The following is a 222,253-nucleotide window of genomic DNA, read 5'->3' on the forward strand; positions in this document are numbered from 1 at the left end:
GTCGCGGGCGATCCGGGTTCGCTCGGCCACCGCGGCCCGCTCCGCCTCGACCGCGCGCAGCCGGACCAGCTCGGCGTTGCGCTGCTCGAGCAGTGCGACGGACTTGCGGCGCCGGCGCGCGTCCGCACCCAGCAGCACCATCCCGCAGATCAGTGCCTCGGCGAACACGAACAGTGACACGTCGATGTACGAGTACAGGCTCGACACGTCCCGCGGGAGGCTCCGGTACCGGTCGCCGTACAGGATCGCCCGGTTGACGCGGCTGAGGACGATCGCGACCACGGTCGGCAGCCCGATCATCAACCCGGCCAGGCTGCCCATCGTGAAGAACAGACACGTGAACCGCCGGACGCCCGCCGACGCCGCCAGGTACCCGACGACGAGCAGCGGCACCAGGTGGATCTCGGACTGCAGCGCCGCGTCGCTGATCTCGGGCTGGCCGAACATCGTCAGGCCGAGCTGTGCCGCCAGGCCGGTCCCGACCGCGGCGTACAGGAACGGGTAGAGGAACGAGACCGTGACGAGCATCGTGCGCGGGATCCGGCGGACGAACGCGACCGTGGCGACCAGGAACACGCCCGTCACCACCGACACCGCCGGGTTGTGCGGGCGCAGACCGGTGCCGTTGACGAAGTTCAGCGTGACGAACCAGACCAGCCCGATGAGCGCAGCGAGCAGCACATCCTGCTGCCCCTGCGACAATCGGCGCCAGATACTCTTCACGTCGCCCAGGGTAGTCAGCCTGTGTTCGCCAAAGCTTCATCTGCCCGGACGGGCGCTCGCTCCAACTTTTGGAGGAGGCTCGGCGTCCGAACTGATACTCAGGGGCTACAGATGGGGCATCAGAACGGTCCCTGGGACCGATGTGCCCGCCGCCCCGATCCGAAAGGCTGTACCCCATGAGTGACGACCTGCCGCCGCGCCGCGACAGTGCGGCGCGGACCCGGTTGCTGTCCGTGATCGGTGTGGTCGGGGTCGGTGCGGTCGCCGGATCGTTGCTGCTGTGGCACGGGCAGGTCACCGACGTGCTGGGCCTCGGCGCGGACAAGACGCCCGTGGTGTCCACGGTCGGCGCACCCGCGATCGGTGAACCGCCGACGACGCTCGTCACTCCGACGCCGTCGCGCCGTACGACGAGGACGCCGGCGACCCCGGCGACTCCGCCCAGTACCGCGACGACTCCGACCAAGAAGCCGACACAGAAGCCCACCAAGAAGCCGGCGAAGACCTCCCGTGAGGAGAGCATCGACGGCCTCTCGCCGACGCTGAAGAAGCGGCTGACGAAGGCGATCGCGGCCGCGAAGGCCGACGGCGTCACGATCCGGATCACCTCCGGCCGGCGCAGCGCGGCGAAGCAGCAGCGGCTGCTGAACGAGGCGATCAAGAAGTACGGCTCGTACAAGGCGGCGACGCGCTGGGTGCTGCCGCCGAAGTACTCCGCCCACGTGCAGGGCAAGGCCGTGGACATCGGTCCGACGGCCGCCATGACCTGGCTGAACAAGAACGGCTGGCGGTACGGCGTGTGCCGCCGGTACGACAACGAACCCTGGCACTTCGAGGCGCTCACAACGCCCGGCACGAAGTGCCCGCCGCGCGAACCGCACGCGGTGGCCAAGGCAGATTGATTACTAGGGGGATCTTCCGATGACCATGACCTACGCCCAGCCCTTGACCCGGCGCTACACGCGCGCCCGGCTCGCCGTACCCGCCCTGTGGCGCCAGGTGATCCGGACCGGTGACAAGACGGAGCACACGATGCCGGAGCCGGATCGTTCCGCGTACACCCAGCTGGAGATCTACGATGGCATCCTCGCCGCGTTCGAGCGTCGCGACGAGGTCGCCGCGGTGCTGCGGGCCGCCGCCGACCGCCCGACCGCCGTACGTCGCCTGCGTGACGAGTTCGGGCTCAGCCATCTGCAGGCGACCGCGCTGATCGACCTGCCGCTCACCACTGAGTGCCGCGACCGCATCGCCCACCGTGCCGAGGAGCTCCGCACCGCCCTCGAGCGCTGACCCGCGTCCTCCGCGCGAGCCGCGTCTCGGTGGTGGCGGCTCGCGTGGACCTGCGCGGTTTGCCCGCTGTGGGGAGGATGGAGGGGTGATCACGATCGAGCAGGCCGGACGACTGCGCAAAGCCGGGGTGCTGTGGACGCCCTCGGCCGGGGATCGTTTCGTCGTACCGGACCGCGACATGGACGAGGACGTGTTCGTGGTGAGCGACATGACCGTCGAGGTGCACGACTACCAGGGCAGCAAGGTGATCGGCTTCAACGGCACCACCGAGTGGGCCCTGGACAGCATCGAGCAGCGTGAAGTCATCTGGCTTCCGCGCGAGGAGCAGTTGCGCGCTCTCCTCGGCCCGCACTTCCGGTCCCTCGAAGCCACGCCCGACGGCTACCGGGTCAATCTGACCAGCGGTTCCTGCACCGCGGACGACGCTGAGCAGGCCTACGCCGAAGCGGTCCTCCAACTGCTGGACGCCTAGCCTGTGGCGCGCCAGTACTGCTTCTTGTCCTTGTCCTTGACGCTGTAGCCGAGGCCCGCGAGCTCTCCGCGGAGCTCTCGCAGGTCGGCCTTGCCCTTGTCGCCCTGGTCGAACGCCTTGGAACGGGCCCTGAGCAGCGCGTTGGCCGCCGGGGACAGGTCCGGATCGGCCTCGACCCAGCGGCGGAACTCGGACGCGTGCGGGTCGCCGGCCTCCGACCACGGGTAGCCGTGCGCGCGGAACGCGGCGGCGATCTTCGGACTCTCGGACGTGAACTGGTCGTGCTTCTCGCGGGCCAGTTCCTTCGACGACACGTCCTGCAGGACGATCTCCTTGCCGTCCAGGAACGCGACCGCGACCTTCACCCGCGGCACGGTGACGGTGGTCTGGTTCTTCAGGAACTCGACCGACTGGCCGGTGATCGTGACCTTCAACGTGTCGTCCAGCGCCATCCCGGCGAGCAGTACGCCGCCCACGAGCCCGACGGCCACGCAGATCACCGCGACCCACCAGCTGTCCCAGGCCGCGATCAACCGCAACGGGCCCTGGAACGGCACCCACTCGCGCCCCTCCGCCCAGTCGGCGATCCGCGGCAGGAAGAACCCGAGCACCAGTCCGGCCAGCGGCAGCCCGCCGAACAGCAACGCCTTGTCCGCGGCGGAGTGCCCGATCACCGTGCGATCCGCAGTCGTCGACCCCATGGCACGAACGTAACGTGACGGCGTGAAACTAAAGTATCGACCGACGGCAACCGAAGGAGCCACGTGACGGACGGGATCTGGCTGCGGTTCCTCAGCGGTCCGGACATCGACGGGCTGGGGCTGACCCGGCGGGAGATCGTCGACGCCGTGGAGGACGCGGTACGCGAGCACGGCGAGGGGCGGACCAGTTTCGAGCCGCGCGTGCACCTCACCCCGGACAACGGCGGGATCGGGCACTTCAACATCCTCCGCGGGCACCTCGACGGCCTCGGCGAGCACGGGATCTCCGGCGTGAAGGTGGTCGGCGACTTCGTGCCGAACTACCGCAGGGGCCTGCCGAGCGAGCTCGCGATGGCGACCCTGTTCGACCCGGCCACCGGCGTACCGCTGGCCGTTCTCGACGCGACCATGATCACCGCGGCTCGGACCGGGGCGATGACGACCGTCGGCGCCCGCCACCTGGCCCGGCGGGACAGCAAGATCCTCGCGCACGCCGGCGCCCGCGGCACGGCCTGGTGGAACGTGACCATGCTCGACGACCTCTTCGATCTCGACGAGATCCGGGTGACGTCGCGGCGGCCGGAGTCGCGGGAGACGTTCGCGGCGGACCTGTCCGCGGAGCTGACCACGCCGGTGCGGGTGTGTGCGACCGCGGCGGAGGCCTTCGACGGCGCCGACGTCCTGGTCGAGGCGACGCGGCTGACCGAGCCCGAGCCGCTGCTGCGTACGGCGGCGGTGCGGCCGGGCGCGTTCGTCGTACCGTACGGGACCGTGTCGGCGGTCGAGCTCGACCTGCTCGACGTCATGGACAAGGTCGTCGTGGACGACTGGCGCGAGGCGCGGTCCGGGCGGTTCGGATCGCTGCGCCGGCACGTGGACAGCGGGCGGCTGTCGCCGGAGACGCTGTACGCCGAGATCGGGGAGATCGTGGCGGGCCGCAGACCCGGTCGCGAGAACGATGCCGAGCGCAACCTCTTCTGGCATCGCGGCTTGTCCTTGCTGGACGTCGCGATCGCCCACCTGATCCTGCGCCGCGCCGAAGCCGCCGACGCCGGTACGATGCTGCGGTTCCACTGATGATCGTCGACGATCCCGCCGACCTGGACCCGGCGAGCCCGGAACCGATCCAGCTGGCGCCGGCCCTCCTCGACCGCCTGGCCGCGATCCGCGGCGCCGCGCTGGAAACGCTCCGGTCCGGCGAGCCTGTGTACGGCGTGAACACCGGCATGGGGAACCTCAGCAAGATCCGCCTGACCGATGCCGAACAGCGCGTCCACCAACACAACCTGCTGCTCGGCCGTGCTGTCGGCGGCCCGCCCTGGCTCCCGCCCGACGAGGCCCGCGCGGTCCTGATCGCCCGCCTCCGCACCTTCCTCACCGGCGACGCTGCGGTCTCTGTCGACCTGATCCACCAGTTGGCGGCCCTGATCAACAGCGGCTTCACTCCGGCGATCCCCGCCGAGGGCGCCGGGTCCGCCGGCGAGATCATCCCGCTGGCCCACGCCGCTGGCCCCTTGGTCGGCCTCGGATGGGTTCAAGACGGCTCGGGCGTGCGGTCCGCGGCCGGGGTGTTGCCGGGGTTCGAGCTCGGGGCGAAGGAAGGGATCGCCTTGCTGGCGGGTATTCCCGGGGCGACCGGGCGCGCGGCTCTTGCCGCGGATCGTGCGCGGAAGCTTGCTGATCCGCTCACGGCCGTGGGGGCGGGGGCGATCGCGGTGGTCGGGGCCAGCCGGGATCCGTACCACCGGGCCGCAGGACGTGGGGACGACGTACTGGCGGCGGAGCTGGCGCGGCTGCGGGAGCTCGCGGGTCCCGAAGCGGAGCCGCGGAGTCTCCAGGCGCCGGTCTCGTTCCGGGTGGCGGGACACGTGGTGGCGCATGTGCGGCGCACGGTGGGGCAGTTGGCCGGCGCGATCGAGAGTGCGTTCAGCGGCGTGACGGACTCCCCGGCGTACCTCGACGGCGAGTTCGTGAGCACCGCCGGTTTCCACGGGATCGAGCTCGCGGCGTCCTGCGATCACCTGACCGCCGCATTGGCGCACGCCGCGGAGGTCTCGGCCGCGCGGCTGCACCGCCTGCTCGACCCGGCGGTCACGGGCTTGCCCGCGCAGCTCGCCCACGATCCCGGTCCGCAGGCCGGCCTGGTCGCCGTCCACAAACGCGCCGTCGCCACCACCCACCAGCTTCGCCGCCTGACGTTGCCGACGGCAATCAGTACGGCGGAGACGTCCAACGGCCAGGAGGACGTCCAGACCTTCTCCTGGGAAGCGGCCGGCAACCTCCTCGAGGCAATCCGCCTGACCCGCACCACCCTCGCCTGCGAACTCCTCGCCGTACGCCAAGCCTTCGCCCTGTCGACCCGCCAAATCCCACCAGGCCTCCAGAACCTGATGCACTCGGTCGACGCCGTCATCCCGCCGATCACCACCGACCGCCCCTTCGGCGAAGACCTGACCCGCCTGCTGACCAACGTCATTCACTTCAACTGAGGAGGAGGTGTTTGGTGAGTCGAGAGTTCTACTCTCACGCGCGGTTGTACGACCTGATGTTTCCGGGTGGCGGGCCGGCGGTCGACTTCTACCGGGCCGCGGTTGCTCGGCACGGTGGGCGCGTCCTGGAGCTCGGGTGCGGCACCGGGGACAAGCTGATCCCGCTCCGCTCGGTGCGGGTTGATCGGAAGAGCCAGTCGACACGCACCTCGTGGTGAAGCTGCAAGTAGCTCGCGTGGGGTCTGTGTCGTTGGCATGGTGCGAGGGTCGTGTCGGGTGGAGTGGAGGAGTTCTCTTGAAGCGGTTCGTGGCACCGCCGAACTGGCCGATTCCGCCCCGGCGCAACTGGATCCCGCCGGAGAGTTGGCGCCCGGATCCGTCCTGGCCGCCGGCGCCGCCGGGATGGCACTTCTGGCGTGACGGCAACGGCAAGGCGGTGCTCGGCCCGATCGGCCGGTACGGCGCTCCGTCCCGTCGGGCCGCGTACGCCGGGGCCGCGTCGCTGCTCGTCTTCATCGCGGTGAACATCTGGGCAGTGTCCGTGATCGGCCTGTTCGGCGGCGGATCGGACGACCCCGCGGCCGTCACGTTCGCGGCGGAAACGCCGTCCGCCGGTCCGCCGGCCAGTTCGACGACTCCCGTCGTACAGCAAACGCCACCGCGGACGATCGTGGTGCCGGAGAAGGCCGCGACGTCCGGGCCGGCCAAGCGGCCGACTCCGCGCCCGACCCGGACGTCGACCACCATGACTCCCGAGCGGAGCGCGCCGACGCCGACCCGCGCGACTGTCAGTACGCCGGTGACGTCGTCGCGTCCGACCAGCCGCCCATCGACCCGGGAGCAGATCCTCCGGCAGTACTGCATCGACCGTGGCATCGACCCGTCCTGGTGCGATCCGGCCAAGTGGGAGCACCGGCGCCCTTGACGCCGGCCGAGGTCGCCGCGCATTCTTAACCACATGGTTCTGAAACCAACTGGTTATGAAGACGGGTTGACCGGTGTCTTCGCGGCGCTCGCCGACCCGACCCGCCGGGCGATCCTGACCCGGCTGAAGCGCGGCGACGCGACGGTGGCCGAGCTGGCGGCGCCGTTCAGCATGTCGCAGCCGGCCGTCTCGAAGCACCTGAAGGTGCTCGAACAGGTCGGTCTGATCAGCCGTTCGCAGCGCGCGACCGCCCGGCTCAGCCACCTCGAGGCGGAGCCGCTCCGGGCGGCCGTCGGCTGGTTGATGGACTACCGCGGCTACTGGACGGAGAGCTTCGACCGTCTGGACGACCTGCTCGACGACTTGCAGGGGGAGTCGTGAAGATCGTCGTCGAGCCGGGCGTGCCGCAGGTCGTCGTCGTCCGGGAGTTCCGCGCGCCGCGGGACCTGCTGTTCCGTGCGTACACCGAGCCCGAGCTGGTGAAGCGGTGGCTCGGGCCGGCCGGGCTCAAGCTGGTCGTGAACCAGCTCGACCCGCGGCACGGCGGGCGCTGGCGGTGGACGCACTACGACAGCGACGGCAAGGGCTACGCCTTCCACGGGCTGTACCACGGGTCGCCGACGCCGGAGCGGATCGTGCAGACGTACGAGTTCGACCAGGCGCCCGGCACCGTCTACCTGAATCTGATCACCTTCGACGAGGCCGACGGGGTCACCACCTTGACGCAGAACACCGTGTTCTTCGCCGTCGAGGACCGGGACCTGTACGTCGACGGCGGGATGGAGCGCGGTCTCCGCGCCTCGATGCGGAACCTCGACGCCCTCGTCACCGAACTGGCCGAGGAGGCCCACTCATGATGCTCGAGAACAAGTCCGCGGTCGTGTACGGCGCGGCCGGACCGATCGGCGGCGCGGTCGCGAAGGCGTTCGCTGCCGCGGGCGCGACCGTCCACCTCGCCGGACGGACGGCGGAACGCCTGGAACGGGTCGCCGACGAGATCCGCGTGAACGACGGCAAGGCCGAGATCGCGGTCGTCGACGCCCTCGACGAGGCCTCCGTCGACGAACATGTCGCCACCCTCGACCGGATCGACATCTCGTTCAACCTGATCGGCCACCGGCAGTACTTCGGGAAGCCGCTGATCGACCTGTCCCTCGTCGAGGTCGAGGAACCGGTCCGGAACATGCTGCGCACGTACTACCTCACGTCCCGCGCGGCCGCCCGGCGGATGGTCGAGCAGGGCTCCGGCGTGATCCTGACCTTCGGCGGGTACGGCGACCCGGCGCCGAACCTCGGTGCCTTCCAGGCCGGATTCGGCGCCGTCGAGGCGATGCGGCGGACGCTGGCCGCCGAGCTCGGCCCGCACGGCATCCGGGTGCTCACGCTGCAGACCAACGGCATCCCGGAGTCGAACCCGGACACCTACCCGGAGGACTTCCGGCGCGAGGTCGCGGAGCACACCGCCGCCCAGACGATGCTGAACCGCGCCGCCACCCTGTCCGACGTCGGCGCCGCCGCCGTCTTCGCCGCCTCCGACCTCGCCCGCTCCATCACCGGCACAGCCCTGAACATCACCGCCGGCGCGGTCGTCAACTAGTGCCCTCGCCAGAGAGGTTGAGGTTGTTACGCGGCGCCGAGCTCGTGGCGCGAGTCAACTGGGGAGCCGCTCCCACTGCCCCGCACCGCGACCAGAACGAGCCGGCGAGCCGACGGCGCGGCGACCCCGGCACTGCACGGCATCGGGGTTGCACAACTGAGGGGTTGACCCCTCAGCTGGCCGGTTGACCGCTCGCCTGCCGCAGGGACAACCGGCAAGCTCAGGGGTCAACCCCTCAGATGGCTGGCTCAGCTCGAGCGCTGGGCCGGGCGAGTTGGGACCCGAACCTGCGTTGGAGGCTCAGCTGAGGAAGTCGATGGTGCGGACGTGGCCGGATGCGGCTTGGTAGACCGTCCAGGCGATCGCGAGGTCCTGCCAGGGGAGACCGACCGGCGCGTAGACGGTGATCTCCTCGGCCGATCGCCGTCCCGCGACCGCGCCGGTCAGCACGTCCGTCAGTGTCACGGCAGCGTCGGCGCCGAGGCCGACGTTGCCCAGGGCACCCATCTGTACGGCGAGCGCGCGGTCGTCGACCACCACGCGTGCGGCCGACAGCAGCCCGGCGTCGAGCTCGACCTTGCCGGGCTCGTCGGCGCCCAACGTGGTGAGGTGAAGGCCGGGCCGAGCGTCGGCCGCCGTGAGCAGTGGCTCGCGCGACCAGGTGGCGAGGACAACGACATCCGCCGCCGCGGCGACCGCTCTCGGGTCATTCACCACAACACCTGGAATCCCTTGACCGGCGAGGAATTCTGCCGCCCGCGCTGGTGCGACGTCCTGCACGACGAGGCGATCGACCCGCCGGAGGGCGGTCAGACCGGCAAGCACCATGGCGGCCTGCGCCCCGGCCCCGACCACCCCGACGGCGACACCACGCGTACGGCGTTGATCGGGCTGCTCAGCCTGTACGGCCGTGCGATCGCCTCGACCCACACCGCCCGTGCCCTCGGGCGTTCCTGCTGAGGCCAGGACATCCGTGGCGAGAGCGGCTGCCAGGCCGGTGCGCCAGGCGGTGATGGTGGAGCTGTCGAGGAGGGCGAGGAGGGTGCCGTCGGTCAGGTCGTGGAGACAGACGACACCCCGAAGCGCCGGTGTGGCGCCCGGGAACTTGGCGTTGACCTTCACGGTGTACGCCGGGATCCCCGGCATCAGTCCGGGCAGGAGCGCGGTCGCCGTACCTGGACCGGGCAGGCCGGTTCGGACGCGCAACGGGTCGATGTCCGCGATGGCGCCGAAGCCGGACCGTAACGCGTCGAGAACGGCAGGGATCTCGAGTGATCGCAGGATGTCCGAGCGGGTGAACAGCAGCGTCATCAGACGACGTTCCGCTCGGCACGCGACCCGGACTGCTCGAACCGCCGCGCGTCCAGCGGGCCGACGTCGACGATCGGCTCCCGGCCGAGGTAGAGATCCCGGATCACCTCGCCGACCGCGGGGCCCTGCAGGAATCCATGGCCGGAAAAGCCTGTGGCATAAAGGAAACGGGACACCGTGCCGGCCTCGCCGATCAGCGCGTTGTGATCGGGTGTCACCTCGTACAGGCCGGCCCATCCGCCGCTCAACCCGACGTCCAGCAGCGAAGGCGCCCGCCGGGCCATCGCCTCGGTCAGGCGGGGGATCCAGGTGTCGGTCCGGTTCAGGTGGAATCCGGGCTCCTCGTCGGGATCGGACATCCCGACCAGCAGACCGGGGCCTTCGCGGTGGAAGTAGAACGTCGTGCCGAAGTCGATCGTCATCGGCAAGTTGGCCGGCAGGCCCGGGATCGCCTCCGTGACGACGATCTGCCGCCGCAGCGGGACCACCGGCAGTCCGACGCCGGCCATTTCGCCGATCCGCGCCGACCAGGCGCCCGCGGCGCAGATCACCGTCCCGGTCCGGACCTCGCCGCCGCTCGTCCGCACCACGGAGATGTGGTTGCCCACAGCGTCGATTCCCAGTACTTCGCAGCCGGTCACCAGCCGTGCGCCCAGCCGCCGGGCGGCCGAGGCGTACCCGAGCACGACGGACTCCGGCGTGCAGTGTCCGGCAGTGGGCGAGAAGCAGGCGCCGACGAGCCCGTCCGACGCGACGATCGGCGCCAAGGAAACCGCCTCGTCCACCGACACCATTCGGGTCGGTGATCCAGCGGTTTCCTGCAGCCTGTTCTGCAGGTCGGTGCTCTCGCGGAAATGCTCGACCTGCTCGGCGGTTTCCAGGAGGAAGAGGTAGCCGACCCGGTGCAGGTCGATCTCCTGACCGGGGCGGTCGCCGAACCGCGCGAACGCCTCCAGACTGCGGGCGCCGAGCGCGATGTTCACCTCGTCGGAGAAGTTCGCCCGGACGCCGCCGGCCGCCTTGCAGGTGGAGCCCGAACCGAGCTGGTCCTTCTCCAGCAACAGCACGTTCCGCACGCCGGCCTCGGCCAGGTGGAACGCGATACTCGTGCCCATCACGCCGCCGCCGACGATCACCACCTCGGCGGACTCCGGCAGGCCCGGGTCGGTCACGGGAGCTGGAAGGTGAGGTCGGCCTCGACCGTCTCGGTGTCCATCTGGGCCTTCTGGAGCTTGCCCGAGTAGTCCCAGTTCATCGACTGCCAGCGGGTGAACTGGTCGAGCACCCACACGCCGCTCTGCCGCGACCCGTTGCCCGACTTCCCGTTCCCGCCGAACGGCAGATGCGCCTCGGCGCCGGACGTCGAGTTGTTGACGCTCACCATGCCCGCCGAGATGCCCTGCGCGAACCGGAACGCCTTGTTCGGGTCGGTCGTGTAGATCGAGCTGGACAATCCGTACCCGGACTTGTTGCCCAACGCAATCGCCTCGTCGAGCGTGCCGTACGGCGTGACGCCGACCACCGGGCCGAACGTCTCGTTCAGGAACAGCTCGTCGTCCGCCCGCACCCCGGCCACGATCGTCGGGTGGTAGAACAACCCGGCGCCGGGATCGCCGACGAACCCGGCCCGCGGGTTCTCCGCGGTCACCCGGCCGACCCGGCCGATCACCCGATGGTGCGCCGCGATCCAGCCCAGCGACTTCTCGAACCCGGCGGCGAACTTCGCGTCCAGCAACGGCCCGAACAGCACGTCCTGCGTCGGATCGCCCATCGCCGCCTCGGCGGTCGCCCGGGCGAAGCGGTCCAGGAACTCGTCGTACACGGACCGGTGCACGATCGCCGTCCCCAAGGACGTGCACCGCTGTCCCGCCGTGCCGAAACCGGAGAACAGCGCGCCCTCGACGGCCAGGTCGAGGTCCGCGTCCTCGGTGATCACCATTGGGTTCTTTCCGCCGAGCTCCAGGCACGGTGTCTGCAGGTGGCGCCCGCACAGCTCGCCGATCTGCGTGCCGACCGCGCTCGACCCGGTGAACCCGACCTTGTTGATCAGCCCTGCCTGCAACGCCTGCTCGAGACCGGAAAACGTGTCCGGACCGTCCGCGTAGACGACGTTGAACACCCCGGCCGGTACCCCGGAGTGCGCGAAGATCTCGTAGAACGCGTCGGAAACGACCGCGGAATATTCCGCCGGTTTCCACAGCACGGTGTTTCCGCAGAGCAGTGCCGGGACGATGTACCAGGACGGAACGGCGACCGGAAAGTTTCCGGCTGTGATCACGGCAACCGTTCCGACCGGCCGCCGGAACGTGAACAGCTGCTTGTCCGGCATCTCCGACGGCACCGTCTGCCCGTAGAGCCGGCGGCCCTCCCCGAGGAAGAAGTCGCAGGTGTCGATGATCTCCTGCACCTCGCCGAGCGCCTCGGCCAGCGGTTTCCCGATCTCCCGGGTGACGAGCGCGGCCAGCCGCTCCTTGTTCAGAGTCATCAACCGGCCCACGTTCGAGATCACCTGGCCCCGCTGCGGCGCCGGCGTCCCGGCCCACCCCGGCTGCGCGGCCCGCGCCGCGGAAGCAGCCCGCACGAAGACCTCCGGCCCGGCACTGCCGACAGTCCCGACGACCTCACTCAGCCGCGCGGGGTTGGTCGACGGAGTACGCCGTACCGCTTCCGCCACGCGTTCGCCACCGACAACGGACAGCACCTCGGACATCCGCCACCCCTCTCCCGACGCTGGGCCACCACCTTATGACGCCGGCGGCACCTTCTGGTCGGGGTAGAGGTCCGGGATCGGGATCGGCATCCGCCACAGGTGGGAGTCGGGGTGGATCATGCCGTGCCGGATCGCGACGTACCGGAGCAGGCGTAGTGGGCCGGCGATCAGGACGACGGCCAGCGGGAGCTCGACCAGGAACGCGCTGAGCAGCGCTTGGTCGAGGTCGCCGCCGCGCTGGCTGGTCATCACGTCGAACCAGGCGTCGCAGATCAGCAGCACGCCGGACGCGAACGCGGTCGGGAACACGAACTGCTTGCGCTTCCAGCCGGCCAGCGCGGTCAGCACCAGCATCGTGAGCAGCAAGATGTCGAACCCGACCCAGGTCGCGACCCAGTTCCGCGCGACGTAGTGGCTGGGCAGGGTGATGGCCAGGTACACGGTCCACGGGATCAGGGCGGCCGCGCAGACCAGCATCAGGACCGTCCGCCATTTGCGGATCCGGTCGATCGTCCGCCGCGACGGCAGCCCGGCAGGCCGCGGTGCGAGCCGCAGGATCAGCGCCCGCCGCTCCTGCGGCGTCATCGCCGCGATCTCTTCGTCGGTCAGCTGCACGTATCGAGTATGCCTTGTGAATGCAATCACAAGCCGGTAGGGTGAGGTCTCGGAGCAACTGTCGACGACGACAGACGAGGTGTGGCCATGACGAAGCGCAGACCGCCGGGCATGAGCAACCAGGAATGGGTCGAGTCCCAGATCAAGCTGGCCCAGAACCAGGGCGAGTTCGACGACCTCCCCGGCGCCGGCAAACCGCTGAAGCTCGCCGAGCAGCACGACCCCGACTGGTGGGTCAAGGACTTCCTCCGCCGCGAGGACGTCGAGACCGAGGCGTTGCTGCCGTCCGCGATGCAACTCCGCAAGGAGAAGCAGCAGGTCCACGAGAAGGTCCGCGGAATGCGGCGCGAGTCCGAGGTCCGCGAGTACCTCGCCGACCTGAACAAGCGGATCCGGCTCGCCATCCGCGACACCACCGGACCGGTCGTGCCGACAGGCCCGGTGAACGAAGACGCGGTCGTCGCCCAGTGGCGGATGGATCGCCCGTCCCGCACGCCGGTTCCGCAACCCGTGGAGGCGTCGACGCCCCCGAAGAAGTCCTTCTGGCAGCGCCTGTTCAGCTGAGCAGTTCGCGGGCGGCGTCCTCGATCGTCTGTTCGCTGAGCAGGACTTCGTGCGCGGCCGCGCCGAGCGGGACGTAGGAGTCGTAGCTCGTCACCCGGGCCAGCCGCCCGGCGTACCCGTGGTCGATCAGCGTGGCCAGCACGCCCTCGGACACCCCGCCGGAGCGCCGGGTCTCGTCGGCGACCAGCACCCGCCCGGTGACGTTTGCCTCGCGCAACAGATCCTCCACCGGCAGCGGCGCCAGCCAGCGCAGGTCGAGCACCCGGATCCCCGGCACCCGCGCCGCCACCCGCAGGCTCATCGGGACGCCGTTGCCGAACGTGACGATGGTCAGCCAGGTGCCGTCGCCGTACGTCCGGCCGCGCCCGATCTCCACGGGTTCGCCGTCGTACGGCGCGAGCCACTGCTCGTCGCCGTCGGCGTACAGGTCGCGCCGGTGGTAGAGGGCGATCGGCTCGAGGTACACGCTGACGGTGCCCGACGACCGGGCCGCCGCCGCACACGCGTGCAGCATCGACGCCGCGTCGTCCGGCCGGGACGGGGACGCGATCACGACGCCCGGGATGTCTCGCAGGACGCCGATCGCGTCGTCGTTGTGGAAGTGGCCGCCGAAGCCCTTCTGGTAGCCGTAGCCGGCGATCCGCAGCACCATCGGGTTCGCGTACTGCTCCTGCGAGAAGAACTTCAGCGACGCCGCCTCGCCGCGCAACTGGTCCTCGGCGTTGTGCAGATAGGCGAGGTACTGGATCTCGGGGATCGGCAGCAGACCCGAGATGCCGGCGCCGAGCGCGAGGCCGAGGATCGACTGCTCGTCGAGCAGCGTGTCGAACACGCGGGCCGGTCCGAAGACCTTCTGCAGTCCGCGCGTCACGCCGTACACGCCGCCCTTGCGGCCGACGTCCTCGCCGAAGACCATCGCCTCCGGGTACGACGCCAGCACGTCGCTCAGCGCCCGGTTGATGGCCTGGCTGAGCGTCAGCGGCTCCTTGGTCGTGACCGGACGCGGCAACGCGTCGGCCACCGCGGCCGGCTCAGGGAAGCGCAACGGCGCGGCGACAGCCTCGGGCGAGGTGAGCTGCGGGAGGCCGGCGACCTCGGCCGCGATCCGGAGCGCCTCGGCCTGCTTCTCCTCGTACAGCTCGATGATCTCGTCGGCGGTGCAGCCGGCGCCGAGCAGGTAGCGCGCCGTACCGAGCAGCGGGTCGAGTTCCTCGTCGGCGGCCAGCTCCGCGGGGGACCGGTAGGCCGTCTCGACGTCGGAGCCCGCGTGACCGAGCAGGCGGACGGTACGCAGTCGCAGGAACGCGGGTCGGCGGTTCCGCCGTACGAAGGTCGCCGCTTCACGAGCCATCGACAGCGCCGCGTCGAGGTCGGTGCCGTCCGCGTCGAAGTACCGCAGACCGGGGCGGGAGCCGTACGCCTGCCGGATCCAGCCGTCCGGGGTGCGCACGCTGATCCCGATGCCGTTGTCCTCGCAGACCAGCAGCAACGGCATCGGCAACCCCTGGTACGACGCGTGCAGCGCCGCGTTGATCGCGCCGGTCGCGGTCGAGTGGTTCGCGGACGCATCGCCGAAACTGGTCACCACGATCGCGTCGGCCGGCCACGGGGACGGTACGCCGAGCTTGGCCGACCGGTTCATCGAGAACGCGACGCCCATCGCGCGCGGCAGGTGCGAGGCGATCGTCGAAGTCTGCGGGATGACCGACAGCTCGTGCCGCCCGAACACCTTGTGCCGGCCGCCCGCGATCGGCTCGCTGGTCGCCGCGGCGACGCCGAGCAGGATGTCGCGCAGGCCCTCCTTCGAGCCGCACTGGGCGGCACGGGTCAGGTAGAAGGCGCCGGAGCGGTAGTGCAGCAGGGCCGGGTCGGTCGGCTGCAGCGCGGCGGCGACGGCGGCGTTGCCCTCGTGCCCGGCGGATCCGATCGTGTAGAAGCCGGTGCCCTGGGACTGCATCCAGCGGGCCGCGAGGTCCGCGTGCCGGCTGCCGAGCTGAGCGTCGAACAGGCCGCGGAGCAGCTCCGCGTCGTGCTCCCACGGGGCCGGGGCGAGGCCGCGGACGCGGTCGGCGAAGGTCCTCATTTCATCCATGATCCGGGATCGCCCGGCCGAGCACAGCTCCGACCACGGGTTGAACAGGTCACCTGGTTGCCGCCGCGCCGGCCGGGGAACGGTACGAAGGGCTTGTTCGTTGGGGGAGCGAGGGGGACTCTGTGGGGTGTGGTGACGGTGAGTGAGCTGTGGTGATGCACCTTCCCGGCGTCGTCCGGCGGGCGGGATTCGCGGCCGGTCTCGGGGTCGGGACAGCCGGCGCGCTGGCCGGTGTCCTGTTGCTGGGTCCGCTCGCGGCGTCGCTCCTCCTGGTCGTGGTGTTCGTGCTCGTCTGGCCGCTGGCCGCGGTGGTCCGGCACGTGACCGACGACGCGCCGTACGGTTCGGCGGTCCTGGTCGCCGCGACGGCGGCGGCCGCGGTGTTGTGCCTGCCGGGCATGGTCCGGCTGCTGGCGTGGGGCGCCCTCGGGGTGACGGCGGCGCTGATCCTCGCCGCGGTGTTCGTGCTGATCGATCTCGCCGTCCCTGACCGCGGCCCGCGACCCTCCCGCCGACAGCGCAAGCTGAAGCGTCTGTCTGAGACGCAGCTCGCGGAGGACGAGCGGCTGATCGCGTCGCTGCAGTGCCCGCTCAGCATCGAGGAGCTGTGCGGGGTGTGGTCCGAGACCGCGACGCAGCTCGCGCACGGCGCCGGGCTGCGCGATCGCCAGGCCGTCGCCGAGGTGCGCCGGATCTGCCTCGACGAGTTCGAGCGCCGCAACCCCGACGGCTTCCACCGCTGGCTGGACGCCGGCGCCCCGGCGAACCCGAGCCGCTACCTGCTCCCTACGCCGGGAGAAGGCCCCACACCCCTTTGAGGAGTGTCGTCGCGCCGCCGATCAGCGCCAGCATGAGCACGAGCAGCCGGGCGCGCGGCTCGGACACGCGTCCGGCGAGCGTGCGCCCGACGACCGCTCCGGCCACCAGCCCCGCGCCGGCGGTGGCCCAACGACCCGCGTCGAGGGCGGGGAGTCCGCTCGTCGCGACCGAGAACACGTTGACCACGGCGCCGTAGAAGAGCGCGTTCGGGACGAATTCGCGGATCGTCCAGCCCGCGTTGACGGCGTACAGCGACATCGGCGGTCCGCCGAGTCCGGCCGACGCGTTCATGAAACCGCCGACCGCGCCGGCGCCGACCGCGCCGCCGAGACCGGTCAGTGCGCGCAGACGGAAACCGCGGAGCAGCAGGAGTACGGCGATCGTCACCAGGGCGCCCATGGTGACGAGAAGGACGGGCTCGGGCAGGCGCCGGGCAAACCAGGCACCGAGCGGTACTGTGCAGGCCGCCGCGACGATCAGCGGCACCATCGAACGCAGCCGGACCTGCCGCCAGCCCTCAGCCAGTCCCGCCAGGCAGATCAGCCCGGCACCGCAGTTGGCCAGCGACACCCCGTCGTGCGGGCCGAGAACCAGGACCAGCGCCGGGACCGCCACCAGCGCGAACCCCATCCCGGTCATCCACTGGACCGACGCTCCCAGTAGTACGACGCCACCCAGCAGAAGCCCAGCCACGCCCGCCGACTCTAGCGGGTGCTGTCAGGCGGCCTTCTTCTTGCCCTGGGCCGACTTCTTGGCCGTGCTCTTCTTGGCTGCAGTCTTTTTCGCGGTGGTCTTTTTCGCAGTGGTCTTCTTCGCCGGTCCGGTCTTCTTGCGGGCGCCGCGGGACTTGCGAGCCTCCTCGACACTGGCGCGGAGGGCGGCGACCAGGTCGGTCGGGTTCGTGGCCTGCGGCTCTTCCTCGGAGTACACGATCTCCTTGCCCTGGTGCTTGGACTTCACCAGCTCCTTGACCCGCTCGGTGTAGGTGTCCTCGTACGCGGCCGGCTTCCACTCGCCGCTCATCGCCTCGATCAGGTCGACGGCCATCGACAGCTGCTTGCCGGCGCCGGACTTCCGCGGCAGCGTGCCGAGCTCCTCGTCCGGGTCGCGGATCTCGTCGGCGAAGAACATCGTCTCCAGCACGAGCACCTTGTCGACGGCCCGGATCGTCGCCAGGTACTCCTTGCCGCGCATCACGAATTTCGCGATCCCCGCCCGGTTCGTCTTCGCCAGCGCGTCCCGCAGCAGCGCGTACGACGAGGCGTTCTCGGAGTCGGACGGGCCGAGGTAGTAGCTCTTCTGGAAGTGCATCGGGTCGATGTCGTCGAGGTCGACGAACGTGTCGATCTCCAGCGACCGGGATTTGCCCGGCGCGATGTCGTCCAGCTCGTCCGGCTCGACGATCACGTACTCGCCGCCGCCGACGTCGTGGCCCTTGACGATCTTGTCGTACGGGACTTCGCGGCCAGTGCGCTCGTTCACCCGCTTGTACCGGATCCGGTCCGACGTCCCCTTCTGGAACTGGTGGAAGTCGATCTCGTGTTCCTGGGTCGCGCTGTACAGGCCGACCGGTACCGAGACCAGCCCGAAGTTGATGTACCCGCTCCAGATCGCCCGCGCCATGGTCGGCTCCTCTCGCCGCCCCGGCCGGTACCCAGTTCAGAGCCGGTTGTAGCGCTTGCGGGCCTCGCGGCTCTCCTTCTGCGCCTCCCGGGCGGTACGACGTGCCTCGTCGAGCTCACCGCCCAAGCGGTGTACCAGGGCCTGGGCCTCGGCGAGCGCCTCGCGGGCGTTGTCGAGCTGGGTGTCCAGGTCCTCGACCTCGGCCTCCGCCTGCTGCGCCGCGGCGACGGCGTCCTCGAAAACCTGTTTCGCCTTCGCCTTCTCGGCGGCCTCCCGCTCGTCCTGCTCGCGCTGGGCGGCCTCGCGCTTCCGCTCGGCCGTTGCCTTTTCGTCGGTCTCGGCCTGTTGTGCTTTCCGCCGGTCCCGGGCCGCCTGGCGACGCTCGTCGGTGAGTGGGGTGACGTTGGACGGTTCGCCGGTCTCGTCGACCACGCCGAAACCGACGTGCCGCAGCGCGCTGCTCAGTCGTCCTTCGCGGACGGCGTCACCCGCGGCCGGATCGACCAGCGCGGCGTCGAGGGTCTCGCGGAGCTTCTGGCCGACGTCCGCGCTCACCTTCTGGCCCTCCTCGTCCGCGAGCCGCGCGGCCTCCTTGGACAGCTTGTCCAGGAGTTGGTGGCGCTTCGGCGTCAGCTCCCGCAGCCGCTCGCCGTCCAGGTCGGCGGTCGCCTCCCGGAACTCGTCGCCGAGCGCGAGCAGGTCGTCCAGCTCGTCGGGCAGCCTGCGGGCCACCAGATTCGCGATCCAGGCCGCGACCGTCGGCTTGCGCAGCGCCTTCAGCCGGGTCGACGCGAGCGCGTCGCCGTCGGCCTTCAGCTGCTTGGCCAGCTCGTTGCGAGTAGCAATGAAGTCGGCCGCCGGCGCCGCGTACACCGCATCCGCCGCCTCCTCGAAGTCCACCAGGCGACGGTACCCGAATCAGCCGGTCGTGGGAGGTGGCTGCACAGCCAGTTCGGTGCGCAGCGTCTCCAGGATGCCGCGCAGCAGCCGGGAGACCTGCATCTGGCTGACGCCGAGTTCGTTGCCGATCTCCTCCTGGGTGAAGCCGTTGCAGAACCGGAGCTGGAGGATCCGCTTGTCCCGGTCGCCGAGGTTGGCGACCGCCGGCGTGAGGGTGTGCACGTTCTCGACCAGGTCGTAGCCGTCCTCGGCGTCGGCAACCGTCTCCATCAGGCTCGTCCCGCCGTCCGTGGCCCCGGGCGCGTCCAGCGAGAGCGTGCTGAAACAGCCCCGGACCGAGGTGGCCTCGGCGACCTCGGACGGGTGCGTGCCGAGCGCCTCGGCAGTCTCCTGGTCGGTCGGCACATGACCGAGCCGCTGGGTCAGTTCGGGCTCCGCCGCGGCGATGCTGCCCTGCATCTCCTGCACCCGGCGCGGCGGCCGGATGGTCCAGGCGCAATCCCGGAAGTACCGCTTCAGCTCGCCGCGGATCGTCGGTACGGCGTACGACAGGAAGGCTGTCGACGCGTCCAGCCGGTACCCGTTCGCGGCTTTCACCAGCCCGAGGTACGCGACCTGTTCGAGGTCGTCGGCGTCGACGCCCTTGCTGCGGTAGCGCGAGGCGATGGATCTGGCCACCGGCGCGTTCAGCAGGATGACCTCGTCGAGGCACTCCTGGTGGCGGGGATCGGGAACAGTGTCGGCCTCGAGCAGCAGCTCGTGGGTGGCATCGGCAATTCTCTGCTTGGAGACTTCGGCAGCTGCGATCGTCACGGGAGATACCTCGTCGTGTCGTCGTGCAGGTCGGGTGGCTTGGGGGCTGAACCACCTGTCTCCACCAGATCAAACTCGGCCGGACCTTTCAAGTGCCCGCCTGTTACGGCTGTTTGAAACGCTTGTAGCCTGACAGTAACTGTCAGGTTTCAATGGTTTGCTCGCACTCATGAACGAGTGTTGCGCTGTGGTCGACCTGCGCCAGTACACCCTGCACCCCGGAAAGCGGGACGATCTGATCGACGTCTTCGACACCCACCTGGTCGACGCCCAGGAGCGGACCGGGATGCACATCGTCGGTCAGTTCCGTGATCTGGACGACCCCGACCGGTTCGTCTGGATCCGCGGTTTCCGGGACCTGCCGGCCCGCGCGGACGCGCTGAACGCGTTCTACTTCGGGCCGGACTGGCGCGCGCACGCGGCGGCGGCCAACGTGACGATGATCGACTCCGACAACGCCCTGCTGCTGCGGCCCGTGCGGCTCGGCGCCGGCTACCCGGCCCTGGACACGCCGAGGACGGGTGAGGCGGCGGGTTCGGTGATCGCCGGGGCCGTCTACCACCGCGCCGGCGAGGACGACGAGTTCGTCGAGTTCTTCACCGACCACGTCGCCCCGGTGCTCACCGCGACGGGCGCCGAGCCGGTCGCGGTGTTCGAGAGCCTGGTTGCCGAGAACAACTTCCCGCAGCTGCCGTTGCGGGACGAGGTGGTGCTCGCCTGGTTCGCACGGTTCGCCGACGACACGGCGTACGACGAGCACCGGCGGCAGCTGGCCGCGTCGCCCGTGTGGCAGCGGCAGGTGCAGCCCGAGCTGGTCTGCCGGTCGGCGAAACCGGCCCAGGAGCTGCGGCTGCGGCCGACCGCGGGATCGCAGTTCCGGTAAATGCGTTGCGGGCGGCGGGAGCGCCCGGCATCCTGGTTTGACCCGAGCGGCGACGCGCGCTGCCTGGACCTAAGGAGGGCTGACGGATGGCCATCACTGTGCTGCGGCATGTCCGCATCAGTCCCACTTCACGGTTCAGGAGCATTTCCGTTGTCTTTTCCCGAGTACGAACTCACCGATAACTACTCAGACACCGACCCGGCCGACGCCTTCGTCTTCAAGTTCCACACGGTCGACGAGGAGCTGGGCCCGGATCAGCGGTGGTCCACCTGGCTGGACGTCGAGCGCGGCTCTCGCGGGCCTGATCCCCGCCCGGACTGGGTGGTGACGGAACAGGCCGCGATCGATACCGAGCTCGGCGTCCTCAAAACCGGTAAGGAAGCCGACGTCTTCCTGCTCGAACGGGCCGTCGAAGCCATCGGCGACAACCCGGCGAAGTCCTCGTTGCTGGCCGCGAAGCGGTACCGCACCGAGGAGCACCGGTCCTTCCACCGCAGCACGGCGTACGTCGAAGGGCGCCGGACCCGCAACAGCCGCGACACCCGGGCGATGGCGAAGAAGACCTCGCACGGCCGGTCCGTCGCGGCCGGGCAGTGGGCGTACGCCGAATGGGACGCCCTCAACCGGCTGTGGAAGGCCGGCGTCCCGGTGCCGTACCCGGTCCAGGTCGACGGCACCGAGTTGCTGATGGAGTTCATCGACGACGGCGAGGGCGGCGCCGCGCCGCGGCTCGCCCAGGTCCGGCCGTCGAAGGAGCTGCTCGACCTGTACTTCGAGCAGCTCCGCGACGGGATGCGCGAGCTGGCCCGCGCGGGCCTGGCGCACGGCGACCTCTCGCCGTACAACGTGCTCGCGCAGCACGACCGGATCGTGATGATCGATCTCCCGCAGGTGATCGACATCGTGGGCAACCCGAAGGGCATGGACTTCCTGCTGCGCGACTGCCACAACATGGCCACCTGGTTCACGAACCGCGGCCTGGAGATCGACGAACAGGAACTGTTCGCCGATCTGCTCACGATGGTGTTCTGATCGCCCGCTGCAGGTACGGGACGAGCGGTACCAGCTGGTCGGGGTAGGTGTCGACGAGGCCGTCGACGTGGTTGCCTGCCTCGACCCGCTGGTACGTGTGCAGACCGGTGTGCTTCGCCAGCTCGGCGTACACGTCGGAATCCTGGGTGATCGGGAGCAGGCTGTCGTACGTGCCGTGGATCGTGGTCAGCGGCCGGTGGATGTTTCCGGTCAGAGCGATCCGCGCGATGGCCTTGCGAGCTTCGGGGCGCTGCGTGTAGTCGTAGTCCGCCTCGGTGCCGGTGTAGGTGGGGTCGAGCTCCGCCGCGTAGATGCGTTGGGTCAGCTTCCAGTAGACCGTGTAGTGGTAGTCCCACAGGAAGCTGGACTTCGGGTTGAATCCGGCTGCCACGATCTTGGCAGTGTCATGCTGCTCGTAGCCTGTGATTGCCTGGGGCAAGTACGTGAACAGGTTCGGTCCGTCGACCGTCCACAGCGTGCCTTCCAGGTCGACGCCGCGGGTGTAGAGCTCGGGGTGGTTCTCGAGTTGCCAGCGGACCAGGTAGCCGCCGTTCGAGATGCCCGCCGCGATCACCTCGCGCGCCGGGCGGCCGTAGTGCTGCGCGACGGTGGCGCGTGCGGCGCGAGCGAGTTGCGTCGTACGGACGTTCCATTCGACGATCGCGTCGCCAGGGCGGATGCCGTCGGTGGAGAACGCGGCGCCGGTGTTGCCCTTGTCGGTCGCGGCGTACGCGTAGCCCAGCGACAGCACGTAGTCCGACATCGACTTGTCGTTGGCGTACTGCGCTCGCACGCCGGGTGAGCCGGCGACGACCAGCCCGCCGTTCCAGCGTTGCGGCAGCCGGATCACGAACTGCGCGTCGTGGTTCCAGCCGTGGTTGGTGTTGGTGTGCGAGGTGTCCGGGAAATACCCGTCGATCTGCACGCCAGGTACGCCGGACTGCTGCGGCAACCCGGAGTGGGTGAGGCCCGCGTAGTCGGCGGGATTCGTATGACCGGACGCCACCGTACCGGCGGTGGTGAGATCGTCCAGGTGCGCGAGTTCCTGATACTCGGCACCCGGGACGTGGAGCTGTCGATGGGCGCTGGCGGGCACGGTCACACCGGCCAGCAACAGGACGGCGGAGGACAAGGCGAGAAGGCGGCGCATGGCGTCACGCTAGAAGCCGTCCTTCCGCCCGGACATCGGATCGCGGCACACAACCACGGTGTCCGCGGTGGTCCGTCAGGACACTGCCTTGGCCGCTGCGCGTCCCGCCGTACGGCCGGTGAAGAGGCAGCCGCCGACGAAGGTGCCCTCGAGTGAACGGTAGCCGTGGACACCGCCGCCGCCGAAGCCTGCGACCTCGCCGGCCGCGTAGACACCCGGGAGCGGGCTGCCGTCGGCCCGCAGGACGCGGGACTCCAGGTCCGTCTGCAGGCCGCCCAGCGACTTGCGGGTCAGGATGTTCAGCCGGACGGCGATCAGCGGACCGGCCTTCGGGTCCAGGATCCGGTGCGGTGACGCCACCCGGATCAGCTTGTCGCCGCGGTAGTTGCGGGCGCCGCGCAGCGCGGTCACCTGCAGGTCCTTGGTGAACGTGTTGGTCAGCTCCCGGTCCCGCGCGAGGATCTGCCGCTCGAGGTCGTCGAGGTCGATCAGCCCCTCGCCGGTCAGGTCGTTCATCCCCCGGACCAGATCCGGAAGGTTGCCTCGGACAATGAAGTCCGCGCCCTTGTCCATGAACGCCCGCACCGGCGCCGTCGGGCCGCCGCGCGCCCGGCCGAGCACGCCGCGGATGTCCTTGCCGGTGAGGTCCGGGTTCTGCTCCTGGCCGGAGAGCGCGAACTCCTTCTCGATGATCTTCTGGGTCAGCACGAACCACGTGTAGTCGTACCCGGTCCGCATGATGTGCTCGAGCGTGCCCAGCGTGTCGAACCCCGGGAACAGCGGCACCGGCAGCCGCTTCCCGGTCGCGTCGAACCACAGCGACGACGGCCCGGGCAGGATCCGGATGCCGTGCATCGGCCAGATCGGGTCCCAGTTCTGGATGCCTTCGGTGTAGTGCCACATCCGGTCCCGGTTCACGTACCGGCCGCCGGCCCGCTCGGTGATCGCGAGCATCCGGCCGTCCACATGCGCCGGTACGCCGCTGATCATCCGCTTCGGCGGCTGGCCCATCCGCTGCGGCCACTGCTCGCGGACCAGGTCGTGGTTGCCGCCGATCCCGCCGGACGTGACGATCACGGCCTGCGCGGTCAGCTGGAAGTCGCCGGCCTCGACGCGCGAGCTCGGCATCCCCCGCGCTACGTCGCTGGGCTCCAGCACCTTGCCCGCGACACCGTCGACGACGCCGCCGGTCACCGTCAGCTCGTCCACCCGGTGCCGGAACCGGAACTCGACCAGCCCCAACGCGTGTGCCTCCCGGACCCGGCGCTCGAACGGCGCGACCAGCCCCGGCCCGGTGCCCCAGGTGATGTGGAACCGCGGCACCGAGTTCCCGTGGCCGTCGGCGTTGTACCCGCCGCGCTCGGCCCAGCCGACGACCGGGAAGAACCGCACGCCCTGCGCGTGCAGCCACGGACGCTTCTCGCCGGCCGCCCAGTCGACGTACGCCTCGGCCCATTGCCGGGCCCACTTGTCCTCGTCCTCCAGCCGGTCGAACCCGGCCGAGCCGAGCCAGTCCTGCAGCGCGAGGTCACGGGAGTCCTTGATCCCCATCCGGCGCTGCTCCGGGGAGTTCACGAACAGCAACCCGCCGAACGACCAGAACGCCTGTCCGCCGAGCGACGCCTCGGGTTCCTGGTCGAGCAGCAGCACCTTCCGGCCCGCGTCGGCCAGCTCGGCGGTCGCGGCCAGGCCGGCCAGTCCCGCCCCGACGACGATCACATCAGCGTCCATGTCGACCATGTATAGCGCACTTGGGAAGATGTGGCAGTGACGATCTTTTCTGTTCAAAACGTCGTACTTCCCGCAGCTTCGCTCGGTTCGGAGAACCCGCTGGCGCCGCTCCGCACTCAGCGCGAGCCGCACCACGTCGAGAACATCGCCGAGCTTCCCGCGGACCTGCGGGCGAACGTCGAGTACGGGCGCCTGCACAGCCCGCTGCCGTGCCTGAACCAGGACGGGTACGACCGCACCCTGGTCGAGACGGCGCTCCCGGCGCTCGTGCTGGAGAACGACCACGTGCGCGCGACGATCCTGCCGAGCCTCGGCGGCCGGCTCTACTCGCTCGTCCACCAGGGGCAGGAGTTGCTCTACCGCAACCCGGTCTTCCAGCCCGCGAACCTCGCCCTGCGCAACGCCTGGTTCGCCGGCGGCGTCGAGTGGAACGTCGGCAGCACCGGCCACTGGACCGGCACCTGCGCGCCGATGCACGCCGCCCGCGTCGAAGGCCCGGACGGTACGCCGGTCCTGCGGCTGTGGGAGCTCGAACGCACCCGGAACCTGGTCACCCAGCTCGACTTCTGGCTGCCGGAGGACTCGGAGTTCCTGTATGTCGGGGTCCGGCTGCAGAACCCGTCCGACGTCGACGTCCCGGCGTACTGGTGGTCGAACATCGCGGTCCCGCAGTCCCCGGACCACCGCGTGCTGGTGCCGGCCGACCAGGCCTGGCAGTTCGGCTACGGCAGCCGCCTCGACCTCGTCGACGTGACGACGGACCTGACCTATCCGATGCGGCATCCGCGCGCCATCGACTACTTCTTCGAGCCGCTGGCCGGGGAGCGGTCGTGGATCGCGTCCGTCGACGGGGCCGGTGACGGGCTCGTGCAGGCGTCGACCGGGCGGCTGCGTGGCCGGAAGCTCTTCGTGTGGGGCCAAGGAGACGGCGGGCGACGGTGGCAGGAGTGGTTGTCGCCGGGGCTGGAAGGGGATGGGTACGCCGAGATCCAGGCAGGGCTCGCGCGGACCCAGATGGAGCATCTGAGGTTGCCTGGTGAGACTTCCTGGCACTGGTTGGAGGCTTACGGACGGCTGTCGATGGACGCCGCACGTGCGCACTCCCAGGACTGGAAGACAGCGCGGGACGGCGGGGCCGCGGCGCTGGAGCCGTTGCTCGACCAGCTGCCGGCTCGGGAGGAGGCGTGGCTCGGCGTGGTGGATGCTGCGCCGGTGGAGCGGCTTGCCGTCGGATCCGGGTGGGGTGCGCTGGAGCTGCGGCGGACCGGCTGGACGGTGTCGGACGGTACGCCGTTCAGCGAGGACACGTTGACGTCGCGCGAGCAGGCATGGCTGCCTCTGCTCGACGGGCAGTTGCCTGCCGTGGACGACGTACCGGACGGGACTCTGGTGGCGTGGCGGGACCTGCTGGAAGCGGCCGAGGACAACTGGCTCGTCTGGTATCACCGGGGTGTGGCGCGGCACTACGACGGTGACGTCGACGGTGCGGTCGAGGCGTGGCGGCAGTCAGGGGAGAACGTGTGGGCGCTGCGCAACCTCGGGCTCGTCACGGGCGAGCTGGGGTACTACGAGCGCGCTGTCGCATTCCGGCCCGACCTGGTGCCGCTTGTCGTGGAGGCCGTCGCGGCCGCGCTCGACACCGACGTACCGCGGGCGGAGCGGATGCTGGCGCAGGCGCCCGACGACCCGCGGATCCAGCTGCTGCGGGTCCGGCACGCGCTGGAGACCGGGGACCCGGCGACGGCACACGACCTGCTGGCTGCCGGGATCCAGTTGGCCACGGTCCGGGAGGGGGCGAACCCGCTGACCGACTACTGGCTGGCCGCCGAGGAGGCACTTGGCACGCACCGGCCAGTACCGCCGCAGTACCAGTTCGGAATGGGCGGAAACTGACAACTTCAGGTCAACTCTACCTCTAGAAACACCACTCCACCGGACTCTACTATGGTCCTGTAGAAAAGTTTTTGTACTTACCTGGAACCAAGTGGAGTCCGGTGGCGTCCCACCGGTGTGCGGCAAGGGCCGCGCAAGGCAGTTTCGACAACGACCGCGTCGCTCGCGGGCGGCGCGTCGGGGGTGAGTGCCATGTTGACGATCGTTGTACTCGGTGGGTTCGGCCTGGTGCTGGTGGTCGCGGCCTTCATCGTGACCGAAGTTCTGGCCGGTCTTCGGCCGTCCCAGATCCCCACCGGCACGGAAGAGAAGACCGCGGGACGAGTGATCCGGGTGCGTGGCCCGGTCCGCGGCCAACTGCAGAGCGGTGCCCCGGCGGTCTACACCGAGGTCATCGTCGAGTACTACACCCGCCGGGGTGAGGGGCCGTACGAGGTCGCTCGCAAGTTCCCGGTCGGGAGCAGGATTACTTACGCCAAGGGTGACCGGGTGATCGTCGCGTACGACGTCCGGAACCCGCGCCGGGCGCGCCTGGCGGGCCGGGTCAGCCACTGGCCGGCCCTGGGCCTGCCGTCCGCGGCCTGACGGAACACCTGCTTGAGCCTCCTCTCCGGCTCAAGCAGGAAGGTGGGGGGCGAGCAGGTTGTACAGCACCGGCCGGCCCTGATCCAGGACGTACTCCGCCTCGTCCGCGGACAACCGGTCCGCCAGGTGAGCGAGCGCCTCGCCCATCGTGATGCTCAGCGTCACCGCCAGCCGGAAGTCCCGTGAGTCGCGGGCGCCGAACCGCGCCGCCAGCAGTTCCGCGAACTCGCCGGCGTGCTGGTCGTCGAACTCGCCCGGCTTCGCCTCCAGCTCCGGGTCGCCGAGCCCGCTCAGCACGACCGCCTTGAAGCCCGGGTCGGTCCGGTGCATCTCCCGGAACGTCTCCAGCGTGACGTCGACCGCCGCGCGCCAGCTCGTCACGTCCGCCAGCCGCTCCCCGACCGCGTCGGTGTAGCGCGCCTGGTTCCGCCGCTCGATCGCCTGGATCAGGCTGCGCTTGTCCGGGAAGTACCGGTACACGCTGCCGACCGCGATCTCGGCCCGCTTCGCGATCCCGCTCGTCGACGCCGCGTCGTACCCGCGCTCGACCACCTCGGCACACGCCGCGTCCAGAATCCGCTCGACCTGCCGGCTGGCCCGGTCCTGGGTCGGCGTCCTGCGCAGCGGATAGGCCCCCGAAGTCACCATTCATTTATTGTCCACGCTCGAGGGGACAACGTTGCCACCTCTTTGTGACAGATTGCCGACAGTTGGTCATGAGGAGGGGTAACTCGTATGCGCATCAACAAGACAGCTGTTGCGGGCCTTGCATCCGTCGCCTTGGCCGCGTCCGGGGTCGCCGGTACGGCCCTCAGCCGGGATCACTCGAGCGGGAACGGCGGCGGTCTGCGTTTCAACCAGGTGCAGATGATCGGCTCGCACAACTCGTACCACCGTGAGCTCGGCCCGGCCGAGCAGAAGGTCCAGCAGGCGCAGAACCCGGGATCGGTCGACCTCTGGTACTCGCACGCGCCGATCACCCAGCAGCTCGAGGACCAGAACGTCCGCACGCTCGAGCTCGACCTGCTGCCGGACCCGGACGGCGGTCTGTACACGTATCCGCTGATCCGGAAACTGACCGGGCAGGGGCCGCTCACCGACCCGGCGATGGCGCAGCCGGGCATCAAGGTCATGCACATCCCGGACTTCGACTACAACACCACCTGCGACACCTTCGTGCTGTGCCTGCAGCAGGTGAAGTCGTGGTCGGACCAGCACCCGAACCACGTGCCGATCACGATCAACCTCGAGCTGAAGCAGTCCGACCCGAAGGTGGTCGCCGCCGGCGGCGTGCAGTCCCCGCCGTGGGACGCGGCCAACCTGGAAGGCGTCGACCGCGAGATCCGGTCGGTGTTCTCCGAGAAGGACCTGCTGACGCCGGACGACGTCCGCAAGCCCGGCCTGACCCTGGAGCAATCGGTGCTGACCAAGGGTTGGCCGAAACTCGACGACGTCCGCGGCCAGGTGCTGTTCTACTTCGACAACGGCGGCCCGGGCGCGATCCGCGACCTCTACCGGACCGGTCACCAGAGTCTCGAGGGCCGGGCGGTCTTCACCCGTGGTCCCGAAGGTGCGCCGGATGCGGCGATCACGCAGGTGAACGACCCGCGGGGCGCGAACCAGGCCGAGATCCAGCGGCTGGTCGCGAAGGGGTACCTGATCCGGACCCGGTCCGACGAGCCGATGGCGACGATCCGGGACAAGGACTACAGCCGGCTCGGGATCGCCCTGGCCAGCGGCGCGCAGGTGGTGACGACCGACTGGCCGGTCGCCGGGATGGCCGCGCGGTACGACAGCGACTTCGTCGCCAAGCTGCCCGGGCGTACCGCCGTACGATGCAATCCGGTGACGGCGCCGACCTGGTGCCACGGAGACGTCGCGGGAAGGTGACCTGAGCATGTCGGAGCACGTGGTCGATATCAGCTGGAGCCGTGGTGCGAACGAGTTCACCTACGACACCTACGACCGCGACCACGAGTGGCGCTTCGACGGCGGTGTCACGGTGCCGGGCTCGGCGAACCCGAAATACCTGGGGAACCCCGGCCCGGTCGACCCGGAGGAGGCGTTCGTGGCGGCGATCTCGTCCTGCCACATGCTCACCTTCCTGGCGATCGCGGCCCGGAAGCGACTGGTCGTCGACGCGTACGACGACCACGCGGTCGGGGTGATGGCGCCCGGACCCACCGGGCGGCCGGCGATCACGCAGGTGACGCTGCACCCGAAGATCGTCTGGAACGGCCCCGAGCCGGACGCCGCCACGATCAAGCGGATCCACGAAGTCGCGCACCGCGAGTGTTTCATCGCGAACTCGGTGACCACCGAGATCACAGTTGCCGCCTGACGGATCAAAGAAGAAAAGACAAAAGAAACAGGAAAAGAAGAAATAGAAGTATTGGTTGGGTGCCTGGCGGCTTCGTGGGCCGGCGTCACTCGGCGGTCGGGTCCCTCAGCTGAGCGGTACCATGCATGGTACCAGCGTGGTACCATCGTCCATGGCCATGAACCTGCGACTCCCACCTGAGGTGACGACCGCGCTTCAGGCGGAGTCGGCACGGACCGGCCTGTCGCAGCAAGAGATCGTCCGGGACGCGCTCGGTCGGCGGCTGCACCTGATCGATACGGCGGACCAGGCCGGCGAGCGTGAGCGTGCCCGGGCCGAGCATGCCGTCCAGCCGGCCAGAGTGCCGTACCGCAAAGTGACACCACGCCTGCGGCTGCCGAAGGGCACCACCAGCCTCGACCTGCTCGACCGCGATGACCGCTTCTGATGCGGATCTACTTCGACAGCAGCGCGCTGATCAAGCGAGTCGTCGCCGAGGACGAGTCCGACGACCTGGTGGAGTTCCTGGACGGCCGGTACGAGCAGGGCGACGTACTGGCGTCGTCCTCACTTGCCTGGGTCGAGGTCTCTCGCGTAGTCCTGGCCCGAGTCAGGAAGCCTGCCGATGCCGGCGACCTCATCGAGGGCGCGATGTCCGGCATCGACGAACGCCCGATGACGGGTGAGGTCGTCAGCGTCGCCCGGCGGATCGAGCCGTTGATCCTGCGCAATCTCGACGCACTGCATCTCGCGACCGCGGTGCTGATCGACGCCGACCTGGTGGTCACGTACGACGACCGCCTGGCCGACGCCTGCCGCCGGAACGCGCTCGCGGTCGCGTCGCCGGGGCGCGACTGACAGTTGTCGCTGCACGCCGCTGGGGTTGTCCGGTTCGCACCGGGTGACGAGCTTTATGCGCCGCCGACTCCCGCGCGGAGCGTTCACTCATCTACTTCTGTTTGGCAAATAGAACCACCCGCCGACCGGCCTGAGCCTCGCGCAAACGGCGTCAGGACGGTCGGCGGGTGGTGGGGTGCACCTCTGTGGCGGTGCACCGGTAACGGATCCGGGGGCGCTTCGCACTGGGGCGCCTCTGCGTTTGTGTGCGACTTCCGTGCGGTCTGGCTCGGTGGGCAAGACCGTCCGGGTGCGCCGCCCGGGTCCGTTCGTCCGGCTGGCGCCTTTAGTGCTCGGCGGCGGCGTCGGTCCGGTCGTCGGTGGTCCGGGCCAGGAGGTCCTCGAGCTCACGGACCTGCTCGGTGGCCATCGTGGTCATCAGTCGGTGGATCGTCATGCCGGTGAGACGCCGCGGTCCCGAAGGTATGACGGGAATCCGGTCTGTGACCTGAGTCACTACATCTCGTCGAGCCCGTCCGGGCGCAGCGGGACGAGCTTGCGAGCCTCGTCGTACGACGTACCGGTCAGCTCGAGCAGGTCGATGATCGTCGAGCGGAGCTGACCGAGGACGACGACCGCGGACAGTCCGGCCGGCTGCGGCAGGTCCGCCGTCCGCCGGCCCAGCTCGCCCAGAACGCGGTGCGCGGCCACGTCGGCGGCCGGTTCGAACAGGGACTCGCCGATCAGGCGGGTGCCGTCGGCGAGGCGGTCGAGCAGCATCGGGTATTCCGCGGGCATGGCCTCGTCGCGCCACACCGACACCGCGCACCGGCGGACCAGCACGCGCGTGTTCCGGATCGCACGGTCCAGCGGTACGACGAGATCGGCGATCTCCTGGACCCGCCCGCGGTGCCGGCGGCGAAACGGGGACAGCCGTACGACCGCGACCCCCTCGTCGGCGGCGCTGCGCAGGTCGTCGAGCCGTGACTCGCTGGCCCGCGCGCGGCGGAGCGCGTCGGTGACCGCCTCCTCGTCGCGGGTCCGCAGACCGTCGGCGGTCTCGACCAGAATCTCGGCCAGCTCGTTCAGCACCCCGGACGCCTGTTGCCGCGGGCGCCGGATCGCCGCCGCGGGTGCGATCGTGGCCGCGGCCAGCGCGACCAGTCCGCCGAGCGCAGCGTCCTGCCAGCGGCTGAAGCCGGCGCCGGGGTTGGGCAGCAGCGTGGTGACGATCGCGGCCTGGACGCCCGCCTGGGTGGTCATCAGGTTGCCGGCGCCGAGCAGGACGGCGACGCTCATCGCCAGCGCGATCACGAACACCAGTTGCAGGATGCCGGTCCCGAAGACCTTGACGAACAGGTCGCCGACGCCGACGCCGACCGCCACGCCGACCATCACCTCGGCGACCCGGCGCAGCCGCTGACCGAAGCTGAAACCGAGGCAGACCATCGCGGCGACCGGCGCGAAGAACGGTTGCTTGTGACCCATGACATAGCGCGCGAGGGTCCACGCGACGCCGGCCGCGAGCGCGCACTGGGCGATGAAGAACACCCGGCTGCGCCAGCGTTCGATCCGGCGGTCGATCGAGGCGCGGGACCGCCGCGCGGCCTGGGGCGCGATGTCGTCGCGCAGCTCCCGCAACTGGTCCAACGTCAGCCTGACCGGATCCACGCGCCCCATTCTGCGCGATGGGTGCGCCAGCTTGATTCCCGTGCCGGTCTCGGTTCAGTGTTGCTCCATGACCGAGAACAACCGTGAGGACTACGGCAGCTACTCCGTCGACGACGAGGATCAGCTGCAGGCGGAGGACACGCTCGACGACCGGGGCGTGGCGGATCTGCTCGACGAGGGCTACTCGCCGCCGGAGAAGTGGTCCGCGGGCGAAGGCTTCGGGACGACCGCGGACGAGGCGCTGCAGGGCGAGTCCCTGGACCAGCGGATCGCGCAGGAGGTCCCGGACGTCGACCCGTACGCCGAGGACGGCGAGGACGTCGGCGGCCCGCAGGTCGGCACGGAACGCTCGGGCCGCCTGGTCGCCTCCGACGAGGGCGCGCACAGTGACGACGACAGCGAGCTGTACGCCGAGGACGTCGGCATCGACGGCGCCGCGGCCGGCGCGGAGGAGGCGGCCGTGCACGTCGTCGACGACGAGGACGACTTCGAGCTCGAGGACGACGACGACCAGGACCTCGAAAGCTACCGCGACGTCGACCTGGGCGACGTCGGCGACCTGGAGGACTGACCGCACAACACCCCGCCGCCCCGCCGTGCCCGGCCGGCTGGGGACGGCGACGGGTCAGCGGGGGGTTACGGCGACCTCGGCGCCGTGGCGCGGGACGAGGGTGACGTTCTTGGCCTGAGGCGGCTCCGGCCTGGGGTGCGGCGCGTGGAAGTCGTAGACGGCCAGGGCGGCGCGGAGGATCTCGGTGCCTTCCATCAGCGAGAAGCCCGCGCCGATGCAGCGCCGGGCCCCGCCGCCGAACGGGATCCAGGTGCCGGGCGCGGGCGGATCGTCGGACAGGAAGCGTTGCGGGCGGAAGTCCTGCGGCATCGGGAAGTGCTCGCCGTCGCGGTGCACCAGGCCGATCGCGGCCATGATCGTCGTCCCGCGCGGCAGCCGGTAGCCGGCGATGTCCGCGGTCTCGGTCAGCCGCCGGCCGACCTGGTAGACGACCGGGTGCAGCCGCATCGCCTCCTTGACGATCGCCTCCAGTTCGTCGTCGGCCCCGGCGTCGGCGGCGCGCTGCCCGAACGCCAGCTCGGCCGGCCGCCGGGCCAGCTCGTGGAACGTCCAGGCCAGCGCGGTCGCCGTCGTCTCGTGCCCGGCCAGCAGCAACGTCACCAGCTGGTCGCGCAGCTCCACGTCCGACCAGTTGCCGGCAGCAAGCAACCGCGAGAGGACGTCGGTGCGGCCGGCGAACGTCTCCCGGCGCGCGGCGATCTCGTCGTACAGGATCTCGTCGACCTGCCGCTGGGTGTCCAGGTACGTCTTCCACGGCCGGACGCGGAGCAGTTGCGGGTAGAAGCCGCCGAGCATGATCACCGGTGACACCGACACGATCTTGTCCAGCAACGGGCGCAGCGTGTTCAGCCGGTCGAGGTCGGTGACGCCGAAGATCACCTGCAGGATGATCTCCAGCGTCAGGTTCCGCATCCGCTGGTGCATCCTGAACGGCTCACCGACCGGCCATTTCGCCACCTCGGTCCGGGCCAGGTCGAGCACCATCGCGGCGTACCCGCGCAGCGCGGCGCCGGAGAACGCCGGCATCAGCTGCTTGCGCATCCGCACGTGGTCCTCGTCGTCGAGCAGCAGCAGAGAGTGTGAACCCATGATCGGTTCGAGCACGGTGTTGCCCTCGCCGGCGTGCATCACCGACGGCGGGCTGCCGAACACCTCCCGGATGTGCTCCGGGCGGCTCAGCACGACGCAGACGCGGCTCGACGGCACCAGGCGGATCGTGAACACGTCGCCGTACTTGGCCCGCATCCGCGGGAAGAACGTGCGGCGGTGACTCGCGAACAGCACGGTCTGGGCGAGCGTCGGCAGCTTCGGGCCGGGCGGCAGTGTGCGGGCGGTCTGACGGTCGAGCGTGCGGGAACCGAGCAAGGGTGTCGGAGCCATGCTTTTCACGCTACGTCAGCCGGGTGAACGCCGGGCATCGAACGCCACAAGTGCTGCGACGATCCAAGGCACCCGCGCCCGGCACCGCTGTGCGGCGCCGGGCGCGGGAGGTAGGAGGTGGAACCTCCTGGGGTGGGGCCGGCCTCCGGGGTGGGGGGAGGGGTGGAGGCCGGGGGCCCGGGTCAGGAACGCTTGAAGCGGAGGGTGAGGATCTGGAAGGGGCGGAGTTCGAAGCTGACTCCGTTGTCCTGCAGGTCCCGGTCCGCCAGGTGGCGCTCGAGGAGGTCGACCTCGGTGACGGAGGCCGCCTGGAACGACGGGGTGACCGTCGCCCGCGAGCGGCCGCCGCTCGACTCGTACAGCCGGACGATCACGTCGCCGGACTGGTCGTCGGCCAGCTTGAGCGCCTCGACGATCACGCTGTCGTTGTCGACAGCAACGATCGGCGCGACGCCCTCGGCGCCGGTGACGACCCGCTCCGGCAGGTTGATCCGGTAGCCCTCCTCGATCGCTTCACCGATCCCGGCGCCGACCACCAGCGCGTGGTTCACGGTGTGCACGCCTTGGTCGGTCAACGGGTCGGGGAACCGCGGCGCCCGGATCAGCGAGGTCCGGATGGTGGTCGTGGTGCCGCCGTCCTCCCGCGCGGTCCGGTTGATGTCGTGGCCGTACGTCGAGTCGTTGACCACCGCTACGCCGTACCCGGGCTCGCCGACGTGCACCCAGCGGTGCGCCGCGATCTCGAACTTCGCCGCGTCCCACGAGGTGTTCTGGTGGGTCGGCCGGAAGATGTGCCCGAACTGCGTCTCGGACGCCGAGCGGTCGGCGTGCACGTCGACCGGGTACGCCGCCTTGAGGAACTTCTCCGCCTCGTGCCAGTCCATCTCGGTCTCGATGTCGACCCGCTTGGCGCCCGGGCGGACCCGCAGCGTCTGGGTCACCGTGGACCGGTTGAAGGACCGCTTCACGACCACGGTCGCGACGCCGTCGACGGTGCTGAAGTCGACGCTGTCGACCTCGGTCACGTCCCGGACGTTGTTCTTGTAGAACGAGTCGACGTCCCACGCGTCCCAGTGGTTCGGGGTGTCCACGTGCAGCTGCAGGAGGTTGCCCACGGCGCCCGGTGCGATCACCTCACGCGAAGCCTCCACGTCGTACAGCGAGGTGATCAGGCCGCGCTCGTCGATCGTGACCCGGATCAGGCCGTTGTCCAGGACGCCGTTCTCGACCGTGACGGCCTGGCCCTCGCCGGCCGGGACGCCCGCGCCCAGGCCGGGAACGCCGCTGCGCGAGTGCGGCGCCGCGTTGAAGACGATCTGCGCGTCACCGGAGCCGGCCAGCGCCTGCTGCGCCGTGGCGATGATCGCGTTCAGCTCGTCGGCGATCCGGGCGTACGTCGCCTCGGCCTCGCGGTGCACCCACGAGATGGAGGAGCCCGGCAGGATGTCGTGGAACTGGTGCAGCAGCGCGACCTTCCACAGCCGGTCGAGGTCCTCGTACGGGTACGCGTCGAGCTTGCCCGCGACGACGGCCGCCGCGCTCCACAGTTCGGCCTCGCGGAGCAGGTGCTCGGTCCGCCGGTTGCCCTGCTTGGTCTTGGCCTGCGACGTGTACGTCGCCCGGTGGATCTCCAGGTAGAGCTCACCGGACCAGACCGGCGCGTGCTCGCGGTACTCGTCCTCGGCGGCGCTGAAGAACTCCGTCGGCGACTCGATCGTCACCTGCGGCGAGGACTCCAGGTTCGCCACCCGGCGCGCGGTCGCGACGAACTCGCGGGTGGGGCCGCCACCGCCGTCGCCGTACCCGAACGGGACCAGCGAGCGGGTCGCGGCGCCGTTCTCCTGGAAGTTGCGCTGCGCGTGCGCGAGCTCGCGCCCGGACAGGTCGGAGTTGTAGGTGTCGATCGGCGGGAAGTGGGTGAACACCCGCGTCCCGTCCAGGCCCTCCCACCAGAACGTGTGGTGCGGGAACTTGTTCTCCTTGTTCCAGGAGATCTTCTGGGTCAGGAACCACTTCGAGCCGGACAGCTTCACCAGCTGCGGCAGCGCCGCGGTGTAGCCGAACGAGTCTGGCAGCCAGACCTCCTGGGTGTCGATCCCGTACTCGTCCAGGAAGAACTTCTTGCCATGCACGAACTGCCGGGCCAGCGCCTCGCTGCCGGGCAGGTTGGTGTCGGACTCGACCCACATGCCGCCCACCGGGACGATGTGCCCCTCGGCGACGGCCTTCTTCAGCCGCTCCCAGACCTCCGGGTAGTTCTCCTTCACCCAGGCGTGCTGCTGGGCCTGCGAGAACGCGAAGACCAGCTCCGGGTACTCCTCGGCCAGGGTGGCAACGTTGGACACCGTCCGGGCCACCTTGCGGCGGGTCTCCCGCAGCGGCCACAGCCACGCGGAGTCGATGTGCGCGTGGCCGACCGCCGACAGTTGGTGCGCGCTTGCGTGAGCCGGCCGGCTCAGGACCTCGGTCAGCTGAGCGCGGGCGTCCGCGGCCGTGCCGGCCACGTCCTCGTAGTCCAGCGCGTCCAGCGAGCGGCTGAGCGCCCGCAGGATCTCCCGGCGGCGCGGGTCCTGCAGGGACAGCTCGCGCTGCAGACCGTCGAGCGCCTCGAGGTCCAGGATCAGGTCCCACACCTCGGCGTTGAACACCGCCAGGTCGGCGCGGGTGAGCTGATAGATCGGCGTCTCACCGAGCTTGGCGCCGATGTCGACCTTCGCGTAGGCGTTGTCGAGCGGGATCTCCGGGTTCGCGGCGCCCTCGACGTAGAACTCGATCCGGTCGCCGGGCGAGGCCGCCGTACCGTCCGGGCCGAGGATCGACAGCGGGGCGTAGGTCTGCCGCGGGTGCAGGCCCTTCAGCGGCCGGCCCGAGGTGGTGTGCACCAGGCCCTCCGCGGAGAAGCCGGGGCCGCCGCTGAAGCCGAGGTCGATGACCGCCTCGATCTCGCGGCCGGCCCACTCGGCAGGCACCTGGCCGCTGAACTTGAACCAGGCGGTGCCCCAGGCCGGGCCCCACGGCAGGCCGATCGCGGCCGGCTCGTAGGTCTGGGCGAGCGCCTCGGCGGGTGACACCGGCTCACCGGGTGCGTGCCACACCTCGATGTCCAGCGGGACCGCCGCGCCGTAGATCGCGGGGCGGAGTCGCTCCCGCAGGGCGCGCTTGAGCCGCTCCTCGATGAGTTGACGGTCGTCGTGCACGAAATCAGCCTCCGGGAAAGGATCCTCACGCGGCCGACCAGGCCGCGGCTGACAACGCTGTCACACCGACCCCGGCCGCGTCCAGACGCAGTTTGTCTCTCGCTGTGTGGAATTTCGCTGCGTAGCGGTTGGGTTGCGGGCCGCCGCCGCGGCTACCCGCAAGGCCTCATTGTTGTCTAGGTTGTCCTGCATGGATCGCCCCCGCCTGCTGACCCCTGCCCGGCCGACCGGGCTGACCCGCCGCGGTTTCCTCGGTTTCGGCGCCGCCGCGGCCTCCGGACTGCTGCTGCCGGGCTGCTCGCGCGGTCGCGCCGACGAGCCGGCGCCCTCGGAGGCGGGGATCTTCGCGACCGGCAACCTGAACGGCGTCTACAACACGTTCGGGACGGCGCTCAGCGGGCTGGTGAGCGAGGTCACCGGCATGGAGCTGAAGCCGATCGTGACCGACGGGTCGGTGGACAACCTGTACCGGGTCTCCGGCCGCAAGGCCGACCTCGGACTGTGTACGTCGGACTCCGCGCTCGCGGCGTACGAGGGCACCGGCGAGTTCAGCACCGGCGCGCTGCGCTTCACCGCGCTGGCCCGGGTGTACGACAACTACGTGCACGTCGTCGTACCGATGGCGTCGAAGGCGAAGAGCCTGGACGACCTGTTCCCGAGCAAGGACAGCCCGTCGCGGCGCATGGTCGTCGGCGTCGGCCCCAAGGACTCCGGGACCGAGATCGTCGCGAACCTGATCCTGGACAAGGCCCGCGCCGACGTGATCCAGAAGAACCCCACGCTGGACCCGGCCACGGTCGCCGTCACCCGGAAGAACCTGACGCTGGGAGAGATGGTCACCGCGCTGCAGCCCAGGCCCGGTGCCGCCAAAGGGTCGATCGACGCGTTCGTCTGGAGCGGCGGTGTGCCGACCGATCCGATCGTCGCGCTGCAGAAGACCATCGGATTCCGGCTGCTGGACATCGGCGGCGTCGCGGAGGCGATCGCCCTCAAGGAGTTCGGCGGGTTCATGGTGTCGGCGATCCCGCCCTCGCAGTACGGGCTGGCCCAGTCGGTGCCGACCCTGGCGATCCCGAACTACCTGATCGCGAAGCCGAACCTGTCGGACTCCTGGGCCTGGTGGACGGTCAACACCCTGTTCCGCCGGCAGAACGACCTGATCAAGGGCACGCCGTCGCCCGGAGCCAGCCCGGGCACCGGCGGTCACCCCGAAGCCGGTGCGCTGGACCCGCGCTCCGCGATCGCCACGATGCCGGTGCCGCTGCACCCCGCCGCCGAGCGCTGGTACCGCCAGAACCACATCTGAGTCACCCGGGGCGACCCGGGTGACTTCTCAGGCGTCGTATCAGGCGTCGTAGTCGTCGATCAGCGGGACGCGGACCTCGATGACCAGGCCGCCGCCGATCGGCGGGCGGGCCACGACCCGGCCGCCGACGCGGGCCGCCTCGGAGCGGACGATCGCCAGACCGAGGCCGGTACCCGGCATCTCGCGGTGGTGCGCGCTGCGCCAGAACCGCTCGCCGACCTTCTTCAGGTCGCGGGAGCCGAGCCCCAGACCGTGGTCGCGGACCGACATCACCACCTCGGTGCCGTCCCGGGTGACCGAGACCTCCACCGGCGGCGCGCCGTACTTCGAGGCATTGTCGAGCAGGACGTCGAGGATGTCGTCGACCTCGAGCTCCGGGGCGACCCCGCCCGGCACCATCTCGCCGACGATCAGCTCCAGGTCGTCGGCGGCGTACACCGCCTTCCAGCCGACCAGGCGCTCCTTCACCGCCTGGGCCAGGTCCAGCGGCTCTTCGTTGCCCTCGGCATCGGCCGACGGGCGGTCCGAGCCGGCCAGCCGGGACAGCCGCTGGACGATCCGGCCGAGCCGGTCGATGTCGCTGAGCGCGAACCGCGCGGTCGGCGACAGCCGGGACAGGCCCTCGATGTGGATCCGGGCCGAGGTGAGCGGCGTCCGCAGTTGGTGCGACGCGTCCGCGACGAACTCACGCTCACGCTGCCGTGCCTGGTGCAGGCTCAGCGCCATCGAGTTGAAGCTGTCGCCCAGCCGGCGGAGCTCCGGTGCGCGTCCGTCGGTCGACACCCGGGTGTCGAGCGCGCCGCGGGTGATCTGGTGGGTGGCGTTGTCGAGGTCCTGCAGCGGCCGCAGTACCCAGCGGGTGATCGGCCGGACGATACCGATGATGATCGCGCCGATGCTGATCAGCAGGCCGCCGAGGAGCAGCAGCAGTCCGCTCTGCACCTGGTCGCGGGCCTTGTCGGTCGGCACCCGCAGGACGGCGGCGCCGAGCACGCTGCCGTTGTTGACGACCGGGCGGGACACGATCATCTCGCCGGAGCGCCACGGCCACAGCGGCGGCGGCTCGGCCGGCAGCCGGCCCGCCAGCGTGCTGTGCAGGGCGGCCGAGATGTCCTCCTCCTTCACGTCCACACCGGACACCGAGGTGGCCACGACGCGGGAGTCGACGTCGACGACGAAGACCGGGGTGTTGTAGAGCTCCTGGTACCGGACCGCGAGCTCACGCAGGTTCGCGATGTCGCCGGTCTGCAACGGCGACTCGGCCATCGCGGCGAACCAGTCGGCATCGTTGCTGCGGGACAGGAAGAGCGTGCGCGACGTACTCGTGGCGATGAAGTTCGCCAGCGGGATCACAGCGACGATCGCCAGGGCGACGACCATCGGGACGAGGGACTGCAGTAGTCGACGGCGCAAGGGTCAGTCCGAGCCCAGGCGGTAACCGACGCCGCGGATGGTCTGCACCAGTTCGGGCCGGCCGAGCTTGGCGCGCAGGCTGGCGACGTGCACGTCCATGGTGCGCGACGACGCCTCGAACACCGACTGCCAGGCGTACAGCGCGACCTGTTCACGGGGGACCACCCGGCCGTGGTGCGCGGCCAGCACTGCGAGCACGTCGAACTCCTTGCGGGTCAGACTGATGGGCTTGTCGGCCACCTGAACCGTCCGGGCCTCGATGTCCACGGTCAGGTCGCCGACGGTCACCCGAGGGCGGGGCTGCAAGAGGCCGGTACGACGAAGTACAGCATCGATACGGGCCAGCAGCTCGGAAATCGCGAACGGTTTCACCACATAGTCGTCGGCGCCGCTGCGCAGGCCGCGGACCCGGTCGGCGGCCTCGCCGCGCGCCGTCACCGCGATCACCGGCACGTCCGAGACCGTGCGGATCTGCCGGCACACGTTGATACCGTCCCCGTCCGGCAGTCCCAGGTCCAGCAGGACCAGGTCGCCGGGGTCGGCCGCCAGGGCGTCGGCGGCCGTGCGGACGTGCGTGACCATCAGGCCGTAACGCCGCAAGGCGGGTATCAGTGCATTGGCGATATCGAGATCGTCCTCGACCAGCAGAATCCGAACCGCGCCACTCATGCGGTGATCGTAGGCCAGGTCACGGCCTGATGTGTCAGATCTTGGTAAAGACGTAATCACGCGACTCCACGCAGTGTTCGGCAACATTAGCCTTCCGGACACAGGAGGGAACCGCTAGATGACTGTCGGTGTTCACAGCGGGGGTGGCGCGACCGTGCCCTCCGAGGAAGAACTGGCCGAGTACGAGCAGGAACGCCCCGCGCGGCGGCTCCGGCCTGCCCTGGACCTGGTGATTTCGGTCTGGTGCACAATCGTCAGCCTCGGCGTCCTGGTGCAGGTGTTCGCGCCTTTACCACAAGGAACGCAGTTCTACTTGGTGATCTTTCTCGCAGCGGTTCTGCCGATCACGCTGCTGTGTTACCGGGGCTGGACGGTGCCGGCGGTCATCAATCCGTTCCGGGCCCGCGCCCATGACGACCCCGGCGTGGCCGACTGGGTCCTCGCGCTGGTGGCGCTGGCGGTGTGCGTCTATCCGCTCCTCGACTTCGACGGCTACCTCGAGCGCCGGCAGGCCCCGTCGGCGATGGACGTGATCGCCGGTGCTGTCTTGCTGGTGCTGCTGCTCGAAGCGTGCCGTCGGACGACCGGCTGGGTGCTCCCGGTGTTCAGCCTGGTCTTCATCGCCTACGCGTACTACGGCGGCTACCTTCCTTATACCTGGTCGCTCGCGCACCAGGGCTTCAACTTCGACGCGATCATCGCCCAGTTCACGATGGGTACGGCGGGGTTCTACGGGACCCCGTTGAACGTGGCCGCGTCGTACATCGTGCTCTTCACCATCTACGGCGCGGTGCTCGACTACTCGGGCGCTGGCAAGTTCTTCATCGACCTGTCGTTCGCCGCCTTCCGGCGCAGCCGCACCGCACCCGGCCGCACGGTCACGCTGGCGGGCTTCCTGCTCGGCAGTGTCTCGGGGTCGGGGACGGCGACCGCGGTGTCGCTGGGCACCGTCTCGTGGCCGATCCTGCGCCGGGCCGGCTACCCGCCCGAACCGGCAGCCGGAATGCTCGCCGCGTCCGGGATCGGCGCGATCCTGTCCCCGCCGACCCTCGGCGCCGCCGCGTTCATCATCGCCGAGTTCCTCCAGGTCTCGTACCTGAAGGTCCTCGGGTTCGCCGTGATCCCGACGATCCTGTACTACCTGGGCATCCTGCTCGCGATCGAGATCGACGCCCGCAAGCACGGGACGACGTCGACCGAGGTGTCCGACGGGTCGGCGTGGCGGCTGTTCCTGCGGTTCGGGTACCACTTCCTGTCGTTGTTCGTGATCATCGGCTTCATGGCGGTCGACGTCCCGCCGTTCAAGGCCGTGGTCTACGCGGTGATCGTGCAGTTCGGGTTGTCGTTCCTGGATCGCGAGCACCGGCTGACCGGGCGGCCGCTGGTCAAGGCGCTTGCCCAGGGCACCCGTTCGGTGCTGCCGGTGGCGGCGACCTGTGCGACGGCCGGTGTGATCGTCGCGGTCACGACCCAGACCGGCCTGGGGCTGAACCTCGCGGAGATCATCGTCAACGCGGCCCGCGGGCTGGCCGACAACCACACCGCGGTGCTGATCCTGACCGTGGTGCTGTCCGCGTTCGCCGTGCTGATCCTCGGTCTGGCGGTGCCGGTGACCGCGTCGTTCATCATCGCCGCGGTGATCATCTCACCGGCCCTGGTGAACCTCGGCGTGACGCAGCCCGAGGCGTACATGTTCATCTTCTACTACGCGGTCCTGTCCGAGGTGTCGCCGCCGACCGCGCTGGCCGCGGTCGCGACCGCCGCGATCACCGGCGGCAAGGTGATGCCGACGATGTGGCAGGCCTGGAAGTACACGCTGCCGGCGTTCCTGGTGCCGTTCGCGTTCGTGCTCACCGACAGCGGCGCGCACCTGCTCGGTCAGGGCTCGTTCGCCGGCATGGTCTGGGCCACGCTGGTGTCGATGCTGGCGGTGGCCGCGCTGGCCGTGGTCACCGGCGGCTGGGTGTTCGTGCGGACGACCTGGCTCGAGCGGGCGTTCTGCGTCCCGGCCGCCGCGCTGCTGCTCTACCTCGCGCCCGTAACCATCACCGCCGGAATCTGTTTGCTACTTGTTGCCGTCGTCATCAATCTGGTCCGGCGGCAACGCCAGGCCGCTGCCGAGGAAGGAACCGTTGCCTGATGAGACTCCGATCTGTTGCAGTGGCACTTGTCACCGTGGTGTCGCTGGCCGCCTGCGGAGGTCAGCGCGAACCGTCCGGATCCGGTTCGGAGTCCGGCGGCCGGCTGACGATCGCCACCGGCAACACGACCGGCGTGTACTACCAGCTCGGCGGTGCGCTGGCCTCGGTGATCTCGCAGAAGATGTCCGGCTACCGGGCGACCGCGAGCGAAACCGGCGCCTCGGTGCAGAACATCCAGGGCCTGGTCGGCGGGAACTACGACATCGCGTTCTCGCTCGGCGACTCGGCGGCGGACGCGGTGAACGGCCAGAACAGCTTCAAGACCAAGCAGGACGTGGTCGCGCTGACCCGGCTGTACAACAACTACACGCAGGTCGCCGTCCGCGCCTCGGCGAACATCAACTCGATCGCGGATCTGAAGGGCAAGCGGGTCTCGACCGGTTCGCCGAACTCCGGCACCGAGGTGATCGCACGCCGGCTGCTCGAGGCGGCGGGGCTCGACCCGGCCAGTGACGTGACCGCGCAGCGGCTCGGCCTGCCGGAGTCGGTGGACGCGATGAAGTCCGGGTCGATCGACGCGCTGGTCTGGTCCGGCGGGTTGCCGACCGGCGGCATCACCGACCTGACCACCAGCATGGGCAAGGGCGTGAAGCTGCTGCCGATCGCGGACCTGCTGCCGAAGATGCAGGACAAGTACGGCGCGGTCTACTCGCAGGCCCCGATCCCGGCGGCGACGTACAAGCAGCCGGCCGACGTGGCCACGATCGTCGTACCGAATGTGCTGCTGGTCCGCAAGAACATGAAGGACGAGCTGGCCGAGCAGCTGACGAAGACGCTGTACGACAACATGGACGCCCTGGTCGCGGTGAACGCGGCGGCGAAGGGCATCACGCTGGAGAACGCGACGAAGACCGACCCGGTGCCGCTGCACCCGGGGGCGAAGAAGGCGCTCGACGGACTCAAATAACCAGTCCTGGGTACCGGTAGCTGTTGCGGTACCCGGGCTCGCGGACCGTCCTCCCCCGCACACCAGGCGCAGCGGGGGAGGACGCAGGGCCCCGGCTCCGCACCTCAGGCGCAGCGGGGGCGGGACCCAGCCGGCCCCACAACCAGGCGCAGTGACGGTCGGCAACCTGGCCCGGTCCTGGCGGAGGCATCCGCCGGGGCCGGGCTCTACTGCTGTTCCTCCTCGTGCGGCATCGGCGTGCCGTACAGGTAGTGCGAGAGCGCGGAGTCGCGCTTGGGGTGAGCGTGGTACTTCGTCGGTACGACCCGTCCCTCGGCGCTGTCCCACGCGGCGTCGGCCATCCGCCACATCCGGTGCGCCAGCCGGCCGGCCGACCCGGTGTGCGGGGAGTACGGGTGCGCCCTCGTCGGGGCGATCTCCTCGGCCTCCAGCAGGTTCTCGGTCAGCCGGTTCACGTCCGGGCCGTCGAGCTGCTCGGAGATCCGGCGGCCGTACGTCGTCTCCATCGTCTCGTGCTCGTCGAGCAGCCGGTCGATCTGCCGCCACAGGTCGTCGTGCTGCAGATCCACGAACCGGCTGTCGCCGTACTGCCGTCCTTTCAGGAAGCGCAGCGAGCGTTCGAGTTCCTTCGCGTTGCCGACGTACCGGGTGACCAGCTCGTCCCCGTCGGGGAGCCGCCGCACGTGCGGGAGGAGCACGTCCTCGGCCGCGGCCAGGTGCTGCGCCGCGATCGCGTAGAACCGGTCGGTCTGGTGCCGGTGCTCGGGGTGCGCGGCGTCCGGGTGGTGAGCCGGCTCGGCCAGCTCCCGGATCCGTGCGTGTTCGTAGGTCAGGGCCATTTCGAGCGTCGAAGCGGTCATGACAACCACCTCCAGAGGGTCTCCCTCCAGCGTGTGCCCATCCCACCCGAACCGCAACCGCCTCATCCCGCTCCGTAACCCGGCCGTACTCCGGAACGCGAACGCCCGCCGGCGCAGAGGGCGCGGCGGGCGTGGCGGAGCGGATGCGGGGTCAGGCGTCGGAGCTCTTCTTCCAGAGGTTGATACCGGCCTCGACGGCGTCGGCGTCGATGGCCTCGAGCTCGTCGGGGCTGAACTTCAGGTTGCGGACGGCGGCCAGGTTGTCCTCGAGCTGGGTGACGCTGGAGGCGCCGATCAGCGCGCTCGTCACCCGGTCGTCGCGCAGCGTCCAGGCGAGCGCGAGCTGGGCGACGGACTGGCCGCGCTGCTGCGCGATCTCGCTCAGCGCACGGACGTGCTTGAGGGTGTCCTCGGTGAGCGAGTCCGGGTTGAGCGACTTGCCCTGCGCCGCGCGGGAGTCGGACGGGATGCCGCCCAGGTACCGGTCGGTGAGCACGCCCTGCGCCAGCGGCGAGAACGCGATCACGCCGACGCCGAGGTCGCCGACCGCGTCCAGCAGGTCCTCCTCGATCCAGCGGTTCAGCATCGAGTACGACGGCTGGTGGATGAGCAGCGGCGTACCGAGCTCGGCCAGGATCCGCGCGGCCTCCCGGGTCCGGTCGGCGGAGTACGACGAGATGCCGGCGTACAGCGCCTTGCCCGAGCGGACCGCCGCGTCGAGCGCGCCCATCGTCTCCTCGAGCGGGGTGTCGGGGTCGAACCGGTGGGAGTAGAAGATGTCGACGTAGTCCAGGCCCATCCGGCTCAGCGACTGGTCGAGCGAGGCGAGCAGGTACTTCCGCGAGCCGCCGCCCTGACCGTACGGCCCCGGCCACATGTCGTAGCCGGCCTTGGTCGAGATGATCAGCTCGTCGCGGTACGGCCGGAAGTCGCGCGCGAAGTGGGTCCCGAAGTTCGTCTCGGCCGAGCCGTACGGCGGGCCGTAGTTGTTCGCCAGGTCGAAGTGCGTGACGCCGAGGTCGAACGCCCGGCGCAGGATGTCGCGCTGCGTCGCGAACGGCTTGTCGTCGCCGAAGTTGTGCCACAGGCCGAGCGAGATGGCCGGCAGCTGCAGCCCGCTCCGTCCGGTCCGCCGGTAGCTCATCTGGTCGTCGTACCGGCTCTCGGCCGCCACATAATCAGTCACGGAAGCCCAGTCTGCCCCATGTCACGACAAGTGTGAAACCCCTTGTTTTCAAGCAGAAACGGCAGCACTCAAACCCAGAACCCCGTCTTCTGGGCCACGAGCCCCGGTGTCCCCGGTCCGGGGCACCGGAGCTCGCGGCCGCGCCGGTCATCGGGCGGCGGTGGCCAGCTCGGGGGTACGGCGCAGCATCTGCAGGGCCCGCATCCGCATCGGTCCGATGCTTCCGATGGGCAGGTTCAGCGTCTCGGCGATCTCCAGGTACGACGGGCAGCTGTCCGACATCAGCAGCCGGATCAGTCGCTGGTAGCGCCCTGGGAGCCGGGCCAGGGCCCGCTCGGTGGAAGGCTCGTACTCACCGTCGGCCGGGTAGACGTCGACCACGGCCGCCCGCTGGCTGTCGCCGTGTTCGGTGGTCGGATCGGCGTACAGCAGGTACCGCTTGCGGCTGATCGCCACCCGCAGCCCCTCCCGCCGTGCCGTCGCGGCCAGCCACGCGGGAAGGCACTGCGGATCACGGATCTGGCCACCGTGCTGCCACAACCGCAGCCACGTCTGCTGAGCGACGTCGAAGGCGTCGCTGTGACTCAGGCCGATACCGCGCGCAGTGTGCAGCAGCAGCGAGCCGTAGCGGCGCTCCAACTCCTTCCAGGCCGACCAGTCCGAGGCGAGTGCGCGGTTCAGGACGTCCTCGATCGTGCTCGAGTGGATGGAATCGGTGTGGTGACGCGTTCCGTTGGCCGGCCGTGCAGTGCTGCGTAGCGAGATCGTCGACACGCTTCACTTCCTTTCGCTGATCCGCGCAGGTGGCGACGGAGCGCGCGTGGGCAGGGGAAGATCGGGCCGGTGCGCGAACGCACCGGCCCGAAAGCCGATGGCATCAGCGGCTTCGGTGAAGCCGTGCTGCGGCAAAACTCCGGACGGCCCTCTGCCTCACCATGCCCCCGTGGTCGTCGTCAGTGCTGCCTTCGGCGCCTATTCGATCACCGGGGCCGTCACGCAGGCGTAGTCAATTCGTCACGGAATCGTGCTTGTCGCGTCACCGTTTGCATATGTGTCGCTCGGCGACTGCGCGGTAACGCTCTGATCGCGCAAAGTCGGGCCCAACCAGCGCAGCAACGGCGCCGCCATCATCGTGGTGATCAGGGCCATCAGCACCATGACCGTGAAGGCGCTGTGGTTGATGATGCCGACGCCGAGCCCGGCAGACAGTACGACGATCTCCGTGATCCCGCGAGCGTTCATCAGGACTCCCAGGCCGGCCGCGGACCGCACCGGCAGCCCGCCGGCCCGGGCCACCGGCACGGCGCCGCCCAGCTTGCCGAGGACCGCGACGGCCAGCAGGACAGCGCCGGCGGCCAGCACCTGCGGTTGCGAGATCGCCGCGTTGACGTTGGTCTGCAGGCCGATCGAGGCGAAGAAGACCGGTACCAGCAGCGCTCGGTTGAGCCCGCCGATCTGCTCGGCCACGGCCGCCACCGGCGGGCTGTCCTTCGGCAGGACCAGACCGGCGAGGAAACCGCCGAAGATCGCGTGGACGCCGATCTGGTCGGTCGCCGCGGCCAGGCCGAGGATCAGCCCGAGGACGAGCAGCACCAGGATGGGCGTGGGCACGGACCCGGCGAACCGCTGCGCGAGTCGCTGCAGCAGCGGCCGGAGCACCAGCAGGACCGCCGCGCCCAGCAGCAGCGTCAGGCCGAGTGCGAGTAATGCTTCACCGGGCCCGGCCGACCGGATCATCGCCATGGTGACGGCGAGCGCGCACCAGGCGAGCACGTCGGCCGCTGCCGCGCACAGCATGGCCAGCGAGCCGAGGCGGGTGCCCTGCAGTCCGCATTCCTGCACGATCCGGGCCAGGACGGGGAACGCAGTGATGCTGAGCGCCGTACCGATGAAGACGACGAACGGCAGCCGATGGACGCTGGGACCGGCCAGCGTCGAGTAGAGCGGTAGCGCCGCGAGGAGTCCGAGGGCGAACGGGACCGCCATGATGGCGAGACTGGCGGCGGCGATCGCACCGCGGTCGCGGCCGATCCGGTCCCGGCCGAAATCGCTCCCGACGGTGAACATGAAGACGGCCAGCCCGGCCTGCGCCAGCAGACCCAGGTTCGGCCGGACCTCGGCCGGCAGGATGGCGTCGAAAAGCCAGGGCGCCAGCGAGCCGATCACCGAGGGGCCGAGCACCAGACCGGCGACGATCTCACCGACGACCGCGGGCTGACCGATCCGCCGGGCCAGCCGGCCGCAGAGGGTCGCCAGCGCGCAGATGACCGCGACCGCCAGCAGCAGCCGCCACATCTGTTGCGCGGCGCTCGGCCCGGCGGCGCCCGGTACGGACGCCGCCGCGGATGTGTGGTCCGGGCGCAGCCAGCCGGCGGCGTAGCCGATGCCGACCAGGGCGGCCGCGCCGGCCACCAGAAGGGCACCGACCGCCGTGGCGCGGCCGGGCATGGGAAACAACGAACTGCCCCGCCGCTGCATCGGGATTGCTCCCCGGTCAGGCCGGGACGGCGCCGTCGGCGGACACCGGGACCGCGGTGAGCCGCTCGGCCGCCGGCCGGTGCACGCCGTTGGTCCGCCGTCCGGCGCGGTGCGCGAGGATGTCCTGCGCGATGTCGCCGGCCCGGTTGCCGAGCACGCTGAGCAGCGAATCGGCGATGCCGTGCGTCGCCTCGTTCACGCCCTGCAGGTAGCAGGCGGCGTCCGACGGCTCGTCGAGCTGCAGGCGGTACTGCCGGTTCACCTCGATCCGGTCGAGCCCGATGGCGTCGCTGAGCCCACGGACCAGCCGCGGCATCTCCCGGACGAACCCGGTCCCGAGGAGCACCAGGTCGCGGCGCAGCTCGCTGACGGTACCGGTCTTGCGGTCGCTCAGCTCCAGCACGACCTCGTCCCCCTCGGTGCGGGCGCCGACGATGTCGGTCATCGGCACCAGCCGCCGCTGGTCGACACCGGCCAGCCGGTCCAGGTACATGCTCGTGTACAACTCTTGCAGAAGATCGCTCTCGACGCCGGAGTAGTTCGTCAGGTGCATCTCCCGCAGGATCTGGTCCCTGCCCTCCGGCCGGGCCTCGAAGAACTTGTCGATGTACGACGGGTAGTAGAGCTCGTTGGTGAACTTGTTCGTGTCGTAGGCGCGCAACCCGATCGAGCGCATCACCCAGCTGACGTCGCTGTTCGGCAGGTCGATCTGCGTCGCCCGGAACATCTCGGCGGCGCTCTGCGCGGCGCCGACCACCGCGACCCGGTGCTGCTTGGTCTTGTCGAGTGCCGCGACCCGCTGGCGGTACTGCGTACTGTGGATCACGCGGTCGGCCGGCAACTTGGCGAACTCGGCCGGAACGTACGGGTCGCGCCCCGCCCCGATCACCAGATAGCGGCTGGAGATCGTGCTGCCGTCGCCGAGCCGGGTGAGCCATCCGGTCAAGGCGCCGGCCGGGTTCCGCTGCGGTTCGATCGAGACGCAGTCGCAGCCGAGCTGGAGCCGGACCTTCCGCAGCGACTCCGACACCCACCTCAGGTACCCGGAGACCTCGACCCGGTACGGCGTGAAGCTGCCCATGTTGATGAAGTCGTCGAGCCGGCCGACGCTGCGCAGGTAGTTCAGGAAGGTGAACCTGCTGCGCGGGTTCCGAAGCGTCACCAGGTCCTTGGCGAAGGCCACCTGGCTCTTCGTCCAGGGCAGCAGCAGACCGCGCTGCCATTCGACCGTTTGACCGCGTTCGATGAACAGCGAGTTCTCGGCCAGGCCGTCGACACCGAGTTCTTCCAGTGCGACGGCGAGGGCGAGGTTGGCCGGCCCGGCGCCGACGGCGAGCAGTTCGACCTCGTGGTTGGTCATGAGGGCTCCAAATAGGGTCGTGGCTTACCAGGGCCGGCCCGAGTAGTCGGACTCGTTCAGTGCGTCGTACTTCAGTTCGACGAGCTCTGCCGCGGCGGTCAGCCGGTCGGCACAGGTCGCGGGATCGTTCGCGGTGCAGATGACGTACGCGTGCCGCCCGATGTGCGCCCGCGGCGGCAGCCGGACCGTCGCGCCCTCGGCCACCATCGGATGCGCCTCCACCAGGCCGGGCACGGCTCCCGGCTCCGGGACGGAGATCTTCACGACGCGGGCGTCCTCGGGCGGGTAGCAGAACCGGATGCCGACACACGTGCGGTGATCGGCTTCCAGGTACGGGCGGTTGCCGCGCGCCACGTCGACGAGGATCGCGCCGGGGTCGATACCGGTCGCGAGCTTGCCGAGGTACGGGATCAGGTCGCCGCCGAGGCGTCCGTTCACCTCGATCACGACCGGTCCCTTGGAGCTGAACCGGATCTCGGTGTGCGTGATGCCGTACGGCGTGCCGATCGCCTCGTGGGCGGACTGCAGCAGCTTGCGCAGCTCGGGATCGGTCAGCAGCGGGTCCGCGCCGTCGACGATGTGGCCGATCTCCTCGAAGTACGGCGGGGCGCCGAGTTGCTTGTGGGCAACGAAGAACGGCTGGTACTCGCCGGCCACGACCGCTCCGTCGACGCTGATCTCCGGACCGTCGACGAGCTCCTCGATCAACGCCCCGCCGTGGTACTCGGCCGGACCGCTGCGGCTGGAACTGTCCGCTCTTTCGAACGCTTCAACGATTCCGGACGCGTCGTCCACCACCGCGACGCCGATGCTCGCGGCCATCCCGCGCGGCTTGACCACGACCGGGTAGCCGATCGTCGCGGCGGCGGTCGCGGCCTCGTCGGCCGTTGTGGCGACCGCGAACTCCGGCTGCGGCAGACCGGCGTCGGTGAGCGCCTGCCGGGTCCGCGCCTTGTCACGACAACCCTGCGCGCCCTCCGCGGTCAGGCCCGGCAGTTTGAGCCGGTCCGCGACCAGCGCGGTCGCGACCACCGACGGCTCGTCGTACGTGAAGACCCCGCGAACCCCATGAATACGAGCGATCGAGTCGGCGACCGCAAGCAAACGATCGATGTCGAGCGCGAGTCCCGCGCCCTCGAGCGGAAGGACGACGGAGCTGCCGGCGATGTACGGCTGCTGCCAGCCGGCCGGTTCGTCGTCGATCAGCCACAGCGGCCCGCGGGCCGCCGCGCCGCGCATCAGGTACTCGCGGTACGGCTGGAAGCCACTGCTCAACTGCAGCACGACACCTTCGGTGTTGTCGGTCACGCCGTCCTCCCGGGAGCTGTTACTGACGAACGAGAGCGGCTGACCCGTGGTTGGTGATACACCAAGTGCCGTCGTCGGCAGGGGATATCCGTCGTCCTGACGGCTTGCACTCGAGTAGTTGACGGCTCAGACTTCACGGAAGGTAGCTCGGCAGCCACGCAAAGAGGAGGCGTCTATGCCTGCACCTGGGAGCCTGCCCGCCCAAGGTTCTCGCTGGGGGAGAGCATTGTCGATCGGTGGCGGTCGTGAGGAATACGCATCCAGTGGGGGAGATCGATAGATGCACGCGCAGCCCGTACCGGCGGATCGTCCGGATCCGGCGAACCCACCTGATGAAGCCCACCCATCCGTGCGGCTTCGCATGCTCGACGGCTTCTGGGTCGTCGACGGTCAACAGACCTTGTCCATTCCGCTCAGCGCGCGCCGGGTCGTCGCGTTCGTCGCACTCCGCGGACGGTCCAGCCGTGCCGAAGTGGCCGGAACGCTCTGGCCGGAAGTGTCGGACTCCAAGGCGCAGGCCTGTCTGCGGACCGCTTTGTGGCGGCTCCGTCAGCTGAGCGTGCAGCCGCTGGTCACCGGCGACGAGACGCTCCGCGTCGACGAATCCGTGGACGTCGACGTGAACACGCTGATCACCGCCATTCGCCGGGTGATCAACGACGGCGAATGCGGAGCCGACCAAGGTCTGCTGCCGACACTCGCGGCGATGGGAGAGCTGCTGCCCGGCTGGTACGACGACTGGGTCCTGCTCGGGCGGGAACGCCTGCGCCAGCTCCAGTTGCACGCGCTCGAGTTGACGGCTCAGCAGCTGACCTGCTCCGGGCGGTACGCGGAGGCGATCGAGGCAGCCATGGCCGCGGTCCGCCTGGAGCCGTTGCGGGAGAGCGCGACCCGGGTGCTGATCGAGGTCCATCTGGCCGAGGACAACGTGGTCGAGGCGATCCGCCGGCTGGAGTTCTTCGAGCGGAGCCTGGCGGCCGAGCTCGGCGTCGAACCCTCGGCGGACCTGGTGAACCTGGTGCGCAGCCGGCAGGTCCGGGCCCGTCCGCGGACCAACGTGGCCGACCTGCCGAGGCTGGACCAGAGCCGGTTCCTCGCGTCCCGAAGGACCTTGGCCTAGAGCAATCGCTTGAATCTGTGGAGCCCCGGCGGAACGTCAGCGATCGGCGGGGCTCCACAGATCCTCGGCGCCGAGTGCCTCCACGTGGTACTTGCCGAGCGCGCTGACGAGGAACTGCAGCTCGAGCGCCAGGCACTCGACGAGGTTGACCAGGCCCTGCTCCGGGTCGGTGTCCACCGCGATGAGCGCGGCCCGGCCCAGGCCGGCCGCGTTCGCACCGAGGGCCAGGCATTTGGCGACGCGGGCACCCTCCCACATGCGTCCGGAGACCAGCAGGCACGAGGGATCCGCGTCGTTCCGGTCCTGACCGATCCGCAGCAGGCACTCGCCGAGCGGAAGCCCGACATGGCGAAGAAACGCGCGCGGCGCCCAGCCGGTGCCGGCCTCCGCGCCGTCGACGGAGACCGCGTCCGCGCCCGCTGCCCATGCGACCCGAGCCGCCGCAGACACGTCGCGGGCAGGCGGTAGCTTCACCCAGACCCGGGCCCGCGGGTAGTTGTTGCGCATCAAGCGGATCTGCTGCCGCAGGATCTCCTCGGTGAAGGTTCCCGGGCTGCTGCTGCGCAGGACCTGCTCGCCACCGAACACGGGGTCGATGAGGTACGCGCTCGTCAGGCGCGCGGCGGCGTTCGCGTCGACCAGCGTCATCCCGCCCAGTCCCGGTTTGGCGCCCTGGCCGACCTTGAGCTCGAACGCGAGCCGCCCGGATTCCAGCAGCGGAAGGACATTCGGGTCGCTGTACACCAGGTTCCAGACCTCGGCGTCGGCGTCCTCGGTGCTCTGCTGGACGACCACACCGCCGTAGGAGTCGAGCGCCTCCTTCTGGTACGCGCGGATCCGGCCGAGCAGTGAACGCTCCGCGTCGGCCTCGAGCCGGCCGTAGCTGTTGACCGGCATCACGTTCTCGCCGATGACCATCGGGATGCCGAGCCGGCCGGCCTGCCGCGCGGCGGCCACCCCGAGGGCTACGCTCGCCGCTTCGGTCGACCCGAACGCCGACACGTACACCGGCACCGTCGACAGGAAGCCGCCGATCGTCGTCTCGAGCCGCACGTCGCGGTACACCGGCTCGCGGGCCAGCTCGACGAGCTGGGCGAGCCGCTGCGGGACGAAGACCGGCGGGACCAGCCGCAGCCGGTCGATGGGGTCGTCGGGCAACGGCGGTTCGGCGGCACCGCTGCCGGCGCCGAACAGCGCCTGCCCGTAGTCGTCGGCGGGTGGGAACGCGTCGGCGGCGCCGGCCTTGGCGCGTTCGCGGATCGCTGCTTCGGGGAACCCATCGGCGTACAGGATGCCCTCCTTCGATCGGTCTCTGACCGGAAGAGGCGGCGGCGGTCCGCCGAAAATACGCCGTATCACCGCACCGCGCGCGGAGCCTCTCACGGATATACGGCGTAGCAGCGCCAAGGGGGGAACATCATGAAGTACACGCGTGCCATCGTGGTGCTCGTGAGCGCGACGCTCGGCGTCGGCTCGGCACTGCCCCTGACCACAACAGCAGCCCTCGCAGCCGATCCGTGTGGCCTGCCGCGAGGCGTCCTGAAACTCGCCGACCTGGCCTCCCGGTCCGCGATCGAGTGCGGTGCCGTCGGCCGGCTCGTCGACGCCGGGAACGGGGTGCCGCTCCCGGTTCAGCAGCCGGGGCGCAGCGTCAGCCTCGACATGCTGTATCCGGACGGAGCCCGGACCTTCACCCTCGCCACCGACGCCCGCGGCGTGGTGACGACCGACTCACACCACCAGGCGAGCAAGTTCCCGGACCTGCCAGGGCCGGGGGCTTGCGAGCGGGACACGTACAGCCTGCGTTCTTACAAGTGGTACAAACCCTGGCTGTTCCGTACGACCAGAGGAACGGCGCTTGCGAACCAGAGTCAGGCCGCCTTCGACGCAGCCGCGCGCAGGGCAACCGCCAACATGACGCAAGGCCGCAACACCTGCGGTCTGCGCGGCGGGATCCACGCGGCCGGCGCATTCGTGGGCCACACCAACGAGCGCGGCAACTTCGTGTACGCCGACGGGCAGACCACCTGCGGCGACTCCGACGGCCGCAACGTGATCGACGCGGGGGACCTGCCCGGCGGCTTCCTCGAAGCGACACTGGCCTGGACGTGCACCTGGGCCGAGACGCGGCACGGCGTCACGATGGCCGTCTCGGCGGACATCAGGATGAACGACACCGATTACAAGTGGACCTACGATCCGGTCAACGACCCCGCCTGCCAGCCGGCGCTGCCGCCCGATCAGGATCGCTGGCGGTACGACGTGGAGTCGGTGCTGACCCACGAGATCGGCCACGTCTACGGACTGGTCAACCTCAGCGCGGCCGAGGACGTCAACCTGACGATGTACCCAGGCGTCCGACGATGCACCGGCCACATGCGCACCCTCGGCCGCGGCGACGTCCTAGGGCTGCGGGCGCTCTACGGGTCTCGCTGATCGCGTGAGTCGCAGATAAAGCAACGCGCCGATGGTGACGACCAACGGCCAGATCAAGTAGACCCCGGCCATCAGGAGCAGCACCACGACAGCTCCTTGCGCCACGAGCGCGGCGAACCGTGCTCCGCTGCGTCGCGGCAGCAACTTCACCGCTGCCGCGACGCCCACGGCGTACACGGTCACGAAGAGCCCGGTGGTGAGCAGGACAAGGGATTGCGGCTCCAGCCGTGCCACCACCACGATCGCGGCGGTCGTCATCGACAGCGCGCTCAGTACGGCGAGGCTCCGCCGGGGAACCTCGCCTGCGGAGCTGCCGCGGTCCAGCCAGGCGGGCAGTGCGCCGTCGCGGGCCAGGGCGGCGCCGAGCTTGGCGGCGCCCGCGTAGTACGCGTTCATCGCGCCGAAGGTGAGCAGCAGCGCGGCCACCGCGGCCAGCACCCGGGCGTTGCCGCCGAGGCCGATGGCCAGGAGATCGCCGAGCGGCGCCGCGGTGTCGCCGGCCCGCGGGCCCAAAACGGTGACCGTGGCGAAGGCGACGCTGAGGTAGATCACGCCGACGATGATCACCGCGAAGGCGGTGGCCCGCGGCACGTCGCGGGCCGGCCGCCGGAACTCCGCGGTCAGGTAGGTGACTGTTTCCCAGCCGACGAAACTCCAGACCAGCAAAGCGGCCGCCGGTCCGATCGCCTGCCAGCCATGCGGTGCGAACGGCTCCAGGTTGGCCAGATCGGCATGCGGCAGCGACAGCGCGACCGCTAGACCCAGGAAGACCGTCAGCAGTCCGGCCAGGGCGATCTGGACGCGTCCCGTCACCTGGATGCCGAAGGCGTTCGCTCCCGGCACGATCACCAGCAGCGCCACCATGGTGGCCACGACGGTGCTCCGTCCGCCGCCCAGCGCCCCTTCGACATAGCCGCCCGCCCACAACGCGGCGGCCGGCCCGCCGACCGGAACGGACAGGTAGAAGCACCAGCCGACGATCGCCGCGGCCCGTTCGCCGAAGGCCAGCCGCGCGTACGTCGCGATCCCGCCCGCATCCGGGTAGCGGGCGCCGAGCGCGGCGAAGGTGGCGGCCAGCGGAGCGGACACGACCGCGAGTCCCAGCCAGGCCAGCAACGAGGCCGGGCCCGCCACGTCGGCAGCGAGCGCCGGCAGCGCGATGACGCCGGTCGCCAGCACGGCGCCGACGTACAACGCCGTGCCTTGTCCGAGACTGAGCCGGCCCGCCGGCGCCGACGAGGTTTCTGTCATGGGCGATATCTTCGCGGCAACCGGGCGGTCACGGCGAGGCGATCCCCGGCACCTTCGGGAACGCGCTCGCCTGCCAGACCGAATCCAGCCCCGCGACGTACCGGGTGAACCGCTCGAGGCCGAGGCCGAAGCCCGCGCTCGGCGGGACGCCGTCCTTGAGCATCTGCAGGTACCACGCGTACTTCGCCGGGTTCTCCGCGGTCTCCCGCATCCGCGCGATGATCGTCGCGTAGTCCTGCTCGCGTTCGCTGCCGCTGCACAGCTCGCCGTACCCCTCCGCCGCGATCAGGTCGAAGTTCCGCAGCATCCCGGGCAGGTCCTTGTTCTCCCGGTCGTAGAAGCCGCGCGAGCCCTTCGGGTAGTCGGTGACGAAGAACGGCCGGCTGGCCTTCGCCGACAGCTTCGCCTCGCCCTCCCAGTCGAGCTCGGCGTCCGGGCTCTGGTCGTGCCCCATGGCTTGCAGGTCCGCGACCGCGTCCGCGTGCGTCCGGCGCCGGAACGGCTCGGTGAGCAGCTCGGTGAACTCGGAGGTGTCCCGGCCGAGCGCCTCGAACTCACTGGCCAGGTGCTCCACCGCCTGCTGCACGATGTGGCGAACGAGTTCTTCCGCGACTGTCATCGCGTCGTCCCGGGACGCGTTCGCCATCTCGATGTCGATCTGGTGGAACTCGGCCAGGTGCCTGCTCGTCGACGCGGTCTCGAGCGGCTCCAGCCGGATGTTGGGCGCGATGAAGAAAATCTTGTCGAACGAGGTCAGCACGGCCTGCTTGTAGAGGATCGCGCTCGTCATCAGCTTGTAGCGGTGCCCGTAGTAGTCCACGTCGACCTGCTTGGCGCCGCGGGCGCCGGGGTCGGTGACCGGGCCGATCACGGGCGGCAGCAACTCGATGAACCCCTGGGCGCCGAGGTACTGCCGGGCCGCGGTCAGCATCCGGTGCTGGATCTTCAGCACCGACCGGGTGACCGGCGAGGTGAGGTGCTCACGCGGACTGGCGGGCAGCCGGGCTTCGGTCTCCGGGATCCGGGTCTCGGTCATCTCCTGTGCTCCCTGCTGAGGCGCCCGGTAGGGGCGGTGCGGTCGGTGTCGGAAGGTGCGTGGCCGCGGGTGCGGCGCGGTACTCGTGCTCCAGGCTGGCGCTGTCGTAGGTGCGTTCGACGTACGACAACGAGGCCAGCAGCCCCGCCGCCGTCAGGTCCGCCGGGTCGGTCGGGCCGACCGCACCGCGGATCGGCATCGACCCGACGGAGGACCACTGCAACCGCCCCGCGCTGTCGAGGTAGCTGCGGGCCCGGCCGGCGTTGTCCGGGTGCAGGCAGTACGGCACGTCGAGGTAGCCGCGCCGGAACGCGGTGGCCAGCGCAGTCCCGATGTCCGGGCTGAGGTCCAGCACCGCCTCGATCAAGGTGGTCGCCTCGGCGTGGATGCCGGTGTCGGCGGTCTCGCCGGCGATCGTGAGGCAGTGCTCGGCGGCCAGCGCCGCGGTCTCCAGGGCGGCGATGTTCTCCGCGAACGTGGGAATTCGGTAGCCTTCGGCAACTGTTTTCACGATCAGCCGGCCCGCGCCCGTCCGGACTGCCAGCCGTGCGGCCTCCTCGAGCAGCCGCGAGGCGCCGTCCGGCGTCCTGGGATACACGCCCATGTAGGTGTAGACGACGATGTGCCACTCGATGTCCGGTAGCCACTGAGCGGCCAGCCGGCGCAGGGCCAGCAGCGCCTCGACGTCCTGGTCCGGGTTGGTCTGCTGGGCGTAGCTCAGTGAGACGCTGCGGATCCCGTGCTGACGGAAGAACAAGCACTCGAGCACGCTCAACGCCACCAGCAGGCTGGGCGGGCAGAGCTGGCCCATCATGCAGCCGCCGAAGCTCTCGACGTGCGGTTCGGCTCCGGTGGACCTGACCTCGGCCAGCAGGTCGCAGCTACGGGCCCAGTTCGGGATCGACTCCGACAACGGCATCCGGCTGTACGGCAGGCAGTACGAGACCGGCCCGCCCTCGGTCGCGTGCAGCCCGGCGCGGATCAGCGCGGCCACGATCGGCTCGGGGCACGGCGAACCGTGCCGGACCTGGACCGGGAAGTCGGGTTCGACGACACCGTCCAGGACCCTGCGGGTGGTGGCCGGGTCGTGCGCGACGATCGGATAGCCGTTGAGTTCGATGCCGCTCGCCAGCGCCGACTGCGCGTTCACGTTGTCACCCATCCGGGTGTAGCTGTCGAGGGTGATCGTCCCGACCGTGGTGGCCGCCGCGCTCTTGGTGGCCAGCAGTCCGGCCCGCATCGCGACCGGATCGCTGACCCCCATCCGCGGCTGCACCACCAGCCGGCCGGACCGATGGGCGCGGGCGACGAAGTCACCGAACGAGCCGGTGCCCGGGCCGCTCACGAAGCCCGGCCGGTGGTCAGTCGACCGACGTACGACCGGAAGGCGGTCAGTCCGGTGCCGTCCTCGAAGACCGCTCCATACCCCGCGGCCTTGAGCTGGGAGCGGCTGCGCTCGCTCCCGGGCCCGGAGATCCCCAGCTTCCCGCCGATCACCATCGGGGTGCCGGCCAGCTCCGGGTGGTTGCGGACCTGACCGATCAGCCGCAACCCGTCGTGGAAGCCGTGCCCGTTCACCGTGCTGACGACGATCAGGTCGGGCCGCAGCCGCAGGCATTCCGAGACCATCAGGTCGTCCGGGACGCAGGCGCCGAGGTTGCGGACCTGATGGCCGAGCTCCTCGAGCAGCAACTGCAGGACGACAAGATTCCAGGTGTGCGAGTCCGACGACACGCTGGTCAGTACGACGGACAAGCCGTCGACACTGAGCTCCTTCCCCGCGGCGTGATCCATGACGAACAGAGCGGCGATCCGCGCCGGTCTGATACATCCCGGCGATCAGCCCGGGTCGATCTCTTCCAGTTCGGACACACCGGTCGCGGCCTGCGGACCGTACCGCTCCCAGCGTTCGTGCAACCGGATCCGGCCGTCGGGCAGCACTTCGGGTGTGCTCTCGCACCGTCCGACGACGAGTTCGCCGTCGGACAGCACCATGGTGTAGCTGAACTCCAGCGTGTCGTCCGGGCGGCACAGGCCGGTGAGTGCGCCCCGGCGTACCCGGCCGCCGCTGAAGTCCGCCCAGAGCAGGTCGCCGTGCTGGCGGTACGACGCGACCGTCGCCTCGCCGTCCCCGGCCTCATGGCCGGCCGGGGAGAACTTCCTGCCGTTGTAGTCGATCATCAGCCACCCGCCGGATCGTGGAGCTCCAAGGTGCAGCACTTCACGCCGCCGCCGGCCCGCAGCAGTTCCGAGACGTCCATGCCGATCGGCTCGAAGCCGGCGTCGCGCAACTTCGCGATCAGGTTCGTCGCGCCGGCGGACATCAGCACGTGACGGCCGTCGGAGACGGCGTTCAGGCCGAAGACCGCGGCGTCCTCGGCGTCCGCGAGGATCGCGGACGGGAAGAGCTCCCGCAGGATCGCCTGACTGCCCGTCGTGAAGGCGCCCGGGTAGTACATGACCGTGTCCGCGTCCAGCACTGCCAGCGCGGTGTCCAGATGGTAGTACCGGTCGTCGACGAGGGTCAGGCCGATCACCGGTCGATCGAAGTACTGCTCGCTCTCCAGGTGCGCCCGGCGGTCCGTACGGAAACCACTGCCGGCCAGCAGCCAGCGGCCGGCCGTCAGGTAGTCGCCCTCGCCCTCGTTCGCCGTCGCGGCCTGCTGGACCTGCAGACCACGGCTGCGGAACCATTCCAGGTACGACGCCGACTCCGCGTCCCGCTCGGCGTGCCGGAAGCGGGCCACCAGCGCGCGATCACCCCAGACGGTGGCGCCGTTCGCGGCGAACACCATGTCCGGCAGCCCCGGCGCCGGGGGGATCAGGTCGACGGTGTGGCCGAGGCCGACGAGCTGGTCGTGGATCCGCTGCCACTGCGCCATCGCGATCGGCTGGTCGGTGGGCTTGGCCGGATTCATCCACGGGTTGATCGAGTAGGTGACGTCGAAGTAGGTCGGCGGGCACATCAGGTACCGGCGGTGGGTGCTTCGCCGGATCACGGCGTTGCGCGGCAGGTCGGCGGTGGCGGTCGCGGTGCCGGCGTCGGAAATGAGGTTCATGCCGACAAGAGCGCGCGGGTGCCGCGATCAGATACCTCCGCGCATCAGTGTATTTCCGGCCGCCGGTGGCTGCCTCTGACCGAGCAGGAGCGCTCTGATTCCGCGTCGACCCCCCGGAGGTCCCGATCATGCAGACCGGCTTGAGCCGAGCTGAACTCACAGCACAGTACCTGGACGAGATCAAGCGACGCGGGATCTCCGCCGCCGAACTCGTCAGCACCCAGCCCGAGTCCGTCGGGCTGCAGTCGTTCTACGGCGGGCGCTACCTGCCCCGGCCGGTCTTCCTCGGGGCCGAGGAGTGCGAACAGCTGGCGAACGACATCCTGACCATGCACGCCGCGCTGATCAGCCTGCCCGACAAGCTGTACGGCGGCGACCTGGCCGCGTTCGGCCGCGCCGTCGGACTGACCGAGGTGCAGGTCTCCGCGGTCCTGCGCAGCCGCGGTACGACGGTGACGAAGCAGAGCCGCGCCGACCTGTACATGGACGAGTCCGGCTTCAAGCTGCTCGAGTTCAACATGGGCAGCGCGCTCGGCGGTATCGACCAGTCCGACATGGCCCGAGCCCTGCTGGACCAGCCGGTGCTGGCGGAGTTCGCCCAGACGCACCGCCTCGGCTACATCGACACCATGCGCGAACAGGTGAACAACATGTTCGTCGAGTGCGGCTTCGAGTACGGGTCGCGGCCGGTGCTGGCGACCATCGACTGGCCGAGCAGCTACGAGACCCTCGAGCCGTACATGCACCACTTCGCGACGCGGCTGCACGAGATGGGCGTCGACGCCCACGTCGGGCACATCGGCCAGCTGGAGGTCCGTGACGGCGGCGTCTGGCTGGGCGACCTGAAGATCGACATCATCCAGCGGCTGTTCATGCTGCAGGATCTGCTGGAGGACCCGGACGCGCACGCGCTGATGGATCCGATCCTGGACGCCGCCGCCCGCGGCGAGGTCAAGATCTTCACGCCGATGGACTCGGAGATGTTCGCCAGCAAGGCGGCGCTCGCGATGCTGTCCGACGAGGAGAACCGCAAGTACTTCGACCAGGAGACCCTGGTCAGCCTGGACCGGATCCTGCCGTGGACGCGGATGGTGCGCTCCGGCCCGGTGACGCTGGAGGACGGCTCGCAGGTCGAACTGCTCGACTACGTGCTGAGCCACCAGGAGGACCTGGTGCTCAAGCCCACCTCACGCCACAGCGGCGAAGGAGTGCTCCTCGGCTGGCGCGACGACACGAGCGCCGAGCTGTGGGAGGAGCGGGTCCGCGAGGCCCTGGACGAACCGTGGATCGTGCAGCGCCGGATCCGCCCGGTCCCGGAGCTGTTCCCGATGCCCGACGGCGACCCGGTGCCGTGGATCGTCAACTGGGGCGTCTTCACCGTCGTCAACGGGTACGGCGGCGTCTTCACCCGGGCCGCGACCGTCGAGTCCGACCTCGAGGTCATCCGGCTGTTCGCCGGCGCGTCCGCAGGTTGCTGCCTGCACGTCCTCCCCGAGGACTCCGACGTCGAGCCCGGCACAGCACTCCCGGTCCACAGAGGCTGACGCACGAACAGACCGGCGCGGCGCCTACTGGGCGCCGCGCCGGTTCGTCGTGCTCCGAGCGCTATTCAGAAGCCTTTGGAAGTTGCCTGCGTGGCTGGGTTTGCCGGGCCAGCGACAGTCAGCGCATCAGAGTGCCGGCTTGGAACGCATCCTGGACCAGCACACCTGGTACGCCGACGCCGCCTACTTCGGCACCACCGCCACCGTCCCGTGCAAGCCCGGTCCGCGGTCGAACGCGAGGGCCACGCCTGACGGGTGGGTGACGCGGTTTCAGTTCCTATGGGGCTGGATCGCGAGGAGGTCGGCGAGTTGGTTCCGGCCTTGCCTGCCAGGCGACGCGGGCCGCGCGGATGCAGTCGCGTGGCGAGTGGTGTTTGCTGGTGTGGGCCCACGAACAGCCCACAAAACAAGGGGATTCCGGCTCAGAAACTGTCGGTGGCGCCGTCTAGAGTCAATGCCATGGAACTTCTGGGCGAACGGCCGGCGTGGTCGATGAGTGGCGGCGAACTGCTGTCCACCCTCGACACGCTCGAAGCCGAGCTCGCCCGCCTGGAGGCCTACCGGCTGAGCGTGGTCGCCGCGATCGAGTCCACCGGGTACGCGCAGGAGCTCGGCGCCCGCGACACCGCCGAACTCCTGCGCTTCCGCTACCGCCTGGACCCACCGGCCGCCCGCCGCACCCTCCGCCTCACCCAGACCGCCCCGCACTACCCAGCCGTCGCCGCCGCCCTCGACCGCACCGCCTCGCCCGCCCCCGCCACGACCGCCGACCTACCCGACAGCGGACCCGCAGACGCCGAACCCGGGGACGGCGTACCCGACGACAGCGGATCCGGGGACGGAGGATCCGGCGACGGTGCTGGTGATGGCTGGCTGCTGCGGCCGGCGCAAGCGGCCGCGATCGTGTTCGGACTCGACCGGGTCCGGTCCCGGGTTCCGGTGCAGCACCTGGACGCGGCCGCGGAGCAACTGGTCGGGCTGGCCGGCCACCTGTCGCCCGGCGAACTGCGCACCGCCGCCAAGGAGATCGCCGACCTGCTCGACTCCGACGGCCCCGAACCCGAAGAACACAAGGCCTACGCCCGCGAGTCCCTGACGCTGTCGGCTGCGGACAACGGGGTGAAGTTCAAGGGCTTCCTGGCCAACGAGAACGCCGAACTCCTACGCGCCGTCGTGCACGCCGGCGCCCGCCCACACAAGACCGTCGACGGCGAGCACGACCCACGGCCGCGTGACAAGCGCCAGGCCGACGCCTTGTCCGGCGCTCTGGGCATCGCCGCCGCTGCATGGGACACCGCCGGACGCACCAGGCCCACCGGGCCCACCGCATCTACGGCGGTGGCCATGGCCGCCGCGTGCAGCGCGGGCGGCGCTGGGAGCGCGGGCAGTGCGGGGAGCGAGGGGAGCGAGGGGAGCGCGGGGAGCGCCGGGAGCGTGGGGAAGGATCGTCGGGTGGCCGGGTACGGCGCGAAGGCGACCATCACGGTCACGATCGACCTCGAAGACCTCAAAGCCGCGACCGCGGACGCGATCGGCCACACCGTCTACAGCGACGGGCTGTCCGCGGCCACGATCCGGCGCCTGGCCTGCGACGCGAACATCATCCCGCTGGTGCTCGGCTCGAACTCCGAACCCCTCGACGTCGGGCGCCGCGTGCGGCTCGTCACCGGGGCGATGCGCCGCGCCCTGGACGCCCGCGACCGCGGCTGCGTGGTCTGTGGGGCGCCGCCGGTCATGTGCGACGCCCATCACCTGGTCTCGTGGATCGACGGCGGCGACACCAAGGTCGACAATCTGGCTCTGCTGTGCCGCCGTCACCACGTCGACCTGCACAGGGGCCGCTGGACCGTCACCATCCTCGACGGCGTCGTCCACGTCGCCCGCCCCGGCTGGGCCGAACCCGCACCCACCCCCGCCGTAGCCCGACGCGCCGCACCCCCGCGCGCCCGACCACCCAGCGGCAGCACGGACCCGCGCGAGTCCGAGCCCACACAGCCCACCGAGCCCACCGAGCCCGGAGACGTCGGCCTGCGGGCGGTCGAGGGCGACGTGGTGGACACCGTCGCCGACCGCTCCCGATGGCGGGCCGACGAGGCTACCCTCCAGCAAGCGGCCGACTTCGCAGCCACCGGCTGAGACCGGAGAACACAACAACCTCCTACCCGCAGGCCTGCGGGCAGGAGGCCGTTGTGCTGCGGCGAGTCAGGAGGCGGCGGAGGTCAGGCAACACAGCGGCCTCCTACTCGCGGACCTGTGGGCAGGAGGCTGTTGTGCTGCGGCGGGGTCAGGAGATGGCGGAGGTCAGGTAACTCGGCGGCCTCCTACCCGCGGACCTGTGGGCAGGAGGCGGTTGTGCTGCGGCGGGGTCAGGAGATGGCGGAGGTCAGGCAACACAGCGGCCTCCTACCCGCAGGCTTGCGGGCAGGGCGTTGTGCTGCGGCGGGGTCAGGAGGCGGCGGAGGTCAGGCGACACAGCGGCCTGCTCGCGGACCTGCGGGTAGAAGCCGTTGTGCTGCGGCAGGTCAGGAGACGGCGGAATCGTTCCAGCCGTCTCCGGCAGCTAGCGGCTCGTCTCGTCGTCCACACCGAACCGGTGGGGGACGTGCCCGCTCGCGGGCGGATCCGCGTCGTCCTTTGCCGGCGATCCGCGCCCCTCCTCGACGTGCTCACCGAGCGCGAGGAGGGAACCGGCCTGCCCGTGGGATGGGGCGGCGTACAGGTCGCGCTGGGAAACCTCCGGCCTACCGCCGAAGCCGGCCACCAAGTTCAACTTCATAGTCTCTTGCCTGAAGGCCTGTTCGAGACTTCTGAGCAGGCCCGAAGGCAGAAGGTGGTGTGGGAGGTGGAATGCCGGCCGTCAGCGGACCGCCGAAGCAAGCCGGGCACCCAGCTCCCACGCCATCTTCCGTCTTCTTTGTTCTTAGGTCGCCGCTTCCGGGGTGGTGGTGTCCGGGGCGGTCGTGTCGGTCTTGGGTTCGGCGGCGGCCGGCTCTTCGTCCGGGCGGCGCATGCCGATGCGCGCGCAGACCGCGGACAGCACGGCGACGCCGGCCGCCCACAGCCAGAACGTCTGTCCGACGTGGGCCCACAGCCAGACACCGACCGCCGGACCGACGGCGTTGCCCAGGCCGAAGACGCTGAGCATGGCGCCCGAGTAGCGGCCGCGCAGGTGCGGCGGCGCCACCATGCCCGGGTACGCGAACGTGGTCGGTGCGCCGATGATCTCCGACATCGTCCAGATCAGCGTGCCGAGGATCAGCAGCACCGGAACCAGCGCGATCGCGTAGACGCCGTACCCGACCGCGACCAGACCGAACCCGGCGATCGCGGTCAGCCGCAGCGGCCAGGTCTGCACGTACTTGGTCGCCGGCACCTCGCAGACGGCCACCACGATGGCGTTGGCCGAGACCACCAGGCTGTACCACCACAGGCTGCTGCCGTCGTCGACGATCGCCAGCGGAAGCACCGCGATGTACTGGCAGTAGACGATCGTCACGAGGAACACGGCGGCCAGGTAGAAGTCGTACCGCCAGTCGGCGAGCACGGCGCGATACCCCTGCTTCGGTTCCGTGGCCTTGGCGGCGGCAGTGGCGGCGGCCTCCTCCGGTGTGGCCTTCCCGGGCAGGTACCTCCAGGCGATCGCACTGTAGACGACGGCGGCGAACGCCTCGGCCCAGAACAGCAGGTTGTACGAGACCGACACCAGCGCGACGCCGACGATCGGGGTCACCGCGGTGCCCAGGTTGATCGCCAGCCGGTACATCGCCATCGTCATCACCAGCTGGCCCGGCTTGGTGAGCTCGGCCAGCATCGCCTGCGCGGCCGGCCGGTTCAGCATGCTGACGGTGCTCACCGTCAGGATCGCCAGCAGGATCACCCAGTAGACGTTGATGTACAGGATCGAGACGATCAGCGCGGCGGAGCCGAGCATGCTGATCAACGTCGCCGCCCGCGCACTCAACCGGTCGGTGAGCCAGCCGCCGACGAACGACCCCAGGACATGGCCGGCGCCGTAGACACCGAGGGCGAAACCGGCCTGGCCGGCGCTGAAGCCCTTGTGCGTCATGAACAGCACCAGGAAGATCTGCAGGAACGCGCCCAGCCGGTTGACGAAGACGCCGAACAGCAGTGCCTTCGACGTGATCGACGTCTGGCGCCAGGTCGCGATGGCGCCGAGTCCCTCTCCCGGCTGCCCGGTCGAACTCGGTTCGCGGTCGACTTCTTCGCTCATCAGTTACTCCACCCCTCTGTGCCGGTGACCACGCTGCCCCCGGCGGGCTTGTGCCAGAAGGCATTCGGTCCTGCACGCTACCGCTCGCAGCGCCGTACCGACAGTCCCCAAAAGCAACAAAACAAGGCGTATCAGGCTGGGCCGGCCGACGCCTCTGATGAATGACGGCGACGCGTAGCGGAGCGCACGTGCGCCCCTGTCGACATGCCTTGTTCCCAGGAGGATCTGACCTATGACAACCGAAATGACGGAGGCCCTCCCGCGGATCCCGGACGACTTCATGCAGAGGCCGTACGAGATCCTCGAGCCGTACCGCAAGGCCGGCCGTGTGCACCACGTGGTCTTCCCGCACGGCGCCGACGTCTGGCTCGTCACCCGGTACGCCGACGTACGGACGCTGCTCCAGGACCCCAGGGTGAGCAAGGACGGTACGCGGATGAACGAGATGTTCGCCCGCCACACCGGGACCTACGTCGAGGACGAGAAGCCCGACGTCGGCTTCGACGACGAGCTGTCCCAGCACATGCTGAACAGCGACCCGCCCCGGCACACCCGGCTGCGCTCGCTGGTCAGCAAGGCCTTCACGCTGCGCCGGATGGAGGCGTTCCGGGAGCGGATCGAGCAGCTCGTCGACGACTACCTGACCAAGCTCGAGGGCCGCGACGACGTCGACCTGGTCGGCGAGTTCGCCCAGCCGCTGCCGATCGTGATCATCTGCGACGTGCTCGGCATCCCGTTCGAGGACCGTGAGCGGTTCCAGCAGTGGGCGGTCGAGCTGGTCGGTGCCGGCCACCCGGCGGAGGTCGTCGAGAACGCCTCCAAGAACGTCATCGAGTACGGCCGGCACATCATCGAGATGAAGCGTAAGAACCCGGCCGAGGACATGGTCAGCGCGATGATCGAGGGTTCGCCGGAAGGCGACCGGCTGACCGACGACGAGCTCGTCGCGATGATCTTCCTCTACACGGTGGCCGGTCACATCACCTCGCAGCACACGCTGTCGAACGCGATCCTCAGCCTGCTCACGCACCCCGAGGCGATGGCCCGGCTGCGGTCCGACCCGTCGATCATGGGGCACGCGATCGACGAGCTGATGCGGTACGACGGCGGCGTCGGCGTGGCCACCTTCCGGTTCACCGCGGAGGACATCGAGATCGGCGACGTGGTGGTCCCGAAGAACAACATTCTCGCGCTGTCGATCCTGTCGGCGCACCGCGACGACGAGCAGTACGAGAACGCCAACACGCTCGACCTGGACCGCAAGCCGAAGGGCGTCCTCGGATTCGGTCACGGCCCGCACTTCTGCATCGGGCAGCCGCTGGCCAAGATGCAGACGAACATCGCGCTGACCCGGCTGCTGGAGCGCTTCCCGGACCTGCGGATGACGGCCGACCCGAGCTTCCTGGAGTGGGAGCCGAGCACACTCCTGCGCGGCATGCACCACCTGCCGGCGGCGACCATCCCGCCGAAGTCCTGAACCTCGCCGGACATGACACTGCCCCAGCCGATCGGCTGGGGCAGTGTTGTCTGTAGGTACGATTCACTCCTCGACGTAGTACCAGTCCTCGGGTGTGATCAGGCCGTACGGGTTCACCGGCTCGAGACCGCGCAGGTTCTTCGCGACCTCGAACATCCGGTTCGGGAAGCCCGGGGACCAGATCGTCGGCACCTGCTCGGCGATGTAGTCCTGGTAGTCGAACATCGCCTGCGGGTCGTCGCTGTGCACGGTCCGGTCGATCAGCTCGTCGGCCTTCGGGTCGCTGTAGTCGCCGAAGTTGCTGCCGCCGCCGGTACGGAACAGCATCTCGCCGGTCAGGTGGCCGTAGAACGACCAGCCGCCGTTCCAGCTGTTGATCTCCCACAGGCGCTTCGCGGGACCGGGGCTGTGGTCCTCGGCCACCATCACCGAGCCGTACACCGGCTCCAGCTTGAGCTCGATTCCGGCCTTCGCCGCATCCTCCTTGAACATCTCCAGCATCCGGGTCAGCGCGACCTTGCCCTCGACGTACCGGATCGTGAACGAGAGCCGGTCGCCGATCTCGACACCCTCGCCGGAGCAGCCGGCCACCTCACCCGGCTGGACGCAGCCGGCCGGCAGCGTGCTGGTGTCCCAGCCGTGCGCCTCGAGCAGCCGCCGGGCCGCGTCGACGTCGAACGGCATCGGGTCGTTGCGCTGCTTCGGCGAGACGTGCGGGTTGGCCGGGGAGATCGGCACCGGGCCGTCCATCCGGTACGCGTTGCCGTGGAAGATCTCCCGGATCGCGCGGTCCTGGTCCAGGCACATCTGCAGCGCCTGCCGGACGTAGGCGTGCTTGTAGATCGCCGCGGCGGTGGAGTCGTTGTCGAAGTTGAACGGCATGTAGCGCACCACGAACAGGTCCTGCGCCACCAGGCGGTACGAGTCCGCGAGCGGGTCCTCGCCGTCGTCGGTGAGCCCCATCCCGAACGGCAGGTACCCGATCTGGATCCCGTCCGGCGCGTCCGGTCCGGCCTGCAGGCGCTCGTACATCAGCTCGTCGGTGTCGTTCTGCACCTGGCGGAACTCGTCCAGGTGCGGCTTGTTCGGGCCGGAGTACTTGTCGTTCGGGACGAAGGTGACGACGCCGTCGAGGGTGTAGCTCTTCAGCCGCCACGGGCCGTTGACGACGCTCCACACCGGACTCTCCGCCCAGCCGCCGCGGAAGTGGTTCGCCTCGATCGTCCAGTCGCCGTTCTGGCTCACCAGGTAGTCGTAGACGGCCGGGATGTCGGCCTTGTCGAACGACGCCCGGGCCGGTCCGTCCTCGGTCCGGTCCCAGGCCTTCGGCATCGGCGTGATCAGCGACAGCTGGTTCATCTCCACCCAGGTCTTGGAGTAGACCTCGTCGAAGGTGAAGCGGACCTTGTCCTCGGCGATCTTCTCGTACGACGTGAGGTTGTCGGGGAAGTAGCCGGGGACGTAGTAGCCGAGCCGGTCGCCCTTGACCGCCATCATGTTCACCCAGAACATCACGTTGTCGGCGCAGATCGGCTCACCGTTGGACCACTGCCAGGGCTTCAGCGTGACGGTGACGCTCAGCCCGTCCTCGCTCCACTCCGGCGGGTAGGCGAGGCTCAGGTCGGGGTTCACCTCCGGCCTGCCCTCCCGGCCGAGCCAGTACAGCGGGCGGAACATCAGCACCTGGAACTCGTACAGGTTGCGGATGCCGATCCGCTCCCGCGGCGTGAACGGGAAGATGGCCGCGGGCGGGAAGCCCGGGTTGCAGGCCCAGGTGACGGTGCCACCCTTGATCGGCCGGCCGTCCTCGGACGGCTGGTCGGACTGGTGCTCGGTCAGCACAGTGGACATCCAGGTCACCTCTCGTGAGTTGGATCAGGCCGTCAGCTGGGTTGCCGGCGCGGCCAGGCGTACGTCGATCTGCTCGGCGAACTTGTACGCCGTGCCGATCGCTTCGTCGAACGTCGCTCCGCTGGTGCAGAGGAAGCCGAGGATGTTGTTGCCGTCGGGCGGCCGCCGGATGACGTCGCCCGGCTGCGCCGTGATCTTGAGGAAGAACACCCGGTCGGATTCGGCGACCTCGGCCGGCACGGTGATCTGCTCGATCACACCCGCCGCACCGATCAGGCAGGTGCCGGCCAGGTGTACGCCGGTCGGGCGGTAGTGCTGGACCTCGGGCTTCCGGCCGGCGGCGACGGCCATCGTCGCGCGGATCGGGCAGTAGCCGGTGCTGAGCCGGGCGAAGTAGTCCAGCCCGCCACCGCCGGGCCGCACCGCGATCTCCAGCAGGTGCGGCTTGCCGCGGTGGAAGCGGACCTCGGCGTGCATCACGCTGCGCCGCAGCCCCTGCGCGTGCGCGGCCGTTGCCACCACCTCGTGCACGGCGGCCAGCTGGTCCTCGTCGAGGGTGGTCGGCGCGCGGTGCGCGTCGTCGTCGAAGGTGTTGCCCTCGATCGTGATCCGGTCGACGATCGAGCCCAGGTACACCTCGTCGTCCCAGGCGAGCGCCTCGATCTGCATCTCGCGGCCGTCGAGGAACGACTCGACCAGCAGCCCGTACGGCCCGACGTCGAGGCCTTCGGCCTCCATCCGGAACCACGACATCCCGGCCATGCCCTCGAGCGCCTGCGGGAACCGGGTCCGCATCTCGTCCGGGGTGTCGATCTTGAACACGAAGTTGCTCGCGGCACCCAACGTCGGCTTCAAGATGACCGGGTAGCCGAACTCTTCCGCGGTGGCGAGCGCAGCGTCGAGGTCGGCCGCCAGGCGGAACTTGGGCACCGGCGCACCGCCGAGCTCCTGGGCCTCCCGCATCAGGAGTTTGTTGCGGCTGATCCTGGCCGCGTCGAGACCGACACCGGGCAGTCCGAGCGCCTCCGCCACCGCGGCCACCGTGAGGACGCCGGACTCGGAGAACGTCAGGACGCCGTGGAAGTGTTCGGTGGCGTGCCACTCGCGAGCCGCCGCGATGATGTCGTCGATGTGCCGCGAGCCGGCGATCCGGTAGCGGTCGGCCGGCCAGTAGTCCGGCTCACCGAGTCCGTTCAGCACGAACAAGGTGCCGCCGAACTCCTCGATCTGGCGGTAGCGGGACTGGTAGTAGCCGGCGTTCTGCACGGCCTCCAGGGCGAGCAGTTTCATGGCACCTACTCCTCACCGACCGCGGCGAGCTGCCGCGGCCTGTCGATCGGGTCCAGGCCGACCGGCCGGGGCGGCGCGCCCACCGCGCGATCAGCGATCGTCCGTGCGATCTGGGGCGCGAACTTGAAGGACATCCCGCCGCACGCCGCGTACGTCCAGACGCTGCCGCCGCCGTACGACGACAGCAGCGGTCCGCCGCGCGCACGCTCGGCGAGGTAGTAGCCGTCGGTGGCGTCGGTCACCGCTGCCGGATCGAAACCCGGGAGCACGTCGGCGAACACGGTCATCAGGTGTTCCCGCCAGCGGTCGGGAGTGGTCCGGTCGGTCATCTCGCGGGTCGGCCGGCAGGCGCTCGCGGCGCTCAACCGCAGCGGTGCGTCCGCGTGCGGCACCGTCGGCATCAACCAGGCGTCGCGATCCGGCCCGAGGCCGAGCACCGCGGGCAGTCCCACCCACTCCGGTTGCCGGTACGAGAGCACGGTCTGCCGATACAGCGTGAGCGTCGAGGCGATGACGCCCGGCACGAGCTCACGCGACCAGGGACCGGCCGCGATCACGACCCGGTCGGCGGTCGCGGAGTCGCCGTCGGCGAACCGGATCACGCCGCCGCGGCCGCTCCCGGACACCTCGACGACCCGTCGGTGCGGATGCAACCGGACATTCGGCCGGTCGCCCAGCCAACGTGCCAGCGCGATCAGGGCCCGGTCGGCGAGTACGGCGCCCGCGGTGGCCTCCAGTACGGCGCCGGAACCGGCCGGGAAGCGCACCTGCGGATACCGGCGGGCCAGCTCGTCCGGCGCGAGGCCCCACGCCCGCGCGCCGGCGGCGGTCAGCAGCGCGAGCGATGCCGCCGCCTCCGGCTCCGGCATCGCGGTCAGCGCCCCGGCCGGGTGGTAGAACCGCGCGCCGACCAGTCCCTCGACCTCCATCCAGGCCTCGTGGGCCTGGGCGGCCGCGAGCGTCAGCGCTGGTTCGCCGCGATGCAGCGCGCGCACCACCCGGAGCCGATCGTTCGAGGTCGCCAGGGGCGAAGGGATCGGGCCGGCGTCGAACAGGTCCACCTGCTCGACGCCGGCCGCGCGACTGCAGTCGATCGCGGTCAGCAGTCCGATCACGCCGCCGCCGACCACGGTGATCCGCATCGGGATCACCGACCTCCGGCGAGCTCGGCGTCCGCCGTACCGGCCGCCAGCAACGGCGGCACGAACGGCGTGACCTCGGCGAGCTCGAAGGATCCGGTGACCAGCACCCCGGCGTCCGGCAGTTCGTCGAACGCCCCGGCCTCACCGGCCGCGGCGGCGAGATCGATGAGCAGCGGCGACGCCACCGCGAGCAGGGCCTTCACCTCGCAGAACAGGTCTCCCCAGGCCTCCGGCTGCTCGTCCAGACCGGTGCCGTCGAGCGTCAGCGCATGCCGCCGTAACCGGTCGATATGGACCAGCACCGTGTCCGCCGAACGGTTCAGGTTGAACGTCGGCATCTCGTACCCGAGGTCGAACCGGTCGCGCATGAGCGCGACGCGCTGCCGTGCGGCGGCCGAGACCGGCAGCCGCACGCTGTCGCCGCCCGCGTTCGCAACCGCCTTGGCGAGAACGCCGGCCAGCTGGTTCCACGGGCCGACCAACCGGTCCTCGGCCATCTTGTCGAGGCCCGCCCGGCTGAACGTCGACCGCTGGTACTCCGGGGCGGTGAGCGCCAGGTAGAGCCGGGCGACGTCGCGCGGCACCTCCTCGAGCAGTTCCTCGGGCGTCAGCACATGTCCTTTGCTGGTCGAGAACTTCGAGCTCTCCAGCTCGTAGAACTCGTTGTTGATGATCGACTCCGGCCAGACGTACTTGTCGCCGTGCGCCATCAGCATCGCGATGTGCGGCAGGCAGAAGTAGTACGCGTTGTCGAAGCCGAGGAAGTGCACGATCCGCAGGTTCGTCGTGGGATCCGCAGCCTTGCGCCACAGCTCGCCCGGCACGGTGTCCCGGCCGAGCTTCGCGGCGGCGTACGACGTGGTGAACATGCCGGCCGGGATCAGCTCGAGCCAGGCGTTCAGCACCTGCCCGGGGACCTCCGGGAACTGCGGGTCGATACCCCAGTTCAGCGGGAAGGTGATCGGCACGTCCTGCAGCGGCCGGGACAGCAGCTCGGCGATCATCTGCCGAACGTGCGGGCGGCGGTGCTCTTTGAGGTTCTCGTGGTACGTCGTCAGCTGCTCCCGGAACTCCTCCAGAGGCAGCACCATGATGGTGGCCTCGCGGTAGGTGAGCTTGTCCTCGGGATTGATCGTCGAGTGCGGGTTGATCAGCTGGTCGAAGTTGTTCGGGTGGCAGCAGGTCTCGCAGAGCCCGCCGCGGCTGGTCGTCAGGCAGACCGGGCAGTCGCCCTCGATCAGGCCCTCGACCATGAACTCGCCGGTCCGCTCCAGATACGGCAGGCGGACGGTCTTCAGCCGGAACACCCCGGCCGCGTGCAGTGCACTGAAGTACTGCAGCACGGTGGCCTTGTAGGTCTGGTCGAACGGGCCGAACCCGTCGATCGAGATACCGATCGCGCTCAGCGCCTCCTGGATCTTCGCGGTCGAGCGCTTGCACAGCTCCTCCGGCGTGATGCCTTCCCGGCCCGCCGACGCCACCACGTAGGTCTGGCTGTCGTCGGTCTCGGACGTGAAGATCACCGTGCGGCCGCGGGCCCGCTGGTACCTGGCGTAGACGTCGCCGGCCAGGTACGGACCGGCGATGTGCCCGAGGTGCATCCCGCCGTTCGGCGTCGGGTTCGGGCCGAGGACGAGAACCGGGCGGTCGTCGTCGGACGGCAGGGGTCGGGTCATTGGCTGGCTCCTACTCGCTCGGCGGACTCGATGGCCTCGGCGGCCCGGCCGTTCTCGTCGACCTTCGCGGCCGCCTCGACGGCGAACCGCTCGGTGTCCGAGCCGGCGTACTCGGCGAGGAACTTGTGGGACATCTCCGGGTCCCACCAGATGCTGCAGAAGACGAAGTCCTCGTCGCCGGTGTTGTGCACCCGGTGCAGCTGGCCGGGCGTGAAGTACGAGACGTCGCCCGCGCGGAACGGCTGCCGTTCGCCGCCGCACTCGACGACGCACTCACCGGAGACGGCGACGAAGATCTCCTGCTCGTGGTGGGTGTGCAGCTTGGAGACCGTTCCCGCCCGGCAGACCGCGTAGCTGAGCTCGAAGGGCGCGTTCAGCACCGGCCACGGCTGCAGGCGCTGGGTGTCCACGCCGTACTCGTGCAGCAGGTTGTCGCGATCCAGCCGGGAGATGTGTACGACCATGGCTACCGTCCCGAAATCTGTTCGTAGGTGTCCGGACCGTCCTTGGAGTGCCGGGTCTCGATGACTGCCTTGTGCGGATCGCCGGCCAGGATCAGGTCGATCACCGGCGTCCCGCCGGCGGCGCTCTGCACCGAGCGGCTGTAGAGCACGCGCAACTGGCTCGGTGTGAGTCCGCTGATCCGCTCGAGCTCGGCGTCCAGCGCGAGGTCGTCGCCCGCGCCGGCCAGCAGGCTGTGGATCTCGTCGAGGCGGTCGGACAGGTGCGGGTGCTCGCGCTCCAGGAACCGCTCCAGTCCGGCGCCGTGCCCGGCGAAGGGTGAGTACGTCATGCAGACCAGGTGATCGCCGGTGAGCCCGAAGGTCTGCAGCGCGTACTCCTCGGCGGCCTTCCGCATCCGGGCCGGGGCGTCCGGGCTGTCGTACCGGGCGCGCATCATCTCCACGAGTTGGTCGGGGATGTCCTTCTTGCGCATCAGGCCGAGCGCGAACTCGACGTACTCGGCCAGGCCCTCGTCGTACGACCGCTCGAACACGCGCTCGGCCTTGATCCCGCGCAGGTGCGCCATCAGGGCCGGGTTCGCACAGTCGGACTCGGTGAAGCTGAACGCGAGGTCGTCGAACTGGAAGCCGAGGAAACCGGTCAGCATGTCGAAGTGGTCGCCGGCCCGGTACGCGGTCTCGCCGTAGACGGTGAAGAACTTCAGCCGGTCCGGGACGTCGGTGCTGACCCGGCGCTCGCTGATAGCGTCGTCGGCGTCCGCTCCGTGGATGTCCGCGAAGTACGCCTGCGAGATGTCGTCGAGCTGGCCGAGGATCCGGCCGAACCCGTTCCCGCGCGCCCGCGGCCGTACGGCCGGGCCGGTGCGCAACCGGCGCGCCAGCCGCCCGACCCAGAAGCTGTACTGATGCTGCTCCTGCGGCGAGTCGCCGGTGATCAGCACGTCGGCGCCGTCACCGTAGGCGGCGGCCAGCCCGAACGCGTTGAAGACGCTCAGGTTGCACGAGTTGCAGAACGTCGGCCGGCCGTCGGCGAACGTGCGGTGACCGGTCATCAGAATGTCCAGCCGGTTGCGCCGTACGACGTGTTCGCGCTGCGGGGAGTCGACGTAGAACTCGCTGATCTCGTCGCCGTCCACCAGCAGCAGCTCGCAGTCCGGGTCGTCGAAGAGTTCCAGCGCGCGGTACTCGCGGTCGATGTTCTCCATCACCGCACGCGGCATACCCGCGTGCCGGTTGGTCGCCACCCGCATCCGGAACGTACGGCCGTGGACCCGGTCCAGGATCAGCTGCATCGCCCGGACGAACGCCAGCGTGTACGAGCTGTCCTTGCCGCCGCCGAACGCCACCAGCACCAGGTTGCGCTCCAGCTCGGGTTGATGCGGCAGCTCCGCCAGGAGCTGGCCGCTGCACCGCAACGCTTCGTCCATGACGCCGGGCGGCATGGCTGCACGCAGACCTGTGAACGTCCGGTCCCGGGCCTGTGCCAGGCCGGGCGGACGGTCCAGTTCGAGTGTTGTCATCCGGTTCTCCTCGCGGGCTGGGGCTATTCCCATCCGTTAGAGCCCGGCCGGCCCGTTGGCTGATACAGCCGCCGCCGGGATCCGCTCCCGGTGCGCGACGATGTCCCGGCAGATCTCCTCGGACCGCTGCGCCAGCACACTGAGCAGCGAGTCGGAGATGCCGTGGGTCTCCTCGTTGACGCCCTGCAGGTAGCAGGCCGCGCTGCTGCCTTCGCCGCCGGCGCCGTTGAGGTCCAGGCGGTACTGCCGGGTGACGTCGACGCGGTCCAGGCCGAGATCGTCGGCCAGATCCCGCACCAGCCGGGGCATCCGGGTGTCGAAACCGGTGCCGAGGAAGATCACGTCGCGGCGCAGCTCGGTGACGGCTCCGGTCCGCCGGTCGGTGAGCTCCAGCACCAGCTCGTCCTCGGCTTCGTGGGCGGCGGTGATGTCGACCATCGTGATCAGGCGCCGATCGGTGCGCTGCTGGAAGTGGTCCAGGTACAGGTCGGCGTACAGGTGCTCGAGCATCGGAGGAGTGACGACGGAGTAGTTGGTCCGGTACAGCTCACGGAGGATCTGCTCCCGCGCGTGCGGCGGGGCGTCGAAGAACTCGTCGACGAACGACGGGTAGTACATCTCGTTGGTGAACTTGCTGGACTGGTCCGAACTGAGCCCGATGGACCGCATCAGCCACGCGATGTCGCTGTCGGGCAGATCGTCACGCAGCGCCCGGAACATCTCGGCGGCGCTCTGCGAACTGCCCAGCACCGCCACCCGGTACGGCAGGTCGCCGGACAGCTCCGCCACCCGGTGGCGGTACTGCGTGCTGTGGATGACGCGCTCCGGGGGCAGGCCGGCGAGCTCCGGCGGGATGTTCGGTTCACGGCTGCCGCCGTACACCAGGTATCTGCTGGTGATCGTCGTACCGTCGGCGAGGCTGGTGACCCACCCGGTCACCGCGCCGGTGTCGTCGCGCCGCGCGCGCACCCCGCGGCACTCGCACCCCAGCCGGATCTGGACCCCGGTGAGTGATTCCGCCACCCAGCGCAGGTACTCGGTGAACTCGACCCGGTACGGCGTGAAGGTGCTCATGTTCACGAACTCGTCGAGCCGGCCGGTCTCGAACAGATGGTTCAGGAACGAGAACCTGCTGCTCGGATCCCGCTGGGTCACCAGGTCCTTGAGGAACGACACCTGGCTGGTCGCCCACGGCATCAGCATGCCGGACTGCCACTCGATCGCCGGGTTGCGGTCGATCAGCAGCGTGTCCGCCGCCAGATCAGGCGCCAGCTCCTCGAGCGCCACCGCCAGCCCGAGATTCGACGGCCCCGCACCGATCGCAAGCAGTTCGACTTCCACAGAGTTGTGTTCTGACATCCGCGCCGCCTTCGTCTCAGATCACCATCACCTCCCTTCGAGAGCCCGACACAGCCGGCCGTTGATACACCTCCCTGACCAACCCCACCCGGACAGCCGGCCACAAGAGGCTTGGCACCTGCGGTGACGACGCCCGTGCGAACGGGCTCGAGAGGCAGCGCGCCAGGCGTGGGTGGGGTGGTGCCTGTTCGGGTGGGGGAGGCGGCTCGCGGGCTAGGTGAGTCCGGACCAGGGGGCCGGTGGGGTGGTGGTGAAGAAGTGGAGGATGCTGAGCAGGCGGCTGGCGGTTGGGGCGGTCCAGTGGCGTTGGCCGGGCCAGGGGGCCGCGGAGAGTTTGGCGATGGCCCAGGACAGGTGGAACCAGACGACGCCGGCGGCGAGTTCCTCCTCGGACTCGGGCGGCTGGGCCCGCCGGAGGTAGTCCGGAAGCAGCACGGCGACCTGCGCGAGGGGGAGCTTGGCGAACTCCATGGCCCGCGGCGCCCACGCCGCGTCACCCCAGTCGATGAGCGCTCGAAGGTCTCCGTCCGGCCCGGCGAGAAGGTTGTGCGCGGCAACATCTCCGTGAATCAGCACCTTGGGCCGACTCCTGTCGATCCGCTCCGCGAGCCGCGTGAACCACCCGCTCAACCAACCAGCCGTCCCCACATCCACATACCCCCGCTCACCAAGCTCCTCAACAGTCCTCCACGGATCCCCCCACCCCTCCTCACCCAACCCCACCAAGCCCAACCCACCTAGGTGTGGGGCGCGGTGGAGTTGGTGTAGGTGGGCCAGTTGTTCGGCTAGGGCGGCGGGGAGGGTGGTGGGCTCGGTGCCGTGGATGCGTTCCATGACCGCGTACGGCGCGTCGATCAGGTGGTGGGTGGCGTCGTACTCGACCATCGCGGGGGTCAGGACGCCGGCGGCGCGGGCGGCGGGTACGACGTGGGTTTCCTTCAGGAGGTCAGGCTCGAAGCCGGGGCGGCACACTCGGAGGAACAGGTTCTCGCCGAGGACAAACCCCCGGTTGGCCACCCCACCGGCGACCTCTTTCACTTCGGCAGGGTCGACGCCGTGGCGCCGGGCCACGGCGGCTACACCGGTCAGGAAGTCGAGTTGTTCAGCCAATCCACAGCTCCGTCGTCGGGCGCGATCCTCCGGCCGGACCCCATGCGGCCGCCGGCGGCATTCACCGAGTTTGATGTACTGCGGGTGTGCGTGTCGATGTGAATCCGGAGGCCGTCGGACGGCGGGAGTTCTATGCGCTGCTGAACTCGGTGGTCGTCCCGCGGCCGATAGCGTGGGTATCGAGCCTGTCCGCCGGCGGCGTGCTGAACCTCGCGCCGCATTCGTTCTTCACCGTCTCGTCCGTGCAGCCGCCGATGGTGCAGTTCACCTCGGTCGGCCGGAAGGACAGCCTGAACAACGTCGAGGCGACCCGTGAGTTCGTCGTGAACTTCGCCGCCGAGCACCTCTACGAGCAGGTGAACGCGTCCGGCACGAACTTCCCGCCGGAGGTCTCCGAGTTCGAGGCGATCGGGGTGACCGCCGAGCCGTCCCGGACGGTCGCCGTGCCCCGCGTCGCGGAATCGCCGGTGGCGCTCGAGTGCACCCTGCACACCACCCTCGAGCTCGGCGACTGCACGCTGGTCATCGGCCAGGTCCGCCATCTCGCGATCGACGAGACGATGCTGGACGGCAACCACCCCGACATCCATCGCCTCCGCCCCCTCGCCCGCCTGGGCAAGGACGAGTGGACAACCCTCGGCGAAGTCCGCTCCATCACCCGGATCCGCTACTCCGACTGGCCCGGCCACTTCGAGAAACCGGATGGAGACAGCCCCGCAGGCTGACGAAGACACCGCCAGAGCTTGCCATCAGCAACTTCCTCATGACCGGCCACGCGCCGGTGGCGGCTCCCGAGTGGCGAGAAGCTTCGTCAAGGACTCGAGCTCCGGGGACAGGCGGAGCGGGGTGTGGTCGGGGAGTGCGGTGGTGGCGGGGTGCCAGGTGAAGTCGGGGCTCACGAGGTAGACGTCCGGGGACAGCGGGCCGGGGTCGCGGGAGTGGCAGCGGGCGGCGACGTTGAGCAGTACGCCGAGGGCGGGGATGACCGTGAGGTCCTCGATCACGTGCAGCAGCAGCGTGTCCCGGGCCGGGACGGCGGCCAGGAGTCCGTGGGGCGCGTGCTGCAGGTGCAACGACTCGCGGAGGACGGTGTCGAGGACGAGTGCGCGGGAGGCGGCGAAGGCTGTCCCGGTGACGACGGCCAGGCGGAGGTCGTCGTGCTCGACATACTCGACCTCGTCCTGGATGCGGCGGAGGTTGGCGAGGCCGAAGCGCTCGGCGTCGGACCAGGTGAGATCCAGGTCGGCGGGCTCGAGGTACATCGTCACGATGCCGTCGGTCTGCGTGGACGGCACGGAGATCAGACCGGGCAGGAAGTCGGGTCGATCCGCGGTCCAGTCGGGCGGTAACGCGTCGCGCGGGACCAGCCGCTGGATCAGCTCGCGCTCGGGGTCGGCCGGTGGCGTCGGTGGGCCTTCGCGGAGTTGCTCCAGGATCTGGCGGAAATGTTCCTCGATCAGCGCCGGCCAGCTGTGCTCGTCGAAGCGGGACAGGATCCGCGCGAGGTTGCTCAGCCCGAGCACGGGGGTGTCGGCCGAGTGGTCGGCGGGCACGAGCGCGGCGCCGCCCTCGTAGCGAACGGCGACGCCGAGGTCGGCGGCCGTGCGCAGGGCGAGGTGCACGAGCCGATCGGCCTGTCGCCGGGACAACGGCGGCAGCACCGGGTCAGGAGAGCTGGTCTCGGGAAAGTCGTTGCTCTGGGCATGTTCAGTGGTGTCGGTGGGCATCGGCGGACCTCCTTGTCGGCAGAGAAGTCGGCAGAGAAGGTACGAGGATCGGGGCGTGCCGGAGCATGCGAATCCATGCCTGTGGACAAGCCGTCGGGATACTGTGCGGCAGACCCAGGTCCAGCAACCAAGGAGTGCGCATGTCCAGCAGCCCGTCGTCGCGGCCGACCTCGGAGACGCGGCTGTCGCTGTCGCACCTCACCGCGCAGAACGAGACGAACCTGCTCGGCACCGTGCACGGCGGCGTGATCATGACGCTGGTCGACTCGGTCGCCGGCGTGGTCGCCGCCCGTCACTCCGGTGGTGCCGCGGTCACCGCGTCCATGGACGAGATGGTGTTCCTGGTCCCCGTGCGCGTCGGTGATGTCGTGCACTTCAGCGGGCAGGTGAACTGGACCGGCCGGAGCTCGATGGAGGTCGGCGTCCGGATCACCGCCGACCGCTGGGACGCGGTCGGCCCGCAGGTGCACGTCGCGTCGGCGTACCTGGTGTTCGTGGCCGTGGACGAGGAGGGGAAGCCCCGCGAGGTGCCGCAGGTGGTGCCGGAGACCGACGAGGACCGGCGGCGGTTGCGTGAGGCCGAGATCCGCCGCAGCCACCGGCTGGCGCGCCGCGCCGCGATCATCGCCTCCCGCGAGGAATCCCGATGAGCGTTCTCGCGCACGCCCGGCGGAACCCGTCCGCCGTGCTGCTCGTGGTGCAGTTGCTCGGCGTACTCGTCTACCCGGCGATGGAGGGATCGCGCCCCGGCCGCGTCGCGTTCGAGATCCTCGGCATCGTCGTCCTCGTGCTCGCGGTCTTCTCGGTCCGCGCGACCCCGGGGCTCACCTGGGTCAGCGTCTGCCTGGGCATCCCGGCGGTGGCGCTGTCGCTGCTCGACGCGTTCAACCCGACCGAGCCGGTGGTCGCGATCTCCGGCGCGCTGCACGCGGCCTTCTACTTCTACGCGGCCTACAGCCTGCTCCGCTACATGCTCTCCGACCACGACGTCAGCGTCGACGAACTCTTCGCGACCGGCGCCACCTTCACCCTGGTGGCCTGGGGCTTCGCCTATCTGTACGTGTTCGTCCAGGTCCTCGTACCAGGCAGCTTCACGGCGGCCGTTGATCCCGCCAACGGCCGCACCTGGATGGAGCTGCTCTTCCTGAGCTTCACCACGCTGTCCAGCACCGGTCTGAGCGACATCGTCCCGATCACGTCCTGGAGCCGCTCGGTCGTCATGCTCGAGCAGCTCGCCGGGCTCGGGTACGTCGCGATGGTCGTGTCCCGTCTCGTCGGCCTCACGATCACCAAGCGAAGCAACACCTAGCTCCGGGGCCACCCCGCCAGCAGATCGGCCGCCGCCCGGGCCGCGACCTCCGGCGCCGACGTCATCGCGGCGACCCGGTAGCTGACCAGGGCGCCTTCATGGAGGAGCAGCAGCCGGTCGGCCAGCTCGCCGGTGTCGGCGAATCCCGCCGCGCGCGCCTGCGCCTCGAACTCGGACCGCATCCAGCGCTTCTGACCGACGATCACCGGCATCGCCGGATGGTCCGGCGCGGCCAGCTCCACACTCGCGTTGATGAATCCGCACCCGTTGCGCGAGCCGGCCAGCCAGTCCGTCAGCGCGGCGAACAACGCCAGGATCACCGCCTCCGGCGTGGTCGGGTTCCGCGCGGTCAGCTGTTCGTCGAGGAACTCGTGCCAGGCGCGGTCCCGCCGCTCGAGGTACGCCGCGATCAGCCGGTCCTTCGATCCGAACCGGTCGTACAGCGTCTTCTTCGTCACGTCTGCCGCCGCGGCGATCGCGTCGACCCCGACGGTTCGGATCCCCTGCTCGTAGAACATCGTCGACGCGGCCGCCAAGATGCGCTCGCCGGCCGGCGTCAGCCGGGGCGCGGCGGGAATCTCCCGGTCCACGATCAGTCTCACCTGCTGGTCGAGCATACTGACAGTATACCGACCGGTGTGGTTACCGTCCTTGCATGACCACGCAGAAGGCGCTCACGCTGGCAGCCGGCACCGGGTTCGTCGTGTTCTGGAGCTGCGGCTTCATCGGCGCCCGCTGGGGGACGCAGTACACGAACGCGTTCGACCTGCTCGCCTGGCGGTTCCTCGTCGCGGGCGCGATCGCCGCGGCGGTGCTGGCGATCCGGCGGCCGCGCATCTCCCGCCGCGACCTCGTGACCCAGGCCTGGATGGCGTTCCTCACCCAGTTCGTGTACTTGGGGCTGATCTTCACCGGTATCGACCACGGCATCACGGCCGGTGTCACCGCGCTCATCGGCTCGCTCCAGCCGCTCCTGATCGCGACCGTCGCCGGACCGCTCCTCGGCGAGCGCGTCAGCCGGCGTCAGTGGCTCGGGCTGCTCCTCGGTCTGGCCGGCGTCGCTCTGGTGGTGGCCGAAGACCTCCACGCCGGGCACGGCTCGGCGCTGCTCTTCCTGCTGCCGATCGGCGGTCTGCTCGGTCTGGTCGCAGGCACGTGTCTCGATCGGCTCCGCAAGCCGGCCACGACGTCGCTCGATGCGCTGGCGGTCCAGAGTCTCGCGTCAGCGGTCCTCTTCGCCGCCCTGGCCGCGTCGACGGGCCGGATGAGCGTGCCCGCTGCTCCTGGCTTCTACGGTGCGGTGTTCTGGCTGGTGCTGCTGGCAACTGGTGGTGGTTGGGGTTTGTATCTGGTCAACCTCAAGCTGTCGGGCGCAACGCGCATCAGTTCGCTGCTGTACCTGGTGCCGCCGACCACGATGGTGTTCGCGTTCCTGCTGTTCCACGAGACGATCGGCGGACTCGCCGTCGTCGGCATGCTGGTGTGTGCTGCCGCCGTACTGCTGATCCGGCTCGGGCAGCAAGTACGCTGCGGGGATGGTGGAACCCCGGTGGCTGGATCAGCAGGAGAGTCACGCCTGGCGTGCGTACATCGCGGCGCAGCGCGTGGTGAGCAGCCGGATCGAGCAGCAGCTGCAACGCGACGCCGGAATCCCGCACACGTACTACGAGATTCTCGTCCGGCTGTCCGAGGCGCCGGGCAATCGGTTGCGGATGAGTGAACTCGCGGTCGCCACGCTCGGCTCCCGCAGCCGGCTGTCGCACGCGGTCAACCGGCTCGAGCAGAACGGCTGGGTGAAGCGCGAGGGCATCGAGTCCGACCGCCGCGGCCAGGTCGCGATCCTCACCGAGCTCGGCCGGCAGAAGCTGGTGGACACGGCGCCCGGCCATGTCGAGGAGGTGCGCAAGGCGATCTTCGACGCGCTCACCCCCGAGCAGGTCGAGCACCTGTACGACGTCTGCGCGACACTGGCCCGGCATTCCGGCGACACCGTCGACCGTGCAGCGTGGGAGCGGACCTGAGATGAGGCGTCCGGTCGCGCTGATCGCGCTGACTGCCCTCGCTGTGACCGGCTGCGGTGACAGTGGAACCCCGACCGCGGGGCCGAGCACCGTGCCGTCCTCGTCGATCCCGACGACCGCCGAACCGAGCGTGCCGCCCACCACCGCCACGGAGTCGCCCACAGCATCGACGTCCGCGCCGCCCCCGTCGTCGAAGCCGACGACCGCGAACTGCGTCGACCAGAAGCTCAAGGCCCTGACGCTGCGCGAGCAGGCGGCGCAGCTCATCATGACCGGCATCAACGCCGACGGTATGTCGGACGCCCAGCAGGCCGTCGTACAGCAGCAGAAGTCCGGCAGCGTCTTCCTGATCGGCAGCAGCGGCAGCCTTTCGCACACCCGCACGGCGATGGCCGCGGTGACCTCGGCCGCGACGGTGAAGGGCATCCGCCCGCTGATCGCCGCGGACCAGGAGGGCGGCCAGATCCAGCGCCTGAAGGGCCCCGGCTTCGATCGCATCCCGGCCGCGACGGTGCAGGGCACTTGGTCGAGTTCCAAGCTGACCGCGCAGGCCCAGGAGTGGGGCAGCCAGCTCAAGCAGGCCGGCGTCACCGTCGACCTCGCGCCGGTGGCCGACGTCGTACCGAGCTTGCTCAAGTCCAGCAACGCACCGATCGGCCAGCTGGACCGTGAGTACGGCAACACGCCGGCGGAAGCGAGCAGGGGCGTGCGGGCATTCGTCCAGGGCATGCGGAACGCCGGTGTCGCGACCTCGGTCAAGCACTTCCCCGGGCTCGGACGCGTCCGCGGCAACACCGACTTCTCGGCCGGTGTCGTCGACGACGTCACGGTCCGCGGCGACGCCGACCTGCGGCCGTTCGCGGAAGGGATCAAGGCCGGTACGTCGATGGTGATGATCTCGACCGTGACGTACACCAAGATCGATCCGAAGAACCGCGCGGTGTTCTCGCCGACCGTCATCCAGGGCATGGTGCGCGGCGATCTCGGCTGGCGCGGTGTCGTGATCACCGACGACGTCGGCGCCGCCGCGGAGGTCGCGTCGGTCCCGGCGGGGGAGCGCGCGACCCGGTTCGTCGCGGCCGGCGGCGACATCGTCATCAACGCCAAGGCCGGGCTGACCGCGACGATGGTGACGGCCCTGGTCGACAAGGCGGAGGAGGACGAGTCCTTCGCCGCGCAGCTGACAAGTAGCGTGCGTCGTGTGCTGATCCTCAAACAGGACCACGGTCTGGTGACCTGCGGATGACCGAAGAAGAGCCTGACTACCGCTTCACGCTGGCGAACGAGCGCACGTACCTGGCGTACCTGCGGACCTCCCTCGCCTGCTACGCGGGCGGGTTGTCCGCCGTCCAGTTCCTCGACCTCGGTCCGGACCGCTGGCCGGCCCGGATCATCGGCATCGTTCTGGTCCTCGCCGGAATCGTCACGACCGCGGGTGCCTTCCGGCGCTGGCAGCTCAACCTGACCGCGATGCGTCGCGGCGGCGCACTCCCTGTGACCAGGCTGCCGCTGATGCTCGGAGCAACGATCGCCGTGGTCGGACTGATCGGCCTGTTGTTCTCAGTGTGGCGATGAGCACACCCGATCCCGGTCGGCAGCCGGAGCGGACGCTGCTCGCGTGGCGGCGTACGGCGCTCGGACTGATCGCCAACGGCGTCCTGCTGCTTGCCTCCGGCCACGGTTCGTCGGAGGTCCGGACGGGCCTCGGAATCGTCGTTCTCGTGCTGGCGCTGGGCTGCTGGGCCGCGGTGAGCGCCGTCTACCGCCGCTCCGAGGGGGGCGCCGTGCACGCTCTCGGCCATCAGAACATCCTGCGGATCGCGGCCGGCCTGGTCCTCGTCGTCGGGCTTTTCGACCTGTACGCAGTGGTCACACGGTGAAACTGACCAGTTACCCGGCGTATATCGCCCGGCGGCGAGTTCATACCGACGCGGTACGTTGACATGGCGGATGCCACGTCAGCGGTCCGTTCCCCCTAGCATGTTCACGGTTTGTCCCTCGTTCATCCGGAGCTTGAAGTGCCGTTACGTCTGCGTCCGAACGACCCGACGTTCTACGACCTTTTCACCGAGTCTGCCAACCACCTGGTCGAAGGATCCAGGATCCTGGCGGAGCTGCTCGGCAGTACGGCGGGGACCGGGCTCTCCGCGAGTCATCAGATCGCCGCCCAGATGAAGGACGCCGAACACGCGGCCGACGAGACCACCCACTCGATCATCCGCCGGGTGAACTCGACCTTCGTCACGCCGTTCGACCGGGAGGACATCTACCGGCTGGCCTCCGACCTCGACGACGTCATGGACTTCATGGAGGAGGCGGTCGACACCATCCACCTGTTCAACCTGGAGAAGCTGCCGGAGGAGATCGCCGAGCAGATCGAGGTGCTCCAGCGGGCCGCGCAGCTGACCGCCGAGACCATGCCGCGGCTGCGGACCATGAAGGACCTGGCCGAGTACTGGATCGAGATCAACCGGCTGGAGAACACCGGCGACGCGGTCCACCGGCGGCTGATCGCCAAGCTGTTCAGCGGTGAGTACGAGGCGCTGACGGTGATGAAGCTGAAGACCGTGGTCGACCTGCTGGAGGCCGCGATCGACGCGTTCGAGCACGTCGCCAACACGGTCGAGCAGATCGCGGTCAAGGAGAGCTGAGCGTGGAGCTCGCGCTCGTCGTCGCCGTCGTCGCCATCGCGCTGGCCTTCGACTACACCAACGGCTTCCACGACGCCGCCAACGCGATCGCGACCTCGGTGTCCACCCGGGCGCTGACGCCGCGGGTGGCGCTACTGATGGCTGCCGCGTGCAACTTCCTGGGCGCGCTGGCCGGCACCGAGGTGGCCGAGACGGTCGGCAAGGGCATCATCACCGCACCGTCCGGGACACACGGCCTGGTGGTCGTGATCGCAGCCCTGGTCGGCGCCATCACCTGGAACCTGATCACCTGGTACTTCGGTCTGCCGAGCTCCTCGTCGCATGCGCTGATCGGCGGTCTGGTCGGGGCCGGCCTGGCCTCGGCCAGCACGGTGCTGTGGTCCGGCATCCTCGACAAGGTCGTGATCCCGATGGTGCTGTCGCCGGCCATCGGCTTCACCGGCGCCTTCCTGCTGATGCTCGCGATCCTCTGGCTGTTCCGGCACCGCAACCCGGGCAAGACCACTCGCGGCTTCCGGATGTCGCAGTCGCTGTCCGCCGCCGCGATGGCGCTCGGGCACGGCCTGCAGGACGCGCAGAAGACGATGGGCGTGATCTTCCTGGCGCTGCTCACCACGGGGCACGTGCAGCAGGGCGACGGCATCCCGCTGTGGGTGAAGATCTCGGCCGCGACGGCCATCTCGCTCGGCACGTACTCCGGCGGCTGGCGGATCATGCGAACCCTCGGCCGCCGGATCATCCACCTGGACCCGGCCCGCGGGTTCGCCTCCGAATCCATCGCCGCGGGCGTTCTGTACGTGATGGCGATCGGACTGCACGCGCCGGTCTCCACCACCCACACGATCACCTCCGCGGTGATGGGCGCCGGCGCCACCAAGCGCCTGTCCGCCGTCCGCTGGGGCGTCGCCAAGGGCATCGTCACCGCCTGGGTCCTGACCATCCCGGCCGCCGGCATCGTCGCGGCCGCCGTCTACGGTCTGGCCCACCTGATCCTCGAGTAAGGTCCCGGACCGCCGCGCGCCTAGCGGTTCCAGCGGCGTACGGCCTTGGCCACGTCCTTGGAGCGGATGGAGCCGAGGTTGTACTCCCATGCGGCCAAGAGGCGGTCGCCGAGCACTTCGGCGTCCAGGAACGTGCGCGGCCGTACGGCGACGGCCCAGGTGGCCGCGGCCGCGTGGCCCTGCTGGTGGAGCAGGTGGTCGACGGTCGCCTCGATCCGTGTCGCCTGGTCGCTGTCGAGGTGGTCCGTGGCCCACTGCTGCAGGATCCGCGAGTCGTCGCCCGTCATCCGGGCCAGATAGGTCAGCGGGCCCCGCCAGAAGCCCTTGCGGCCGATGTTGTCCAGTGTCTCGAGTGGGAACCAGCCGTTCTGGCTGCGCCGGCCGTTCACTGCGGACTCGATCTCCCGGGCGCGGTCGGCGGACAGCCCTCGCACCGCCCAGTCGACGAAGAACGCCCCGGCGTCCGGGATGTGCTCGGCCACGTGCGGCGCCGGCGTCAGCGCTCCCGGATCGAACAGATGCAGCTCTTCGGGTGTATCGAACAAAACCTTCCCCGCCCGCTCGTGTCCACGGACCCACCGACGCGGACCCGTTGCACAGGGACCCCCCAGGTTCCTGCTCTGTCAAACGACAGCCCTTCGTACCCTCGTTCCGGCCCGAGGGTCAAGCTCTCGTCCGGTAGCCGGTGCCGTGCTCACGTAAACGTTTGACGCCTGTGCTGTCGGTGCCCGGCGGGTGCATGATGAGAGGTGGGGTGGGCCCGCGGGCCCTGGGGGTGATGTGTCGTGATCAGACTCGAACGACCTACTGTGCCGGAGGTCCTCCGGTCGACCGGAGCACGACTCGGTCTGTGGAACCGGCGGCGGACACGAGCCGCCACGCCGCCCGAGCTGGACCAGTTCCTCTACGGCGCCGAGGTCTTCGACGCGCTGATCGCGATGACGGGTGGGCGCTGCGCGTTCTGCGAGCGGAGGATCGCCGTCGACGGCTACGCCAGCCGCAGCCTGGGCGCGTCCGTGACCCACTACCGCCCTCCGTGGGGTGCGGTGGACCAGGCCGGCGCGGTGAGCATGGACCACTACTGGTGGCTCGCCTACACCTGGGAGAACCTGCTGCCGGCTTGTGCGGACTGTATCCGGGCCAAGGGCAACAGGTTCCCGATCGAGCGGCCGGATCGCGCGTCGCGGCGCGAGCGACTGGACCGCGAACTCCCGTACCTGCTGGACCCGAGCGTCGACGATCCGGACCCGCATCTGATCTTCCAGCCGGACGGCACGGTCGTCGGTGCCACCCAGCGCGGCGCCACCACCGTCGAGGTGCTCGCGCTGAACCGCACCTCACTGGTGTCGGCCCGGCGCTCGGCCGCGGAGGAGCGCGGCAAGCCGAGTCCACTGGACGAGTTCCAGGCGTTGCGACGGCAGCTGTCCGCCTTGCCGAAGCGGGCTCAGCCGACGGCCACCCCGCTGGCCCGTGACTACTACAACCTGGAGTCCTTCGGGCCGCTCGGCGAGGTCGAGAAGTCCAACTACTTCAGTACCGTGCGCTGGATCGAGCGCGTCCGGATCCGCAACTTCCGCCCGATCGAGGACCTCGATCTGGACTTCTCCCGCTCCGTCAGCGAGACCGGCCCGTGGCGCGTGCTGCTCGGCGAGAACGGTTCCGGCAAGAGCTCGATCCTGCAGGCGATCGCCTTGGCCCTGATCGGCGGCGGGTACCGGCGTGAGCTCGGCATCGCGCCGCAACGGCTCCTGCGGTACGGCAGCCGCCAAGGCAGCATCGAGGTCTCCCTGACCGGGGACCCGGTCCCGCTGCAGGTCACCTTCGACCGCACGTCGACCGAGTTCAGGGGACCGGAAGCCGCGCGGGTGCTGCTGCTCGGGTACGGCGCCACCCGGCTGCTCCCCCGCCCGCAAGCGGTCGTGATGCCGCCGCGGACCGGCATGAGCCGCGTGGACAACCTGTTCAATCCCTTCCTCGCGATGGCGGACCCCACCGAATGGCTGCTCTCGCTGCCTGAACCGACGTACGCCGTCGTGGCCGACGGACTGACCCGGCTGCTCGATCTGCCGTCCGGCGCCCGGCTGGTCGCCGACCGGAACCAGCACGTGGTCCAGGTCCGCGAGGGTAGGCAGCGCAGCTCGCTGGATGACCTCAGCGACGGCTACCAGTCGATGCTCGTGCTGGCGTGCGACGTGATGAGTACCGTGCTGGGCCTGTGGGAGCACGTGTCCCTGGCCGAGGGCATCGTGCTGATCGACGAGCTCGGCGCCCATCTGCATCCGCGGTGGCGGATGCGCATCGTCGCGGCACTGCGGCAGTTGCTGCCACGGGTCCAGTTCGTGGTCACCACCCACGATCCGCTGTGCCTGCGCGGAGTGCTCGACGGCGAGGTGACGGTGATCCGCCGCAATCCGCAGAACAGGATCGTCGCGATCAGCGATCTTCCGCCGGTGCAGGGGATGCGGGTGGATCAGCTGCTCACCTCCGAGCACTTCGGCCTGGGCAGCACCGACGACCCGGTGGTCGCGGACCTCTGGACCGAGTACTACCAGTTGATCGAGCTGCGGAAACCGAACGGTCGCGCGCGTGCCCGGCTGGCCGACGTACGCAGCCGGCTGGACGAACTCGACCAGCTCGGCCGCAGCGAGCGCGAACGCCTGCTGCTCGACTCGGCGGACAAGTTCATCGCTCGTCGCCGGGCCGAAGGCGATCCGGTGCCGGCCGCGGAACGCGACGAGCGGTCGGCGGCGCTCGATGCGGACCTCGCCGCGGTGTGGGCCGCACACCTTCCGACCTCGGACTCCGGGAGGTGATCGTATGCGCCGGATGCCGATCCCGCAGCCGCCGGCCAGCCTGTCGAGTGCCGCCGCGCAGCGCGAACGCACCAGGCTCGCCACGTTCTACGCCGATCCGGCGAACGAGTCCGCGCGGTATCCGGGCACGTTCAACGCGTACCGGCACGAGCAGGTGCGGCAGGCGCTGAAGGCTGCCTTCGGCGGCCGGTGCGCGTACTGCGAGACGTTCTACGACGCGACGCAGCCGACGGCCGTCGAGCACTTCCGGCCGAAGGGCGAAGTGACGATCGCCGGACAGCGGACCCCGCCCGGCTACTGGTGGCTGGCCAGCAAGTGGGAGAACCTCCTGCCGTCCTGCACCGACTGCAACAGCCCGCGCAAGCAGGACTTCCCGGCCGGTCTGCCCGCGACCGCCGGCAAGGCGAACGCGTTCCCGCTGCCGACCGAGAAGCGCCGTGCCCACCGCGACGGCGAGGAGAGGAACGAGCGCCCGCTGCTGCTGCATCCGTACTTCGACGACCCCGAGGAGCACCTGGAGTTCGTCTGGGGCACTGGCACCGTCGACGACGGCCAGATCAGGCCCCGCCAGATCCGCGGCCGGGAGAGTGTCCGCGGCCGCACCACGATCGAGGTCTGCGCACTCCAGCGGCTGGGACTGGTGGCCAACCGCCGGCGGCATCTCATCAAGCTCATCGCGTTCCTCGAAGTCGTGGCGCAGCGCAAGGCCGAGGCGGCGAAGGCGCCCGGCGATCCCGACGCGCGCAAGGCGTTCGAGGACGCCGTGGTCGCGGTCCGGGAGACGTTCACCGACGACGACGAGTACGTCGCGATGACGCACCAGGTGATCAAGGCCTACTTTGCACGACTGTTCGGGGGCTGACATGGCGACCTACGTACCCGCGCCGCCGCGGAGCTGCGACGTACTGATGAAAGGCGGCATCACCAGCGGGGTGATCTATCCGAGCGCGGTCTGCGAACTGGCCCGGCACTACAAGCTGGCGTCCGTCGGGGGATCGTCGGCGGGCGCCATCGCCGCGGCGGCCGCGGCGGCGGCAGAACTGGGCCGCGAGGCCGGGGGGTTCGGAAAACTCGAACGACTGCCCGACGATCTGATGGCCCACCGCCCGGGAGGCGCCTCGCTGCTGTTCCGCCTGTTCCAGCCACAGCGCGGTACGGCGCCCTTGTACAAGGTCTTCACGGCCGGACTCGGCACCTCCGGCACCGGCCGGGTGGCGCGCGTCGTTCGTGCCGCGCTGTCCGCCTTCGCCCTGTGGGCGTTGGCCGGCGCCGTGCCCGGCGTCGTCTTGCTCGTCCTCGGGATCCTCGGTCAGGGCGTGGCGGCCTGGGCCGCGGTGATCGCCGGTGCGCTGCTAGCAGTCGTCGGTGTCGTCGTGGCCGTCACGGCCGGCGTGCTCCGTAGCCTCGCGAAGAACGTGCCGGACAACAACTTCGGGCTGTGCAACGGGATGGCGGGCAGGTCCGAGGGCGGCGCGGAGCCGCTGACCCGTTGGCTGCACGGCAAGCTGCAGGACTTCGCCGGCCGGGCCGGGGACGCGGATCCGGTCACCTTCGGGCACCTGACCGCGGCTGGTGTCGAGCTGCGGATGATGACCACCAACCTGACCCGGCACCAGCCGATGCGGATGCCCTGGCCGGAACGCGAGTACTTCTTCGACCCAGGCGAGTTCAAGGAGCTGTTCCCGGCCAGGGTCGTGGACTGGATGTGCGAGCACCCGCCGCCGTTGTCCCCGCAACCGGCCAAGCGGTGGGCCGGCGAGTTGCGCCGGTTACAGGCCGCACCGAAGCGGCCGTTCCCGCTTGCCGCCGATCTGCCGGTGATCGTCGCGACCCGGATGAGCCTCAGTTTCCCGTTCCTGATCTCGGCCGTGCCGCTGTATGCGATCGACTTCACGCACCCGGCGTACAGCAAGGTCAGTGCCGCGGTGTCGGACTGGCGGGACGCGAACCCGCAGGCCGGGCCGGAGCAGGCGCTGCCCGCCGTACCCGCGCCGGACTTCGAGGTGAACTGGTTCTCCGACGGCGGCATCGCGAGCAACCTGCCGGTGCACTTCTTCGACTCGCCGCTGCCGGCCCGGCCGACCTTCGCGGTCGACCTGGCCCTGTTCCCGCCGGGCGTGCCGAAGGACCTGAAGGACCAGGCCGAGAACACCCGACTGCCGGTCGTCAACCAGGGAGGGCTGAACCGGCGCTGGACCCGGTGGGACGGACGTGGGCTCGGCCTGGTCGCGCTGTTCGGCCGGTCGATCCTGGACACTGCGCGCGGCTGGGTGGACGAGGCGCAGCTGGTGATGCCCGGCTACCGCGACCGGATCGTCACGATCTACCACGACCACGACGAAGGCGGCCTGAACCTGACGATGAAGGACACGGTGGTGACCGACCTGGTCGAGCGTGGTGAGGCGGGCGCGAAGAAACTCGTCACCCGCTTCGTCCTCGGCAACGGCTGGGACAACCACCGCTGGATCAGGTTCCGCACCGCCACGGCCGGCCTCGAGACCTGGCTGGCCGGTTTCCGGCACGGGTACGACGAACCGTCGCCGGACGCCCTGCCGTACGCCGACCTCGCCGGCACACCCGGCACCGCAGTACTGCCGTCGTACTCGATCAACGGCACCCAGCGAAAGGCCGTGAACCTCCGAACCGACGCACTCCTGACCCTGGCCTCGAGCTGGCAGGACCCTCCGGCCGACGCTTTCACCCGCGGCACGCCCAGCCCACAGCCGTTCCTGCGCCTGGTGCCCTGCACCCTCTTCGACCGGAGTGGCTGAGGTCTACTTCTTCTTCAGGGCGCGGCGGGCGAGTTCTTCCTGGTCCAGGCGGGCGGCCTCGGCGGGGGTTGGTGCGCTGCCGCCGTACGCGGCGGGTAGCCACCAGGCGCCGGGTGGCTGCTCCGGGTACGTCCGGATCGTCTCGTCGAGCATTCCGGCCATCGTGGAGCGCAGCTGGGCGGTCGCCTCGGTCGGATCGTCGTCGCGGGTCACCGTGATCGGCGCGCCGATGCTGATCGAGATCGGCCGGTGCCGGCTGAAGTCCCGCGGGTGGTCCTTGGTGAACATCCGCTGCGTGCCCCACAGGATCATCGGCAGCACCGGTACGCCGGCCTCCGCGGCCATCCGGACCGTGCCGGACTTGAACTCCTTGAGCTCGAACGACCGGCTGATCGTCGCCTCCGGGAACACGCCGACCAGCTCACCGGCGTTCAGGTAGCGGATCGCCTGCTCGTACGACGCGGCGCCGGCCTCGCGGTCCACCGGGATGTGGTGCATGCCGCGCATCAGCGAGCCGGAGTACCGGTTGCGGAACAGCACCTCCTTGGCCATGAAGCGCACCAGCCGCCTGGCCGGCAGCGCGCCGTACCCGCCGAGGATGAAGTCGACGTAGCTGATGTGGTTCATCGCGATCAGGGCTCCGCCGGTGCGCGGGACGTGCTCGGTCCCGGTGCGGCGGATCTTGAGGTCCAGCACCGTGAACGCGGTCTTCGCGAAGGCGATGACAGGCGGATAGACGAGGTCGCGCATCCCTCGACGTTACATGGTTCGTCTAGGGTGTCCGTGACAACTCGATACCGCGGGAGCTCGCACCGTAGTGGGCTGAGAGGGCGGCTGGCTTGATTCGCCGGCGCCGCCGACCGCCGAACCTGTCCGGGTAATTCCGGCGTAGGGAGCAGCAGCATGGTGAATGTCAGCACGATCCGTCCGGCCGTCACCACGGGCCCGATCTCGGGCTCGGAGAAGATCTATCGCGGCGAGCTCGGGGTACCGGCGCGCCGCGTGCATCTGACGAACGGCGAGCACTTCGACCTCTACGACACGTCCGGTCCGTACACCGACGCGTCCGCCGAGATCGACGTCCAGGCCGGTCTGCCCGCGCTGCGGCGCGAGTGGAGCGCCGGGCGGGAGCCGCGGACCCAGCTCGGGCACGCGCGGGCCGGGGTGATCACCGAGGAGATGAGGTACGTCGCACTGCGGGAAGGACTCGACCCGGAGTTCGTCCGGGCGGAGGTGGCGCGCGGCCGGGCGGTGATCCCGGCGAACCGGCGGCACCCGGAGAGCGAGCCGATGATCATCGGGAAGAAGTTCCTGGTGAAGGTGAACGCGAACATCGGCAACTCCGCCGTGAGCAGCTCGATCGAGGAAGAGGTCGAGAAGCTGGTCTGGGCGACCCGGTGGGGCGCCGACACGGTGATGGACCTGTCGACCGGCAAGAACATCCACGAGACGCGGGAGTGGATCCTGCGGAACTCGCCCGTCCCGATCGGTACGGTGCCGCTGTACCAGGCCTTGGAGAAGGTCAAGGGCGATCCGGCCGCGCTGTCGTGGGAGGTGTACCGCGACACGGTGATCGAGCAGTGCGAGCAGGGCGTGGACTACATGACCGTGCATGCCGGCGTCCTGCTGCGGTACGTCCCGCTGACCGCGCGGCGGATCACCGGGATCGTGTCGCGCGGCGGGTCGATCATGGCCGCGTGGTGCCTGGCCCACCACCAGGAGTCCTTCCTGTACACGCATTTCGAGGAGCTCTGCGAGATCCTCCGCGAGTACGACGTGACGTTCTCGCTCGGCGACGGGTTGCGGCCGGGATCGATCGCGGATGCCAACGACGAGGCGCAGTTCGCGGAGCTCCGCACGCTGGGCGAGCTGACGAAGGTCGCCTGGGAGCACGACGTCCAGGTCATGATCGAGGGCCCGGGGCATGTTCCGATGCACAAGATCGCCGAGAACGTCCGGCTCGAGGAGGAGCTGTGCGGAGAAGCCCCGTTCTACACCCTGGGGCCGCTGGCAACGGATGTGGCGCCGGCGTACGACCACATCACGTCGGCGATCGGCGCGGCGCAGATCGGCTGGCTGGGAACCGCGATGCTCTGCTATGTCACGCCCAAGGAGCACCTGGGGCTGCCGGATCGCGACGACGTCAAGACCGGCGTGATCACGTACAAGATCGCCGCCCACGCGGCCGACCTGGCCAAGGGGCATCCCGGCGCGCAGGCCTGGGACGACACGTTGTCCAAGGCAAGGTTCGAGTTCCGCTGGGAGGACCAGTTCAACCTCTCGCTGGATCCGGACACGGCCCGGTCGTTCCATGACGAGACGTTGCCGGCCGAGCCCGCGAAGACCGCGCACTTCTGCTCGATGTGCGGGCCGAAGTTCTGCTCGATGCGGATCACCGCCGACATCCGCGCGTACGCCGAGGAACGCGGCCTGACCTCCACCGAGGCGATCGAGGCCGGCTTCGCAGAGATGTCCGAGACCTTCAAGTCCGCCGACCAGAAGCTCTACCTGCCGATCACGGACTGAGTCGGTGCGCCGTCCGGCCCGGCGTGCGCCGCACTCCGGGCCGGATACGGTGAGTGACGGGCTGAAGCGATTCAGGTTTTGCCCTTCACTCTACGTGAATAAGACTGTAGCCTTAACCCGTTCGGAAGGAGGTGCAGGGCGATGGTCTTCGTTCTCACGGTAGATCAGCGTGGCAGCCGAAGCACGAGCGATCTCGTACCCGAGCTACTGAACTCCCTGAACCGCCGGCCGCGGCGGACCGGGCTGCTGCGCAAGTTCGAGCGGACCGCCGGCGACGAGGTGCAGGGCGTGCTGTCCGATGCCCGAGCGACCATCGACGTGATCGTCGACCTGCTCCGGGCGGACAGTTGGTACGTCGGCCTCGGCATCGGCGGAGTCACCGAGCCGCTGCCGCGCAGCACCCGCGCCGGCAGCGGCGAGGCGTACGTGTTCGCGCGCGAGGCGGTGACGCGGGCGAAGTCCAGTCCGCACCACGTGAACGTGGTCGGTGCGGACCCGCACCTGGCCGAGCACGTGGAGACGGTGCTGTGGTTGATGGCGTCCGTCCTGCGGCGCCGGAGCGACCGCGGCTGGGCAGTGGCGGACCTGTTGGGCGAGGGACTGACAAGGCGGGAGATCGGCGTGAAACTCGGAATCAGCCAGTCGGCGGTGACCCAACGCGCCCAGGCTGCGGGATTCGCCGAGGAACAGCGCGGCCGGGTGCTGGCTGCGGACCTGCTGGCCGGCGGGGTCGCTGCGTGACGGCTCTGGTCCTGTCGTTGACCGCTGCCGCACTGGTGCTCGCCGTCCTGGCATGGGTCCCCAAGTCCGGCTCCAATCTCGAGATCGCCCTGAGTGCAGTCATGCTGGCCTGTCTGGTCGCTGTCGGCGTACTGCTGCTCGCCGGGGACGGTGTGGCCGGCTGGGCCGAGCGCTGGTGGAACGTGCTGCTCCTACTGGCCGGAGCGCTGGCAGTGACAGGTGGTGGGCCGCTGACGACCTCTGTCATGGCGCTGGCCGACCGAGGCAACACCCGCGCCCAGTCGACGCAGAAAGCCGGTGAGGTACTGCGGGGCGGCGCGTTGATCGGTGCACTCGAGCGAACGGCCATCTACGCGGCGCTGGTGTCCGGCTGGCCGGAAGGCATCGCCATCGTGCTGGCGATCAAGGGACTGGCCAGGTACCCGGAGCTGCGCAGCCCCGATCAGCCCGCGTCCGTGACCCCGCAAGCCGTCGCGGAACGGTTCATCATCGGCACGTTCTCCAGCGTCCTGTGGGCAGTGACCTGTGCAGGTCTGCTGCGGTCACACTGACGTCTTGATCACGTAGGTGTTGATGACCTTGTCGTGCCAGGTCTGCCGTTGGTCGTCCCACAGCGGCCAGAGCAGGTTCAGGAAGCAGGCATTGTTGAACAGACCGGCGAGGAAGTCGCGGAGGAAGGACCGGCCGGCGCCGATCGGCTCGCTGGTCGCGGCGTCGATCAGCTGGATGCTCAGGGCCGTCTTGCCCACGCTCTGACCGGTCCGGCCCTGCCGGAAGACGCGGTTCCACAGGCTCAGCGCGATGCTCGCGACGAAGCCGAGGAAGAACAGGATGATCGCCCACCAGCGCCGTACCCGTAGCCGTAGGCACCGTACGGCGGCTGGCCGAAGCCCGGCGCGTACGGCGACTGCCCGTACGGCTGCTGCTGAGGGTGATGCTGGGGGTATGGGTAGGCCGGCTGCTGCCCGTAGCCCGGCGGCGGGGTCCCGTACGGCTGGTCCTGCGGCCGGTTGTCGTCGGGCGGCGTCGGTGTGCTCATCGGATTCCGTCCCTCGGTCGATCGGGGGACACAGTATCGCGGGGCACCTTCCCGACCTGCCCGCTTTGGCTGGGGTTACCGTTGGTGGGTGACTTTCGCCGCGACGCTCCGCCGACCCGGGCCGGTGAAGCCTGTCGACCGTCGTGTCTGGGGTCTGGCCGGGGTGGGGATCGGAGGCTTCGCACTGGCCGGGATCTACCGGCTGACAGGCCTCGGCGTTCCGTGCCCGCTGCACACGTTGACGGGCCTCGACTGCCCGTTCTGCGGCGCGACCAGAATGGCCGCGGCACTCCTCGAAGGCGACCTGAACGCCGCCTGGCACTTCAACGCCGCCGTCCTCGTGCTCGGCCCACTCATCGGTGTTGCCATCGGCTACGAAGTCCTGGCGTGGTCGCTGGCCCGCGCCGGCTGGCTCAGCCTGCCGAGACCGCGCCTCAGCCCGCGGGCAGTCTCGGTCCTGACGAAGGTTGCCCTGGGCGCCTTGCTGCTCTTCGGCGTCCTGCGGAACGTCTGAACTTCTGAACGCAGCTCAGATCAGGCCGGCGCGATGCCAGCCGGCCTGCACGAAGGGCGGTACGACGAGGTCGATCCGCCGGTTGAAGGCGACGTGGTTCAGCATCACGTCGAACCAGACCGGCCGCGGCACCCGCAGCTTGTACTGCGTGTCCCCGTAGGCAAGCACGGTCCCGTCGTGCTCGGTCCACATACGTGAAACCATTGCGAGACCGAAGTCCTGGGGCATCGGCCTCGTAAGAAGGTGCACACGATGCGGCGTCAGAACCGCTGTGCCGTTGTCGATGGTGCGCCACTGAGCTGCGGCCGCGTGGCGGTCGGCATTCCCGTAGGCGAGGCGGAAGCCATCGTAGCGTTGCACTTCGCAAGGCTCTACCGCGAAAGCGTGCTCCCCCTGGTTCAGTTGCACCGGCGGCGGAAGGGGCTGTAGCTGAACTCCCTGGCCCAATGCGCTCCACAAGTTCCACGCATCCCACCAGTCCTGCTCAAATGGATTCAGCACAGCCCCTCCCTATCCTCAGCTGACTACCGAGTGCCGATTACCAGCGTGTTCGCAGCCTTGTCGTGCCATCCCTGCACTCGTCCGGAGCTGTCGAACAGCGGCGATAGGTAGACGAGAAGGGCGCCGACGTAGCAGAGGAAGGAGCCGATCATCGGCAGCAGCCAGCGCATGAACGCCGGGCCGAAGCCAGGTACCTGACCGTCCGACGAGCGGACGACCTTGATCCCCATGATCATCTTGCCTACGGTCTGGCCTTTGAACGCGGTGAGCAGCAGTTCGTACAGAACTGTGATGAGCACCGAGAGGCCGATGACGGCGAAGAACGCGCCGAGGAAGCCCGCACCTTCGCTGTCGGAGAACTCACCATCGCTGGTCGCAGCAGTCGCGCTGGCGAAGAAGATGGCGTACAGGATGCCGACGATCGCATACAGGATGACGCTGTCGATGATGCGTGCAAGCGCACGCGATCCGATTGTTGCTACCTTCACCGTTCCGAGGCCCGGGATCTGAACGAGACCGCTCTGGGCCTGGGCAACCTGGCCGTAGTCGGGGCCCTGTCCATAGCCGCCGGGCTGACCGTACCCGGGCTGCTGACCGTACTGGGGCTGACCGTAGCCGCCTTGTCCCGGCTGCTGGGCATACTGCGGCTGGCCGTAACCGGGCTGCTGACCGCCCTGACCCGGCTGCTGGCCGTACTGCCCCGGAGCACCGTAACCAGGCTGACCCGGCTGGCCCGGAGGCGTCGCACCGGGGTTGCCGTACGGGTTCTGCCCTGGGCCTTGGGCGCCCTGTCCATAGGACGGCTGCCCACCGGGCGCGCCCGGTCCCTGGCCCCGGCCGTCCTCCGGTCCGGTGCCCGGGGGTACGTTCTGGTCGCTCACGATGGTCCTTTCGTCACAGTTCACCCGTGTTTACTGGGCAAAGGCTAGCGGTCGAAGGGCCACTCTGGTGGGCACGGCAAGCGCGAAACGCCCGATCTGTGGACAGTTGCACCAATTGACACCAAACACAGCTGCGGACCGGCGAATCGCCGGCCCGCAGCTGTGGATAACTTGCCTGACGGCCTAGCCGAAGCGGCCGGTGATGTAGTCTTCGGTTGCCTTCTCGGCCGGGTTGGAGAAGATCTGCTTGGTCGGCGCCATCTCGATCAGCCGGCCGGGTTTTCCGGTCGCGGCCAGATTGAAGAACGCCGTCTGGTCCGAGACCCGGGCCGCCTGCTGCATGTTGTGCGTCACGATGACGACGGTGAAACGATCCTTGAGCTTCTCGATCAGGTCCTCGATCGCCAGCGTGGAGATCGGGTCCAGGGCCGAGCACGGCTCGTCCATCAGGATCACCTCGGGCTCGACCGCGATCGCCCGGGCGATGCAGAGTCGTTGCTGCTGGCCACCAGACAGGCCCGCGCCGGGCTTGTCGAGGCGGTCCTTCACCTCGTTCCACAGGTTGGCGCCCTGCAAGGACTGCTCGACGACCTCGGTGAGCTTCTTCTTGTCCTTGATGCCGTTGAGCTTCAGGCCGGACGCGACGTTGTCGAAGATCGACATCGTCGGGAACGGGTTCGGCCGCTGGAACACCATGCCGACCACCCGCCGGACCGCGACCGGGTCGACACCGGACCCGTACAGGTCCTGCTGGTCCAGCATCACCTTGCCCTCGACGCGGGCGCCGGGGATCACCTCGTGCATCCGGTTCAAGGTGCGCAGGAACGTGGACTTGCCGCAGCCGGACGGGCCGATGAACGCGGTGACCGAGCGGGGCTCGACCGTCATCGACACGTCCTCCACGGCCTTGAAGTCGCCGTAGTAGACGTTGAGGCCGCTGACCTCGATGCGCTTCGCCATATCGACTCAGAACCTCTCGTGACTATTTCGACTTGATGGTGCTGAACCGGGCGACCAGCCGGGCCAGCAGGTTGAGGACCAGGACCAGCAGGATGAGCGTCAGGGCCGCCGCCCAGACCCGGTCCGCGGCCGGCTGCAGGGCGAGCTCGGTGCGGTCCTGGTTGATCATCGTCGGCAGCGCGCCCATGAACCCGTCGAACGGGTTCAGGTTGATGTTCTTCGAGTAGCCGACCAGGATCAGCAGCGGCGCGGTCTCGCCCATCACGCGGGCCAGGCCGAGCATCACGCCGGTGACGATGCCGCCGAACGCGGTCGGCACGACCACCTTCAGGATCGTCTTCCACTTCGGTACGCCGAGCGCGTACGACGCCTCGCGCAACTCGTCCGGGACGAGCTTCAGCATCTCCTCGGTGGACCGCAGGACGACCGGCAGCATCAGCAGCACCAGCGACAGCGACACCGCGAAACCGACGCGGTTGAAGCCGAACACGGTGATCCAGACCGCGTAGACGAACAGCGCGGCGACGATCGACGGGACACCGGTGAGGATGTCGATCATGAAGCTGACGACCTTCGCGGCCCGGGTGCCCTTGCCGTACTCGACCAGGTAGACGGCGCCGAGGATCGCGATCGGGACCGCGATCACCGCGGTGATCAGGGCCATGATCAGCGTGCCCATGATCGCGTGGTACGCGCCGCCGCCCTCCCGGCGTACGGTGATGCCGCGCTGCGACTGGCTCCACCAGTCGGCGCTCAGCAACAGGTGGTAGCCCTTGCTGATCACGGTGATGAGGATCCACAGCAGCGGAACCATCGCGATCGCGAAGGCGAGCACGATCAGCACGGTGGCCAGCGTGTTCTTGAATGCGCGGGCGCCCGATTTCCCGGTCAGGTCCAGGACCTTCCCGTCGTAGGCGGGCCTGTTCTCGGCGATCGCGGTCATGCGGACGCTCCTTCGGCCGCTCCCGCGCGGCGGTTGCGGCGGGGACGCTTGGCGCCCGGGGCGCTGCGGTCGACGATGATCCGGGCCGCGGAGTTGACCAGGAACGTGACCACGAACAGGACCAGGCCGGCCGCGATGTACGCCCCGGTCTTCTCCGGCGAGTCGAACTCGGCGGCGTTGTTGGCGATCTTCGACGCGAACGTCTCGCCGCCGGCGAAGATCGACGAGTTCCACGGGTCGTTGCCGTTGGGCACCGACAAGATGATCAGGACCGCGACGGTTTCACCGAGCGCCCGCCCGAGACCGAGCATCGAGGCGCTGACCACACCGGAGCGCCCGTACGGCAGGACCGACAGCCGGATCATCTCCCAGCGCGTCGCGCCGAGCGCCAGCGCGCCCTCGCGGTGCGAGATCGGCGTCTGCGCGAAGATCTCCCGGCTGATCGCGGTGACCACCGGCAGGATCATGATCGCCAGCACGACGGACGCGGTGAAGACCACGCCGACGTTGTCGCCCGGCGGCTTGTCGAACAGCGGGATCCAGCCGAGCGCCGTCGAGAGGCCGTCGATCACCGGCCGCAGGATCGGGGCGAAGAACAGGATGCCCCACAGGCCGTAGACGATCGACGGTACGGCGGCCAGCAGGTCGACCGCGTGCGCCACCGGGGCGGCCAGCCGCTTCGGGGCGTAGTAGGTGACGAACAGCGCGACGCCGATCGCGATCGGGACCGCGATGATCATCGCGATGATAGAGCTGACCACGGTGGTGTAGAAGAGCGCGGCGATGCCGAACCGCGGGTCGTCGCCGCCCGGCTCCCAGATCCGCGAGAACAGGAAGTTGCTCTTGTCATCGGCCAGCGCCGGAATCGCCAGCGCCAGCAGGAAGATGCCGACGAACGCGACGATCAGGACCACCAGGCCGCCGGACCCGCGGGCGAGCCCGCCGAACAGCCGGTCGCCGAGGTGCCCGACCGCACCGAGTTCGAGTTTGCCGTCAGGGTCCGGGGCGGTCGCCGCCCCGGCGCGCTCGACGCCGGACTCGGTCATCACCTCGGCGGGCTCCTGCGCCGCCTCGTGGTCGGCGTGTTCGGACGCCAGACCGCCGAACTGCGGGGCCGGGCCGGCGTCCTCCTGGACCAGATCCTCGATCCGGGGTGCTTCTTGATCGGCCGTGCCGTCCGGCCGGTCGGGCGGTGCCGTGCCGTCTGGACTACTCATCGTTGGTGCTCCAAGCGCCTGAGTCGTGATGTGTCACGTCTGGTTCGAAACGAGGCCTGCATGGGTACGAGCCCCGGCCGTCCTCCGATGACTCGGACCGGCCGGGGCTCGCATCAGGACCGCTCCGCGATCAGCTGATCGCCTGGATCGCGGCGTCGACCTTGGTCTGGATCTCGGCCGGCAGCGGCGCGTAGTTCAGCTCGGTCAGCGACGACTGGCCGTCCTTGCTGACGAAGTAGCTCAGGAAGCTCTTCACCAGCGCGGTCTTCTCGGCCGGGAGACCCTTGGTGCAGGCGATCTCGTAGGTGACCAGGATGATCGGGTACGCACCCGGGGCCTTGGTCGCGTAGTCCAGCTTCAGGGCCAGGTCCGACCCGGTGCCGGCCGGCTTCGCGGCGGCCAGCGCCTTGCCGGCGGACTCGGCGGAGAGCTCCACCGGGGTGCCGGAACCGTTGTCGATCGAGGCGACGCCCAGCTTGTTGTCGACCGCGTACGACCACTCGACGTAGGTGATCGAGTTCTTCGTGCTCTTCACGCCCTCGGCGACACCGGCCGACTTCTCCTTGCCGGCGCCGGTGCCGGTCCACTTCTTGGCGGGCTCACCGGTCCAGGCGCCGCCACCGGCCGCCTTCAGGTACTTGGTGAAGTTCTCCGTGGTGCCGGACTCGTCGGAGCGGAAGAACACCGAGATCGGTGCCGACGGCAACGAGACGCCCGCGTTCAGCTTGGCGATCGCCGGGTCGTTCCAGGTCTTGATCGAGCCCTGGAAGATCTTCGCGGCGGTCGGGCCGTCGAGGACCAGCTTGGACAGGCCGTCGACGTTGTAGGCGATCGCGATCGGGCCGATCACCATCGGCAGGTTCACCGCCGGGCTGCCCTGGCACCGCTTCGCGGCCTGCGCGGCCTCCGACTCGGCGCCGTCCTTGCCCTCGGTCTTGAGGGCCGAGTCCGAACCCGCGAAGTCGACCTGGCTCGCGTTGAACTGCTTGATACCCGCGCCGGAACCGGTCGGGTTGTAGTTCACCGTGACGTCGGCGCACTTCTCGTTGTACTTGCTGATGACTTCCTCGATGGCGTTCTTCTGCGCCGAGGAGCCCTCAGCGTTCAGCGTGCCCTTCGGGCATTCGGCACCGGCCGAGGACGACGCGGAATCGGGGGTCGACGAACCCGACGGCTCGGGGTCGCTGCCACAGGCGCTCAGTGCGAGGACGCCGAGGGACGCCACGGCGACGGAGCCGACGCGGAACAGGCGATTGACGGACACGAGAGTGTTGCCCTTCTGCGGGAATCAGACTTCTGAACTTCCACAGACGGTAGGGAGACCAGGTGACCGACCGGTCCGTCGCTGGTGAACGAGCGGTGAACGGTTCCGGTAGCGTGTGCGACAGTTGGCGTGCCGCCAGGCGGCCATCAGGTGAACTGAGTTAAGAGCCGTCACTCTCCGTGGAGATCAACGGCGTACGGCTCACATTCCGGTAACTCTCAGCGCACCGTGAAGGTGAACGATCGACTGCCCGTGGTCCGGACTGTCAGCTGGAGAAGTCCTCCGGCGCGACGCCGTCGAGGAACTGGCGGAAACGCTCCAGCTCGGCCTGCTCCTCCTCGGGAGTGGCGACGCCGGCCTCGCGCAGCACCTCCTCGGTGCAGCGGATCGGGGTCCCCAGCCGGACCGCGAGCGCCACCGAGTCACTCGGGCGGGCCGAGACCCGGGCGCCGTTGGCGAGCACGAGCTCGGCGTAGAACACGGCATCGCGCAGCTCGACGATCTCGACCGCGTCGATCTGGACGCCGAAGGCCTCGATCAGGTCGCGCATCAGGTCGTGGGTGAGCGGACGCGACGGACGCAGGCCCTGCTCCTCGTACGCGATCGCGGTCGCTTCGACCGAGCCGATCGAGATCGGCAGGTAGCGGTAGCCCTCGGTCTCACGCAGCATCATCACCGGGGCCCGGTTGGGCGATTCCATCCGGATCCCGATCAGTGTCAGTTCTCGCATCATCGTCATGGTGCGCCCCGAACCTCTCCTCAGACCGGCGCCCGGTGGGGATCCGGTTCCTCGGGTAGGAACATACCCGTCACCTCCAGTGTCACCCGATCGCCCCTTCGGCTGTGCCTGGATCGTCACCGAGCCGTGTCGCGCCCTACTCCTACGGCGCGCTGAAGCGTTCGTGGATCACAGTGCCGTCCGCCAGCCGGTGCGCGGCCAGGAACGCACCGGTGGAGAACTTGCCCACTTTCAGGCCCAGTTCCCGCGCGAGTGCGGGCAAAACCGGCCGGTGCGAGCAGATGGCCGTCACCTTGCCCGGTTTCCACACCCGCTCGGACAGACCGCGCATCCCGTCCGGGTCGGTGTTGTACCCGCGCTCGGAGATCTGCGGCCACAGGTGGATGTGCCGGTCGATGAGAGCGCCGTACGGCGTGACCGTCGCGACGCACCGCTCCGCGTCGCTGCTGATGATCCGGTTCACGCCGAGCGCTGCCAGTACGCCGGTCAGCCGCTGCGCAACCGCCGTACCTGAGGTGGAGAGTGGGCGGAGCGAGTCCTTGTAGTCCCAGTCCTTCCGCTTCAGCGCCTCCGCGTGCCGCACCACGATCACCGTGGCAACGACGGGCACCACCCGGTCCAGCACGTCCAGGATGTCCACGTCGCGCGGGTAGCTCAGCTTCGCGCGGGCCTTGTCCACGGGCAGCCAGCTGATCTGGTCCACCTCGTCGTTCGGCTCGAAGTCACTGTCACTGACCGGCTCGGCGGACCAGTAGTGCACGAGCTTCTGCGCGGTCCCGCCGTTCTTGCGGATCTGGTACCGCTGGACGCCGAGCGGAGGGCCCAGGACGACCTGCAGCCCGGTCTCCTCCTCGATCTCCCGCCGCGCACCGAGCAGTACGTGCTCATGGGCGTTCAGCTTGCCTTTGGGGAGGGACCAGTCGTCGTACCGGGGACGGTGCACCAGCAGCACCTGCCGGGTGCCGCGGCGCTCCCGCCACACGACACCACCCGCGGCGATAACCGTCGCCGGGTTGCTCATGTCTTCACTCTAGGACGCGACTAACTGATTCCGTCGGAGGTCCGGCGCCGGCCACGGGTCGCGATCAGCCGCTCCTGCAGGTCCCGCAGCGGCTCACCGTCCGGCCCGCTCAGCCGGGGCTGCCAGGTGTCGTCGGCCTGTAGCCACCAGGAGCCGGTGCCGTCGTCCAGGGCCTGGTCGAACAGGTCGCCCAGCTCGGTCACGTGATCCTGCTGCTTCAGCTGTACGAGCACCTCGACGCGGCGGTCCAGGTTGCGGTGCATCAGGTCGGCCGAGCCTATCCAGACCTCCGGCTCGCCGCCGTTCTCGAACAGGAACACGCGGCTGTGCTCGAGGAAGCGGCCCAGGATGCTGCGGACCTGGATGTTCTCCGACAGGCCCGGTACGCCGGGACGCAGCGTGCAGATGCCCCGGATCCACAGGTCCACCGGCACACCCGCCTGCGACGCCCGGTACAGCGCGTCGCACAGGGCCTCGTCGACCAGGCTGTTCACCTTGATCCGGATCCGCGCCGGGCGCCCGGCCAGGTGGTGCTGCACCTCGCGGTCGATCCGCTCGACCAGCCCCCGGCGTACCGACTGGGGAGCGACCAGGATCCGCCGGTAGCCGGCGCTGCGGCCGAAGCCGGACAGGTGGTTGAAGAGCAGCGCGACGTCCTCGGTGACCACCTTGTCGCTGGTCAGCAGGCCCAGGTCCTCGTAGAGCCTGGCCGTCTTCGGGTGGTAGTTGCCGGTGCCGATGTGCGCGTAGCGGCGCAGGCCGTCCGGCTCGTCACGGACGACCATCGACAGCTTGCAGTGCGTCTTCAGGCCGATCACGCCGTACACCACATGGCAGCCCGCGTGCTCCAGCTGACGGGCCCACTTGATGTTCGCCTGCTCGTCGAAACGCGCCTGGATCTCCACCAGGACCAGCACCTGCTTGCCGGCCTCGGCGGCGTCGATGAGCGCGTCGACGATCGGGGAGTCACCACTGGTCCGGTACAGCGTCTGCTTGATGGCCAGCACGTGCGGGTCCGCGGCGGCCTGCTCGATGAAGCGCTGCACCGACGTGGAGAACGAGTCGTACGGGTGGTGGACGAGCACGTCGCGCTGCTTGAGCGCGTGGAACATGTCCGCCGGGTTGGAGGTCTCCACCTCGGCCAGGTGCGGATGCGTCGACGGCACGAACGCCGGGTACTTCAGCTCGGCCCGGTCCAGGCCGGCGATCGTGAACAGGCCCCGCAGGTCCAGCGGGCCCGGGAGCTCGAACACCTCCGCCTCGGTGACGCCCAGCTCGGTCAGCAGCAGCGCCTTCACCTGCGGGTCGATCGACTCCTCGACCTCGAGCCGGACCGGCGGGCCGAACCGGCGGCGCAGCAGCTCCTTCTCGAGCGCGGCCAGCAGATTCTCCGCGTCGTCCTCCTCGACCTCGAGGTCCTCGTTGCGGGTCACCCGGAAGGTGTGGTGCTGGATCACCTCCATGCCCGGGAACAGCTGGCCGAGGTGGGTGGCGATCACGTCCTCGAGCGGCACGAAGCGGCCCTCGGCGACATTCACGAACCGCGGCAGCAGCGGCGGCACCTTCACCCGGGCGAAATGCTCGCCGCCGGTGTCGGGGTTCCGGACCACGACGGCGAGATTCAGGCTCAGGCCGGAGATGTACGGGAACGGGTGCGACGGGTCGACCGCCAGCGGGGTCAGCACCGGGAACACGCGCTCCCGGAAGAACCGGGTCATGTCCTCGCGCTCGTCCTGCTCCAGCTCGTCCCAGCGCAGGATGTCGATGCCCTGCTCGGTCAGCGCCGGCTGCACCGACTTCCGCCAGGTCTCCGCGTGCCGGTCCATCAGCTCCCGGCTGCGCGCCAGGCTGCGGTCGAGGACCTCGCGGGGGAGCAGGCCGCTGGCCGCCTTCACCGCGACCCCGGCCGCGATGCGGCGCTTCAGACCCGCCACCCGGACCATGTAGAACTCGTCCAGGTTGCTGGCGAAGATGGCGAGGAACTTGGCCCGCTCGAGCAGCGGGATCCGGTCGTTCTCGGCGAGCTCCAGGACCCGCTGGTTGAACGCCAGCCAGCTCAGCTCCCGGTCGGAGAACCGGTCCACGGGGAGATCCCCGGCCGCACTGATATCGTACGGCGGCTCGACGTCGTACTCCCGGTTGTGGGATGCCAGCAAATCTCCTGCCACGCTGACCAGGATCCCACCCTTTGGTGAACAACGGGTAGCGGTCAGCGCGTTAGTTGCTAGCGTCACACCTTGTGAACCTACGACCGGATTCCGTAGTGCGTGACACGGTGACCGCCATTCAAGCGAACGCTCTGGCCCCGCTTTACGCGCTGCCCGCCGCCGTACGCCGACGGCTGGCCGGGGCACCGATCCAGATCGACGGGAACACCCTGGACCCGGACCTGCAGCTGCTCGTCCGGGTCGACAACTTGTTGCCACATACAACCAAGACCGACGCCGCGGCCGCGCGCGTCCGGTTCAAGAACCTGTTGAAGCTGATCCCCGGCACGCCCGTGGATGTACAGCGCGTCACCGAGCTGACCGTGCGTGGAGCCGACGGGCAGCTCGGGGCCCGGCTGTACGTGCCGTTGGCCGGGGACTCCCGCGGTCTGTTGGTGTTCTTCCACGGCGGCGGCTGGGTGGTCGGCGACCTCGACACGCACGACGCGCTCTGCCGGGCGATCGCCGCCGACGCCGGGATCCGCGTCCTGTCCGTCGACTACCGCCGCGCCCCCGAGGCGCCCGCCCCGACCGCCGCCGAGGACGCCATCGCCGCGTTCACCTGGGCCGTCGACCACGCCGAGGACCTCAACGTCGACCCCGCGCTGATCGCCGTCGGAGGCGACAGCGCCGGCGGCAACCTGGCCGCCGTCGTCGCCCAGCAGACCGTCCGCCGCGGCCTCCCGCAGCCGGCCCTCCAGGTCCTGCTGTACCCGGCACTCGACCTCGTCGCCCGCCGCCCCAGCCGGGACCTCTTCGCCGAGGGCTTCATCCTCACCGAGGACGACATCATCTGGTACCGCGACCTCTACACCCCCGACCCCACCGTCCGTCCCGACCCGATCGTCTCCCCCCTCCGCGCCGAAGACCTCACCGGCCTCCCACCCACCTACCTCACCACCGCCGGCTTCGACCCCCTCCGCGACGAAGGCATCGAATACGCCAAGGCCCTCGCATCAGCCGGCAACACCCTCACCCACGCCCACCACCCCACCCTGGCCCACGGCTACGCCAGCCTCCTCACAGTCCCCGGCACCACCCGCGAAGCCCACACCCACCTCACCAACCACCTCCGCGCCGCCCTCCAGTAGCCCTGTGGATAACTTCCGCGAGATCACGGCGCGCGTCGATATCGTGGCGAGCAGTAGACGACGAGCTGTGAAGGGGCCGGAATGGCTTTCGACATTGCGCGATTCAACTCCGAGTTCGCGCAGGCGCGCCACGAGCAGAAGACCGATCCGACCTTTGACCTAGCGGCGGCCCAGCGAAAGCTGCGTGCACTGATCGCAGACGAGCCGGACGGCGAAGACCGCACCTTCGCCCTCGGAATGATCGAGGACCTCGCCGAGCCACCGCCCCCGCCCCGGGAGTACGGCCCGCTCTACCACGAGGCGGGCGCGATCCATGCGGAGGCGTTCGCGTTCAAAGGCTCAGACGAGGAGTGGGCAGACGTCCTGGCGGAGGCTCGACACAAGATCTGGGCAATCGCCGACCGTGCCCCCCACGACGAGGAAGCCGACATCCGGGCCATGACGAGGGCCCTCGAGCACATCGAGACAATGCTGCGGCAGGACTGGCCGAAGGACTGACGATGAGCCTCGACCAACGCGTCCCACCGGATTCGTTCGTCTACGGCGAGGTAGTACGCCTGTACCGGATCGCACAGTCGCTGCGGCCGACGGCGATCGACCGCTGGACCGGCGAGTTGTACGCGACGCGGGCGGACACTTGGGGTGGCCTCCACCCGAAGACTGGTGTTTTCAAGCTGTCCGCCGACCGGGTATTGCCGTACCTGACCGGAGCGGTATCCCCGACCGAGAGGCGCCGACAGGCGCAGGCGCTGGCAACCGTGTTGCACGAGGCCACCCACGGCGCGATGCTGCTCGACGCACCGACCGAGCCGAACGCGGTCCGGACAATGCACTCGTACGGCCTGACCGAAGGGTTCGCAGAGGTTCGTGCTTTCGCGGACTTCGAGCTATTCGTGAGACGTGCCGGGTACGGCGGGTTGACGCTCGGCGATCCGCAGTACCCCGGAGCATATGCCGCAGCCCGCGACCTGATGGCTCACATCACCGGGCCGTCCTGCCCACAGAACACCTTGATCGACAAGGTCTGCCAGGGACCCGGCGTCATGCACTTCGACCAGTTTGCTCACGCCGTCGTTGCCAACCAATTGAATGAACTGACGCACCGTGACCGACCAACCCAACAGGCCGTCCGGGCTCAGCTCATAGAGCCGATGCTGCACAACTACTGGCCGACGCTTCCGGGTGCGTCCGCGGCAACGGGCCAGATGGTCGCCCGCGAGATCCGCTCCGACCTGGACGCAAAGGTCGACGAACTCCGTCGCCACTACCGCCTGACAGTCCCGCGCCAGGTAGGCGGGCCGTCTCCCGCTTCTGAGCGCCGGCCGGCATCATCCGCCGCCCGCCAAGACACCCTCGACGGCCTCCGCTTCCTGGCCTCCCAGCCCTCACCCACCGGTGCCATCACCCACCGCCCCCAACTCGGCCAAGGCACCCGCCACGCCACCCCGACAGTCAACCCCCACACTCGCCCAAGCCACACGCCGCTCCGAGACTGACCCGTCAACCGCACCACCCGAACCGCGTGAGAGTCAGCGCCCAGGGTCCACGAGGACCGGCACGGCCTCGCGGACAAGGAGCGGGGTGGCGGGCCCGGTCGCGGAGACGGTGCCGGCGACGTACTGCCAACCTGTGTTGGCGACGTTGAAGCGGGCGGCGTAGTTGGTCGTCACGGTGAGGGCGACCGCCCCTCGCCTCATGTACTTGTGCGTGATCTCTTTCGAGGGGTAGGGGTTGCCCGGACTGCTCGTGGTCAGGGCGGGGCTTCCGTCCCCGAAATGCCAGGTGTAACTGATCGGCGTTGCCTGGACTGTTACCGAGAAGCCGAGCAACGTCACGGTCGACGTCGACACCTCGCTCTCGTCGGTGTAGACGATGGTGTCGAGATTTACCAAGGTCCGTCCGTCGGGCTGCACCTTTACCGAGAGGCCGGGAAAAACCAGGCTCTTCGTCTCGGATCGAACCTCCTCCCAGGTGACGTCTTCCGGTCGCGGTCGCACGATCCGGCGAACTGTGGCCCGCTTGATGGGGTTCTCGATCTCGGGCTTATCCGGGGGACAGATGTTCGGGGCGTCGACCTTTCCCTGCATCTGCGTCGGTTTACAGCCGGCGTCGTGAATCCGCAGGTCCTGCTTCGCATCCGACGTATTGACTCGTTCTTCTCTAGGAGGCGTTCCGGGCGCAGGCTTTTTGGGATTCTTTCGCTGAGTGCGAGCAGGCGGAGGGTCGCCCAGGCGAGAATTCTGCTCGCGCTGCGTGCCCCTGAGCCGGAGCGTCTCCCGGTCTGTGGTGGCCGCCGTAGTGGGAATCGGCTTGCGGGGGTGCGGCGATGGGCTGGCTGCCACTCCCGAACGTGGGGCAATTGCCGCGGCGTGCACCGTACCGGCCGTCAACAGCGCCGGTCCGGCGACCACGGCAACGAGGAGTTTCGCCCCGAGACTCATGATCGGCGCTCCTCCAGCTTTATCTCGAACATGATCCAATTGCCCTTGCTCGGCGACAGAGCGACTTGTTCCGTGTAACTCGTGGCCTTGCTTGTGACTGGTGCGGCGGACGCTGAGCCCTTCGTCGTGTACGACCCGATCGTGACCGCCGCGGATCCACGGAGATGGCCGCTGCTGCCTCGAACCAGTCCGCTGACCTCGGACACGCGTTCGAAGTAGTCCCCGCTGAGACCGCCGTTGGCGGCGTTCACCTTCGCGGCGAAGTCGGCGTATTGCTTGCAGCCCTCGCAACCGGCCTCGCTGGCGGCCAGGAGCGGGCCGCCGTCGCCGGTTTGGGAGGCGTAGTTCATCAAGTCCACGTAATGGCGGACGAACGCTTCGGCCGCGGCAAGCGAAAGACCGTCGGCGTCCGCCGGTCGGGTCGGCGGACCAGTTGGCGTCGGTGTCGCTGCTGTTGATTCGCTGGGGAGTGGGTTGCCGGATGGCGACGCGGTCGGCGGGGCCGTGTTAGGTCTGCCGGCCTCTGGGCTTTCCTGGGTGCAGGCGGTGAGAAGTGTGGCGGTGGCTAGGCAGGCCAGGAGTGCGGTTGGTGGCCTGTTGCGGTGTGTCACGGGTGTCTGCCCTCCGTAGTCGTCACGATCGTAACGGGCGGTGGGCGGAGGGCTCTATGGCAAAAGGTGCAGGCTGTGGACAACTGGGTTTGGGGCCAGGAGCCGCCCGGCTGGGGGGTAAGAGGCTCGGACGGCTCCTGGTTGCTGGTGGGACGGGGGTGGGCTGGGTTTATGACGCGGAAAGCTCTTGTGATGTCGTTCACAAGGAACGCGGGGCGTACTGGACGTCCAGGGCGGCGGTGGTGAAGCCGAGGGAGTTGTAGAGGGCTCTTGCCGCGGTGTTGGTGCCGTCTACGTAGAGGACGATCTCGTCGAGGTTGCGGGTCGACTGGAGGTAGTGGAGGCCCTGGAGGGTCAGCGCTTTGCCCAGGCCCAGGCCCTGGTGGGTGGGGGAGACACCCACTACATAGACCTCGCCTACTCCCTCCTCGACCTTGGTCCAGTGGAAGCCGGCTACGTCGCCTGCTGCGTCGACGGCGAGGAAGAAGCCGTTCGGGTCGAACCATGGCTGGTGGAGGCGCTCGGTCAGGTCGGCTTCGGTCCAGCTGCCCTGTTCGGGGTGGTCGGCGAAGGCTGCCGCGTTGACTCGCAGCCAGGCGGCGTCGTCCTGTCCGGGAACGAACGTCCGTACGTCGATGCCGTCGGGCCAGACGGCTTCCGGGAGGTCGGCCCTAGTACGGCGGAGGAAGTACAGCTCCCGCGCTACCTCGAGGTCGAGGCGGTGGGCCAGCTCGTCGGCGCCGGGCAGCCGGCCGTGGGCCCAGACGCGGGTACGGCTGCCGCCGTGGTCGAGCAGCATACGCAGGAGCGCGGCGCCGAAGCCTTGCCGGCGGAAAGGTGGGGCGACGAAGAGTTCGGCCGAGCCGTCGGGGGACAAGGCGCCGTATCCCACAAGGTTGCGGGCGCTCTGCAGGCCGGTGACCTCGATGGTGCCCGGATCGCCTTCGTAGGCGAGGACGTGGACGTCGTCGGGGTGTTCGCCGTCGAGGTGCAGCAGGGTGCGTTCGGAGAGCGGATTGACGCCGTCGCTGTGTGCTGCGGCGCGAGCGAGTTCCGTGACGGCGGCGGCGGTGGCCGAGGGCAACGGTGAGGGCACGGCTTCGAGAGTCACCTGAATACCGTAAAAGGTCCGGTTCAGTTCATGCCCAGGTCCTGGCGAGGGCGCGTCGTCACCGGTAGCTTTCCCGGCACCGCGGAGGATTTCGCGGCCGCAAACAGCGGTGACCGAGACGACGACGGAGAAGAAATGGCCATCACAGGACGAGGCAGGGCGCGGTGGGGGCGGGCAGTGGGGCTGCTCGCCGCTGGGACGGCCGCGGCGCTCACCCTGGCTGCGGGGGGATCCGTGAGCCAGGCAGGAGCCGCGACGCAGGACGCTGCGGCGCAGGAGAACGCACAGGCGCAGGCCAAGCCGAAGCCGACGCACAGTCAGATCCAGTTGCTCGCGATCAACGACTTCCACGGCAACCTGGAGCCCCCGTCGGGCTCGAGCGGCAACATCAACGGCACCCCGGCCGGCGGCGCGGTGTACTTGGCGACGCACCTGAAGCAGCTCCGGGCGGCTGCCGCCGCGAAGGGGCAGGACTCGGTGACGGTCGCGGCCGGTGACCTGATCGGCGCGTCGCCGCTGTTGTCGGCGGCGTTCCACGACGAGCCGACGGTCGAAGCGCTGAACGGGATGGGACTCGCGGCTGCGTCGGTGGGCAACCACGAGTTCGACGAGGGCTGGCACGAGCTGCTCCGGATGCAGACCGGCGGCTGCCTGCCCGACGGCGACGGGCAGAACAACCAGAACTCCTGCCCCGACGCGGCGCACCCGTTCGAGGGCGCGAAGTACAAGTACCTGTCCGCGAACGTGTTCTTCGAGAACACCCGCAAGACCCTCTTCGCGCCGTACACGATCAAGACCTTCGAGGACGGCAAGAAGGTCGGCTTCATCGGTATGACGCTGGAGAACACGCCGAACATCGTGACCAAGTCCGGCGTCGAGGGGCTGACCTTCAAGGACGAGGTCGACACCGCGAACGCGCTGGTCCCGGAGCTGAAGAAGCAGGGCGTGGAGTCGATCGTCGTGCTGCTGCACGAAGGCGGCTTCCCAGCGGACCTGAAGGCGTACGACAGCTGCCCCGGGATCTCCGGCCCGATCGTCGACATCAACGCCGGCCTGGACCCGGAGATCGACGCGATCATCTCCGGCCACACCCACCAGGGCTACAACTGCTCGCTGCCGGACAAGGACAAGAACCCGCGGCTCGTCACCAGCGCGTCGTCGTTCGGCCGGCTCGTCACCGAGGTCCGCCTGAGCATCGACAACGCGACCGGTGACGTCGACCGCCTGAACACCATGGCGAACAACCAGATCGTCACCCGGGACGTCGTGCCGGACACGAAGACCGCGAACCTGATCGCGAAGTACAAGACGCTGGTCGCCCCGATCGAGAACAAGGTGATCGGTCACCTCACCACCGAGTCGGTGGTGCGGACGAACGACGACTCGCTCGAGTCGCCGCTGGGCAACCTGATCGCCGACGCGCAGCTCGCCGACCCGAGCGTCGTGACCGGCGGGAAGACCCCGGTCGTGGCGTTCATGAACCCGGGCGGCATCCGCGCCGACCTGATCTCGACGAACGGTGAGGTCACCTTCGGGAAGGCGTTCACGGTCCAGCCGTTCAACAACTTCCTGGTGTCGATGGACATGACCGGGACACAGATCAAGGCTCTGCTGGAGCAGCAGTTCTCCGGGGTGAACGGTCCGGACGCGCCGAAGTTCAAGGTGCTCCAGGTCGCGGGCATCACCTACACCTGGAACCCGGCCGCCCCGGCGGGCTCGAAGGTGGTGGCCGATTCGATCAAGATCGGCGGGCAGCCGCTGGTCGACGCCACGACGTACCGCATCGTCACGAACAACTTCCTCTCCGACGGTGGCGACGGGTTCCCGGCCTTCACCACGGCGACGAACAAGTTCTTCGGTGGGCTGGACATCGACGCGTTCGCCAACTACTTGACCGCGCACGACCCGTACACGCCGGTCGCGACCGACCGCATCTCCGTCGGTTCCTGATCGCAGCCAGCGTCTGAAACGAGGGCCGGTACGTCGCGCCGACCGCGGCGTACCGGCTTTTCGTTCTCGTCAGAGTTGCTGGTACCTTGCGTACTCAAGCACTTACGGAAGGTGAGCGATGGCGCACGTTGCTCCGACCTCGCACCGGCGGGCCGCCAGGGCTTCGCATCGCGGGCATCGCAGCGCGGACGGGCCGGTGCAGATCACCAGCTGGCTCGGGTTGACGTTCGCGTTCGTGGTTGGCTGGCTTCTGACGCTACAGTCGCACGTCGGCGTTCACGCGGCCGGGGTCACGTTGCTGGTGATGCTGGTGCCGATCACGATCGGGGTGTTCGCGGCCGCGGTCCGGCAGGGCATCGGGTCCGGGAAGGCGGCGCTCGTCACGGCGGCCGCGCTCGCGTTCACCCTGCTGAGGTTCTTCCTCTGAGGTCCTTTCAGGACCTGGCCTCGGCGGGCTCGCGGGTGGTGGGGGCCGGCGGGACGACGAAGCGGTAGCCGACGTTCCGGACGGTGCCGATCAGCGCCTCGTGCTCGGGGCCGAGCTTGGCGCGCAGACGCCGTACGTGTACGTCGACGGTGCGCGTGCCGCCGAAGTAGTCGTAGCCCCAGACCTCTTGGAGCAGTTGTTCCCGCGTAAAGACCCGGCCTGGGTGCTGCGCGAGGAACTTGAACAGCTCGAACTCCTTGTACGTGAGGTCGAGCGCGCGGCCGTTGAGCTTCGCGGTGTACGACGCCTCGTCGATCACGACGTCGCCGCTGCGGATCAGCGTGGACTCGGGCTCGTCGTTGCGGGTCGCGGCGAGACGGCCGATGACGAGTCGCAGCCGGGCCTCGATCTCGGCGGGGCCGGCGGTGTCGAGCAGCACGTCGTCCGCGCCCCAGTCGGCGTTGACCGCGGTCAGGCCGCCCTCGGTGACGACGAGGATCAGTGGGACGTCGATACCGGTGGTGCGGATCAGCCGGGAGGCGCTGCGGACCGCGACCAGGTCGCGGCGGGCGTCGAGCAGCACGGCGTCGGCGTCCGGTGCGTCGACCAGCGCGGCGACCTCGGCGGGCAGGATGCGGATCTGGTGGGGGAGCAGGGCGAGCGACGGCAGTACCTCGGTGGAGGCCTGCAGGGCGTTCGTCAGCAGAAGCAACGTGCTCACGCCGTCTCCTTGTGCTGATCGTCGGATCCAGAACCAGCGATCCGGTCCTCGTGCACGTCAGGCCCCGACGGCGTCGTTGCCGGGGGCCTGAGACACACTGGGTCTAACAGCAAGCTGACATAATAGCCGAGACTTAACCGATTAGTGAGGCGCGGACCAGATGCCGGAAGTGACCATCAGGTACTTCGCTGCCGCGCGTTCGGCGGCCGGGGAGTCGACGGCGACCGCCGACGCGGGCTCGATCCGGGACCTGGTGACGACCGTGTCGACCGACCGTCCGGAGCTGGCGCGGGTGCTGTCGATCTGCACGTTCCTCCTCGACGGCGAGCGCGCCGACCCGAGCACGCCGCTCACCGACGGCGCCCTCGTCGACGCACTACCCCCCTTCGCCGGCGGCTGACCCCCGGCCGACCCCCGGCCGACCCCCGGCCGACCCCCGGCCGACCCGCGCCCGCCCGGCGCCTGACCCACGGCCGACCCGCGCCGACTGGCGGCAGACCCGACCGCGCCGGACCGCGATCGACTCGCGGTTGACCCGTCGCCGACGGGCGGCAGGCCGGCAGACCGACGGCTGACCCGGCGCCCGACCCGCGCCTGGCCGGCGGTTGACCCGCCGTCGGCTGGCGGCTGACCGGTAGGCCGGCGGCGGGCTGGTGAGGACTTGTTGGGAGGTAGATTCTTCGCCGTGGCGATGGAGTCGGGGACGTTGCTCACTACGGTGGGGCGGGCGGGGGTTCTGTTCGGGAAGGCTTGGCCGCGCCTGCTGGCGGTGTTCTTGGTGGCGCAGTTGGCGCACCGGGGCCTGCAATGGGTAGCGGTCGAGGCGGGTGCCAAGGCGCAGGCAGCCGGCATCGCCGTGCTGGCGCTGCTTGTCGTGGTCTCGCTCGCGATGTACGTGACGATGTTCCTGGTCCTGCGCGGCGAGTTGCCGTTCCACCGCCGCGCGGTCGCCGAGGGTGTGCTCGCCCCGGATGGCGTGGAACCAGGCCGTGAGAACCAACTGCTCGACGCGATCGCGGCGGCGCTGCTGCCGTTCCTGGCGTTCTACGCGGCGTACAAGTTCCTGCAGACCGAGGCGCTCGACTACGAGTACCAACTGGCCGTCCACAAGGTGAACGAGACGGCCGCGACGGTGCTGACCGGTGGCACGGTGGCGCCGCAGTCCACGGGCCTGCAGTCGCTGTCCACCTGGCTGTTCATCGGCCTCGGCGTCACAGCGTACCTGCTCCGGTTCGTCTTCAAGAAGTGGAAGAAGGAAGAGGAAGGCCCTGTCCGCAAGCTGTTCGTGACCTACCTGGAGGCGCTGTGGATCTTCGTGGTCATCTACCAGGCGTCCTCCTACATCCCGTCGCCGAAGACCTGGCTGAAGGAACGCCAGGTCTGGCAATGGCTGCACGACGGGTACGCGTGGGTGCTCGACCACGTGCTGGGCGTCGACCAGGTCCGTGAGGTGTGGGACACCGTCACCGGGTTCGTTGCCGCCGGCATCGCCGACCTCTGGGACGCGGCCGTGCTCCCGCTGATGTGGATCACGATGACCGCGGTGATCTACGGCCGTGTCGTGCAGAAGCTCGACAAGCCACGCTGGCGGTTCGACCGCATCACCCATCGCTGGCAGCAGACGCCGCGGATCGTCCGCGTCGCCGGGAACTCGGTGGTGTCGGACTGGAAGGACCGTTGGACGCCTGTCGTGGAGGCGTTCCGGCTGGTGGTCCGCTCCGGTCTGCGGCCGATGCTCGGGTACTTCCTGGCCTGGGCGGTCGTCACGTTCGCCGCGAGTGCCGTGTGGATCGCCCTGAAGGTGTGGGTCCTCGGGCCGCACACGCTCCAGTTCTGGCAGGTCATCGACGAGCCGCTGAACCTGGTCACCGACGGCCTGAAGATCATGCTGCAGGTCAGCCTGCTCGCCGCGGCGTACGACCGGATGATCGGCGGACTGGCCGGCTACCTGACCCCGCGGACCCGGGCGGTCCATGAGCAGCCGGCCGGTGACCACGGCGTCACCGACCTCAGCGCGGCTACCTCGGGAATGCCAGGTACTGAGGGAGCTTCGTAGCCCAGGTGATCGTCGGCTGCACGCTGCCGGCGACCGACGACGGTACGACGAACACCGCCACCGTCTCGAACGGCTTCCCGGCCACCGGCTTCAGGTAGTACGGCGCCGCGGCGCCACGCCAGCTTGACGGCTGGTCGTCGCTGCCGCCCGTGCAGCCGGTCGGACGGTCCTGGTAGTCGTCCGCGATCTGGGTCTCGTCCCAGATCCGGCCGTCGGGCGCGCGGAGGTGCATACGGCATCCGCCGAGCCCGTCGAGCGCGGACAGGTTGTCGACCTGCAGCCGGAAGTACACCCGGATCAGCGTCGTCCCGTCGGGCAGCTCGTCCTGATCGGAACCGGCGCGCGACGGTCGCGGGTTCTCCTCGACGCTCGCGGCGTACCAGGTCGCGCCGTTGTACGACGTACCGCCGGCCGCCACGGCGACGGCGTCGCGGGGCTCGTCGTCGTACCAGGACTTGTAGTCGCTGCGCGTCGTCCACCACCCGGCCAGCGGGATCGCCACCACCAGGGTCGCGAGCGCGACGGTGTTCTTGCGGAACCACCCGCGCCGGGCCCGCCGGGCGCCGGTCACGTGTCGCTCGCAGCGGTCAGGGACACGACGTCCTGCACCGCGGGGGCGTCGTCGCCGAGCGGCACGGTGACCTGCGGCTCGAGGTCGTTCAGCATCGACTTCTCCATCACCAGCAACGTTGCCCCGGGCACCTTGTCGGCCGGCATCTCGATCACGAACGAGCCGCGCACCGGGATGTCCGGCGCGAACTCGGTCCCGGTCAGGTCGAGCTGGTCCAGGCCGCTGCGGTTGGCGCCGAGGTACGTGACGCCGTCAGCGGAGCGGATCCGGACGTCGAAGATGTGCATCGGCTCCCGGTTGGCCGTGACGGTGGCGTCGACGACCACGAAGGCGGTCAGCGAGTCGCGGTCCGGCGTCGAGCGCGGGATCCGGAGTTTCCTGCCGGCCCGGACGTCGTCGACGGTCAGGTCGAACCGCGGCGTGTGCACGACCCGCCCGGGGATGCCTTTCACCGCGGTCGGGTCCTGGATGTCCTTCTGCGTCGGGGTGAGCCGGTACAGACCCACGATCGCGACCAGGACGGCGAGGGTGAGACCGGCGTTCAAGAGTTTCCGCCGGCTCACTTGGTGTTGTCCTTCACCTTGACGGTGCTGTCCGCGACGATCGCATCCGGCAGCCACTTCTCGTGGTGGTCCAGGATCGACTCGTCCTCGTGCTGGTAGCCCTGCACGGTCAGCTTGACCTCGGTCGGGAGCTGGTTCGCGTTCGGCAGCTTCCAGACGTACGCGACGTCCTCGGCGGCGTCCGGTGTGAGCACCGGGTTCATCGTGGCGTCGCGGAGGTTGGTGGTGCCGAGCGGCGGATCGGTGTCCTTCACTCCGGGGACGCCGATCAGGCGGATCAGGTCCGGCGGAGGCGTGGTGCCGGTGTCGTCGGTCACCTTCAGCTTGGTCACGACCCCGATCAGGGCGCCGCCGTCGTCCGGGGTGAACAGCGGCTTCAGGTCCTTCACGGTGACCACCCGCTGGATCGTGACCTCGAACTGGCCGGCGTCGATCGCGGTCCCGGCGTCCACCTGCGGAGTCTCGTCGCCGGCTTTCTTCAGTCCGCCGAAGGCCGCCGAGATCGCCAGCAGGACGGCGCCGGCGCTGAGCCCCCAGGTCCGCAGCGAACGCCCGCGCACCTTGAGGTCCTGGAACTCCGGAAGCTCCTCCGGCTCATGCTGCTCAGATCCCCCGCTCCCCGTTTCCTGCACGGCGGAAGCCTATCCAGCGAAAGGGCCGGCCTAGTCGTTCGGGCGGCCGCGCAGGCGCTTGGTCTCGCCGCGGCGCTTCTTGTCGTCCAGCCGGCGCCGTACGGACGCCTTGCTCGGCTTCGTCGGACGCCGTTTCCGCGGCGGCGGAGCGATCGCCTCGCGGACCACGACGGCCAGCCGTTCCCGCGCCGCCTCCCGGTTGCGCCACTGCGACTTGTACTCCGACGCGGCGATCGTGAGCACACCGTCGACCAGCCGCGACCCCAGCCGCTCGAGCGCCCGGGCCTTCAGTACGTCGCTCAACGCCGACGTCCCCGCGACGTCGAAGCTGAGCTCGACCCGGCTGTCCGTGGTGTTCACCGACTGCCCGCCCGGTCCGCTCGACCGGGAGAACCGCCACGCCAGCTCGGCCTCGGGAATCACCAACCCCGACCGCACCGTCACTCCGCTCTCCACAGGACCTATTAGGGCATGACCCGCGACCCCACGCCTACTGCGCGGCACTCGGGACGGCATGGGATCGCGGGTCATGCCCGACCGGAGGAGAATCGACAGATGGATGCCTGCGTCTTCTGCGGTCTGATCTCCGCCGACTCGGCCCGCTGGATCGCCAAGGAGGACGTGGCCGTCGCGTTCCTCCCGTTGCCGAGTGAGGAGATCGCTCCGGGGCACACGTTGGTCGTGCCCCGCCGTCACACCGGCGCGGGGCTGCTGGACGCCAAGCCGGATGACCTGACCCAGGTGATGGACCTGGCACAGCGCATCGCGCAGCGGATGGTGGACAGGCTCGGAGCAACCGGGGTCTGCCTGCTGAACGCCAGCGGACCCGGGTCCGGCCGCAGCGTCGACCACCTGCACCTGCACGTGGTCCCGCGGTACCCGGGTGACGGCGACGACTGCCTGCCCTGGCCGACCGGCCGGTCGAGCCACCGTCTCGCTGTGGACCCGCAGGTGCTTCTCAGCACGTGAAACGGGCAGTTGAATCGTGAACGGCGCGTCGTACCGTGGGTAACTGTGAGCCTGGGCCTGTGGGTACTCGTCGCGGCGGTCGTAGCCGGCGTGGTGCTGAGCGTGCTCAAGGCCTGGGTCGACGGGCGGTTTCGCGGGAAGGACGAGGTCGACGTGGAGCGGGTGACGGCTGCGGAGCTGGGCGCGGAGCTGGGCGAGCGGGCGACGCTGCTGCAGTTCTCGTCGGCGTTCTGCGCGCCGTGCCGGGTCACCCGGCGGACACTGGCCGAGGTGGAAGGCATGGTCGACGGCGTGCGTCACGTCGAGCTGGACGCCGAGGCGCACCTCGAATTGGTGCGCCGTCTGGACATCCTGCGTACGCCGACCACGCTGGTGCTGGACAGCACCGGAGCGGTGGTGAAGCGCGCCAGCGGGGCTCCCCGGAAGCCTGACGTGATCGCCGCGCTGGCCGTCGCGATCGACCGCCAGCCCAGCTGACCGCGTCCGGTAGTCGCTACCGGATGGCCAATGGACCTGCAGGTAGGCAAGACTCTCCCGGTGAGCTCTCAATCAGCAGGCTGGTACAACGACCCCGAGGACCCGAACCAGGAGCGATACTGGGACGGCAGCGCCTGGACGGATCAGCGCCGGCCGCAGGAGGGCCCAGCGCCGTACCAGGGCCAGTTCGGTCAGTCGAGGACCGCCGACGCCCCGCAGTACGGTCAGCGCGCGGAGCACGGCCAGGTGTACGGCCAGCAGGCCGAGCCGGCTCCGCAGTACGGCCAGCGAGTCCCGCAGCAGGGCTACCCGGCGTACCCCCAGGCCGACTCGGGCTTCGGGTACCAGGGACAGCGCTCCGGCACCACGCCGGACGGCCAGCTGCTGTCGGGCTGGTGGCGGCGTGTCTTCGCGCTCATCCTCGACTCGATCATCGCCTGGTTCATCGCCTTGCCGCTGACCGGATACTTCTACTACCAGTCCAGCCAGGTGATGAGCTCTTGGCTGGAGGACGTGATGGACGCCGCGCGGGCAGGCAGTACGACTCCGGTCGCGATGCCGCCCGAGGTGTTCAAGTACGCCATCCCGGCCTCGGTGATCGGGTATCTGGTCTTCTTCGTGTACGAGTACCTGTTCCTCGTCACGAAGGGCCGCACGCCGGGCAAGATGGCGACCGGCATCGCGGTCCGGCTGCGGGACGTCCCGGGCCCGCCGCCGCGCGGCGCCGCGGCGAAGCGCTGCGGTTTCGACCTGGTCCTGTACCTCGCCGGGTCGATCCCGGTCTTCGGCATCTTCGCCTCGCTGGCCATCCTGCTCAACTACCTCTGGCCGCTCTGGGACGACAAGAAGCAGGCGCTGCACGACAAGGTCGCCGGTACGAACGTGGTCCGGGTCTGACGCACGGCCAGTCCACGATTTGATCAGTTGTCTCATGTGATGGGACCACGGGTGGTGGGTCCGCCCGGGTTCCGTACTCTCGATGCGTGGTTTACACGACTTGGCTGACGAAGCGGCGCGCGGTGGACAACTGCCGCGTGCGCTCGTCGCTGTGTCGACGCCGCTGACCAGGCGGCGTCCAGAGCGCTGCGGAACCGGTCGCTGAGCACGGTTCCGCGTACGTCGCCTCCCGCATACCCGGGCGGGTTCCGGCTCGACATCCCTCTCCTCCGGGAGTCGTCATGTCCGAAAAGACAGCCAAGGTGGATCCGCGCGGGCTCCGGTTCGCCGCGGGTGTGACCACCGTCGTCCTGGCGCTGACGCTCGTCCTGAACAACCCCTGGCCGCTCGCCGTGCAGGCCGTCGTGTTCGCGGTGTCGGTCGCCTTCGGCGTCGGCGCGTCGCCGTACGGGCTGCTGTTCAAGCGGCTGGTCCGGCCTCGGCTGGGGCCGCCGAAGGAGCTGGAGGACGCGGCGCCGCCGCGGTTCGCCCAGTTGGTCGGCCTCGTCTTCGCGGTCGTCGGCCTGGCCGGTTTCCTGACCGGCGCCACCGTTCTGGGCGTGGTCGCCACCGGATTCGCCCTGGTCGCCGCGTTCGTGAACGCGGCCGTCGGGCTCTGCCTCGGTTGCGAGGCCTATCTGCTGATCCATCGCATTCGTACGCCAACCACCGCTACCAACTGAGAAGAGGCAGCACACATGAGCAGGGAATCCGCGCTCGTCTCGGCCGACTGGGTCGAGGAGCACAAGTTCGACGACGGCGTTGTCCTGATCGAGGTCGACGAAGACGTCTCGGCGTACGACGCCGGCCACATCGCCGGCGCGATCAAGATCGACTGGCAGGACGACCTGCAGGACCCGGTCCGGCGCGACTTCGTCAGCAAGGAGCAGTTCGAGGCGCTGTTGTCCGACCGTGGTGTCAAGAACGAGGACACGGTCGTGCTGTACGGCGGCAACAACAACTGGTTCGCGGCGTACGCGTACTGGTACTTCAAGCTCTACGGCCACGGTGACGTCCGCCTGCTCGACGGTGGCCGCAAGCGCTGGGAGCTCGACAGCCGAGAGCTGACCGACGAGGTCGTCAAGCGCGAGGCCACCCAGTACACCGCGCAGCCGCAGAACCTGGAGATCCGCGCCTTCCGCGACGAGGTCAAGGACGCCATCGGCGTGAAGAACCTGGTCGACGTGCGCAGCCCCGACGAGTACGCCGGCCGGCTGCTCGCCCCGGCCCACCTGCCGCAGGAGCAGGCGCAGCGTGCGGGCCACATCCCGACCGCGGCCAGCATCCCGTGGAGCAAGGCGGCCAACGACGACGGCACGTTCCGCGCCGACGACGAGCTGAAGCAGCTGTACACCGACGCCGGCGTGGACTTCGGCAAGGACACCATCGCGTACTGCCGGATCGGCGAGCGCTCGGCGCACACCTGGTTCGTGCTGCACGAGATCCTCGGCCAGGCGAACGTGAAGAACTACGACGGATCCTGGACCGAGTGGGGTTCGCTGGTCGGCGTACCCGTTGCCCTCGGCGACGAGCCCGGAAAGGCGTGACACATGTGCGGAGCTAAGCAGGGCGGCCTCGACCTCAAGGGCGTGGACGTCGACAAGGAAGCCGTGATCCAGGGTCAGGTGCTGCGCGGCGAGGAGCCGGTCGGCGGCGCGTACGTACGGCTGCTGGACGCAGGAGGTGAGTTCACCGCCGAGGTGCCGACCTCGGCGACCGGGCACTTCCGGTTCTTCGCGGCGCCGGGCAGCTGGACGCTGCGCACGCTGGCCCCGAAGGCCGACCCGGTCGACCGTCAGGTCGTCGCGCAGTACGGCGAGGTTGCGGAAGTGGCCGTCACCGTCTGAGCAGTCGTTCGTTACTGAAGGTGCCACCACCACCCGAGGTGGCCCACCCTGAAGTAAGCACCGAGGGGCCCGGACCTTGCGCGTCCGGGCCCTTCGGCATGTCCGGAATCGCTCATCCGACAAGGGGTTTCGGTCATCGCAGCCGAGTTACGGGTGTGGCCGGGAAATCTCGTGGAGCGAGCGGCAAGGTAACGGTTTGGTCTCGGAGCGGGGTCGGCTCGTCACCTACCGCAATCGGCTGAGTTGTGTCTGTGTCCTGACCCGCGCTGCGGGTCACGTCATCACTCAGGGAGGAGGGGTCAATGCGACCCCGCATCGGATACAAGAAGCTCGCTGCCGTCGGAGTTGCGGCGGTTGTCGGCGTGGCTTCTACGATCGCGCTGACCTCGGGTTCGGCATCCGCCTCGCCGGTTTTCGGATACAGCGGTTACTCGTACGGCACCGACGTCGAATCCGGTCTGGCGAACAGCGGCCCGCAGGTGGTCAGCAAGTTCGGCTGCACCACGGACGCCACCAAGGCTGACAAGAACGACCTCGCCACGGCGAACGTGAACGAGCAGGCGATCGCGCGCTCGGTGAAGACCGACACGCACGCGTTCAACGACAAGAGCGGCACCGGTGTCACCAGCACCGCGACGGCTGCCGACATCCGGCTGGGCACGCTGCTCACGCTGACCGGCGTGAAGACCACCACCACGTCGAAGTACGCGAAGGGCCAGCTGTCCTACACCGGCAGCACCAGCTTCGTCGGTGTGAAGATCGGCGCGATCTCGGTGCCGTCGCTGCTCAACCCCAAGCCGAACACCAAGGTTGCCGTTCCGGGCCTCGGCTACATCGTGCTGAACCGTGTCGGCGGCGTGAAGACGGCCACCGGCATCTACTCGTACGCGCAGGCGGTCGTGATCCACGCGACGGTCAAGAACCAGTACGTCCCGCAGGGCGTCGACGTCGCGGTTCTGAAGACCCGCGCGGAGATCTCGAAGCCGGCCACCGCGCTGGTCATCGGCGACGCGTACGGCACCAAGGCCACGGCGGACAAGCTGGTCGTGTCCGGCCCGACGTCGCTCCAGACCACCTGCCAGGGTACTGAGGGCAAGACGGTCCGGGTCGCGGTCGGCGAGCTGAACATCCCGAAGGTCGCCTATGTCGGCGGTGTCTACACCACCAAGAACGGCGCCATCGGCGAGGAGAAGTCGTACATCAACTTCACCTCGCACGTCGCGGGCGTGAAGGTCGGCACGCTGTCCATCGGCGCCGTCGAGTCCTCCGCGTCGGCGTGGAAGACGAAGGACGGCAAGGCCGGCGTCAGCTCGTCCTCGAGCATCGCCTCGATCAAGGTCGGCAACAAGACCTACCCGGTCAAGACCGGCGAGAACCAGACGCTGGAGATCCCGGGTGTCGCCAAGCTGACCTTCAACCAGGTCATGCGGCAGAAGCGCTACATCTCGGTGAACGCGCTGGTCGTCGAGGTTCCCGGCCTGAACACCAAGGTCGTCGTCGGCCACTCGGCCGCCGGTGTCGTCAGCTGATCTCAGCAGACACCTTCTGAGTCGAACCTCACCGACGCAGAACAACCGGCCCCCGGATCCCGCACGGATCCGGGGGCCGGTTCGTGTCATGCGTCCAAGATGAGCGTGACCGGGCCGTCGTTGGTCAGGGCAACCTGCATGTCTGCGCCGAAGACGCCGCGCTCCACCTTGGCGCCGAGGGCTTCCAGCGCGGCGCAGAAGGAGCCGTAGAGCGGCTCGGAGACCGGGCCGGGGGCGGCAGCGCTCCAGGAGGGGCGGCGGCCCTTGCGTGTGTCGGCGTACAGGGTGAACTGGCTGACGGCCAGGATCGGGGCCTGCTCATCGGCCGCGGAGCGTTCGTCGTGGAGGATCCGAAGGGTCCAGATCTTGGCGGCCAGCGCGGCGGCCTTCTCGGGGGTGTCGTCATGGGTGACGCCGAGCAGGACCACCAGCCCGGGCCCCTCGATCGCCCCGACCACCTCGCCGTCCACGGTGACCGACGCCCGGCTGACTCGCTGTACTACGGCTCTCATGGCGACATCTTCCCCTGCCGGAGATCGTCCGGTCATCGGACCCTTCGACCGGCAAATATCCGTTTCGAGACCCGATCTGGCAGGATTCGTCCATGGCGTCGACTCTGATCACTGTTGCTCCCACCGGTGCCGAGACCGCGAAGGCGGACTGCCCGGCGTTGCCGACCACGCTCGACGAGCTGGTCGAGACCGCGAAGCGCTGCGAGGCCGCGGGAGCGGCGATGATCCACATCCACATCCGGGACGGCGAGCACCGGCCGACGCTCGATCTCGGCCGGCTGACCGACACGGTCGCCGCCGTCCGTGAGAACACCGCGCTGATCGTCCAGCTGTCCACCGGCGGCGCGGTCACCGATCCGTACGAGGACCGTCTCCGGGTGCTCGACGCCGCCCCGGACTCGTGCTCGCTCACGATGGGCACGGTCAACTTCGGCGACGACGTGTTCATGAACCCGTGGCCGTTCGTCACGCAGCTCTTCCAGCTCACCCAGGAGCGGGAGGTCGTCCCGGAGTTCGAGCTGTTCGACCTCGGCCACGTCGCCGCGCTGCACCGGCTGCTGGACAAGTACGGCCTCCCGTACGGCGGCCGCGTGCACTGCGACCTGGTGATGGGTGTCCCCGGCGGCATGCCCGGTACGGCGGACGCGCTCGTGGCGGCCGTCAACGCGTTGCCGGGTGCGGTCACGTCGTGGTCCGCCACCGGCATCGGCCGTACGTCGCTGACGGTCGCGCTGGCCGCACTGGCGAAGGGCGGCAACCTCCGTGTCGGCATGGAGGACACGCTGACGCTGGCGAAGGGGCACCCGGTCACGCACAACGCCGAGCTGGTCGAGCGCGCGGCCGCGCTGGCGACCCTGGCTCAGCGGCCGCCGATGTCACCGGACGAGGCCCGCGACCTCCTGAACATCAAGCAGAGGTAGCCGACCGCGACGATCGTTGCTTCCAGCAATATCCAGTCGCGCAGATAGTCGCGGGGGAGGACGGTCGGATTCGCGCCCGTGCCCTGCCGTAACAGTAACGGCAGGGCGATCAGGCTGGTGATTCCGACGTACAACAAAGTCGTCCGCACCACGCCGACCGTACGGTGCCGCCCAGGCCCCGCGGACCAGCGAGTCACCAGCCAGCCGATTCCGACTGTCAGTGGCACGATCACGAAGTCGTCTGCCACCACGGCTCCGCCCAGCCAGAGCGGCAACCGCACCAGAGCTGGAAGGTCCACGGCCCTGATCAACTCCCAAACACCCCACAGGGCCGTCACCGCGCCGGCAGCCAGCAATCCGATGCGCAACCTCATGTCATGACCTCCAGTGAATGCACCCACTTGGTCTGCAACACCCCGGGCCGATTCGGCGCGATGATCCGCGCCGGAAACCCGTGGTCAAGCGCGAGCTCCGCACCGTTGAGCCGTAACGCCAGCAAAGTCAGCGGGTCAGCGGCGAACTCCTCCGGCAGTTCACTGGTCGCGTAGAAGCCGCCCTTCTCCATCGACACGACTCGCACTCTCGAGTTCGGCGCGGCACCGGCGGCCGCGAGCAGGTCGCGCATCCGTATGCCCTCCCATCGCGCGCCCTGACTCCAGCCCTCGACGCACGCGATCGGCAGGTCCGAGCGGCTCTGCGGCAGCGCGCGCAGTTCCTCGAGCGTGTAGGACAGTTGCCTCGGGCCCATGATCGTGAACCGCCAGTTCGCGTCGATCCCGGTCACTCCGGCCGCTTCCGCCGTACGGTTCACCGGCAGACCCTGCGGACCGACGTTCGGCTTGCGCGGCGCGAGGACGGCGACGGGGCCGAACGCCGGTGCGGACTGGCCGACCGAGGTGATGCCGACGAGCGTGGCCGCGCCGGCGACCGTACGGAACAGGCCGCGGCGGGTCAGGCCGGTGGTCTCGGCGGGCAGTGACTCGGGCGCGGATTCCGGCGTACGGCGCCAGTTCGCGCCGATCAGCGGGAGCTTCACGGCCAGATGGACGAGGAGCGCGCCGACGATGAGCCACGCGAGCGCGTAGTGCGTCTGCCGGAACGGGAACGGCCAGGGGTACCACTGCAGCGTGTTGACGAACCCGATGAAGAGTTCAAGTGCCATCGAGGAGACCAGCACCAGGATCGACAGCCGCTCGAGCGCCGGGCGGATTGCCTTCGGGTCGAACTTCGCGAACAGCTTCGGATAGACCGTCCACAGCTTGGCCAGTAGCAGCGGGACGGCGACGATGCCGCTGAGTACGTGCAGGCCCTGCGTCACGCGGTACAGGTTCGCGGGACGGCTGGGGATCGGCAGCCAGCTCGGAGTGTCCTGCAGGAAGTGGCTGTAGAGCCCGGTCAGGAAGCAGACCGCCACCGCGGTCCCGAGCCAGCGGCCGATGACGGTCGCCACCCGCGGATGGTGCAGCGGCGACGCGAACGACTTCTCCGTCGGTGGTGCCGGAAGCTTCATGAGTCCACTACAACGCAGCCGGAGCCGTGCGGGCGGCGTTCATCGGTTACTGCTCGCGAACGGCAACGCCGGAACCAGTTATCCACAGGTCTGCGTCTGTACGTCGGCCGGTGGCACCGATCGGGGCATACTCTGGGCAAACTTGACGGAAGGAGAGTGGCGGCGTGAAGACGCAGGAGCGGTCGTCCGACGATGACGAGCGGGCGATGGCGGATCTGGCCGAGGTCGTCGACTGGCGACCGATCTGGGGACCGCCGGCCACGGGGATGGACGCGATCCGTGCCCTGGTCAACCGCGTCACCACCGCCACCGGCTGGCGTCCGTGGGCGCCGGGCAACATCGACCCGGATCGGTACACCTGGGGGCTGGTCACCCAGCGCGAGACGGTGATGCTCGTGCTGCCCGACGCGGTCCTGCCGGAGAGCCCGCGGAGCGGCTGGTCGGCGTACGAGATCGGTGCGTCGGAGCTGGAGCTCGCCGAGGAAGGTCTCGACGCGCACTGGCCGACCCAGCTCGAGCTGGCCCGCCGGTACTGGGGGCCACCGGTGTATGTCGGGCCGGGTGACGACCTGCGTATCCCGCCGGAGTGGCGCGGCCGCCGCCGGCACCTGGCGGTCTGGCTCCGGCCGGGCGCCGAGTTCCACCTGTACGCATCCCAGCCGGGACCGGACGACACCGCCGCCGGGTTCGGGTACTCCGTCTATGCCAACGAGGTGGCCTGATGGCTGAGGAAGTCGACGCCGATGACCTGCTCCGGATCATGGTCACCGAGCTCCGGAAGTTCGTCCGGACCGCTCGGATCCGCGGGCAGCAGATCTGGCGGTTGCTGACCAAGGGGCAGCGGCGTCGCTCCGCGATCGAGCGTGGGCTCAACCAGGACCGCTGGGGCCCCGACCGCGAGCGCGACGACGCCCGGGACCGGACCGCCGAGCTCGAGCGCGAAGCCGAGCGGGCGGAGCAGCAGGTCGACGATCTCGAGCGGCAGAACCGCGAGCTGGAGGGCGAGCTCGATCGAGAGCGCCAGCAGCAGGACACGGATCTCAACAACGACCGCGACCGGGACGGGATCGACGACCGGGTCGAGAACCGTACCGACCTCGACCGGGACCACCGCGACGACGCGACCGAGCGCCGCGACGAGATCGACCGGGACAACGACGACGCCAACGACCGCGACGGAGATGGCGTCGACGACGCCGTCGAGCGCCGCGAGGACGAGCGGGAGCAGGCCGACGAGGACCGCCGCAGGCGCGAGGAGCAGGACGGTCAGCAGCGCGACCGCGAGGACGGCATCGACCCCGCCACCACGGCCGGCGCGGCAGCCGGCGCCACGATCGCAGCCGACGAGATCGGCGACCACCTGGACGAAGACCGCGCGGAAGACCGCGCCGAGGACCTCGACGCGGAAGCCGACAACGCACTGGACGACCCGTCGACCGAGGCGGACAACGCCCGCCAGACCGACACGGCTGCCGAGCAGGAAGGCGTCAACCCGTACGTCGCGGAGGAAGGCGCCCTCGACCCGACCGACCGCACGCAGGAGACCGACCTCGCCCAGGACGATCAGCAGCAAGACGCGACCCTCGACGCGGATACCGGTCCGGACACGGACGTCAGCGCGGAGCAGGACGGCGTCAACCCGTACGTCGCGGAGGAAGGCGCCCTCGACGCGACCGACCGCGCGCAGGAGACCGACCTCGCGCAGGACGATCAGCAGCAAGACGCCGCCCTCGACGCGGATACCGGTCCGGACACGGACGTCAGCGCGGAGCAGGACGGCGTCAGCCCGTACGTCGCGGAGGAAGGCGGGCTCGACGCGACCGACCGCGCGCAGGAGACCGACCTCGCCCAGGACGATCAGCAGCAAGACGCGACCCTCGACGCGGATACCGGTCCGGACACGGACGTCAGCGCGGAGCAGGACGGCGTCAACCCGTACGTCGCCGAGGAAACCGGCCGTGAGGGCACCGACCTGAACCAGGACGGGACCGACCTCGAGCAAGACGGCACCGACCTCGACCAGAACGGGACCGACCTCGGGCAGGACGGTCAGCAGCTCAACGGCCAGCAGTTGAACGGCCAGCAGGTTGAGGCTCCGCAGGTGGACGGGCCGCAGGTGGACGGGCAGCAGCTGAACGGCCAGCAGCTGAACGGGCAGCAGGTGGAGGCTGGGGAGGTCGAGGCGCCGCAGGCTGACACACAGACGCAGCAGGTGCAGGGCCGTGAGCAGGGAGCCGACCAGGTCCCACAGGCGAAGGGCCCCGACACGCAGCAGCTCGCGAACGCCTCCCAGTCCGCGGTTGACGAGACCGCTGGCCTCGGCCAGGACGGGCAGAACGGCCAGAGCCCGGGTGGTCAGACCGATGGCCGTCAGACAAGCGAGGTGCAGGGCTCACAGTGGCGCCCGCCGGAGGACCCGGCGATCGCCGAGGCCCGCCAGGCGAACCAGCCGAAAAGCGGCCCAGGTCAGCAACTCCCGCCCGACGAGCGCGCCCAGCTCGACCACATCAGGCAGGACCAGAAGCCCCTCAGCGCCGTCAGGGTCGAAGGCGGCAACGTAGCCACCACCGAGCGCCCCGGCACCCCCGCCGCCCAACGCGACCAAGACCGCACCCGCTCCGACCGAGGCCGAGGCGACGACGGCGGCCGCAGCCGCTAACCCACCCCGCCCGGCGCCCCACCCCAGGCGCGCCGGGCCCACCGGCCGAGTTCCTACGAACGCCAGCCGCCGCTTCGGCCATCGCCCCGCGCCTACTGCCCGCCCACGCCCGGCACCGACGCGGCCACTCGGCGTACGCCGGCACCTGCGCGCCACCCGCGCCGGGTGCCGCCGTACGCCGGGCGCCTATGACCAGTGCTGTGTGCCGCGGGTGTACGTCATCCTCGGCTGACCGACCCGTACCACCCGTCGGCCACTTGCGCCGGGTGGTGGCAGGCGGCCGCGCCGTCCGCCAGTTGAGCGACTCCGTTGTGCGCCAGGCGAGCGCCGCCGCGAGTCACCTGCCGCCGCCGTACGCCGCCGGCCTCCGACGTCCGCCGCCTGCCGTTCGCCGTACGTCGGGTGACCGTGGCGGGTGCTGTGTGCTGTGCTGCTGCGGGTGTACGCCGTCACCGGCCAACTGGCCCGTACCATCCGTGGCCACCGCGCCGGGTGGTTGGTGGCCGCGACGTATGTGCCGCCGTGGGTGTGCCTGCGCGTCATGGGCGTACACCGGGACCCGAGCCGGGTGCTGGGCGCCACGTGCGTACGCCGACCTGAGCCGGCTGCGTGTGTGGGGATGCTGGTCGCCCGTGGGCGCGTCGGGTGCTGGACGTTTGCCTCACGCGCCCTGACCACCGCCCGGCCGCCGGGCGCCACGTGGGTACGCCGACCCGAGCCGGCTGCCTGTGTGTCGGGCTGCACGCCTATCCCGCCCACGCCCTCACCTAGGCGTGGTGAGGCTAGTAGACGATTGCCTGGGTGTTGTCCGTCAGGATTTCTTCGGTGAAGGCGGGGGCGCCGGCGATTCGGGTGCCGGGGTGTAGGTCGGCTTCGGTGAGGGAGCGGCGTTTGGCGCATTGGGTGCAGACCGTGAGTTGGCCGCCTTCCAGGACTGCGGCCAGGAGGTCGGTGAGGGGCGCGGCGTGGGGGAGTTCGACGGTTTCGGCGCGGCCTGGGACGGCGAACCAGACGGCCTCGCCGGTCAGCCACAGGGAGACTGTGGCGCCGGACGCGACGGCGGTGGCGGCGACGGTGAAGGCCTGGTTGGCGCGTTCGGGTTCCTCGGCGCCTGCGGTCAGTTTGATCACCAGCGTGCGTGGCATCACGCCACGGTAGCCGACACGGGCGTGCGGGATGTCACGGTGGAGGCGGGCGAGGACCGCCGTACGCATCCTCTAGACTGACCAGCGTGCTGCATGTCGTCTTCACCACGTTGCTGGTCCTGGTCTGTGTGTTCATGGGCTGGTTCTCGGCGTTCGTCGTCTACCGGCTGTACCGCGGCCGCAGTGCGAACTGAGTGATCGCATGCCGTTCGAGATCCCGCAGGACCTGCACCCGGACCTGATGCCGCTCGCGTGGCTGCTCGGCCGCTGGGAGGGCCGCGGGCACGGTGACTACCCGACGATCGAGAAGTTCGAGTTCGGGCAGCAGATCGACTTCACCCACAACGGCAAGCCGTACCTGCATTATGTGAGCCAGACGTTCGTGGTCGGCGAGGACGGCACCAAGGAGCGTCCGCTCGCCGTCGAGACCGGGTTCTGGCGGCCGCAGCCGGACAACAAGGTCGAGGTCATCCTGGCGCACCCCACCGGTATCGCCGAGATCTGGTACGGCGACATCGACGGCGCGAAGATCGAGCTGCAGACCGATGTCGTGGCCCGCACCGTGACCGCGAAGGAAGTCACCGCCGGGCATCGGCTCTACGGTCTCGTCAACGGCGAGCTCCTCTGGGCGTACGACATGGCCGCCGAAGGTCAGGCGCTGCAGCCGCACCTGTGGGCGACGCTCGTCCGCTCCTAACTCTCGGCCACCCAGGAGTACTCGACCTTCGGCCGTCCGCTGCGCCCGTCGTAGCGCTGGGTCCGCAGCGCCTGCCCCTGGTCGGCCAGGTGCTCGAGGTAGCGCCGCGCGGTGATGCGTGAAGTGCCGAGCGACGTCGCGACCTCTTCGGCAGTCCACCCTTCACGGTTCGCGAGCAGCTGGACGACGCGGTCGAGTACGCCGCCGGCCAGGCCCTTCGGCACCGACGAGACGGTTGCCGGGTGCAACAACCGGTCGACCTCCTCCTGATCCGCGACGACCTCGCCGAGCGCGGCGGCCCGCCGCTGCCTCGCGTAGGCCGTCAACCGGTCCCGCAACGTCTCGAACGCGAACGGCTTCAGCACGTACTGCACGACGCCGATCCGCGCCGCCGCCTGCACCGCCGCGACCTCGCGCGCCGAGGTCACCGCGACCACGTCCGTTTGGTTGCCGAGGGCCCGCATCCGGCGGACGATGTCCAGCCCGTGCCCGTCCGGGAGGTGCATGTCGAGCAGGACGACGTCGACGTCGCCGCGCGCGAGCACCTGCAGCGCACGCCCCGCCGTACCGGCGATTCCGACGCAGGTGAACCCGGTCAGCCGTTCGACGTACGTGCGATGGGCCTCCGCGGCGACCGGGTCGTCCTCGACGACGAGTACCCGCAGGTCAGGCACTGGCGCCCACCGCCCGCGGCAGCCGCACCCGCACGGTCAGCGCCGGTACGTCGTCCAGCTCGGAATCCGGATCCACCATGAGTGAACCTTGCCACCGCTCGACCGTGCTGCGCACCAGCACGAGCCCCAGCCCGTGGCCCGGCTCGGCCTTCGTCGTCCAGCCGCGCTCGAACATGTGCGCCAGCTCCACCGATCCCAGCTCGGCGCCGGTGTTCGTCACGATGAGGTCGACGGCGTCCGCGGTGGTCGCGGCCCGGAACTCGACCTTCCGCGGCGCCGGACCGCCGCGCGCGGCCTCGATCGCGTTGTCCAGCAGGTTTCCGACGACGGTCACGACGTCCTGCGCCGGCAGCCGGGTGTTCAGCGCCTCCTGCCCGAGATCGAGGGTCAGCACGACACCGCGCTCCTGGGCCTGCGCCAGCTTCGCCAGCAGCAGCGACGCGAGGACCGGGTCTCCGACCGTGCCGACGACGCGGTCCGTCATCGCCTGGGCGAACTGCAGCTCCGACACCGCGAACTCCCGGGCCCGCTCCGGCTTCCCGATCTCGATCAGGCTGACGACCGTGTGCAGCCGGTTGGACGCCTCGTGGTTCTGTGCCTGCAGGGATTCCGCCAGGCTGCGTACCGCGTCCAGCTCGCCGAGCAACCGCTGCAGCTGGGTGTGGTCCCGCAGCGTGACGATCCGCCCGCGCCCGGACGGCTGCTGGTTCACGACCACGACGCCCCGCGTGCCCAGGTGCAGCTCGTCGTACGCCGTCCGCCCGGTCGCGAGCAGCTCGGCCAGCGGGGCGCCGAGGTTGAGCTCCTCCAACGGCGTACCGGGATCGACGGCGCGCAGCCCGAGCAGCGTCAGCGCCTCGTCGTTCGCGAGCTGGACCCGGCCGTGGAGATCCAGCAGGATCAGCCCTTCGCGCGCCGCGTGCAGCACGCCTTCGTAGAAGTCGAGCATCCGCGCCAGCGACTGCGTACCCACGCCGCGGGTGGCCCGCCGGACCCGCCAGGTGACGAGCGCGTTGCCGGCGATCGCGACCCCGAGCATCAGACTGGCGATACCGAGCATCGAACGGAGGTCGAGTCGGGCCAGCTCCCACCAGCCCGGGACGGGGATCCCGCTCGCCGCGTGGTCCCGCAGCGCCTGGGCGCGGGAGCGGCTGACCATCACGATCCACACCATCGCGATCAGTACGGTGACCGTGACGGTCTGCAGCCAGAGGACCTGGCGGCGCAACTCCCACGGCCGACGTTTCATGGCGAACAGTCTGCCCCGACTTCACGCGGCGAACGACGCGGCGAACGATATGCGCGAACGATATGAACGAAATGTGCGGTTCTCCTGTGCGTCACGTCACAGTTACTCGAACACCCCTCCGCCAGGCCGATACAGGGAGTCCCGACCATGTCGAGCCCGACCGAACCCCGCCCGACTCCGGTGCGCAACGACCGGACCCATTTCCTCTACATCGCCGTCATCGTCGCCGTCCTGCTCGGCATCGGTGTCGGGTTCCTGTTCCCGGACTTCGCGGTCGAGCTGAAACCACTCGGCACCGGGTTCGTGAACCTGATCAAGATGCTGATCAGCCCGATCATCTTCTGCACGCTGGTGCTCGGCATCGGCTCGGTCCGCCAGGCCGCCAGTGTCGGCAAGGTCGGCGGGCTCGCCCTCGTCTACTTCCTGGTGATGTCGACGGTCGCGCTCGCGATCGGCCTGCTGGTCGGCAACCTCGTGCAGCCGGGCTCCGGACTGAACCTGACCGACAAGCTCCGCGAGGCCGGCCAGAAGCAGGCCGCCGGGGCGCACGAGACCACGACGGAATTCATCCTCGGGATCATCCCGAAGTCGCTGCTCTCGTCGCTGACCGAGGGCGAGGTCCTGCAGACCGTCCTGGTCGCGCTGCTCGTCGGCTTCGCGCTGCAGGCGATGGGCGCCAAGGGCCAGCCGATCCTGACCGGCATCGGTCACATCCAGCGGCTGGTGTTCAAGATCCTGTCGATGATCATGTGGACCGCGCCGATCGGCGCGTTCGGCGCGATCGCCGCGGTGGTCGGCGCGACCGGCTGGGACGCCCTGGTGAGTCTCGGCAAGATCATGCTGGCCTTCTACATCACCTGTCTGCTGTTCGTGGTCGTTGTCCTGGGCACCATTCTCCGGATGGTCACCGGGGTGTCGATCTTCCAGCTGCTGCGCTACCTCGGCCGGGAGTTCCTGCTGATCGTGTCGAGCTCGTCGTCGGAGACCGCCCTGCCCCGGCTGATCGGGAAGATGGAACACCTCGGCGTCGACCGGTCCGTGGTCGGTATCACCGTCCCGACCGGCTACTCGTTCAACCTCGACGGTACGGCGATCTACCTGACGATGGCGTCGCTGTTCATCGCGGAGGCGATGGATCAGCCGTTCTCGATCGGTCAGCAGATTTCCCTGCTGTTGTTCATGGTCGTCGCCTCGAAGGGCGCTGCCGGCGTCACTGGAGCCGGTCTGGCCACGCTGGCCGGCGGTCTGCAGTCGCACCGCCCGGACCTGGTCGACGGCGTCGGCCTGATCGTCGGTATCGACCGGTTCATGTCCGAGGCCCGGGCGCTGACGAACTTCGCCGGCAACGCCGTCGCGACCGTGCTGGTCGGCCACTGGGTCGGCGAGTTCGACAAGGAACAGGCCCGCCAGGTGTTCGCCGGTGAGGACCCGTTCGACGAGGTCGCGTTCGCCGCCGGCGACACCCACGCCGGCGACGTCCCGGTCACCGCCCCGGTCGGCGACACGCCGGCCGCTCACTAGCCACCTTCCCACCCCTCCAAGCGCTGCCCGCCGGGCCACAGACCGGCGGGCAGCGCGCTGCAGGCCTACTTGCCGTTCAGCAGCTGGACGACCGGGGCGAGGTCCTCGAGGTAGGTCGCGTTGACGCTGATGTACGACGTGCCGAACTCGTCCCGGCGGCGCTGCAGTTCGTCGGCCATCTCCTGCGGCGTACCGCGCAGCATCATCAGTGAGTCGCTCGCCTCCAGCACCTCGGGCTCCACGCCGGCCGCACGCTTGGTCCACGGCGGCAGCTGGCGGGTCCCGGCGGCGAACAGGTTCATCGCCAGCTCGATGTCGTCCGCCCGCGAACCGGCCAGCTCCCGCAGGTCCCGGACCAGCTGAGCGACCTCCGCGCGCGGCGTCATCGCGTCCTTCGCCAGCGAGACGATGTCGGCGCGGGCGGCCGCCAGGGCGAGCGCTCGCGGGCCACCGGCGGCCAGCATGATCGGCGTACGGCGGTCGCCGTCGAGCTGCTGCAGGTGGTCGAGCGTCTGGCGCACCTGATCGCGGCGCTCCTTGGCCGATCCCCACGGCAGGCCGAGCTCGGCCGTCTGCTGCTCGGCGACCGGCCGGCCGGTGCCGATGCCGAACTCGAACCGGCCGTCGGTGAGCACGGTCAGCGTGTGCGCCTCCCACGCGGCGGCTCGCGGCGTACGCAACGGAGCGGCCGCGACGAACGTGCCGACCCGGATGTCCGCGACCGCGGCGGCCATCGCCAGCGACGGGAACGGCGACGGCAATTGCAGCCCGTCGGGCATCAGCACGGTCGAGTACCCGAGGTCCGCGGCCTGCCGAACCGTCTTGATCCACTCCGAACCGGTCGTCGGACTGCCGACCACACCGAACCGGAACTGCTTGTCGTTCATCACCCTGCTCCCTTCGCCTGTCGTACTCACAGCGTCTCCGGGCAGGGGGTCTGTCCACATCCCACGACGGGAGGCGTTCGCCGTACGCCGCTCGACGTACTCTGGTGACATGTCACGCAAGCGCAGCCCCCTGCTGGACCGGCCCGGCGCGGTCGAGGCCGACGGACTCGACGCCGGTGTCGCGGCGCACTACGGCTCCGACCTGCGCGAGCAGCGGGCCCTGGTCGCCGGTGAGGCGTTCGTCGACCTGTCGCACCGCGACGTGGTCACGATCACCGGCCCGGACCGGCTCACCTGGCTGCACGCGCTGACCACGCAGTACTTCGAGGGTCTCAAGCCGGGGACGTCGACGACGGCGCTGCTGCTGTCGCCGACGGGACACGTGGAGCACGTCATGTACGGCGTGGACGACGGCGAGACGTTCTGGTTGCACACGGAGCCGGGCGCGGCGGCTGCGCTGGTGGAGTGGCTGCAGAAGATGGTGTTCATGTCGCGCGTCGAGATCACCGATGTGACGGACGACTACGCGATCATCTGGAAGTCAGGCCCTGCTCAAGGCGACCACCTGACCCGCAGCGGCGAGGACTCGCTCGGTGGCCACGAGGTGTTCCTGCCGCGGGCCGAGCTGTCCGGTCTGGAGCGCCCGGCGGCCGGGGTGTGGGCCTACGAGGCGTTGCGGATCGAGGCGGGCCACCCGCGCTTCGGCCTGGACACCGACGAGCGCGCGATCCCGAACGAGCTGGGTTGGCTCGGCGTCGGCGTACACCTCAACAAGGGCTGCTACCGCGGCCAGGAGACGGTGGCCCGGGTGCACAACCTCGGCCGCCCGCCGCGCCGCCTCGTGCTGCTGCACCTGGACGGTTCGGTCGACCACCTCCCGGCGCATGGGTATGCCGTCAAGGCCGGCGACAAGCAGGTCGGTTTCATCGGCTCCGCCGCCCGTCACCACGAGCTCGGCCCGATCGCCCTCGCCCTGGTCAAGCGCAACGTGGACCCCGAGGCCGTGCTGGAGATCGTCGCCGAGGACCAGCCCACGGTGACCGCAACCCAGGAGCTCCTGGTCGACCCCGAGGCCGGCCTGCACGTCCGCTCGCGTTTGTGAGGGGAATCATTCGCAACACGGCATTTTGCACCTGTACAGTTCAGCCGTGACCGAACCTGTGCTCCTGGCCGACGTCGTCCGCAGCGACTTCGTCGAAGGCCACCACCGCGGCTCCGTCGTGGTGACCAACCCCGACGGCACCGTCGACTGGGCCGTCGGCGTCGTGGACCAGCCGATGTTCCCGCGCTCGTCCAACAAGCCGATGCAGGCCCTCGGCATGCTCCGCCGCGGTCTGCCGCTGACCGACGAGCTGCTCGCGCTCGCGGGCGCGTCGCACTCCGGTGAGCAGTTCCACCTGGACGGTGTCCGGAAGATCCTCGCGGAGGCCGGGCTCGAGGAGTCGGCGTTGCGGACGCCGGTCGCGTACCCGCTGGACGACGACACCCGGGACGCCTGGGTGCGCGGCGGTCACGGCAAGGAGCGGATCGTGATGAACTGCTCCGGCAAGCACGCCGCGATGCTGCTGACCAGCAAGCTCAACGGCTGGTCGCTCGAGGACTACCGCTCGCCGGACCACCCCCTGCAGAAGGAGATCCGGACCGCGATCGAGGACACCGCGGGCGAGCAGGTCTCGCACGTCGCGGTGGACGGTTGCGGTGCGCCGATCTTCGCGCTGACGCTGGCCGGCCTGGCGCGGTCCTTCGGGCGGTTCGCCGGCGCGGCCGCGGACACGCCCGAAGGCCGGATCGCCGACGCGTTCCGGGCGTACCCGGAGTACGCCAGCGGGAGTACGCGTGACGAGGCCGAGCTGATGCGGGCCGTCAACGGACTGTTCTGCAAGGCCGGTGCGGAGGGCGTGTACGCCGTCGGTCTCGCGGACGGCACCGGGATCGCGCTGAAGCTCGAGGACGGTACGCCGCGCGCCCGCAAGGTCGTGATGGCGGCGACCCTCCGGCGTCTCGGCATCACCAACGAGACGATCGAGAACCACCTGCACTTCGACCTCACCGGCGGCGACGCCGTGGTCGGCGCGGTCCGGCCGCACGCCCCGACCTTCGCCTGACCCGCTGGGGCTATTTGGCGCGCAGGCGGTCGACCGGGGGTGACGTGATCGGCAGCGGTACGGCGGGGGCGGGCAGGTCGTACCCGGCGTACAGGCGGCGGCGGATGTCCTCGAGCGGAAAGGTCTCGCGGTAGATCGCGAGCTTGACGGTCACGCCCTCCAAGGTTGCTCTGAGCAACATCTCCTCGATCGCCGGGTCGGCGGCGCCGCGGGCCGCGAAGACGTCGCGGATGGCGTCCTCGACCAGGGACAGCCGATCGGACTTGGCCTGCTCGACGCGGGCGAAGACGTCGTGGGTGCTGGGCTGCATCATCAGGGTGATCGCCAGCCGCTGGATCGGCAGCGTGGTCGCGGCCGCCATCAGCGCGCCGTCGATGATGCCGGCCAGACGTTCATCAGGAGTTCCCTGGATGGACAACAGGCCGGCGATGCCGTCCAGCCAGCGGTCCAGCAACTCGGCGGCCAGTTGTTCCTTGGTGGCGAAGTAGTACGACACCAGGCCGCGGGAGACGCCGGCGGCGGCGGTGACGTCGGAGATCGACGCGGCCTCGTAGCCCTTCGCGGCGAAAGTTTCCAGGGCCGCGGCCAGGATCCGTTCGCGGGAGCGTTCCCGCAGTTCCTGATTGACGGTGGCCGATCGCGGCACGAATTCCTCTTCCGAAGGTCGAAGCCTGAAGCGCCGGGCAACCCCTCATTCACGTGCCCGGCGCCCCGGGCCGACCCCCCGTTGTTGCGGCCCCTCCCCAGGCGCCGCTTATAGACTGGACGTCCAGTCAACGAATGTAAAGGGCTTGCCCGATTCGTGGGACACGATTCGTGACGGGTAGGATGTGAGGGCTGCGCCCTGTGTCGAGTGGCACGTGAAACCAGCCGTAGCCACCGCCTAACCCCATCGATGACTTGGAGCGCTCCTTCATGCCTGTCCGTAACGACCTGCGCAACGTCGCGATCGTGGCCCACGTCGACCACGGGAAGACCACCCTCGTCGACGCGATGCTGTGGCAGTCCGGCGCCTTCGGAGCCCACCAGCACGTGGACGAGCGGGCGATGGACTCCGGCGACCTGGAGCGTGAGAAGGGCATCACGATCCTCGCCAAGAACACCGCCGTCCGGCACAAGATGGCCAACGGCGAGCAGGTGACCATCAACATCATCGACACCCCCGGCCACGCCGACTTCGGCGGCGAGGTCGAGCGCGGGCTGTCGATGGTGGACGCCATCGTGCTGCTCGTGGACGCCTCCGAGGGCCCGCTGCCGCAGACCCGCTTCGTGCTCCGCAAGGCGCTGGCGCGCAAGATGCCGGTGATCCTGGTGGTGAACAAGGTGGACCGCACCGACGCCCGGATCTCCGAGGTCGTCGACGAGACCTACGAGCTGTTCCTCGACCTGCTCGACCACGACGCCGACCAGAGCGCCCTCGACTTCCCGGTCGTGTACGCGTCGGCGCGCGCCGGCCGGGCCTCGATGACCCAGCCGGAGGACGGCGGCCTGCCGGACTCCGAGGACCTCGAGCCGCTGTTCGAGACGATCCTCGCCAACGTGCCCGCCCCGGAGTACGTCGAGGACGCCCCGCTGCAGGCCCATGTGACGAACCTGGACGCCTCGCCGTTCCTCGGCCGGCTCGCCCTGGTGCGGGTGCACGAGGGCACGCTGAAGAAGGGCGCGCAGGTCGCCTGGTGCAAGCACGACGGGACGATCGAGCGGGTGAAGATCACCGAGCTGCTCGTCACCGAGGCCCTCGAGCGGGTGCCCGGCGACTCCGCCGGCCCGGGTGACATCGTCGCGATCGCGGGTATCCCGGAGATCATGATCGGCGACACCCTCGCCGACGCGGAGAACCCGAAGCCGCTGCCGCTGATCACCGTCGACGAGCCGGCCATCTCGATGACGATCGGCACCAACACGTCTCCGCTGGCCGGCCGCCAGAAGGGCACCAAGGTCACCGCCCGCCTGGTCAAGGACCGCCTCGACAAGGAGCTGGTCGGCAACGTGTCGATCCGGGTGCTCCCGACCGAGCGGCCGGACGCCTGGGAGGTGCAGGGCCGTGGTGAGCTGGCGCTGGCCATCCTGGTCGAGCAGATGCGCCGCGAGGGCTACGAGCTGACCGTCGGCAAGCCGCAGGTGGTCACCCGCGAGATCGACGGCAAGCGGCACGAGCCGGTCGAGCGGCTGACGATCGACTGCCCGGAGGAGTACCTCGGCACGGTCACGCAGCTGCTCGCGGTCCGCAAGGGCCGGATGGAGCAGATGACCAACCACGGCACCGGCTGGGTCCGGATGGAGTTCCTGGTGCCGGCCCGCGGCCTGATCGGCTTCCGGACCGAATTCCTCACCGACACCCGCGGTACCGGTATCGCGCACCACGTGTTCGAGGGGTACGAGCCGTGGTTCGGCGAGCTGCGGACGCGGCCGAGCGGTTCGCTGGTCGCGGACCGGGCCGGCGCCGCGACGTCGTACGCGATGATCAACCTGCAGGAGCGCGGCACGCTGTTCGTCGAGCCGACCACCGAGGTGTACGAGGGCATGATCGTCGGCGAGAACTCGCGCTCCGACGACATGGACGTGAACATCACCAAGGAAAAGAAGATGACCAACGTCCGGTCCTCCACCGCCGACGAGTTCGAGAAGCTGGTCCCGGCGCGCAAGCTGTCGCTCGAGCAGTCGCTGGAGTTCTGCCGCGAGGACGAGTGCGTCGAGGTCACGCCGGACGCGATCCGGATGCGCAAGGTCGCCCTCACCCAGATCGAGCGCGCGAAGCTCGGTCGCAAGACGAAGAGCTGAGAGATGCTGGATCGTGCTGTGATCGACGGGCTGTTCCCGACCGACCTTCCGGAGCCGCAGCACTGGGAGGACCGGTATCCCCTTCGGCAGCTGCCGGAGGGGGCCAAGGTCACCCGCCTCGGCCCCTCGCCGACCGGGTTCATCCACATCGGCGGCGTGTACGTCGGCATGATCGACCGGGACATCTCGTCGAACACCGGCGGGGTGTACCTGGTCCGGGTCGAGGACACCGACCAGTCCCGTGAGGTCGAGGGTGCGCTCGAGCAGTTCGCGCGCGCCTTCGAGTACTTCGGCATCAGCTCCGACGAGGACCACGACCACGGCTCGTACGGGCCGTACCTGCAGTCGCAGCGCGAGCAGATCTACCTGACGTACGTGCGGCACCTGCTCCGCCAGGGCAAGGCGTACCTGTGCTTCGCCACCAAGGACGAGCTGGCCGACATCACCGCCCGCCAGCAGGCCTCGAAGGTCCCGACCGGGTACTACGGCAAATGGGCGATCTGGCGCGACGCCGACCCGTCCGACGTCGCGACCAAGCTCGCCGAAGGTGCGCCGTACGTCGTGCGCTTCCGGACACCTGAAGGCGAGCCGCGGACCAGCTTCGTGGACGCGATCCGCGGCCGACTCGAGCACGAGGCGAACCGCAACGACGCGGTGATCCTGAAGGCCTCGGACCAGTCGCCGCGGCTGCCGACGTACCACTTCGCGCACGCGGTCGACGACCACCTGATGCGGGTGAATCTGGTGATCCGCGGCGACGAGTGGATCTCCTCGGTGCCGTTGCACCAGCAGCTGTTCGCGGCGCTCGAGTTCGACCCGATCACGTATGCGCACATCGCGCCGCTGATGAAGCAGATCCCGGGCGGCAAGCGGAAGCTGTCGAAGCGTAAGGACCCCGAGGCCGGGGTGGACTTCTACATCGGCGCGGGCTACCCGGCCGACGCGGTGCTGTACTACCTGCGCGGCCTGGCGAACGGCCGGCTCGCGGAGATGCCGCTGGCCGAGGCGCTGTCGACGCCGATCGATCTGCGCCAGTGCGGTGTCGCCGGTCCGCTCGTGGACCTGGTGAAGCTGGAGGACATCAGCGCCGACCACATCGCGACGCTGAGCGGGCCGCAGATCCTCGACGCCGTCCGTGCCTGGGCCGTGGAGTACGACGCGGAGCTCGTTCCCGTGCTGGACAACGAGAAGGAGCTGGCGTTGCGGGCGCTGGCGGTCGAGCGGGACGGAGTCGACAACCCGCGCAAGGACCTGCGCAAGTGGTCGGACTTCCGCCCGGCGTACGGCTTCTTCTTTCCCGAGCTGTTCGTCCCGGTCGACGGGCCGTCCGACGAGCGGCTGGTTCCGCTCGGGGTGGCCGCGGACGTGGTGACCGCGTTCGCCACGGACCTGGTGGACAACTACGAGCATCTGGACGACCCGCAGGAGTGGTTCGACCAGATCCGTACCCTCGCCGGCAAGCACCGGTTCGCGCCGAACGCCAAGGAATACAAGAAGGATCCGGACGCGTACGTCGGCTCGATCAGGGAGGCCTCGCAGCTCGTCCGGGTCGCGATCACCGGCGCCACCCGAAGCCCCGACCTGCACGCGACCGCGCAGGCGCTGGGCGCCCCGGAGGTCCTGCGCCGGCTGCGGGCGCTGGCCTCCTAGAACACGAACTGGAAACGGTCGCCGACGGAGCGCGCACACGGCTCCGTCGGTGTGATACTCATTTCTCGGTCAGTGGCGGGGAAGAAAGTTTTGATTCGTTACCAACCAGACGTGAAGTAGCGACGTCTGTCTTGTGGAAGCACTCTTTGGGGGAAGGACAAGGGAAACATGGGCATTCTGCGTAAGTTCGGCGCAACCCTGACGGCCGCCGCGTTCGTGGGCGTCGGCGCACTGTCGGCGACCACTACGGCTGAGGCCGCGCCGCAGGTCGCGACGTCGGCGCAGAAATCGACGACGGCTCCGGCTCCGGTCGGTCTGCCGCCGAGGGCCGCGGCCGCGACGGCGAAGGCGACCTCGACCAGCAAGCTCATCGCGAAGTACCGCATCGACAGCCGCTGCATCACCAAGGGGCGGGTGCTGTGCATCAACAAGAAGACCCGCAAGCTGGTCTACATGGTGAACGGCAAGCCGGTGCAGGTGCTGGACGTGCGGTTCGGCTCCAGCAAGACCCCGACGCGGAACGGCGTGTTCCGCGTCTACCGCAAGTCGAAGAACCACGTCTCGTCGCTGTACCACACCAAGATGCCGTATGCGATGTTCTTCAGCGGCGGCCAGGCGGTGCACTACTCGTCGGACTTCAAGGCCCGCGGCTACAACGGCGCCTCGCACGGCTGTGCGAACGTCCGTGACAAGAAGAAGATCGCCTGGATCTTCGCCCGGGTGAAGGTCGGCGACCGGGTGGTCGTCTACAGCAAGTGAGATCGGCGTACTGACAGCGGCCGGGGAGCTACTCCCCGGCCGCTGTCGCGTTCTGGAAGGCCTTGTAGAGCCGCGGTTCCACCAGGCAGAAGGTGGCCTTGACGACGCTGCTCGGCGTCCGGCGCACCGTCTGTACGGCGATGTCGGCCGCCGACTGTGCCGGCCAGCCGTAGATCCCGGCCGAGACCGCAGGCAGCGCCATCGTCCTCACCCCGAGCTCGTCCGCGATCCGCAGTGCGTTGCGGTAGCAGGACTCGAGCAGCGCGGGATCCCGCTGGCCGGCGGTGTAGTTCGGTCCGACGACGTGGATCACGTACGACGCCGCCAGTGCACCGGCTGTGGTCCAGACCGCCGTACCGGTCGGCGTGCCGTTCGGGTACCGCTCGATGAGCTCGTCGAGGATCTGGCGACCGCCGGCCCGGTGGATCGCGCCGTCGACGCCACCGCCGCCGCGCAGGGCGTGGTGAGCGGCGTTCACGATCGCGTCCGCCGGCACCGTGGTGATGTCGGCGGTGCTCAGCACGATCTCCACGGGCAGCTCCATCCTTCAGACGGTGGGGATCCAGTCGAGGAGCGCGGCGGAGATCTCCGTCGCCGAGTCCTCGGGCAGGAAGTGCAGTCCGGCGACCGTCACCTCCCGTTGGTTCGGCCAACGGCGGCACTGCTCGCGCAGCGGTCCGTTCAGCAGGGCACCCGGATCGGCGTTCACGAACAGCTTCGGTACCCGCGACGTGGCCATCCACTCGGCGTTCGCCGCGACGATGTCGTGGACGTCGCCCGGGACGCCGTCGATCGGAATCTCCCGGGACCAGGTCAGCATCGGACGTCGGCTCTCCCCGGGCTCGACGTACGGCGCTCGGTACTGCGCCAGCTCGTCGCCGGTCAGCTCGCGCAGCGTGCCGCTCGGCAACACTGCCTCGACGAAGACGTTGTCCGTGAGCACGAGCTGCTCACCCTCCGGGCTCCGGAGTCTGCGGAACAGCTCCGGAGCGGGAGCGTTCGGGCTGTCCCAGGTGACCGGTGCGACGAGCATCTCGAGGTAGGCGATCCCGCGAACGGCGTCCGGGTGACGCCGGGCCCAATCGACCGCGAGCACGCCGCCCCAGTCGTGGCCGACCACGATCACCTCGTCGGTCAGCCCGAGTGCCTCGAAGAACGCGTCGACGTACCGCCGATGGTCGACGAACCGGTATCGCAGGCTCGCGTCGGCGTCCGACGGGCCTGATCCGCCCATCCCCACCAGGTCCGGCGCGATACAGCGGGCGATCGCGGAGACCGGCCCGAGAACGTCCCGCCACAGGTACGACGACGTCGGGTTGCCGTGCAGGAACACCACCGGACGCCCGCTGCCGGCCGAGCGGTAGGCGATCGGCGTGCCCAGGTTCACAGTGTCGACAACGGTCTCCATGCGTTCATCCTCCAGGTACGCTGGGCCAACCGAATTGGCTGTGAGGACGTCCTACAAGTGTAGGAACGGGGCTACCGGAGGGGGTTTGTCCGATGCGTGGGCTCATGATTCGCAAGGTGCTGGGCGGGCTGGTCGTCGCGGGCACGATTGCTGCACTCCTGAGTTCCGGAACCAGCGCGACCGCGGCCCCGCAGGACCTGAAGACGGTGCCGTTCGAGGTCAGCGGCGAGCTGCCGATCTACCCGAAGGCGCTGTGGAAGAACGGCTCCTCCGGCGTGAACGTGCGCAAGGTCGAGGCGCGGCTGGTGCAGCTCAAGGTGCTCGAGAAGCGCTACCTGGACAACGAGTTCGGCACCATGACCCGGTCCGCGGTGAAGAAGTTCCAGAAGGCGCACGGGATCCCGGCGCTCGGGTACGTCGACCAGAACACGTGGGACCAGCTCGTCAAGCTCACGCACGAGCCGACGCAGACCGAGCTGTACCCGCCGGTGCCGGTGGTGAACGGCAAGAAGCTCGACGCGCGCTGCGCGACCGGTGTGGCGCTCTGCATCGACAAGACCAGCCGCAAGCTGCGGTACGTCGTGGACGGCGTGGTCAAGATGCAGCTGGACGTCCGGTTCGGCGCCGTGAAGACCGCGACCCGCGAAGGCAGCTTCACGGTCGGCTGGAAGAGCCGCAACCACGTCTCGAAGCTGTACGACTCGAAGATGCCGTACGCGATGTTCTTCAGCGGCGGCCAGGCCGTGCACTACTCGTCAGACTTCGCCGCCCGCGGCTACAACGGCGCGTCGCACGGCTGCGTCAACGTCCGCGACCTCGCCAAGATCAAGGTCCTCTTCGACGAGGTCCACGTCGGCGACAAGGTCATCGTCTACCGCTCGTAGGTCAGAGCGGACGAGGGCCCCGGCGGCGGCGCAGGGCGCCCCAGCCGCCGCGTCCTCGGCCGGTGGCGGCGCGGAGGGCGGGGCGGGCGTCGACGAGGTAGACAGCCGAGGCGACGATGCCGATCAGGCCGAAGAAGCTCAGCCAGCCCTGGAACACCTGGCTGAGGGTGAACACGGTCAGGATCAGCACCCAACCGGGCTTGGTGAGTTTGTCGGCGGCGATGAAGACCGCCCGGGGCCGGAAGACGGCGTCGGCGAGCGCGACCAGCTTGATCGCAAGCAGCACCCACCAGATGACCGACAGCGGATCGTCGAACCCGGGGATCAGGCTCTGGAAGGTGATCATGCTACGAGCCTAACCGACAGACCGGGCGGCCCACCGCTGCTCAGGCGCAGCTGTGGACCGCCCGGTCCCAGGATTCACCGCGAAGTGGGCAAATCGTCACTGTCTGTGGTGAGGTGAGACTTTCAGTCGCCGACCTTCTCGGCCGCGGACTGGGCGGCCTTGGTGGCGGCCTTCGCGGTCTTGCGGGCGCTGGTCGCGGTCGCCTTCACGGTCCGGGTCGCGGACTGAGCGGTCTTCCGGGTGGTGGTCCGGGTGGCCTTGGCCTTGCTCGCGGTGGTCTTGGCAGAGGTGACCAGGTCCTCGGTCGCCTTCTGGTGGCGGATCCGCTCGACCAGGTCCTTGCCGCGGCCGGCCAGGTCCTCGTAGGTCTCCTCGGCCTGGCCGAGGACGACGGTGAAACCGGCCTGCGCGGTCTTCGGCAGCTCGCGCAGCTTGGCCGGGGCGGTGCGCGCGTCGGCGACGATCGCCTCGAACCGCTTGGTCAGCTCGCCCTGCGCCTTGGTCAGCTCCTTGGTGAGCTCGGCCTGCAGGGTCTTCTGGTCCAGCTTGGCGAACCGGGCGGTCACGTCCTCGCCGACGGCGCGGACCTTCTCGACCGCGAGGTCGCCGGCGCCGGCGATCGCGTAGAACGGGGTAACAGGCGTACGGGTAGCCATCAGGCTTCTCCTCGGGATATCAGCAGGTACGGGGTCACTCGGCAGAGGTGTTCTCGCGGACGAACGACGTGTAGACGTCCAGCAGCACACGCTTCTGCCGTTCGTTCAACGCCGGGTCGAGCAGGACGGCGTCGACCACACCGGAGGACTGCTTGCCCTCCTGGCTCTCGTCCGGATCGAGGATGCCGGCCCGCACGTACAGGGTCTCCGCGGAGATCCGCAGCGCCTTCGCGAGCTGCTGCAGCACGTCGGCCGACGGTTTCCGCAGGCCGCGCTCGATCTGGCTGAGGTACGGGTTCGACACTCCGGCCAGGTCGGACAACTGCCGCAGCGACAACTGCGCGTGCCGCCGCTGCTCGGCGAGGTACTCCCCGAGGGAGCCCACCGCCCCAGCCGCCCGATCACTCAACTTGGCCATGTCCCCAGTGTGCTAGCAGGGTGCTTGCAATTGCAAGCACCCTGCCCGTGAGGCGGCTCACGTGAACCGTTTACTGCTTGTTACTGCTCCCGGAAGACCTTGTGCTGGGCGGCCTGGGCGCGCGGGCGGACCGTGATGCGGTCGATGTTCACGTGCGCCGGGCGGGTGGCGATCCAGGCGACGATGTCGGCGACGTCGTCCGACGTCAGCGGCTCGCGGACACCGGCGTACACGGCGTCGGCCTTGGACTGGTCGCCGTCGAAGCGGGTCAGTGCGAAGCCCTCGCTGCGGACCATGCCGGGCGCGATCTCGCAGACCCGGACCGGCTGGTCGTACAGCTCGAGGCGGAGCGTGTCGACGACGGCCTTCGCGCCGTGCTTGGCGGCCACGTACCCGCCGCCGCCCTCGTAGGCGACCTGGCCGGCCGTCGAGCCCATCACGATGATCGTGCCGCGCCCGGCGATCAGTGCCGGGAGCAACGACTTGGTGACGGCCGCGACCGCGATCACGTTCACCTCGTACATCCGCCGCCAGGCATCCAGGTCGGCCTCGGCCACCGGCTCGAAGCCGAACGCGCCTCCGGCGTTGTTCACCAGCACCTGCAGCTCGTCACCGACGGCCGCGGTCAGCGCGGCGACGTCGTCGGCCGACGTCACGTCGCACTGCACCGCACGGCCGTCGATCTCCTTGGCCAGCGCCTCGATCCGGTCCAGCCGCCGCGCGGCGCAGATCACCTCGAAACCCTCGCGGGCGAGGTAGCGCGCCGACGCGGCCCCGATCCCACTGCTAGCACCGGTCACCACGGCCAGAGGACGCTCGGAAGTCATAGCCCGAGTCTCTCAAATCCTCTGGCCGCGGAAGCCGGGTGTCTCAGGACCGGCCGGCTCCGACGGGCTGCCGCGACGCCGCGTGCGCGGGTACGGCGGGACGCCGGCGGGCCGATGCGATGACACCCGCGAGTGCCACGGAACTGACGGCCAGGAATCCGCCCAGCATGGCCAGCGTCTGCCCGTCCGGGTGGATGAGCGCCTGCCCCCGGAAGGCCTGGACGGTCACGGTGAGCATCACGCCCGCGTAGCCGAAGGCCGCGACACCGATGAGCCGGTTGCGGACCCGCTCCGGCCGCAGCCACTCGATGCGGGCGGCGAGCAGGCTCAGCGCCAGGACCGCGAGCAGCAGGAAGTGGATCGCGTGCAGTCCGACGAAGTGCGGGATCCGCAGGTCGCCGCCGACCGTGCTCCAATTCGTCAACGGCATCCCCGGACCGCCCGCCTCGACGCCGATGCCGTGGCTGCCGGCCAGCGTGACCGGGTGCCCGTACGCGTCCGTGACCTCCTGCCGCTGACCCTGCGAACCGACCAGGTAGAACGCGAGCGCCATCCCGGCCACAGCCAGCCCCAGGCCGATCCGGATCGCCCGGTTCAGTGGCCGGTCACCGATCCGCTGGAACAGCAGCATGATCGCGACCACGAGGCTCGCGCCGAACAGACCCAGGACACCGGACATGAAGACCTTCTGGCCGACCTGGTTGAACGTGTCGGAGTTGTCGTTGAAGTGGCTGAACGTGCCGCGCGCGGCCTGGACGGCGATGAACCCGACGTCGACGATCCCGGTGACCGCGAACACCGTCCCGGTCCACCAGCCGAAGCGTTTCGCCTTGCGCAGCTTGGAAAGCAGCCAGGCGAGCGTCCCGCCGTACAGCACGAACGACAGGCCGAACTTGAACGGCTTCAGCCACACGGACTCGTTGAGGATCTCGCGGCCGTCGACCAGCAGACCGATCCCGGACACCGCGACGAGACCGGACATGACGAGCACCATCAGCACCAACGGACGATGCCAGGACCTGACTTCTTCGAGGACTGTACGCATGTGATTCATGCTGTCCGGGAGCAGCGCGCGAAGCAGTGGTGCGAATCCGCCTTCCGGGGTGGTGATAGACCCACCCCGGGCGGACGTCACGCCTGGCGGGTCGGCAGGGCGACGACCTGACGGAGGTTCAGCTCCCGGCGCCGGCCCACCGCGAACGTCACCACGTCGGCGATGTCGTCGGCGTGCAGCGGGCCGATCTGCTCGTTCATCGACGCGATCAGGTCCTGGCCCGGGGCGTCGAGGTGCGTCGCCAGTTCGGTGTCGGTCAGCCCGGGCTCGATGTTCGTCACACGGACGTCGTACGGCGCGAGGTCGGCGCGCAGCGAAGCGGACAGATGGGTCAGCGCCGCCTTGGTCGCGCCGTACACGGCGTACCCCGGGAACACCACGTGCGCCCCGATCGACGAGATGTTCACCAGGTCCGCGGTCCGGCCCGCGCCGGCTGCCGCGATCAGGTCCGGCGTGAATGCCCGCACCAGCCGCAGTACGCCGGTCAGGTTGGTGTCGATCATCCGGGTCCAGTCGTCGACCCGCCCGTCGGCGACCGGCGCGGCCAGCATCACGCCGGCCGCGTTCACCACCAGGTCGACGGTCTCCAGCCGCTCGTGGATCCGGGCTACCCCCGCGTCCACGGACTCCTGCGACGTGACGTCCAGCCCGACGCCGAACGTCCGCGGTCCGAGCTTGCCGGCCAGATCGTCGAGGCGGTCCTGCCGCCGCGCGACGAGCGCGACCGAGGCGCCGGCATCGGCCAGTTGGGTGGCGATCGCGGCGCCGATTCCGCTGGCGGCTCCGGTCACTACAGCGTTGCGAATGCTCAGGTTGGTCATGTCACCGATCCTGGGGCGGCCGCCGAGGCTTACCCAGGTGTCTGCTGAGCCTGGTTCTGGCAGGACCAGGTTGGGGGCCCGGGTGATCTGGATACTGGAAGGCATGGATCGCCGTGCGGAGCTGACCGAATTCCTGAAGTCGCGCCGGGCACGCGTGCAACCGGAGGAGCTCGGCATCAAGGTGTACGGCGGGCGGCGCCGCGTACCCGGTCTGCGCCGCGAGGAACTCGCCCAGGCCGCCGGAGTCAGCGCCGACTACTACGTCCGCCTCGAACAGGGCCGCACCGACAATGTCTCGCAGGAGATCCTGGACGCGGTCGCCGACGTCCTGAAGCTGACCGAGGACGAGCGCAAGCACCTCGCACTGCTCGCGAAACCGGTTCGCCGCCCTCCGCGGCGCCGCCCGCAGCAGCGCCTGCGCGCGGGAATGCAGCGGCTGCTCGACTCGATGCCGGACGTGCCCGCGTTCGTCCTCGGCCGCCGGATGGACGTCCTGGGCTGGAACCGGCTGGCCGCGGCGCTGATCGCCGACTTCGGCAGCCTGGACCGCAAGGACCGCAACATTCCGCGGCTGGTCTTCCTCGATCCGGCGTCGCGCGACTTCTACCCTGCCTGGGACGCGGTCGCGGAGGAGACCGTCGGCTACCTGCGGATGTACGCGGGCCGCTACCCGGACGATCCGGAGCTGACCGAACTGGTCGGCGAGCTCTCGATCCGCAGCCCGGAGTTCCGGGAACACTGGGCCCGGCACGACGTGAAGGACAAGACGTTCGGCACGAAGACGCAGCACCACGCGCTGGTCGGCGACATCACCGTCCAGTACGAGACGCTCCAGCCGCCGGGAGAACCGGACCAGCTGCTGGTGACGTACACCGTCGAGCCGGGCTCCACCTCCGAGCAGAACCTCCGGCTGCTCGCGAGCTGGACCGCCGCGGATAGGGAGAAGTCCCGATACCCCGCCGAGACCCCGGAGTTACCCTGACCAGGTGACCGACTTCTCCGCCGACCGTCCACTCCGGCGGGTCGCGATGATCAGCCTCCACACGTCACCGCTCGACCAGCCCGGAACCGGGGACGCCGGCGGCATGAACGTGTACGTCGTCGAGCTGTCCAAACAGCTGGCCGGACTGGGCATCGAGGTCGACGTGTTCACCCGGGCGACCGCGTCCGCGCTGCCGGCCCGCGTCGAGCTGCTGCCCGGCGTGGTGGTCCGCAACGTTGCCGCCGGCCCGTACGAGGGCCTGACGAAGAACGAGCTGCCGGCGCAGCTGTGCACGTTCGCCCGCGCCGTCCTGCGCGCCGAGGCGATCCACGAGCCCGGCTGGTACGACGTCATCCACTCGCACTACTGGCTGTCCGGACAGGTCGGCCTGCTCGCCCGCGATCGTTGGGCGGTCCCACTGGTCCACACCATGCACACGATGGCCAAGGTGAAGAACGCCAGCCTGGCGGACGACGACGTACCCGAACCGCCCGCGCGACTGCTCGGTGAGGAGCAGGTCGTCGAGGCCGCGGACCGGCTGCTCGCCAACACCGACGACGAGGCCCGCGAGCTGATCGACCTGTACGGCGCCGCGCCGGCGAAGGTCGGCGTGGTCAATCCCGGCGTGGACCTGGAGCTGTTCAGTCCGGGCTCGCAGGAGGCCGCGCGGCAGGAAGTCGGCTTGCCGGCCGATGCCGTCGTCCTCGCGTTCGTCGGCCGGATCCAGCCGTTGAAGGCGCCCGACCTGCTGATCCGGGCCGCGGCGCGGATGCTCGAGCGGGACCCGTCGCTGCGGTCCCGGCTGGTGGTCGCGATCATCGGCGGGCCGTCGGGCAACGGGATGGAGCACCCCGAGTCGCACGCCGAGCTGGCCAGGGCGCTGGGGATCTCCGACGTCACGCGCTTCGTGAAGCCGATGGAGCGGGCGCGGCTGGCCTCGTGGTACCGCGCGGCGTCGGTCGTGTGCGTCCCGTCGTACTCGGAGTCGTTCGGGCTGGTCGCGCTGGAGGCGCAGGCCTGCGGTACGCCGGTGGTCGCGGCGGCCGTCGGCGGCCTGAGTACGGCGGTGCTGCACGGGCGGACCGGGTTCCTCGTCCGCGGGCACGGTGTGGACGACTTCGCCGACGCGCTGTCGCGGATCGCGACGGATCCGGCGACCCGCGAGAGCATGAGCCACGCGGCGGTCGAGCACGCCCGGGGATTCGGCTGGGAGCTGACCGCCCGCAAGACGCTGGCGGCGTACCGGACCGCCACGCAGACGATGGCGGCGGAGATCGCGGCGGAGGTAGCTGGGTGAGAGTTTCTGCGGCGGACGTGATCCGCCAGGTGCTGACCGAGAACGAGCTCGACTTCACCGAGAGTGAACCGGGCGCGTTCGTCGTGGACCTGCCGGGGGAGCGGAAGCTGAAGACCACGGTCTCGCTGACCGTCGGCCCGCAGGCCGTCCAGGTGCACGCGTTCGTCGCGCGGCACCCGGACGAGAACCACGCGGCCGTGTACCGCTGGCTGCTGGAGCGGAACCTGAAGATGTACGGCGTCGCGTTCGCCGTCGACCATATGGGCGACATCCACCTCGACGGCCGGGTCCCGCTGCACGCGATCACCCCGACCGAGGTGGACCGGCTGCTCGGCGCGGTGCTCGAGTACGCCGACTCGTCGTTCAACACGATCCTCGAGATGGGGTTCGCGTCGTCGATCCGGCGCGAGTACGAGTGGCGGGTGGCGCGCGGCGAGTCGACTCGAAACCTGGACGCGTTCAAGGGCTGGCTGGAGCCTCGATAACATGCGGGTATGACCTATCGCCTGATCCTGCTCCGCCACGGCCACAGCGACTGGAACGCCAAGAACCTGTTCACCGGCTGGGTCGACGTCGACCTGAACGCGCAGGGCGTCGAGGAGGCGCACCGCGGCGGTCAGCTGCTGCTCGAGCGCGGGCTGCTGCCCGACGTGCTGCACACGTCCGTGCTCCGGCGCGCCATCCGGACCGCGAACATCGCGCTCGAAGAGGCCGGGCGCCAGTGGATCGACGTACGGCGGTCCTGGCGGCTGAACGAGCGGCACTACGGCGGCCTGCAGGGCAAGGACAAGAAGCAGACGCTGGAGGAGCTCGGCGAGGAGCAGTTCATGCTGTTCCGCCGGTCGTACGACACCCCGCCGCCGGCGATCGAGCGCGGCTCCGAGTTCGACCAGGCCGGCGACCCGCGGTACGCCGGACTCCCGCCGGAGATCCTGCCCGCGACCGAATGCCTGAAGGACGTCGTCGAGCGGATGCTCCCGTACTGGTACGACGCGATCGTGCCCGACCTGAACGCCGGCAAGACCGTCCTGGTCACCGCCCACGGCAACTCACTCCGCGCCCTGGTCAAACACCTCGACAACCTCGACGAGAAAACCGTGGTCGGCCTGAACATCCCGACCGGAATCCCGCTCTACTACGAACTCGACGACAACTTCAAGCCCGTCACCCCCGGCGGCGAATACCTGGACCCGGCCGCAGCCCAAGCCGCCATCGAAGCCGTCAAAAACCAGGGCCGCTGACCGGGGGAGCCGTCAGGTCGGGGACGGCGGGTCGTCGAGGGGCAGGTCTTCGAGATCCAGGCTGCGGAGATGGTCGAGCTGCGCCTGTAGCTCGGGTCGCTGCGCGACGATCTCGGGACTGCGCTCCAGGAGAGCAAGTTCGGTTCGGCGCAGCCTTCTCATGTGCTGCTCCACCGCGTCGAGGTGCGCGAGCAGCTCAGGCCCGCTCATGCCGGAGATGTCGACGTTGATCAGCCGGTCGGTCACAGATTCGTCCACGGCAAGGAAGCTACCGGAACGCACGGACATACCACGGCGCGATTGGGGAGTGCTGTGTGCACGCTGGACAGGTAGTGCACTGGCGAGACGGTGTACGCGCGGACCTGATCACGCTCAGCCGCACTGCTCAGCTGCTGACACGTCCTGTCGAGAGTGCACAGTGTGACCCGGACGCAAAGACGCCCCCGGCAACTTGCTGCCGGGGGCGCCTGTTGGGGGTTGGGTCAGTTGCCGTTGGGGTTGGGGGTGGAGGCGCCGGCGCCGGAGCCGGCGGCGGTGCCGCCGACGGCGACGGGGAGTTCGCCGGTGACTAGGTAGACGACGCGGCGGGCCATCGCGACCGCGTGGTCGGAGATGCGCTCGTAGTAGCGGCTGAGCAGGGCCATGTCGACGGCGACCTCGACGCCGTGCGGCCAGTGGTCGTCCATCATCAGCCGGAACTGGTTGGAGCGGAGCTTGTCCATCTCGTCGTCGCTGGCCTCGAGCCGGCCGGCGGCCTCGACGTCGCGGGAGGCGATCACGTCGCCGGCGGCGTCGACCATTTTGCCGGCGACCGAGCCCATCGACTCGATCACGTCGTGCAGCTCGGCCGGGATCGCGGGCGCCGGGTAGCGCAGCCGGGCGATCTTGGACACGTGCGCGGCCAGGTCGCCCATCCGCTCGAGATCGGCGACCATCCGCAGCGCGGCGACGAGCATCCGCAGCTCGTTGGCGACCGGGGACTGGCGGGCCATCAGCTCGAAGACCTTCTCCTCGACGCCTTCACCGGCGGCGTCGAGCTGGATGTCGGCCGCGATGACTTCCTCGGCCTTGCGGATGTCCGCCTCGAGCAGGGCCGCCGTCGACCGGCGGACGGCGGTGGACACTGTCCGCGTCATCCGCTCCAGCTCGGCGAGGATGTCGTCGAGCTGCTCGTGGTACGTGTCACGCATGGTGTTCGAATCCGATCTGTGGTGTCCGGTGCCGCGGCGGGAACCGGGTACGGTGCCCCGCCCAACGGTGACCGTACGGCGTCGAGGTTGCCGGACGGCGACGAGTGGTGAACGCCTGATGAACAGTTGAGTCGTGTCCCGGTCATCCGGTGCTCATTCGGTCTTTCCCTGCTGGTCGCCCGCGTAGCATCGTTGCCGTGGACCCCACGCTGGCTGCGGTGCTGGGCGGCGTCATCGGCGCGGCCCTGGCTCTGCTTTCGCTCGGCGCGATGATGCTGTCGGAACGCGCGCAGCGCAAGATCCCGGAGTCCCCGGAGCCGGCGGTGCCCTCGGGTGTCGCCACGGTGCTGTCGGTGCTGCGGTCCTCGGCGGTCGTGATGGGGCCCGAGGACCAGGTGCTCCAGGCCAGCGCCCCGGCCCACGTGCTCGGCATCGTCCGTGGCGAGCGGCTCGTGGTCGACGACATCCTGACGATGGTCCGCCAGGTCCGCCGCGACGGCGAGATCCGCCAGCAGGACCTGGAGATCGTCCGGGGCCGACTCGGCGCCACGCAGTACGTCAGCGCCCGGGTGGCGCCGCTGGGTAGCCAGCTGGTGCTGGTGCTGGTCGAGGACCGCACCCGGGAGCGCCGCCTGGATGCGATCCGGCGGGACTTCACCGTCAACGTCAGCCATGAGCTGAAGACCCCGGTCGGCGCGCTGATCCTGCTGGCCGACGCGGTCTCGGAGGCCTCGGACGACCCGGAGGCGGTGCAGCGGTTCTCGGACCGGATGCGGGTCGAGGCGTCCCGGCTGAGCCGGCTGGTCAAGGAGATCATCGAGCTGTCCCGGCTGCAGGGCGACGACCCGCTGGAGAATCCCGGTCCGGTCGACGTCAACGCGGTCATCGAGGCGGCGGTGGACCGCTGCCGGATCGACGCCGAGGACCGCGACATCAAGATCGTGGTGAAGACCGAGCCGGAGCTCGAGGTGCTGGGCAGCGAGGACCAGCTGGCGATGGCGATCGGCAACCTGGTCGAGAACGCCGTCAACTACAGCCCGGACGGCACCCGGGTCGCGGTCACCGCGCACCCGATCGGCGACCTGGTCGAGGTGACCGTGTCCGACCAAGGCGTGGGCATCCCGAGCGGCGACCTGGAGCGGATCTTCGAGCGGTTCTACCGCGTCGACCGAGCCCGCAGCCGGGAGACCGGCGGCACCGGGCTGGGCCTCTCGATCGTCAAGCACATCGCGTCGATCCACGGCGGTGACGTGCGGGTCTGGAGTGTCGAGGGCCAGGGCTCCACTTTCACCGTGAGACTTCCGTTGCGGCTCGACCCCGCTTCGGGACAAGCCGACTCCGCCAGCCAGGAGGAGGCGGCAACACACCTGACGCCTACCCCGTCAGGTCAGATCGCAAAGGAGACAGCTTCGTGACCCGAGTGCTGGTCGTCGAAGACGAAGAGAGCTACAGCGACGCGCTGTCGTACGTGCTGCGCAAGGAAGGGTTCGAGGTCGCCGTCGCGGAGACCGGACCGGACGCGCTGGACGAGTACGACCGCGCCGGTGCGGACATCGTCCTGCTCGACCTGATGCTGCCGGGTCTGTCCGGCACGGAGGTCTGCCGGGCGCTCCGCAGCCGGGGCAACGTCCCGGTGATCATCGTCAGCGCCAAGGACACCGAGGTCGACAAGGTCGTCGGGCTCGAGCTGGGCGCGGACGACTACGTGACCAAGCCGTACAGCCCGCGCGAGCTGCTGGCCCGCGTCCGCGCCGTACTGCGGCGTGGGCAGGACGTCGAACTGCTGCCGGACACGCTCGAGGCGGGCCCGGTCCGGATGGATGTCGAGCGGCACGTGGTGACGGTGTCCGGGACCGAGATCCGGCTCCCGCTGAAGGAGTTCGAGCTGCTCGAGATGCTGCTGCGGAACACCGGGCGCGTGCTCACCCGGGGGCAGCTGATCGACCGGATCTGGGGCGCCGACTACGTGGGCGACACCAAGACCCTCGACGTGCACGTCAAGCGGCTGCGTTCGAAGCTCGAGAAGGACCCGTCGAACCCGCAGCACCTGGTCACGGTGCGTGGTCTGGGCTACAAGTTCGAGTCCTGAGTCACACGCCCGCGGGTCGCGACGGCCCGTTGGGTTAGCTTAGGCTCTCCTTAGTTGAGGCAAGCTAAGGAGAGTCATCCATGTCCTGGTCCCGTAGCAAGGTCGTCAGTGCGGTCAGTGCCGTACTGCTCGCCACGACCACGCTGGCCGCCTGCGGCAACGACGGCGACAAGCAGGCCGAGTCGTCGGCCGGCGCGGCACAGTCGGGGTTCCCGGTCACGCTGAAGAACACGTTCGGCGAGACGACCATCACCACGAAGCCGGAGCGGATCGTCACGCTCGGCTGGAACGCCCAGGACGTGGTCTACGCGCTCGGCGAGACCCCGGTCGGGATGCCGAAGGTCACCTACGGCCCGACCCCCGAGGGTGTCACCGCCTGGGACGCCGGCAAGTTCGACAAGTCGAAGACGACGCTGCTGGACACCGGCGACAAGTACCCGTTCGAGCAGATCGCGGCGCTGAAGCCGGACGTCATCCTGGCCCCGTACGAGGGCTTCGACGAGGCGACGTACAAGACCCTGAGCGGGATCGCGCCGACCGTCGCGTACCCGGGGGCGCCGTGGCAGACCACCTGGCAGGACCAGACGCTGCTCGTCGGTGAGGCGCTCGGCCGGAAGGCCGACGCGGAGAAGCTGATCACCGGGATCCAGGACAAGATCAAGCAGGTCGCGGCCGAGCACCCCGAGTTCAAGGACAAGACCATCACGGTCGGCTCGTTCGGCCCCGAGAACTACATCTACATGCCGGGCGACCCGCGCGTGCAGATCCTGAACGAGATGGGCTTCAAGAACGCGCCGGGCGTCGAGGCGCTGGAGAAGACCAACACGAAGAAGGAGTTCTCGCTGACGGTCAGCAAGGAGAAGGTCGCCGACGTCGACGCGGACGTGCTGATCGCGTACGTCGACGGGATCGGGACCCAGAAGTTCCTCGCCGACCCGGTCTACTCGTCGCTCGACGCGGTCAAGACCGGTGGCGCGTACCCGCTGCAGGACCAGCAGGTGATCTCCGGGATGAGCGCGGTCAGCGTGCTGAGCGTCCCGTGGGTCCTCGACAAGGTCCTGCCGGGCCTCTCAAAGGCAGCCTCCGCCGGCAAGAACTGAGACCCGAGCCGACGGGACCGTTTCGGTGGTTAACCACTGAAACGGCCCCTTCGCATGCTGCATGCGGTGCAGGAAGGGTCCATTTCGGCGGTTAACCACCGAAATGGACCGGCGCCGGGGCAGGGGCGGCTGGCCTGGGTGGGCGGGGGCCTGGGTGGGCGGGGGCCTGGGTGGGGAGTTACTCGGCCGGGGACGCGGACGGCGAGTAGTGGTCGTCGGTGAGGACCGGGATGTAGGTGGAGATCGGCGCCGCGGTGCCGAAGGTGATGGTCACGTTGACCATCTGGCCGGGCTTCGCGCCGGTCACGACGACCGTCGGCCCGCCGTCCTCGGCACCCGGGGTCGGGGCCGACGGGGTCTCGGTCGGGGTGTCCGTCGGAGTGGCGGACGGGGTCGCGCTCGGGGTCTCGGCGCCGGTGCCCGGCAGCAGCAGCGCGGAGTGCGGCGCGAGGTCGACCGGCTCCTTGATGCCCTCGAACGTGACCTCGGTCGGCTGGTCGCCGCCGGCCTGGCCGTCGGAGGTCCCGGGCGGGGCCTGCTTGATGCTGACCAGGGTGTCCGCGGTGTCGCCGTCGTTGACGATCACGCTGTGCAACTCGCCCTTGCCCTCGGCATCGGCCAGCACCAGCATGTTGCGGATCTTCAGCTGGCCGGAGTCGACGTTGGTGCCCTCGGCGGCCTGGTACGGCTGCAGGGTCGGCGCGGAGAAGCTCGCGCTGCACGCCGCCAGCGCGATACTGAGAGTGGCGGCGGCACCCGCCAGCGCGGTACGCCGGGCGAACCGCGAGGACAACGTGATCGGCACTGGAATCCCTCTCGTGCAAGCTGTTTCGGGTCTGTCGCGGCACGGTGTGCGGCGACTGCGGACCGTCTGTGGATGCCGTCAGGCAGCGGCCTCCGGCGCACCACAGCGTAGCCCTCGGGGTCGGCGAGCCGGACGCCGGGATGCCTCCGGAGGGGGTCCGCGGCGGTGTCCCGAGCAGCTCTGCGCGCGCGCACGAGGCATGCGACCGATCGTTTGTCAAGGCGAGATGTGGGCCCTGACCAGCGCAAACGCCCCAACCGGACCACCGACCGCGTGGTAGGATAGATCTCGGAAAGGGGCACTTCACACATGACTTTCACAGTCGGCGAGACGGTTGTTTACCCCAATCACGGAGCGGCCGTCATCGAGGACATCGAGACCCGTCAGATCAAAGGTGAGGACAAGACCTATCTGGTCTTGAGGATCGTCGCTCAGAACGACCTGGTCGTCCGGGTCCCCGCGTGCAACCTCGATCTCGTCGGCGTGCGTGACGTCGTGGATCAGGCCGGGCTGGAGCGCGTCTTCGACGTGCTGCGCGCACCGCACACGGAGGAGCCGACCAACTGGTCGCGACGTTACAAGGCGAACCTGGAGAAGCTGCACTCCGGTGACGTGCTGAAGGTGGCAGAGGTCGTCCGCGACCTGTGGCGCCGTGAGCGTGACCGCGGCCTGTCCGCCGGTGAGAAGCGGATGCTGGCGAAGGCTCGCCAGATCCTGGTCTCCGAGCTGGCCCTGGCCGAGCACACCAACGAGGACAAGGCCGAGGCCATCCTCGACGAGGTCCTCGCCTCCTAACAGCCGAACGCAGTCCGAAGCAGCTTTGTATGAGTAGCGCGGTCGTGATTCCCGCGGCCGGGCTGGGGCTGCGACTCGGTGGTGAGACCCCGAAAGCGTTTCGAGAGGTCGGTGGCGACTCGCTGCTGGTCCACGCGGTGCGTGGGCTGAAGGCAGCGGCCGCCGCCGACCTCGTCTGTTTCGTGGTCGCGGTGCCGGCCGGCTCCGAGGAGACGGTCGCCAAGGAGCTCACGCCGTACGTCGGGGACGCCCAGCTGCTCGTGGTGGCCGGCGGCGGTGAACGGGCCGACTCTGTGCGGGCGGCGCTGGACGTGGTGCCGGTCGACGGGATCGACTGCATCCTGGTCCACGACGCGGCGCGGGCGTTCGTACCGGTCGAGGCGATCGAGCGGGTGGTCGCGGCGGTGCGAGGCGGCGCCGAGGCCGTCGTACCGGTGGTGCCGGTGACCGACACGATCAAGCGGGTCGGTCCGGCGGGTGAGGTGGTCGACACGCCCGACAGGTCGAGCCTGGTCGCGGTGCAGACGCCGCAGGGCTTCGCACCCGACGTACTGCGACGTGCGCATGCCGCCGGCGCGGACGCGGGCGGGACCGACGACGCGATGATGTGCGAGAGGCTCGGGGTGACGGTGCGGACGGTCGAGGGCTCGCCGGATGCGTTCAAGGTGACCCGGCCGCAGGACCTGCTGCTGGCCGAGGCGCTGCTGGCGGAGAGGCGGCTCGGGTGAAACTCCCGCGGGTCGGCAACGGGATCGACGTCCACCCGTTGGAGGAAGGCCGCCCGATGTGGCTGGCCGGCCTGCACTGGCCGGAGGAGACGTCCGGCCCGTCGGGTCATTCCGACGGCGACGTCGCGGCGCACGCGATCTGCGACGCGCTGCTCAGCGCGGCACGGCTGGGCGATCTCGGCTCCAACTTCGGGACCGCCGAGCCCGAGTGGGCCGGAGCGTCCGGCGCGGCGCTGCTGGCGGAGGCGGCCCGGCGGGTCCGCGCGGCCGGCTTCGAGATCGGCAACGTCACGGTCCAGGTGATCGCCAACCGCCCCCGCTTCGCCGCCCGCCGCGAGGAGGCCGAGAAGGCCCTGAGCGCCGCCTGCGACGCCGAGGTGTCGGTCAGCGCGACAACCACCGACGGCCTGGGCCTCACCGGCCGAGGCGAAGGCATCGCCGCCCTCGCCACCGCCCTCATCTACTGACCCTCGCCTCCACCTCACCGCGGGCGCGTCTTTGGGCGCGCATCAACCATTTCTCGGTCCGGTTCATGGTTGGTGCGGACCCAAGGACGGCAGGTCGACGGGGTCGGGGGAGAAGCGGGCGGCGCGGGGGTCGAGTTCGTTGCCGATCGGCTGGGTGAGTGGCGTGTAGAGCTCGGGGCGGCGGCCGCGGAGCCAGCGGCGGCCGGTTGCCAGCGGCACCAGATCGAGGTCGAGGTCGGCGGTGACGACGGCCTCGTCGGGGACCGGGGTCTCCGCGACGATCCGGCCGTACGGGTCGAGGATCATGCTGTTGCCGGTGCGGACCTCGTCGTCGTCCCGGCCGACCCCGTTGCTGAACAGCACGAACAAGCCGTTGTCGTGGGCCCGCGCCGGCAGCCACCGCATCAGCCACCCGCGCCCGCTCGGCCCGTTGAACGCCGCCTCCACCGCGGTAGGATCCGCCGCGCGGTTTTCCCAGACCGGCAACGGGATCGGCTTCATGCCGTACGGACTGCGGGAGTTGGTCCCGCCGGTCTGATGCGGCGCGAGCAGCACGGTTGCGCCGAGCAACGCGGTGATCCGGACATTCTCGACCAGGTTGTTGTCCCAGCAGATCAGCACGCCGGCCCGGAACCCCCACGGCGTGTCGAACACCGTGTACGTCGACCCGCTCGCAATCTCCTCGTGCTCGAACGCGTGCAGCTTGCGATGCACCTCGACCCGCCCGTCCGGCAGGCACACGGCGTACGCGTTGAACAACGTGCCGTCGGCATCTTCCAGGAACCCGACGCCGATCCCGGCCCCGAGTTCCTTGGCCAGAGCAAGCACCCGGCCGACCAGCGGCCCGTCGACGGGCTCGGCGAGCTCCCGTAGCCGTGACGGCGAATGGCGCCGGAGATGCCAGTAGCCGAGCAGACACATCTCCGGGAACACGACCAGCCGGGCGCCGTCGCCGACCGCCTCGCGGGCCAGCCGCTCGACGGTGGCGAGATTGGCGGCGGGGTCGTCAGGCGTCGGCTCGAACTGGACAACGGCTGCGCGGAAGGACGTCATGTCCCTATCGAAACGCGCAGGCATCTATGACGTCCAATAGTCGTTCGGACCGATTCCATATCCTGAGGTTATGGATCTTCGTCTGCTCCGGGCGTTCGTCACGGTGGCCAGGCTGCGGAACTTCGGCGCCGCGGCCGTGGAACTGTCGACCAGCCAGCCGGCGCTGACCAAGCAGATCCAGGTGCTGGAGCGCCGGGTCGGCGCGGTGCTGTTCGACCGCGGCCGTCACGGCGCCCGGCTGACCCCGGCGGGTGAACTGCTGCTTGCTGACGCTCTGGAGTTGCTGGACCGCTCGGAAGCCTTCGAACGACGGGCCGCGCAGGTGGCCTCCGGGGCCGAGGGATCGTTGGCGATCGGGTTCGGGCTGTCCGGGATCGAGCTCGCCCCGCGGGCGGTGGCACTGTTCCGGAGCCGGTGGCCGGGAGTGACGATCTCGCTCGAGGACATGTCGTCGGCGAGGCAGTGCGAGCGGCTGCTCGCGGGCAGCCTGCACATCGGGTTCGTCCGGCTGCCGGTGCCCGCGGGGCTCGAGCACCTTCGGTTACGACGGGACCGGCTCGCCCTCGCCGTACCCGCCGATCAGGAGTTGCCGCGCGATCTCGTCGGCTGGATCGACGCGCGGCCGCTCGTCCGCCTGACACCGGGCCGCGGGCCGGGGCTGACGGCGCAGATCAACACGCTGTACGCCGAGCTTGGTTGCCACCCGCAAATACTTCAGGAGGCCGGTGACCTGCAGACCGTCCTCGCTCTGACCGCGGCCGGCGTCGGGCCTGCCGTCGTACCGCAGACCGCGGAGCGGATCGCCCCGCCCGAGATCCGCCTGGTCCCACTTCCCGGCCGTGCCGCGACCTGGTGGACAGGCGCCGCCTGGGCAACCAGGACCCCGCTGACGGAACGCTTCGTGAAAGCCGCCGCCGAGGTCGCACGGACCTAGCCCAGACGAGACCTAGCGCCGACGCGGCAACGGCGGCAGCTCGTACGAGTCCAGCCAGGCGGCGAAGAGGTGTCGCAGCGCCTCCTCGTCCGGGCTGAACGTCGTGGCGAGCGCGATGAACTCCGCCGTGGTGACCGACCCGTGCCGGTGCGTCTTGGTCCAGGTGCGGAGCAGCTCGAAGAACGGGTCGTCACCGAGGTGGTTGCGCAGCACGTGCAGCGTGATCGCGCCGCGCTTGTACAGGCGGTCGTCGAACATCAGGTCCGGCCCCGGATCCGACAGCATCAGGTCCTGCGGCAGACCCTTCAAACGCGAGTACGCCTTGGCCACCTGCTGATCCGCGGTCAGCCCGCGCGACTCCTCCGACCACAGCCACTCGGCGTAGCAGGCGAAGCCCTCGTTCAGCCAGATGTGCTGCCAGTTCGCCGGCGTCAGGCTGTTGCCGAACCACTGGTGTGCCAACTCGTGCGCGACCAGCCGCTCCGAGCCGTTCCGCCCGTCGACGTGGTTGCTGCCGAACACCGAGATGCTCTGCGCCTCGAGCGGGATCTCCAGCGGGTCGTCGGTCACCACGACCGTGTACCCGCCGAACGGGTACGGCCCGAACTGCCGGCAGAACAGCTTCATCATGTCCTGCTGCCGCCCGAAGTCGTGCCGGAACTCGCGGATCCGGCCGGCCGGCAGCACGCCGCGGATCGTCACCGGCGACGCCGCCAGGTCCACCTCGTCGTACCGGCCGATCTGCACGGTCGCGAGGTACGTCGCCATCGGCGCGGCCTGGTCGAACACCCACGTCGTACGGCTCGCCTTCACCCGGCGGGACACCAGCCGCCCGTTCGCGACCACCTGGTACGGCGAGTCGGTGGTGATCGAGATGCGGTAGTGCGCCTTGTCGCCGGGGTGGTCGTTGCACGGGAACCAGGTGGCCGCGCCGCTCGGCTGGCTGGCGACGATCACGCCCTCGGTGAGCTCCTCCCAGCCGAGCTCGCCCCACGGGCTGTCCTCGGGCCTCGGGTTGCCGCCGTACTGGATGTCGACCGAGAACTCGGCGCCGTCCGGGATCGGCGTCGCCGGGGTGATGTGCAGCTTGCCGCCGCGATGGGCGTACCGCTGCGGCCGGCGGCCGTTCACCGACACCTTCGAGACGCGGAGACCGGACAGGTCGAGGCTGAAGCGGGACAGCGACTGGGTGGCGTAGGCGGTGATCGTCGCCTTGCCGGTCAGGCGGTTGCTGTTGACTCGGTAGTCGAGCTCGAGCTCGTACGACTCCACCTTGTAGTCGGTACTTCCATGGCTCGGCACATAGCGGTCAACCATCAGCCCTGCCAGGGAGCGCTGTGCTGCCATGGCGCAATGGGGTTCCCGGCCCAGCGCGTACCCGCCGGCACACCTTCACCACGCATCACGAGCGACACCGGGCCGATGGTAGCGCCTGCTCCTACCGCGGCGGCCGGGAGGACGATGCCGTGCGGGCCGAGGGTCGCCCCGGGGCCGAAGGTGACTGTGTTCATGGAGAGAACTCGATCATGAAAAAGGTGCGTCTGCAGCACGCAACCGCGATTCACCGTGGCGCCGTCGCCCAGGGTGACCAGATCCGCCTCCGGCAACCAGTACGTCTCGCACCAGACGCCCTTGCCGATTTTTGCTCCGAGTGACCGCAGCCAGAGGTTGAGCACCGGGGTACCGGCGGCGGCGTTCGCGAACCAGGGCGCGGAGACGAGCTCGACGAAGCTGTCGACCACCTCGTTGCGCCAGACGAACGAGCTCCACAGCGGATACTCGACGGCTCTCGTCCGGCCCACGATCAGCCACTTGGCGACCGTCGCCATCCCGCCCGCGACGGCGCCGGCGGTGAGGATCACCGCGCCGGACAGCAGCATCGTCCACCACGGCCCGAGCCAGAGGTCCAGCGCCTGCAGCGCGAACAGCACGCCGAGCGCGATCAGCACCGTGCACATCATCGGGACGAACCGGCACAGCTCGACCAGGGCGCGCGCGACCTTGAGCTTGTACGGCGGGTTGAAGGTCCGGCTCTGGTCACCCGCGACGGCCTGGCGGCGCAGCTTCACGGGCGGCGAGCCGAGCCACGACGTACCGGCCTTGGACTTCTTCGGCGCCGCGGACAGCACCGCGACCAGGCCGTTCTTCGGCACGCTGCGGCCGGGCGCGGTCATCCCGGAGTTCCCCAGGAAGGCGCGCTTGCCGACCTTCGCACCGGCCACGTGCAGCCAGCCGCCGCCGAGCTCGTACGACGCGATCATCGTGTCGTCGGCGAGGAACGCGCCCTCGCCGACGGTGGTCATCTTCGGCAGCAGCAGGACCGTCGACGCCTCGACGTCGCGGCCGATCTTCGCGCCCAGCGTCCGCAGCCACCACGGCGTCAGCAGGCTCGCGTACAGCGGGAAGAGCAGCGTCCGCGCCGAGTCGAGCAGGCGCTCGGTCGCCCAGACCTGCCACCCGATCCGGCTGCGGACCGGGTAGTGACCGGGCTTGATCCCGATACCGAGCAGCCGGACGCCGGCCAGCGTGAGGACCGCGATGGTGGCGAAACCGACCAGCGTCATCAGCGGCACCGCGCCGAGGGCGTGCAGCGCCGCATCCTGCAGGTCCTGCGTGCCGCGCACCGCGTTTCCCAGGACCGCGAACGCCGCGGCCGCACCCGCGACCGGGATCAACGACATCGCGGCCGACTGGGCGCCGTACGCCGCCACCCACCATGGAGCGCGGGCGGGACGGTGATCGGGCCACGGGTGCCGTGCGCGGCCGATCCGCGCCGCGGGGGAGCCGGACCAGCGTTCGTTCTCGGGGACCTTTCCGGACACGGCCGAGCCGGCCATGATCTCGGCGTTGCGGCCGATCTCCGCGCCCGGGAGCAGCGTGCTGCGGGAGCCGACGACCGCCTCCGCGCCGACGGTGACCGGGCCGATGTGCAGCTGGTCGCCGTCGATCCAGTAGCCGGCCAGGTCGACCTCGGGCTCGATCGAGGCGCCGCGCCCCATGGTGAGCATGCCGGTCACCGGCGGCAGCGTGTGCAGGTCGACGCCGCGGCCGATCTTCGCGCCGAGCGCGCGGGCGTAGTACGCGATCCAGGGAGCGCCCGCGAGATTGGCGGCGCCGGCCGCGTCGGCGAGGTTCTCCGCGGCCCAGAGCCGGACGTGGACGGTGCCGCCGCGCGGGTACGTCCCGGGTTTCACTCCTCGCAGCAGGATCCGGGCGCCGACGACCGCGATACCCATCCGGCCCGCGGGGCTGATCAGGATCAGCCAGCCGGCCAGGATCCACCACCAGGACACGGTCCGCGCCCACGGGAGCGGGTCGATCAGTGCGGCGAGGAGGTTGTTCAGCGTGAACAGGTAGACCAGCCAGCGGAGGCCGACGACGGTCTGCAGGATCAGTGTCAGCCCGGTCTGCAGGACCTGCGTGCCCTTCGGGGTCGGCCGGATCTCGCGGATTTCGACCGGCTCGAGCGCGACCGGCTGGACGTCGTCGAGCCGTTCGGCCAGGGCGCCGAGGCGCGGGTACTCGTAGATATCGCCGACGGTGACTTCCGGGTACCGCTCACGCAGGGCGGACACGAGCTGCGCCGCGGCGAGGCTGCCGCCGCCGTGCAGGAAGAAGTCGTTGTCGGCGCCGGTGACCTTGGCGCCGAGGACCTTCGTCCAGCGCTCGGCCAGCCAGCCCGCCGTACCGTCGAGGTCCGCGGCCGGGCCTTCGCTGTCCATCCCGGCCAGCGGCCAGGGCAGCGCGTTGCGGTCGACCTTGCCGGAGGTCCTGGTCGGCAGCGTGTCGACGACGGCCAGCAACGGTACGAGCGCGGCAGGCAGCGCCTCGCGCAGCCGCTCGGTGGCCTTGGCGGTCTCGAACGCGTCCGGCTCGTCCGGTACGACGTACCCGACGAGGAGCTGATTGCCGGCGGCGCTGTTGCGTACGGCGGCTGCCGCGCCGGAGACACCCGGGAGCGACTGCAGGGCCGCGTCGACCTCGCCGAGCTCGATCCGCCGGCCGCCGAGCTTGACCTGCTCGTCGGCCCGGCCCTGGAACAGCAGGCCCAGTGGGTCGGACCGCACCAGGTCGCCGCTGCGATACGCCCGCTCCCAGCCGAGCGTCGGCATCGGGGCGAACTTCTCGGCGTCCTTGACCGGGTCCAGGTACCGGGCCAGGCCGACGCCGCCGATGATCAGCTCGCCGATCTCACCGTCCGCGACTTCGTTGCCTGCAGCATCTACTACGGCCAGATCCCAGCCGTCCAGCGGCAGGCCGATCCGGACGGGTCCTTCGCCGGTGAGCTGGGCCGCGCACGCGACGACGGTGGCCTCGGTCGGGCCGTAGGTGTTCCAGACCTCGCGGCCGTCGACGGCCAGCCGCTCGGCCAGCTCCGGCGGGCACGCCTCGCCGCCGAAGATCAGCAGCCGGACCTGGTCGAGGGCGTCCGGCGGCCAGAGCGCGGCGAGGGTCGGCACAGTCGAGACGATGGTGATGCCTTGGGCAACCAACCAGGGGCCGAGGTCCATACCGGTACGGACCAGTGAGCGGGGTGCGGGCACCAGGCAGGCGCCGTGCCGCCAGGCCAGCCACATCTCCTCGCAGGACGCGTCGAACGCGACGGACAGGCCGGCCAGGACCCGGTCGTCGGGCCCGATCGGCTCGCTCTGCAGGAACAGCCGAGCCTCGGCGTCGACGAACGCGGCCGCCGAGCGGTGCGTGACCGCCACACCTTTCGGTACGCCGGTCGAGCCGGAGGTGAAGATGATCCAGGCGTCGTCGGCCGGCTCGGGACCGGCTGTACCGCGCGGAGCGTCGGTCGTGCTCGTGGCGTCCATGCGGGCGGAGTACGGGTAGTCGAAGGCGCCGTTGGCCGCGTCGTTGTCGGCGAGCGGCGGCTGGTACGGGCGCGTGAGGGTGAGCTCGAGCTCGTCACCGACAGTGGCCGCGACGGCTGCCTCCCCGAAGACCAGCTCGGCGCGCTCGTCCGGGTCGTCCGCGTCGACCGGGACGTACGCGGCGCCGGCCTGCAGGGTGCCGAGAATCGCGACGTACAGGTCGTTGTGCCCGGACGAGATCCGGATGCCGACCCGGTCTCCCGGTCCGATCCCCGCCGCGGTCAGCCGGGCGGCGAACTTGGTGGTCTGGGCCAGCAGTTCGCGATAGCTGAGGCTGACGCTGCCGTCGTCCAGCGCCGGCTCGTCGGGGTATTGGCCGGCCGTCTCCTCGAGCACCTCGACCAACGTCCGCGCCGCCGCTGCCAGCCTCCCGCGTCGCAACGTCACGGCCGAATATTACGCCGCTCGGTTACCACCCCGATAACCCGAAGCGAACAGTGGGTGCGTCCATCAACCGCTTGTTCACGACGCGGTGGAGCGGATCGGTTACTTCACCAGGTCGGCCGGTACCGCGAACGTGTCACACGCCTTGTTCTCGCCGATGTTGAAACCGTTCTGGATCCAGAAGCCCTGGCTGGTCGCCAAACCGTGCGTCCGCTCGTCCTCGGGTGTGCTCGGGGACTCGCCGAAGCTGTTGCTGGACTGTTCCTTGAACTCGTCCAGCCGGTCCGTCAGCGGGTACGACTTCGCGACCGCCTTGCTGAACACGCCGCCGAAGCACGACGCCTGCAACTCGTTGCGCCGCGAGCTCTCCAGCTTCTCGTCCGGGTGGTCCTGCAGATAGGCCATACGGGCGTAGAACAGCCCGGTGACGCCTTGGACGTGGTGACCGTACTCGTGCGCGATCGTCATCAGATAGGCCAGGTCCTGCTGCGGCCCGAACGCCTTGTTCATCTGCTTCACGTCGACGTACATCACCTGGTTGCCGTAGCAGTAGAACGCCAGCACCCGTCCGGACAGCGGCTGGAAGTTACCGCACGCGGTCGTCACCGGCTGGTCGAAGACGACCAGGCCCGGGTCCGGCTTGTCCTGGCCGAGTTCGTGGAAGGCCGGGCGCCACGCGTCGTTCAGGCACTTGAAGAGGCGCTGGTAGTAGACCTTCTGCGCCGCCAGGCCGGCGCTGCCGAGGTTGGCCGCGGGGCAGTTCTGCTCCAGCAGCGGACCGGTGCGGTAGACGTCGGCGTTCAGCAAGAAGTCCTCGGCGGTGCCCTTCTCCGGGGTCGTCGTGGGCGTCGGCACGATCGACGGACCGCCGCTCACCGTGGGCTCCGCCGTCGTGTCGGTGCCGCTGGAGCCCAGCAGTGCGGCCAGCACCGCCACGGACACGCCGATGAAGGTGAGGAGCACGAAGCTGAGCAGAACCAGGCGCAGCGGTCCGCCCCGCTTCCGCGGCGGCTGGAACCCGTTGAACTGACCCGGGCCCCCGTGGTACGGCTGCCACTGGGCCGGGTACTGCTGGCCCGGGTACGGCATACCTTGCGGAGAGCCCTGCATCGGCCCAGGTGCGTACTGGCCCTGCTGCGGCGGCCACGGTGCGGACTGCGGTGGGGGCAGGACACCGGGCGGCGGGCCGACCGGCCTGCCTTGCGGTGCGCCCTGCGGCGGTCCGCCGTAGCCGTACGGGCTGCTCACGCTCTGGCCTCCATATGGTCGGTCGGTCGAGTTCGCTGCGCGAACCGGCACGAGACTACTCTCGACCCATGTCACCGAAGCGCCGCCTCCTCACGGCTGCCCTGCTGATGCCTCTGACCGCCCCACTGGTCGTTGCTCTCGGCATGCTGCCTGCCCAGGCCGGGATCCTGGCCGACGACCAGATCACGGCGTACTCCGCGGAGGCGACGCTGACCAAGGACGGTGAGCTGCAGGTCAAGGAGACCGTCGACCTGACCGCCGGCGGTACGACGTTCAGCCGCACGCTGGCCGACCGGGTCCGGTCCGACGCCGAGCGCGACCGGACGTACGAGCTGAAGGACGTCTCCGCGACCGTGAACGGGCAGCCCGCCCAGGGCTTCCAGAACGAGAGCACCGACGACGGCCGCAAGCTGACGCTGAACGTGTCCGGCGAGTCGAAGATCGTCTACAGCTACACCGTCGGCAACGTGGTCGCCGACTCGATCGACGGCCGCCAGGTGAGCTGGCCGATCGTGCAGGGCTTCGGTACCTCGATCCCGAACGCCGAGCTGAGCGTCGGCGTCCCGTTCGCGACCTGGGTGACCTGTTTCGCCGGCCGCGCCGGGTCGAGCATGCCGTGTACGTCGTCGCAGCTGGGCGAGTCGGCCGCGCTGGAGATCGAGCAGAACGGCGTACCAGCCGGTGGCCGGGTGACGTTCCTGACCGGGCTGAGCGACCAGGCGAGCGTGCAGCCCAACGCGCAGTACTCCACCCGCTGGTCGCTCGGGCGGGCGTTCACCGTGGACACGACCACCGGCGGCCTGGCGGTGCTCGTGTTCGGGCTCGGGCTCCTCGGTGCGGTCGGCCTGTGGTTCTTCCGCGGCCGGGACGCAGCGAAGGTCGGTGACGGCGCGCCGGAGCGTCCGGTGCTCGACGGCGCCGACGGCCCCCAGTTCGCCGCGCCGGACGGCATCCGGCCGGGCCAGGTCGGCACCGTGGTGGACGAGACCGCCGACGTCGTCGACATCACCGCGACCCTGCTGGACCTTGCTGTGCGCAACTACTTGACCATCGTCGAGCAGCCGCGCGAGTCGCACTTCGGCAAGCTGGACTGGGAGCTGCAGCGGCTGCACCCGGGCGGCCCCGAGCTGCTGGCGTACGAGAAGGCCCTGCTGGACGCGGTGTTCGCCGACGGCGACACGGTGCTCGTCTCCGCACTCGGCCCGTCGCTGCGGCCGCGCCTCAACCTGGTCCGCGAGCAGCTGTACGCCGATGTCGTCACGCAGGGCTGGTTCAACAACCGTCCGGACGCGGTCCGGAACCGGTGGACCACCGCCGGCGTGGTGCTGCTCGGTGCGGGCGTCGTGCTGACGATCGTGCTCGCGATCGTCAGCAAGTTCGCGTTGGTCGGCCTTGCGGTCATGGCGGCCGGTCTGGTGCTCGCGCTCGTCGGACAGGCCGCGCCGGCCCGCACCGCGCGTGGTGCCGCCGTACTGGGCCGGGTGGCCGGTCTGCAGCACTACCTGGCCAACGAGTCGTCGGCCGACCTCCCGGACAGCCACCGGCTCGAGTTCGCGTCCCGCTGCCTGCCGTACGCCGCGGTGCTCGGGCTGACCGAGAAGTGGGCGCTGGAGATTGCCGCGACCGATGACGACGACGACCCCGACGCGGGCATCGGCTGGTACTCCGGTCCGGAGAACTGGCACCTGTCCGACATCGGGGAGTCGCTCAGCAACTTCGTGACGTCGTTCGGCGGTTCGCTGACCACCGCCCGCCGGCTGTTCGGCTGACGGGCGGCGGTCGCCGTACCGCGGTCTAGTTCACCCGGACGTCGGCCGCGGTGAAGGTGTTGCAGGAGTCCGGCTTCTTGCTGTTGTAGCCGGCGATCGACCACTGGTAGTTGCTGACCCGGTTGCCGTGGTCGTGCACCCGCGGCCGGGCGTAGTCGTCACCCGAGTGCGAGATCAGGAACTTCCAGTTGTTCAGCAGCACGCCGTTCATCGGGACGTACGCCGCGTTCGCGCCGAGGTAGACCGCGCCGAGACAGGTCGCCTGCAGCTCGCGCCGGCGGCTCTCGGTCAGCTTCTGGTTCGGCGTCATGCTCTGCTGCCGCGACATCGACGCGGCGAGGATCCCGCTCAGCTTCTGGACGTGATGGCCGTACTCGTGGACGAAGTTGTTCAGCATGATCGCCCGGGTGTAGACCGGGTTGCTCTTGTAGTACGCGTTGTCGCGGCTGAACGGCAGGTAGATCGTCTCGTTCGCGGTGCAGTACGCCGCCCGCGCGCTGCGCTGGATGCCGCACGGCGAGGGGACCTTGCCGACGTACACGACGGCCTTGGGGTTGCGGAACGGGAGGTTCGCCTTCTTCATCGCGAGCCACCAGGTGCGGTTCAGGCAGGGCAGCAGGCGGTTGTAGTACTGCTGTGCCGCCGCGACGGTGACCGGGGCGAACGGCGGCTCCGCGCACTTCGACGCGGCGACCGGGCCGATCGAGTACAGCCGGCTGCCCTTGACGACCTCGTCGACCGTCGGGCCGCGCGGCGTCGACGGGGACGGGCTCTCCGAGGGCGTCTGGGACGGGGTCTCCGACGACGGAGCCGTGGTCGGGGTCTGCTTCGCCTCGGGTTCGCCGCCGCTGAGCCCGCGGACGACGAGCGTGACGCCGCCGCCGACGACCAGGACCGCGAGCACGACCAGGCCGATCAGCAGCACGCGGGACATCTTCTTCTTACGCCGCCGCCGGCCGCCCGGTGGCTGCGGGATCGGGATGGGCGGGTACTGCCAGGTCGGGGACTGCTGGACCGGCTGGCCCATCGGGCCGATCTGGTTGCCTCCCTGAGGGGCGGCGTGGCGGGGGCCGGACTGCTGCTGCGGTGGGAGGGCGTTGCTCCACGGGGAGGCCGGCTGCTGGCTCTGTCCACCTTGCGGTCCCCAGAGGTAAGAGCCTTCCGAGTGCGGCCCGCTCTGCTCCGGCCGAGCCTGCTGCTGCGAAGGCGAAGCCTGCCAAGCACTTGACTCCGACTGCCCCGTAGCCGACCACCCCGGCCCACCCGGCCCGCCAGATTGTGGCGAGTTGGTCTGCGAGTCGCCTTGGGTGCTGCCAGTCTGCAGCGTCCAGGACTGGGTTCCCCAGGAAGCTCCCGCGGCCTGCGAGGCCTGGTTCGGTTCGGGCTGGCCGGGCCGGCCCTGGTTCGGCTGGGGGAGACCGGACTGCGAGGGACCGGACTGGGGAGCCGACTGTTGCGGGCTCGACTGCCACGGGCTGGTTGCGGGCGGCCCCGATGGGTTAGACCCGGACTGCCAAGAACCAGACTGCCCAGGACCAGGCTGCGATACCCCCTGCCGCCCAGACCCCGACCCACCAGAGCCACCCTGCGCCGAACCGGCCTGCCCAGACTGCCCGGGACCGCTCTGAGGCGGACCACCCCACGACGGGCCCGACTGACCCGCGCCGGACTGCGACTGGCTGCCCCACGAAGGGCCGGGCTGACCCGGACCCGATTGACCTGAGCCGGACTGGCCCGGACCGCCCTGCCTCGGACCGCCGTGCGCCGGGCCGGGTTGGGATGGGCCGGGTTGGGATGGGCCGGGTTGGGATGGGCCGGCCCACGGGGAACCGGACTGCGGAGGGGCGGACCTGCCTGGGGCGGGCTGGTCCGGGTGTTCTCGGCGGGTGGGGTCCCAGCCGCCGTCGAACCAGTTGTTGGCGGGTTGTTCGGACTGGCCCGGGTTGCCGAACTCCCGCTTGGCGTCGGTGTCGCCGGTCCACCAGGTGGCCGGCTGACCTTCCCCACGGCCCTGCTCACCGGGAACGTCCCCACGAGGTCCGCCCTCGTTGTCCCGGGAGCCGAACCACCCACGACCTTGGTCCTGACCGGGAACGGGCTCCTGCGGGCGGTCCGGCTGATCGTCAGCCGGGTCGCTCCCCGGGGGCTGGTTCCTGTTGTCCGACATCGATGCTCCTCACGACCTTGCTTCCTACAGCTGGTTGGTGGGGCGCCGAAGCCGCCTCCCCCCGGACATACTTTGCGCGATCCGGATCCACCAGGCTAGCTATCTCGGCCGGTCGCCCCGAACTGGACCGCTCTCGCCCCTCACTGCACCTTGGCGGCAGGTGCGACGAAGGTGTTGCAGGCGCTCGGGTTGCGGGCGTTCCATCCGCGGGTCGCCCAGTACTGGTGGTTGTTGGCGTCGCCGTGGTCGTTCGCGTCGTCGGTCACGTGCCCGATCAGCCAGCGCCACTGGAACAGCGACTGCCCGGTGATCGGGTAGCTGCGCCGGTTCGCGCCGATGAAGATGTCGGAGAAGCAGGACGCCTGGAGTTCGAGCCGCCGGCTGTCCTGCAGTTCCATCGCGTACGTCGGCCGCTCGTACCGGATCCGCGCGTACGCCTGCAGGATCCCCATGTTGTTCTGGATGTGGTGCCCGTACTCGTGGGCGAACTGGTGCAGCATCCACATCCGCGCCCACACCTTCTGGTAGCTCTGCGGGTAGCGGTTGTAGTTGCCGATGTCCTCGGTGAGGTTCATGTAGATGGTGTCGGTGGTGCCGCAGAAGAACGGCGGCCCGGAGTCGCTGTGGGTTCCGCACGGCGTCGTGATCGTACCGCTGAAGATCTGCACGGCCGGCGCCCGGAACCGCCCGCCGGCCTTGGTCACCAGCGGCGCCCATGCCTTGTTCAGACAGCCCACCAGGTTCTTGTAGTTGGCCCGCGCACCGGCGACCGTGCTCTGCCGTGCCCTGGACTCCTTGCAGCCGACCGAGGTCATCGCGCCGGCCTTGTACAGCCTGTTCCGCAGCACCAGGTCGCTGTCTGTCGGACCCGGGTTCGTCGTCGGCTTGCTGGTCGCGGTCGTGGTCGACCGCGACGTGGTCGGCCGCGGCGCCTGTGTGGTCGGCCGGGTGGTGGTCGGCTCGGCGCTGGTCGGGCTGGCGGACGGCTTCTGCGTCGGCTCGTTCGTCGGGCTGTACGACGTCGTGGTGGTCGGTTCGGCGTACGACGGGTCGCCGTTGTGCTTGAGCACCGACGACACGATTCTGAGCCCGATCACACCGACTACGAGCACACCGAGCAGCACGAACACGGCGATCAGCCCGCCGCGCCCCTTCTTCGGCGGCTTCGCTCCGCCAGGCGGCGCGCCCCAGCCGAACTGCGGCTGCCCGGGCCCCGGGAGCGGCTGTCCCTGGAACGACTGCCCCTGGAACGACTGTCCGTGGAACGGCTGCCCGGGAAACGGCGCCCCCTGGTAGGGCGGCCCTTGCGGCGGCCCCTGGTACGGCGGGCCCTGGGGTGGTCCTTGTGGTGGGCCAGGCGGGCGACCAGGAGGCGGTGTGCCGCCGTACCCCGGCCCTTGCTGCCAGGGCGGAGGCGGCTGCTGCGGCGGGTACTGCTGCCCGGGCGGTGGTCCCCATTGGTTGCCTGACACACCCGGGACGCTACCGGAGCCAGGGCTCAACTTACTCGGGCAGGCGACGCGGACCAGGTGTTGCAGCCGGCCGGGTTACGGCTCTGGAAGGCCGCTCGGCTCCAGGCTCCGTGGTTGGTCGTGCTGCCGTGGTCCCGCGGGTACGGCGGCCGGTCGCCGCTGTTGTTCACGTCGTACAGCCACATCTGGTACGCGTACCCGGTGATCCCGTAGCTGCCGCGGTTGGCGCCGAGGAACACGTTGCCGAGACAGGAGGCCTGCAGTTCGAGCCGTCGGCTCAGTTGCAACGCTCCGGCGGCGGACGCGTCGTACCGGAGCTTCTCGTAGGCCACGCCGAGCCCGGTCATCCACTGCACCGCGTGCGCGTACTCGTGCGCCATGGTGAAGGTGCCGACCATCCGGCCGAACGTCGGGTTCTGCTTGTAGAAGGTGACGATCGACGGCGACTCCATATAAATGGTGTGCGTCGTCGGGCAGTAGAACGAGCGGCCGACGCCACTGCCGCACGGTGTAGTAACAGAGCCGCCCCAGACGATCAGTCCGGGTGACCGGTAGCGGCCGCCGGACGCGGCGACCTGCTTGGGCCAGGCGCGGTCGAGGCAGGTCTTGATCGCTTTGAAGTAGGCCAACGACTGTGAGCCGTTGCCGAGCCCGGTCCGGGCCTGCTTGCAGTTCACCGTTCGCATCGCACCGGTCTTGTACAGCCGGTGCGTCGCGTTGAACGTCGCCGTGCTGACGGTCTGCACCGGCTTCGGCGGGGTGACCTTCGTCGTCGTGGTGGTCGTTGCCCGTGGCGGCGGTGCAACGGTCTTCGACGGCACGGTGGTGGCCGGGACAGATGGTGTTGTCGGCTCAGGCGTTACGGACTCCCTGGCAACCGGCGCGGTCGCGGCCGGTCCGTCGCCGCCCTGTGTGAGTTTCACAACCAGGAACACGCCGCCGGCCGCGACCACCGCGAGGAGTGCGACGACGAGCAGCGCCGTACCCCCGGACTTCTTCCGGGGCGGCTGCGGTGGCAACGGTCCCCATCCGTACTGCGGGCCGGGCGGCGGCGGAGGCGCGTAGTACTGCGGGGGCACGGAGTACTGCGGCGGAGGACCACCCTGGTAGCCCTGCTGCGGCGGCGGGCCGAATTGGCCGGGTCCCGGTCCCCATTGGTTGCCTGACACTCCCCAGACGCTATCGTGCCCGGTGTCAACCTGACCCTCTCTCTACGGTGTGATTGGGCGATGCGTCTACGTCTCCTCGGGCTATCCCTGTGTGCCCTCGGCCTGCTCGGCCTGTCCACTGTCCCAGCCGGTGCGAGCAGCGCCGCAGCCGCGGACGCAACCAGCGCCGCCGCCGATCCGGTGGTGACCAACTACGACAGCCAGGTCCGGGTCGAGCGCGACGGCCTGCTCCGGGTCGCCGAGACCTGGAAGCTCAGCAATGTGAACGGGACCTTCACCCGGTTCATCGTCACGCGGGACCACCTGCCCGACGACATCGACCACGTCCAGGAGATCGGCGATCTGACGGTCAAGGCCGGCGGCCAGGACAAGAAGGCCGAGCTGAAGACCGAGGGCGACGTCACGTCGATCGCCGTCCCGGACGTCAGCAGCGGTACGACGCAACTCGACTTCACGTACACCGTGAAGGGCGCGGTGGCGAAGACCCTGGACGGCACCGAGGTGCGGTTCGCGCCGCTGACCGGGATCAGCCTCCCGATCCAGACCGCGAACGTGGTCTTCAGCGTCCCCGAGGTCTCGCACGTCTCCTGCTTCGCGGGCCCGATCGACAGCAACATCCCGTGCTCGCTGGCGCAGATCGGCGAGACCTCCGGCCCGACCTTCCAGCAGACCGCCCTGCCGCCGGGCAACACGGTCCGGATGGCCGTCGGCTTCCCGAAGGGCCAGATCGCCGACAACTCGATCATCGAGTACCGGCACACCTTCAAGCGCGCCTTCTCCACCGACACAGCCCAGCTGATCACCGCGCTGGCGGTGCTGCTGCTCGGCGCGATCGCGCTGTTCGCGCTGTACCGGCTGCGCGGCCGGGACCAGATCGACCCGCGGCGCGTCGTCCCGGCGTCGCTGTTCAGCCTCGGCACCGACGCGCGGATCGACTTCACGCCGCCGTCCGACCTGCGGCCCGGTGAGGTCGGCACGCTGATCGACGAGCGGATCGACCCGGTCGACGTGACCGCGACGATCATCGACCTGGCCGTCCGCGGTCACCTGACGATCACCGAGCTCGAGCACAGCACCGAGTTCGCGCGGCCGGACTGGGAGCTGCGCCGGGTCTCGAGCGCGCCCGCCGAGGAGCTGCAGCGGTACGAGAACGTCCTGATCCGCGCGATCTTCGGCGACGCCGACTCGGTGCTCGTGTCGGAGCTGGGCAAGCAGGTCCGCGCGAACCTGGCGCAGGTCCAGGACGCCCTGTACGACGGTGTGGTCAAGCGCGGCTGGTTCACCGAGCGCCCGGACCGCACTCGGTCGCTGTGGGCAACGATCGGTATCGCGACGACGGTCGTCGGTGTCGTCGCCACTGTCCTGCTGGCCCTCCTGACGACCTGGGGCCTGCTCGGCCTGGCCATCACGCTGGTCGGTGTCGGCCTGCTCGTGGTCGGCCGCTACATGCCGGCCAAGGCCCCGGCCGCCGGTCGCGTCCTCGGCCAGGTCGCGGCGATCCGCGGCGAGCTGCTGGAGATGGACGTCAGCGAACTGCCGACCGACCAGCACGCCGAGCTCTGCTCACGCGCCCTGCCGTACGCCGTTGTGCTCGGCGGCTCGGAGCGCTGGATCGACGCACTCGTCGCGACCGACACCACGCCGGACGAGGCGGACGAGGGCTTCACCTGGTACCGCGGTCCGAGCGGCTGGCACCTGCACTACCTGCCGGACTCGCTGCGCAACCTCACCACGAACCTGACGGGCGCACTCTTCGCCCGCTGAGGTCCACAAGAACAGTGCCCGCCACGCCGCCCCGGCGTGGCGGGCACTGTCGTTTCTGGTGGCCCTACCAGTTGTGCTGCGGATCTGTTGGCGCCGGCAACGGTGTGCTCTCGGGGTGGAGCACGTAGACCAGTCCGCCCGAGTGCGGCACCCAGGCGTTCTCGAACGCCTCCCGGTCGTACGTCGTCCGCACCTGGTCGTTGCTGGCGATCAGATGCGACGCCGGGTCGTTGACGACCACGTTGCCTGCCTGGTCGAAGCCGACGATGACCATCAGGTGCCCGTTGGTCCCGTAGCCCGCGCCGGGCAGGTCGCCCTTCTTGAACGACAGCGACGCGATCAGCGGGATCCCCGCCTTGATGAACTGCTCCGCCTCGGTCAGCGAACGCAGCCGGGTGACGAAGGCGTCCACGCCGCGCGAGCCGGCGTACGCCGTGTTGAACGGCCAGTTGCCCGCACCGTCGTACGCGTAGTCGAAGACGGACCGCGCCGAGTGGTCCACCTGTGGATCGGGATCGGTTGGATCGACCCATGCCGTTTCGGCCGCGGTCGGACCGGCGCCCCAGTAGTCGAGGACCATCGCCGTCGAGGTCGCCGAGCACCAGGCCTCGCCACCGCCGTCCCACTGCGGGTAGTGGCCGATGTGCGTCTCCTGCGAGTACGTCGGTACGTCGAGAACGATGCCCTCCGCGCCGCCGAGGGGGCTGACGGCAACTTTCTTGTCCGACGGCAGCCGGGATGCCATCGCCCCGACGGAGCGGACCACTGGGGACTGCGTCGTACCGCTCAGCCGGTAGAGGGTGACCTTCAGCTGCCAGCGGTCCAGCCACTTGCCGGTCGCGGCCTGGAAGGTGTCGACGGCAACGGAACCGTCGGCGTCGCCCTGGCTCGGCACGGACGTCCGGTGGATGTCGCCGGCCGCGGTGTCGTCGCCGCCGGACCAGCGGCCGAGCACGTACCACTTCGTGGTGGTGCCGAGATTTGTCGTCCCTGCCAACGAGACCTCGACCCAGGTCCCGGGCGGCGTGGTCGCGTTCCAGGAGGCGACCAGCTCGGTCAACCCGAAGCCGGTGCTGACCTGCGGCGAGACCCAGCTGGTCCGGTCGTAGGACTTGGCGGTGCCGTCGCCGAACGGGTCGACGTACGACGTGGTGCCGGTCGACGTACCGAAGGCGAGGGCCCCGTCGGCGACCGTGGTGCCGAACTGCTGGCCGGACTGGAAGTCGGCGCTCGAGGTCCAGGTCCGATAGGCGACCTGCCGGGCCGGTGCGACCTTGACGGCTTCGCTCGGCAAGGTGCCGGCGCTGAGCACGACCACCCCGAGCATCAGGGCGGTGACGGAACGGGCGCTGGTCATGGGGCCTCCCGGCCTGGACTGAGGAGCGGAGGGAGCGCAGCGACCGGAGCGACGAGGGAAGGCCGGGAGTTACAGCCCCATGACCCGCCGCGCCGGAGGCGTGGCATCAGCACAGTCATGTTCCGACGGTAGCTGCGGCGGCAGTTGCTGTCATCAAGACGGCGCGCCGCGGGCAAAAACTTACGAACGCTTGTCCCACTCGCTGTAGAGCATCGCGAACACCAGTTCGTCGGTCCACTCGCCCTTGAGGTACTCGTTCTGCACGAAATGCGCCTCCTGCCGCAGGCCGAGCCGCTCGAGCAGCTTGACCGACCCCGTGTTGCGCGCGTCCAGACGGGCGATGATCCGGTGCAGGCCGAGCTCCTCGAAGCCGAGCCGCAGCAGCTCGGCCGACGCCTCCGCGGCGTACCCGTGGCCGTGCGACTCCGGGTGGAAGACGTACCCGATCTCGCCGGTGCGCTGCTCGACGTTGTTCATGAACAGCGTGACCTCACCCAGGTGCCGGCCGGTGTCCCGCAGGACGACCGCGACGGTGAGCGCTTGACCGTCGGTGTCCATCGGGACATCGGCCAACCGGCCCGTGAGGGCCTCCTTGACCTGCTCCGGCGTCCGTACGTCGTACAGCAGATAACGGGTGACGTCGGGGTTGGACTGCAGCTTCAGCAGGTCGTCGTAGTCGTTCTCGACGTAGCGTCGAAGGGTCAGGCGGTCAGTCTCGATCGGCAGCGAGTAGCTCACCGATCGAGACTATGCGACCACCGCAACCCGTTTAGCCGTTGGCGAGTGCCTGCAGCCGGTCGTACGCGCCGTTGAAGTGGCTCTGGTCGATCGGCGACGAGGTGAACTGCCAGAACGTGTAGAACGGCCAGCCGCCCGGCAGCGTCCCCACCGTGGAGGAGTAGCGCGCCACCCACAGCGGGTTCGTCGAGTTGAACGCGGTGGTGTTACCGGTGCACCGGCTCCACCAGTCGTAGTTGGTGTAGATCACCGCGTCGCGTCCGGTACGGGACTTGTAGGTGTTGAGGAAGTCGCGGATCCAGCTGACCATCGCGGACGCGCTCAGCCCGTAGCAGGTCGCGCCGTACGGGTTGTACTCGATGTCGAGCGCACCCGGCAGCGTCTTGCCGTCACGGGACCAGCCGCCGCCGCTGCTGGCGAAGTAGTTGGCCTGCGTCGCGCCGCTGGAGCTGTTCGGCAGGGCGAAGTGGTACGCGCCGCGGATCATGCCGACGTTGTAGGACCCGTTGTACTGCTGGGCGAAGTACGGGTTCTTGTACGACGTACCTTCGGTCGCCTTCACGTATGCGAACCGCTTGCCTTGACCCCACCAGTAGGCCCAATCGACGTTGCCCTGGTGACTGGACACGTCGATGCCTTCGACGGTGGCCGCGGTGCCCATGTCGGCGGGCGCGGCGGCACTGCTGCTGGTGGTGGTGGTGTTCTGCGTCCAGCCCATGTAGGCGTCGCCGGCCTTGCTGATGCCGTGCTGGCGGGCCTGAGCGGTGGGCTGCGGGGTGGGGCTTGCTGTGCTGGCTTGGGCGGAGCCGGTCGAGGCCAGGATCAGGCCAAGAGCGACGGCGGCACCCGTGAAAAGGGCGGACTTCACGGTTTCCTCCAGAGCGATGAGGGGCGGACAGAGCGCTCGGCGATGGTCTTACCCGCATTCGGTAACAACCAACCCTGGAGGCCGGTTGTTCGGTGATTATTTACCGGCGTCACCTCCCGTTACCCTTGACCGGTGACACTTCGCTTGTACGACACCGCAACAGCAGCAGTGCGAGATTTCGAGCCGGTCCACCCGGGCAAGGTCGGGATCTACCACTGTGGGCTGACGGTGCAGGGTGCCCCGCATGTCGGGCACATCTACAAGGAAGTGGTCTTCGACGTCCTGCGGCGCTGGCTGGAGCGGTCCGGCTACGACGTGACCGTGATCGCCAACGTCACCGACATCGAGGACAAGATCCTCGCCAAGTCCGCCGAGCGCGGCATCCCGTGGTGGGCGCACGCCTACGAGTTCGAGCGCGAGCTGCACTGGGCGTACGACGTGCTCGGCTGCCGCCCGCCGACGTACGAGCCGCGCGCCACCGGGCACATCCCGGAGATGCTCGAGATGATCGAGCAGCTGATCGACCGCGGGCACGCGTACGTCGCGCCCGACGGATCGGGTGACGTCTACTTCGACGTCCGCTCCTGGCCGCAGTACGGCGCACTGTCGCACCAGCGGATCGACGACATGGAGGCCGCCGAGGACGCGGACCCGCGCGGCAAGCGGGACCCGCGCGACTTCGCGCTCTGGAAGGGATACGTCGAGGGGACGCCGCGGACCGCCTCGTGGCCGACGCCGTGGGGCCGCGGCCGCCCGGGGTGGCACCTGGAGTGCTCGGCGATGGCCGGCAAGTACCTCGGCGACGAGTTCGACATCCACGGCGGCGGGCTGGACCTGCGGTTCCCGCACCACGAGAACGAGTTGGCCCAGTCGACCGCGGTCGGGCAGAAGTTCGCCCGGTTCTGGATGCACAACGCGCTCGTCACGACGGCCGGCGAGAAGATGTCGAAGTCGATGGGCAACAGCGCGATCGTGCGGAACGTGGTCGAGCGGGTCCGCCCGATCGAGCTGCGGTACTACCTGGTCCAGTCGCACTACCGCTCGGTCGTCGAGTTCTCGTTCGAGGCGCTCGACGAGGCGGCGAAGAGCTTCCAGCGACTCGAGGGCTTCGTGCACCGGGCCGCGGAGGTGACCGGCGGGGCCGAGCCCGCGGCCGACCTGCCCGGCGACTTCGTGGCCGCGATGGACGACGACCTGGGGACGCCGGCGGCGATGGCCGTGCTGCACAACACCGTTCGCGACGGGAACAAACTGGTCGCCGACGGCGACTCGGAGGCGCTGCGCGAGGTGCTGGCGGCGGTGCGCGGGATGCTCGGCGTGCTCGGCCTGGACCCGCTGGCCGAGCCGTGGGTGTCGCGCGCCGGCGGCAGCGACGCCCTCACCGAGGTCGTCGACGGGCTGGTGAAGGCTCTGCTCGAGCAGCGGCAGGCGGCCCGGGCACGCAAGGACTACGCCGCCGCGGACGACGTCCGCGACCAGTTGAAGGCGCTCGGCGTCGTCGTCGAGGACACACCGCAGGGACCGCGTTGGTCTCTCGCGACAACTACCACCGACGAAGGAAACTGACGTGCCAGGCAGCAGCCAGCGCAAGGGTGCCATCCGGAAGAAGCCGCGGGGCAACCCGACGGCCGGTTCCGGTGGCCGGGTCCGCCGCGGACTCGAGGGCAAGGGGCCGACGCCGAAGGCGGTGGACCGGGTCAAGCATCCGGCCCACAAGCGGGCGAAGGCGGCCGAGCGGGCCAAGGAGCGGGAGCAGCGTTCGCGGCGCCCGTCGCGCAAGGACGGCGACTCCACGGTCGAGTGGGTGTACGGGCGGAACCCGGTGGTCGAGGCGCTGCGGGCCGGCGTACCGGCCGCGGCGCTGCACGTTGCCGAAGGCACCGAACGCGACGCCCGGCTGCGCGAGGCGCTGCTGGTCGCGGTCGAGACCGGTGTGTCGGTGCTCGAGGTGCCGCGGACGGAGCTCGACCGGGTCACCGCGGGCGGCGCCCACCAGGGCGTCGCGTTGCAGATCCCGCCGTACGAGTACGCGCATCCCGACGACCTGCTGGACCGGGCGTACGAGGCGCAGGAGGTGCCGCTGATCGTGGCGCTCGACGGTGTCACGGACCCGCGCAACCTCGGGGCGATCACCCGCTCCGCGGCCGCGTTCGGCGCGCACGGCGTCGTCGTACCGGAGCGCCGGACGGCGTCGATGTCCGCCTCGGCCTGGAAGACCTCGGCAGGCGCCGCGGCCCGCATCCCGGTCGCCCGCGCGGGCAACCTGAACCGGGCCCTCAAGTCCTACAAGGAAGCCGGCCTGCTGGTCATCGGCCTGGACATGAACGGCGCCGTCGACCTCCCGTCCTTCGAGGCCGCGACCGAGCCGCTCGTCCTCGTCATCGGCTCCGAAGGCAAGGGCCTGGCCCGCCTGGTCCGGGAGAACTGCGACCTGATCGTCTCGATCCCGATGACGTCCGCGACCGAGTCGCTGAACGCCGGCATCGCGGCCGGCGTCACCCTCTACGAGATCTCCCGCCGCCGCGCGAGCTGACCACGACTGCGCCCCGGACCAGGATGGTCCGGGGCGCAGCTGTGTGGATCAGTAGACGCTCACGCCGTAGCGGGAGAGTACTTCAGTGACGGGCTGGAAGTAGGTGGTGCCGCCGGAGGAGCAGTTGCCGGAGCCGCCGGAGGTGAGGCCGAGGGCCACCGAGCCGGCGAACAGCGCGCCGCCGGAGTCGCCGCCTTCCGCGCACACCGTGGTGCGGATCAGGCCGGTGACGGTGCCTTCGGCGTAGTTCACCGTGGCGTTGGTCGCGGTGACCGAGCCGCTGTGCACACCGGTCGTGCTACCACTGCGCTTGACCGCCTGCCCCACCGAGGCGTTGCCGGCGGACGTGATGTCCTGGGACGAGCCGTTGTAGAGGTCCACCGTCCCGGGGTGGTTCGTGTACGACGTGCTGTACTTCACGATCGCGTAGTCGTTGCCCGGGAAGCTCGACCCGTACGTGGTGCCGAGCAGGGTGGTCTTGCTGGAGTTGGCGTACCAGCTGGACGCGATGTTGCCGCAGTGACCAGCGGTCAGGAAGTAGTACGTGCTGCCGCTGCGGACGTTGAAGCCGAGCGAGCAGCGGTACTGCCCGCCGTAGATGGCGTCGCCGCCGGCGATGTACTTCGTCAGCTTGCCGGACATCTTCTCGAGCTTGATCCGGTCGCCGAACTGCTTGGTCACACCGGTCAGCTTCGAGAACTTCGCGCCGGTGACGGTCTCGTCGTACGACACGATGATGCGACCGTCCGGGTTGGTCTGCCACGCCGTACCGGGGATCGTCGCGTTCTCGCTCAGGGCGGACGTGATCGCGGCGGCCGACAGGCTGGACGGGTTGACCGGTGCGGCCGAGGCCTGCGTCGCCAGAAGTCCGGTGGCAGCAAGCCCGGCCGCGGCCAGAACAGCGAGGGTACGGCGGAAGGGGGACATGTTCATGGTTGATGCCTCCTCACGATGAGGACGCCTTCGGGGCGGGGCGTCCTTGACTCAACCGTGACGAGTCCTACCCACTATCTCCCTGAGTATTCAGACAATCTCGGAGAGTAGGGGAAACCTGCGCTCAGTAGATGTAGACCCCGTACGCGTTCAGCGCCTGGACGACCGGCTGGAAGTACGTCACACCGCCCGAGGTGCAGTCGCCGGAGCCGCCCGAGGTGAGGCCGAAGGCGTACTGCCGGTAGAACAGCGGCCCGCCCGAGTCGCCGGGCTCGGCGCAGACGTTCGTCCGGATCAGGCCGACCACGCGCCCGTCGCCGTAGTTGACGGTCGAGTTCAGCCCGGTCACCCGCCCGCTGTGCAGACCGCTGGTCGCGCCCGAGCGGTACACCAACTGGTTGAGGCCAGGGTTCATCGCCCGGGTGATGTCCTGTGAGCGTCCGTTGTAGAGGTACACGCTGCCGCCCGGCACCTTCAGCGGGATGTCTGTCCTATACACGACCAGCGAGTAGTCGTGGTACGGGTACGCGGCGTGGTGGACCGCGCCGGTGAAGACCTTGTGGGCCGGGTCCTGGTACCAGCGGGCCGCGTCGACACCGCAGTGACCGGCCGTGAGGAAGTAGTACTTACCGCGCCGCTGCACGTTGAAGCCGACGCTGCACTTGTACTCGCCGCCGTACGTCGCCATGCCGCCGCTGATGTACTTCTGCAGCTTGCCGGGCAGCTTCTCGAGCTTGACGTTCGCGCCGAGCTGCTTGGTCAGGCCGGTCAGCTTGTTCAGCTTCGTGCCCGTGACCGTCGGGTCGTACGACACCAGCACGGTCCCGTCCGGCCGCGTCATCCACGCCGTACCGGGGGTGTGGATCTGGTCGTTCAAGGTCGCGGTGATCGCCCTCGCGGACAGCTTGGGCGGTTTCACCGGGTCGGCCCCCGCCGGCACGGCGGCGGTCAGGGCGAGGGCGGCGGCCGCCACCATGGCCGCTGTTCGTCGGAGAGTTTTCATATCATCAGCCTTCCGGGGCGTACGGCTCTGATGCGCGGTATGGCAGCAAGAGGACGGGGACCAACCCTAATGGGGCCGACGGTTCAGTCGAGCCGCAGAGAGTGCAGCACGAACGAGGCCAGCTCGCGGTACGCCTCGGCGTCGTTCAGCCCGGTCCGCCGGGCGATGTCGCCGCGCTGGATCGCCTGCATGGTGTGCGCGATCATCTCGGCCGCGAACGCGATGTCGACCTGCCGGAAGGTCTTGTGGTTGATGCCGTCCTCGATCAGCTGCCGGACCCGCTCGGCCGCGATCCGGGTGTTCCGCTCGTACACCGAGCGGGCCGGCGCGAAGGTGGCCACGTCGTCCAGGAAGGTCCGGCTGGCCGGCCGCAGGGCGTCGGCGACCGCGTTCAGGTACGCCGCGATCCGCCGGTCGTGCCGGGTCTGCCGGGCGACCGCGGACTCCACCTGCGCGGTGGCGTTCTTGAAGTAGTGCTTCACCACCTCGACGGCCAGCTGCTCCTTGCTCGGCGCCAGCGCGTAGAGCGTCGTCTTGCTGCAGCGCAGCTCGGCGGCCAGGTCGTCCAGGGTGAACCGGCTGAACCCCTGCTCGAGGAACAGGGACAGGAGCCGGTCGAGCAGCTCGGACTGCCGGCGGGTGCGCCGCCCCGGAACGACTGTTGTCATATCGAGACAGCATAGAACGATACTGGACTATGTGCTCCAGTATCGTTCCGAGTATCATTCCGGGAGTTGTTGAGAGGGGGCTCTGATGGCTGTCGACCGACTCCTGCCCACTGACGAATCCATCGATCTGCTCGCCCTGGTGCGAGACCTGTGCGAGCACGAGCTCGCTCCGCACGCCGCGCACGCGGAGGAGAGCGAGACCTTCCCGCGCTCCGTGTTCCGGACGCTGGGGAAGGCGGGCCTGCTCGGCCTGCCCTATCCGGAGCAGTACGGCGGCGCCGAGCAGCCGTACGAGGTGTACCTGCAGATGCTCGAGGAGATCGCGTCCGCCTGGATGTCGGTCGGCGTCGGCGTCTCGGTGCACACGATGACCAGTTACGGACTGGCGCATTTCGGCTCCGACGAGCAGCGCGAGCGGCTGCTGCCGGACATGATCGGCGGTGAACTGCTCGGCGCGTACGCGCTGTCCGAGCCGCAGGCCGGCTCCGACATCACCGCGATGACGACGCGGGCCGTGCGGGACGGGGACTCGTACGTCCTGAACGGGACCAAGGCGTGGATCAGTCACGGCTCGCACGCGGACTTCTACACCACCTTCGCGCGGACCTCCGACGACCGGACGCACGGCATCTCGGCGTTCCACGTGCCGGCCGGCACCGACGGCCTCAGCTTCGGGGCCCCGGAGCGCAAGATGGGCCTGACCGGATCCACGACCACGCTGGTCAACTACGACGACGTCCGGGTCCCGGCCGGCAACCTGATCGGTGCGGAGGGTGACGGGATGCGGATCGCACTGTCCGCGCTCGACTCCGGCCGGCTCGGGATCGCGGCCTGCGCGGTCGGTCTGGCACAAGCAGCGCTCGACGTCGCCACGTCGTACGCGAAACAGCGGCAGCAGTTCGGGCAGTCGATCGCGGACTTCCAGGGTGTGCAGTTCCTGCTCGCCGACATGGCCGCGGCGGTCGAGTCCGGGCGGGCGACGTACCTGCACGCCGCGCGGCGCCGCGATCTGGGCCGCACGTTCACCCGGGAGGCCGCGATCGCCAAGCTGGTCTGCACGGACGCGGCGATGAAGGTCACGACCGATGCCGTCCAGGTGCTCGGTGGGTACGGTTACACCCGGGAGTTCCCGGCCGAGCGGTACATGCGCGAGGCCAAGGTGACCCAGATCTTCGAAGGTACGAACCAGATCCAGCGGCTGGTGATCAGCCGCGACCTGTTGAGGAGCATGTGATGGAGTTCAGCCCGTCCGACGTCGCCCTGGTCACCGGTGGTGGTTCCGGGCTCGGAGAGGCGACGGTACGACGCCTGGCGGCGGACGGGCTCGGGGTGGTGATCGTCGACCTGCCCTCGTCCGCGGGTAAGGCCGTCGCCGACGAGCTGGGTGATCGGGTGGTGTTCGCGCCGACCGACGTCACCGACGAGACCGCGGTGAGCGCGGCGCTCGACGCGGCCGAGGCGCTCGGCACGCTGCGCGTGGTCGTGAACTGCGCCGGCGTCGCGACGCCCGGCCGGGTCGTCGGCCGCAAGGGCCCGTTGCCGCTCGCAACGTTCCGGCAGGTGATCGAGATCAACCTGATCGGCACCTTCAATGTGCTCCGGCTGGCCGCCGAGCGGATGATCGCCTCCGAGCCAGGCGCCGACGGAGACCGCGGCGTCGTGGTGATGACGGCGTCGATCGCGGCGTACGACGGGCAGGTCGGGCAGGCGGCGTACGCGTCGAGCAAGGGCGGGATCGTCGCGCTCACGCTGACCGCCGCGCGAGACCTCGCCGACAAGGGCATCCGGGTCGTCACGATCGCGCCGGGCACGATGGAGACGCCGATGCTCGCCGGGCTTCCCGAGGAGACCCGCACGGTCCTCGAGCGGCAGGTCCCGCACCCGTCCCGCCTGGGCAAGCCGTCGGAGTACGCCGCGCTGGTCCGGCACATCCTCGACAACCAGCTCCTGAACGGCGAGGTCATCCGCCTCGACGGCGCCCTCCGCATGCCACCACGCTGATGCGCGCCCGCGCGGTCCTGCTGCGCGCAGGCTCGCCCTTCCTCCAACTCTGGTGGCGAATCCGCAAACCCACCACCTCCGGCGTAAAGGCGCTGCTCCGCCGGCCGGACGGCCGCTTCCTCGTCGTCCGCCACTCGTACACCGACACCCGCCGCTGGGCCCTGCCCGGCGGCGGCTACAACCCCGCCCGCGAAACCCCCGCCCAGGCCGCTGCGCGCGAGGTGCACGAGGAACTGGGCCTGCTCGTGCCGCCGGAGATCGCCGAGGCGCGATGGGTGAAGGACGTTCAGGAACTGGGGGATGCGCCACTCTCGAAGTGGTTGCTTGCGGCCCTCATCAAGTAGCTTTCGGCCCCTTTCGGGGTGATCCGAAACGGGGTGCGCGTGGCTGGTTCGAGCGGCACTCTCGAAGTGCTCGACCCAACCACGAAAGGCACGGATCATGAACATTCGCAGGGTTTTCTACGGTGTCCTGGCCGGTGGAGCGATCGCGGCGGGCAGCCTCGCCGTACCGGCCGCCCAGGCGGCCGACGCGCCGGCCGCGGCCCCGGCGTCGTCGCAGGCTGTTGTCGCCGACAACTGGGAGTACGTCGGCGACTTCTTCTGGCAGTCCGACTGCCATGCCGCCGGTGCGGCCGGCACCAAGTGGACGAAGTACAAGTGCATCAACGGCTCGGCGTTCCCGGGCGACGACTACGAGCTGTGGGTCGTCTACAAGTAGGTCGCGCTCAGAGCGTTGAGCTGAGCTCGAGCCAGCGTACGCCGTGCGGAGGCACGGTGTACGCCCGCTCGGTCGTTTGGCCGCCGGTCCACAGGTCGGCGGCCGGGGCGGGAAGTTCGGCAGGGAGCGCGACCTCGCGCGGCGCGGCGCCGGTCCAGAACAACGCTGCGTAGGAGCAGCCCTCACCTTGGGCCGTCCAGACGATCAGCTCGCCGTCGTCGAGCGGCTCGCGGACGATCTCCCGGCCGTCGGACGAGGTAGCGAGGACCTTCGCGAGCGCCGGATTCGCCAAGAGTGCAAGGGTTTCCGGCGACGTGGTGGGCAGGTCGCCGCCCATCATCAGGGGTGAGCGGCCCATGACCCACAGGGTGAGTAGCGTCTTCTGCTCGTCGACGGTGAGGCGGCTGTCCCGGTCGGCGCCGCGCTCGGCGCGGATGCCGATGTGGCCGAGCGGCAGCATGTCTGCGTCCGCCCAACCGCCGGCCTGCTGGAACGGCGCCCAGCGCGCGAGCCGGGCGAACTGCGCGTGCACATCCTCCCATCGATCCCACAGGTCGTCGGAGATCCGCCACAGCTGCGCGTTGGCCCGCAGATGCTCGACGTGGTGCGTCGACAGGTGGGTGCCGGGCGACAACGACAGCACGATGTCCCGCCCGCTCCGCTCGATCGCCCGCGCATACGCCGCGATCTCCCGATCGTGGTACGGCGCGAGCATGTCGTCCGCCTTCACGAAGTCCACGCCCCAGGCGGCGAACTGCGCGACCTGCGCGTCGTAGTACGCCTGCGCGCCGGGGTGGTCGTGGTTCAGCCCGAGGTTGTCCGGGTTCCACGGGCACACGTGATCGGGATCCGCGATCTGCCGCGCCGTCCACTCCGTCCCGTACACCGGGAGGTCGAGCTCGACCGCCCGCCGCGGAATGCCGCGCATGATGTGCAGGCCGAACTTCAGCCCGAGCGCGTGCACCTTCGCGGCCAGCGGCGCGAAGCCGGCGCCGCCCGCGGCTGAGGGGAACCGCAGCGGCGCCGGCAGCTGGCGGCCGTGGTCGTCCAGGACGACCGGCGCATTCTCGTTGTAGCCGTGCGAGCGGGCGGTCGGGTCGTACCAGGCGATGTCGACGACGACTGTGTCCCACCCGAACGGCAGCAACCGGTCGTGCATGACCTGTGCGTTCGCGAGGACTTCGGCCTCGGTGACCGTCGTCCCGAAGCAGTCCCAGCTGTTCCACCCCATCGGCGGGGTCGGCGCGCTCACCATTCGGCGAACGAACCGTCGTCGTGGCGCAGCACAGGCGACCGCCAGCGGTGCGGCTCCGCGGCCGCGGCCCGGACGGCGTCCTCGTCGACCTCGATGCCCAGACCGGGACCGGCGGGGCGTTGTACATGCCCGTCGGTGAAGGCGAAAACGCCCGGGTCCACCAGGTAGTCGAGCACCGCGTTGCCGCCGCCGTACTCGATGCCGAGGCTCTGCTCCTGGATCAGGAAGTTCGGGACGGCGAAGTCGAGTTGCAGGCTCGCGGCCAGCGTGATCGGCCCGAGCGGGCAGTGCGGCGCGACGCTCACGTCGTACGCCTCGGCCATCGCGGCGATCCGGCGCACCTCGGAGATGCCGCCGGCGTGCGAGATGTCCGGCTGGGCGACCGCGATCCCGGTGGGCAGCACGTCGCGGAAGTCCCAGCGGGAGAACAACCGCTCGCCGGTGGCGATCGGGATGCTGGTCGACTCGGTGATCCGGCGCAGGTCGCGGGCGAACTCGGGCAGCACCGGCTCCTCGACGAACATCGGCAGCAGCGGCTCGAGCAGCGGCAGGATCTGCCGCGTGGCGGCCGTGCTGAACCGGCCGTGGAAGTCGAGCGCGATGTCGACGCCGTCGCCGAGCGCGTCGCGGAGCGCCTCGACCCGGCTCACCGAGGCCCGGAGCTGGGCGGCCGACGGGATCGGGGGCAGCGCCTCGGACAGGTTGAGCTTGACGGCCGTGAAGCCCTTCTCCACCTTGGCTTTCGCCTCGTCGACGAGCTGTGCGTTGTCGCGGCCGTGGACCCAGGTGTAGACGCGCACCCGGTCCCGGACCGGCCCGCCGAGCAGCTCGTGCACAGGGACGTCGTGGAAGCGCCCCTTGATGTCCCACAACGCCTGGTCGATCCCCGCCAGCGCGCTCGACAGCACCGGGCCGCCGCGGTAGAAGCCGCCCTTGGCCATCACCTGCCAGTGCTCTTCGATCCGCAGCGGATCGGTGCCGACCAAGTACTCCATCAGGGCCGTGACCGCGCCCTGGACCGCCTCGGCACGTCCCTCGACGATGGGCTCACCCCAGCCGCTGATCCCTTCGTCGGTGTCGATCCGCAGGAACTGCCACCGCGGCGCCACCAGGAACGTTTCGTATCCGACGATCTTCACGAGGCCTCATTCGGTTGCCGGTCGGGAGCGGAGAGCAGGGCGGCGACCAGCTGGTCGGTCTGGCGGAGCACCAGGGCGGCGGCGCCGGAGGCACCGGCACGGGCGCCGAGGTCGAGCTCGGCCGCGACGACGTCGGCGTCGCGGGTCAGCGTCATCGCCGTCCGGCGCAGGGTGGCGCGGATCGGGTCCAGGATCAGGTCGCCCGCGCGGGCGAGCTCACCGCCGACGATGATCCGCTCCGGGTTGAGCAGGTTGCAGATGTTCGCGAGCACCCGGCCGGTCAGCTCACCGGCTTCACGGAGCACCCGTAAGGTTTCCGGCTGTCCGTCGGCCGCGGACGCGAGCAGCTCGTCGAGGCCGGCATCCTCGCCGAGCACCGGCGCCAGCGCCGCGAGCACGGCCTGCACCGACGCATACTGCACCAGGCAGCCGCGATTCCCGCAGGGGCACGGCGCACCGGTCGAGTCCGCCGACAGGTGGCCGATCTCGCCGCCGCCACCGCGCGCGCCGCCGTGGTGAAGGTTGCCGTCGACCAGCAGTCCGGAGCCGATCCCGGTGGACAGCCCGAGGTAGAGCACGTCGCGGACGTCCCGGCCCGCGCCCCAGGTGAACTCGGCCACCGCTTCCAGCCGGGTGTTGTTCTCCACCAGCACGGGCACCGCGAGATGCCGGCCGAACTCCGCCGCCACGTTCACCCCGGCCCAGGCCTGTCCCGGCAGCGACGGACCGACGACACCGGTCTGCAGGTCGAGCGGTCCGGGCACGCCGATCGCGACTCCGACGAGGTTGTCGCGATGCCGCCCGGTGCTCTCGAGGAGCTCGTCGAGCAGCGCGACGCCGGCCGTGAGCCGCTCCTGCCATGGCGTGTCCCGCGCCGTGCGAACCCCGTCGCTGGCCAGCGTCTCGCCGGACAGGTCGGTGAGGTGGCACCAGACACGCTCGAGGGTGAAGTCGAGGCCGGCGGCGGCACCGGCGGCCGGGTTCGCCCTGAGGAAGCCGCGGGCCCGGCCGTCGACCTCGGACGCGTCGATCCCGGCCCGGGCGACCTGGTCGCCGACGACCTCGACGACGACCCCGCCGGTGATCAGGTCGGCCACGATCGTCGACACCGTCGTTCGCGAGACGCCGCAGATCCGCGCGAGCTCCGCGCGGTGCAGCGCGCCGTGCTCCATCAGCGCGGAGAGCATGCGCTCGGAGTTGGTGCGTCGCAACGCTCGCAGGGATCCGGTGTCCTTCGCAGTCACGACGACGAGTATCGGCGAACCAGCGGTGCGGAGTCAATTTCCCTGACAATCTGTGTACGAAGACTTGACACAAACGCCGAAGTGCTCGAACAATTTCGGCCACAGTCGCGGGGATCGCCCCGGGCCCGGCGACCGGATGACCGACATGGACGCTGAGCTGAGCAAGGCACCGCTGGTGGTCGTGACCGGCGGACTGGGGCGTGTCGCCACGGTGGTTCTGCCGTGGCTGCGCAAGCACTTCCGGGTCCGGCTGGTCGACAGCGCCGCGGCGGCGCGCCGGGTCGAAGGGCTGGTGCAGGCCGACATCGGTGATCCCGACGAGGCCCGCCAGGTCCTGGCCGGCGCGGACGCTGTGCTCCACCTCGCCGGCAACAGCAGCCCATGGCAGACCTGGGACAACGTGTATGCCGCCAACGTGTGGACCACCCAGGTCACCCTCGAGGCCGCCGCGGCCAACGGCGTGCCGAAGGTGGTGCTGGCCAGTTCCCTCCACGCCGCCGGGGAGTACAACCGCCCGCAGTACCGGCCTGTCGATCCACGGCTCGACCCGCGCCCCTGCTGTCCGTACGGGTTGGGCAAGGTCGTGCTGGAGGCGCTCGGCCGGATGCACGCCGAGCGCACCGGCGCGTCGGTCACCTGTCTGCGCCTCGGCCTCACCGGTTGGCCACCCGCAGAGCGCCGCTACCTCGGGCAGTGGCTGTCCGACGACGACGCGGGGCGGCTGACGCTCGCCGCCCTGGGAGCGCGAGAGCGGTTCGGCGTGCACTTCGGCGTCTCCGCGAACACCCGCAACCACTGGGACATCACCTCCGCCCGGCACGAGCTGGGCTACCGCCCCGAAGACGACAGCGAAGCCCTCGCGGACCGGGCCGGGCCCTCCTCCGGCCCGGTCTGCCGGCTCTTCGACCCAGAGACATCCGAATGAGAGGTTGGCCATGACCACAACGAACCCGGGGTTCTCCCGCCGCAGGTTCCTCGCGCTCGGCGGTGCCGTCGCCGGCAGTGCGGCGAGCGGAGCGCTCGCGGTGGGCTGCTCGCCCGCCTCGTCCACGAACACTCCGGCCGCCGCCGGCACCGGATCGTCCGCCAAGGGCGTGGTGACGGTGATGTCGCAGTCCGGCGAGTCCGGTCCGAAGGAGGCCAAGGCCGCGTCACAGGCCCTCGGCCTGACCGTGAAGACGGTCGAGTACGACCTCACCAAGCTGACCGCGATGCTTGCCAGCGGCAACCCGCCGGACGTGGTCCGCGGCATGGGCGCGACCGAGACGCCGTACCTGGTCGCCCGGCAGGTCGCGGAGAACCTCGATCCGTACTTCGCGAAGAGCACGCTGATCAAGGCCGACGACATCGACCCGGTCAACGACGTCTGGCGGTACGACGGTGAGAAGCAGGGCAGCGGGCCGCGCTACGGGTTCGCGAAGGACTACTCGCAGGACTGCACCATCTGGTACAACGGTGCGCTCTTCGATGCGGCGAAGGTGACCAGGCCGAGCGCGACGACGCCCCTGCTGCTGGACGAGCTGCTCGACGAGGGCAGGCGCCTGGTGAAGCGGCAGGGCGCGAAGGTCAGCGTCTACGGCCTCAACCCGAACGGGCTCGGCCTGTTCGGGCAGCTGACCTGGATGACCGACCTGGCGGGCGGGAAGCTGACCGCCGACGATCTCGCCTCGGTCGACTTCAGCACCCCGGAGGCGCAGCGGGCGCTCACCTGGTACCTGGAGTATGCGAAGGCCGGCATCGGCCCGACGGTCCTGAATCCGGATCCGAACGGCTGGGACGGTCCGACGTTCCAGGCCGGCCGGATGGCGACCACGCTGAGCGGCTACTGGCTGGGCGGGTTGTTCGCCGGTGATCCCAAGTCGGCGAAGGTCGCCGGCTTCGCGCCCGCACCCCAGTTCGACACCGGCCGCCGGGTCAGCCCGTGCTTCGGCGCCACCGGCTTGTGGATGCCCAAGGCCGGGAAGAACAAGGACGCGGCCTGGGCGGTGATGGAGTGGTATCTGGCCGGCGATCCTGCCAAGGCACGGGCGAGCGGCGGCTGGGGTATCCCGCCGCTGAAGTCGCTGCAGAAGCTGATGCCGCAAAAGCTGCCGTACCAGAAGCAGGCCTACGACGTGCAGATGGCGGAGAAGGAGCACTTCTCGGTCACCTCCTACACCCCGTACGTGCGGCAGGACGCGATCAACGCGGTGATCACCCGTGAGCTGCCGAAGGCGATCAAGGGCAGCACCTCGGTCGGCCAGTTCGCCGACACGCTGAACACCCAGATCAACGCGCAACTCGCCGACGGAAAGAAGCGGTTGCGGTGACATCGGCGCTGACCGAGGTACGCCGTCGCGCGGCGCCCGCCGAGGCGCCGGCCGCGGACCGGAGGAAGAAGCCGCCGAGCCTGCGCAAGGCGCGCACGTTCTACCTGTTCGTGGCGCCGTGGATCATCGGCTTCGTCGCGCTGACCGTGTTCCCCCTGGGGTACGCGTTCTGGCTGAGCCTGACCGACTCCGACGGGCTGTCGCCGCGGACACACTTCGTCGGCTTCGACAACTACGTGGAGATCTTCAAGGACCCGCTGACGCTGAGCTCACTCGGCAAGACCGGGCTGTTCGCCCTCGTCACCGTCCCGCTGTCGATCCTCGCCGGCCTCCTGCTGGCGGTGATGCTCAATCAGCCGATCAAGGGACGTGGTCTGCTCCGCGGCCTGATCTATCTGCCGGCGGTCGTCCCGCCGGTGGGGGCCGCGCTCACGTTCCGGCTGATCTTCGACCGCGACGCCGGCGCCGCGAACGGCGTCCTGAGTGGTCTCGGGGCGAATCCGATCACCTGGCTGGTCGATCCGAACGTGCGCTACGTGCTGTATGCGTTGGTGCTGTGGGGCTGTGGCGGGTCGATGATCATCTCGCTGGCCGGGTTGCAGGACATTCCTCGTGAGCTGCTCGAGGCGGCGCAGGTCGACGGCGCGTCGTACTGGCAGTCGTTCACGCGGATCACCGTGCCGCTGTTGTCGCCGGTGATCCTGTTCCAGGTCATCACTGGGGTGATCGGGTCGCTGCAGTCGTTCGCGCCGCTGCTGCTCTCGTCGGGCTCGCTGAGCGGAGCAGGCACAGTGCCGCAGGGCAACTACCTCTACATGATCCACGTGTTCGCGCAGTACTTCAGCGCCTCGCGCTTCGGGTATGCGTCGGCGATGTTGTGGATGCTGTTCGCGGTGATCCTCCTGGTGACGCTGGTGATCATCAAGGTCAGCGCCCGGACCGTGTTCTACACCGTCGAGCCGGGAGGCCAGAAATGACCCGGACCTCCAAGTGGGCGCTGTCCATCGTGCTGCTGGCCGTCGTCCTGGTGATGCTGAGTCCGATCCTCTGGCTGGTGTCGACGTCGCTGAAGTCGCCGGCCGAGATGGCGTCGTTCCCGCCGAGCTGGTGGCCGTCGGCGCCGCGGTTCGCGAACTACACCGATGCGATCCGCCAGGTGAACTTCGTCGGCGCGACGCAGAACTCGCTGACCATCGCGTTCATCAGCACCACGCTGACGACGCTGAGCTCGGCCTGGGTCGGCTTCGGGTTCGCCCGGTTGACGGCGCCGGGCAAGAAACAGCTGTTCGTCGTGCTGCTCGCGACGATGATGCTGCCCGGGATCGTGACGCTGGTTCCGACGTACCTGATCTTCGCGAAGGTGCACATGGTCAACACGTACTGGCCGTGGGTGGCGTGGGGGCTCGGCGGCAGCGCGTTCCTGATCTTCCTGTTCCGGCAGTTCTTCGCCGGGATCCCGCGGGAGATGGAGGAGGCCGCGATCATCGACGGCTGCGGGTACGTCGGGATCTTCTGGCGGATCTTCCTGCCGCAGTCCTGGCCGGTGATCGCGGCCAGCGTGATCCTGTCGTTCACGCACGCTTGGGGCGACTTCGTCGGGCCCGCGATGTTCCTCAGCCAGGACAGCACGACACTCGCCGTCGCGATGGCCACCGGCTACGTGAACGACAAGGGCTTGCCGATGAACAACCTGGTCGCCGCGGGCGCCGTCATGTACGTGTTGCCCGTCCTGGTCCTCTTCCTGTTCATGCAACGCCGCTTCGTCAGCGGCTTCTCCACCTCAGGAATCAAGTGAAGGAGGTCTCGGATGACTGTACGACGCCGCGCACTGGCGCTGGGTGCGGCCGGGCTGGCCCTGCTCGCCGCATCCCTCACCAGCACCGCCCAGGCGGCAAACTTGCCTCAGGCAACTGAGCGGACCTGCACCGGCGGTGCGCCGCCGTCGGGGATGCGGCTCAGCTGGTCCGACGAGTTCGCCGGGCGCGCCCTCGACCGCAGCCGGTGGAACACGGTGATGGACTTCCCCGGCCGCGCGGGCGGGCACTACCACAACACGTCGTACGGCAGCTATGCCGTCGACGAGAACGTCGTGCTGGCCGGCGGAACGTTGCGGCTGGTGACCGACAACAAACCCGTGGTCGGCACGGACCCAGCCGGGACGTACCAGTACACCGAAGGCTTCATCTCCTCGCACGACAAGTTCTCCCAGACCTACGGTTACTGGGAGATCTGCGCGAAGTTCCCGGCCGGCAAAGGCCTGTGGCCGGCGTTCTGGCTGATCCCGCAGGATCGCAGCTGGCCGCCGGAGATCGACGTCGCCGAGTGGTTCGGCAGCATCGAGAGCATGCACAGCGGACTGGCGTCGGGCACCTGGCCGGACGTCCGCTGGGACAGCCACTGGGCGACCGGCCTCGCACCGACCACAGGCTGGCACCGGTACGGCGTCGTGTGGACCGCCGACCGCATCACGTTCACGGTCGACGGCGTACCCACTTCAACAATCACCGGCGACCAGGTGCCCGACAAACCGATGTACGTCGTCCTGAACAGCGGCACCTGGGCCAACGCCGACCGCGGCGGCCCGCCGGACGCGACAACGCCGTTCCCCAACTCGTTCGACGTCGACTACGTCCGGGTGTATTCGTCGCGGTGATCAGTCGGATTCGGGCAGCGCCGGTGTCGGGAGCGACAGTTTCTCGTCCGGCTTGGCGGCCAGTACGTCGTTCACGTACGAGCGGGCCGCTTCCATCGTGTCGACCTCGTGGCCGGCCTGCTCGGACAGGAACCAGCGGTGCTCGAGCACCTCGTGGAAGACCTCGGCCGGCTCGAGCTTGCGGCGCAAATTGCGAGGGACCGACTGCACGACCGGCTCGAACACGTCGGTCAGCCACTGATGGGCGACGATCTCCTCGTCCTCGTTCTGCTGGTCGGTGGCGGCCGCGAACGAGTCGAGGTCGTTGAGCAGCCGCCGGGCCTGGTTCTCCTCGACGTCCAGACCGGTGAGCCGGAGCAGTCGCCGGGAGTGGTGGCCGGCGTCCACGACCTTCGGCTGGATCCGGACCTGGCTGCCGTCCCAGTCGGTGATGATGTCGATCTCGGCGACGTCGAAGCCGAGTTCGTTCAGCCGCCGGATCCGCGAGTCGAGCCGGTGCATCTCGTCGGTGGCGAACTCCTCCGGCGCGGTCAGCTCGGCCCAGAGCGCCTCGTACCGCTTCTGGATCGACTCGACGGTCTCCTGCGGGTCGATCGACTCGTCGAGCAGACCGCCCTCCTGCAGGTCGAGGAACTCGCCGAACAGGTTGATCTCCGCGGTGTAGAGGTCGTGCGCGCGCTGCCCGTCGGAGATGTCCTGGTGCAGCTCACCGGTCTCGGCATCCACCAGGTACGCCGCGAACGCTCCGGCGTCCCGGCGGAACAGGGTGTTGGACAGCGAGCAGTCGCCCCAGAAGAAGCCGAGCAGGTGCAGCCGGACGATCAACGCCACCAAGGCGTCGATCAGGCGGTTGACCGTGTCGGGGCGCAGCGTGCTGGAGAACAGGGCCCGGTACGGCAGGGAGAACTGCAGGTGGCGGGTGATCAGGATCGAGTCGATCGGCTCGCCGTTGCGGTCCACGCGGTCGGTGATGACGCCGACCGGCTCGACCGACGGCGCCTCCAGGCGCTCGAGGTCGCGGAGCAGGCGGTACTCGTGCATCGCCAGGTGCTCGAGAACCTCCTTGATCGCGTACACGCTGCCGTTGACCCGGACGAAGCGGACCACGTGCCGCGAGATACCGCGCGGCAGCGCGACCAGTTGGTCCTCGGGCCAGTCCTCCAGCGGGACGTCCCACGGGAGCGACAGCAGACCGGTGTCCGGACGGGTGGCGACGAATCGAGGCACGGCCACCAGTGTGTCAGGAATCCCGGGAGAGTGTCTGAGTGTTCAGCGACGTACGCAAGTGGTTGCAAATTCTTGCGTGATGAGGCGTAGAGTTTGCGTCATGACACGACGACTTGCAGAGGTGGCCAAGAAGGTCGGCGTCAGTGAAGCCACCGTCAGCCGCGTGCTGAACGGGAAGCCCGGCGTGTCCGAGGCGACCCGCGAAGCCGTGCTCACCGCACTGGACGTGCTCGGGTACGAGCGGCCGACGCAGCTCAGAGGCGATCGGGCCCGGCTGGTCGGTCTCGTGCTGCCGGAGCTGCAGAACCCGATCTTTCCCGCGTTCGCCGAGGTCGTCGGCGGGGCGCTGGCGCAGCAGGGCTTCACGTCCCTGCTCTGCACCCGGACGGTCGGCGGCGTGTCCGAGGCCGACTACGTGGACCTTCTCCTTCAGCAGCAGGTGTCCGGGGTCGTCTTCGCCGGCGGGTTCTACGCGCAGGCCGACGCGCCGCACCAGCACTACGAGCTGATCCAGGAGCGCAAGCTGCCGACCGTGCTGGTCAACGCGGCCGTCGACCACCTCGGGTTCCCGCAGGTCTCGTCGGACGACTACGTCGCCGCCGAGATGGCGATCGGGCACCTGCGCGCGCTCGGGCACCGCCGGATCGGGATGGTCCTCGGCCCGCGTGACCACATCCCGTCGCGGCGCAAGCTGGAGGCGTTCCTGGCTGCGGAGGAGACGGATCCGGACCTGGTCGAGCACACCATGTTCTCGCTCGAGGGCGGTCACGCGGCAGCGACCAAACTGGTCACCAACGGCGTCACCGGCATCGTCTGCGCCAGCGACATCCTCGCGCTCGGAGCCATCCGCGCCGTCCGCCGGGCCGGCCTGAGTGTCCCCGACGAGGTCTCGGTGATCGGGTACGACGACTCCGCGATGATGAACTGCACCGACCCGCCGCTGACCACCGTCCGGCAGCCGATCGACGCGATGGGCCGCGCCGCCGTGGACATGCTGGTCGCGCTGATCGAGCGCGCCACCGTACCTGCCGACGAGCTCCTGTTCGAACCCGAGCTCGTCGTCCGCGCCTCCACCGCCCGGGCTCGGATCTAGCCCCGCACACCACCAGGCAGCCGCTGACTCATCGGGTCGGCGGCTGCTGTCGTTTGCCCTGCGCCAGGCAATCTCCCACAAGCAGTCATTTTTTTGCAATCTCAAATCGAAGTATTGCGCTCATGCGTCCAGTTCCCTACGGTTGCCCCACGATCCGAGGGAGAGGGTGGACATGACGACAACGCGCCGCGGGCTCAGCCTGCTGCTGGTTGCGGGACTCGGGCTGGTGGCCGCGTCCTGCGGCTCGGGGGAAGACAAGACGCCGGCCGCCGACGGCCCGGTCACGATCACGGTCGGCTGTGAGCCGCCGAAGAGCAACCCGAAGGAGCGTGCGGCCTGGGAGGAGGACGTCGCCGCGTTCCAGAAGGCGCACCCGAACATCACGGTCGAGGGCAAGGACGCGTTCCCCTGCATCAACCCCGACACGTTCCAGGCGAAGCTGGCCGGCGGGACCCAGGAGGACCTCTTCTACGTCTACTACACCGACGTCCGGAAGATCATCGACAAGAAGCAGGCCGCCGACATCAGCCAGTACGTCGGCAGTGTCGGCAAGCTCAAGGACCTGCGCCAGGACGTGATGAGCGTCTTCAAGGATGGCGACAAGACGTACGGCCTGCCCCGCAACAATTACAACATGGGCCTGGTCTACAACCGCAAGCTCTTCACCCAGGCCGGTCTCGACCCGGCCAACCCGCCGAAGACGTGGGACGAGGTCCGGGAGGCCGCGAAGAAGATCGCCGCACTCGGTCCGGGGTACGTCGGGTTCGGTGAGTACTCGGCCGGCAACACCGGCGGCTGGCACTTCGCCGCGTCGCTGTATGCCCGCGGCGGGTCGATGGTCAGCGACGACGGCAAGACCGCGGCGTTCAACAGCGCCGAGGGCAAGGCGGTCCTGGAGAACCTGAAGAGGATGCGCTGGGACGACAGCTCCATGGGCAGCAAGCAGCTGCTGCAGTGGGAGGACCTGATGCGCATGATGGGCGGCGGCAAGCTCGGCATGATGATCGGCGCGCCGGACGTCGTGCAGTCGGTGAACAACGACTTCAAGGGCAAGTTCGAGGACTACGGCGTCACGGCCGTGCCGGAGTCCGACGGGAAGTTCTCGCTCAGCGGCGGCGACGGGTACATGTTCAACCCGAAGGCGTCGCCGGAGAAGATCAAGGCCGGCCTGCTGTGGCTGGAGTTCCACGAGCTGACGCCGGGCCAGGGCCAGTTCAACTACGCGCGGTCGAAGGAGCAGGGCCGTCCGGTCGGGCTGCCGATCCCCGACCTGTACGGGAACAGTGCCCCGGGCAACGAGATCAACACGCTGCGGAAGCAGTACGCGACCGTCCCGGTCGACAACTTCACGCCGTACGTCAATGCCCAGGGCAACATCACCAACAAGCTCGAGCCGCCGAAGGCGCAGGAGCTGTACGCCGTGCTCGACGTCGCGATGTCCGCCGTCCTGACCCGCAAGGACGCCGACATCGACAAGCTGCTGAGTGACGCCGAGGGCAAGGCCAACAAGATCCTCGCGAAGAACACGTAATGACCGTGACACAAGAGCGTGTCCGTCGTCCCCAGGCGCTGGGGGCGGCGGACCCGCGATCACCCGACGACCACGGCGCCCTGCGGCGGGCGGTGGGGCGGAACCTCACGGCGTACGGGTTCTTGTGCGCCGCCCTGATCTGTTTCGCGTTGTTCTCCTGGTATCCGATGATCCGGGAGATCGTGCTGAGCTTCCAGCAGAACAACTTCGTCGATCCGGGGGAGTGGGTCGGGTTCGACAACTTCCGGACCGTGGTGGCGGACCCGGCGTTCCGGTCCGCGTGGCTGAACACCGCGGCGTTCAGCGGTCTCGCCCTGGTGATCGGGTACGCCGTACCGTTCGTGCTGGCCGTCGTGCTGAACGAGCTGAAGCACGCGAAGGCGTACCTGCGTTTCGTGGTCTACCTGCCGGTGATGCTCCCGCCGGCCGTCGCGGTCCTGCTGTTCAAGTGGTTCTACGACCCCGGATCCGGTCTCTTCAACCAGGCGCTCGACGCGGTGCACCTCCCGCCGCTCGGCTGGCTGGACTCCACGAGTACGGCGCTCATCAGCCTGGTGATCGTGTCGACCTGGATGAATCTCGGCACCGGCACGCTGATCTACCTTGCCGCGCTGCAGAGCATCCCGGGTGACCTGTACGAATCGGCGGAGCTGGACGGTGCGGGCCTCCTGAAGCGGGTGTGGCACGTGACGATCCCGCAGACCAAGCTGATCCTGCTGGTGATGCTGCTGCTGCAGATCGTCGCGACCATGCAGGTCTTCATCGAGCCGTACCTGCTCACCGGCGGCGGCCCGGAGAACGCGACTGTCACCGTCGCGTACCTGATGTACCAGTACGCCTTCAACTTCGGCGACTTCGGCGGCGGCTCCGCGCTCGGCCTGATGTTGATGGTCGTCCTGCTGGTGTTCTCCACGATCTATCTGCGGGTGTCGCGTGAGGAGGCGGAGCGATGAGAACTCTCGTGTCACCTTTGGCGCTGCGGACGCCGCACGGCCGGATCATCTACTGGACGGTCCTCACCGTCACGGTCCTCGGCTTCACCGGGGCGTTCGTGTTCCCGTTCTACTGGATGGTCAGCGGCGCTCTTAAGTCGCCCGACGAGCTGGCGCAGATCCCACCCAGCTTCTTCCCGACGTCGGCCGATTTCAGCGTCTACAAAGAGGCCTGGGACCAGCTTCAGCTGGGCGTCTTCCTCAAGAACACCGCGCTGTACGCCGGTGGCGCCTGGCTGTTCACGCTGGCGGTCGACGTCACCGCGGCGTACGCGTTGTCGAAGCTGCGGCCGGTGCTCGGGAAGCTCGTGCTCGGCGCGATGCTGGCGACGTTGATGATCCCGCCGATGGTCCTGCTGCTGCCGACGTACCTGGTGGCGAAGGATCTGCCGGTCCTGCACCTGGACCTGCTGAACACACCGTGGGCGATCTGGCTGCCGGCGGCGGCGAACGGGTTCTTCGTGTTCCTGCTCAAGCGGTTCTTCGACTCGATCCCTCGCGAGCTCCTGGAGGCCGCGGAAATCGACGGGGCGTCGCCCGGCAGGATCCTCTGGTCGATCGTGCTGCCGGTGTCGCGGCCGATCATCGGCGTGGTGTCGATCCTGTCCGTGGTGACGGTGTGGAAGGACTTCGTCTGGCCGCTGCTGGTGCTGCCGGAGACGGACAAGATGTCGGTCAGCGTCGGCATCGCGTCGTTGTCGGCGCAGCTGCCGCAAAACGTCCTGATCGCCTCCCTGGTCATCGCCAGCCTGCCGACCATCCTCGTGTTCTTCATTTTCCAAAGAAGCATCATGGCCGGCCTGACGGCTGGAAGTCTCAAGGGATGAAATGCACCCGCCCTCGCTGCGCTCGGACGGGGATGGAGAGCGGCCGGTCTGACGGCCGGAAGCCTGAAAGGTTAGGAGATTCGATGGCCGACGAATGGTGGCGCGGCGCTGCGATCTACCAGGTCTACCTGCGGAGTTTCGCGGACGGCAACGACGACGGGATCGGCGATCTCGCCGGGCTGCGGCAGAAGCTGCCGTACCTGGCCGAGCTCGGGATCGACGCGATCTGGCTGAACCCGTGGTACCCGTCGCCGATGGCCGACGGCGGGTACGACGTCGCCGACTACCGCGCGATCGACCCGGCGTTCGGCACCCTCGCGGAGGCGGAGGCGTACATCGCCGAGGCGCACGCGCTGAACATCCGCACGATCATCGACATCGTCCCGAACCACGGCTCGGACCAGCAGGACTGGTTCGTCCAGGCGCTCCGGGCCGGCCCGGGCTCACCCGAACGCGAACGCTTCCTGTTCCGCCCGGGCCGCGGCGACGGACCGCCCAACGACTGGCAGTCGATCTTCAACGGGCCCGCCTGGACCCAGGTCGAGGACGGCGAGTGGTACCTGCACCTGTTCGCGCCCGAGCAGCCCGACTTCAACTGGCGCAATCCCGAGGTCGTCGAGGAGTTCCACGACATCCTCCGGTTCTGGCTGGACCGCGGCGTCGACGGCATCCGGATCGACAGCGCCGCCGTCCTGTTCAAGGACCTGGACAACGTCGAGGAGTCGTACACCGACCACGACGAGGTGCACGAGGTGTACCGCGGCTGGCGGCGGATCTCCGACGCCTACGCCGACCGGTTCTTCGTCGGCGAGATGTGGATGCCCGACCAGGAGCGGTTCGCGCTGTACCTGCGGCCGGACGAGATGCAGACCGCGTTCAACTTCGACTTCCTGTCCCGCCCGTGGGAGGCCGGCGAGCTCCGCGCGTCGATCGACCTGACGCTGTCGACGCACGTGCCGATCGGCGCGCCGCCCACCTGGGTGCTGTCGAACCACGACGTGACCCGCCCGGTGACGAAGTACGGCCGTCCCGACACGTCGTTCTCGCATCAGGACCGCAAGCACGGGATGCGCACCGACCTGGTCCTGGGCGAACGTCGCGCCCGCGCGGCCGCCCTGCTCGCGATGGCGCTGCCGGGTGGACTGTACGTCTACCAAGGCGAGGAGCTGGGGTTGCCGGAGGTCGAGGACCTGCCCGACGACGTACTGCAGGACCCGATCTTCGCGCGGTCGGGGGGTACGGACCGCGGCCGTGACGGTTGCCGGGTGCCCCTGCCGTGGTCGGGCAAGGAGCCGCCGTTCGGCTTCGGCAGCGGTACGCCGTGGTTGCCGCAGCCGGCGGACTGGAAGAACCTGACGGTCGAATCCCAGCTCCACGACCAGAACTCGATGCTTTCTCTGTACCGCAGCGGTTTGAAGCTCCGCCGCGCACTGCTCGGCGACGGGGCGCTGACGTGGTTGGACTCGCCCGCCGACGTACTCACGTTCCGCCGGGAGAACCTGACCTGCATCGTCAACCTGAGCGCCGACTCGATCGACCTGCCGCCGTACGACGAGTTGCTGATCTCCAGTGTCCCGCTGGACGCCGGCCGCCTCCCGTCCGACGCCACCGCCTGGGTTCGCTGAACACCTGCCGGGGTCAGGGAACAAGGTATTGCTTGTCCACTGACCCGGCGCTTGTTCAGGCCAGCGGACGGAACCGCCGAAGCCGCAGGCTGTTCGAGACCACGAAGACCGAGCTGAAGGCCATCGCGGCGCCGGCCAGCATCGGGTTGAGGAGGCCGGCCGCGGCCAGGGGGAGGGCGGCTACGTTGTAGGCGAAGGCCCAGAACAGGTTGCCCTTGATCGTGCGCAGTGTGCTGCGGGACAGCCGGATGGCGTCAGCTGCCGCGCGCAGGTCGCCCCGCACCAGCGTCAGGTCGCTCGCCTCGATCGCCACGTCCGTACCGGTCCCCATGCTCAGGCCGAGGTCGGCCTGGGCGAGGGCGGCCGCGTCGTTGACGCCGTCGCCGACCATCGCGACCACACGACCCTCGTCCTGCAGGTTCTTCACTGCGTCGACCTTGCCGGCCGGCAGCACTTCGGCGATCACCTCGTCGATGCCGACCTCGCCCGCCACCTTCGTCGCCACCGCTTCGTTGTCACCGGTCAGCAACACCGGACGCAGCCCGAGCGCCTTCAGGTCCCGGATCGCCTGGACGGACGTGGGCTTCACGGTGTCCGCGACGACCAGCACAGCTCGTGCCTGCCCGTCCCAGCCGACCGCCACCGCCGTACTGCCTTCGGCCTCGGCGTGCTCCTTCGCGTGCGCGAGCTCCTCCGGCAGGTACTGGCTCCACTCTTCCAACAGTCGCGTCCGCCCGACGAGTACGGCGTGCCCGTCGACGATGCCCTGCACACCGAGGCCCTCGACGTTGCCGAAGTCCTCGACGTCCGGGAGCTTGCCCTCGGCGGCCGCGGCCCGGGCGACGGCCTGCGCGATCGGGTGCTCACTCGAGTGCTCGAGCGCCCCCGCCAACCGCAGTACCTCGGCGCGGTCCTGACCAGGAGCCAGCAGTACGTCGACCAGCTCCATGCGGCCCGTGGTGACGGTGCCCGTCTTGTCCAGTACGACGGTGTCGACCCGCCGCGTGGACTCCAGGACCTCCGGCCCCTTGATCAGGATGCCCAGCTGCGCACCCCGGCCGGTCCCGACCATCAACGCGGTCGGTGTGGCCAGGCCCAGCGCACACGGGCAGGCGATGATCAGTACGGCGACCGCGGCGGTGAACGCGACCTCCAGCGGCGAACCGTTGCCGAGCCAGAAGCCGAGCGTCGCGAGCGCCAGCCCGATCACGATCGGGACGAAGATCCCGGACACCTTGTCGGCCAGCCGCTGCACCGCGGCCTTCCCGTTCTGCGCGTCCTCGACCAGCCGGGCTATCTGCGCCAGTTGCGTGTCCGCGCCGACCCGGGTCGCCCGCACCACCAGCCGGCCGCCGGCGTTCACGGTCGCGCCGACGACCGCGTCGCCTTCGCCGACCTCGACCGGTACGGACTCACCGGTCAGCATCGACGCGTCGACCGCGCTGCTGCCGGTCACGACCACACCGTCGGTCGCGATCTTCTCGCCCGGCCGGACGACGAACTCGTCACCCACGACGAGCTGGTCGGCCGGGATCCGGGTCTCGGTCCCGTTCCGCAGGACGGCGACGTCCTTCGCGCCGAGCTCGAGCAGAGCCCGCAGCGCGGCGCCCGAGCGGCGCTTGGCCCGCGCCTCGAAGTACCGGCCGGCCAGGATGAAGGTGGTCACCCCGGCCGCGACCTCGAGGTAGATCTCTTCGGCGCCGCCGCCCCGCGAGGGGATCAGCGTGAACGGCATCTTCATACCGGGCTCGCCGGCGGAGCCGAAGAACAACGCGTACAGCGACCAGAGGAACGCGCTCACCACGCCCAGCGAGATCAGCGTGTCCATCGTGGCGGCGCCGTGCCGCAGGTTGGTCCAGGCGGCCTTGTGGAACGGCCAGGCCGCCCACGTCACCACCGGGAACGCCAGCGTCAGCGACGCCCACTGCCACGAGTCGAACTGCAGCGCCGGGATCATCCCGAACGCGATCACCGGGACGGCGAGCACGATGCTCGCGATCAGCCGCTCCCGCAGGGGCTTCAGCTCGTCCGGCTCGTCGTCCGTCGGCTCGGCCGCCGGTGTCGGGAGGCTCGCGGTGTAGCCGGTCTTCTCGACGGTGGCGACCAGGTCGTCGGTCGAGATGCCGTCCGCGTACGTCACCTTCGCCTTCTCGGTGGCGTAGTTGACGGTCGCGGTGACGCCCTCCAACCGGTTCAGTTTCTTCTCCACCCGGGCGGCGCACGAGGCGCACGTCATGCCACCGATGATGAGTTCGACGGACTGACCGGGCTCGGTGCTGGTCATGATGAAGTGCCTCCTCTCAGTGGCCGTGCGGCGTCTCGGCGTGCGCCGGGGTCTTGGATGCTGCGCTGGGTACTGCCTTCGGCGGGACGATCGTCGTACCGGTGGCGCCCACCTTCACCGTGAACTCCGCGGTGTGCACCTTGCCCCCGTGCTGGAAGTCCAGGAACAGGCTGTACGTCGCCGCGGTCGGGAACGTCGTACCGAAGGTGATCGACGGTCCGCCCTTCATACCCGGCTCGGCGTGCTCCGCCGGGTGGTTGTGCAGGTAGGCCAGGTCGCCGCCGCGCAGCGAGACCAGGTGCCCGAAGGCACCCAGGTACGGCTGCAGGTCGGTGACGGGCTTTCCGCCACGGCTCACCGTGAACGTCAGCTCCGACTCCTTGCCGGCGACCGGGGTGCCCTGCAGCGTCACGTCGTACCCGTCGAAGCTGTAGCTGCTCGCCGGTTCGGCGACCGGGACCGGGACATACATGCCGACGACGTTCACGTCCGTGCCGAGGGTGATCGTGCTGTCGTGGCCGGCCGGCTGGAAGTCGGCGTACAGCCGCCAGGTGCCGCCGGCGGTGAACGTGAACGGGATGCTCCACGTCCCGTCCGCCGCCATCGTCGGGTGCACGTGGTGGAACCCGGACAGGTCCCGCCGCACCACGATCAGGTGCAGGTCCTTCTCATGCGTCTTGGTGTACTGCGTGACCGGTTTGCCGTCCGGTCCTTGGATCGTGAAGCGCAACTCGGTCTTCTCGCCGGACGTGAAGGACGTCTTCGCCGGCGCGAACGTGTAGCCGGCGTCGGACACCGCCAGCCCGGGCAACTGCCCGCCGCCGTCGTGTCCACCGTGTCCCGAGGTCTGCTCCATACCACCCATCTCCTCTCCGTGGGCCGGTGCCGCGGAGTTGTCGTCGGCCGCCGCGATCGGGTCGATCGCGGAACCGATGCCGAACGCCGCCCCGAAGGCGAGCGCCACCGCACCGGCGAACGCGCCGAGCCGGAGCGCGGCGGCCCGGCTCACGACGCCGCCAGTTCGTAGCCCGCCTCGTCGACGGCGTCGCGCACGGCGGCCTCGTCGAGAGCGGACTCACTCGTCACGTGCACCGCGGAGGTGCCGCCCGCGACGAGGTCGATCTTCACGTCCTGGACACCGACGAGCTTGCTGATCTCCTCGGTGACGGCCGAAGTGCAGTGGCCGCAGGTCATGCCGGTGACGGAGTAGGTCGTCGTGGTGCTCATATCGATGCTCCTTGCTCGAAACGGGGTGTGGTGGGAGATCGTCAGCTGCGGACCAGGCGGGCGATCGCGTCGGAGGCTTCCCGGACCTTCTCGTCGGCCTCCGGGCCGCCCCGCTGCGCGGCCTCGACCACGCAGTGCGACAGGTGCTCGTCGAGCAACTCCAGCGAGAAGGACTGCAACGCCTTCGTGGCCGCCGACACCTGGGTCAGGATGTCGATGCAGTACTTGTCCTCCTCGACCATCCGCTGCAGACCACGAACCTGCCCCTCGATCCGCCGCAGCCGCTTCAGATGACTGCTCTTCTCGGCGGTGTATCCGTGCACATGCGTCTGCTCGGTGCTCATCTCGCAACCCTCTTCCTGGCCCTCAGCTACCCCTCCGGGGTATCTCCACAGCCAGAAAGTTACCCCCTCCGGGTATCGAATGCAAGCCTTTCGGCAATACCGGTTGGGGGTATGTTTCGGATGCGGGTCCAGAGCGAGGAATCTGGCGAGGGTGCCACCCAGATCTGATAGAGGTTGGCCGCATGGGCGGACGATCGGGGAGGCGCAGGCGCGCGTGGCGTCTACTGATCGGTGTGGCGCTGATCTGGTTCGCGGTGTTGTTCCGCGACCGGTGGGGACAGCTGTGGACGAGTTGGTGGTACGGCTCGATCTGATCGGTCCCGACGCGCTACGGGCTTACGGCAGGCGTGGTCGTCGGCGGCTGGAGACGGCGCGCCGGCGCATCACCTACACACGCGACGCGGCACGGGTGGTCGACAAGATCCAGTGGCTCGAGAACCACGTGAGTCGTGACCAAAACGGGTTGGGTGCAGATCGTCCCGCTTCCTGGTGAGCGTCCACTCAAGTGGGATTGCCGGCACGGGCGGACGATCCTCAGTGCGTACGTCGAAGCAGCCGTAGTCGACGACCTGACCAGGAAGGAGAAGGTGGCCTGGCGCTATTCCGGCGGAGGCGGAGTGCAGCGGTGGGCGTTCGGAGGTTCCTGCCTCGGTCTGCTCGTCGGAGTCGGCGGAGCCATGCTCATCCTCAAGTTTCTGATGCCGGTCATGCCGTTTCCGCTCGCAGTGGTGCCGGCGCTTCTGCTCTTCTGGTCAGGTTCGGTCTTCGCGCTGCTGACCTCCGAGCCCGGTCAACGACGCTCCGCCGTGGTCGCGCTGATGTGGCTGTGGGCCCTCATCCAGCATCTCCCGGTCCTCCCGGCGCGGTTCATCACCCACCTCATGGATCGAGCGGAGCCTGCACATCCGCTGCGCTGGGCCGCCGCGTACTTGTTCATCGCCGGATCACTCCTCGACCTGCTCGCGAGTTGACCGCTTCGCGCCAGGTTGCGCGGTCGTCAATGGGCGCCTCCTCCGGGCGGCGGTTGCCAGTGCACCGGCCCGACCCGGATGTCGGGTGTGACCCGTATCCGCGCGGATGTCGCAGGCTCGCCCCGGACATGTGGCTGAGGCCTGGGAGGGTTGCTTGCCATTGCCGATCGGGTGCGGTCGTAGGCGGCGCGGCTGACAGGGTCGCGCAGGCCGGCATAGGCGGCGAGGATGTCCTGCAGGCGCTCGTCGGCCGCGTTGTCCGGATCGGACGGCGTCCGGGTGTCGGGATGGAGTTGGCGGACGAGGCTGCGGAAAGCGTGGTCGAGGTCGTCGCCGGTGGCGTCGGGGCGCACGCCGAGGACGGCGTACAGGTCGGGAATCGGTGCCGTCGTCATGGCTGCACTCCGCCAGCGCGCCCCGGCTCGCCGGGATCGACCGGGTCGTCGAGGTCGACGATGTGGATGCGATGGGCGGGACCGGGGTGCGCCTTGGTGGCGTGGACGGTCAGAACGCCGTGGGTCAGGGTCGCCGTGGTCCGATCGCCGAGTACGGGGCAGGGAAGGTCGATGACGTGATGCACCGACCCGGTGGGCCGGGTGCGCCGGTGCAGCACGCCGTGATGTTCACGATCAGGGATCCGGCCGCGGACGGTAAGGGAGCGGTCGTTTGCCCACTCCAGGACCACGTCGCCGGCGGTCGCGCCGGGCAGGTCGATGTCGATCACGCATTCGTCGTCGGTTTCCTCGATGTCGACCGCGGGTGTCCACCCGGTCCCCGGTGAGGACGACATGGAGAGTCTGTGCATGACCTGGTTCATCCGGCGGTGGATGTCGTCGAGGTGCGCGAACGGCTCCGTCGGCAGCCACCGCACCGCATCTTGCCGACGGGCCACGCGGTCGATCATCACGCTCACCCCCTGCTTGTGGTGAACCTCGAGTACCGGGTCGGATCGGGCCGAGGTGATGCGGCGGCCCGCCGGAGATTACGTCCTTGGAAGGACAGATGGCGGATCGTCGGTCACCGCCGCTTGGGTCGAGATGTGACTGGTCGGGCGGCCGCATCACCGGGCTTCAATGGCGCTGTCGACTTTCGGTCTGCTCACCTCCTCTGTGCATGCGGGGATTCAGGCAGGTGCTTCGGTGCGGCGGAGGGCCGCGCTGGCGGCCGTGTGGCCGCCGCCGGGGGACGTGGCCGTGTGGCAGGCCCACCCGGCGCGACCATCGGCGTGATGGCCGCTCGGCCCACGCTCCGACGGATGGACAGGGCCGCCGGGTGGGTGGTTCGCACGGCGCTTCCCAGCAGGCGGCGACCAGAGCGTCGAACTCCGCACGCACCAGCTCGTCGTCGCTGAGCACGAGGTCCACGAAGACCTCGGCCTCGTCGACTGTCGGCTGTGTGCCGGTCGCCCTCATCGATCTCACCTCATCGACGAATGCCCGCCGGTGACGGCGGCGTCGGATCGCCGTCACGCGGCTGCGAAGTGCCTGCCAGGTCGGTGGTCAGGCGTCGATCTGCTTCTGGCCGCTGTCGGTGTTCGCGATCGCGATCTTGCGCGGCTTGGCCTGCTCGGCGACCGGAATCCTCAGCGTCAGTACGCCCGCCTCGTAGCTCGCCTCGATGCGGTCGGCGTCCAAGGTGTCGCCGAGGAACAGCTGCCGGGAGAACACCCCGAGCGGCCGCTCGGAAACCTGCATCTCCACGCCCTCACCGAGTTCGAGCGGGCGACGCTCGGCCTTCACCGTCAGCACGTTGCGCTCCACGTCCAGATCGATCGCGTCCGGGGTGATTCCCGGCAGATCGAAGGACACCACGTACTGGTCGCCTTGGCGGTAGGCGTCCATGGGCATCGGTGTCGGGCGCGACCACGTGCCCGGCGTCTGACTGCCGAAGAACTGCTGGGCGAACCGGTCCAGCTCCCGGAAGGGGTCTGTGCGCATCAACATCGTCCTGCACCTCCTGAAACGTCGATTCAACGGTGGTGTCAACACGCACTTCTCTTTTAGCATGTCAACGGAAGGATGACAAGAAGAAAATGTCATCTGACCGATGACATACTTGGTGAAGGAGGTGGTCATGTGAAGGAAGTCCGGACGACGGGGAACAGAGAGCGCGCAGAGAGTGCGGAGAGTGCGGAGAGCGCAGGCGGCGCGCAGTCCGCGGCGGCCGCTGTCGCCACCGTGGAAGAGGTCGTGCAGCAGCTCACCCGCGACGCGTCTGAGACCCGGCCCAGGGGGTCCGTCGGCGCCACGGACATCCTGGCCGCGCTGAGCAAGCTTCGTGCCCTGCAGGAACAGCTCGCCGCCTGGGAGCCGCTGCTCATCGGCGCGGCCCGCGTCCAGGGCGCGAGTTGGGCCGCGATCGCCCCCGCTCTCGGGGTGGGCAGTCGCCAGGCAGCCGAACGCCGCTATCTACGCGTCAACCCGCACAGCGCCGACCCCGCCGGAATGACCGGAGAACAGCGGATCCAGGCCGCCCGCGACCGGCGCGCCGGCCAACGAGCGGTGACCCAATGGGCGCACGCCAATGCCGCCGACCTGCGACGGCTGGCCTCACAGGTCAGCGCGCTCGAGGGACTCGACGCCGCCGGTCAGGAACGCGCCGACGAGATCCACACCGCACTCGGTGACGCGGACACCACCACCCTGCTCGGTCCACTGGCACAGGCCGAGCCGCATCTCCAGGAGAACCATCCACGACTGGCCGGGCAGATCGCGGCGATCGGCCAGACCACCGCTCGCTTGCGCCACGGTCCAACGACCAGCAGAGCAGCCTCCGACCGCGAACGGCCTTAGATCCGGGACAAGTCCCAGACAGTCTGGAGCACAGATGGTTGCCTCCTGCCGCGGTCAGCCGGGTGCCCTGTATTCGCACCGCGGCGTAACCCGCCGAGCCGGCCAGGCCGACCGGCCGGTGTGGCGTCGTGGGCCGGGCTGGCCTGCGGCTGTGACCCACTTCGAAGCGCCGCAGCAACTGCGACTTCTGTATGACGGCGGAGGCGCTTTGCTGCCAGACATAGGCCTTGGCTCGAAGGTGGAGTCTGCGCAGGTGACTTCGGACATCGACACGAGCGTCGGCCGGCGCGGCAGATGATTGCCCAGGCCTCCAACCTGTCGCGCTTGATGGTCGGCCAGACCGCGGCCCCATTGAGCACGAGCACTAGAGCCCGGGAAGGATCGCGTCGCGCGGCTGGGGTAATCGCCGAGCGCCATCGCCCATGCCGAGCGCCGCCCCATCAAGCCGAGGGCCGCCCATCAAGCCGAGCGCCGCGCACCACGTCCAGCGCCGCGCACCACGTCCAGCACCACCCATCAAGCCGAGCGCCACCCACCACGTCCAGCGCCAGTAGCACTTCCACCTAGTAGTCGGTGCGAGCGCCAGGCAGTACGTCCAGCCAGTAGTCGTCGCGAGCGCCAGCTCGCCACCCCGGCGGCAGGCGCGCGCTGCCGGCGGTAGCCGGTGGGTGGGAGCGCACGCGTGGGACTGACTATTCATCTCCGCCTTCACCACCCCCGCCTTCACCGCCTCCAGCTCCCCACCCCCCAACCACCTCTGCTGAACAAACCTGGGACGCTGTGCGTCTGCTGAACGACGAGAGGGGTGTGGATGTCCGACGTGGCCGTCAGTACGCGTGGGTTGCGTAAGACGTATCGGACCCGGCGGGGGCGCAAGGTGGTGGCGGTGCAGGGGCTGGATCTCGAGGTGCCGGCTGGGGGTGTGCACGGGTTTCTCGGGCCCAACGGGTCGGGGAAGACGACCTCGATCCGGATGTTGCTGGGGCTGGTGCGGGCCGATGCGGGGACGATGACGGTGTTCGGCGAGCCGGTGCCGGCGCGGTTGCCGGAGGTGGTCGGGCGGGTGGGGGCGATTGTCGAGTCGCCGAAGTTCTTTCCGGCGTTCACGGGGGAGAAGAACCTGGAGTTGCTCGCGGAGGCGATCGGTGCGCCGCGCACGAAGGTCGGTGAGGTGCTCGAGCAGACGTCGCTCGGTGAACGGGGCGGGGATCGCTTCCGGTCGTACTCGCTGGGGATGAAGCAGCGCCTGGCGATCGCGGCCACGTTGCTCAAGGAGCCGGACCTGCTGATCTTCGACGAGCCGACGAACGGTCTGGATCCGGCCGGTATCCGGGAGATCCGCGAGACCATGCGCGGTCTCGGCGAGCAGGGGAAGACGGTGCTGGTCAGCAGCCACATTCTGGCCGAGGTGGAGCAGGTCGCCGACACGGTGTCGATCATCGGCCACGGCCGGCTGCTCGCGTCCGGCACGGTCACCGACGTGATCGGCGGCGGTACGGCAGCAGCCGTGAAGGTTGCTGTGGACAACCACGAGGCCGCGACCCGGATCCTGACCGCGTCCGGTATGACGGTGCGCGCCGACGGCAGGTACCTGCTCGTCGAGGGCGCGCCCGACCCGGCCGACGTGACGCGGCGCCTGGCCCATCAGGAGTTGTACGTGTCCGAGCTGGTCCCGGTCCGCGCCGATCTCGAGTCGGTCTACCTGGAGCTGACCGAAGGTGAGGGGCTGCGATGATCCGCCTGACCAAGGTCGAGCTCCGGCGGCTGACCGCGCGGCGGTTGACGGTGATCGGTCTCGCCGGCCTGTTCCTGATCACGATCCTGCTGCTGGTGGCCACCTGGTTCGACGCGCGGCCGTTGTCGGCCGCGGAGCAGCAGCGGGCCCAGCAGCAGTTCGAGATCGCGCACCACGAGTGGGTCGAGCACGCCGACGAGACGCGCAAGCAGTGCGAGGCGGACTGGAAGACGCAGCCGGACCCGAAGCCGAAGCTCGAGGACATGTGCGCGTACCCGGAGCCCAGGCTGGAGGATTTCGGCAAGCCGAAGACCGTGTTCAGCCAGATCACGCCGGAGCTGCTGCAGGGCTCGTCGTACTTCCTGGCCTTCGCGGCGTTCCTGATCGGGGCCAGTTTCCTCGGCGCGGAGTTCAGCTCCGGTGCCATCGGCAACTGGTTGACGTTCGAGCCGCGCCGGCTGCGGGTGTACGGCAGCAAGCTGCTCGCCACCGCGACCGGGTTCGTCCCGGTGGCCGCGGTCGTTCTGGGCGTCGTGCTGTTCGGAACCTTCCTGATCGTCGACAAGCTGGGCGACACCGGCGGTACGACGGGGAAGGTCTGGGGTGACCTGGCCGCGATCGGGGGTCGTGCCGTGGTGACCACCGCGCTGGCGGCTGCGCTCGGCTGTGTGGTCGGCCTGCTGCTCCGGCACACCGCCGCCGCGATCGGTGTCGTGATGGCCTACCTGGTGCTCGCCGAGGGCGTGTTCGCCGCGTTCCTGGAGAAGGCCCAGCCGTGGCTGGTGAAGCTCAACTTCGACGCCTTCGTGCGGCATGACACGCAGTACTACGTGACGGAATGCAAGGCCGGCGGCGACGGCAGCTACGCCTGCGACTACGTGCAGAAAACGCTGTCCTTCGAGCATGGCGCGTGGTACCTCGCGGCCCTCACCGCGGTCGTGGTCCTGCTCGGCGCCTGGGTCTTCAACCGCCGCGACGTCAACTAGCCGTCCGCCGCCGCCGTCGTACCGCGCCGATCAGCACGATCCCGAGCGTGGCCACGGCGGCGGCCGCGCCGATCGCGAGCCCGCGGCGCAGCCCCGGCGGCACGAACGTGCAGTCGACCCGGTCCGCCGCACCGGTCAACGGAACGGCCATCAGACCGCCGAAGTTCCGCGGGGTCTGTGGCTTGCCGCCGGCGACCCGGCAGGTCCAGCCGCTGATCTTCGGTACGCCGATGACGGCCCAGCCCTTGCTGTCCGCGGGCAAGGTCGCGTGCAGCGAGTGGCCGCTCGCCTTCACGTCGGTCGCCCCGGTCGCCCGCAACGACTTCACTGCCTTGCGGAGCGCCGCCGGGCTGAGGCAACCGATCGCGTTGCGCGGCGGGATGCCCTGCGGGGCGTCGCCGAAGTTGACCTCGATGAGCACGATGCCGTTGGCCGGCACGGTGCCGAGCCCGACCATCGCGCTGCTGGTGTTGATGCCTGGCCGGCGCGTCGAGCTCAGCTCCCACCAGCGGCCCTCGGCGAGCCGGGCGCGGCCGCCGACCCGCGGCATGAACAGGTACGCCGAGCTGCCCGGCGCGCATTTCGCGACCAGCTTGACGTCACCGCCGGCGAACCGCGTGCCCTTGTACTCCGGGACCTCGTACACCTTGCTGCCGAGCAGCCGCTCCTGCGCGGCGTACGCGTTCGGGGCGTTGGTGTCGAGCGGCACCGCGGCGTCGAGCCGGCGCCGTACGGTGACCAGCGGCGGCACCGTCGCCCGGCCGATCTCCGGGGCGCCGTCGCCGATCAGCCGCATCCGCGCGCCGACCGAGAAGATCGCGTCCGTCGCCGGGTTGTCGAGCGTGTGGGCCGCGCGGCCGTACCCGGACCAGCCGAAGCCGAGCTCGGTCATCATCTGGTTGACCGAGTGCGGCAGCAGGCTGCTGTACTGCCCGGCGCCCTGCCCGCCGAGCAGGATCGGATCGTTCGGCGTGATCGACGTCCCCGGCTCGGTCCGGTACGCCGGCCACCCGCCGGCGTCGCGCAGCGCGTCGTACCGCGCGGTCTGCTTGTCGTCCCACGGCGCGGCCGACGTGCTGAGCACCTTCGATCGCTGCACGTCGGTGATCACCGCGGTCCAGGTGGTCTCCACCGCGACGACCGCCAGCAGTACGCCGAACGCTGCCGCGACGGGCCACTTGGTACGGCGGGTTCCCGGGATCCGGCGCAACGTCCAGATGATGCCGAACGCAACCACGGTCAGCGCTCCGGAGGCGATCAGCACGATCAGCCAGTGCTCGGTCAGCAGCGGGCTTCCCTCGGACAGGACGGCGATCAGCGCCAGCAGCGCCGCCCCGCCCAGCAGGGCGATCGGCCCGGGCAGCTTGTGCGCGACCGAGATCCAGGCGACCGCGACGAGCAGGCCGCAGAGCACGAACGCCTCGCGGTACTGGCTGCCGTTCGGTGTGTCGAACGCGTGCCAGAACTCCTGCGTCGGCGCCCAGCGGAACGACCAGCCGACAGCGACGATCGTGACGACCCAGACCGCCTTCTCCCGCCACGGGACGAACTTGTTGAACGGCATCGTCAGCGCGAGCAGCAGCGCGATCGTGCCGACGTACAGGCTGGCGGTCCGGCCGACGCCCTCGGACAGCGGCAGCAGCCGGGACAGGAACAGGTCGATCGCCGACGCGTGGAAGATCCCGGACGGGGACGGCGTTGCGGCCCGGTTCGTGGTGACGATCGGGAGCAGGACGGGCGCCACCAGCGCCATGCCGAGCGCGAACGAGACGCCGTGCCGCACGACCGACCGGAGGCGCAGCGACCAGCTGAGGTCGCTGCTGAGCAGCCGGGCGAGCAGGTAGATCCCACCCGCGATCGTTGCCATGTAGGCGGTGTAGAAGTTGGACAGCCAGAAGACGGCCACCACCAGCACACTCAGCAGCCGGTTGGTACGGCGCAGTGACCACTCGGCGACCAGGAAGAACATCGGCAGGGCGATCAGGCCGTCGAGCCACATCGGCACGTAGGATCCGTCGTCGAGTGCCCAGCCGCAGGCGCCGTACGAAACACCCAGGATCGCCGCAACCCAGCGGGGTCCCGGGCGCATCGAGAGAAGTACAGCGGCCATCGCGGCCGCGGCGAGACTCAGCTTGAGGGTGGTGACGACGTAGACGGCGAGATCGATCTGGTCCCGGGGGAACAGACCCACGAGCAGTGACAATGGGCTGCCGAGATCGACTCCGACGTCCGCGAGGAAGCCGACGCCGAAGGCGCTCTGCCAGTTGAACAGCAGATCGCCCTGGGCCCGGCCGTGCAGGACGTCCCAGAGATGGGCGAAGAAAGGGATGTACTGCGTGCCAAGATCGTTGGTACTGCGGGACAGCGAACCGAAGGGAAAGGTACCGCGGATGATTCCGGAGGCGGCGAACACCGCCGCCACCACGACAGCTGCGACGGCGGCCGGCAGCAACGCCGATCGCCGCCGGACAGTCCCTCCCTCAGCACTGTCCTCGGAAACCATTGGCCGCCCCTTCGTTCCGCTCGTTCGGTCGCCAAAGCTAGCGGGTAGTTCCGGTATGGACAAGAATCGCATCACGGTCGGCGTGCGGGGCGGATGGAGACAACGATGCGGTTGAGTCTGGTGGTGCCGTGTTACAACGAGGTCGAGGTGATCTCGCGGTTCCATCAGGCGCTCAGCCACGAGCTCGCGGGGACCGGGCGGCCGTACGAGATCGTGTATGTCGACGACGGTAGTTCTGATGGGACGCTCGACGCACTCGTCGGGTTGGCAGCGAGCGACGAATCGGTGCGGTACCTGTCGTTCAGCCGGAACTTCGGCAAGGAGGCCGCGATGCTGGCCGGTCTGCGGTACGCGACCGGCGACGCCGTGGTGATCATGGACGCCGACCTGCAGCACCCGCCGGAGCTGATCGGCCGGATGCTGGAGGAGTACGAGCGCGGCTTCGACCAGGTGATCGCGCGCCGCAACCGGACCGGCGACCCGGCGAGCCGGACGCTGTTCGCGCGGGCGTACTACTGGCTGATCAACAAATGGGCCGACGTCGAGCTGGTGGACGGCGTCGGCGACTTCCGGCTGCTGTCCCGGCGCGCGGTCGACGGACTGCTCGAGCTGAACGAGTACAACCGGTTCTCGAAGGGGCTGTTCGCCTGGATCGGGTTCGAGTCGATCCTGTTCGAGTACGACAACGTGAAGGCGCCGCCGGACCGCAAGAGCCGGTGGACGTTCCGGCGCCTGCTGGAGTACGGATTCGATGGGCTGCTGTCGTTCAACAGCAAGCCGCTGCGGATGGCGATCTACGTCGGCCTGCTGCTGACCGCAGTCGCCGCCGGGTACGCCGTGTGGGTGCTCGTGGCCGCGATCGTGCGCGGCGTGGACATGCCCGGCTACGTCACGCTGATCGCCGCGATCGTCGGACTCGGCGGCCTGCAGATGGTGATGCTCGGCGTGATCGGCGAGTACATCGGCCGGATCTACTACGAGACCAAGAAGCGCCCGCACTACCTGCTCAAGCAGACCAACGTGGACCCGGCCGACCGGCTCAACAAACCACCGGCCCCGGGCGGACGAACCACCCAGGGCCGGTAGGACAGCTACTGCCGAGGATCAGGCGGTGAGCCGCTCCTCGGTGGAGGTCGAGAACAGGTGCAGCTTGTCCGGCACCGCCGCCAGGCGGACCGTCGAGCCCTTCTCGACCGGCATCCGGGCGTCGATCCGCGCCACGATCTGCTGGTGCTCGTTGTTGTGCTCCGCGGTGCCGTACAGGTACGCGTCGGCGCCGAGCTCCTCGACGACGGCGACCTTCACCGGCAGGCCCTCGTCGGCGACCTTGAAGGCCTCCGGGCGAACGCCGACGGTCAGGGTCTTGTCGCTGCCGGCCTTGGCCAGGATGTCGCGGCCGATCGGGATGATGTAGTCCCCGACCTTGGCGCCACCGTCGGCGATGTCGGCGGTGATCAGGTTCATCGCCGGCGAACCGATGAAGCCCGCGACGAACTTGTTCTTCGGGTTGTCGTACAGGTTCAGCGGGGTGTCGACCTGCTGGAGCAGGCCGTCCTTGAGCACCGCGACCCGGTCGCCCATCGTCATGGCCTCGACCTGGTCGTGGGTGACGTAGACAGTGGTGACGCCGAGGCGCTGCTGCAGCTCGGCGATCTGGGTACGGGTCTGGACACGCAGCTTGGCGTCGAGGTTCGACAGCGGCTCGTCCATCAGGAAGACCTGCGGGTTACGGACGATCGCGCGACCCATGGCGACCCGCTGGCGCTGACCACCGGACAGCGCCTTCGGCTTGCGGTCGAGGTACTCCTCCAGGCCGAGCAGCTTGGCGGCCTCGCCGACCCGCTTCGCCCGGTCCTCCTTGGAGACACCCTGCATCTTCAGCGCGAAGCCCATGTTGTCCGCGACCGACATGTGCGGGTAGAGCGCGTAGTTCTGGAACACCATCGCGATGTCCCGCTCCTTCGGCGGACGGTGCGTGACGTCGCGGTCGCCGATGTAGATGGAACCCTCGTTGACCTCTTCGAGGCCGGCGAGCATCCGGAGCGAGGTGGACTTGCCGCAACCCGACGGGCCGACGAGCACCATGAACTCGCCGTCCTCGATCTCGAGGTTGAGCTTGTCGACGGCGGGGGTGTCACCACCGGGGTAGATCCGGGTTGCCGCCTTGAACGACACAGTAGCCATGACTGTTCTTTCCCTTCACCGGCAGGAACGTGCCGGACGATCCGAGTAAAGGTTCCCCCGGGGCGGGGGAGTCCGCCTATCCTCGCCCGGCCCGGCTCGTCCTGACAAGGTGTACGGCGTGTGACGTGTCCGTTCTGTTCACCTTGTGGACACTCGTGTGCAGCTTGCAAGTTCTTGCAGGATCTTGCTGAAAAGTCACAGGTGGCTGGGTACAGTGCCGGGCGTGAGCAGCAGAGCACGGCTGGCGGACATCGCGGCCAAGGCGGGGGTCAGTGAGGCGACGGTCTCGCGAGTGCTGAACGGGAAGCCGGGGGTGGCCGACGACACCAAGCAGTCGGTCCTGACCGCGCTCGACGTCCTCGGGTTCGAGCGGCCGTCGCGGTTGCGGCGCCGGTCGGCGGGGCTGATCGGGCTGGTGATGCCGGAGCTGATCAACCCGATCTTCCCGGCGTTCGCTCAGGTCATCGAGTCGGCGTTGTCGCAGCGCGGGTACACCCCGGTGCTGTGCACGCAGTCCCCGTCCGGGGCCACCGAGGAGGAGTACGTCGAGATGCTGCTCGAGCGCGGCGTCTCCGGGATCATCTTCGTGTCCGGCCTGCACGCGGACACCGGCGCGGACCACGAGCGGTACCAGTTGCTGGTCGAGCGCCACTTGCCGGTGGTGTTCGTGAACGGCTGGCTGCCGTCGGTCGAGGCGCCCTTCGTGTCCTCGGACGAGTACGCCGCGATGGAGCTGGCGGTCTCGCACCTGGTTGCCCTCGGGCACCGGCGGATCGGGTTCGCGTCCGGTCCGGAGCGGTTCATCGTCGTGCAGCGGAAGCTGGCCGGGTACCGGACGTCGATGAAGGCCCAGTTGGGTTTGCCGGACGAGGACCTGGACCCGATGGTCGCGCTGAGCATGTTCGGTGTCGAGGGCGGCGAGGCGGCCGGCCGGCAGTTGCTGGACGCCGGGGTGACCGCGGTCGTGTGCGGCTCGGACATGATGGCGCTCGGCGTCATCCGCGCCGCCCGGCAGCGCGGTCTGACCGTGCCCGGGGACGTCTCGGTGGTCGGGTACGACGACGCGCCGATGATGGAGTTCACCGACCCGCCGATGACCACGATCCGCCAGCCTGTGCACGCGATGGGCCTGGCCGCGGTCCAGTCCCTGCTGGAAGAGGTCCGCGGCCACACCACACCCCATACCGAGTTCCTGTTCCGCCCGGAACTCGTCGTCCGTGGTTCGACCGGCCCGGTCAGAACGGGTATCTGAGCCGTAAGCCGGGGGCCGTCGTCGCGTTGCTGGTGTAGATCCCGGAGATCTCTGCCGGCGTCAACGCGCGTGTGTAGAGCCTGAAGTCGTCGAGCGCGCCCTTGAGGTTCTGTAGGCCGTCCAAGCGCTGCCCCAGGTGGATCTGGAACGGACGCTTGGGGCTGACCGATCCGATGCTGCCCGTAGCGCTGGCGGCTGCCACGCCGTCGACATACAGGGTGAAGGCGCTGCCTTGGCGGCTCAGTGCGAAGTGATGCCAGGCCTGGTCGTTGTAGGGCTTGCTGGTTTGCAGGGTGATTGCGGTCTCGCCACTCTGGGCGAGAATTCGCAGCCGGTTCTTGGACGGTTCTGCGCGGAGCCAGAGCTGGGAGTAGACGTCGCCCTGGTTGTAGGCCCAGAGCAGCGGCTGGTCGGCGGTGCTGGCGCCGTACTTGAACCAGCCGGTCCAGGTAAAGTCGCCGCTGCTCACCGCGAGCTGCTCGGCGAACGGGAGTTGCACGTAGTCGTCGGCGCCGTCGAGCGACACCGCCGTACCGAACTTGCCGGCCACCGGCACCGGTCCGCGCAGGTAGCCGTCGAGGTTGTTGCCGGAGGCATCGGGTGTGGTGGGTACGCCGGCGGTGTTGCCGTCGGGCAGACCGAGGTCGGACTCGGTGAAGGTCGTGAACCAGATGTACCCGTGCGACCAGTTGGCGGCGCGTTCGTAGACGAGACCGACGGTGCTGTCGTTGATCCGGGTCATGTCGGTGTACGCCGCCATGCCGCTGTAGACGACCGTGCCGCCGCCGGGGTCGACCCACTCCGTGCCGCCCTTGAAGGTGGAGCGGATCGTGAGGTTCTCCCGGGTCGTCCCTTGGCGGGTCTCCGTGGCGAGCAGCACGCGGTTGTAGCGGTCGCCGCGATCGGTCGCCCTGAGCTCGAGCGTCGACGCCTGCACGGTCGGTACGGCGAGGCTCTGCTCGGCGGCGTCGGCGTGGAAGCCTGTGGAGAAGGTCTGGCCGGCGTCGCTCGAGACGGCCGACGCGACCGTGGACGGGTTGGTGCCGCCTTCGTCGCGGGCGAAGGCGAACAGGGAGCCGTCCGGGCGCTCGAAGACGGACAACTCCTGGACGCGGAGGGCCGGATCCGCGGAGTTGTCATGGGCTCCGAGGTGCCACGTCGTACCGCTGTCGTCGCTGTAGACGAGGGCGCCGCCTTTGTGGTCGCCGTCAGTGGTGGAGTAGTGCGTGCCGACGACCAACCGGCCGGTGTGCGGTCCGCGTCGCAGTTGGATGCCGTGCGACGGGCCGGTCGCGTAGCTACTCCATTCCGGCAGCTTCACGCTGCTGGTGATCTCGCGCGGTGCGCTCCAGGTTGCCCAGTTGTCGTCGCTGTACTGCGCCCACACCGTGTTGTAGTCGCGCGTGGTGAGCAACGTGATCCGACCGGTGTCGGCGTCGACGATCGGCGCCGGGTTGTGCGCGGTCGAGTTCACGCCCGCATGCACGGCCTGCGGCTGTGTCCAGGTCGCACCACCGTCCGTCGACCGCACCATCACGACGTCGTGCGTGCCGAGGTCACCACAGGTCGGTTTCCGGCCCTCGGCGAACAGCACGAGCGTGCCGTCGTTCCCGCGCACCAGAGCCGGGATCCGGAAACAGCTGTACCCCGCGGTTCCGGGCGACAGGATCGCCTTTCCCTCCAGACCTGCGCCGTACGCCGGAGACGTCAGACAGGCCGTAACCATCACGAGAAGCGCAAGCACCGCTCGGCGGAATCTCATGCGCACCAGTCTTCGCGAGAACCGGCGCGAATCGACGGGTTCCCGGCGTGTCGTAGTACGTCCTATGTCCTGCAGGAAAGCTCCGGCCCGGTGCCGTCCCCTGCCGGGCGGCTCCGGGCCGGAGGATTCGGGGAACTACTTGGAGGTGTGGAAGGCCGAGGTGCCGGCGGCGGCGAAGCCGTTGGCCCAGAGTTGGTTCACCTTCGAGCGCTCGGTCGAGTCCGGGTAGGGGTTGGTGCAGGACGGGCCGGGGCCGCCGCCCGACATCAGCTCGGAGCACGGGCCGGAGTAGTGGTCCGGCAGGCCGAGCACGTGGCCGGTCTCGTGGGCGACGATCCGGGTCTTGTCGTACTGCTGGGACTGCGCGTAGTCGATGAAGATGTATCCGCCGCCATGGCCGTCGGTGGACGCGTACGAACCGCGGGGGTCGTTGCCCTCGGTGTAGTAGAAGTCGTAGTTGCTGCCCTCGACGAGCTTCACGTTGCTCACCGACGAGTTCCAGATCTGGGTGCTGGAGGAGATCTGCGACGCGAACGTCGGCGCGTCGACGGCGT

General features: G+C 69.4%; 219 protein-coding genes and 1 riboswitch (2 of these 220 only partly in view). Of the genes, 107 read left to right on the forward strand and 112 right to left on the reverse strand.

What is annotated here, in order from left to right:
- Nucleotides 1-723: the 5' portion of a histidine kinase gene (locus AB0L64_RS10745; protein ID WP_363709949.1), read on the reverse strand. It extends 636 nt beyond the left edge of the window; only the first 723 of its 1,359 coding nucleotides appear in the window; its start codon is at nucleotides 721-723; its stop codon lies off the left edge, out of view.
- Between the two features lie 176 nt (nucleotides 724-899).
- On the opposite strand from AB0L64_RS10745, the gene AB0L64_RS10750 reads away from it, so the two are divergent.
- From AB0L64_RS10750 to AB0L64_RS10760, 3 genes are all read left to right on the forward strand, one after another.
- Nucleotides 900-1,625, forward strand: a complete 726-nt coding sequence (locus AB0L64_RS10750; RefSeq protein ID WP_363709950.1) for a M15 family metallopeptidase — start codon at nucleotides 900-902, stop codon at nucleotides 1,623-1,625.
- Between the two features lie 19 nt (nucleotides 1,626-1,644).
- Nucleotides 1,645-2,013: a hypothetical protein gene (locus tag AB0L64_RS10755; protein ID WP_363709951.1), complete on the forward strand. Its 369-nt coding sequence runs from the start codon at nucleotides 1,645-1,647 to the stop codon at nucleotides 2,011-2,013.
- A gap of 85 nt (nucleotides 2,014-2,098) precedes the next feature.
- On the forward strand, nucleotides 2,099-2,485 hold the full coding sequence (locus AB0L64_RS10760; protein ID WP_359940485.1) for a pilus assembly protein CpaE: 387 nt from the start codon (nucleotides 2,099-2,101) through the stop codon (nucleotides 2,483-2,485).
- Here the strand turns inward: AB0L64_RS10760 and AB0L64_RS10765 are convergent.
- Nucleotides 2,482-3,186, reverse strand: coding sequence for a hypothetical protein (locus tag AB0L64_RS10765; protein WP_363709952.1), 705 nt, complete (start codon nucleotides 3,184-3,186; stop codon nucleotides 2,482-2,484). The two genes, AB0L64_RS10760 and AB0L64_RS10765, sit on opposite strands and share 4 nt — an antisense overlap.
- Nucleotides 3,187-3,249: 63 nt before the next feature.
- On the opposite strand from AB0L64_RS10765, the gene AB0L64_RS10770 reads away from it, so the two are divergent.
- The 7 genes from AB0L64_RS10770 (at nucleotide 3,250) to AB0L64_RS10800 (ending at nucleotide 8,197) form a co-directional block, all read left to right on the forward strand.
- Nucleotides 3,250-4,263 (forward strand): ornithine cyclodeaminase family protein, encoded by a 1,014-nt coding sequence (locus tag AB0L64_RS10770; RefSeq protein ID WP_363709953.1) that lies wholly within the window; start codon nucleotides 3,250-3,252, stop codon nucleotides 4,261-4,263.
- Nucleotides 4,263-5,675 carry an aromatic amino acid lyase gene (locus AB0L64_RS10775; protein WP_363709954.1) on the forward strand — a complete coding sequence of 471 codons (1,413 nt, stop codon included), beginning with the start codon at nucleotides 4,263-4,265 and terminating at the stop codon, nucleotides 5,673-5,675. Before AB0L64_RS10770 ends, AB0L64_RS10775 begins: the two co-directional genes overlap by 1 nt.
- A gap of 14 nt (nucleotides 5,676-5,689) precedes the next feature.
- The gene (locus tag AB0L64_RS10780; RefSeq protein ID WP_363709955.1) at nucleotides 5,690-5,893 is read left to right on the forward strand and encodes a hypothetical protein; all 204 of its coding nucleotides are present in this window, start codon (nucleotides 5,690-5,692) and stop codon (nucleotides 5,891-5,893) included.
- A gap of 77 nt (nucleotides 5,894-5,970) precedes the next feature.
- The gene (locus AB0L64_RS10785) at nucleotides 5,971-6,600 is read left to right on the forward strand and encodes a hypothetical protein (RefSeq protein WP_363709956.1); all 630 of its coding nucleotides are present in this window, start codon (nucleotides 5,971-5,973) and stop codon (nucleotides 6,598-6,600) included.
- A 33-nt stretch (nucleotides 6,601-6,633) separates the two neighbouring features.
- Nucleotides 6,634-6,981, forward strand: coding sequence for a metalloregulator ArsR/SmtB family transcription factor (locus AB0L64_RS10790; RefSeq protein ID WP_363709957.1), 348 nt, complete (start codon nucleotides 6,634-6,636; stop codon nucleotides 6,979-6,981).
- On the forward strand, nucleotides 6,978-7,457 hold the full coding sequence (locus AB0L64_RS10795) for an SRPBCC family protein (protein WP_363709958.1): 480 nt from the start codon (nucleotides 6,978-6,980) through the stop codon (nucleotides 7,455-7,457). The genes AB0L64_RS10790 and AB0L64_RS10795 overlap by 4 nt, the downstream gene beginning before the upstream one ends.
- Nucleotides 7,454-8,197, forward strand: a complete 744-nt coding sequence (locus tag AB0L64_RS10800; protein ID WP_363709959.1) for an SDR family oxidoreductase — start codon at nucleotides 7,454-7,456, stop codon at nucleotides 8,195-8,197. The genes AB0L64_RS10795 and AB0L64_RS10800 overlap by 4 nt, the downstream gene beginning before the upstream one ends.
- A gap of 300 nt (nucleotides 8,198-8,497) precedes the next feature.
- Here the strand turns inward: AB0L64_RS10800 and AB0L64_RS10805 are convergent, their stop codons facing one another.
- From AB0L64_RS10805 to AB0L64_RS10820, 4 genes are read right to left on the reverse strand one after another with little or no spacing between them, the layout of a single operon-like run.
- Nucleotides 8,498-9,508 (reverse strand): ornithine cyclodeaminase family protein, encoded by a 1,011-nt coding sequence (locus AB0L64_RS10805; protein WP_363709960.1) that lies wholly within the window; start codon nucleotides 9,506-9,508, stop codon nucleotides 8,498-8,500.
- Nucleotides 9,508-10,680, reverse strand: coding sequence for an FAD-binding oxidoreductase (locus AB0L64_RS10810; RefSeq protein WP_363709961.1), 1,173 nt, complete (start codon nucleotides 10,678-10,680; stop codon nucleotides 9,508-9,510). Before AB0L64_RS10810 ends, AB0L64_RS10805 begins: the two co-directional genes overlap by 1 nt.
- Nucleotides 10,677-12,218 (reverse strand): aldehyde dehydrogenase family protein, encoded by a 1,542-nt coding sequence (locus tag AB0L64_RS10815; protein WP_363709962.1) that lies wholly within the window; start codon nucleotides 12,216-12,218, stop codon nucleotides 10,677-10,679. The genes AB0L64_RS10810 and AB0L64_RS10815 overlap by 4 nt, the downstream gene beginning before the upstream one ends.
- A 33-nt stretch (nucleotides 12,219-12,251) precedes the next feature.
- Nucleotides 12,252-12,833 carry a hypothetical protein gene (locus tag AB0L64_RS10820; RefSeq protein WP_363709963.1) on the reverse strand — a complete coding sequence of 194 codons (582 nt, stop codon included), beginning with the start codon at nucleotides 12,831-12,833 and terminating at the stop codon, nucleotides 12,252-12,254.
- An 87-nt stretch (nucleotides 12,834-12,920) separates the two neighbouring features.
- On the opposite strand from AB0L64_RS10820, the gene AB0L64_RS10825 reads away from it, so the two are divergent.
- Nucleotides 12,921-13,397, forward strand: a complete 477-nt coding sequence (locus AB0L64_RS10825) for a DUF1992 domain-containing protein (protein WP_363709964.1) — start codon at nucleotides 12,921-12,923, stop codon at nucleotides 13,395-13,397.
- On the opposite strand, the gene AB0L64_RS10830 is transcribed toward AB0L64_RS10825, so the two are convergent.
- Nucleotides 13,390-15,480 (reverse strand): thiamine pyrophosphate-dependent enzyme, encoded by a 2,091-nt coding sequence (locus AB0L64_RS10830; RefSeq protein WP_363709965.1) that lies wholly within the window; start codon nucleotides 15,478-15,480, stop codon nucleotides 13,390-13,392. The two genes, AB0L64_RS10825 and AB0L64_RS10830, sit on opposite strands and share 8 nt — an antisense overlap.
- 164 nt (nucleotides 15,481-15,644) lie before the next feature.
- On the opposite strand from AB0L64_RS10830, the gene AB0L64_RS10835 reads away from it, so the two are divergent.
- Nucleotides 15,645-16,307, forward strand: a complete 663-nt coding sequence (locus AB0L64_RS10835; protein ID WP_363710524.1) for a hypothetical protein — start codon at nucleotides 15,645-15,647, stop codon at nucleotides 16,305-16,307.
- Here AB0L64_RS10835 and AB0L64_RS10840 read toward each other — a convergent pair.
- From AB0L64_RS10840 to AB0L64_RS10855, 4 genes are read right to left on the reverse strand one after another with little or no spacing between them, the layout of a single operon-like run.
- Entirely contained in the window at nucleotides 16,276-17,001 is a 726-nt protein-coding gene (locus AB0L64_RS10840; RefSeq protein WP_363709966.1) for a sulfite exporter TauE/SafE family protein, read from the reverse strand. The two genes, AB0L64_RS10835 and AB0L64_RS10840, sit on opposite strands and share 32 nt — an antisense overlap.
- Nucleotides 17,002-17,025: 24 nt before the next feature.
- Nucleotides 17,026-17,931 (reverse strand): Ku protein, encoded by a 906-nt coding sequence (locus tag AB0L64_RS10845; RefSeq protein WP_363709967.1) that lies wholly within the window; start codon nucleotides 17,929-17,931, stop codon nucleotides 17,026-17,028.
- A 36-nt stretch (nucleotides 17,932-17,967) separates the two neighbouring features.
- On the reverse strand, nucleotides 17,968-18,831 hold the full coding sequence (locus AB0L64_RS10850; RefSeq protein ID WP_363709968.1) for a hypothetical protein: 864 nt from the start codon (nucleotides 18,829-18,831) through the stop codon (nucleotides 17,968-17,970).
- Nucleotides 18,832-18,849: 18 nt separating this feature from the next.
- Nucleotides 18,850-19,644: a sigma-70 family RNA polymerase sigma factor gene (locus AB0L64_RS10855; RefSeq protein WP_363709969.1), complete on the reverse strand. Its 795-nt coding sequence runs from the start codon at nucleotides 19,642-19,644 to the stop codon at nucleotides 18,850-18,852.
- Nucleotides 19,645-19,813: 169 nt separating this feature from the next.
- Between AB0L64_RS10855 and AB0L64_RS10860 the strand changes: the two genes are divergently transcribed.
- A complete protein-coding gene (locus AB0L64_RS10860) occupies nucleotides 19,814-20,527 on the forward strand; it encodes an NIPSNAP family protein (RefSeq protein WP_363709970.1) in 714 nt (237 codons plus the stop codon).
- Between the two features lie 150 nt (nucleotides 20,528-20,677).
- On the forward strand, nucleotides 20,678-21,559 hold the full coding sequence (locus AB0L64_RS10865) for an RIO1 family regulatory kinase/ATPase (RefSeq protein WP_363709971.1): 882 nt from the start codon (nucleotides 20,678-20,680) through the stop codon (nucleotides 21,557-21,559).
- On the opposite strand, the gene AB0L64_RS10870 is transcribed toward AB0L64_RS10865, so the two are convergent.
- Nucleotides 21,543-22,709: a tannase/feruloyl esterase family alpha/beta hydrolase gene (locus AB0L64_RS10870; RefSeq protein ID WP_363709972.1), complete on the reverse strand. Its 1,167-nt coding sequence runs from the start codon at nucleotides 22,707-22,709 to the stop codon at nucleotides 21,543-21,545. The two genes, AB0L64_RS10865 and AB0L64_RS10870, sit on opposite strands and share 17 nt — an antisense overlap.
- 75 nt (nucleotides 22,710-22,784) lie before the next feature.
- On the reverse strand, nucleotides 22,785-24,440 hold the full coding sequence (locus AB0L64_RS10875) for an FAD-binding dehydrogenase (RefSeq protein ID WP_363709973.1): 1,656 nt from the start codon (nucleotides 24,438-24,440) through the stop codon (nucleotides 22,785-22,787).
- 36 nt (nucleotides 24,441-24,476) lie between these two features.
- Between AB0L64_RS10875 and AB0L64_RS10880 the strand changes: the two genes are divergently transcribed.
- Together AB0L64_RS10880 and AB0L64_RS10885 are read left to right on the forward strand one after the other, a co-directional pair.
- The gene (locus AB0L64_RS10880) at nucleotides 24,477-26,333 is read left to right on the forward strand and encodes a DUF5107 domain-containing protein (RefSeq protein ID WP_363709974.1); all 1,857 of its coding nucleotides are present in this window, start codon (nucleotides 24,477-24,479) and stop codon (nucleotides 26,331-26,333) included.
- A gap of 192 nt (nucleotides 26,334-26,525) precedes the next feature.
- Nucleotides 26,526-26,918 carry a DUF3592 domain-containing protein gene (locus AB0L64_RS10885; RefSeq protein WP_359940415.1) on the forward strand — a complete coding sequence of 131 codons (393 nt, stop codon included), beginning with the start codon at nucleotides 26,526-26,528 and terminating at the stop codon, nucleotides 26,916-26,918.
- Nucleotides 26,919-26,948: 30 nt separating this feature from the next.
- Here AB0L64_RS10885 and AB0L64_RS10890 read toward each other — a convergent pair whose 3' ends face one another.
- Nucleotides 26,949-27,566, reverse strand: coding sequence for a TetR/AcrR family transcriptional regulator (locus AB0L64_RS10890; RefSeq protein ID WP_359940412.1), 618 nt, complete (start codon nucleotides 27,564-27,566; stop codon nucleotides 26,949-26,951).
- Between the two features lie 87 nt (nucleotides 27,567-27,653).
- Between AB0L64_RS10890 and AB0L64_RS10895 the strand changes: the two genes are divergently transcribed.
- The 4 genes from AB0L64_RS10895 to AB0L64_RS10910 all read left to right on the forward strand — a co-directional run bounded on the left by AB0L64_RS10895 (nucleotide 27,654) and on the right by AB0L64_RS10910 (nucleotide 30,096).
- Nucleotides 27,654-28,808, forward strand: a complete 1,155-nt coding sequence (locus AB0L64_RS10895; protein ID WP_363709975.1) for a phosphatidylinositol-specific phospholipase C1-like protein — start codon at nucleotides 27,654-27,656, stop codon at nucleotides 28,806-28,808.
- A 7-nt stretch (nucleotides 28,809-28,815) separates the two neighbouring features.
- Nucleotides 28,816-29,259 carry an OsmC family protein gene (locus tag AB0L64_RS10900; RefSeq protein ID WP_363709976.1) on the forward strand — a complete coding sequence of 148 codons (444 nt, stop codon included), beginning with the start codon at nucleotides 28,816-28,818 and terminating at the stop codon, nucleotides 29,257-29,259.
- Nucleotides 29,260-29,416: 157 nt separating this feature from the next.
- Nucleotides 29,417-29,686 carry a hypothetical protein gene (locus tag AB0L64_RS10905; protein WP_363709977.1) on the forward strand — a complete coding sequence of 90 codons (270 nt, stop codon included), beginning with the start codon at nucleotides 29,417-29,419 and terminating at the stop codon, nucleotides 29,684-29,686.
- The gene (locus tag AB0L64_RS10910; RefSeq protein ID WP_363709978.1) at nucleotides 29,686-30,096 is read left to right on the forward strand and encodes a type II toxin-antitoxin system VapC family toxin; all 411 of its coding nucleotides are present in this window, start codon (nucleotides 29,686-29,688) and stop codon (nucleotides 30,094-30,096) included. The genes AB0L64_RS10905 and AB0L64_RS10910 overlap by 1 nt, the downstream gene beginning before the upstream one ends.
- Before the next feature lie 495 nt (nucleotides 30,097-30,591).
- Here AB0L64_RS10910 and AB0L64_RS10915 read toward each other — a convergent pair whose 3' ends face one another.
- The gene (locus AB0L64_RS10915; RefSeq protein ID WP_363709979.1) at nucleotides 30,592-31,746 is read right to left on the reverse strand and encodes an FUSC family protein; all 1,155 of its coding nucleotides are present in this window, start codon (nucleotides 31,744-31,746) and stop codon (nucleotides 30,592-30,594) included.
- Nucleotides 31,747-31,813: 67 nt separating this feature from the next.
- On the opposite strand from AB0L64_RS10915, the gene AB0L64_RS10920 reads away from it, so the two are divergent.
- Complete coding sequence (locus AB0L64_RS10920; protein WP_363709980.1) at nucleotides 31,814-32,317, forward strand: DUF5709 domain-containing protein; 504 nt, start codon at nucleotides 31,814-31,816, stop codon at nucleotides 32,315-32,317.
- 54 nt (nucleotides 32,318-32,371) lie between these two features.
- Here AB0L64_RS10920 and AB0L64_RS10925 read toward each other — a convergent pair whose 3' ends face one another.
- Together AB0L64_RS10925 and AB0L64_RS10930 are read right to left on the reverse strand one after the other, a co-directional pair.
- Complete coding sequence (locus AB0L64_RS10925; RefSeq protein WP_363709981.1) at nucleotides 32,372-33,697, reverse strand: cytochrome P450; 1,326 nt, start codon at nucleotides 33,695-33,697, stop codon at nucleotides 32,372-32,374.
- 182 nt (nucleotides 33,698-33,879) lie between these two features.
- Nucleotides 33,880-36,894, reverse strand: coding sequence for a glycoside hydrolase family 38 C-terminal domain-containing protein (locus AB0L64_RS10930; protein WP_363709982.1), 3,015 nt, complete (start codon nucleotides 36,892-36,894; stop codon nucleotides 33,880-33,882).
- A gap of 190 nt (nucleotides 36,895-37,084) precedes the next feature.
- Here AB0L64_RS10930 and AB0L64_RS10935 point away from each other — a divergent pair, with 190 nt between their 5' ends.
- A complete protein-coding gene (locus AB0L64_RS10935) occupies nucleotides 37,085-38,200 on the forward strand; it encodes a TAXI family TRAP transporter solute-binding subunit (protein ID WP_363709983.1) in 1,116 nt (371 codons plus the stop codon).
- Between the two features lie 39 nt (nucleotides 38,201-38,239).
- Here AB0L64_RS10935 and AB0L64_RS10940 read toward each other — a convergent pair whose 3' ends face one another.
- On the reverse strand, nucleotides 38,240-39,580 hold the full coding sequence (locus AB0L64_RS10940; RefSeq protein ID WP_363709984.1) for a HAMP domain-containing sensor histidine kinase: 1,341 nt from the start codon (nucleotides 39,578-39,580) through the stop codon (nucleotides 38,240-38,242).
- 36 nt (nucleotides 39,581-39,616) lie between these two features.
- The gene (locus AB0L64_RS10945; RefSeq protein ID WP_012918592.1) at nucleotides 39,617-40,282 is read right to left on the reverse strand and encodes a response regulator transcription factor; all 666 of its coding nucleotides are present in this window, start codon (nucleotides 40,280-40,282) and stop codon (nucleotides 39,617-39,619) included.
- A gap of 118 nt (nucleotides 40,283-40,400) precedes the next feature.
- Here AB0L64_RS10945 and AB0L64_RS10950 point away from each other — a divergent pair, with 118 nt between their 5' ends.
- Together AB0L64_RS10950 and AB0L64_RS10955 are read left to right on the forward strand one after the other, a co-directional pair.
- Nucleotides 40,401-42,422, forward strand: a complete 2,022-nt coding sequence (locus tag AB0L64_RS10950) for a TRAP transporter fused permease subunit (protein WP_363709985.1) — start codon at nucleotides 40,401-40,403, stop codon at nucleotides 42,420-42,422.
- On the forward strand, nucleotides 42,422-43,390 hold the full coding sequence (locus tag AB0L64_RS10955) for a TAXI family TRAP transporter solute-binding subunit (protein WP_363709986.1): 969 nt from the start codon (nucleotides 42,422-42,424) through the stop codon (nucleotides 43,388-43,390). Before AB0L64_RS10950 ends, AB0L64_RS10955 begins: the two co-directional genes overlap by 1 nt.
- Nucleotides 43,391-43,596: 206 nt before the next feature.
- Here the strand turns inward: AB0L64_RS10955 and AB0L64_RS10960 are convergent, their stop codons facing one another.
- From AB0L64_RS10960 to AB0L64_RS10985, 6 genes are all read right to left on the reverse strand, one after another.
- Nucleotides 43,597-44,250, reverse strand: coding sequence for a hypothetical protein (locus tag AB0L64_RS10960; protein WP_363709987.1), 654 nt, complete (start codon nucleotides 44,248-44,250; stop codon nucleotides 43,597-43,599).
- A gap of 151 nt (nucleotides 44,251-44,401) precedes the next feature.
- The gene (gene mgrA, locus AB0L64_RS10965; RefSeq protein WP_363709988.1) at nucleotides 44,402-45,436 is read right to left on the reverse strand and encodes an L-glyceraldehyde 3-phosphate reductase; all 1,035 of its coding nucleotides are present in this window, start codon (nucleotides 45,434-45,436) and stop codon (nucleotides 44,402-44,404) included.
- Nucleotides 45,437-45,583: 147 nt separating this feature from the next.
- Nucleotides 45,584-46,210, reverse strand: a complete 627-nt coding sequence (locus AB0L64_RS10970; RefSeq protein WP_363709989.1) for a sigma-70 family RNA polymerase sigma factor — start codon at nucleotides 46,208-46,210, stop codon at nucleotides 45,584-45,586.
- Between the two features lie 240 nt (nucleotides 46,211-46,450).
- The gene (locus AB0L64_RS10975; protein ID WP_363709990.1) at nucleotides 46,451-47,884 is read right to left on the reverse strand and encodes a cation:proton antiporter; all 1,434 of its coding nucleotides are present in this window, start codon (nucleotides 47,882-47,884) and stop codon (nucleotides 46,451-46,453) included.
- A gap of 46 nt (nucleotides 47,885-47,930) precedes the next feature.
- Complete coding sequence (locus AB0L64_RS10980) at nucleotides 47,931-49,274, reverse strand: SidA/IucD/PvdA family monooxygenase (protein WP_363709991.1); 1,344 nt, start codon at nucleotides 49,272-49,274, stop codon at nucleotides 47,931-47,933.
- Nucleotides 49,275-49,298: 24 nt separating this feature from the next.
- Nucleotides 49,299-50,582, reverse strand: a complete 1,284-nt coding sequence (locus AB0L64_RS10985; RefSeq protein ID WP_363709992.1) for an ATP-grasp domain-containing protein — start codon at nucleotides 50,580-50,582, stop codon at nucleotides 49,299-49,301.
- A 349-nt stretch (nucleotides 50,583-50,931) separates the two neighbouring features.
- Between AB0L64_RS10985 and AB0L64_RS10990 the strand changes: the two genes are divergently transcribed.
- Nucleotides 50,932-51,702, forward strand: coding sequence for a BTAD domain-containing putative transcriptional regulator (locus AB0L64_RS10990; RefSeq protein WP_355695614.1), 771 nt, complete (start codon nucleotides 50,932-50,934; stop codon nucleotides 51,700-51,702).
- A 36-nt stretch (nucleotides 51,703-51,738) separates the two neighbouring features.
- Here AB0L64_RS10990 and AB0L64_RS10995 read toward each other — a convergent pair whose 3' ends face one another.
- Nucleotides 51,739-53,061: a glutamate synthase-related protein gene (locus AB0L64_RS10995; RefSeq protein WP_363709993.1), complete on the reverse strand. Its 1,323-nt coding sequence runs from the start codon at nucleotides 53,059-53,061 to the stop codon at nucleotides 51,739-51,741.
- Between the two features lie 60 nt (nucleotides 53,062-53,121).
- On the opposite strand from AB0L64_RS10995, the gene AB0L64_RS11000 reads away from it, so the two are divergent.
- The gene (locus tag AB0L64_RS11000) at nucleotides 53,122-54,138 is read left to right on the forward strand and encodes a matrixin family metalloprotease (protein WP_363709994.1); all 1,017 of its coding nucleotides are present in this window, start codon (nucleotides 53,122-53,124) and stop codon (nucleotides 54,136-54,138) included.
- On the opposite strand, the gene AB0L64_RS11005 is transcribed toward AB0L64_RS11000, so the two are convergent.
- Genes AB0L64_RS11005 through ddaH form a run of 6 tightly spaced genes read right to left on the reverse strand, consistent with a single transcriptional unit; the run spans nucleotide 54,106 to nucleotide 59,484 of the window.
- On the reverse strand, nucleotides 54,106-55,389 hold the full coding sequence (locus tag AB0L64_RS11005; protein ID WP_363709995.1) for an amino acid permease: 1,284 nt from the start codon (nucleotides 55,387-55,389) through the stop codon (nucleotides 54,106-54,108). The genes AB0L64_RS11000 and AB0L64_RS11005 overlap by 33 nt on opposite strands.
- Nucleotides 55,390-55,417: 28 nt before the next feature.
- Nucleotides 55,418-56,425, reverse strand: a complete 1,008-nt coding sequence (locus AB0L64_RS11010) for an asparagine synthetase A (protein ID WP_363709996.1) — start codon at nucleotides 56,423-56,425, stop codon at nucleotides 55,418-55,420.
- The gene (locus tag AB0L64_RS11015) at nucleotides 56,370-57,770 is read right to left on the reverse strand and encodes a methylaspartate mutase (protein ID WP_359940340.1); all 1,401 of its coding nucleotides are present in this window, start codon (nucleotides 57,768-57,770) and stop codon (nucleotides 56,370-56,372) included. Before AB0L64_RS11015 ends, AB0L64_RS11010 begins: the two co-directional genes overlap by 56 nt.
- Entirely contained in the window at nucleotides 57,767-58,219 is a 453-nt protein-coding gene (locus AB0L64_RS11020) for a cobalamin-dependent protein (protein WP_363709997.1), read from the reverse strand. The genes AB0L64_RS11015 and AB0L64_RS11020 overlap by 4 nt, the downstream gene beginning before the upstream one ends.
- Before the next feature lie 45 nt (nucleotides 58,220-58,264).
- Nucleotides 58,265-58,606 (reverse strand): hypothetical protein, encoded by a 342-nt coding sequence (locus AB0L64_RS11025; RefSeq protein WP_359940334.1) that lies wholly within the window; start codon nucleotides 58,604-58,606, stop codon nucleotides 58,265-58,267.
- On the reverse strand, nucleotides 58,606-59,484 hold the full coding sequence (gene ddaH / locus AB0L64_RS11030) for a dimethylargininase (protein WP_363709998.1): 879 nt from the start codon (nucleotides 59,482-59,484) through the stop codon (nucleotides 58,606-58,608). The genes AB0L64_RS11025 and ddaH overlap by 1 nt, the downstream gene beginning before the upstream one ends.
- A gap of 128 nt (nucleotides 59,485-59,612) precedes the next feature.
- Between ddaH and AB0L64_RS11035 the strand changes: the two genes are divergently transcribed.
- Both AB0L64_RS11035 and AB0L64_RS11040 read left to right on the forward strand, forming a co-directional pair.
- The gene (locus AB0L64_RS11035) at nucleotides 59,613-61,028 is read left to right on the forward strand and encodes a hypothetical protein (RefSeq protein WP_363709999.1); all 1,416 of its coding nucleotides are present in this window, start codon (nucleotides 59,613-59,615) and stop codon (nucleotides 61,026-61,028) included.
- Nucleotides 61,029-61,487: 459 nt separating this feature from the next.
- Complete coding sequence (locus AB0L64_RS11040; protein WP_363710000.1) at nucleotides 61,488-63,164, forward strand: DUF222 domain-containing protein; 1,677 nt, start codon at nucleotides 61,488-61,490, stop codon at nucleotides 63,162-63,164.
- Between the two features lie 424 nt (nucleotides 63,165-63,588).
- Here AB0L64_RS11040 and AB0L64_RS11045 read toward each other — a convergent pair whose 3' ends face one another.
- Both AB0L64_RS11045 and AB0L64_RS11050 read right to left on the reverse strand, forming a co-directional pair.
- Nucleotides 63,589-63,804, reverse strand: a complete 216-nt coding sequence (locus AB0L64_RS11045) for a hypothetical protein (RefSeq protein ID WP_363710001.1) — start codon at nucleotides 63,802-63,804, stop codon at nucleotides 63,589-63,591.
- A 144-nt stretch (nucleotides 63,805-63,948) separates the two neighbouring features.
- Entirely contained in the window at nucleotides 63,949-65,259 is a 1,311-nt protein-coding gene (locus tag AB0L64_RS11050; protein WP_363710002.1) for an MFS transporter, read from the reverse strand.
- Nucleotides 65,260-65,491: 232 nt separating this feature from the next.
- Here AB0L64_RS11050 and AB0L64_RS11055 point away from each other — a divergent pair, with 232 nt between their 5' ends.
- Nucleotides 65,492-66,736, forward strand: a complete 1,245-nt coding sequence (locus AB0L64_RS11055) for a cytochrome P450 (RefSeq protein WP_363710003.1) — start codon at nucleotides 65,492-65,494, stop codon at nucleotides 66,734-66,736.
- 63 nt (nucleotides 66,737-66,799) lie between these two features.
- On the opposite strand, the gene AB0L64_RS11060 is transcribed toward AB0L64_RS11055, so the two are convergent.
- The 8 genes from AB0L64_RS11060 to AB0L64_RS11095 all read right to left on the reverse strand — a co-directional run bounded on the left by AB0L64_RS11060 (nucleotide 66,800) and on the right by AB0L64_RS11095 (nucleotide 77,109).
- On the reverse strand, nucleotides 66,800-68,587 hold the full coding sequence (locus AB0L64_RS11060) for an ABC transporter substrate-binding protein (RefSeq protein ID WP_363710004.1): 1,788 nt from the start codon (nucleotides 68,585-68,587) through the stop codon (nucleotides 66,800-66,802).
- 24 nt (nucleotides 68,588-68,611) lie between these two features.
- Entirely contained in the window at nucleotides 68,612-69,877 is a 1,266-nt protein-coding gene (locus AB0L64_RS11065; RefSeq protein ID WP_363710005.1) for an ATP-grasp domain-containing protein, read from the reverse strand.
- Between the two features lie 5 nt (nucleotides 69,878-69,882).
- Nucleotides 69,883-71,019, reverse strand: coding sequence for an FAD-binding oxidoreductase (locus AB0L64_RS11070; RefSeq protein ID WP_363710006.1), 1,137 nt, complete (start codon nucleotides 71,017-71,019; stop codon nucleotides 69,883-69,885).
- A 5-nt stretch (nucleotides 71,020-71,024) separates the two neighbouring features.
- On the reverse strand, nucleotides 71,025-72,695 hold the full coding sequence (locus AB0L64_RS11075; RefSeq protein WP_363710007.1) for a class I tRNA ligase family protein: 1,671 nt from the start codon (nucleotides 72,693-72,695) through the stop codon (nucleotides 71,025-71,027).
- Nucleotides 72,692-73,159 (reverse strand): cupin domain-containing protein, encoded by a 468-nt coding sequence (locus tag AB0L64_RS11080; protein ID WP_355695648.1) that lies wholly within the window; start codon nucleotides 73,157-73,159, stop codon nucleotides 72,692-72,694. The genes AB0L64_RS11075 and AB0L64_RS11080 overlap by 4 nt, the downstream gene beginning before the upstream one ends.
- Before the next feature lie 2 nt (nucleotides 73,160-73,161).
- Nucleotides 73,162-74,679: a PqqD family protein gene (locus AB0L64_RS11085; protein WP_363710008.1), complete on the reverse strand. Its 1,518-nt coding sequence runs from the start codon at nucleotides 74,677-74,679 to the stop codon at nucleotides 73,162-73,164.
- 36 nt (nucleotides 74,680-74,715) lie between these two features.
- Entirely contained in the window at nucleotides 74,716-76,038 is a 1,323-nt protein-coding gene (locus tag AB0L64_RS11090; protein WP_363710009.1) for a SidA/IucD/PvdA family monooxygenase, read from the reverse strand.
- Nucleotides 76,039-76,251: 213 nt separating this feature from the next.
- On the reverse strand, nucleotides 76,252-77,109 hold the full coding sequence (locus AB0L64_RS11095) for an aminoglycoside phosphotransferase family protein (RefSeq protein WP_363710525.1): 858 nt from the start codon (nucleotides 77,107-77,109) through the stop codon (nucleotides 76,252-76,254).
- Between the two features lie 125 nt (nucleotides 77,110-77,234).
- On the opposite strand from AB0L64_RS11095, the gene AB0L64_RS11100 reads away from it, so the two are divergent.
- Complete coding sequence (locus AB0L64_RS11100) at nucleotides 77,235-77,873, forward strand: flavin reductase family protein (RefSeq protein ID WP_363710010.1); 639 nt, start codon at nucleotides 77,235-77,237, stop codon at nucleotides 77,871-77,873.
- A 36-nt stretch (nucleotides 77,874-77,909) separates the two neighbouring features.
- Here the strand turns inward: AB0L64_RS11100 and AB0L64_RS11105 are convergent, their stop codons facing one another.
- Nucleotides 77,910-78,875, reverse strand: coding sequence for a hypothetical protein (locus AB0L64_RS11105; RefSeq protein WP_363710011.1), 966 nt, complete (start codon nucleotides 78,873-78,875; stop codon nucleotides 77,910-77,912).
- 140 nt (nucleotides 78,876-79,015) lie between these two features.
- Here AB0L64_RS11105 and AB0L64_RS11110 point away from each other — a divergent pair, with 140 nt between their 5' ends.
- Both AB0L64_RS11110 and AB0L64_RS11115 read left to right on the forward strand, forming a co-directional pair.
- Complete coding sequence (locus AB0L64_RS11110) at nucleotides 79,016-79,525, forward strand: acyl-CoA thioesterase (protein ID WP_363710012.1); 510 nt, start codon at nucleotides 79,016-79,018, stop codon at nucleotides 79,523-79,525.
- Nucleotides 79,522-80,184 (forward strand): ion channel, encoded by a 663-nt coding sequence (locus tag AB0L64_RS11115; RefSeq protein ID WP_363710013.1) that lies wholly within the window; start codon nucleotides 79,522-79,524, stop codon nucleotides 80,182-80,184. The genes AB0L64_RS11110 and AB0L64_RS11115 overlap by 4 nt, the downstream gene beginning before the upstream one ends.
- Here the strand turns inward: AB0L64_RS11115 and AB0L64_RS11120 are convergent.
- Nucleotides 80,181-80,801, reverse strand: a complete 621-nt coding sequence (locus AB0L64_RS11120; protein ID WP_363710014.1) for a TetR/AcrR family transcriptional regulator — start codon at nucleotides 80,799-80,801, stop codon at nucleotides 80,181-80,183. The genes AB0L64_RS11115 and AB0L64_RS11120 overlap by 4 nt on opposite strands.
- A 38-nt stretch (nucleotides 80,802-80,839) precedes the next feature.
- Here AB0L64_RS11120 and AB0L64_RS11125 point away from each other — a divergent pair, with 38 nt between their 5' ends.
- The 7 genes from AB0L64_RS11125 (at nucleotide 80,840) to AB0L64_RS11155 (ending at nucleotide 85,857) form a co-directional block, all read left to right on the forward strand.
- Complete coding sequence (locus AB0L64_RS11125) at nucleotides 80,840-81,904, forward strand: DMT family transporter (RefSeq protein ID WP_363710015.1); 1,065 nt, start codon at nucleotides 80,840-80,842, stop codon at nucleotides 81,902-81,904.
- The gene (locus AB0L64_RS11130; RefSeq protein WP_363710016.1) at nucleotides 81,792-82,205 is read left to right on the forward strand and encodes a MarR family transcriptional regulator; all 414 of its coding nucleotides are present in this window, start codon (nucleotides 81,792-81,794) and stop codon (nucleotides 82,203-82,205) included. Before AB0L64_RS11125 ends, AB0L64_RS11130 begins: the two co-directional genes overlap by 113 nt.
- A gap of 1 nt (nucleotide 82,206) precedes the next feature.
- Entirely contained in the window at nucleotides 82,207-83,451 is a 1,245-nt protein-coding gene (locus AB0L64_RS11135; protein ID WP_363710017.1) for a glycoside hydrolase family 3 N-terminal domain-containing protein, read from the forward strand.
- A complete protein-coding gene (locus AB0L64_RS11140; RefSeq protein WP_355695668.1) occupies nucleotides 83,448-83,780 on the forward strand; it encodes a DUF202 domain-containing protein in 333 nt (110 codons plus the stop codon). Before AB0L64_RS11135 ends, AB0L64_RS11140 begins: the two co-directional genes overlap by 4 nt.
- Nucleotides 83,777-84,085 carry a DUF202 domain-containing protein gene (locus tag AB0L64_RS11145; RefSeq protein WP_359934360.1) on the forward strand — a complete coding sequence of 103 codons (309 nt, stop codon included), beginning with the start codon at nucleotides 83,777-83,779 and terminating at the stop codon, nucleotides 84,083-84,085. The genes AB0L64_RS11140 and AB0L64_RS11145 overlap by 4 nt, the downstream gene beginning before the upstream one ends.
- 138 nt (nucleotides 84,086-84,223) lie before the next feature.
- Nucleotides 84,224-84,856, forward strand: coding sequence for a DUF47 family protein (locus tag AB0L64_RS11150; protein WP_131460665.1), 633 nt, complete (start codon nucleotides 84,224-84,226; stop codon nucleotides 84,854-84,856).
- 2 nt (nucleotides 84,857-84,858) lie between these two features.
- The gene (locus AB0L64_RS11155; RefSeq protein ID WP_355695672.1) at nucleotides 84,859-85,857 is read left to right on the forward strand and encodes an inorganic phosphate transporter; all 999 of its coding nucleotides are present in this window, start codon (nucleotides 84,859-84,861) and stop codon (nucleotides 85,855-85,857) included.
- A gap of 20 nt (nucleotides 85,858-85,877) precedes the next feature.
- Here the strand turns inward: AB0L64_RS11155 and AB0L64_RS11160 are convergent, their stop codons facing one another.
- Nucleotides 85,878-86,402: a hypothetical protein gene (locus AB0L64_RS11160; protein WP_363710018.1), complete on the reverse strand. Its 525-nt coding sequence runs from the start codon at nucleotides 86,400-86,402 to the stop codon at nucleotides 85,878-85,880.
- Nucleotides 86,403-86,642: 240 nt separating this feature from the next.
- Here AB0L64_RS11160 and AB0L64_RS11165 point away from each other — a divergent pair, with 240 nt between their 5' ends.
- Genes AB0L64_RS11165 through AB0L64_RS11175 form a run of 3 tightly spaced genes read left to right on the forward strand, consistent with a single transcriptional unit; the run spans nucleotide 86,643 to nucleotide 91,441 of the window.
- Nucleotides 86,643-88,670, forward strand: a complete 2,028-nt coding sequence (locus AB0L64_RS11165) for an AAA family ATPase (RefSeq protein WP_363710019.1) — start codon at nucleotides 86,643-86,645, stop codon at nucleotides 88,668-88,670.
- 4 nt (nucleotides 88,671-88,674) lie between these two features.
- Nucleotides 88,675-89,532, forward strand: a complete 858-nt coding sequence (locus AB0L64_RS11170; protein ID WP_363710020.1) for a hypothetical protein — start codon at nucleotides 88,675-88,677, stop codon at nucleotides 89,530-89,532.
- A 1-nt stretch (nucleotide 89,533) separates the two neighbouring features.
- Nucleotides 89,534-91,441: a hypothetical protein gene (locus tag AB0L64_RS11175; RefSeq protein WP_363710021.1), complete on the forward strand. Its 1,908-nt coding sequence runs from the start codon at nucleotides 89,534-89,536 to the stop codon at nucleotides 91,439-91,441.
- A gap of 3 nt (nucleotides 91,442-91,444) precedes the next feature.
- On the opposite strand, the gene AB0L64_RS11180 is transcribed toward AB0L64_RS11175, so the two are convergent.
- Nucleotides 91,445-92,191 (reverse strand): lysophospholipid acyltransferase family protein, encoded by a 747-nt coding sequence (locus tag AB0L64_RS11180; RefSeq protein WP_363710022.1) that lies wholly within the window; start codon nucleotides 92,189-92,191, stop codon nucleotides 91,445-91,447.
- 39 nt (nucleotides 92,192-92,230) lie between these two features.
- Nucleotides 92,231-92,353: riboswitch (TPP riboswitch) on the forward strand.
- On the opposite strand from AB0L64_RS11180, the gene thiC reads away from it, so the two are divergent.
- The 3 genes from thiC (at nucleotide 92,345) to AB0L64_RS11195 (ending at nucleotide 95,259) form a co-directional block, all read left to right on the forward strand.
- Nucleotides 92,345-93,967: a phosphomethylpyrimidine synthase ThiC gene (thiC, locus tag AB0L64_RS11185; RefSeq protein WP_363710023.1), complete on the forward strand. Its 1,623-nt coding sequence runs from the start codon at nucleotides 92,345-92,347 to the stop codon at nucleotides 93,965-93,967. (Overlaps the previous riboswitch by 9 nt.)
- Before the next feature lie 141 nt (nucleotides 93,968-94,108).
- Nucleotides 94,109-94,708 (forward strand): transposase, encoded by a 600-nt coding sequence (locus AB0L64_RS11190; RefSeq protein WP_363710024.1) that lies wholly within the window; start codon nucleotides 94,109-94,111, stop codon nucleotides 94,706-94,708.
- Nucleotides 94,705-95,259, forward strand: a complete 555-nt coding sequence (locus tag AB0L64_RS11195) for a hypothetical protein (protein WP_363710025.1) — start codon at nucleotides 94,705-94,707, stop codon at nucleotides 95,257-95,259. Before AB0L64_RS11190 ends, AB0L64_RS11195 begins: the two co-directional genes overlap by 4 nt.
- Here AB0L64_RS11195 and AB0L64_RS11200 read toward each other — a convergent pair.
- Entirely contained in the window at nucleotides 95,251-95,544 is a 294-nt protein-coding gene (locus tag AB0L64_RS11200; protein ID WP_363710526.1) for an RDD family protein, read from the reverse strand. The two genes, AB0L64_RS11195 and AB0L64_RS11200, sit on opposite strands and share 9 nt — an antisense overlap.
- Nucleotides 95,502-95,747, reverse strand: a complete 246-nt coding sequence (locus AB0L64_RS11205) for a hypothetical protein (protein ID WP_363710533.1) — start codon at nucleotides 95,745-95,747, stop codon at nucleotides 95,502-95,504. Before AB0L64_RS11205 ends, AB0L64_RS11200 begins: the two co-directional genes overlap by 43 nt.
- Before the next feature lie 88 nt (nucleotides 95,748-95,835).
- Between AB0L64_RS11205 and AB0L64_RS11210 the strand changes: the two genes are divergently transcribed.
- The gene (locus AB0L64_RS11210; RefSeq protein ID WP_363710026.1) at nucleotides 95,836-96,261 is read left to right on the forward strand and encodes a DUF2752 domain-containing protein; all 426 of its coding nucleotides are present in this window, start codon (nucleotides 95,836-95,838) and stop codon (nucleotides 96,259-96,261) included.
- A gap of 15 nt (nucleotides 96,262-96,276) precedes the next feature.
- Here AB0L64_RS11210 and AB0L64_RS11215 read toward each other — a convergent pair whose 3' ends face one another.
- The 9 genes from AB0L64_RS11215 to AB0L64_RS11255 all read right to left on the reverse strand — a co-directional run bounded on the left by AB0L64_RS11215 (nucleotide 96,277) and on the right by AB0L64_RS11255 (nucleotide 105,895).
- A complete protein-coding gene (locus tag AB0L64_RS11215) occupies nucleotides 96,277-96,465 on the reverse strand; it encodes a hypothetical protein (protein WP_363710027.1) in 189 nt (62 codons plus the stop codon).
- Nucleotides 96,466-96,785: 320 nt separating this feature from the next.
- Nucleotides 96,786-97,643 (reverse strand): RDD family protein, encoded by an 858-nt coding sequence (locus tag AB0L64_RS11220; protein ID WP_363710028.1) that lies wholly within the window; start codon nucleotides 97,641-97,643, stop codon nucleotides 96,786-96,788.
- Nucleotides 97,644-97,826: 183 nt separating this feature from the next.
- Entirely contained in the window at nucleotides 97,827-98,603 is a 777-nt protein-coding gene (gene pstB / locus AB0L64_RS11225) for a phosphate ABC transporter ATP-binding protein PstB (protein ID WP_363710029.1), read from the reverse strand.
- A gap of 22 nt (nucleotides 98,604-98,625) precedes the next feature.
- Entirely contained in the window at nucleotides 98,626-99,546 is a 921-nt protein-coding gene (gene pstA / locus AB0L64_RS11230) for a phosphate ABC transporter permease PstA (protein WP_363710030.1), read from the reverse strand.
- Nucleotides 99,543-100,763 (reverse strand): phosphate ABC transporter permease subunit PstC, encoded by a 1,221-nt coding sequence (gene pstC / locus AB0L64_RS11235; RefSeq protein ID WP_363710031.1) that lies wholly within the window; start codon nucleotides 100,761-100,763, stop codon nucleotides 99,543-99,545. Before pstC ends, pstA begins: the two co-directional genes overlap by 4 nt.
- Before the next feature lie 130 nt (nucleotides 100,764-100,893).
- Entirely contained in the window at nucleotides 100,894-102,027 is a 1,134-nt protein-coding gene (gene pstS, locus AB0L64_RS11240) for a phosphate ABC transporter substrate-binding protein PstS (RefSeq protein ID WP_363710032.1), read from the reverse strand.
- A gap of 265 nt (nucleotides 102,028-102,292) precedes the next feature.
- On the reverse strand, nucleotides 102,293-102,757 hold the full coding sequence (locus tag AB0L64_RS11245) for a bifunctional nuclease family protein (protein ID WP_359934328.1): 465 nt from the start codon (nucleotides 102,755-102,757) through the stop codon (nucleotides 102,293-102,295).
- Between the two features lie 151 nt (nucleotides 102,758-102,908).
- Nucleotides 102,909-103,787 (reverse strand): NUDIX domain-containing protein, encoded by an 879-nt coding sequence (locus AB0L64_RS11250; RefSeq protein WP_363710033.1) that lies wholly within the window; start codon nucleotides 103,785-103,787, stop codon nucleotides 102,909-102,911.
- A 20-nt stretch (nucleotides 103,788-103,807) separates the two neighbouring features.
- Nucleotides 103,808-105,895 (reverse strand): RNA degradosome polyphosphate kinase, encoded by a 2,088-nt coding sequence (locus tag AB0L64_RS11255; RefSeq protein WP_359934411.1) that lies wholly within the window; start codon nucleotides 105,893-105,895, stop codon nucleotides 103,808-103,810.
- 167 nt (nucleotides 105,896-106,062) lie between these two features.
- Between AB0L64_RS11255 and AB0L64_RS11260 the strand changes: the two genes are divergently transcribed.
- From AB0L64_RS11260 to AB0L64_RS11270, 3 genes are all read left to right on the forward strand, one after another.
- A complete protein-coding gene (locus AB0L64_RS11260; RefSeq protein ID WP_363710034.1) occupies nucleotides 106,063-107,085 on the forward strand; it encodes an alpha/beta hydrolase in 1,023 nt (340 codons plus the stop codon).
- A gap of 81 nt (nucleotides 107,086-107,166) precedes the next feature.
- Entirely contained in the window at nucleotides 107,167-107,583 is a 417-nt protein-coding gene (locus AB0L64_RS11265) for a hypothetical protein (protein WP_363710035.1), read from the forward strand.
- 2 nt (nucleotides 107,584-107,585) lie between these two features.
- A complete protein-coding gene (locus tag AB0L64_RS11270) occupies nucleotides 107,586-108,581 on the forward strand; it encodes a hypothetical protein (protein ID WP_363710036.1) in 996 nt (331 codons plus the stop codon).
- Nucleotides 108,582-108,614: 33 nt separating this feature from the next.
- On the opposite strand, the gene AB0L64_RS11275 is transcribed toward AB0L64_RS11270, so the two are convergent.
- From AB0L64_RS11275 to mshD, 3 genes are all read right to left on the reverse strand, one after another.
- Entirely contained in the window at nucleotides 108,615-109,526 is a 912-nt protein-coding gene (locus AB0L64_RS11275; protein WP_363710037.1) for a PKD domain-containing protein, read from the reverse strand.
- Nucleotides 109,523-110,137, reverse strand: coding sequence for a DUF6318 family protein (locus tag AB0L64_RS11280; RefSeq protein ID WP_363710038.1), 615 nt, complete (start codon nucleotides 110,135-110,137; stop codon nucleotides 109,523-109,525). The genes AB0L64_RS11275 and AB0L64_RS11280 overlap by 4 nt, the downstream gene beginning before the upstream one ends.
- A 199-nt stretch (nucleotides 110,138-110,336) precedes the next feature.
- Complete coding sequence (mshD, locus tag AB0L64_RS11285) at nucleotides 110,337-111,248, reverse strand: mycothiol synthase (RefSeq protein WP_363710039.1); 912 nt, start codon at nucleotides 111,246-111,248, stop codon at nucleotides 110,337-110,339.
- Between the two features lie 234 nt (nucleotides 111,249-111,482).
- Between mshD and AB0L64_RS11290 the strand changes: the two genes are divergently transcribed.
- Together AB0L64_RS11290 and AB0L64_RS11295 are read left to right on the forward strand one after the other, a co-directional pair.
- Nucleotides 111,483-113,198, forward strand: a complete 1,716-nt coding sequence (locus AB0L64_RS11290) for a bifunctional metallophosphatase/5'-nucleotidase (protein WP_363710040.1) — start codon at nucleotides 111,483-111,485, stop codon at nucleotides 113,196-113,198.
- Nucleotides 113,199-113,316: 118 nt separating this feature from the next.
- Nucleotides 113,317-113,625 (forward strand): hypothetical protein, encoded by a 309-nt coding sequence (locus tag AB0L64_RS11295; RefSeq protein WP_363710041.1) that lies wholly within the window; start codon nucleotides 113,317-113,319, stop codon nucleotides 113,623-113,625.
- A gap of 7 nt (nucleotides 113,626-113,632) precedes the next feature.
- Here the strand turns inward: AB0L64_RS11295 and AB0L64_RS11300 are convergent, their stop codons facing one another.
- Nucleotides 113,633-114,346: a response regulator transcription factor gene (locus AB0L64_RS11300; RefSeq protein ID WP_355695720.1), complete on the reverse strand. Its 714-nt coding sequence runs from the start codon at nucleotides 114,344-114,346 to the stop codon at nucleotides 113,633-113,635.
- Between the two features lie 160 nt (nucleotides 114,347-114,506).
- Between AB0L64_RS11300 and AB0L64_RS11305 the strand changes: the two genes are divergently transcribed.
- A complete protein-coding gene (locus tag AB0L64_RS11305) occupies nucleotides 114,507-114,746 on the forward strand; it encodes a MoaD/ThiS family protein (protein WP_355695721.1) in 240 nt (79 codons plus the stop codon).
- Nucleotides 114,747-115,037: 291 nt separating this feature from the next.
- Complete coding sequence (locus tag AB0L64_RS11310; RefSeq protein ID WP_363710527.1) at nucleotides 115,038-116,402, forward strand: hypothetical protein; 1,365 nt, start codon at nucleotides 115,038-115,040, stop codon at nucleotides 116,400-116,402.
- On the opposite strand, the gene AB0L64_RS11315 is transcribed toward AB0L64_RS11310, so the two are convergent.
- The 4 genes from AB0L64_RS11315 to arfB are packed head-to-tail and all read right to left on the reverse strand — an operon-like array spanning nucleotide 116,365 to nucleotide 118,699.
- Complete coding sequence (locus AB0L64_RS11315) at nucleotides 116,365-116,973, reverse strand: hypothetical protein (protein ID WP_363710042.1); 609 nt, start codon at nucleotides 116,971-116,973, stop codon at nucleotides 116,365-116,367. The genes AB0L64_RS11310 and AB0L64_RS11315 overlap by 38 nt on opposite strands.
- Nucleotides 116,970-117,536, reverse strand: a complete 567-nt coding sequence (locus tag AB0L64_RS11320; RefSeq protein WP_363710043.1) for a hypothetical protein — start codon at nucleotides 117,534-117,536, stop codon at nucleotides 116,970-116,972. The genes AB0L64_RS11315 and AB0L64_RS11320 overlap by 4 nt, the downstream gene beginning before the upstream one ends.
- Nucleotides 117,533-118,168, reverse strand: coding sequence for a hypothetical protein (locus tag AB0L64_RS11325; protein WP_363710044.1), 636 nt, complete (start codon nucleotides 118,166-118,168; stop codon nucleotides 117,533-117,535). Before AB0L64_RS11325 ends, AB0L64_RS11320 begins: the two co-directional genes overlap by 4 nt.
- 30 nt (nucleotides 118,169-118,198) lie before the next feature.
- Complete coding sequence (gene arfB / locus AB0L64_RS11330; RefSeq protein WP_363710045.1) at nucleotides 118,199-118,699, reverse strand: alternative ribosome rescue aminoacyl-tRNA hydrolase ArfB; 501 nt, start codon at nucleotides 118,697-118,699, stop codon at nucleotides 118,199-118,201.
- Between the two features lie 24 nt (nucleotides 118,700-118,723).
- Between arfB and AB0L64_RS11335 the strand changes: the two genes are divergently transcribed.
- The 7 genes from AB0L64_RS11335 (at nucleotide 118,724) to AB0L64_RS11365 (ending at nucleotide 123,926) form a co-directional block, all read left to right on the forward strand.
- Nucleotides 118,724-119,137 carry an HIT domain-containing protein gene (locus AB0L64_RS11335; RefSeq protein ID WP_363710046.1) on the forward strand — a complete coding sequence of 138 codons (414 nt, stop codon included), beginning with the start codon at nucleotides 118,724-118,726 and terminating at the stop codon, nucleotides 119,135-119,137.
- Between the two features lie 45 nt (nucleotides 119,138-119,182).
- A complete protein-coding gene (locus AB0L64_RS11340; RefSeq protein ID WP_363710047.1) occupies nucleotides 119,183-119,614 on the forward strand; it encodes a thioredoxin family protein in 432 nt (143 codons plus the stop codon).
- A gap of 60 nt (nucleotides 119,615-119,674) precedes the next feature.
- Nucleotides 119,675-120,511 (forward strand): RDD family protein, encoded by an 837-nt coding sequence (locus tag AB0L64_RS11345; protein WP_363710048.1) that lies wholly within the window; start codon nucleotides 119,675-119,677, stop codon nucleotides 120,509-120,511.
- Between the two features lie 281 nt (nucleotides 120,512-120,792).
- Nucleotides 120,793-121,233 (forward strand): DUF4395 domain-containing protein, encoded by a 441-nt coding sequence (locus tag AB0L64_RS11350; protein ID WP_363710049.1) that lies wholly within the window; start codon nucleotides 120,793-120,795, stop codon nucleotides 121,231-121,233.
- A 15-nt stretch (nucleotides 121,234-121,248) separates the two neighbouring features.
- Nucleotides 121,249-122,097 carry a sulfurtransferase gene (locus tag AB0L64_RS11355; RefSeq protein ID WP_363710050.1) on the forward strand — a complete coding sequence of 283 codons (849 nt, stop codon included), beginning with the start codon at nucleotides 121,249-121,251 and terminating at the stop codon, nucleotides 122,095-122,097.
- 3 nt (nucleotides 122,098-122,100) lie between these two features.
- Entirely contained in the window at nucleotides 122,101-122,397 is a 297-nt protein-coding gene (locus AB0L64_RS11360) for a DUF1416 domain-containing protein (RefSeq protein WP_363710051.1), read from the forward strand.
- A 362-nt stretch (nucleotides 122,398-122,759) separates the two neighbouring features.
- Nucleotides 122,760-123,926, forward strand: coding sequence for a choice-of-anchor P family protein (locus AB0L64_RS11365; RefSeq protein WP_363710052.1), 1,167 nt, complete (start codon nucleotides 122,760-122,762; stop codon nucleotides 123,924-123,926).
- A gap of 86 nt (nucleotides 123,927-124,012) precedes the next feature.
- Here the strand turns inward: AB0L64_RS11365 and dtd are convergent, their stop codons facing one another.
- Nucleotides 124,013-124,438 (reverse strand): D-aminoacyl-tRNA deacylase, encoded by a 426-nt coding sequence (gene dtd, locus AB0L64_RS11370; protein ID WP_363710053.1) that lies wholly within the window; start codon nucleotides 124,436-124,438, stop codon nucleotides 124,013-124,015.
- 92 nt (nucleotides 124,439-124,530) lie between these two features.
- Here dtd and AB0L64_RS11375 point away from each other — a divergent pair, with 92 nt between their 5' ends.
- Nucleotides 124,531-125,358, forward strand: a complete 828-nt coding sequence (locus AB0L64_RS11375) for a 3-keto-5-aminohexanoate cleavage protein (RefSeq protein ID WP_363710054.1) — start codon at nucleotides 124,531-124,533, stop codon at nucleotides 125,356-125,358.
- Here the strand turns inward: AB0L64_RS11375 and AB0L64_RS11380 are convergent.
- On the reverse strand, nucleotides 125,298-125,732 hold the full coding sequence (locus AB0L64_RS11380) for a hypothetical protein (RefSeq protein WP_363710055.1): 435 nt from the start codon (nucleotides 125,730-125,732) through the stop codon (nucleotides 125,298-125,300). The two genes, AB0L64_RS11375 and AB0L64_RS11380, sit on opposite strands and share 61 nt — an antisense overlap.
- Complete coding sequence (locus tag AB0L64_RS11385) at nucleotides 125,729-126,868, reverse strand: molybdopterin-dependent oxidoreductase (RefSeq protein WP_363710056.1); 1,140 nt, start codon at nucleotides 126,866-126,868, stop codon at nucleotides 125,729-125,731. The genes AB0L64_RS11380 and AB0L64_RS11385 overlap by 4 nt, the downstream gene beginning before the upstream one ends.
- A gap of 164 nt (nucleotides 126,869-127,032) precedes the next feature.
- On the opposite strand from AB0L64_RS11385, the gene AB0L64_RS11390 reads away from it, so the two are divergent.
- Both AB0L64_RS11390 and AB0L64_RS11395 read left to right on the forward strand, forming a co-directional pair.
- A complete protein-coding gene (locus AB0L64_RS11390; protein WP_355695747.1) occupies nucleotides 127,033-127,590 on the forward strand; it encodes a hypothetical protein in 558 nt (185 codons plus the stop codon).
- Entirely contained in the window at nucleotides 127,590-129,527 is a 1,938-nt protein-coding gene (locus tag AB0L64_RS11395; protein ID WP_363710057.1) for a hypothetical protein, read from the forward strand. The genes AB0L64_RS11390 and AB0L64_RS11395 overlap by 1 nt, the downstream gene beginning before the upstream one ends.
- Nucleotides 129,528-130,309: 782 nt before the next feature.
- Here the strand turns inward: AB0L64_RS11395 and AB0L64_RS11400 are convergent.
- The gene (locus tag AB0L64_RS11400) at nucleotides 130,310-130,672 is read right to left on the reverse strand and encodes a DsrE family protein (RefSeq protein WP_363710058.1); all 363 of its coding nucleotides are present in this window, start codon (nucleotides 130,670-130,672) and stop codon (nucleotides 130,310-130,312) included.
- A gap of 202 nt (nucleotides 130,673-130,874) precedes the next feature.
- Between AB0L64_RS11400 and AB0L64_RS11405 the strand changes: the two genes are divergently transcribed.
- On the forward strand, nucleotides 130,875-131,369 hold the full coding sequence (locus AB0L64_RS11405; protein WP_363710059.1) for an FABP family protein: 495 nt from the start codon (nucleotides 130,875-130,877) through the stop codon (nucleotides 131,367-131,369).
- On the opposite strand, the gene AB0L64_RS11410 is transcribed toward AB0L64_RS11405, so the two are convergent.
- A complete protein-coding gene (locus AB0L64_RS11410; protein WP_359934270.1) occupies nucleotides 131,366-132,043 on the reverse strand; it encodes a response regulator in 678 nt (225 codons plus the stop codon). The two genes, AB0L64_RS11405 and AB0L64_RS11410, sit on opposite strands and share 4 nt — an antisense overlap.
- Nucleotides 132,036-133,292: an ATP-binding protein gene (locus AB0L64_RS11415; protein ID WP_363710060.1), complete on the reverse strand. Its 1,257-nt coding sequence runs from the start codon at nucleotides 133,290-133,292 to the stop codon at nucleotides 132,036-132,038. The genes AB0L64_RS11410 and AB0L64_RS11415 overlap by 8 nt, the downstream gene beginning before the upstream one ends.
- A gap of 147 nt (nucleotides 133,293-133,439) precedes the next feature.
- Here AB0L64_RS11415 and AB0L64_RS11420 point away from each other — a divergent pair, with 147 nt between their 5' ends.
- Nucleotides 133,440-134,813, forward strand: a complete 1,374-nt coding sequence (locus AB0L64_RS11420) for a cation:dicarboxylase symporter family transporter (protein WP_363710061.1) — start codon at nucleotides 133,440-133,442, stop codon at nucleotides 134,811-134,813.
- A gap of 65 nt (nucleotides 134,814-134,878) precedes the next feature.
- On the opposite strand, the gene AB0L64_RS11425 is transcribed toward AB0L64_RS11420, so the two are convergent.
- Nucleotides 134,879-135,700: an LLM class flavin-dependent oxidoreductase gene (locus AB0L64_RS11425; protein ID WP_363710062.1), complete on the reverse strand. Its 822-nt coding sequence runs from the start codon at nucleotides 135,698-135,700 to the stop codon at nucleotides 134,879-134,881.
- Nucleotides 135,701-135,809: 109 nt separating this feature from the next.
- Between AB0L64_RS11425 and AB0L64_RS11430 the strand changes: the two genes are divergently transcribed.
- Both AB0L64_RS11430 and AB0L64_RS11435 read left to right on the forward strand, forming a co-directional pair.
- Nucleotides 135,810-136,802, forward strand: coding sequence for a glycine cleavage T C-terminal barrel domain-containing protein (locus AB0L64_RS11430; protein ID WP_363710063.1), 993 nt, complete (start codon nucleotides 135,810-135,812; stop codon nucleotides 136,800-136,802).
- A 46-nt stretch (nucleotides 136,803-136,848) separates the two neighbouring features.
- Entirely contained in the window at nucleotides 136,849-137,805 is a 957-nt protein-coding gene (locus AB0L64_RS11435; RefSeq protein ID WP_363710064.1) for an asparaginase, read from the forward strand.
- A gap of 10 nt (nucleotides 137,806-137,815) precedes the next feature.
- Here AB0L64_RS11435 and AB0L64_RS11440 read toward each other — a convergent pair whose 3' ends face one another.
- Nucleotides 137,816-138,451: a helix-turn-helix domain-containing protein gene (locus AB0L64_RS11440; RefSeq protein ID WP_363710065.1), complete on the reverse strand. Its 636-nt coding sequence runs from the start codon at nucleotides 138,449-138,451 to the stop codon at nucleotides 137,816-137,818.
- A gap of 269 nt (nucleotides 138,452-138,720) precedes the next feature.
- On the opposite strand from AB0L64_RS11440, the gene typA reads away from it, so the two are divergent.
- From typA to AB0L64_RS11455, 3 genes are all read left to right on the forward strand, one after another.
- On the forward strand, nucleotides 138,721-140,586 hold the full coding sequence (typA, locus tag AB0L64_RS11445) for a translational GTPase TypA (RefSeq protein ID WP_355695771.1): 1,866 nt from the start codon (nucleotides 138,721-138,723) through the stop codon (nucleotides 140,584-140,586).
- 3 nt (nucleotides 140,587-140,589) lie between these two features.
- The gene (locus AB0L64_RS11450; protein WP_363710066.1) at nucleotides 140,590-142,236 is read left to right on the forward strand and encodes a glutamate--tRNA ligase family protein; all 1,647 of its coding nucleotides are present in this window, start codon (nucleotides 140,590-140,592) and stop codon (nucleotides 142,234-142,236) included.
- Between the two features lie 168 nt (nucleotides 142,237-142,404).
- A complete protein-coding gene (locus AB0L64_RS11455; RefSeq protein WP_363710067.1) occupies nucleotides 142,405-142,995 on the forward strand; it encodes a L,D-transpeptidase in 591 nt (196 codons plus the stop codon).
- A gap of 28 nt (nucleotides 142,996-143,023) precedes the next feature.
- Here the strand turns inward: AB0L64_RS11455 and AB0L64_RS11460 are convergent, their stop codons facing one another.
- Both AB0L64_RS11460 and AB0L64_RS11465 read right to left on the reverse strand, forming a co-directional pair.
- Nucleotides 143,024-143,539, reverse strand: coding sequence for a macro domain-containing protein (locus AB0L64_RS11460; protein ID WP_363710068.1), 516 nt, complete (start codon nucleotides 143,537-143,539; stop codon nucleotides 143,024-143,026).
- Nucleotides 143,540-143,542: 3 nt separating this feature from the next.
- Nucleotides 143,543-144,403 carry a haloalkane dehalogenase gene (locus tag AB0L64_RS11465; RefSeq protein ID WP_363710069.1) on the reverse strand — a complete coding sequence of 287 codons (861 nt, stop codon included), beginning with the start codon at nucleotides 144,401-144,403 and terminating at the stop codon, nucleotides 143,543-143,545.
- Nucleotides 144,404-144,495: 92 nt separating this feature from the next.
- On the opposite strand from AB0L64_RS11465, the gene AB0L64_RS11470 reads away from it, so the two are divergent.
- A complete protein-coding gene (locus AB0L64_RS11470; RefSeq protein ID WP_363710070.1) occupies nucleotides 144,496-145,287 on the forward strand; it encodes a L,D-transpeptidase family protein in 792 nt (263 codons plus the stop codon).
- Between the two features lies 1 nt (nucleotide 145,288).
- On the opposite strand, the gene AB0L64_RS11475 is transcribed toward AB0L64_RS11470, so the two are convergent.
- The 6 genes from AB0L64_RS11475 to AB0L64_RS11500 form a co-directional block, all read right to left on the reverse strand.
- Nucleotides 145,289-145,633: a DUF2516 family protein gene (locus AB0L64_RS11475; protein WP_359934244.1), complete on the reverse strand. Its 345-nt coding sequence runs from the start codon at nucleotides 145,631-145,633 to the stop codon at nucleotides 145,289-145,291.
- Between the two features lie 122 nt (nucleotides 145,634-145,755).
- Nucleotides 145,756-146,289: a hypothetical protein gene (locus tag AB0L64_RS11480; protein ID WP_363710071.1), complete on the reverse strand. Its 534-nt coding sequence runs from the start codon at nucleotides 146,287-146,289 to the stop codon at nucleotides 145,756-145,758.
- Between the two features lie 34 nt (nucleotides 146,290-146,323).
- Nucleotides 146,324-146,707, reverse strand: coding sequence for a helix-turn-helix transcriptional regulator (locus AB0L64_RS11485; RefSeq protein ID WP_363710072.1), 384 nt, complete (start codon nucleotides 146,705-146,707; stop codon nucleotides 146,324-146,326).
- A gap of 80 nt (nucleotides 146,708-146,787) precedes the next feature.
- Complete coding sequence (locus AB0L64_RS11490) at nucleotides 146,788-147,534, reverse strand: SDR family oxidoreductase (protein ID WP_363710073.1); 747 nt, start codon at nucleotides 147,532-147,534, stop codon at nucleotides 146,788-146,790.
- A 43-nt stretch (nucleotides 147,535-147,577) separates the two neighbouring features.
- Nucleotides 147,578-148,579: a hypothetical protein gene (locus AB0L64_RS11495; protein WP_363710074.1), complete on the reverse strand. Its 1,002-nt coding sequence runs from the start codon at nucleotides 148,577-148,579 to the stop codon at nucleotides 147,578-147,580.
- An 86-nt stretch (nucleotides 148,580-148,665) separates the two neighbouring features.
- A complete protein-coding gene (locus AB0L64_RS11500; RefSeq protein WP_363710075.1) occupies nucleotides 148,666-149,409 on the reverse strand; it encodes an SDR family oxidoreductase in 744 nt (247 codons plus the stop codon).
- Nucleotides 149,410-149,512: 103 nt separating this feature from the next.
- Between AB0L64_RS11500 and AB0L64_RS11505 the strand changes: the two genes are divergently transcribed.
- Genes AB0L64_RS11505 through AB0L64_RS11520 form a run of 4 tightly spaced genes read left to right on the forward strand, consistent with a single transcriptional unit; the run spans nucleotide 149,513 to nucleotide 152,929 of the window.
- On the forward strand, nucleotides 149,513-150,391 hold the full coding sequence (locus tag AB0L64_RS11505; RefSeq protein WP_363710076.1) for a helix-turn-helix transcriptional regulator: 879 nt from the start codon (nucleotides 149,513-149,515) through the stop codon (nucleotides 150,389-150,391).
- Between the two features lie 4 nt (nucleotides 150,392-150,395).
- On the forward strand, nucleotides 150,396-151,688 hold the full coding sequence (mshA, locus tag AB0L64_RS11510) for a D-inositol-3-phosphate glycosyltransferase (RefSeq protein WP_363710077.1): 1,293 nt from the start codon (nucleotides 150,396-150,398) through the stop codon (nucleotides 151,686-151,688).
- Nucleotides 151,685-152,173 carry a YbjN domain-containing protein gene (locus tag AB0L64_RS11515; RefSeq protein ID WP_363710078.1) on the forward strand — a complete coding sequence of 163 codons (489 nt, stop codon included), beginning with the start codon at nucleotides 151,685-151,687 and terminating at the stop codon, nucleotides 152,171-152,173. Before mshA ends, AB0L64_RS11515 begins: the two co-directional genes overlap by 4 nt.
- 9 nt (nucleotides 152,174-152,182) lie before the next feature.
- A complete protein-coding gene (locus AB0L64_RS11520) occupies nucleotides 152,183-152,929 on the forward strand; it encodes a phosphoglyceromutase (RefSeq protein WP_363710079.1) in 747 nt (248 codons plus the stop codon).
- A gap of 12 nt (nucleotides 152,930-152,941) precedes the next feature.
- Here AB0L64_RS11520 and AB0L64_RS11525 read toward each other — a convergent pair whose 3' ends face one another.
- Nucleotides 152,942-153,187, reverse strand: coding sequence for a hypothetical protein (locus tag AB0L64_RS11525; RefSeq protein WP_363710080.1), 246 nt, complete (start codon nucleotides 153,185-153,187; stop codon nucleotides 152,942-152,944).
- Nucleotides 153,188-153,411: 224 nt separating this feature from the next.
- Nucleotides 153,412-154,119: a phosphate signaling complex protein PhoU gene (phoU, locus tag AB0L64_RS11530; RefSeq protein ID WP_363710081.1), complete on the reverse strand. Its 708-nt coding sequence runs from the start codon at nucleotides 154,117-154,119 to the stop codon at nucleotides 153,412-153,414.
- Nucleotides 154,120-154,316: 197 nt separating this feature from the next.
- On the opposite strand from phoU, the gene AB0L64_RS11535 reads away from it, so the two are divergent.
- The 3 genes from AB0L64_RS11535 to AB0L64_RS11545 all read left to right on the forward strand — a co-directional run bounded on the left by AB0L64_RS11535 (nucleotide 154,317) and on the right by AB0L64_RS11545 (nucleotide 157,308).
- Complete coding sequence (locus AB0L64_RS11535) at nucleotides 154,317-155,534, forward strand: ATP-binding protein (protein WP_359934224.1); 1,218 nt, start codon at nucleotides 154,317-154,319, stop codon at nucleotides 155,532-155,534.
- On the forward strand, nucleotides 155,531-156,208 hold the full coding sequence (locus AB0L64_RS11540; protein WP_133787236.1) for a response regulator transcription factor: 678 nt from the start codon (nucleotides 155,531-155,533) through the stop codon (nucleotides 156,206-156,208). The genes AB0L64_RS11535 and AB0L64_RS11540 overlap by 4 nt, the downstream gene beginning before the upstream one ends.
- Nucleotides 156,209-156,288: 80 nt before the next feature.
- Nucleotides 156,289-157,308, forward strand: coding sequence for an iron-siderophore ABC transporter substrate-binding protein (locus AB0L64_RS11545; protein WP_363710082.1), 1,020 nt, complete (start codon nucleotides 156,289-156,291; stop codon nucleotides 157,306-157,308).
- Between the two features lie 178 nt (nucleotides 157,309-157,486).
- Here the strand turns inward: AB0L64_RS11545 and AB0L64_RS11550 are convergent, their stop codons facing one another.
- On the reverse strand, nucleotides 157,487-158,113 hold the full coding sequence (locus AB0L64_RS11550; protein WP_359934219.1) for a hypothetical protein: 627 nt from the start codon (nucleotides 158,111-158,113) through the stop codon (nucleotides 157,487-157,489).
- A 309-nt stretch (nucleotides 158,114-158,422) separates the two neighbouring features.
- Between AB0L64_RS11550 and AB0L64_RS11555 the strand changes: the two genes are divergently transcribed.
- Genes AB0L64_RS11555 through ispF form a run of 3 tightly spaced genes read left to right on the forward strand, consistent with a single transcriptional unit; the run spans nucleotide 158,423 to nucleotide 160,103 of the window.
- Nucleotides 158,423-158,908 (forward strand): CarD family transcriptional regulator, encoded by a 486-nt coding sequence (locus tag AB0L64_RS11555; RefSeq protein WP_130446326.1) that lies wholly within the window; start codon nucleotides 158,423-158,425, stop codon nucleotides 158,906-158,908.
- A 29-nt stretch (nucleotides 158,909-158,937) separates the two neighbouring features.
- The gene (gene ispD / locus AB0L64_RS11560; RefSeq protein WP_363710083.1) at nucleotides 158,938-159,636 is read left to right on the forward strand and encodes a 2-C-methyl-D-erythritol 4-phosphate cytidylyltransferase; all 699 of its coding nucleotides are present in this window, start codon (nucleotides 158,938-158,940) and stop codon (nucleotides 159,634-159,636) included.
- Nucleotides 159,633-160,103: a 2-C-methyl-D-erythritol 2,4-cyclodiphosphate synthase gene (gene ispF, locus AB0L64_RS11565; RefSeq protein WP_363710084.1), complete on the forward strand. Its 471-nt coding sequence runs from the start codon at nucleotides 159,633-159,635 to the stop codon at nucleotides 160,101-160,103. Before ispD ends, ispF begins: the two co-directional genes overlap by 4 nt.
- A gap of 63 nt (nucleotides 160,104-160,166) precedes the next feature.
- Here ispF and AB0L64_RS11570 read toward each other — a convergent pair whose 3' ends face one another.
- Nucleotides 160,167-161,156, reverse strand: coding sequence for a nitrilase family protein (locus tag AB0L64_RS11570; RefSeq protein ID WP_363710085.1), 990 nt, complete (start codon nucleotides 161,154-161,156; stop codon nucleotides 160,167-160,169).
- A gap of 70 nt (nucleotides 161,157-161,226) precedes the next feature.
- Here AB0L64_RS11570 and AB0L64_RS11575 point away from each other — a divergent pair, with 70 nt between their 5' ends.
- Complete coding sequence (locus AB0L64_RS11575; RefSeq protein WP_363710086.1) at nucleotides 161,227-162,090, forward strand: LysR family transcriptional regulator; 864 nt, start codon at nucleotides 161,227-161,229, stop codon at nucleotides 162,088-162,090.
- Between the two features lie 12 nt (nucleotides 162,091-162,102).
- Here the strand turns inward: AB0L64_RS11575 and AB0L64_RS11580 are convergent, their stop codons facing one another.
- The 3 genes from AB0L64_RS11580 to AB0L64_RS11590 form a co-directional block, all read right to left on the reverse strand.
- Nucleotides 162,103-163,407, reverse strand: a complete 1,305-nt coding sequence (locus AB0L64_RS11580) for a M1 family metallopeptidase (protein ID WP_363710087.1) — start codon at nucleotides 163,405-163,407, stop codon at nucleotides 162,103-162,105.
- Complete coding sequence (locus AB0L64_RS11585) at nucleotides 163,407-167,357, reverse strand: Pls/PosA family non-ribosomal peptide synthetase (RefSeq protein WP_363710088.1); 3,951 nt, start codon at nucleotides 167,355-167,357, stop codon at nucleotides 163,407-163,409. Before AB0L64_RS11585 ends, AB0L64_RS11580 begins: the two co-directional genes overlap by 1 nt.
- Nucleotides 167,358-167,456: 99 nt before the next feature.
- A complete protein-coding gene (locus AB0L64_RS11590; RefSeq protein ID WP_363710089.1) occupies nucleotides 167,457-168,602 on the reverse strand; it encodes a neutral zinc metallopeptidase in 1,146 nt (381 codons plus the stop codon).
- 68 nt (nucleotides 168,603-168,670) lie between these two features.
- On the opposite strand from AB0L64_RS11590, the gene AB0L64_RS11595 reads away from it, so the two are divergent.
- Nucleotides 168,671-170,371 (forward strand): DUF2207 domain-containing protein, encoded by a 1,701-nt coding sequence (locus AB0L64_RS11595; RefSeq protein ID WP_363710090.1) that lies wholly within the window; start codon nucleotides 168,671-168,673, stop codon nucleotides 170,369-170,371.
- 25 nt (nucleotides 170,372-170,396) lie between these two features.
- Here AB0L64_RS11595 and AB0L64_RS11600 read toward each other — a convergent pair whose 3' ends face one another.
- From AB0L64_RS11600 to AB0L64_RS11610, 3 genes are all read right to left on the reverse strand, one after another.
- Nucleotides 170,397-171,398, reverse strand: a complete 1,002-nt coding sequence (locus tag AB0L64_RS11600) for a neutral zinc metallopeptidase (protein ID WP_363710091.1) — start codon at nucleotides 171,396-171,398, stop codon at nucleotides 170,397-170,399.
- 1,280 nt (nucleotides 171,399-172,678) lie between these two features.
- A complete protein-coding gene (locus tag AB0L64_RS11605; protein ID WP_363710092.1) occupies nucleotides 172,679-174,010 on the reverse strand; it encodes a neutral zinc metallopeptidase in 1,332 nt (443 codons plus the stop codon).
- A gap of 26 nt (nucleotides 174,011-174,036) precedes the next feature.
- A complete protein-coding gene (locus AB0L64_RS11610; RefSeq protein WP_363710093.1) occupies nucleotides 174,037-175,179 on the reverse strand; it encodes a neutral zinc metallopeptidase in 1,143 nt (380 codons plus the stop codon).
- A 60-nt stretch (nucleotides 175,180-175,239) separates the two neighbouring features.
- Here AB0L64_RS11610 and AB0L64_RS11615 point away from each other — a divergent pair, with 60 nt between their 5' ends.
- The gene (locus AB0L64_RS11615) at nucleotides 175,240-176,943 is read left to right on the forward strand and encodes a DUF2207 domain-containing protein (RefSeq protein WP_363710094.1); all 1,704 of its coding nucleotides are present in this window, start codon (nucleotides 175,240-175,242) and stop codon (nucleotides 176,941-176,943) included.
- 64 nt (nucleotides 176,944-177,007) lie between these two features.
- On the opposite strand, the gene AB0L64_RS11620 is transcribed toward AB0L64_RS11615, so the two are convergent.
- From AB0L64_RS11620 to AB0L64_RS11630, 3 genes are all read right to left on the reverse strand, one after another.
- Nucleotides 177,008-178,300 (reverse strand): peptidase C39 family protein, encoded by a 1,293-nt coding sequence (locus AB0L64_RS11620; RefSeq protein WP_363710095.1) that lies wholly within the window; start codon nucleotides 178,298-178,300, stop codon nucleotides 177,008-177,010.
- Nucleotides 178,301-178,480: 180 nt separating this feature from the next.
- Nucleotides 178,481-179,038, reverse strand: a complete 558-nt coding sequence (locus AB0L64_RS11625) for a GNAT family N-acetyltransferase (RefSeq protein WP_363710096.1) — start codon at nucleotides 179,036-179,038, stop codon at nucleotides 178,481-178,483.
- 31 nt (nucleotides 179,039-179,069) lie between these two features.
- Nucleotides 179,070-179,906, reverse strand: coding sequence for a lysozyme (locus tag AB0L64_RS11630; RefSeq protein WP_363710097.1), 837 nt, complete (start codon nucleotides 179,904-179,906; stop codon nucleotides 179,070-179,072).
- Nucleotides 179,907-180,038: 132 nt separating this feature from the next.
- Between AB0L64_RS11630 and cysS the strand changes: the two genes are divergently transcribed.
- Nucleotides 180,039-181,472, forward strand: coding sequence for a cysteine--tRNA ligase (gene cysS / locus AB0L64_RS11635; RefSeq protein WP_363710098.1), 1,434 nt, complete (start codon nucleotides 180,039-180,041; stop codon nucleotides 181,470-181,472).
- A 1-nt stretch (nucleotide 181,473) separates the two neighbouring features.
- The gene (rlmB, locus tag AB0L64_RS11640; RefSeq protein WP_359934184.1) at nucleotides 181,474-182,439 is read left to right on the forward strand and encodes a 23S rRNA (guanosine(2251)-2'-O)-methyltransferase RlmB; all 966 of its coding nucleotides are present in this window, start codon (nucleotides 181,474-181,476) and stop codon (nucleotides 182,437-182,439) included.
- Between the two features lie 48 nt (nucleotides 182,440-182,487).
- Here rlmB and AB0L64_RS11645 read toward each other — a convergent pair whose 3' ends face one another.
- From AB0L64_RS11645 to AB0L64_RS11655, 3 genes are all read right to left on the reverse strand, one after another.
- The gene (locus tag AB0L64_RS11645; RefSeq protein WP_363710099.1) at nucleotides 182,488-183,372 is read right to left on the reverse strand and encodes a S1 family peptidase; all 885 of its coding nucleotides are present in this window, start codon (nucleotides 183,370-183,372) and stop codon (nucleotides 182,488-182,490) included.
- Between the two features lie 124 nt (nucleotides 183,373-183,496).
- Nucleotides 183,497-184,375 carry a S1 family peptidase gene (locus AB0L64_RS11650; protein WP_363710100.1) on the reverse strand — a complete coding sequence of 293 codons (879 nt, stop codon included), beginning with the start codon at nucleotides 184,373-184,375 and terminating at the stop codon, nucleotides 183,497-183,499.
- Nucleotides 184,376-184,458: 83 nt separating this feature from the next.
- Nucleotides 184,459-185,043: a TetR/AcrR family transcriptional regulator gene (locus tag AB0L64_RS11655; RefSeq protein WP_131460575.1), complete on the reverse strand. Its 585-nt coding sequence runs from the start codon at nucleotides 185,041-185,043 to the stop codon at nucleotides 184,459-184,461.
- An 85-nt stretch (nucleotides 185,044-185,128) separates the two neighbouring features.
- Between AB0L64_RS11655 and AB0L64_RS11660 the strand changes: the two genes are divergently transcribed.
- The 4 genes from AB0L64_RS11660 to AB0L64_RS11675 all read left to right on the forward strand — a co-directional run bounded on the left by AB0L64_RS11660 (nucleotide 185,129) and on the right by AB0L64_RS11675 (nucleotide 187,764).
- Nucleotides 185,129-186,277, forward strand: coding sequence for an acyl-CoA dehydrogenase family protein (locus AB0L64_RS11660; RefSeq protein ID WP_363710101.1), 1,149 nt, complete (start codon nucleotides 185,129-185,131; stop codon nucleotides 186,275-186,277).
- A complete protein-coding gene (locus AB0L64_RS11665; RefSeq protein WP_363710102.1) occupies nucleotides 186,277-187,044 on the forward strand; it encodes a 3-hydroxyacyl-CoA dehydrogenase in 768 nt (255 codons plus the stop codon). Before AB0L64_RS11660 ends, AB0L64_RS11665 begins: the two co-directional genes overlap by 1 nt.
- Entirely contained in the window at nucleotides 187,044-187,388 is a 345-nt protein-coding gene (locus tag AB0L64_RS11670; RefSeq protein WP_363710103.1) for an NUDIX domain-containing protein, read from the forward strand. The genes AB0L64_RS11665 and AB0L64_RS11670 overlap by 1 nt, the downstream gene beginning before the upstream one ends.
- 97 nt (nucleotides 187,389-187,485) lie before the next feature.
- Nucleotides 187,486-187,764, forward strand: coding sequence for a hypothetical protein (locus tag AB0L64_RS11675; RefSeq protein WP_363710104.1), 279 nt, complete (start codon nucleotides 187,486-187,488; stop codon nucleotides 187,762-187,764).
- Nucleotides 187,765-187,771: 7 nt separating this feature from the next.
- Here the strand turns inward: AB0L64_RS11675 and AB0L64_RS11680 are convergent, their stop codons facing one another.
- Genes AB0L64_RS11680 through AB0L64_RS11690 form a run of 3 tightly spaced genes read right to left on the reverse strand, consistent with a single transcriptional unit; the run spans nucleotide 187,772 to nucleotide 191,402 of the window.
- Complete coding sequence (locus tag AB0L64_RS11680) at nucleotides 187,772-189,019, reverse strand: alpha-galactosidase (protein WP_363710105.1); 1,248 nt, start codon at nucleotides 189,017-189,019, stop codon at nucleotides 187,772-187,774.
- Entirely contained in the window at nucleotides 189,013-190,158 is a 1,146-nt protein-coding gene (dgoD, locus tag AB0L64_RS11685; protein WP_363710106.1) for a galactonate dehydratase, read from the reverse strand. The genes AB0L64_RS11680 and dgoD overlap by 7 nt, the downstream gene beginning before the upstream one ends.
- A complete protein-coding gene (locus tag AB0L64_RS11690; protein ID WP_363710107.1) occupies nucleotides 190,155-191,402 on the reverse strand; it encodes an ROK family protein in 1,248 nt (415 codons plus the stop codon). Before AB0L64_RS11690 ends, dgoD begins: the two co-directional genes overlap by 4 nt.
- Nucleotides 191,403-191,547: 145 nt before the next feature.
- On the opposite strand from AB0L64_RS11690, the gene AB0L64_RS11695 reads away from it, so the two are divergent.
- From AB0L64_RS11695 to AB0L64_RS11715, 5 genes are read left to right on the forward strand one after another with little or no spacing between them, the layout of a single operon-like run.
- Complete coding sequence (locus AB0L64_RS11695) at nucleotides 191,548-192,327, forward strand: NAD(P)-dependent oxidoreductase (RefSeq protein ID WP_363710108.1); 780 nt, start codon at nucleotides 191,548-191,550, stop codon at nucleotides 192,325-192,327.
- A 10-nt stretch (nucleotides 192,328-192,337) separates the two neighbouring features.
- Nucleotides 192,338-193,711 carry an extracellular solute-binding protein gene (locus tag AB0L64_RS11700; protein ID WP_363710109.1) on the forward strand — a complete coding sequence of 458 codons (1,374 nt, stop codon included), beginning with the start codon at nucleotides 192,338-192,340 and terminating at the stop codon, nucleotides 193,709-193,711.
- On the forward strand, nucleotides 193,708-194,688 hold the full coding sequence (locus AB0L64_RS11705) for a sugar ABC transporter permease (protein WP_363710110.1): 981 nt from the start codon (nucleotides 193,708-193,710) through the stop codon (nucleotides 194,686-194,688). The genes AB0L64_RS11700 and AB0L64_RS11705 overlap by 4 nt, the downstream gene beginning before the upstream one ends.
- Entirely contained in the window at nucleotides 194,685-195,506 is an 822-nt protein-coding gene (locus AB0L64_RS11710; RefSeq protein WP_363710111.1) for a carbohydrate ABC transporter permease, read from the forward strand. Before AB0L64_RS11705 ends, AB0L64_RS11710 begins: the two co-directional genes overlap by 4 nt.
- A 12-nt stretch (nucleotides 195,507-195,518) precedes the next feature.
- On the forward strand, nucleotides 195,519-196,364 hold the full coding sequence (locus tag AB0L64_RS11715) for a glycoside hydrolase family 16 protein (RefSeq protein ID WP_363710112.1): 846 nt from the start codon (nucleotides 195,519-195,521) through the stop codon (nucleotides 196,362-196,364).
- Here AB0L64_RS11715 and AB0L64_RS11720 read toward each other — a convergent pair whose 3' ends face one another.
- Complete coding sequence (locus tag AB0L64_RS11720) at nucleotides 196,365-197,591, reverse strand: DUF4032 domain-containing protein (protein ID WP_363710113.1); 1,227 nt, start codon at nucleotides 197,589-197,591, stop codon at nucleotides 196,365-196,367.
- Between the two features lie 100 nt (nucleotides 197,592-197,691).
- On the opposite strand from AB0L64_RS11720, the gene AB0L64_RS11725 reads away from it, so the two are divergent.
- From AB0L64_RS11725 to AB0L64_RS11745, 5 genes are all read left to right on the forward strand, one after another.
- On the forward strand, nucleotides 197,692-198,684 hold the full coding sequence (locus tag AB0L64_RS11725) for a LacI family DNA-binding transcriptional regulator (protein WP_363710114.1): 993 nt from the start codon (nucleotides 197,692-197,694) through the stop codon (nucleotides 198,682-198,684).
- Between the two features lie 172 nt (nucleotides 198,685-198,856).
- A complete protein-coding gene (locus AB0L64_RS11730) occupies nucleotides 198,857-200,215 on the forward strand; it encodes an extracellular solute-binding protein (protein ID WP_363710115.1) in 1,359 nt (452 codons plus the stop codon).
- Entirely contained in the window at nucleotides 200,215-201,168 is a 954-nt protein-coding gene (locus AB0L64_RS11735; RefSeq protein WP_363710116.1) for a sugar ABC transporter permease, read from the forward strand. The genes AB0L64_RS11730 and AB0L64_RS11735 overlap by 1 nt, the downstream gene beginning before the upstream one ends.
- A complete protein-coding gene (locus tag AB0L64_RS11740; protein ID WP_363710117.1) occupies nucleotides 201,165-202,034 on the forward strand; it encodes a carbohydrate ABC transporter permease in 870 nt (289 codons plus the stop codon). Before AB0L64_RS11735 ends, AB0L64_RS11740 begins: the two co-directional genes overlap by 4 nt.
- 83 nt (nucleotides 202,035-202,117) lie before the next feature.
- Nucleotides 202,118-203,659, forward strand: a complete 1,542-nt coding sequence (locus tag AB0L64_RS11745; RefSeq protein ID WP_363710118.1) for a glycoside hydrolase family 13 protein — start codon at nucleotides 202,118-202,120, stop codon at nucleotides 203,657-203,659.
- 55 nt (nucleotides 203,660-203,714) lie between these two features.
- Here AB0L64_RS11745 and AB0L64_RS11750 read toward each other — a convergent pair whose 3' ends face one another.
- The 4 genes from AB0L64_RS11750 to AB0L64_RS11765 are packed head-to-tail and all read right to left on the reverse strand — an operon-like array spanning nucleotide 203,715 to nucleotide 207,493.
- Entirely contained in the window at nucleotides 203,715-205,943 is a 2,229-nt protein-coding gene (locus AB0L64_RS11750) for a heavy metal translocating P-type ATPase (RefSeq protein ID WP_363710119.1), read from the reverse strand.
- A 16-nt stretch (nucleotides 205,944-205,959) separates the two neighbouring features.
- Nucleotides 205,960-206,952, reverse strand: coding sequence for a hypothetical protein (locus tag AB0L64_RS11755; RefSeq protein WP_363710120.1), 993 nt, complete (start codon nucleotides 206,950-206,952; stop codon nucleotides 205,960-205,962).
- Nucleotides 206,949-207,170: a heavy-metal-associated domain-containing protein gene (locus AB0L64_RS11760; RefSeq protein WP_167203226.1), complete on the reverse strand. Its 222-nt coding sequence runs from the start codon at nucleotides 207,168-207,170 to the stop codon at nucleotides 206,949-206,951. The genes AB0L64_RS11755 and AB0L64_RS11760 overlap by 4 nt, the downstream gene beginning before the upstream one ends.
- A gap of 41 nt (nucleotides 207,171-207,211) precedes the next feature.
- Nucleotides 207,212-207,493, reverse strand: a complete 282-nt coding sequence (locus tag AB0L64_RS11765; RefSeq protein WP_355696401.1) for a metal-sensitive transcriptional regulator — start codon at nucleotides 207,491-207,493, stop codon at nucleotides 207,212-207,214.
- A 203-nt stretch (nucleotides 207,494-207,696) separates the two neighbouring features.
- On the opposite strand from AB0L64_RS11765, the gene AB0L64_RS11770 reads away from it, so the two are divergent.
- The gene (locus AB0L64_RS11770; protein WP_363710121.1) at nucleotides 207,697-207,828 is read left to right on the forward strand and encodes a hypothetical protein; all 132 of its coding nucleotides are present in this window, start codon (nucleotides 207,697-207,699) and stop codon (nucleotides 207,826-207,828) included.
- A gap of 135 nt (nucleotides 207,829-207,963) precedes the next feature.
- Nucleotides 207,964-208,485, forward strand: coding sequence for a hypothetical protein (locus AB0L64_RS11775; RefSeq protein ID WP_363710122.1), 522 nt, complete (start codon nucleotides 207,964-207,966; stop codon nucleotides 208,483-208,485).
- A 26-nt stretch (nucleotides 208,486-208,511) separates the two neighbouring features.
- Here AB0L64_RS11775 and AB0L64_RS11780 read toward each other — a convergent pair whose 3' ends face one another.
- From AB0L64_RS11780 to AB0L64_RS11790, 3 genes are all read right to left on the reverse strand, one after another.
- Nucleotides 208,512-208,880 carry a J domain-containing protein gene (locus AB0L64_RS11780; protein WP_363710123.1) on the reverse strand — a complete coding sequence of 123 codons (369 nt, stop codon included), beginning with the start codon at nucleotides 208,878-208,880 and terminating at the stop codon, nucleotides 208,512-208,514.
- A complete protein-coding gene (locus tag AB0L64_RS11785) occupies nucleotides 208,877-209,389 on the reverse strand; it encodes an Hsp20/alpha crystallin family protein (protein WP_363710124.1) in 513 nt (170 codons plus the stop codon). The genes AB0L64_RS11780 and AB0L64_RS11785 overlap by 4 nt, the downstream gene beginning before the upstream one ends.
- A 595-nt stretch (nucleotides 209,390-209,984) precedes the next feature.
- The gene (locus AB0L64_RS11790) at nucleotides 209,985-210,428 is read right to left on the reverse strand and encodes an Hsp20/alpha crystallin family protein (protein WP_363710125.1); all 444 of its coding nucleotides are present in this window, start codon (nucleotides 210,426-210,428) and stop codon (nucleotides 209,985-209,987) included.
- A 132-nt stretch (nucleotides 210,429-210,560) separates the two neighbouring features.
- On the opposite strand from AB0L64_RS11790, the gene AB0L64_RS11795 reads away from it, so the two are divergent.
- From AB0L64_RS11795 to AB0L64_RS11805, 3 genes are all read left to right on the forward strand, one after another.
- Nucleotides 210,561-211,277 (forward strand): hypothetical protein, encoded by a 717-nt coding sequence (locus tag AB0L64_RS11795; RefSeq protein WP_363710126.1) that lies wholly within the window; start codon nucleotides 210,561-210,563, stop codon nucleotides 211,275-211,277.
- Nucleotides 211,278-212,088: 811 nt separating this feature from the next.
- A complete protein-coding gene (locus tag AB0L64_RS11800; protein ID WP_363710127.1) occupies nucleotides 212,089-213,012 on the forward strand; it encodes an ATP-binding cassette domain-containing protein in 924 nt (307 codons plus the stop codon).
- Nucleotides 213,009-213,998 (forward strand): ABC transporter permease subunit, encoded by a 990-nt coding sequence (locus tag AB0L64_RS11805; protein WP_363710128.1) that lies wholly within the window; start codon nucleotides 213,009-213,011, stop codon nucleotides 213,996-213,998. Before AB0L64_RS11800 ends, AB0L64_RS11805 begins: the two co-directional genes overlap by 4 nt.
- Here the strand turns inward: AB0L64_RS11805 and AB0L64_RS11810 are convergent.
- Nucleotides 213,991-216,501, reverse strand: a complete 2,511-nt coding sequence (locus tag AB0L64_RS11810) for a YfhO family protein (protein ID WP_363710129.1) — start codon at nucleotides 216,499-216,501, stop codon at nucleotides 213,991-213,993. The two genes, AB0L64_RS11805 and AB0L64_RS11810, sit on opposite strands and share 8 nt — an antisense overlap.
- A gap of 105 nt (nucleotides 216,502-216,606) precedes the next feature.
- On the opposite strand from AB0L64_RS11810, the gene AB0L64_RS11815 reads away from it, so the two are divergent.
- Nucleotides 216,607-217,587: a glycosyltransferase family 2 protein gene (locus tag AB0L64_RS11815; RefSeq protein ID WP_363710130.1), complete on the forward strand. Its 981-nt coding sequence runs from the start codon at nucleotides 216,607-216,609 to the stop codon at nucleotides 217,585-217,587.
- Nucleotides 217,588-217,605: 18 nt separating this feature from the next.
- Here the strand turns inward: AB0L64_RS11815 and ugpC are convergent, their stop codons facing one another.
- On the reverse strand, nucleotides 217,606-218,685 hold the full coding sequence (gene ugpC, locus AB0L64_RS11820) for a sn-glycerol-3-phosphate ABC transporter ATP-binding protein UgpC (protein WP_355695889.1): 1,080 nt from the start codon (nucleotides 218,683-218,685) through the stop codon (nucleotides 217,606-217,608).
- A gap of 223 nt (nucleotides 218,686-218,908) precedes the next feature.
- Between ugpC and AB0L64_RS11825 the strand changes: the two genes are divergently transcribed.
- Nucleotides 218,909-219,937: a LacI family DNA-binding transcriptional regulator gene (locus AB0L64_RS11825; protein ID WP_359934117.1), complete on the forward strand. Its 1,029-nt coding sequence runs from the start codon at nucleotides 218,909-218,911 to the stop codon at nucleotides 219,935-219,937.
- Here AB0L64_RS11825 and AB0L64_RS11830 read toward each other — a convergent pair.
- Both AB0L64_RS11830 and snpA read right to left on the reverse strand, forming a co-directional pair.
- Nucleotides 219,921-221,699, reverse strand: a complete 1,779-nt coding sequence (locus tag AB0L64_RS11830; protein WP_363710131.1) for a sialidase family protein — start codon at nucleotides 221,697-221,699, stop codon at nucleotides 219,921-219,923. The two genes, AB0L64_RS11825 and AB0L64_RS11830, sit on opposite strands and share 17 nt — an antisense overlap.
- 135 nt (nucleotides 221,700-221,834) lie before the next feature.
- On the reverse strand, nucleotides 221,835-222,253 hold the 3' portion of the coding sequence (gene snpA, locus AB0L64_RS11835; RefSeq protein ID WP_363710132.1) for a snapalysin. 274 nt of this gene lie beyond the right edge of the window; only the last 419 of its 693 coding nucleotides appear in the window; its start codon lies beyond the right edge, outside the window; its stop codon occupies nucleotides 221,835-221,837.

The organism is Kribbella sp. NPDC051936 (genome assembly GCF_040680955.1).
Taxonomy (GTDB): domain Bacteria; phylum Actinomycetota; class Actinomycetes; order Propionibacteriales; family Kribbellaceae; genus Kribbella.

What these genes read in the sequence shown, in the direction of transcription:
- AB0L64_RS10750 (WP_363709950.1), top strand. Translation starts at nt 900, where the DNA reads ATGAGTGACGACCTGCCGCCGCGCCGCGACAGTGCGGCGCGGACCCGG.
- AB0L64_RS10755 (WP_363709951.1), top strand. Translation starts at nt 1,645, where the DNA reads ATGACCATGACCTACGCCCAGCCCTTGACCCGGCGCTACACGCGCGCC.
- AB0L64_RS10765 (WP_363709952.1), bottom strand. Translation starts at nt 3,186, where the DNA reads ATGGGGTCGACGACTGCGGATCGCACGGTGATCGGGCACTCCGCCGCG.
- AB0L64_RS10775 (WP_363709954.1), top strand. Translation starts at nt 4,263, where the DNA reads ATGATCGTCGACGATCCCGCCGACCTGGACCCGGCGAGCCCGGAACCG.
- AB0L64_RS10790 (WP_363709957.1), top strand. Translation starts at nt 6,634, where the DNA reads ATGGTTCTGAAACCAACTGGTTATGAAGACGGGTTGACCGGTGTCTTC.
- AB0L64_RS10800 (WP_363709959.1), top strand. Translation starts at nt 7,454, where the DNA reads ATGATGCTCGAGAACAAGTCCGCGGTCGTGTACGGCGCGGCCGGACCG.
- AB0L64_RS10805 (WP_363709960.1), bottom strand. Translation starts at nt 9,508, where the DNA reads ATGACGCTGCTGTTCACCCGCTCGGACATCCTGCGATCACTCGAGATC.
- AB0L64_RS10815 (WP_363709962.1), bottom strand. Translation starts at nt 12,218, where the DNA reads ATGTCCGAGGTGCTGTCCGTTGTCGGTGGCGAACGCGTGGCGGAAGCG.
- AB0L64_RS10825 (WP_363709964.1), top strand. Translation starts at nt 12,921, where the DNA reads ATGACGAAGCGCAGACCGCCGGGCATGAGCAACCAGGAATGGGTCGAG.
- AB0L64_RS10830 (WP_363709965.1), bottom strand. Translation starts at nt 15,480, where the DNA reads ATGAGGACCTTCGCCGACCGCGTCCGCGGCCTCGCCCCGGCCCCGTGG.
- AB0L64_RS10835 (WP_363710524.1), top strand. Translation starts at nt 15,645, where the DNA reads ATGCACCTTCCCGGCGTCGTCCGGCGGGCGGGATTCGCGGCCGGTCTC.
- AB0L64_RS10845 (WP_363709967.1), bottom strand. Translation starts at nt 17,931, where the DNA reads ATGGCGCGGGCGATCTGGAGCGGGTACATCAACTTCGGGCTGGTCTCG.
- AB0L64_RS10860 (WP_363709970.1), top strand. Translation starts at nt 19,814, where the DNA reads ATGAACGAGTGTTGCGCTGTGGTCGACCTGCGCCAGTACACCCTGCAC.
- AB0L64_RS10870 (WP_363709972.1), bottom strand. Translation starts at nt 22,709, where the DNA reads ATGCGCCGCCTTCTCGCCTTGTCCTCCGCCGTCCTGTTGCTGGCCGGT.
- AB0L64_RS10875 (WP_363709973.1), bottom strand. Translation starts at nt 24,440, where the DNA reads ATGGACGCTGATGTGATCGTCGTCGGGGCGGGACTGGCCGGCCTGGCC.
- AB0L64_RS10885 (WP_359940415.1), top strand. Translation starts at nt 26,526, where the DNA reads ATGTTGACGATCGTTGTACTCGGTGGGTTCGGCCTGGTGCTGGTGGTC.
- AB0L64_RS10890 (WP_359940412.1), bottom strand. Translation starts at nt 27,566, where the DNA reads ATGGTGACTTCGGGGGCCTATCCGCTGCGCAGGACGCCGACCCAGGAC.
- AB0L64_RS10895 (WP_363709975.1), top strand. Translation starts at nt 27,654, where the DNA reads ATGCGCATCAACAAGACAGCTGTTGCGGGCCTTGCATCCGTCGCCTTG.
- AB0L64_RS10900 (WP_363709976.1), top strand. Translation starts at nt 28,816, where the DNA reads ATGTCGGAGCACGTGGTCGATATCAGCTGGAGCCGTGGTGCGAACGAG.
- AB0L64_RS10905 (WP_363709977.1), top strand. Translation starts at nt 29,417, where the DNA reads ATGAACCTGCGACTCCCACCTGAGGTGACGACCGCGCTTCAGGCGGAG.
- AB0L64_RS10910 (WP_363709978.1), top strand. Translation starts at nt 29,686, where the DNA reads ATGCGGATCTACTTCGACAGCAGCGCGCTGATCAAGCGAGTCGTCGCC.
- AB0L64_RS10920 (WP_363709980.1), top strand. Translation starts at nt 31,814, where the DNA reads ATGACCGAGAACAACCGTGAGGACTACGGCAGCTACTCCGTCGACGAC.
- AB0L64_RS10925 (WP_363709981.1), bottom strand. Translation starts at nt 33,697, where the DNA reads ATGGCTCCGACACCCTTGCTCGGTTCCCGCACGCTCGACCGTCAGACC.
- AB0L64_RS10935 (WP_363709983.1), top strand. Translation starts at nt 37,085, where the DNA reads ATGGATCGCCCCCGCCTGCTGACCCCTGCCCGGCCGACCGGGCTGACC.
- AB0L64_RS10940 (WP_363709984.1), bottom strand. Translation starts at nt 39,580, where the DNA reads ATGGTCGTCGCCCTGGCGATCGTCGCTGTGATCCCGCTGGCGAACTTC.
- AB0L64_RS10945 (WP_012918592.1), bottom strand. Translation starts at nt 40,282, where the DNA reads ATGAGTGGCGCGGTTCGGATTCTGCTGGTCGAGGACGATCTCGATATC.
- AB0L64_RS10950 (WP_363709985.1), top strand. Translation starts at nt 40,401, where the DNA reads ATGACTGTCGGTGTTCACAGCGGGGGTGGCGCGACCGTGCCCTCCGAG.
- AB0L64_RS10955 (WP_363709986.1), top strand. Translation starts at nt 42,422, where the DNA reads ATGAGACTCCGATCTGTTGCAGTGGCACTTGTCACCGTGGTGTCGCTG.
- AB0L64_RS10960 (WP_363709987.1), bottom strand. Translation starts at nt 44,250, where the DNA reads ATGACCGCTTCGACGCTCGAAATGGCCCTGACCTACGAACACGCACGG.
- AB0L64_RS10975 (WP_363709990.1), bottom strand. Translation starts at nt 47,884, where the DNA reads ATGCCCGGCCGCGCCACGGCGGTCGGTGCCCTTCTGGTGGCCGGCGCG.
- AB0L64_RS10980 (WP_363709991.1), bottom strand. Translation starts at nt 49,274, where the DNA reads ATGACCAACCACGAGGTCGAACTGCTCGCCGTCGGCGCCGGGCCGGCC.
- AB0L64_RS11000 (WP_363709994.1), top strand. Translation starts at nt 53,122, where the DNA reads ATGAAGTACACGCGTGCCATCGTGGTGCTCGTGAGCGCGACGCTCGGC.
- AB0L64_RS11005 (WP_363709995.1), bottom strand. Translation starts at nt 55,389, where the DNA reads ATGACAGAAACCTCGTCGGCGCCGGCGGGCCGGCTCAGTCTCGGACAA.
- AB0L64_RS11010 (WP_363709996.1), bottom strand. Translation starts at nt 56,425, where the DNA reads ATGACCGAGACCCGGATCCCGGAGACCGAAGCCCGGCTGCCCGCCAGT.
- AB0L64_RS11020 (WP_363709997.1), bottom strand. Translation starts at nt 58,219, where the DNA reads ATGGATCACGCCGCGGGGAAGGAGCTCAGTGTCGACGGCTTGTCCGTC.
- AB0L64_RS11025 (WP_359940334.1), bottom strand. Translation starts at nt 58,606, where the DNA reads ATGATCGACTACAACGGCAGGAAGTTCTCCCCGGCCGGCCATGAGGCC.
- ddaH (WP_363709998.1), bottom strand. Translation starts at nt 59,484, where the DNA reads ATGAACCTCATTTCCGACGCCGGCACCGCGACCGCCACCGCCGACCTG.
- AB0L64_RS11035 (WP_363709999.1), top strand. Translation starts at nt 59,613, where the DNA reads ATGCAGACCGGCTTGAGCCGAGCTGAACTCACAGCACAGTACCTGGAC.
- AB0L64_RS11040 (WP_363710000.1), top strand. Translation starts at nt 61,488, where the DNA reads ATGGAACTTCTGGGCGAACGGCCGGCGTGGTCGATGAGTGGCGGCGAA.
- AB0L64_RS11045 (WP_363710001.1), bottom strand. Translation starts at nt 63,804, where the DNA reads ATGAAGTTGAACTTGGTGGCCGGCTTCGGCGGTAGGCCGGAGGTTTCC.
- AB0L64_RS11050 (WP_363710002.1), bottom strand. Translation starts at nt 65,259, where the DNA reads ATGAGCGAAGAAGTCGACCGCGAACCGAGTTCGACCGGGCAGCCGGGA.
- AB0L64_RS11055 (WP_363710003.1), top strand. Translation starts at nt 65,492, where the DNA reads ATGACAACCGAAATGACGGAGGCCCTCCCGCGGATCCCGGACGACTTC.
- AB0L64_RS11060 (WP_363710004.1), bottom strand. Translation starts at nt 68,587, where the DNA reads ATGTCCACTGTGCTGACCGAGCACCAGTCCGACCAGCCGTCCGAGGAC.
- AB0L64_RS11065 (WP_363710005.1), bottom strand. Translation starts at nt 69,877, where the DNA reads ATGAAACTGCTCGCCCTGGAGGCCGTGCAGAACGCCGGCTACTACCAG.
- AB0L64_RS11070 (WP_363710006.1), bottom strand. Translation starts at nt 71,019, where the DNA reads ATGCGGATCACCGTGGTCGGCGGCGGCGTGATCGGACTGCTGACCGCG.
- AB0L64_RS11075 (WP_363710007.1), bottom strand. Translation starts at nt 72,695, where the DNA reads ATGACCCGACCCCTGCCGTCCGACGACGACCGCCCGGTTCTCGTCCTC.
- AB0L64_RS11080 (WP_355695648.1), bottom strand. Translation starts at nt 73,159, where the DNA reads ATGGTCGTACACATCTCCCGGCTGGATCGCGACAACCTGCTGCACGAG.
- AB0L64_RS11085 (WP_363710008.1), bottom strand. Translation starts at nt 74,679, where the DNA reads ATGACAACACTCGAACTGGACCGTCCGCCCGGCCTGGCACAGGCCCGG.
- AB0L64_RS11090 (WP_363710009.1), bottom strand. Translation starts at nt 76,038, where the DNA reads ATGTCAGAACACAACTCTGTGGAAGTCGAACTGCTTGCGATCGGTGCG.
- AB0L64_RS11105 (WP_363710011.1), bottom strand. Translation starts at nt 78,875, where the DNA reads ATGCCCACCGACACCACTGAACATGCCCAGAGCAACGACTTTCCCGAG.
- AB0L64_RS11110 (WP_363710012.1), top strand. Translation starts at nt 79,016, where the DNA reads ATGTCCAGCAGCCCGTCGTCGCGGCCGACCTCGGAGACGCGGCTGTCG.
- AB0L64_RS11115 (WP_363710013.1), top strand. Translation starts at nt 79,522, where the DNA reads ATGAGCGTTCTCGCGCACGCCCGGCGGAACCCGTCCGCCGTGCTGCTC.
- AB0L64_RS11120 (WP_363710014.1), bottom strand. Translation starts at nt 80,801, where the DNA reads ATGCTCGACCAGCAGGTGAGACTGATCGTGGACCGGGAGATTCCCGCC.
- AB0L64_RS11125 (WP_363710015.1), top strand. Translation starts at nt 80,840, where the DNA reads ATGACCACGCAGAAGGCGCTCACGCTGGCAGCCGGCACCGGGTTCGTC.
- AB0L64_RS11135 (WP_363710017.1), top strand. Translation starts at nt 82,207, where the DNA reads ATGAGGCGTCCGGTCGCGCTGATCGCGCTGACTGCCCTCGCTGTGACC.
- AB0L64_RS11140 (WP_355695668.1), top strand. Translation starts at nt 83,448, where the DNA reads ATGACCGAAGAAGAGCCTGACTACCGCTTCACGCTGGCGAACGAGCGC.
- AB0L64_RS11145 (WP_359934360.1), top strand. Translation starts at nt 83,777, where the DNA reads ATGAGCACACCCGATCCCGGTCGGCAGCCGGAGCGGACGCTGCTCGCG.
- AB0L64_RS11170 (WP_363710020.1), top strand. Translation starts at nt 88,675, where the DNA reads ATGCGCCGGATGCCGATCCCGCAGCCGCCGGCCAGCCTGTCGAGTGCC.
- AB0L64_RS11175 (WP_363710021.1), top strand. Translation starts at nt 89,534, where the DNA reads ATGGCGACCTACGTACCCGCGCCGCCGCGGAGCTGCGACGTACTGATG.
- AB0L64_RS11180 (WP_363710022.1), bottom strand. Translation starts at nt 92,191, where the DNA reads ATGCGCGACCTCGTCTATCCGCCTGTCATCGCCTTCGCGAAGACCGCG.
- thiC (WP_363710023.1), top strand. Translation starts at nt 92,345, where the DNA reads ATGGTGAATGTCAGCACGATCCGTCCGGCCGTCACCACGGGCCCGATC.
- AB0L64_RS11190 (WP_363710024.1), top strand. Translation starts at nt 94,109, where the DNA reads ATGGTCTTCGTTCTCACGGTAGATCAGCGTGGCAGCCGAAGCACGAGC.
- AB0L64_RS11205 (WP_363710533.1), bottom strand. Translation starts at nt 95,747, where the DNA reads ATGAGCACACCGACGCCGCCCGACGACAACCGGCCGCAGGACCAGCCG.
- AB0L64_RS11215 (WP_363710027.1), bottom strand. Translation starts at nt 96,465, where the DNA reads ATGGTTTCACGTATGTGGACCGAGCACGACGGGACCGTGCTTGCCTAC.
- pstB (WP_363710029.1), bottom strand. Translation starts at nt 98,603, where the DNA reads ATGGCGAAGCGCATCGAGGTCAGCGGCCTCAACGTCTACTACGGCGAC.
- pstA (WP_363710030.1), bottom strand. Translation starts at nt 99,546, where the DNA reads ATGACCGCGATCGCCGAGAACAGGCCCGCCTACGACGGGAAGGTCCTG.
- pstC (WP_363710031.1), bottom strand. Translation starts at nt 100,763, where the DNA reads ATGAGTAGTCCAGACGGCACGGCACCGCCCGACCGGCCGGACGGCACG.
- AB0L64_RS11245 (WP_359934328.1), bottom strand. Translation starts at nt 102,757, where the DNA reads ATGCGAGAACTGACACTGATCGGGATCCGGATGGAATCGCCCAACCGG.
- AB0L64_RS11250 (WP_363710033.1), bottom strand. Translation starts at nt 103,787, where the DNA reads ATGAGCAACCCGGCGACGGTTATCGCCGCGGGTGGTGTCGTGTGGCGG.
- AB0L64_RS11265 (WP_363710035.1), top strand. Translation starts at nt 107,167, where the DNA reads ATGGCTTTCGACATTGCGCGATTCAACTCCGAGTTCGCGCAGGCGCGC.
- AB0L64_RS11270 (WP_363710036.1), top strand. Translation starts at nt 107,586, where the DNA reads ATGAGCCTCGACCAACGCGTCCCACCGGATTCGTTCGTCTACGGCGAG.
- AB0L64_RS11275 (WP_363710037.1), bottom strand. Translation starts at nt 109,526, where the DNA reads ATGAGTCTCGGGGCGAAACTCCTCGTTGCCGTGGTCGCCGGACCGGCG.
- AB0L64_RS11295 (WP_363710041.1), top strand. Translation starts at nt 113,317, where the DNA reads ATGGCGCACGTTGCTCCGACCTCGCACCGGCGGGCCGCCAGGGCTTCG.
- AB0L64_RS11305 (WP_355695721.1), top strand. Translation starts at nt 114,507, where the DNA reads ATGCCGGAAGTGACCATCAGGTACTTCGCTGCCGCGCGTTCGGCGGCC.
- AB0L64_RS11310 (WP_363710527.1), top strand. Translation starts at nt 115,038, where the DNA reads ATGGAGTCGGGGACGTTGCTCACTACGGTGGGGCGGGCGGGGGTTCTG.
- arfB (WP_363710045.1), bottom strand. Translation starts at nt 118,699, where the DNA reads ATGACCCGCGATCCCATGCCGTCCCGAGTGCCGCGCAGTAGGCGTGGG.
- AB0L64_RS11335 (WP_363710046.1), top strand. Translation starts at nt 118,724, where the DNA reads ATGGATGCCTGCGTCTTCTGCGGTCTGATCTCCGCCGACTCGGCCCGC.
- AB0L64_RS11350 (WP_363710049.1), top strand. Translation starts at nt 120,793, where the DNA reads ATGTCCGAAAAGACAGCCAAGGTGGATCCGCGCGGGCTCCGGTTCGCC.
- AB0L64_RS11355 (WP_363710050.1), top strand. Translation starts at nt 121,249, where the DNA reads ATGAGCAGGGAATCCGCGCTCGTCTCGGCCGACTGGGTCGAGGAGCAC.
- AB0L64_RS11360 (WP_363710051.1), top strand. Translation starts at nt 122,101, where the DNA reads ATGTGCGGAGCTAAGCAGGGCGGCCTCGACCTCAAGGGCGTGGACGTC.
- dtd (WP_363710053.1), bottom strand. Translation starts at nt 124,438, where the DNA reads ATGAGAGCCGTAGTACAGCGAGTCAGCCGGGCGTCGGTCACCGTGGAC.
- AB0L64_RS11375 (WP_363710054.1), top strand. Translation starts at nt 124,531, where the DNA reads ATGGCGTCGACTCTGATCACTGTTGCTCCCACCGGTGCCGAGACCGCG.
- AB0L64_RS11380 (WP_363710055.1), bottom strand. Translation starts at nt 125,732, where the DNA reads ATGAGGTTGCGCATCGGATTGCTGGCTGCCGGCGCGGTGACGGCCCTG.
- AB0L64_RS11385 (WP_363710056.1), bottom strand. Translation starts at nt 126,868, where the DNA reads ATGAAGCTTCCGGCACCACCGACGGAGAAGTCGTTCGCGTCGCCGCTG.
- AB0L64_RS11395 (WP_363710057.1), top strand. Translation starts at nt 127,590, where the DNA reads ATGGCTGAGGAAGTCGACGCCGATGACCTGCTCCGGATCATGGTCACC.
- AB0L64_RS11400 (WP_363710058.1), bottom strand. Translation starts at nt 130,672, where the DNA reads ATGCCACGCACGCTGGTGATCAAACTGACCGCAGGCGCCGAGGAACCC.
- AB0L64_RS11405 (WP_363710059.1), top strand. Translation starts at nt 130,875, where the DNA reads ATGCCGTTCGAGATCCCGCAGGACCTGCACCCGGACCTGATGCCGCTC.
- AB0L64_RS11415 (WP_363710060.1), bottom strand. Translation starts at nt 133,292, where the DNA reads ATGAAACGTCGGCCGTGGGAGTTGCGCCGCCAGGTCCTCTGGCTGCAG.
- AB0L64_RS11420 (WP_363710061.1), top strand. Translation starts at nt 133,440, where the DNA reads ATGTCGAGCCCGACCGAACCCCGCCCGACTCCGGTGCGCAACGACCGG.
- AB0L64_RS11425 (WP_363710062.1), bottom strand. Translation starts at nt 135,700, where the DNA reads ATGAACGACAAGCAGTTCCGGTTCGGTGTGGTCGGCAGTCCGACGACC.
- AB0L64_RS11430 (WP_363710063.1), top strand. Translation starts at nt 135,810, where the DNA reads ATGTCACGCAAGCGCAGCCCCCTGCTGGACCGGCCCGGCGCGGTCGAG.
- typA (WP_355695771.1), top strand. Translation starts at nt 138,721, where the DNA reads ATGCCTGTCCGTAACGACCTGCGCAACGTCGCGATCGTGGCCCACGTC.
- AB0L64_RS11450 (WP_363710066.1), top strand. Translation starts at nt 140,590, where the DNA reads ATGCTGGATCGTGCTGTGATCGACGGGCTGTTCCCGACCGACCTTCCG.
- AB0L64_RS11455 (WP_363710067.1), top strand. Translation starts at nt 142,405, where the DNA reads ATGGGCATTCTGCGTAAGTTCGGCGCAACCCTGACGGCCGCCGCGTTC.
- AB0L64_RS11460 (WP_363710068.1), bottom strand. Translation starts at nt 143,539, where the DNA reads ATGGAGCTGCCCGTGGAGATCGTGCTGAGCACCGCCGACATCACCACG.
- AB0L64_RS11465 (WP_363710069.1), bottom strand. Translation starts at nt 144,403, where the DNA reads ATGGAGACCGTTGTCGACACTGTGAACCTGGGCACGCCGATCGCCTAC.
- AB0L64_RS11470 (WP_363710070.1), top strand. Translation starts at nt 144,496, where the DNA reads ATGCGTGGGCTCATGATTCGCAAGGTGCTGGGCGGGCTGGTCGTCGCG.
- AB0L64_RS11475 (WP_359934244.1), bottom strand. Translation starts at nt 145,633, where the DNA reads ATGATCACCTTCCAGAGCCTGATCCCCGGGTTCGACGATCCGCTGTCG.
- AB0L64_RS11480 (WP_363710071.1), bottom strand. Translation starts at nt 146,289, where the DNA reads ATGGCTACCCGTACGCCTGTTACCCCGTTCTACGCGATCGCCGGCGCC.
- AB0L64_RS11485 (WP_363710072.1), bottom strand. Translation starts at nt 146,707, where the DNA reads ATGGCCAAGTTGAGTGATCGGGCGGCTGGGGCGGTGGGCTCCCTCGGG.
- AB0L64_RS11490 (WP_363710073.1), bottom strand. Translation starts at nt 147,534, where the DNA reads ATGACTTCCGAGCGTCCTCTGGCCGTGGTGACCGGTGCTAGCAGTGGG.
- AB0L64_RS11495 (WP_363710074.1), bottom strand. Translation starts at nt 148,579, where the DNA reads ATGCGTACAGTCCTCGAAGAAGTCAGGTCCTGGCATCGTCCGTTGGTG.
- AB0L64_RS11500 (WP_363710075.1), bottom strand. Translation starts at nt 149,409, where the DNA reads ATGACCAACCTGAGCATTCGCAACGCTGTAGTGACCGGAGCCGCCAGC.
- AB0L64_RS11505 (WP_363710076.1), top strand. Translation starts at nt 149,513, where the DNA reads ATGGATCGCCGTGCGGAGCTGACCGAATTCCTGAAGTCGCGCCGGGCA.
- AB0L64_RS11520 (WP_363710079.1), top strand. Translation starts at nt 152,183, where the DNA reads ATGACCTATCGCCTGATCCTGCTCCGCCACGGCCACAGCGACTGGAAC.
- phoU (WP_363710081.1), bottom strand. Translation starts at nt 154,119, where the DNA reads ATGCGTGACACGTACCACGAGCAGCTCGACGACATCCTCGCCGAGCTG.
- AB0L64_RS11545 (WP_363710082.1), top strand. Translation starts at nt 156,289, where the DNA reads ATGTCCTGGTCCCGTAGCAAGGTCGTCAGTGCGGTCAGTGCCGTACTG.
- AB0L64_RS11555 (WP_130446326.1), top strand. Translation starts at nt 158,423, where the DNA reads ATGACTTTCACAGTCGGCGAGACGGTTGTTTACCCCAATCACGGAGCG.
- ispD (WP_363710083.1), top strand. Translation starts at nt 158,938, where the DNA reads ATGAGTAGCGCGGTCGTGATTCCCGCGGCCGGGCTGGGGCTGCGACTC.
- AB0L64_RS11570 (WP_363710085.1), bottom strand. Translation starts at nt 161,156, where the DNA reads ATGACGTCCTTCCGCGCAGCCGTTGTCCAGTTCGAGCCGACGCCTGAC.
- AB0L64_RS11575 (WP_363710086.1), top strand. Translation starts at nt 161,227, where the DNA reads ATGGATCTTCGTCTGCTCCGGGCGTTCGTCACGGTGGCCAGGCTGCGG.
- AB0L64_RS11580 (WP_363710087.1), bottom strand. Translation starts at nt 163,407, where the DNA reads ATGGTTGACCGCTATGTGCCGAGCCATGGAAGTACCGACTACAAGGTG.
- AB0L64_RS11595 (WP_363710090.1), top strand. Translation starts at nt 168,671, where the DNA reads ATGTCACCGAAGCGCCGCCTCCTCACGGCTGCCCTGCTGATGCCTCTG.
- AB0L64_RS11600 (WP_363710091.1), bottom strand. Translation starts at nt 171,398, where the DNA reads ATGGGCCAGCCGGTCCAGCAGTCCCCGACCTGGCAGTACCCGCCCATC.
- AB0L64_RS11615 (WP_363710094.1), top strand. Translation starts at nt 175,240, where the DNA reads ATGCGTCTACGTCTCCTCGGGCTATCCCTGTGTGCCCTCGGCCTGCTC.
- AB0L64_RS11620 (WP_363710095.1), bottom strand. Translation starts at nt 178,300, where the DNA reads ATGACCAGCGCCCGTTCCGTCACCGCCCTGATGCTCGGGGTGGTCGTG.
- AB0L64_RS11645 (WP_363710099.1), bottom strand. Translation starts at nt 183,372, where the DNA reads ATGAACATGTCCCCCTTCCGCCGTACCCTCGCTGTTCTGGCCGCGGCC.
- AB0L64_RS11650 (WP_363710100.1), bottom strand. Translation starts at nt 184,375, where the DNA reads ATGAAAACTCTCCGACGAACAGCGGCCATGGTGGCGGCCGCCGCCCTC.
- AB0L64_RS11655 (WP_131460575.1), bottom strand. Translation starts at nt 185,043, where the DNA reads ATGACAACAGTCGTTCCGGGGCGGCGCACCCGCCGGCAGTCCGAGCTG.
- AB0L64_RS11660 (WP_363710101.1), top strand. Translation starts at nt 185,129, where the DNA reads ATGGCTGTCGACCGACTCCTGCCCACTGACGAATCCATCGATCTGCTC.
- AB0L64_RS11665 (WP_363710102.1), top strand. Translation starts at nt 186,277, where the DNA reads ATGGAGTTCAGCCCGTCCGACGTCGCCCTGGTCACCGGTGGTGGTTCC.
- AB0L64_RS11670 (WP_363710103.1), top strand. Translation starts at nt 187,044, where the DNA reads ATGCGCGCCCGCGCGGTCCTGCTGCGCGCAGGCTCGCCCTTCCTCCAA.
- AB0L64_RS11675 (WP_363710104.1), top strand. Translation starts at nt 187,486, where the DNA reads ATGAACATTCGCAGGGTTTTCTACGGTGTCCTGGCCGGTGGAGCGATC.
- AB0L64_RS11680 (WP_363710105.1), bottom strand. Translation starts at nt 189,019, where the DNA reads ATGGTGAGCGCGCCGACCCCGCCGATGGGGTGGAACAGCTGGGACTGC.
- AB0L64_RS11695 (WP_363710108.1), top strand. Translation starts at nt 191,548, where the DNA reads ATGGACGCTGAGCTGAGCAAGGCACCGCTGGTGGTCGTGACCGGCGGA.
- AB0L64_RS11700 (WP_363710109.1), top strand. Translation starts at nt 192,338, where the DNA reads ATGACCACAACGAACCCGGGGTTCTCCCGCCGCAGGTTCCTCGCGCTC.
- AB0L64_RS11710 (WP_363710111.1), top strand. Translation starts at nt 194,685, where the DNA reads ATGACCCGGACCTCCAAGTGGGCGCTGTCCATCGTGCTGCTGGCCGTC.
- AB0L64_RS11715 (WP_363710112.1), top strand. Translation starts at nt 195,519, where the DNA reads ATGACTGTACGACGCCGCGCACTGGCGCTGGGTGCGGCCGGGCTGGCC.
- AB0L64_RS11725 (WP_363710114.1), top strand. Translation starts at nt 197,692, where the DNA reads ATGACACGACGACTTGCAGAGGTGGCCAAGAAGGTCGGCGTCAGTGAA.
- AB0L64_RS11730 (WP_363710115.1), top strand. Translation starts at nt 198,857, where the DNA reads ATGACGACAACGCGCCGCGGGCTCAGCCTGCTGCTGGTTGCGGGACTC.
- AB0L64_RS11735 (WP_363710116.1), top strand. Translation starts at nt 200,215, where the DNA reads ATGACCGTGACACAAGAGCGTGTCCGTCGTCCCCAGGCGCTGGGGGCG.
- AB0L64_RS11740 (WP_363710117.1), top strand. Translation starts at nt 201,165, where the DNA reads ATGAGAACTCTCGTGTCACCTTTGGCGCTGCGGACGCCGCACGGCCGG.
- AB0L64_RS11745 (WP_363710118.1), top strand. Translation starts at nt 202,118, where the DNA reads ATGGCCGACGAATGGTGGCGCGGCGCTGCGATCTACCAGGTCTACCTG.
- AB0L64_RS11750 (WP_363710119.1), bottom strand. Translation starts at nt 205,943, where the DNA reads ATGACCAGCACCGAGCCCGGTCAGTCCGTCGAACTCATCATCGGTGGC.
- AB0L64_RS11760 (WP_167203226.1), bottom strand. Translation starts at nt 207,170, where the DNA reads ATGAGCACCACGACGACCTACTCCGTCACCGGCATGACCTGCGGCCAC.
- AB0L64_RS11770 (WP_363710121.1), top strand. Translation starts at nt 207,697, where the DNA reads ATGGGCGGACGATCGGGGAGGCGCAGGCGCGCGTGGCGTCTACTGATC.
- AB0L64_RS11780 (WP_363710123.1), bottom strand. Translation starts at nt 208,880, where the DNA reads ATGACGACGGCACCGATTCCCGACCTGTACGCCGTCCTCGGCGTGCGC.
- AB0L64_RS11785 (WP_363710124.1), bottom strand. Translation starts at nt 209,389, where the DNA reads ATGATCGACCGCGTGGCCCGTCGGCAAGATGCGGTGCGGTGGCTGCCG.
- AB0L64_RS11790 (WP_363710125.1), bottom strand. Translation starts at nt 210,428, where the DNA reads ATGTTGATGCGCACAGACCCCTTCCGGGAGCTGGACCGGTTCGCCCAG.
- AB0L64_RS11800 (WP_363710127.1), top strand. Translation starts at nt 212,089, where the DNA reads ATGTCCGACGTGGCCGTCAGTACGCGTGGGTTGCGTAAGACGTATCGG.
- AB0L64_RS11805 (WP_363710128.1), top strand. Translation starts at nt 213,009, where the DNA reads ATGATCCGCCTGACCAAGGTCGAGCTCCGGCGGCTGACCGCGCGGCGG.
- AB0L64_RS11810 (WP_363710129.1), bottom strand. Translation starts at nt 216,501, where the DNA reads ATGGTTTCCGAGGACAGTGCTGAGGGAGGGACTGTCCGGCGGCGATCG.
- AB0L64_RS11815 (WP_363710130.1), top strand. Translation starts at nt 216,607, where the DNA reads ATGCGGTTGAGTCTGGTGGTGCCGTGTTACAACGAGGTCGAGGTGATC.
- ugpC (WP_355695889.1), bottom strand. Translation starts at nt 218,685, where the DNA reads ATGGCTACTGTGTCGTTCAAGGCGGCAACCCGGATCTACCCCGGTGGT.
- AB0L64_RS11830 (WP_363710131.1), bottom strand. Translation starts at nt 221,699, where the DNA reads ATGAGATTCCGCCGAGCGGTGCTTGCGCTTCTCGTGATGGTTACGGCC.